This window comes from Puia sp. (genome assembly GCF_036500295.1).
GTDB lineage: Bacteria > Bacteroidota > Bacteroidia > Chitinophagales > Chitinophagaceae > Puia.
Genome location: NZ_DASYCH010000003.1, coordinates 115,343 through 346,028 on the forward strand (window position 1 = coordinate 115,343; position 230,686 = coordinate 346,028).

171 protein-coding genes, 1 tRNA gene and 1 other RNA gene (2 of these 173 cut by a window edge) are annotated in these 230,686 nt (G+C 55.1%); 90 read left to right on the forward strand and 83 right to left on the reverse strand.

Features of this window, described 5'->3' with window-relative positions:
* Window positions 1-503 carry the 5' end (the start) of a glycosyl hydrolase family 8 gene (locus tag VGM48_RS01245; RefSeq protein ID WP_331575782.1) on the reverse strand. 916 nt of this gene lie to the left of the window's left edge, so only the first 503 of its 1,419 coding nucleotides appear in the window; the start codon lies at window positions 501-503; its stop codon lies beyond the left edge, outside the window.
* 274 nt (window positions 504-777) lie between these two features.
* Between VGM48_RS01245 and VGM48_RS01250 the strand changes: the two genes are divergently transcribed.
* Complete coding sequence (locus VGM48_RS01250) at window positions 778-1,824, forward strand: hypothetical protein (protein WP_331575784.1); 1,047 nt, start codon at window positions 778-780, stop codon at window positions 1,822-1,824.
* Between the two features lies 1 nt (window position 1,825).
* On the opposite strand, the gene VGM48_RS01255 is transcribed toward VGM48_RS01250, so the two are convergent.
* The 3 genes from VGM48_RS01255 to VGM48_RS01265 form a co-directional block, all read right to left on the reverse strand.
* The gene (locus VGM48_RS01255) at window positions 1,826-4,108 is read right to left on the reverse strand and encodes a transglycosylase domain-containing protein (RefSeq protein ID WP_331575786.1); all 2,283 of its coding nucleotides are present in this window, start codon (window positions 4,106-4,108) and stop codon (window positions 1,826-1,828) included.
* A 99-nt stretch (window positions 4,109-4,207) separates the two neighbouring features.
* A complete protein-coding gene (locus tag VGM48_RS01260; RefSeq protein WP_331575787.1) occupies window positions 4,208-4,921 on the reverse strand; it encodes a LytTR family DNA-binding domain-containing protein in 714 nt (237 codons plus the stop codon).
* On the reverse strand, window positions 4,918-5,937 hold the full coding sequence (locus tag VGM48_RS01265) for a sensor histidine kinase (RefSeq protein ID WP_331575789.1): 1,020 nt from the start codon (window positions 5,935-5,937) through the stop codon (window positions 4,918-4,920). The genes VGM48_RS01260 and VGM48_RS01265 overlap by 4 nt, the downstream gene beginning before the upstream one ends.
* Before the next feature lie 178 nt (window positions 5,938-6,115).
* On the opposite strand from VGM48_RS01265, the gene VGM48_RS01270 reads away from it, so the two are divergent.
* The 3 genes from VGM48_RS01270 to VGM48_RS01280 all read left to right on the forward strand — a co-directional run bounded on the left by VGM48_RS01270 (window position 6,116) and on the right by VGM48_RS01280 (window position 9,297).
* Window positions 6,116-6,907 carry a hypothetical protein gene (locus VGM48_RS01270; protein WP_331575791.1) on the forward strand — a complete coding sequence of 264 codons (792 nt, stop codon included), beginning with the start codon at window positions 6,116-6,118 and terminating at the stop codon, window positions 6,905-6,907.
* Window positions 6,908-7,143: 236 nt separating this feature from the next.
* Window positions 7,144-8,529, forward strand: a complete 1,386-nt coding sequence (locus VGM48_RS01275; protein ID WP_331575793.1) for an ammonium transporter — start codon at window positions 7,144-7,146, stop codon at window positions 8,527-8,529.
* Between the two features lie 120 nt (window positions 8,530-8,649).
* A complete protein-coding gene (locus tag VGM48_RS01280; RefSeq protein WP_331575795.1) occupies window positions 8,650-9,297 on the forward strand; it encodes a YdcF family protein in 648 nt (215 codons plus the stop codon).
* A gap of 17 nt (window positions 9,298-9,314) precedes the next feature.
* On the opposite strand, the gene VGM48_RS01285 is transcribed toward VGM48_RS01280, so the two are convergent.
* Window positions 9,315-10,475 (reverse strand): DUF1624 domain-containing protein, encoded by a 1,161-nt coding sequence (locus VGM48_RS01285; protein WP_331575797.1) that lies wholly within the window; start codon window positions 10,473-10,475, stop codon window positions 9,315-9,317.
* A gap of 61 nt (window positions 10,476-10,536) precedes the next feature.
* Here VGM48_RS01285 and VGM48_RS01290 point away from each other — a divergent pair, with 61 nt between their 5' ends.
* Window positions 10,537-11,769, forward strand: coding sequence for a glycoside hydrolase family 5 protein (locus VGM48_RS01290; RefSeq protein WP_331575799.1), 1,233 nt, complete (start codon window positions 10,537-10,539; stop codon window positions 11,767-11,769).
* On the opposite strand, the gene VGM48_RS01295 is transcribed toward VGM48_RS01290, so the two are convergent.
* From VGM48_RS01295 to VGM48_RS01315, 5 genes are all read right to left on the reverse strand, one after another.
* A complete protein-coding gene (locus VGM48_RS01295; RefSeq protein WP_331575801.1) occupies window positions 11,761-12,516 on the reverse strand; it encodes a hypothetical protein in 756 nt (251 codons plus the stop codon). The genes VGM48_RS01290 and VGM48_RS01295 overlap by 9 nt on opposite strands.
* A gap of 26 nt (window positions 12,517-12,542) precedes the next feature.
* Window positions 12,543-13,298, reverse strand: a complete 756-nt coding sequence (locus VGM48_RS01300; RefSeq protein ID WP_331575803.1) for a hypothetical protein — start codon at window positions 13,296-13,298, stop codon at window positions 12,543-12,545.
* Between the two features lie 23 nt (window positions 13,299-13,321).
* Window positions 13,322-15,406, reverse strand: coding sequence for a polyphosphate kinase 1 (gene ppk1 / locus VGM48_RS01305; protein ID WP_331575805.1), 2,085 nt, complete (start codon window positions 15,404-15,406; stop codon window positions 13,322-13,324).
* Between the two features lie 200 nt (window positions 15,407-15,606).
* Window positions 15,607-16,167: a DsbA family protein gene (locus VGM48_RS01310; protein ID WP_331575807.1), complete on the reverse strand. Its 561-nt coding sequence runs from the start codon at window positions 16,165-16,167 to the stop codon at window positions 15,607-15,609.
* Window positions 16,168-16,184: 17 nt separating this feature from the next.
* Complete coding sequence (locus VGM48_RS01315; protein ID WP_331575809.1) at window positions 16,185-17,063, reverse strand: helix-turn-helix transcriptional regulator; 879 nt, start codon at window positions 17,061-17,063, stop codon at window positions 16,185-16,187.
* 146 nt (window positions 17,064-17,209) lie between these two features.
* Here VGM48_RS01315 and VGM48_RS01320 point away from each other — a divergent pair, with 146 nt between their 5' ends.
* Entirely contained in the window at window positions 17,210-17,809 is a 600-nt protein-coding gene (locus VGM48_RS01320) for a phosphatase PAP2 family protein (protein ID WP_331575811.1), read from the forward strand.
* 46 nt (window positions 17,810-17,855) lie between these two features.
* Complete coding sequence (locus VGM48_RS01325; protein WP_331575813.1) at window positions 17,856-18,581, forward strand: metallophosphoesterase; 726 nt, start codon at window positions 17,856-17,858, stop codon at window positions 18,579-18,581.
* A 15-nt stretch (window positions 18,582-18,596) separates the two neighbouring features.
* On the opposite strand, the gene VGM48_RS01330 is transcribed toward VGM48_RS01325, so the two are convergent.
* Both VGM48_RS01330 and VGM48_RS01335 read right to left on the reverse strand, forming a co-directional pair.
* On the reverse strand, window positions 18,597-20,954 hold the full coding sequence (locus VGM48_RS01330) for a TIM-barrel domain-containing protein (protein ID WP_331575815.1): 2,358 nt from the start codon (window positions 20,952-20,954) through the stop codon (window positions 18,597-18,599).
* Window positions 20,955-21,046: 92 nt separating this feature from the next.
* Window positions 21,047-22,033, reverse strand: coding sequence for an aldo/keto reductase (locus VGM48_RS01335; protein ID WP_331575817.1), 987 nt, complete (start codon window positions 22,031-22,033; stop codon window positions 21,047-21,049).
* A 19-nt stretch (window positions 22,034-22,052) separates the two neighbouring features.
* On the opposite strand from VGM48_RS01335, the gene VGM48_RS01340 reads away from it, so the two are divergent.
* Entirely contained in the window at window positions 22,053-22,277 is a 225-nt protein-coding gene (locus tag VGM48_RS01340) for a hypothetical protein (RefSeq protein WP_331575819.1), read from the forward strand.
* A 225-nt stretch (window positions 22,278-22,502) separates the two neighbouring features.
* Here VGM48_RS01340 and VGM48_RS01345 read toward each other — a convergent pair whose 3' ends face one another.
* Both VGM48_RS01345 and VGM48_RS01350 read right to left on the reverse strand, forming a co-directional pair.
* A complete protein-coding gene (locus tag VGM48_RS01345; protein ID WP_331575821.1) occupies window positions 22,503-24,779 on the reverse strand; it encodes a response regulator in 2,277 nt (758 codons plus the stop codon).
* Window positions 24,752-25,363, reverse strand: a complete 612-nt coding sequence (locus VGM48_RS01350) for a peroxiredoxin family protein (RefSeq protein ID WP_331575823.1) — start codon at window positions 25,361-25,363, stop codon at window positions 24,752-24,754. The genes VGM48_RS01345 and VGM48_RS01350 overlap by 28 nt, the downstream gene beginning before the upstream one ends.
* Window positions 25,364-25,520: 157 nt before the next feature.
* On the opposite strand from VGM48_RS01350, the gene VGM48_RS01355 reads away from it, so the two are divergent.
* On the forward strand, window positions 25,521-26,075 hold the full coding sequence (locus tag VGM48_RS01355; protein ID WP_331575825.1) for a helix-turn-helix domain-containing protein: 555 nt from the start codon (window positions 25,521-25,523) through the stop codon (window positions 26,073-26,075).
* A gap of 60 nt (window positions 26,076-26,135) precedes the next feature.
* Window positions 26,136-27,923 (forward strand): SMP-30/gluconolactonase/LRE family protein, encoded by a 1,788-nt coding sequence (locus tag VGM48_RS01360; protein WP_331575827.1) that lies wholly within the window; start codon window positions 26,136-26,138, stop codon window positions 27,921-27,923.
* Between the two features lie 57 nt (window positions 27,924-27,980).
* Here the strand turns inward: VGM48_RS01360 and VGM48_RS01365 are convergent, their stop codons facing one another.
* From VGM48_RS01365 to VGM48_RS01375, 3 genes are read right to left on the reverse strand one after another with little or no spacing between them, the layout of a single operon-like run.
* A complete protein-coding gene (locus tag VGM48_RS01365) occupies window positions 27,981-31,532 on the reverse strand; it encodes a VCBS repeat-containing protein (RefSeq protein WP_331575829.1) in 3,552 nt (1,183 codons plus the stop codon).
* Window positions 31,533-31,590: 58 nt separating this feature from the next.
* A complete protein-coding gene (locus VGM48_RS01370; protein ID WP_331575831.1) occupies window positions 31,591-33,345 on the reverse strand; it encodes a RagB/SusD family nutrient uptake outer membrane protein in 1,755 nt (584 codons plus the stop codon).
* A gap of 23 nt (window positions 33,346-33,368) precedes the next feature.
* Complete coding sequence (locus VGM48_RS01375; RefSeq protein ID WP_331575833.1) at window positions 33,369-36,593, reverse strand: TonB-dependent receptor; 3,225 nt, start codon at window positions 36,591-36,593, stop codon at window positions 33,369-33,371.
* 140 nt (window positions 36,594-36,733) lie between these two features.
* Between VGM48_RS01375 and VGM48_RS01380 the strand changes: the two genes are divergently transcribed.
* From VGM48_RS01380 to VGM48_RS01395, 4 genes are read left to right on the forward strand one after another with little or no spacing between them, the layout of a single operon-like run.
* Window positions 36,734-37,876, forward strand: a complete 1,143-nt coding sequence (locus VGM48_RS01380; RefSeq protein ID WP_331575835.1) for a mannonate dehydratase — start codon at window positions 36,734-36,736, stop codon at window positions 37,874-37,876.
* Window positions 37,873-38,802, forward strand: coding sequence for an RraA family protein (locus tag VGM48_RS01385; RefSeq protein WP_331575837.1), 930 nt, complete (start codon window positions 37,873-37,875; stop codon window positions 38,800-38,802). Before VGM48_RS01380 ends, VGM48_RS01385 begins: the two co-directional genes overlap by 4 nt.
* Window positions 38,803-38,806: 4 nt before the next feature.
* Window positions 38,807-40,192 carry a mandelate racemase/muconate lactonizing enzyme family protein gene (locus VGM48_RS01390; protein ID WP_331575839.1) on the forward strand — a complete coding sequence of 462 codons (1,386 nt, stop codon included), beginning with the start codon at window positions 38,807-38,809 and terminating at the stop codon, window positions 40,190-40,192.
* A gap of 43 nt (window positions 40,193-40,235) precedes the next feature.
* The gene (locus VGM48_RS01395; protein ID WP_331575841.1) at window positions 40,236-43,379 is read left to right on the forward strand and encodes a bile acid:sodium symporter; all 3,144 of its coding nucleotides are present in this window, start codon (window positions 40,236-40,238) and stop codon (window positions 43,377-43,379) included.
* A gap of 65 nt (window positions 43,380-43,444) precedes the next feature.
* On the opposite strand, the gene VGM48_RS01400 is transcribed toward VGM48_RS01395, so the two are convergent.
* Window positions 43,445-44,776, reverse strand: a complete 1,332-nt coding sequence (locus tag VGM48_RS01400; RefSeq protein ID WP_331575843.1) for a vanadium-dependent haloperoxidase — start codon at window positions 44,774-44,776, stop codon at window positions 43,445-43,447.
* Between the two features lie 57 nt (window positions 44,777-44,833).
* Window positions 44,834-45,397 (reverse strand): hypothetical protein, encoded by a 564-nt coding sequence (locus tag VGM48_RS01405; RefSeq protein ID WP_331575845.1) that lies wholly within the window; start codon window positions 45,395-45,397, stop codon window positions 44,834-44,836.
* Window positions 45,398-45,427: 30 nt separating this feature from the next.
* Between VGM48_RS01405 and VGM48_RS01410 the strand changes: the two genes are divergently transcribed.
* Both VGM48_RS01410 and VGM48_RS01415 read left to right on the forward strand, forming a co-directional pair.
* Entirely contained in the window at window positions 45,428-46,609 is a 1,182-nt protein-coding gene (locus VGM48_RS01410; protein ID WP_331575847.1) for an acetate/propionate family kinase, read from the forward strand.
* Window positions 46,606-48,993: a phosphoketolase family protein gene (locus tag VGM48_RS01415; protein WP_331575849.1), complete on the forward strand. Its 2,388-nt coding sequence runs from the start codon at window positions 46,606-46,608 to the stop codon at window positions 48,991-48,993. The genes VGM48_RS01410 and VGM48_RS01415 overlap by 4 nt, the downstream gene beginning before the upstream one ends.
* 27 nt (window positions 48,994-49,020) lie before the next feature.
* Here the strand turns inward: VGM48_RS01415 and VGM48_RS01420 are convergent, their stop codons facing one another.
* Window positions 49,021-52,038 carry an FG-GAP-like repeat-containing protein gene (locus VGM48_RS01420; RefSeq protein WP_331575851.1) on the reverse strand — a complete coding sequence of 1,006 codons (3,018 nt, stop codon included), beginning with the start codon at window positions 52,036-52,038 and terminating at the stop codon, window positions 49,021-49,023.
* Window positions 52,039-52,188: 150 nt separating this feature from the next.
* On the opposite strand from VGM48_RS01420, the gene VGM48_RS01425 reads away from it, so the two are divergent.
* The 8 genes from VGM48_RS01425 to VGM48_RS01460 all read left to right on the forward strand — a co-directional run bounded on the left by VGM48_RS01425 (window position 52,189) and on the right by VGM48_RS01460 (window position 62,942).
* On the forward strand, window positions 52,189-52,914 hold the full coding sequence (locus VGM48_RS01425; protein WP_331575853.1) for an ABC transporter ATP-binding protein: 726 nt from the start codon (window positions 52,189-52,191) through the stop codon (window positions 52,912-52,914).
* Window positions 52,911-53,675 (forward strand): ABC transporter permease, encoded by a 765-nt coding sequence (locus tag VGM48_RS01430; protein WP_331575854.1) that lies wholly within the window; start codon window positions 52,911-52,913, stop codon window positions 53,673-53,675. The genes VGM48_RS01425 and VGM48_RS01430 overlap by 4 nt, the downstream gene beginning before the upstream one ends.
* Window positions 53,676-53,677: 2 nt before the next feature.
* Complete coding sequence (locus VGM48_RS01435; RefSeq protein WP_331575856.1) at window positions 53,678-54,688, forward strand: histidine kinase; 1,011 nt, start codon at window positions 53,678-53,680, stop codon at window positions 54,686-54,688.
* Window positions 54,678-55,364, forward strand: a complete 687-nt coding sequence (locus VGM48_RS01440) for a LytTR family DNA-binding domain-containing protein (protein WP_331575858.1) — start codon at window positions 54,678-54,680, stop codon at window positions 55,362-55,364. The genes VGM48_RS01435 and VGM48_RS01440 overlap by 11 nt, the downstream gene beginning before the upstream one ends.
* Window positions 55,365-55,474: 110 nt before the next feature.
* A complete protein-coding gene (locus VGM48_RS01445) occupies window positions 55,475-57,859 on the forward strand; it encodes an ABC transporter permease (protein ID WP_331575860.1) in 2,385 nt (794 codons plus the stop codon).
* 22 nt (window positions 57,860-57,881) lie between these two features.
* A complete protein-coding gene (locus tag VGM48_RS01450; protein ID WP_331575862.1) occupies window positions 57,882-60,293 on the forward strand; it encodes an ABC transporter permease in 2,412 nt (803 codons plus the stop codon).
* 88 nt (window positions 60,294-60,381) lie between these two features.
* The gene (locus VGM48_RS01455) at window positions 60,382-62,097 is read left to right on the forward strand and encodes a vWA domain-containing protein (RefSeq protein WP_331575864.1); all 1,716 of its coding nucleotides are present in this window, start codon (window positions 60,382-60,384) and stop codon (window positions 62,095-62,097) included.
* A gap of 2 nt (window positions 62,098-62,099) precedes the next feature.
* Window positions 62,100-62,942, forward strand: a complete 843-nt coding sequence (locus VGM48_RS01460) for an isocitrate lyase/phosphoenolpyruvate mutase family protein (protein ID WP_331575866.1) — start codon at window positions 62,100-62,102, stop codon at window positions 62,940-62,942.
* Here the strand turns inward: VGM48_RS01460 and VGM48_RS01465 are convergent.
* The gene (locus tag VGM48_RS01465; protein ID WP_331575868.1) at window positions 62,919-65,321 is read right to left on the reverse strand and encodes an ABC transporter permease; all 2,403 of its coding nucleotides are present in this window, start codon (window positions 65,319-65,321) and stop codon (window positions 62,919-62,921) included. The two genes, VGM48_RS01460 and VGM48_RS01465, sit on opposite strands and share 24 nt — an antisense overlap.
* 60 nt (window positions 65,322-65,381) lie before the next feature.
* Here VGM48_RS01465 and VGM48_RS01470 point away from each other — a divergent pair, with 60 nt between their 5' ends.
* Window positions 65,382-66,653: a Xaa-Pro peptidase family protein gene (locus tag VGM48_RS01470; protein WP_331575869.1), complete on the forward strand. Its 1,272-nt coding sequence runs from the start codon at window positions 65,382-65,384 to the stop codon at window positions 66,651-66,653.
* On the opposite strand, the gene VGM48_RS01475 is transcribed toward VGM48_RS01470, so the two are convergent.
* Entirely contained in the window at window positions 66,648-67,283 is a 636-nt protein-coding gene (locus tag VGM48_RS01475) for an HAD family hydrolase (RefSeq protein WP_331575870.1), read from the reverse strand. The two genes, VGM48_RS01470 and VGM48_RS01475, sit on opposite strands and share 6 nt — an antisense overlap.
* A 76-nt stretch (window positions 67,284-67,359) precedes the next feature.
* Here VGM48_RS01475 and VGM48_RS01480 point away from each other — a divergent pair, with 76 nt between their 5' ends.
* Together VGM48_RS01480 and VGM48_RS01485 are read left to right on the forward strand one after the other, a co-directional pair.
* Window positions 67,360-68,664, forward strand: a complete 1,305-nt coding sequence (locus VGM48_RS01480; protein WP_331575872.1) for a hypothetical protein — start codon at window positions 67,360-67,362, stop codon at window positions 68,662-68,664.
* Between the two features lie 30 nt (window positions 68,665-68,694).
* Complete coding sequence (locus tag VGM48_RS01485; RefSeq protein WP_331575874.1) at window positions 68,695-69,135, forward strand: RDD family protein; 441 nt, start codon at window positions 68,695-68,697, stop codon at window positions 69,133-69,135.
* Window positions 69,136-69,150: 15 nt separating this feature from the next.
* Here the strand turns inward: VGM48_RS01485 and VGM48_RS01490 are convergent, their stop codons facing one another.
* Window positions 69,151-69,867 carry a DUF1080 domain-containing protein gene (locus VGM48_RS01490; RefSeq protein ID WP_331575875.1) on the reverse strand — a complete coding sequence of 239 codons (717 nt, stop codon included), beginning with the start codon at window positions 69,865-69,867 and terminating at the stop codon, window positions 69,151-69,153.
* 139 nt (window positions 69,868-70,006) lie between these two features.
* Between VGM48_RS01490 and VGM48_RS01495 the strand changes: the two genes are divergently transcribed.
* Complete coding sequence (locus tag VGM48_RS01495; RefSeq protein ID WP_331575877.1) at window positions 70,007-70,618, forward strand: peptidylprolyl isomerase; 612 nt, start codon at window positions 70,007-70,009, stop codon at window positions 70,616-70,618.
* A gap of 43 nt (window positions 70,619-70,661) precedes the next feature.
* Here VGM48_RS01495 and VGM48_RS01500 read toward each other — a convergent pair whose 3' ends face one another.
* Window positions 70,662-71,819, reverse strand: coding sequence for a hypothetical protein (locus VGM48_RS01500; protein WP_331575879.1), 1,158 nt, complete (start codon window positions 71,817-71,819; stop codon window positions 70,662-70,664).
* Window positions 71,816-72,796 (reverse strand): DUF2157 domain-containing protein, encoded by a 981-nt coding sequence (locus VGM48_RS01505; protein ID WP_331575881.1) that lies wholly within the window; start codon window positions 72,794-72,796, stop codon window positions 71,816-71,818. The genes VGM48_RS01500 and VGM48_RS01505 overlap by 4 nt, the downstream gene beginning before the upstream one ends.
* A gap of 234 nt (window positions 72,797-73,030) precedes the next feature.
* Between VGM48_RS01505 and VGM48_RS01510 the strand changes: the two genes are divergently transcribed.
* Together VGM48_RS01510 and VGM48_RS01515 are read left to right on the forward strand one after the other, a co-directional pair.
* Entirely contained in the window at window positions 73,031-73,390 is a 360-nt protein-coding gene (locus VGM48_RS01510) for an MGMT family protein (RefSeq protein ID WP_331575883.1), read from the forward strand.
* A complete protein-coding gene (locus VGM48_RS01515) occupies window positions 73,390-75,540 on the forward strand; it encodes a hypothetical protein (protein ID WP_331575885.1) in 2,151 nt (716 codons plus the stop codon). The genes VGM48_RS01510 and VGM48_RS01515 overlap by 1 nt, the downstream gene beginning before the upstream one ends.
* A gap of 14 nt (window positions 75,541-75,554) precedes the next feature.
* Here the strand turns inward: VGM48_RS01515 and VGM48_RS01520 are convergent, their stop codons facing one another.
* Genes VGM48_RS01520 through VGM48_RS01570 form a run of 11 tightly spaced genes read right to left on the reverse strand, consistent with a single transcriptional unit; the run spans window position 75,555 to window position 102,652 of the window.
* Window positions 75,555-76,994 (reverse strand): sulfatase, encoded by a 1,440-nt coding sequence (locus tag VGM48_RS01520; protein ID WP_331575887.1) that lies wholly within the window; start codon window positions 76,992-76,994, stop codon window positions 75,555-75,557.
* 7 nt (window positions 76,995-77,001) lie between these two features.
* Complete coding sequence (locus tag VGM48_RS01525) at window positions 77,002-79,311, reverse strand: DUF2264 domain-containing protein (protein WP_331575889.1); 2,310 nt, start codon at window positions 79,309-79,311, stop codon at window positions 77,002-77,004.
* Window positions 79,312-79,327: 16 nt separating this feature from the next.
* Entirely contained in the window at window positions 79,328-82,792 is a 3,465-nt protein-coding gene (locus VGM48_RS01530) for a sulfatase-like hydrolase/transferase (RefSeq protein WP_331575891.1), read from the reverse strand.
* Window positions 82,789-87,225 (reverse strand): discoidin domain-containing protein, encoded by a 4,437-nt coding sequence (locus VGM48_RS01535; RefSeq protein WP_331575893.1) that lies wholly within the window; start codon window positions 87,223-87,225, stop codon window positions 82,789-82,791. Before VGM48_RS01535 ends, VGM48_RS01530 begins: the two co-directional genes overlap by 4 nt.
* Before the next feature lie 6 nt (window positions 87,226-87,231).
* Window positions 87,232-90,090, reverse strand: a complete 2,859-nt coding sequence (locus VGM48_RS01540) for a hypothetical protein (protein ID WP_331575895.1) — start codon at window positions 90,088-90,090, stop codon at window positions 87,232-87,234.
* Window positions 90,087-92,777 (reverse strand): GH39 family glycosyl hydrolase, encoded by a 2,691-nt coding sequence (locus VGM48_RS01545; protein WP_331575897.1) that lies wholly within the window; start codon window positions 92,775-92,777, stop codon window positions 90,087-90,089. The genes VGM48_RS01540 and VGM48_RS01545 overlap by 4 nt, the downstream gene beginning before the upstream one ends.
* 16 nt (window positions 92,778-92,793) lie before the next feature.
* Entirely contained in the window at window positions 92,794-94,581 is a 1,788-nt protein-coding gene (locus VGM48_RS01550; protein WP_331575899.1) for an arylsulfatase, read from the reverse strand.
* 11 nt (window positions 94,582-94,592) lie between these two features.
* Complete coding sequence (locus VGM48_RS01555; RefSeq protein ID WP_331575901.1) at window positions 94,593-97,205, reverse strand: glycoside hydrolase family 2 TIM barrel-domain containing protein; 2,613 nt, start codon at window positions 97,203-97,205, stop codon at window positions 94,593-94,595.
* Window positions 97,206-97,223: 18 nt separating this feature from the next.
* Window positions 97,224-98,855, reverse strand: a complete 1,632-nt coding sequence (locus tag VGM48_RS01560; protein WP_331575902.1) for a RagB/SusD family nutrient uptake outer membrane protein — start codon at window positions 98,853-98,855, stop codon at window positions 97,224-97,226.
* 31 nt (window positions 98,856-98,886) lie between these two features.
* Window positions 98,887-101,829 carry a TonB-dependent receptor gene (locus VGM48_RS01565; protein ID WP_331575903.1) on the reverse strand — a complete coding sequence of 981 codons (2,943 nt, stop codon included), beginning with the start codon at window positions 101,827-101,829 and terminating at the stop codon, window positions 98,887-98,889.
* A 25-nt stretch (window positions 101,830-101,854) separates the two neighbouring features.
* A complete protein-coding gene (locus tag VGM48_RS01570; protein ID WP_331575905.1) occupies window positions 101,855-102,652 on the reverse strand; it encodes an SDR family oxidoreductase in 798 nt (265 codons plus the stop codon).
* 390 nt (window positions 102,653-103,042) lie between these two features.
* Between VGM48_RS01570 and VGM48_RS01575 the strand changes: the two genes are divergently transcribed.
* Window positions 103,043-104,092 carry a LacI family DNA-binding transcriptional regulator gene (locus VGM48_RS01575; protein WP_331575907.1) on the forward strand — a complete coding sequence of 350 codons (1,050 nt, stop codon included), beginning with the start codon at window positions 103,043-103,045 and terminating at the stop codon, window positions 104,090-104,092.
* Here VGM48_RS01575 and VGM48_RS01580 read toward each other — a convergent pair.
* Window positions 104,074-105,111: a LacI family DNA-binding transcriptional regulator gene (locus tag VGM48_RS01580; RefSeq protein WP_331575909.1), complete on the reverse strand. Its 1,038-nt coding sequence runs from the start codon at window positions 105,109-105,111 to the stop codon at window positions 104,074-104,076. The genes VGM48_RS01575 and VGM48_RS01580 overlap by 19 nt on opposite strands.
* A 175-nt stretch (window positions 105,112-105,286) precedes the next feature.
* On the opposite strand from VGM48_RS01580, the gene abc-f reads away from it, so the two are divergent.
* Window positions 105,287-106,918 (forward strand): ribosomal protection-like ABC-F family protein, encoded by a 1,632-nt coding sequence (gene abc-f, locus VGM48_RS01585; RefSeq protein WP_331575911.1) that lies wholly within the window; start codon window positions 105,287-105,289, stop codon window positions 106,916-106,918.
* Here abc-f and VGM48_RS01590 read toward each other — a convergent pair.
* A complete protein-coding gene (locus VGM48_RS01590) occupies window positions 106,915-107,505 on the reverse strand; it encodes a DsbA family oxidoreductase (protein ID WP_331575913.1) in 591 nt (196 codons plus the stop codon). The genes abc-f and VGM48_RS01590 overlap by 4 nt on opposite strands.
* A gap of 173 nt (window positions 107,506-107,678) precedes the next feature.
* On the opposite strand from VGM48_RS01590, the gene VGM48_RS01595 reads away from it, so the two are divergent.
* Window positions 107,679-107,855, forward strand: a complete 177-nt coding sequence (locus tag VGM48_RS01595) for a hypothetical protein (protein ID WP_331575915.1) — start codon at window positions 107,679-107,681, stop codon at window positions 107,853-107,855.
* Window positions 107,856-107,926: 71 nt separating this feature from the next.
* On the opposite strand, the gene msrA is transcribed toward VGM48_RS01595, so the two are convergent.
* The 5 genes from msrA to VGM48_RS01620 form a co-directional block, all read right to left on the reverse strand.
* Window positions 107,927-108,433, reverse strand: a complete 507-nt coding sequence (gene msrA, locus VGM48_RS01600) for a peptide-methionine (S)-S-oxide reductase MsrA (RefSeq protein WP_331575917.1) — start codon at window positions 108,431-108,433, stop codon at window positions 107,927-107,929.
* A 119-nt stretch (window positions 108,434-108,552) separates the two neighbouring features.
* The gene (locus VGM48_RS01605) at window positions 108,553-110,700 is read right to left on the reverse strand and encodes an FN3 associated domain-containing protein (protein WP_331575919.1); all 2,148 of its coding nucleotides are present in this window, start codon (window positions 110,698-110,700) and stop codon (window positions 108,553-108,555) included.
* A gap of 31 nt (window positions 110,701-110,731) precedes the next feature.
* Complete coding sequence (locus VGM48_RS01610) at window positions 110,732-111,757, reverse strand: 6-bladed beta-propeller (protein WP_331575921.1); 1,026 nt, start codon at window positions 111,755-111,757, stop codon at window positions 110,732-110,734.
* 18 nt (window positions 111,758-111,775) lie between these two features.
* Window positions 111,776-113,221 (reverse strand): DUF1501 domain-containing protein, encoded by a 1,446-nt coding sequence (locus VGM48_RS01615; protein ID WP_331575923.1) that lies wholly within the window; start codon window positions 113,219-113,221, stop codon window positions 111,776-111,778.
* A gap of 9 nt (window positions 113,222-113,230) precedes the next feature.
* Window positions 113,231-115,522, reverse strand: a complete 2,292-nt coding sequence (locus VGM48_RS01620; protein WP_331575925.1) for a PSD1 and planctomycete cytochrome C domain-containing protein — start codon at window positions 115,520-115,522, stop codon at window positions 113,231-113,233.
* A 128-nt stretch (window positions 115,523-115,650) separates the two neighbouring features.
* Between VGM48_RS01620 and VGM48_RS01625 the strand changes: the two genes are divergently transcribed.
* Complete coding sequence (locus VGM48_RS01625; RefSeq protein ID WP_331575927.1) at window positions 115,651-116,106, forward strand: hypothetical protein; 456 nt, start codon at window positions 115,651-115,653, stop codon at window positions 116,104-116,106.
* Between the two features lie 14 nt (window positions 116,107-116,120).
* Here the strand turns inward: VGM48_RS01625 and VGM48_RS01630 are convergent, their stop codons facing one another.
* Window positions 116,121-116,939: a hypothetical protein gene (locus tag VGM48_RS01630; protein ID WP_331575929.1), complete on the reverse strand. Its 819-nt coding sequence runs from the start codon at window positions 116,937-116,939 to the stop codon at window positions 116,121-116,123.
* Between the two features lie 353 nt (window positions 116,940-117,292).
* Here VGM48_RS01630 and VGM48_RS01635 point away from each other — a divergent pair, with 353 nt between their 5' ends.
* Window positions 117,293-120,400 (forward strand): SusC/RagA family TonB-linked outer membrane protein, encoded by a 3,108-nt coding sequence (locus tag VGM48_RS01635; protein WP_331575931.1) that lies wholly within the window; start codon window positions 117,293-117,295, stop codon window positions 120,398-120,400.
* A gap of 20 nt (window positions 120,401-120,420) precedes the next feature.
* Window positions 120,421-122,373, forward strand: coding sequence for a RagB/SusD family nutrient uptake outer membrane protein (locus VGM48_RS01640; RefSeq protein WP_331575933.1), 1,953 nt, complete (start codon window positions 120,421-120,423; stop codon window positions 122,371-122,373).
* Window positions 122,374-122,594: 221 nt separating this feature from the next.
* On the opposite strand, the gene VGM48_RS01645 is transcribed toward VGM48_RS01640, so the two are convergent.
* Window positions 122,595-123,263 (reverse strand): helix-turn-helix transcriptional regulator, encoded by a 669-nt coding sequence (locus VGM48_RS01645; RefSeq protein ID WP_331575935.1) that lies wholly within the window; start codon window positions 123,261-123,263, stop codon window positions 122,595-122,597.
* A gap of 235 nt (window positions 123,264-123,498) precedes the next feature.
* Between VGM48_RS01645 and VGM48_RS01650 the strand changes: the two genes are divergently transcribed.
* From VGM48_RS01650 to VGM48_RS01685, 8 genes are all read left to right on the forward strand, one after another.
* Window positions 123,499-123,711, forward strand: coding sequence for a hypothetical protein (locus VGM48_RS01650; RefSeq protein WP_331575937.1), 213 nt, complete (start codon window positions 123,499-123,501; stop codon window positions 123,709-123,711).
* A gap of 87 nt (window positions 123,712-123,798) precedes the next feature.
* The gene (locus tag VGM48_RS01655; RefSeq protein WP_331575939.1) at window positions 123,799-125,040 is read left to right on the forward strand and encodes a DUF4221 family protein; all 1,242 of its coding nucleotides are present in this window, start codon (window positions 123,799-123,801) and stop codon (window positions 125,038-125,040) included.
* 1 nt (window position 125,041) lies between these two features.
* Entirely contained in the window at window positions 125,042-125,503 is a 462-nt protein-coding gene (locus tag VGM48_RS01660; protein WP_331575941.1) for a hypothetical protein, read from the forward strand.
* 17 nt (window positions 125,504-125,520) lie between these two features.
* Complete coding sequence (locus VGM48_RS01665; protein WP_331575943.1) at window positions 125,521-126,663, forward strand: cupin domain-containing protein; 1,143 nt, start codon at window positions 125,521-125,523, stop codon at window positions 126,661-126,663.
* Window positions 126,660-127,448, forward strand: coding sequence for a hypothetical protein (locus VGM48_RS01670; protein WP_331575945.1), 789 nt, complete (start codon window positions 126,660-126,662; stop codon window positions 127,446-127,448). Before VGM48_RS01665 ends, VGM48_RS01670 begins: the two co-directional genes overlap by 4 nt.
* Before the next feature lie 2 nt (window positions 127,449-127,450).
* Window positions 127,451-128,530 (forward strand): signal peptidase I, encoded by a 1,080-nt coding sequence (gene lepB, locus VGM48_RS01675; protein ID WP_331575947.1) that lies wholly within the window; start codon window positions 127,451-127,453, stop codon window positions 128,528-128,530.
* Between the two features lie 44 nt (window positions 128,531-128,574).
* Window positions 128,575-130,947: an ABC transporter permease gene (locus tag VGM48_RS01680; protein ID WP_331575949.1), complete on the forward strand. Its 2,373-nt coding sequence runs from the start codon at window positions 128,575-128,577 to the stop codon at window positions 130,945-130,947.
* A 505-nt stretch (window positions 130,948-131,452) separates the two neighbouring features.
* Entirely contained in the window at window positions 131,453-131,917 is a 465-nt protein-coding gene (locus VGM48_RS01685; protein ID WP_331575951.1) for a hypothetical protein, read from the forward strand.
* On the opposite strand, the gene VGM48_RS01690 is transcribed toward VGM48_RS01685, so the two are convergent.
* Window positions 131,914-132,300 (reverse strand): hypothetical protein, encoded by a 387-nt coding sequence (locus VGM48_RS01690; RefSeq protein ID WP_331575953.1) that lies wholly within the window; start codon window positions 132,298-132,300, stop codon window positions 131,914-131,916. The genes VGM48_RS01685 and VGM48_RS01690 overlap by 4 nt on opposite strands.
* Window positions 132,301-132,345: 45 nt before the next feature.
* Window positions 132,346-132,540 carry a hypothetical protein gene (locus VGM48_RS01695; RefSeq protein WP_331575955.1) on the reverse strand — a complete coding sequence of 65 codons (195 nt, stop codon included), beginning with the start codon at window positions 132,538-132,540 and terminating at the stop codon, window positions 132,346-132,348.
* Between the two features lie 131 nt (window positions 132,541-132,671).
* On the opposite strand from VGM48_RS01695, the gene VGM48_RS01700 reads away from it, so the two are divergent.
* Window positions 132,672-132,821, forward strand: a complete 150-nt coding sequence (locus tag VGM48_RS01700; RefSeq protein ID WP_331575957.1) for a hypothetical protein — start codon at window positions 132,672-132,674, stop codon at window positions 132,819-132,821.
* 55 nt (window positions 132,822-132,876) lie between these two features.
* Here the strand turns inward: VGM48_RS01700 and VGM48_RS01705 are convergent.
* The 3 genes from VGM48_RS01705 to VGM48_RS01715 form a co-directional block, all read right to left on the reverse strand.
* Window positions 132,877-132,950 (reverse strand) — tRNA-Arg (locus VGM48_RS01705).
* Window positions 132,951-133,055: 105 nt separating this feature from the next.
* Window positions 133,056-133,829: an SDR family oxidoreductase gene (locus VGM48_RS01710; protein WP_331575959.1), complete on the reverse strand. Its 774-nt coding sequence runs from the start codon at window positions 133,827-133,829 to the stop codon at window positions 133,056-133,058.
* Between the two features lie 65 nt (window positions 133,830-133,894).
* Window positions 133,895-134,710, reverse strand: a complete 816-nt coding sequence (locus VGM48_RS01715) for a phytanoyl-CoA dioxygenase family protein (RefSeq protein ID WP_331575961.1) — start codon at window positions 134,708-134,710, stop codon at window positions 133,895-133,897.
* Window positions 134,711-135,181: 471 nt separating this feature from the next.
* On the opposite strand from VGM48_RS01715, the gene VGM48_RS01720 reads away from it, so the two are divergent.
* Window positions 135,182-136,051, forward strand: a complete 870-nt coding sequence (locus VGM48_RS01720) for a BamA/TamA family outer membrane protein (RefSeq protein ID WP_331575963.1) — start codon at window positions 135,182-135,184, stop codon at window positions 136,049-136,051.
* 36 nt (window positions 136,052-136,087) lie between these two features.
* On the opposite strand, the gene VGM48_RS01725 is transcribed toward VGM48_RS01720, so the two are convergent.
* From VGM48_RS01725 to VGM48_RS01735, 3 genes are all read right to left on the reverse strand, one after another.
* Window positions 136,088-136,753, reverse strand: coding sequence for a phosphatase PAP2-related protein (locus VGM48_RS01725; RefSeq protein ID WP_331575965.1), 666 nt, complete (start codon window positions 136,751-136,753; stop codon window positions 136,088-136,090).
* A gap of 231 nt (window positions 136,754-136,984) precedes the next feature.
* On the reverse strand, window positions 136,985-138,892 hold the full coding sequence (gene nagB / locus VGM48_RS01730) for a glucosamine-6-phosphate deaminase (protein WP_331575967.1): 1,908 nt from the start codon (window positions 138,890-138,892) through the stop codon (window positions 136,985-136,987).
* Between the two features lie 55 nt (window positions 138,893-138,947).
* On the reverse strand, window positions 138,948-139,520 hold the full coding sequence (locus VGM48_RS01735; protein ID WP_331575969.1) for a sigma-70 family RNA polymerase sigma factor: 573 nt from the start codon (window positions 139,518-139,520) through the stop codon (window positions 138,948-138,950).
* 159 nt (window positions 139,521-139,679) lie between these two features.
* Here VGM48_RS01735 and VGM48_RS01740 point away from each other — a divergent pair, with 159 nt between their 5' ends.
* The 4 genes from VGM48_RS01740 to VGM48_RS01755 all read left to right on the forward strand — a co-directional run bounded on the left by VGM48_RS01740 (window position 139,680) and on the right by VGM48_RS01755 (window position 149,071).
* The gene (locus VGM48_RS01740; protein WP_331575971.1) at window positions 139,680-140,696 is read left to right on the forward strand and encodes a FecR family protein; all 1,017 of its coding nucleotides are present in this window, start codon (window positions 139,680-139,682) and stop codon (window positions 140,694-140,696) included.
* Window positions 140,697-140,720: 24 nt separating this feature from the next.
* Window positions 140,721-144,236, forward strand: a complete 3,516-nt coding sequence (locus VGM48_RS01745) for a SusC/RagA family TonB-linked outer membrane protein (protein WP_331575973.1) — start codon at window positions 140,721-140,723, stop codon at window positions 144,234-144,236.
* Between the two features lie 84 nt (window positions 144,237-144,320).
* Window positions 144,321-147,476: a SusC/RagA family TonB-linked outer membrane protein gene (locus VGM48_RS01750; protein WP_331575975.1), complete on the forward strand. Its 3,156-nt coding sequence runs from the start codon at window positions 144,321-144,323 to the stop codon at window positions 147,474-147,476.
* Window positions 147,477-147,493: 17 nt separating this feature from the next.
* Window positions 147,494-149,071: a SusD/RagB family nutrient-binding outer membrane lipoprotein gene (locus VGM48_RS01755; protein ID WP_331575977.1), complete on the forward strand. Its 1,578-nt coding sequence runs from the start codon at window positions 147,494-147,496 to the stop codon at window positions 149,069-149,071.
* A gap of 43 nt (window positions 149,072-149,114) precedes the next feature.
* Here the strand turns inward: VGM48_RS01755 and VGM48_RS01760 are convergent, their stop codons facing one another.
* From VGM48_RS01760 to VGM48_RS01770, 3 genes are all read right to left on the reverse strand, one after another.
* Window positions 149,115-152,093, reverse strand: a complete 2,979-nt coding sequence (locus VGM48_RS01760; protein WP_331575979.1) for a family 20 glycosylhydrolase — start codon at window positions 152,091-152,093, stop codon at window positions 149,115-149,117.
* Window positions 152,094-152,154: 61 nt separating this feature from the next.
* Window positions 152,155-154,008, reverse strand: coding sequence for a CocE/NonD family hydrolase (locus tag VGM48_RS01765; RefSeq protein WP_331575981.1), 1,854 nt, complete (start codon window positions 154,006-154,008; stop codon window positions 152,155-152,157).
* Window positions 154,009-154,012: 4 nt separating this feature from the next.
* Window positions 154,013-155,905 carry a CocE/NonD family hydrolase gene (locus VGM48_RS01770; RefSeq protein ID WP_331575983.1) on the reverse strand — a complete coding sequence of 631 codons (1,893 nt, stop codon included), beginning with the start codon at window positions 155,903-155,905 and terminating at the stop codon, window positions 154,013-154,015.
* A gap of 100 nt (window positions 155,906-156,005) precedes the next feature.
* On the opposite strand from VGM48_RS01770, the gene VGM48_RS01775 reads away from it, so the two are divergent.
* The 3 genes from VGM48_RS01775 to VGM48_RS01785 all read left to right on the forward strand — a co-directional run bounded on the left by VGM48_RS01775 (window position 156,006) and on the right by VGM48_RS01785 (window position 158,267).
* A complete protein-coding gene (locus VGM48_RS01775; RefSeq protein ID WP_331575985.1) occupies window positions 156,006-156,479 on the forward strand; it encodes a nuclear transport factor 2 family protein in 474 nt (157 codons plus the stop codon).
* 83 nt (window positions 156,480-156,562) lie between these two features.
* Window positions 156,563-157,534 carry a N(4)-(beta-N-acetylglucosaminyl)-L-asparaginase gene (locus VGM48_RS01780; RefSeq protein ID WP_331575987.1) on the forward strand — a complete coding sequence of 324 codons (972 nt, stop codon included), beginning with the start codon at window positions 156,563-156,565 and terminating at the stop codon, window positions 157,532-157,534.
* A 4-nt stretch (window positions 157,535-157,538) separates the two neighbouring features.
* Entirely contained in the window at window positions 157,539-158,267 is a 729-nt protein-coding gene (locus VGM48_RS01785; RefSeq protein WP_331575989.1) for a copper homeostasis protein CutC, read from the forward strand.
* Here VGM48_RS01785 and pyk read toward each other — a convergent pair.
* Window positions 158,251-159,744 carry a pyruvate kinase gene (pyk, locus tag VGM48_RS01790; RefSeq protein WP_331575991.1) on the reverse strand — a complete coding sequence of 498 codons (1,494 nt, stop codon included), beginning with the start codon at window positions 159,742-159,744 and terminating at the stop codon, window positions 158,251-158,253. The two genes, VGM48_RS01785 and pyk, sit on opposite strands and share 17 nt — an antisense overlap.
* A 41-nt stretch (window positions 159,745-159,785) precedes the next feature.
* Complete coding sequence (gene pfkA, locus VGM48_RS01795; RefSeq protein ID WP_331575993.1) at window positions 159,786-160,763, reverse strand: 6-phosphofructokinase; 978 nt, start codon at window positions 160,761-160,763, stop codon at window positions 159,786-159,788.
* Window positions 160,764-161,035: 272 nt separating this feature from the next.
* Between pfkA and VGM48_RS01800 the strand changes: the two genes are divergently transcribed.
* Complete coding sequence (locus VGM48_RS01800) at window positions 161,036-161,845, forward strand: DUF72 domain-containing protein (protein WP_331575994.1); 810 nt, start codon at window positions 161,036-161,038, stop codon at window positions 161,843-161,845.
* Here VGM48_RS01800 and ctlX read toward each other — a convergent pair.
* Both ctlX and VGM48_RS01810 read right to left on the reverse strand, forming a co-directional pair.
* Window positions 161,842-162,753, reverse strand: a complete 912-nt coding sequence (gene ctlX / locus VGM48_RS01805) for a citrulline utilization hydrolase CtlX (protein WP_331575995.1) — start codon at window positions 162,751-162,753, stop codon at window positions 161,842-161,844. The two genes, VGM48_RS01800 and ctlX, sit on opposite strands and share 4 nt — an antisense overlap.
* Before the next feature lie 29 nt (window positions 162,754-162,782).
* The gene (locus VGM48_RS01810; protein WP_331575996.1) at window positions 162,783-164,249 is read right to left on the reverse strand and encodes an arginine deiminase family protein; all 1,467 of its coding nucleotides are present in this window, start codon (window positions 164,247-164,249) and stop codon (window positions 162,783-162,785) included.
* Between the two features lie 204 nt (window positions 164,250-164,453).
* On the opposite strand from VGM48_RS01810, the gene VGM48_RS01815 reads away from it, so the two are divergent.
* The 3 genes from VGM48_RS01815 (at window position 164,454) to VGM48_RS01825 (ending at window position 167,044) form a co-directional block, all read left to right on the forward strand.
* The gene (locus tag VGM48_RS01815) at window positions 164,454-164,957 is read left to right on the forward strand and encodes a hypothetical protein (protein ID WP_331575997.1); all 504 of its coding nucleotides are present in this window, start codon (window positions 164,454-164,456) and stop codon (window positions 164,955-164,957) included.
* 89 nt (window positions 164,958-165,046) lie between these two features.
* Window positions 165,047-165,823: a MerR family transcriptional regulator gene (locus tag VGM48_RS01820; protein WP_331575998.1), complete on the forward strand. Its 777-nt coding sequence runs from the start codon at window positions 165,047-165,049 to the stop codon at window positions 165,821-165,823.
* 66 nt (window positions 165,824-165,889) lie between these two features.
* The gene (locus VGM48_RS01825; protein WP_331575999.1) at window positions 165,890-167,044 is read left to right on the forward strand and encodes an acyl-CoA dehydrogenase family protein; all 1,155 of its coding nucleotides are present in this window, start codon (window positions 165,890-165,892) and stop codon (window positions 167,042-167,044) included.
* Window positions 167,045-167,047: 3 nt separating this feature from the next.
* On the opposite strand, the gene VGM48_RS01830 is transcribed toward VGM48_RS01825, so the two are convergent.
* The gene (locus VGM48_RS01830) at window positions 167,048-169,480 is read right to left on the reverse strand and encodes an outer membrane beta-barrel family protein (protein WP_331576000.1); all 2,433 of its coding nucleotides are present in this window, start codon (window positions 169,478-169,480) and stop codon (window positions 167,048-167,050) included.
* A gap of 46 nt (window positions 169,481-169,526) precedes the next feature.
* On the opposite strand from VGM48_RS01830, the gene VGM48_RS01835 reads away from it, so the two are divergent.
* Window positions 169,527-170,180: a YggS family pyridoxal phosphate-dependent enzyme gene (locus VGM48_RS01835; RefSeq protein WP_331576001.1), complete on the forward strand. Its 654-nt coding sequence runs from the start codon at window positions 169,527-169,529 to the stop codon at window positions 170,178-170,180.
* A 70-nt stretch (window positions 170,181-170,250) separates the two neighbouring features.
* Complete coding sequence (locus VGM48_RS01840; RefSeq protein WP_331576002.1) at window positions 170,251-171,933, forward strand: glutamine--tRNA ligase/YqeY domain fusion protein; 1,683 nt, start codon at window positions 170,251-170,253, stop codon at window positions 171,931-171,933.
* Window positions 171,934-171,952: 19 nt separating this feature from the next.
* On the opposite strand, the gene VGM48_RS01845 is transcribed toward VGM48_RS01840, so the two are convergent.
* Window positions 171,953-172,330 carry a hypothetical protein gene (locus VGM48_RS01845; protein ID WP_331576003.1) on the reverse strand — a complete coding sequence of 126 codons (378 nt, stop codon included), beginning with the start codon at window positions 172,328-172,330 and terminating at the stop codon, window positions 171,953-171,955.
* 266 nt (window positions 172,331-172,596) lie between these two features.
* Between VGM48_RS01845 and VGM48_RS01850 the strand changes: the two genes are divergently transcribed.
* The gene (locus tag VGM48_RS01850; RefSeq protein WP_331576004.1) at window positions 172,597-173,469 is read left to right on the forward strand and encodes a hypothetical protein; all 873 of its coding nucleotides are present in this window, start codon (window positions 172,597-172,599) and stop codon (window positions 173,467-173,469) included.
* Between the two features lie 100 nt (window positions 173,470-173,569).
* Here VGM48_RS01850 and VGM48_RS01855 read toward each other — a convergent pair whose 3' ends face one another.
* From VGM48_RS01855 to VGM48_RS01890, 8 genes are all read right to left on the reverse strand, one after another.
* The gene (locus VGM48_RS01855; RefSeq protein ID WP_331576005.1) at window positions 173,570-175,141 is read right to left on the reverse strand and encodes an acyl-CoA mutase large subunit family protein; all 1,572 of its coding nucleotides are present in this window, start codon (window positions 175,139-175,141) and stop codon (window positions 173,570-173,572) included.
* A gap of 9 nt (window positions 175,142-175,150) precedes the next feature.
* Entirely contained in the window at window positions 175,151-175,669 is a 519-nt protein-coding gene (locus tag VGM48_RS01860) for a hypothetical protein (RefSeq protein WP_331576006.1), read from the reverse strand.
* Between the two features lie 43 nt (window positions 175,670-175,712).
* Window positions 175,713-178,871 carry a CusA/CzcA family heavy metal efflux RND transporter gene (locus VGM48_RS01865; protein WP_331576007.1) on the reverse strand — a complete coding sequence of 1,053 codons (3,159 nt, stop codon included), beginning with the start codon at window positions 178,869-178,871 and terminating at the stop codon, window positions 175,713-175,715.
* A gap of 81 nt (window positions 178,872-178,952) precedes the next feature.
* Window positions 178,953-179,870, reverse strand: a complete 918-nt coding sequence (locus tag VGM48_RS01870; RefSeq protein WP_331576008.1) for a DUF2279 domain-containing protein — start codon at window positions 179,868-179,870, stop codon at window positions 178,953-178,955.
* A gap of 78 nt (window positions 179,871-179,948) precedes the next feature.
* Complete coding sequence (locus VGM48_RS01875) at window positions 179,949-181,058, reverse strand: efflux RND transporter periplasmic adaptor subunit (RefSeq protein WP_331576009.1); 1,110 nt, start codon at window positions 181,056-181,058, stop codon at window positions 179,949-179,951.
* A 40-nt stretch (window positions 181,059-181,098) separates the two neighbouring features.
* Complete coding sequence (locus tag VGM48_RS01880; protein ID WP_331576010.1) at window positions 181,099-182,373, reverse strand: TolC family protein; 1,275 nt, start codon at window positions 182,371-182,373, stop codon at window positions 181,099-181,101.
* A 70-nt stretch (window positions 182,374-182,443) separates the two neighbouring features.
* The gene (locus tag VGM48_RS01885; RefSeq protein ID WP_331576011.1) at window positions 182,444-183,145 is read right to left on the reverse strand and encodes a response regulator transcription factor; all 702 of its coding nucleotides are present in this window, start codon (window positions 183,143-183,145) and stop codon (window positions 182,444-182,446) included.
* An 8-nt stretch (window positions 183,146-183,153) separates the two neighbouring features.
* The gene (locus VGM48_RS01890) at window positions 183,154-184,437 is read right to left on the reverse strand and encodes a HAMP domain-containing sensor histidine kinase (protein ID WP_331576012.1); all 1,284 of its coding nucleotides are present in this window, start codon (window positions 184,435-184,437) and stop codon (window positions 183,154-183,156) included.
* A 160-nt stretch (window positions 184,438-184,597) separates the two neighbouring features.
* Between VGM48_RS01890 and VGM48_RS01895 the strand changes: the two genes are divergently transcribed.
* Complete coding sequence (locus VGM48_RS01895) at window positions 184,598-184,900, forward strand: hypothetical protein (RefSeq protein WP_331576013.1); 303 nt, start codon at window positions 184,598-184,600, stop codon at window positions 184,898-184,900.
* Window positions 184,901-184,941: 41 nt separating this feature from the next.
* Here VGM48_RS01895 and secDF read toward each other — a convergent pair whose 3' ends face one another.
* Window positions 184,942-188,034 (reverse strand): protein translocase subunit SecDF, encoded by a 3,093-nt coding sequence (gene secDF, locus VGM48_RS01900; protein ID WP_331576014.1) that lies wholly within the window; start codon window positions 188,032-188,034, stop codon window positions 184,942-184,944.
* Window positions 188,035-188,218: 184 nt separating this feature from the next.
* Here secDF and VGM48_RS01905 point away from each other — a divergent pair, with 184 nt between their 5' ends.
* On the forward strand, window positions 188,219-189,358 hold the full coding sequence (locus VGM48_RS01905; protein ID WP_331576015.1) for a pyridoxal phosphate-dependent aminotransferase: 1,140 nt from the start codon (window positions 188,219-188,221) through the stop codon (window positions 189,356-189,358).
* Window positions 189,359-189,361: 3 nt separating this feature from the next.
* Here the strand turns inward: VGM48_RS01905 and coaE are convergent, their stop codons facing one another.
* The 4 genes from coaE to nusB form a co-directional block, all read right to left on the reverse strand.
* Entirely contained in the window at window positions 189,362-189,970 is a 609-nt protein-coding gene (gene coaE, locus VGM48_RS01910; RefSeq protein WP_331576016.1) for a dephospho-CoA kinase, read from the reverse strand.
* Between the two features lie 79 nt (window positions 189,971-190,049).
* The gene (gene yajC / locus VGM48_RS01915; protein WP_331576017.1) at window positions 190,050-190,400 is read right to left on the reverse strand and encodes a preprotein translocase subunit YajC; all 351 of its coding nucleotides are present in this window, start codon (window positions 190,398-190,400) and stop codon (window positions 190,050-190,052) included.
* Between the two features lie 24 nt (window positions 190,401-190,424).
* The gene (locus tag VGM48_RS01920; RefSeq protein WP_331576018.1) at window positions 190,425-190,871 is read right to left on the reverse strand and encodes a DUF1573 domain-containing protein; all 447 of its coding nucleotides are present in this window, start codon (window positions 190,869-190,871) and stop codon (window positions 190,425-190,427) included.
* A gap of 23 nt (window positions 190,872-190,894) precedes the next feature.
* Window positions 190,895-191,854, reverse strand: a complete 960-nt coding sequence (gene nusB / locus VGM48_RS01925; protein ID WP_331576019.1) for a transcription antitermination factor NusB — start codon at window positions 191,852-191,854, stop codon at window positions 190,895-190,897.
* A 604-nt stretch (window positions 191,855-192,458) separates the two neighbouring features.
* Between nusB and VGM48_RS01930 the strand changes: the two genes are divergently transcribed.
* The 4 genes from VGM48_RS01930 (at window position 192,459) to VGM48_RS01945 (ending at window position 194,985) form a co-directional block, all read left to right on the forward strand.
* Window positions 192,459-192,740: a co-chaperone GroES gene (locus VGM48_RS01930; RefSeq protein ID WP_331576020.1), complete on the forward strand. Its 282-nt coding sequence runs from the start codon at window positions 192,459-192,461 to the stop codon at window positions 192,738-192,740.
* A gap of 24 nt (window positions 192,741-192,764) precedes the next feature.
* Window positions 192,765-194,405 (forward strand): chaperonin GroEL, encoded by a 1,641-nt coding sequence (gene groL, locus VGM48_RS01935; protein ID WP_414711243.1) that lies wholly within the window; start codon window positions 192,765-192,767, stop codon window positions 194,403-194,405.
* 149 nt (window positions 194,406-194,554) lie between these two features.
* On the forward strand, window positions 194,555-194,740 hold the full coding sequence (locus VGM48_RS01940; protein ID WP_331576022.1) for a hypothetical protein: 186 nt from the start codon (window positions 194,555-194,557) through the stop codon (window positions 194,738-194,740).
* Window positions 194,737-194,985 carry a hypothetical protein gene (locus VGM48_RS01945; RefSeq protein WP_331576023.1) on the forward strand — a complete coding sequence of 83 codons (249 nt, stop codon included), beginning with the start codon at window positions 194,737-194,739 and terminating at the stop codon, window positions 194,983-194,985. Before VGM48_RS01940 ends, VGM48_RS01945 begins: the two co-directional genes overlap by 4 nt.
* Here the strand turns inward: VGM48_RS01945 and VGM48_RS01950 are convergent.
* Window positions 194,963-196,519 carry a hypothetical protein gene (locus tag VGM48_RS01950; protein WP_331576024.1) on the reverse strand — a complete coding sequence of 519 codons (1,557 nt, stop codon included), beginning with the start codon at window positions 196,517-196,519 and terminating at the stop codon, window positions 194,963-194,965. The genes VGM48_RS01945 and VGM48_RS01950 overlap by 23 nt on opposite strands.
* Before the next feature lie 87 nt (window positions 196,520-196,606).
* A complete protein-coding gene (locus VGM48_RS01955; protein WP_331576025.1) occupies window positions 196,607-197,395 on the reverse strand; it encodes a hypothetical protein in 789 nt (262 codons plus the stop codon).
* Between the two features lie 129 nt (window positions 197,396-197,524).
* On the opposite strand from VGM48_RS01955, the gene proS reads away from it, so the two are divergent.
* Together proS and VGM48_RS01965 are read left to right on the forward strand one after the other, a co-directional pair.
* The gene (gene proS, locus VGM48_RS01960) at window positions 197,525-199,000 is read left to right on the forward strand and encodes a proline--tRNA ligase (RefSeq protein WP_331576026.1); all 1,476 of its coding nucleotides are present in this window, start codon (window positions 197,525-197,527) and stop codon (window positions 198,998-199,000) included.
* A gap of 170 nt (window positions 199,001-199,170) precedes the next feature.
* Complete coding sequence (locus tag VGM48_RS01965; RefSeq protein ID WP_331576027.1) at window positions 199,171-199,632, forward strand: hypothetical protein; 462 nt, start codon at window positions 199,171-199,173, stop codon at window positions 199,630-199,632.
* Here the strand turns inward: VGM48_RS01965 and VGM48_RS01970 are convergent.
* The gene (locus VGM48_RS01970; protein ID WP_331576028.1) at window positions 199,622-200,383 is read right to left on the reverse strand and encodes an RDD family protein; all 762 of its coding nucleotides are present in this window, start codon (window positions 200,381-200,383) and stop codon (window positions 199,622-199,624) included. The two genes, VGM48_RS01965 and VGM48_RS01970, sit on opposite strands and share 11 nt — an antisense overlap.
* Window positions 200,384-200,493: 110 nt before the next feature.
* Here VGM48_RS01970 and VGM48_RS01975 point away from each other — a divergent pair, with 110 nt between their 5' ends.
* Genes VGM48_RS01975 through truB form a run of 6 tightly spaced genes read left to right on the forward strand, consistent with a single transcriptional unit; the run spans window position 200,494 to window position 206,541 of the window.
* Window positions 200,494-201,444: a stage II sporulation protein M gene (locus VGM48_RS01975; protein ID WP_331576029.1), complete on the forward strand. Its 951-nt coding sequence runs from the start codon at window positions 200,494-200,496 to the stop codon at window positions 201,442-201,444.
* Window positions 201,441-202,277, forward strand: coding sequence for a DUF4129 domain-containing protein (locus VGM48_RS01980; RefSeq protein ID WP_331576030.1), 837 nt, complete (start codon window positions 201,441-201,443; stop codon window positions 202,275-202,277). The genes VGM48_RS01975 and VGM48_RS01980 overlap by 4 nt, the downstream gene beginning before the upstream one ends.
* Entirely contained in the window at window positions 202,274-203,473 is a 1,200-nt protein-coding gene (locus VGM48_RS01985) for a hypothetical protein (protein ID WP_331576031.1), read from the forward strand. The genes VGM48_RS01980 and VGM48_RS01985 overlap by 4 nt, the downstream gene beginning before the upstream one ends.
* A gap of 1 nt (window position 203,474) precedes the next feature.
* A complete protein-coding gene (locus tag VGM48_RS01990; protein ID WP_331576032.1) occupies window positions 203,475-204,452 on the forward strand; it encodes a MoxR family ATPase in 978 nt (325 codons plus the stop codon).
* The gene (locus tag VGM48_RS01995; protein WP_331576033.1) at window positions 204,452-205,792 is read left to right on the forward strand and encodes a DUF58 domain-containing protein; all 1,341 of its coding nucleotides are present in this window, start codon (window positions 204,452-204,454) and stop codon (window positions 205,790-205,792) included. Before VGM48_RS01990 ends, VGM48_RS01995 begins: the two co-directional genes overlap by 1 nt.
* 17 nt (window positions 205,793-205,809) lie before the next feature.
* Window positions 205,810-206,541 carry a tRNA pseudouridine(55) synthase TruB gene (gene truB, locus VGM48_RS02000; RefSeq protein WP_331576034.1) on the forward strand — a complete coding sequence of 244 codons (732 nt, stop codon included), beginning with the start codon at window positions 205,810-205,812 and terminating at the stop codon, window positions 206,539-206,541.
* Window positions 206,542-206,591: 50 nt separating this feature from the next.
* On the opposite strand, the gene VGM48_RS02005 is transcribed toward truB, so the two are convergent.
* Entirely contained in the window at window positions 206,592-208,916 is a 2,325-nt protein-coding gene (locus VGM48_RS02005) for a BamA/TamA family outer membrane protein (RefSeq protein ID WP_331576035.1), read from the reverse strand.
* Window positions 208,917-208,990: 74 nt separating this feature from the next.
* On the opposite strand from VGM48_RS02005, the gene VGM48_RS02010 reads away from it, so the two are divergent.
* Window positions 208,991-209,722, forward strand: a complete 732-nt coding sequence (locus VGM48_RS02010; protein ID WP_331576036.1) for an RNA methyltransferase — start codon at window positions 208,991-208,993, stop codon at window positions 209,720-209,722.
* A gap of 3 nt (window positions 209,723-209,725) precedes the next feature.
* Here the strand turns inward: VGM48_RS02010 and VGM48_RS02015 are convergent, their stop codons facing one another.
* Window positions 209,726-210,955 (reverse strand): ABC transporter permease, encoded by a 1,230-nt coding sequence (locus VGM48_RS02015; protein WP_331576037.1) that lies wholly within the window; start codon window positions 210,953-210,955, stop codon window positions 209,726-209,728.
* A 125-nt stretch (window positions 210,956-211,080) separates the two neighbouring features.
* On the opposite strand from VGM48_RS02015, the gene VGM48_RS02020 reads away from it, so the two are divergent.
* From VGM48_RS02020 to fsa, 3 genes are all read left to right on the forward strand, one after another.
* Window positions 211,081-212,355, forward strand: a complete 1,275-nt coding sequence (locus VGM48_RS02020) for a DUF5103 domain-containing protein (RefSeq protein ID WP_331576038.1) — start codon at window positions 211,081-211,083, stop codon at window positions 212,353-212,355.
* A 52-nt stretch (window positions 212,356-212,407) separates the two neighbouring features.
* Window positions 212,408-212,506, forward strand: an RNA gene (gene ffs / locus VGM48_RS02025) — signal recognition particle sRNA small type.
* 95 nt (window positions 212,507-212,601) lie between these two features.
* Window positions 212,602-213,255, forward strand: coding sequence for a fructose-6-phosphate aldolase (gene fsa / locus VGM48_RS02030; RefSeq protein ID WP_331576039.1), 654 nt, complete (start codon window positions 212,602-212,604; stop codon window positions 213,253-213,255).
* A gap of 12 nt (window positions 213,256-213,267) precedes the next feature.
* On the opposite strand, the gene cobA is transcribed toward fsa, so the two are convergent.
* Window positions 213,268-214,062, reverse strand: a complete 795-nt coding sequence (gene cobA / locus VGM48_RS02035) for a uroporphyrinogen-III C-methyltransferase (RefSeq protein WP_331576040.1) — start codon at window positions 214,060-214,062, stop codon at window positions 213,268-213,270.
* 134 nt (window positions 214,063-214,196) lie between these two features.
* Between cobA and nirB the strand changes: the two genes are divergently transcribed.
* From nirB to VGM48_RS02095, 12 genes are all read left to right on the forward strand, one after another.
* Window positions 214,197-216,695 carry a nitrite reductase large subunit NirB gene (gene nirB / locus VGM48_RS02040; RefSeq protein ID WP_331576041.1) on the forward strand — a complete coding sequence of 833 codons (2,499 nt, stop codon included), beginning with the start codon at window positions 214,197-214,199 and terminating at the stop codon, window positions 216,693-216,695.
* Between the two features lie 10 nt (window positions 216,696-216,705).
* Complete coding sequence (gene nirD, locus VGM48_RS02045; RefSeq protein ID WP_331576042.1) at window positions 216,706-217,062, forward strand: nitrite reductase small subunit NirD; 357 nt, start codon at window positions 216,706-216,708, stop codon at window positions 217,060-217,062.
* 8 nt (window positions 217,063-217,070) lie between these two features.
* Window positions 217,071-218,021 carry a bifunctional molybdenum cofactor biosynthesis protein MoaC/MoaB gene (gene moaCB, locus VGM48_RS02050; RefSeq protein ID WP_331576043.1) on the forward strand — a complete coding sequence of 317 codons (951 nt, stop codon included), beginning with the start codon at window positions 217,071-217,073 and terminating at the stop codon, window positions 218,019-218,021.
* 1 nt (window position 218,022) lies between these two features.
* Entirely contained in the window at window positions 218,023-219,264 is a 1,242-nt protein-coding gene (locus VGM48_RS02055; protein WP_331576044.1) for a molybdopterin molybdotransferase MoeA, read from the forward strand.
* A gap of 211 nt (window positions 219,265-219,475) precedes the next feature.
* The gene (locus VGM48_RS02060) at window positions 219,476-220,999 is read left to right on the forward strand and encodes an alginate export family protein (RefSeq protein ID WP_331576045.1); all 1,524 of its coding nucleotides are present in this window, start codon (window positions 219,476-219,478) and stop codon (window positions 220,997-220,999) included.
* Window positions 221,000-221,010: 11 nt separating this feature from the next.
* Window positions 221,011-222,336, forward strand: coding sequence for an MFS transporter (locus tag VGM48_RS02065; protein ID WP_331576046.1), 1,326 nt, complete (start codon window positions 221,011-221,013; stop codon window positions 222,334-222,336).
* Window positions 222,337-222,345: 9 nt separating this feature from the next.
* Window positions 222,346-225,861, forward strand: coding sequence for a molybdopterin-dependent oxidoreductase (locus VGM48_RS02070; RefSeq protein ID WP_331576047.1), 3,516 nt, complete (start codon window positions 222,346-222,348; stop codon window positions 225,859-225,861).
* 6 nt (window positions 225,862-225,867) lie between these two features.
* Window positions 225,868-227,328, forward strand: a complete 1,461-nt coding sequence (locus tag VGM48_RS02075) for a rubredoxin (protein WP_331576048.1) — start codon at window positions 225,868-225,870, stop codon at window positions 227,326-227,328.
* Between the two features lie 42 nt (window positions 227,329-227,370).
* A complete protein-coding gene (locus VGM48_RS02080; protein ID WP_331576049.1) occupies window positions 227,371-228,327 on the forward strand; it encodes a GTP 3',8-cyclase MoaA in 957 nt (318 codons plus the stop codon).
* Between the two features lie 3 nt (window positions 228,328-228,330).
* Window positions 228,331-228,564, forward strand: coding sequence for a MoaD/ThiS family protein (locus VGM48_RS02085; protein WP_331576050.1), 234 nt, complete (start codon window positions 228,331-228,333; stop codon window positions 228,562-228,564).
* Complete coding sequence (locus VGM48_RS02090) at window positions 228,524-229,015, forward strand: molybdenum cofactor biosynthesis protein MoaE (RefSeq protein ID WP_331576051.1); 492 nt, start codon at window positions 228,524-228,526, stop codon at window positions 229,013-229,015. The genes VGM48_RS02085 and VGM48_RS02090 overlap by 41 nt, the downstream gene beginning before the upstream one ends.
* Window positions 228,993-229,556 (forward strand): molybdenum cofactor guanylyltransferase, encoded by a 564-nt coding sequence (locus VGM48_RS02095; protein WP_331576052.1) that lies wholly within the window; start codon window positions 228,993-228,995, stop codon window positions 229,554-229,556. The genes VGM48_RS02090 and VGM48_RS02095 overlap by 23 nt, the downstream gene beginning before the upstream one ends.
* A 34-nt stretch (window positions 229,557-229,590) precedes the next feature.
* Here VGM48_RS02095 and VGM48_RS02100 read toward each other — a convergent pair whose 3' ends face one another.
* Both VGM48_RS02100 and VGM48_RS02105 read right to left on the reverse strand, forming a co-directional pair.
* The gene (locus VGM48_RS02100) at window positions 229,591-230,100 is read right to left on the reverse strand and encodes a hypothetical protein (RefSeq protein WP_331576053.1); all 510 of its coding nucleotides are present in this window, start codon (window positions 230,098-230,100) and stop codon (window positions 229,591-229,593) included.
* Window positions 230,101-230,129: 29 nt separating this feature from the next.
* Window positions 230,130-230,686 carry the 3' portion of a SusD/RagB family nutrient-binding outer membrane lipoprotein gene (locus VGM48_RS02105; RefSeq protein WP_331576054.1) on the reverse strand. 889 nt of this gene lie beyond the right edge of the window, so the window shows 557 of its 1,446 coding nt (coding positions 890-1,446); its start codon lies off the right edge, out of view — the gene reads right to left on this strand; it ends in the stop codon at window positions 230,130-230,132.

Below are 230,686 nucleotides of genomic sequence, written 5' to 3' on the forward strand. Positions count from 1 at the left end.
TCCATATCGCCGTCGGTGGCGGTACCGCCGTCGATGCTGCGGCATTCTCTCGATTGTATCCAGGCCATCAGGTGCGGGCTGCTTGTGCTGGGATGGGACTTGTAATAGCGGAAGAGCTGGTCATAGGTCTGCTGGGCGGTGGAATCGAATCCGGCCATCAATGCCGTGATCATCATCCCGTACCCCTGACCTTCCGAGACGCAGATGTTATCGCCTTTTGTCCCTTCGAACCAGACGTAGGCTTCGCCTTCGGTACAGCCCGGCAGGACATAGTGTTTTTTCCATTGACGATAAAAGGAGCGGACGCTGTCGTCCAGCACGTCGCGGCTGACATGATTGGGGAGAATTGACCCACCCAGGTAGTGGGTATGCTGTGGAAAGGGCCGGGAGGGAATAGCGGTCGTCCGGGCCGTTGCCGTTGCCTGAGAGGGAGTTTGTGCGGAAAGAGACAAGGTCAGAAAGGATAGCCAAATCACATTCGCCAGCAGCACTGTTCGTTTCATATTGTCCATATTAATCTGTGAGTTCCGCACCCTTTACAGGGGCAGCCGATGACAGAGAGCAATTTCCGCGCCATTTCTCTTCGATACTTTGTACGGATCAGCAGTGTGGGCGGAAAGGTCCGGCCGACAGCGCTCGTTTGTTAACGGGTATTTACTTTTTATATAGGAAACATTAACAACGGCGAAGCAACAGGATGGACGGTCGGACGCTCTTATCACCGGAGCTTCCGGAAGAGCCCTTTTTCTTTGACCATAAACTATAACGTCAATACATATGCGCTCATTTAACCTGAAAACCTCCGTTTTTGTGTTTACCCTTTCTATGCCGGTCTATTGCTTCCTGTTCTCCTGTCATCCCACCAACATCCCCGATACGCAGCTTGGCAACTGGATAGCGAGTGCACCGGTGGGGGATCCGCCCCGCGGCAATGCTTCCTGTTTTGTCATCGGCACCGATGCCTATGTTGGCCTGGGTTATAATCAGTCGGTAGGCAGCACGGGCAGGTTAAAGGATTTCTGGCGGTTCAGCCACGACAGCGGCTGGCAGCAGATGGCCGATTTCCCCGGTGCAGCGAGAAGCGAGGCTTCGGCTTTCAGCGTCGGAAGCTTTGGATATGTGGGCACGGGTTACGATCTGGTCACGGTCTACAGTGACTTTTACCAATTCGATCCGGTGGGGAATGTCTGGTCAAGAAAGGCCGATTTTCCGGGCGTGCCGCGCTATGATGCGGTCGGGTTCAGCGTGCATGGAAAGGGGTATATCGGTACCGGCTTTAATGTAAACTGGATGAATGATCTTTACGAGTATGATCCGGTGCAGGACAAATGGTCGCTGACGCCGGGCACCAGTGGTAATTTCTCCAAGCGGCAAGGCGCGGTCGCCTTTGTTTATAAAGATCAGGCCTATATTGTCACGGGAACCAACAGTGGTGGCATGGTCAGAGACTTCTGGCGGTTTGATCCGGCGCAAAATCCGGCCTGGACGCAGTTGGCCAATATCACCAACACCGACGCTGAAACGTTTGATGACGGTTACACCGATATTCAAAGGGAATACGGGACGGCCTTTGTCAACGGCGACCAGGCATTTCTGACGACCGGTTCCAACGGGAGCATGATTACTTCTACCTGGGCGTATGATTTTGCTTCCGATCGCTGGAGCCGGCGGTCACCCTGGCCGCGTGCGCCGAGAAGCGGAGCGGTATCCTTTACGGTCAGCGGGCACAGCTATGTAGGGAGCGGCAACAACGGCAACAACGGCACCTTTGATGACTTTGATGAATTTGCGCCGACGGAGGCTTATAATTCCAACGACTACTGATCTAATAAGGATTGGAGGGCTTTTTTGATCTTGTCGTATCGGTTCCGCCATATGCGCCGGCGCTGCCGTTGCCCTGGTCTTCACCCTGTGCGCCCGGCGCAGCCATTTTGTCGAGCTTCTCGTAGTCGAGGCCTGCGTTGACGCTCAGGCTGTCGGGTTTGGTGAAATGCAGGTCCCTTCGCAGGCCCAGGGATTTGTCGGCAAGTGCTTTTGCGAAGAAGGTCTCCCAGATGGGCCGGGTCACATGGCCGCCGTCAGCGGACCGGCTTTCCAGCCGGATGAAGCGATCGTCGCAGCCGACCCAACCCCCTGCGAGCAACTGTGGGGTATAGCCGATGAACCAGCAATCTGAATTGTCGTTGGTGGTGCCGGTCTTACCGCCCATCTCGGCGAGGCCCAGTCTTTCGCGAAGTCCCTTGGCGGTGCCGAAATCGACGGTACCCTGCATCATCCGGGCCATGGTATAGGCGGTAGCCTGGTTGAGGACCTCTTTTGGCGTCGAGGTGAAATTGGCCAGTTCGTTGCCATGTTTGTCCTCGATGCGGGCTATGTAGAAAGGCTGGGTGTTGAAGCCACCGGTGGGGAACATTGTGTATCCGTCGAGCATCTCATACAGGGACAGTTCGCAGGCACCCAGTGCCAGGGACGGGTAGGGTTGTACGGCGGTGGGGATGCCGATCTGTTTCAGGAATTCGGCAAAGCGCTGGGGGCCTTTTGGACCAAACTCTTTCATGATATAGGCAGCCACCTCATTGATCGACCAGCCCAGCCCAAACGCCATCGGGTAGGGGCCTGGACTCCAATGTGAGCCGCCTCTTGCGGGAACGTAGGCGTTGTATTCGGGAAAGTATTGCTGTACGGCAGGGCACTCGGTCATCGGGGTAAAATTGAAATCCTCGATGGCGAGGCCGTACAGGAAGGGTTTGATGCTACTGCCTACCTGTCTTTTGGTGTTTATATTGACGTGATCGAATTTATACGTGCGAAAATCGATGCCGCCGACCCAGGCCTTTACGGCGCCGGTGAAGGGATCCATTACCATGAAGCCGGCCTGCAGCATCTGGCGATGATATTTTATCGAGTCCAGGGGCGACATCACGGTATCTTTTTCCCGTACGGCGTTCCAGGCGAAGACCTTCATTTTTACGGGAACGTTGAAGCTGTTACGGATGGCCGCTTCCGACAGGCCATCGTCCTCTTCGCTCTGCCATCTTTCGGTGCTGCGCATGGCGGCTTCCAGGATGTTCTTATGATCGGACCAGACGCCGCCGTCACGGATGTTCTTCTGGCCATCCAGTTCTTTTTGCAGGATGGGCATCTGGCGGGCTACGGCGCTGTCCGCGTACTGCTGCATCTTCGGGTCGATCGTTGTATAGATCTTTAGTCCGTCGGTGTAGAGATTATAGGCCTTGCCGGTGGCGGGGTTGGTATGTTCCTTACACCATTTACGCAGATCGCTGCGCAACTGATCGCGGAAATAGGGGGCAACGCCGTTGTTCTCATCCAGCTTCCGGTAGTGGGCGATATCGATGGGTTTGGCCTTCAGGGCCGCGGCATCGGGCTCCGAAAGCCAGTGATTCGACACCATGCGGTTGAGCACGATGTTTCGCCGGTCGGTTGCGGCTTTTGGATTGGTGCGGGGGTTGAACAGGCTCGGGTTGTTGACCATCCCGACGAGCACGGCCGCTTCGTCGACGCTGAGACTATCGGGGTCTTTCCGGAAGAAGGTGCGGGCGGCACCGCGGATACCGTATACATTATCGCTGAAGGAGACGTCATTGAGATAAAGCGTGATGATCTCTTCCTTTGTGAAATTCCGTTCGAGCTCGATGGCGATGATCCATTCCTTAAGTTTTTGGATGATGCGACCCATTTTGTTATGGGATCTTTCGCCGTTGAACATATTGAGCGCTAGCTGCTGGGTGATGGTGCTGCCGCCGCCATCCCGGCCGAAGCGCAGGACAGCCCGGAGGATGGCCTTGCCGTCGACTCCGGAGTGGTCGTAAAAGCGTTCGTCCTCGGTGGAGACCAATGCATGTATAACGTTTGGCGAAATGTCTCTGTATTGAACGTCGAGCCGGTTGCCCTTCGAGGTGTAGTATTTCCCCATGGAACTTCCGTCATCGGCATAGACTTCCGAAGCCAGGATCAGTGTGGGATTTTCCAGCTCATGGAGGGAGGGCAGTTGGCCAAAGCTTCCCGAGGCGATGAGTGCAATGAAGCCGACAAAGGCGAGCAGGCCGGCAAAGAATACGATCCAGAAAATACGAACGGCTTTCGACATAGGTGAAAATTAAAGGTGCCGTTCAAATAACGCGCAAATTCCGCAATTAGCGTAAAAAAAGGGCTAAATTTTAGCTAAAATATGCCTGAAATGCGCTTGTTAAAACACTCTTTCCCTGATCCTGTTCATAAAGGCTTCGCGAAACTTTTCGCTGATGGGTATCTGTTTGGCGCCGATGAACACGTGGTTGTCCCGGATGGAGTCGAGTCTGGCGATGTTGACGATGTAGGAGTTGTGGACCCGGGCAAAGGATGAGGAGAGCTGTTCTCCGATGTCCTTGAGGCGCCGGTAGATCAGGAGCCGTTGGGTGGGCGTTACCAGCCGCGCGTATTCTTTTTCGCCTTCAAAATACAGGATATCCTTTAACAGAACCTTATGAAGCATGCGGCCGGACTTGATGAAAAAGTATTCTTCTTCGGTCGGGGGATTCGGTTCGATGGTTGGGATTTCCGGCTTTGCGAAATGCGCTTCGATCTTTTGCATCGCGGCGTAGAACCGTTTGAGGGTAATGGGTTTCAGCAGATAGTCGATCGTGGGGAAACTATAGCTGTCGGCGGCGTATTCGGAGTAGGCGGTGGTGAATACGATGCTTGTCGAAGGCGGCAGCAGCGCGGCCATTTCCATCCCCGTCAGGTGGGGCATATTGATATCGAGGAAGATGAGATCGACGGAATGCGTCTTCAGGAAATTTAGCGCTTCGGGTGCGTCGTAGCATTTCCCCGCCAGGTCCCAGGATGTATTTTGCCGGATGAACATTTCCAGCAGGCTTACCGCATTGGGTTCGTCGTCGACGATGAGGCAGTGTAGGCTCATGCGAGTGGAATTTTTAAGAAGGCTTTAAAATGGGTTGCCGTCCGTGTCCTGGAGAGGACAAACCGGTCTCCATAGAGCATGGTAAGGCGTTTTTCAAGGTTTTGGAGGCCAAAACCCGGCTTGGTCGGGGCCGGGGCGTTCCCGGGCAGGGCGTTCTCGGTTGTGAAGAGCAGGTGACCGTCTTCCTGGATCAGCGAAAGACAAATGGTATTGCCCGCGGCGCTGCGATCGATGCCGTGTTTGAAGAGGTTTTCGACGAAGGTCATCAGCAGCATCGGCGGCAGGAGCGGGTCCCCGTCGTATTGTTTGCTGAAATTGACGGTTACGCCGTGACGGATGCGGATCTCTTCGAGGGCGATATAGTTCTCGAGGAATTTTATCTCGGTTGCCAGGGATACTTTTTCTCTGGGGCTCTCATCGACAAAATAGCGCATGATATCGGAGAGCCGGCCGATCAGCAGGGCTGTGCGCGGCGATTCCCGGTAGGCTTCGTAGTAGATATTGTTCAGCGTGTTGAACAGAAAATGCGGCTGGACCTGTGATTTGAGGAGGTTGAGCTCGGCCTGGCTTTTTTGTTCCAGCATCTGTTCGGCCTGTCGTTTGAGCCGGAAATACGCCAGTGCGATACGAAAGACAAAACTGAGTACGAAGATGGCGATGCCCGCGATGGATGTGTACAGATAGCGCCAGATGTCGAGTACTTCCGGTTTTTCGGCAAAGTAGCGATTATAAATAGTGGCTGAGAGAAAAGTGCGGGTGACCCCGACCGCCAGCAGCAGGCCTATCGAGGCGAGGATGTAAAGAACGATATGACCCTTTTCGTAGAGTCGGGGGAAGAGCAGTCGAATGTTCCCGTAGATGATCGCCGCGGAAAAAGTAATGCTCATGAAACTCCAGATCAGTGCCTGCGCCGGGCCGTCCATGGGCAGATAGCTGAGGACGGTGACCAGGAACACGAAGCCCCAGACCATGATCTCCAGTTGCCGGGGGCTTGCCTTTTTGAAGGAAACGCGCATGGCCAAAATTACTATGCTTTTTGACTGGTGGCGGATTCTTTTCAACGATGGGGGGATTTCCTTCAATCGATGGGCTATTGAAATAGCGGCGGAGCCTGCTGAAAACCCGCCGGGGGCGGTTGAATCGGTTTGTCGCCCAGCGTTTGGAGAACCAATTTCGGGGGATAAAACTTCGCTTATGATGTATTGGCTCTACATGATCCTGATCGTTGTCGTAATGCTGCTTAGCGCGGGTGTCCGGGCCCAGGGGGACACTGTGCGGCCGGGCAAGGGCGGTCTGCTTACCCGGAATCTGAAGCCGGGCACCCGGCAATACCTGGTGACCTATCTGGACCCGGCCAAGAACAGGCAGTTGGGATTCTGGTATTGGGTGCGGGAGATCGGCACCGGTAACCGGAATGGGAGTCCTGTTTTTTTCATCGATCAGCGTTGGTACGGCAGCGATACGCCGGCTTACCGGACGGTATACTCGATAAATGAGGCGGCCAGTTTTGCGCCGGTGTATCACCAGGAGCAGGTGCGGGGAAAGCTGAATGCCTATAATTGGCGATGGGATGGGATCAGCGGCGCCGACACGGTGGCGGATAATGCGCGGAAGGGCTTCTCGCTGGCCTTTTCCGAGCCCAATTTCAACTGGAACCTGGATATCGAGACCTTTGAGATGCTGCCGCTGGCCGTGGGGCGGTCGTTTCTGATCAATTTTTATGATGCGGGTCTTTCGCCCCCGCAGTATGTCCGATATACGGTCAAGGGTAGCGAGAAACTGGCTATGGGGGGTGGGGATGTCGACTGTTGGGTGCTGACCACGGAGGGAAAGGACCCCGGTGGGACGGCCTATACGGAGTCCTATTGGATCAGTAAGAAGGAGCATGAGTTTCTCAAAGAGGTGGATCATTTCAATGGGATGATCCGGTATAAGATCCTGATGCCGGCGCTGACGCCGGATGTGCGGATGGGTTTTACCCGGTAGGGGTGGGAATAGAAAAAATCAAAAAATGCGGCTATTTTTGATGCAATTGGCTAAAATTTATGAACACCTATTTCTGCTATGATGAAGTATCTTATTGATTTATAGTCCGATGAGTGATTTCTTATAAACATTAAATTAAATTGATATACGTGACTGTATATCCGTTTTGCATTTTTTGTGTACCTTTAGTCTGTTATTTGTAGTATTAGTATTTTATTAATATGAAATTAAAGATTATGAGCAAAATCACTGCGAAAAGGTACTTACCCTTCATCTTCCTGGCCGCGGTGGCGGTTGCGGCGATCTTTATTCCCACTTTCAAGCCCATTGTCGATGATAGCAAGTATAACTCCGCGGACGTGGCCTGGATACTGGTTGCGACGGCGCTGGTATTCCTGATGACCCCGGCCCTGGCCTTTTTTTATGGGGGGATGGTGAACCGGAAGAACGTGTTGTCGACGATGATGAAGAGTGTCGTAGCGGCGGGTGTGGTCGGGGTTTTGTGGATCGTGGTCGGTTACAGTCTTTGCTTTGGGGATTCGATCCATGGGATCATCGGTAATCCTTTAACGCATTTGTTCTATAAAGGCGTGACGACGGGCCCGGTATGGGGACCGGCGCCGACGATCCCGAAATCGTTGTTCTCGATGTTCCAGTTGATGTTCGCGATCATCACCCCGGGTTTGGTGGTTGGCGCTATCGCGGAGCGGATGCGATTTTCGGCATACGTTCTTTTTACCGTTCTTTTCAGTCTGCTGGTATACGCGCCGTTGGCGCACTGGAGCTGGCATCCCGATGGCTTTCTGGCCAAGATGGGTGCGCTTGACTTCGCCGGCGGTACGGTGGTTCATATCTCCGCGGGTTGTGCGGCGCTTGCCGGTGCGCTTGTGTTGAAGCGCCGGAAAGTTCATATCGAACGGCTTGAGACGCATCCTGCCAATATCCCTTATGTGCTGATCGGTACCGGGTTGTTGTGGTTTGGCTGGTTTGGATTCAACGCCGGTTCGGCCCTTGCCGCCAACTCGCTTGCGGTATCCGCCTTCTCCACTACGAATACGGCGGCTGCGGCAGGCGGCTTGTCCTGGATGTTCTTCGACGTGATCCGCGGTAAGAAGCCTTCTGTTGTCGGGTTCTGTGTGGGTGCGGTGGTCGGGCTGGTGGCGATCACCCCGGCCGCGGGTTATGTGGCTGTTCCTCAGAGTATTTTTATCGGCGTATTTGCAGCCGTAGTTTCCAATATGGCCGTTCACTTCAAAGCTACCAAGACGGTGCTTGACGATACGCTGGATGTGTTCCCCTGTCATGGACTTGGCGGGATGGTCGGGATGTTGCTGACCGGGGTATTTGCCACGAAGATGGTCAATGGCGCCGGCGCCGATGGTTTACTCAGCGGCAATCCCGGGTTCTTCTTCATCCAGTTGAAGGCCATGGGTATCGCGGTCGGCTATAGCTTTGCGGTCTCCTATGGGATCTTCAAGCTTGTCAACTTTATCGTTCCGCTGCGGGTCAGCGAAGAGGAAGAAGAAGAGGGGTTGGATGCCAGCCAGCACGACGAGAAGTACACGCAGGGTACGCTGCTGGTAGCGACGCCGGAGGGGCTGAAGGAGCAGGAGATCGTTTAAGATTTAGATTTTTGATAAGGGGGCCGGCGTTTGCCGGCCCTTTTTGTTTTGGTGCATTTTGTTTTGGTGCAGCCGGCTTTTTCTGAATCGAGCCAAAAATGATATCTTCGCCCGACCAATATGATAAACCAAGAAGTACTTGCAGAGGCCAGAACACTGTGGGACTATCATCATCTGAATCATATTCCGGCTGAATCGGACTGTATCCTGGTGTTAGGCAGTCATGATCTCCGCGTGGCCGACCGCGGTGCGGAACTCTATCTGCAGGGGTTGGCACCCATCCTCATCTTTTCCGGCGGCCTCGGCAATGTCACGAAGGGTATCTGGAAGGATCCGGAGGCGGACCGGTTTGCCCGCATCGCGCTGGATATGGGCGTGCCGGCCGAGGCCATCTTCATCGAGAATCAGTCCACCAATACCGGTGAGAATATCCTCTTTACGCAACGGCTGCTGGCGGATAAGGGGTTACATCCACAATCATTTATTGTCGTTCAGAAGCCGTATATGGAGCGTCGCAGCTATGCGACGTTTAAGAAGCACTGGCCTGACAAAGACTTACTGGTCACTTCACCCCAGATCGCGTTCGAGGACTATCCCACTGACGAGATCCCGGTGAAGCGGGTGATCAATATCATGGTCGGCGATCTGCAGCGGATCAGGATCTACCCGGCGAAGGGGTTTCAGATCCCGATGGAAATCCCCGATGCCGTGTGGGCGGCCTATGAGAAACTGGTGGGGTGGGGGTTTACGGAGCATTTGGCGGGGTAGTTCTTCGGCCGCTGAGCTTACAAATACCGCAACCATTTCTTCTCGCGGTGTTCTGCCTTGTATCTTCCATACCACCGGCAGACCGGATAGAGGAGGAGCACGAGGCTGATCCACACGAGGTAAACGCCCCATAAGGGGATGCCGGAGGCTTTGTCGGGCCGGCCGTTCAGAAAGGGACCGAAGCGCAGATCGGCGACGTGGTAACCTTGGAGAAAGACCATTACGAGCATCAGGAGGTGGGCCAGATAAAAATGGACCAGGAAATAGAACAACGGAACCCGGCCATATACCAGCAGAAACCGGGTGAGGGGATTGTCTTTTCCCTCTGCCGCGGAGAGGACGATCAGGATAATGCCCAACATCAGCAGGCTGAACAGCAGCGAAGGCGGATATTTATTGAGGTTGAAAAATGAGAGAACGGTAAACAAGGGGGTCTTCTGCGAGGTCCAGGCAACGGGATCACCATAAAGGTTGAAAAAACGCAGCACCGCGAAGAGTCCCAGTGCGCCCAGTCCGAGCCGCAGGAAGATGCGGCTTCGTCTTTCGGGTGCAAGTGTAAAGAGGCGGCCCGCGGAAAATCCCGCCAGCATGATCCCCAGCCAGGGCAGGATGGGATAGGCGATCAGGAAGGTGAAGCGATCCCCGGGAAAGATGCCCAGCGTAAAAAAGAGCGTGGAGATGAACCGGGGCACGGGGGTGGTGGGTAGCGGAATAAGGCCGAGGAGATCGTGTCCAAAGAACAGCAGCGCCGCGATGCCGGCGACGACACCCCAGGACAACCTTGAGAGGAAAGAGAGGAAGATGAACCCGGCGCCGATGGTGGCGATCACTTCGAAGATCAGGTAACGGAATCGAATATCGAAGTTCATTCCGAAGTTGACCAGGGTAAACTCGATGGCGATCAGCGCGAGACCGCGAGTAAGCAGGAACCGGCGGCCGGCGCTTTTGTCCGGTCCGGCCTGCAGGGAAAGCCAGGCCGAGGTCCCCGCCAGGAATACGAACGCCGGTGCACAGAGATGCGTGATCCAACGGGTGAAAAAGAGGATAGGCGTCGTCGTGGCCAGATTGGTCGGACTCTGGGTCAGCGAGTCGGTGTGCAGCAGATCGCGAGTGTGGTCAAGGACCATGATGACCATGACCAGACCGCGGACGACATCGATGGAGGAGATGCGTTTCATTGGCAATAAGGTAGTTTCGGCAGTGTATGGGAAAATAGAAAAAAAGGGCTATTTTCCATACATGAATATAATTCAACGATTTGCTATCGGCCTGATTTGCCTGCTTTTTTTGACGAACGGTAAGGCACAAGGCTTCTTGAGGGCGAAAGGGAAGCTGATCGTCAACGAAAAAGGCGAGAAGGTGATCCTCCGGGGGATGGGGCTGGGCGGGTGGATGCTACAGGAAGGCTATATGCTTAAACTGGGGCCCGTAGGACCTCAGTACCTGATCAGGCGCAGGATCGAAGAGCTGATCGGCAAGGAGAAGACGGCAGTCTTCTATAACGGCTGGCTTGCCAGTCAAACACGGAAGATCGATATCGATTCGATGGCTTCCTGGGGTTTCAATTCGGTTCGGCTACCCATGCACTATCGCCTTTATACCCTTTCTGTCGAAGAGGAACCCGTGGCCGGCAGGAACACCTGGCTGGAAAAAGGTTTTGCGCTGACCGATAGCCTGCTGGCCTGGTGCAAGGCCAACCACCTTTATCTCATCCTCGACCTGCACGCCGCGCCGGGCGGACAGGGACACGACTATAATATCTCGGACCGGGATTCCACCAAGCCCTCACTTTGGGAGAGCCGGGCCAACCAGGAGAAGATGGTCGCCCTCTGGCGCCGGCTGGCCGAAAGATATGCCAACGAACCCAATATCGGGGGGTATGATATCATCAACGAACCCAATTGGGGCTTTGAAGATCCGGCAGACAGGAACGGGTTGAAAGAAACGAAGAATGCGCCGCTTCGCAAGCTGATGATGGACATCACAGCCGCTATCCGGGCGGTGGACAAAAAACATCTCATCATCATCGAGGGTAATGGCTGGGGAAATAACTACCGGGGCGTGCTTCCTCCCTGGGATAATAATATGGTGTTGAGCTTTCACAAATACTGGAACCCCAACACCGAAGACGCGATCCGCGGCTCGCTGGAACTGCGTGAGAAATACAATATTCCTCTTTGGCTTGGGGAGTCGGGTGAGAATGACAACACCTGGTACCGGGACTGCATCCACCTCATGGAGAGCCATGACATCGGCTGGAGCTGGTGGCCGCTGAAGAAGATCGGCACCAACAATCCCCTGGAGGTCCGGATGACGCCGGAATATCAGAAGGTGGTGGACTATTTCACGGGAAAGGGACCTAAACCGACGGAGCTTGAAGCGGAGGCAGCCTTCGACGGGCTACTGCGGAATGTGCGTCTTGAGAATAACATCTACCACAAGGAAGTGACCGACGCCCTCTTCCTACCGTAAAAATTGCTGCAGCTGCTGAAAACCGCTGATCAGCTTCTCAAAATCATCTTTTGTATGCGGCCAGTTGATCTTGTTCCTGCGGAAGGTGTGTTTGATGAGCGTGTCCGCTTTGTGACAGTCCTCTTCATCGAAAAAATAGGATTTCCACACCGGGGGAAGGTTGTCATAGTGCTTGAGACCAAAGCCGTTGCTATACACTTTTAGCGGGGAAGGGAAATAGGCGACATCCACAACGCTTTCGTTCCTGTCGTTAACCCATTTGAAAAAGGATTCCCAAAACTGGCAGTGATTGAAGAGTCTTTTTCTGATGTCCGCATCGCTTTCCTTATGGGTGGCGGGTATCCGCCATTGATTGTTATAAGCGGAGAAAGGATCTTTCTCCGGACTGCCGGAGGGCATGAGGTGGGGGCGAAAATGACCGGTGATGCCGCTGTCCATCCGCAGGTCGAGCTCGGCCTTTGTCAGCGACAATACATGATAGATATAGGTCCGGCGCCGCTGATTGGTCAGGTACAGGCGATCGGCTTTCAAAGCCCAGCTGCCATAGTCAAAGTGACCGAAATCCTGCGAGTAGGAGCCGTCCTGCCGCAGCTCTAAAAAGCTGACGAAACTGAGGGTCGTGTCGGCGTGTTCCGTGCCATCGGCCACGGGCGTGTAGAAATAGAGGCCGGTGCCGGGTTTGTCGGGGCTGCAGGCGAAGAAACTCATAAAGAGGAGCGCGACGGCTATATAGAGCAGGGGTTTCATGCAATGATCTTTTTTATCACGGGATATCAACGAAGAAATTCTTCCATCTGCTGGAAGGCGCCGAGGAACATCTTGTACTTACTATCGGTATTGGCCCATGCAATAGTTTTATGACGGAAAATGTCCTGGATCATATCGTTGGCCTTGCGGCAGTCCTCTTCGTCAAAGAAGAAAGCCTTCCAGCGGTCGGGCAACTCTTCATAGGGCTTTAGTCCGAACCCATTGCCATATATCTTGATCGCGGTGGGGGTGCTTCTGACATCGACCATGTTCAATTTTTTGTCCAACGCCCATTTGAAATAATATTCCCAGAATTTGCAGTGGTTGTAGAGTCTTTGTTTTATTTCCGCATCGGTTTCTTTATGGGTGGCAGGCAGGCGCCAACGGTTGTTCTCCGCGGAGAACGGGTCTTCCGTGCGATTGTCTGAGGGGAAAGGCCTGCTTTCGAAGTGTCCTGTCCTGCCTTTGGCGACGACAAGCTCCATTTCTTTGGGGGTAGGCAGCTTCATGGCATACACATAGGTTTTATGTTGCTGACTGGTAAGGAAAAGCTGATCCTCCTTCCGGTTCCAGCTGCCATATTCGTATCTGCCGAAATCAAGGGTGTAGCTGCCGTCCGGGCGCAATTCGATAAAGCTGGCGGGGGTCAGTTCCCCGGTCGTGTCCCTTCCGGGGCCGCTGCCATAACTATAGAACCATAGATGATCCCGCGGACCACCGCATCCGGAAAGCGCATTAAGCACGATAGCCAGGGATAGCCATCGGTAAAACTGTTTTTTCATCTGCTACAATATACAAAATAGGATCAATTCCCGGAAGTAGGGCTGTTTCTGAGCTCCGCGAGGTATCGATAGATGGCCGGCTGGCTGCGGCTAGCCTCGTCGGTTGGCGGTTGGCCGGCCGGAAGAGGGTCGGCGGTGACATTTTCCCCTTCCGCGGTGATGGCGATGGCGGCTGCGGTGTCCGCGAGCTGCAATTGGATCAGGTTGCTGATCTCGGCCTTCCCCTGCGGGTCGTATAAGGGAAAGCAGACCTCGATCCGCCGGTAGATATTCCGGTTCATCCAATCGGAGGATCCAAGGAAGAACTCTTCCTCTCCACCGTTGTGGAAGATAAAGACGCGGCCGTGTTCGAGATAGCGGTCGATGATCCGGCGGATGGTGATGTTACTGCTTTGCCCGCTGACGCCGGGCACGCAGCAGCAGATTCCGCGGATGAGCAGTTGTATCCTTACCCCCGCATTCGAGGCCTCATAGAGCTTTTCGATGAGTATTTTTTCTTCGAGATTGTTCATCTTGATGATGATGGATGCCTGCCGGCCTTTCCGGGCATGGGTGATCTCGCGGTCGATGAGTGCGAGGAATCGTTCCTGCAGGTTGAACTGGGCGACCAGCAGATGATGGAAGGCGATCTTTTCGGCTTTTCGCGGGTCTTTGCGTTTGCAGAGGAAGATGAACAGCAGTTCGAGCTCGCGCATCAGCTCGTGGTTGCCGGTGAGCAGGATATGATCGGTGTAGAAACGGGCGGTATTCTCGTTGAGGTTTCCCGTGGCCAGCAGTCCGCAATAGTGGATGCGGCCATCGACCCTTTTCTTTGCCAGGCCGATCTTTGCGTGGACCTTGAGCCCGGGGATGCTGTAGATGATCTTTACGCCGGCCTCTTTCATCTTTTTTGCCCAGCGGAGGTTGTTGGCCTCGTCGAAGCGGGCCTTCAATTCCACGAAGACCGTAACTTTTTTGCCATTGCGGCAGGCGCTGATGAGGGCATGTACGATGCGGGAGTCTTTTGCGACGCGGTAGAGGGTGACATAGATCTCTTCCACCTGCGGATGGATGGCGGCTTCGTTGAAGAAGCGGAGGACGGGATCGTAGGCCTCATAGGGGACGTGAAGCAAAACGTCTTTTTCCATGATGGCCTGGAGGAGGCTGGGCCGGTGGTCAACGTTTCTTGCGATGGCCGGCAGGGGCTTGTAGGACAGTGCGGGGTCTTTGACGGGAAAGCCTGCGAGATCGCGCAGGTTATGGTAGCATCCGCCTTCCACGCGGGTGGCCCCCTGCAGGTTGAGCTGCCGGATCAGGGTCTCGAGGATGGGGAGGGGGATGCCGGGTTCATATAACAGCCGGGTCGCCAGACCTGCGTCCCGTTTGGCCAGTTTCTTTTCGATCTTTTCCGCGATGTCGCCCTGGTATTCGTCATCGAGATCGAGCTCGGCATCACGGGAGATCTTCAGGCTGAAGACGCCGCTGACGATGGCATAGGGAAAGACAAAAGAAAGGTTCTCCCGGATGATATCGTCGATGAACAGGATGTGCCGGGACGCTCCCTCGCCGGTCGGGAAAAAGCGGGGCAGACTGTCCGATGGGATATTGAGGATGACCAGATCTTCGCCGGGACCATCCTGATCGAGGATAACAAGGAAATAAAGATGATCATTCTCCGGAAAGAAATCACTGCCGGTTTGCAGGAGATGCAGCGGTTGCAGGAAGGCGAGCACCTGGGTGAGAAAATAGTTGGTGGCAGCCTGCCTTGCTTCGGATGGGATCGGCTCATGATAGTTGAAATGGATCCCATGGGCTTTCAGTGCCGGTAATAGCCCGCCGGTGAGCAGCCGGCCGAAGTGTTCCAATTGGGTATGGAGGCGGGATGAAATTATTGTTAAGAGTTGGACACCCGACGCAGAAGTATAGGAATCCTTTGTCTCTTTTATCTTTTGCAGGGCGGCAACGGCGGGGATGCGCACCCGGTAAAACTCGTCGAGATTGGAACAGTAAACGGAGAAAAAGAAGACCCTTTCCAATAGCGGGGTCTTTTCTCTCGCGGCTTCTTCCAGCACGCGATAGTTAAAGGTCAGCCAGCTGAGGTCACGGTCAAACCGGGAGGTGTGGGACATAACGCAAAATAGGAATTTTATCCAACAAAGAAACGACCCGGCATAATGCCGGGCCGCTCATAAAAAAACCCCTGCCTGTTGTAATCGCCTGCCATTCTTGTTTCCGAGTGCCTGCCGGAAGTGTAAGTCCTTTATGCTGTTGTCAGTGTTTATTGATCAAACAAATTTACAACCGATAATCACCCAAGTCAATGTACCGATCATAGCATCTTGTGTACATATCGTGACTTCTTTCGGCAAGCTGCTTCCACGTGTTCGCAGAGGTTCCTGACCGTTATGCGTCCTTCCAGTTTTACGCCGTTTATAAAAAAGGAAGGCGCTTCTTTTACACCCAGTTTTATGCCTGCCACCAGATCGTCCTGAACGTATTGGCCGTATCTGCCGGTGACCAGACTGTCCAGGAAGTTGATGCCGCCGATGCCGAGGTCACGCGCGTAAAACGCCAGACTTGCGGTGCCCAGGTTCCGGCGGTTGTGCAAAAGGAGATCGTGCATCTGGGGAAATTTTCCCGCCTGTGCCGCGGCGATGGCTGCCTCGGCCGCTTTGTGCGCACGCTGGTGGATCCTCAGTTGAGGAAAATGGCGGTAGTTGAAATTGACCATGCCCGGGAAACGCTGCAACACTTCGCGAACGATAAGATCATCGTGCAGCGCGGTCTCGCATTCATAGTCACCGTATTCCATCAGCGTGACGGGAGCTTTGGGATGCCCGATGAATATATCTTTCGGGAGGATGACGGGAACGTCTTTTTTGTAGTTCATTTTATTACCGGTTTAATTTAACTGAAATTCGAAATGCTCTCTTTTTTGAAATCGGTGAAATTCTTTCCGTATACGGTCTTGAAGAATTTGCTGAAATGTGCGATGTCATCGAATCCCAGATGATAGGCTATCTCCTTCATGCTCACGTCGGAATAAGCGGCTTTGCGCCGGGCTTCAAGGACCACGCGCTGACGGATATGGTAACCGGCGGAATACCCCGAGATGCGTTTTACGATCTCGTTCAGATAGTTGGGGGTTACCGCCAGTTCACTGGCATATTCCTTCACCAGTTTGCAGCACATGTACTTCTTCTCAACCAGGGAGATGAAATTCTTTACCAGCCGGACGTTCTTTGTCTGTACGGACACCTGAAGGGCGCCGTCGAACTGCCGTGCGAGATAGATGAGGAAGATGCTGGTATACCTTCTTATTATTTCCTTTCGGAGCAGGTAGCCGCCGTAGAGCTCCTTGTGGAGCCGACGGATGATACCGTCGACCTCGCAGGCCACTTCCGGTTCCATATTCATTCCGGGGCTGCGCATCAGCAGGTGGAAAAGACCGGACCGGTATAGTAATTCGAAATCGTCGTTCCCGCCGTTCATCAGGTGTTCGGGCAGGGAGATGAGATAGCCTTCGGCGGTTTCGTCGAGTTCGACCTGGTGCAACTGGCCGGGGACGATGCAATACAGCATATTGCTGCCCATCCGGTATTTTTTCAGATCGATATCCAGGCAACCGTTGCCGTTTTTGATCCAGATGATCTCGATGTGCTCGTGACGATGGGGCATCAGATGGTCTTCGTTTTTGTTCTCGCGAAGCCATTGCAAGGATTGGATGTCGAGCGTGATCTCTTTTTGGTTGCTTTCCGTTTCGGATGCAGTTGGTTTGATAGACATATGATAGGAATTATTGCGTCGGATTATGTCTTTTCCAATTGCATGCCAAGCTATAAATTAATGAATCACAAAACGTTGTAACTTCGGGTTGATAGCGGGTTTACGAAATATCGCTATTTCGCAGAAATTAATCGAAATATCGTCGCATGGTCGTTCTTCAACGGATAACGCCCGGGTGGGCTTTGATCCTGATCCTTTTACTGCCTGCGAAAGGGTGGGCCCAGTCCGGGTTCCAGCGGGTGGATGAGCATATCCTCGAGAGTCTTGCGGCCGGGAGGACCGATGGGCAAACCCGGCTTTGGCGGTTCGTTTCCAATGCAAATAATTATGTCAATGCAGGGATACCCGTAGGTGTGCTGGTGGACGGGATCATCAGGAATGATGTGCCAACAAAACGCAATGGCCTTTATATGGCTGTCAGCACGGTCAGCACCTATCTGCTGAACCTGGCGATCAAGCAGCTTGTCAAACGGCCAAGGCCTTTTCTGACCGATACGCGGCTGGTCCCGGTCTATCGGCCGGGGGAATATTCTTTTCCATCGGGACATACCTCTTCGGCTTTCAGCGTCGTCACTTCGCTGAGCCGGTCCTATCCCAAATGGTATGTCATCGCCCCTTCTTTTCTTTGGGCCGCTGGGGTTGGGTATTCCCGGATGTATCTCGGTGTTCACTATCCGACCGATGTGGCTGGTGGGGCGGTGCTTGGGGCGGGGACGGCGTTTGCGTGGGGTTTTTTGCGGCGGTGAATCGAAAATTGTGAATATGGTCTTTTGTCGCTAGTTTGCGTCACGGATGAAAACTTATGTCATCGGCGATATTCATGGGGCACACCGGGCCTTGCAACAGGTGATCCAGCAGGTTGGGCCCGGGTCCGGAGACCGGCTGATCTTCCTTGGCGACTATGTGGATGGGTGGTCGCAGTCCCGGCAGGTGATGGAATATCTGATGGAACTCAATGCCAGGCATAACTGTATTTTTATCAGGGGCAATCATGACGCCTGGTGTGAAGAGTGGCTGGCCGGAATGGACGCCGATCCCAGTTGGCTGATGCATGGCGGCAGGGCGACCGTCGAGAGCTATTCGGGCATCGGTCCGATGGAGCGGATCCGGCATCTTGCATTTTTCGGCCGGATGCAACCTTATTTCGAAGAGGATGGACGGCTGTTTATCCATGCGGGGTTCTCTTCGATGCATGGGCCGGCGATGGAGCATTATGAAAGCAATTTTTTTTGGGACCGGACGCTATGGGAAACGGCGCTTGCCACCGATGCCCGTATTCCTAAGGATAGTATTCACTATCCGCGGCGGCTTCTGCTCTACCAGGAGATCTACATCGGTCATACCCCAACCACTAATTACGGATTGGACACGCCCATGCATTGTTGCAACGTCTGGAATATCGATACGGGGGCGGCATTTACCGGCAGGGTGTCCATGATGGATATCGCTACGAAGAAGGTCGCTCAGAGCGATATCGTCCAGCGGTTGTATCCTGGGGAGCCGGGAAGGAATCGATAAAGACGCCGTTGCTGTCTAGTCGAGTTTCGTTCGCAAAATTTTCCCATTATAAACGATATTTTTCACCGGTTTGCCGGTGGCCGTCATCACTTGAAGCGCGAAGGTGCGATGAACGGGGCGGCTGGTCATGCCGGCGGGTGCGCCGGGTTGCAGCGTGAGGGTTTTTGTCGCGTCGTTCCAACTCATGCGGATCCAGGTGGCTGTGCCGCGGAGATAGTCCTCGCTGATGCCGTCGTCGTCGTAGAGTGTGAAGTCGCCGTCGGCGCCGGGATAGATGCGAAGGGTTGTCGGGGCTGTCACGGGCTGTTCGGTGTATTGCCGGATGGGATCGAAGGGGATGATGGCGCCTGCGCGGACATAGATCGGCATGATCGACAGATCGACGGGACGGTCGATGGTGGCGCCGCCTGTGGCGGGATCGTTTGTCCACCAATCATACCATTTTCCGGCGGGCAGGTATACGCTGCGGTGTGTCGCGCCTTTTTCGAATACGGGGGCGATGAGCAGATCGGGTCCCCAGAGATATTCGCTTCCCAGGCCGCGGGCGACCGGATCGGCGGGATAGTGCAGCCAGAGGGCGCGCATGAGGGGCATGCCCGTGGCGCGGGCTTCCCATGCTAACGTATAGGTATAGGGAAGAAGTTGATAGCGCAGTTCATCATATTTTTTGACAACGGGTTCGACTTTGGGATTGTTCATTTCGGAAAGCAGGACATTCCGTTTGACGACTTCGCTGTCTGGGCCGGGTTTGGTAGAAGTTTCCAGGTCGCCGCGGTCACCCTGACCCCAGCCCCAGGGCAGGATGGTCATGGTCGTCCGGCCATGGGTGCGGAAGGCGGGACAGAAAGCGCCAAACTGGAACCAACGGGTAAATAGTTCGCCCGTTTTTTCATTATTGGAGTAGAAGCCACCGATATCGGAGCCCCAGTAGGGGCCGATGCTTAGCGAGTGATTGATGCCGACCGCTATCTGGCCTTCGAGGGTCTTCCATGACGATTCGGTATCTCCCGACCAGACCCAGCCGCCCCAGCGGGCGATGCCGAGATATCCATTGCGGTGCAGGCTCCAGGGGCGAATATTCGGGAAGGTGGACAGCGGACCCTGGTAATACATCTGGTGCCTTTTTATACGTTCGTAGAGGTTGAACCAGTCGCCTTCATCGGGCCAGAAGGCATCGGCGCCGGTCTTCATCAGCGGGACATGCTGCGCCCAGTAGTTTTGGATATGACCTGCATCCAGTTTCTCGCCGGGGGCGGCGGGGATCGTACCGTGCAGGGTGGGGAGCTTGTCGCGGTCCCAGGGGACCATATGCAGGATCACCTTTACATGCATTGCGTGAAAATCGGCCAGCACGGCGGCGGGGTCGCGGTGGAAGACCGCGGGGTTGAACTGGAACGAAGGCTGTTTGGTATTCCAGCCCTGCGGCGTAAAGCCGGTGCCAAGATAGATGACTGCGTCAAGGGGAATGCGTTTTGAACGGAAGCTGTCGACGATGCCGAGGATATAGTTCTCGTCCTTTATCGTTCGATGCGACTGCATATAGCCCAGCGACCATCGGGGCGGAATGACCGCCGGACCCGTCAATGTGGACACGTCTTTCATAAAGGCCGCGGGCTGCCGGGCGTCGAAGACGATACAATCATATACTCCGGGGATCACGCTGGCGGCGGGGGGAAGGCCTTTCGCGAGGGCGAGGCCCTGGTTGTGTTCGTTTTGTTGGGTTGTATCTCTGGCTGTGGGCTTCCAGGGATGGAAGACGCCATGGTCGGCTGCCTGCATATCGATCTGTCCCCAGGGCGTCGCGATAAAGAGCGCCCACCCTTTTGTACCGATGAGCAGGGGTACGGGGTTGCGGGAACCGTAGGCGTCGCTTTGCCAGCGGGGCTGCATGTCCTGCCATCTCCCCCGCCGGTCGAATTCGATGGGGGCGGTTCGCCAACTGACGCCCGGCTGAGGCTTGTGTCCCCCTTCTCCAAGCCCGAGTACGGGTGCATCATCCAGTGCGAAGGTGAGTGTGCTGTCGCCAAAGACAAGGCGTTGAACGGGCGACCCGTCCTTTGTCATAACGGTGACGGTCAGCGGGGCCGGGGTCACCTTTACCACGAGATCCCCCACCGGCCGGGTGACGGGTGCAGAAATATCGGTCAGCGCCAGCACAGGGCTCGGGTAGGGGTAGTCCACCAGTGCGGGGCTGAAGGGAAGGGCGGCGGTATCGCTCAGGGGCTCCAGCGTTATGCGGACGCTGTGTGCACCGGCTTCCCGGATAGACAGCCGCGCAGGGGCGCCTGCCGAAAGGATAGGTTGAGCAAGTGCGGTAGCCGTTTGGAGCAACAGCGACAGACCGGCGAGCGGAAGAAGGCGACGTGGATTCACGGTATGCTTGATGTTTCCGAAAAGTTCCGCGATCCGGTGAAGACCGGGCGGATGCATTTTAGCCGATCTCAGTCGCATTTTAACCGATCGGGTTAATTTTTATCGACGAACTTTTTATTGGCGTCATTATACCGGTCGCCGATGTTGGGGTATTGCCGGATCAGCTTATCGATCGCTGCAAAATCATCTTTGCCGAGGGTGACGTTTACGGCGCCGGCGTTATCGAGGAGATATTTCCGGCGTTTGGTCCCCGGTATCGGAATGATATTGTCCCCTTTAGCGAGTACCCAGGCGATGGCCAGCTGAGCCGGTGTACAGCCTTTTGCTTCAGCCAGCGCAGCAAAACCGGCAGCGAGCAGGCGGTTATTATCTGCGTGCTCGCCATGATAGCGTGGCAGGGCCTTGCGGAAATCGGAATCGCCGAGCTGGCTGAGATCCAGCGCATTGGTCATCAGGCCGCGGGCCAGCGGGCTAAAAGGAACGAGGGTGATGTGCAGTTCCGCGCAGACCGGGAGGATCTCCTTTTCCACATCGCGGGTGAGAATGGAATATTCGCTTTGGAGTGCGCTTATCGGATGAACCGCGTGAGCCCGGCGGATGGATTGCGGGGAAGCCTCTGAGAGCCCGAGATAACGGACCTTTCCTTCTTTCACCAGGTCGGCCATGGCGCCTACGGTCTCTTCCACGGGAATTTTGGGGTCGATGCGGTGCGCATAATAAAGATCGATGACATCGGTCTTCAACCTGCGGAGGCTTGCTTCCACTGCTTTTTTCGCGTGGGCCGGCGAGGCGTCGAACCCACCCATTTTGGCATCCGCATAGGCAAGAAAACCGAATTTTGTGGCGATGAAGATCTTTTGCCGGTTGGGCTGAAGCACTTTTGAGACGAGTTCTTCATTGGCGCCGTTGGCATAGATGTCGGCGGTATCCCAGAAATTGATGCCGATCTCGACGGCCTTTTCCAGGGTTGCGATCGATTCGGCGTCGTCCGGCTGGCCGTAAGCATGGTTCATGCTCATACAGCCGAGACCGATGGCGGAGAGCCGGATGTTGGTATTGCCGAGTGTTCTATATTGCATTGTCATAATTTTAGATCGTATGGATGAATATGTTATAAATGTCGGAAAAGTTGAAGAATGGCAGATGATCAAAGATATCGCTACGCTCGATGAGGTATTCCAGCGGGCCAAACGGGTGTTGGTCGGCGGCGGAATGGTTGCGTTGGTACGGGAACAGCGGGATGGATCATCTTATCGTTTTGAACAGTTTACCAACCTCGAGGACTTCGAGGAGTATCGGAAGAATGTATATAAATATTTGTAAATAAAAGAGGCCGTCCTCGCGGGACAGCCTCTCCCGGCACATTTGCCGGCAGATTATTTTTGGAGCAACCCGGTTAAGCGAAATTAACCGAAGGTTTCCATGATTGATCTGTAGATTGCATGAATACCTCCTTTTTTTTGGTGAACGATAGGTATGAAGTTACGACAAAAAGGATTCCGATCGACGGGTAAGCCGGTAAATTTTCTTCACAATAACCATATAGGGTTATGACAGTTGCCGGTGAAGGGCCCACTTTCTAAGTTTCCCCACCAGTTCATCGAGCTTTACAGGTTTGCCGATATAATCATTCATCCCCATCCGTAGGCATTCTTCTTCATCGCCTTCCATGGTGTTGGCCGTTAGTGCAATGATGATGGGCTGATCGACGAGTCCTGATTGCCGGATAAGCCGGGTTGCTTCCAGTCCGTCCATTTCGGGCATTTGGAGATCCATGAAAATAATGTCATAGCCGGTGGTGAGTGCGGCGTCGACGGCTTGTTTGCCGTTTTCCACGATGAGGGGCATATATCCGAGTTTCTGGAGGATATAAAGGATCACCTGCTGATTGATCAGATTGTCTTCGGCGATCAGAATATTCAGCGGGAATGTGGAAGAGAGTTTATCGGGTAGTCTTGGCTGCATCGACCGGCCTTCGACGGGCAACTGTCCGTGGTTCTGGAGCGCAGCCAGGATATGCCGGTGCATGACCTGCTGTTTGATGGGCTTGGTCATCACGGCATTGAACAGCTGGTAATGATTCTTTTTGTATTCATCCCCCACCGAGCTGAGAAGGATGATGGGAATATGCGGGTAACGCGCGCGGATCGTTTCGGAGAGCCGGATGCCATCCATATAGGGCATCTGCATATCGGTAAGCACCAGGTCGTATCGATCGTCGGAGGTAAGGATGTTCAAGGCTTCCACACCCGATGCGGCCGGCACGGGCTGGAGGTTCCAGTATTCCAGTTGTGTCTTGAGGATCGTCCGGTTGGTGCTGTTATCGTCAACGATAAGTATCTTCTTTCCGGCGTGTTCGGGAAGGCCGGGATCGGCGGGGTGCTGGTCGATGCCTGCGCGGGTGTGGATCGTAAAGAAAAAGGTCGACCCTTTATGTGTCTCGCTTTCCACGCTGATGCTGCCGCCCATCAATCGGACCAGTTGTTCGGAGATGGCGAGGCCCAGACCGGTGCCGCCGTATTTGCGGGTGGTGGAGGAGTCCACCTGGGAGAAGGCTTTGAAAAGACGGCCGAGCTTGTCCGGGGGGATGCCGATCCCGGTATCCCTTACCTCGAAGCCCAGCGTCAGGGCATCACCGTCGCCTTTCTCCAGCACGCGGACCCCGATATAGATCTCGCCGCGCTCGGTGAACTTCATGGCATTGCCCACCAGGTTGGTCAGTACCTGGCGGAGCCGCAGATCGTCGCCCCGGATGAAGGTGGGCACGTCATGCTCTATCTGGTTGAGGAGTTCGACATCCGCTTTGGCGGCACGCGCGCCGAAGAGATCGAGGATATGTTCGATACTGCTTTGCAGGTTGAAATCCTCTTCCTCCAGTTCCATGCTACCCGATTCAATCTTTGAAAAGTCGAGGATGTCGTTGATCACGTTGAGCAGGGTGTCGCCGCAGACCGCGATGGTCTCGGTATACGTTCGCTGCTGTTCGGTGAGGGGTGTCTCGGCGAGGAGGGAGGCCATACCGATGACCCCGTTCATCGGCGTACGGATCTCATGACTCATCGTGGCCAGGAAAATGCTTTTCGCTTTATTAGCCCGTTCGGCCTCTTCCCTGGCTTTCTCCGCGTTGTGCCAGGCTACCTCGAGGGCATCGGCATTTCGTTTTCGTTCCGTCAGCACAAAGGCCTCCCGTTGCAGGGCGATCATCTGCACGGTCTGCGCGATCTGAATCTTACCGGACCTTCGCAACTGGTATGCCCAGAGGCCGCAGATGAAGACGATGATGGTGGTAAGGATAATATGAATGACATAGGTCTGAAGATCGAGGTGATCCAGGCGGGTGAAATAGATCGTTGTATTGCCGGAGTATTGCAGGTAGTTGAAGAGGCTGTGATGCGCCACGACGAAGAGCAGCAGCGGGATCTGCAATTTCCAGTTTTGATAGGTGATCAGGATGGCGCAACCGATGAAAGCAAAAAAATGCATTTCGAAGAGACCGTGCATCTGGTAGATATATTGCGCCATGAAGAGCGCCAGAACCATGCTCAGGACGTATTGATAAAGATCGGATTGGGGCAGGATCCATTTTATGGAATAATACGCGGCTACCGACAACCCGCCCACGCCGAGGGCGATGCCCCAGGTATCGAAGTAACGGGCGAGGACAAGCCCGATCACGAAGAACGAGAGCAGGAAATAATTCATGAGGGTATCGCTCCGCTTCTTGACCTCGCCGCGGAAATATTCCGTCTGGGCTTCCAGGTCTTCCCTGGTCTTTTCGGTAATTAGCGTTGACGGGTTCATCTGTTGCAGGTGGGTAATTGACATCCGTAGGCTTTCAAGGCCAGCGGATCGAAGTTTTGGGAATAGTTGTTTTTCAACAAACCCACCAGCGCCAGCCGGGCGAACCCGGTCTTTTCATCGCTGCAATAGCGGCTGCGGTTATAGTTGCCCCGATAGAAAAGCTTCTGATCCTTGTCGATGATCACGGCCTGAGGCGTGGAGTAAACTCCGCAAGACGCGGCTATGGCACTGTCGTTGAGCACCGGGATCGGGTAGGGGAGATTGAACTTTGTCTGTAATTCTTCGGCCGTGAATGCGTCGGGGCTCATCACGACGATGGCAAACCGGGCCTGCTTGCCATATTGCTGGACGAGGGCTCTGAACTGGGGCATATTGAACCGGCTGCAGGGACAGTCGGGGTTGAAAAAATGGAGGAATAGCGGCTTGTTGTCCGTGGGAAACAGGGACGCGGCCGTGGATGGCAACCGGACGGGACTCCCCAGCCCGACGGCGTGATAGTTATCCGGTACGGGAGTGGGCAAACTGTATTTCCACTCATACCGCCAGAAGATGACGCCGACGCCAATGGCCAGCACCAGCAGCCAGGAAATGGCTAGCTTTTTTCTCAACCTGTTGGATATCATCATAGGAATGGATGGTACATATAGGGTATACCCCTCCAACCCAATAACGCAAGATTTACTTCCTTTATTAGGTGGAATCACTTATTTTTCTGCTAAACTAGACAGACGTGTCTATTTTGCACAAAACCGGTACCTTTATGTTATGCGGGACTCGGCCGTAAAAGACAGGATCCTGGACACCGCTTCGCGGCTTTTCTACGACCAGGGTTATCACGCGACGGGGATCAACCAGATCATCGAAGAGGCGGATATTGCCCGCGCGTCCCTCTACAATCATTTTACTTCCAAGACCGAACTCCTGCTGGCCTATCTTGACCGGACGCATGAGGATTGGTTTCTGGAGCTGGACCGGTATCTCGCAGCGCTACCCACTCCGAAGGAAAAATTGTTCGCCCTTTTTGATCACCGCATTCAGCGTCAGAGAAAGTTGAAGTATAAGGGTTGTCATTTTAATAAGATCACGGCAGAGACCTGCGAAGATGAAGAGGTCTTCCGCCGGGTGAAAATGCATAAGGAGCGGTTCCGTCAGACCATCCGCGACCTGGTGGGGCAAACGGATCACCGGCGGATGATGGATGACGAGACCCTTGCCGATACGCTCTTCCTCTTGCTGGAGGGCGGGATTTCCGTGGGGGCTATGTACCGCAGTTCGGAGTATGCGGAAAAGGCGCGGACGATAGCCGCGATGCTGTTATAGTCGTTCCTGACGGAGCGGGCGTGGACGCCGCGGTGGCAATCAAAGTTGTATCTTCCCCATATGAGAAAAAACCTAACGATCGCCTTGTCCCTGGCTGCGGTTCTGTTGGCCGCGGCGGTAACGGCGCAGCAGCCCGCGCCCGCGCAGGCCCAGGTTCCGGCAGAAAAATATCCGGTGGATTCCGCGTCGGTGGAGCATGCGGGGGTGCCGAAGGGGGAACTGATCCATTGCCGGTTTGACCGGTCGGCTATTTTCCCGGGCACGGAGCGTGACTATTGGATCTATGTGCCGGCGCAGTATCGCGGCGACCGGCCGGCTTGTGTTTATGTCAACCAGGATGGGGTCCAGTGGAAGGCGCCGACCGTATTCGACAACCTGATCGCCGCGGGTGAGATGCCGGTTACGATCGGAGTTTTTATTCAGCCCGGGCGGGTGATCGCGGGGGATCCCGCGGCGGCGCTGGACCGGTTTGACCGGAGCTTCGAGTATGATGGTCTCGGCGATGCCTATGCGCGGTTTCTGCTTGAAGAGATCCTGCCGGACGTAGAGAAGCATCAGACGGCAGACGGAAGGGTCATCCGGCTTTCACGAAACGGCAACGACCGGGCCATCGGCGGCAGCAGTAGCGGCGCGATCTGCGCTTTTACCGCCGCCTGGGAACGGCCCAATGAATTTTCGCGGGTATTCAGCGCCATCGGCACCTATGTTGCCCTGCGGGGCGGCGACCGCTATCCAAGCCTGATCCGTAAGTACGAACCCAGGGCCCTCCGCATTTTTCTGCAGGATGGGAGTCACGATAACAATATCTACGGCGGCGACTGGTGGATGGCCAACCAGATGATGGAGCGGGCACTCGTGTTCGGCGGCTATGCCGTCAACCATGTCTGGGGGGAAGGGACGCATAGTGGCGCGCAGGGCACTTCGCTTTTCCCCGAGGCGATGCGTTGGCTTTGGAAGGGCTGGCCGCAACCGGTGGCAAAGGGCGGCTCCGCCAATCAGACGCTTCGCGACATCCTCCTTCCCGGTGAGGAATGGGAGCTGGTGGGTGAGAAATACGGATTCACCGAAGGCACGGCGGCAGACGCCCGGGGGAATGTTTTCTACCAGGATATTCCGGCCTCCACCACTTACCGGGTGGACGCCGATGGCCGGGCCAAGGTGTTCTACAAAGATGCCAAACGCGCCAGCGGCACCTGCTTTGCCGCCGACGGCAGCCGCTATGAGGTGGCCGGCGCCACAAAACAGATATTGCGCTACGATGCGGCGGGGAAACCGACCGTTATCGCCGACAATATCAACGGCAACGATCTGCTCGTGATGCGTAACGGCAATGTCTACGTCACGGTACCCGATGGTTCGGAGCGGCCCAGCAAGCTGATCCTGATCCGGCCGGGTGGCGAAAAGCTGGTCGTCGACAGCGGGTTGAAATTTATCAACGGGCTTACGCTGACCCCCGATGAGACCCAGCTTTATGTCGCGGAATCTGCTTCGCACTGGGTCTGGATCTATACCATCCGGCCCGACGGGAGCCTGGTAAACAAACAACGGTTTGGCTGGCTGCATTGTCCCGATAATTCCGAAACCGCATGGCCGGACGGGATGAAATGCGACAGTGCGGGCAGACTCTATGTGGCGACCCGCCTGGGGATCCAGGTGCTCGACCCGCTGGGACGTGTCAACGCGATACTTCCCGTCCCTTCGGGTCAGGCCTCCAACTGTTGTTTTGGCGGACCGGGGTTCGATATCCTTTATGTCAGCAGCGGAGACAAGGTTTACCGCCGGAAGCTGCGGGTGCGCGGATGCAATCCCTTCGAGGCGCCCAACAAACCTGGGCCGCCGCATTTATAGTGGGCTGCGGCATTTAGAGGGGCAGTTGCGTTTGCAGGGGCTGCTGCGTTTGCAGGATCAATGATGCTGGAACGTCACTTTAGCCTGGGCAGTATCCACGGCCATAAAGCGGGCGGACTGCGATAGGAAAGAAGAGCCGTAGTAGAATTCTTCTTTCTGGACCTTGCCGTTCTTATAGTGGATGATCGCGCTGCGGTCGTTGGGGCCAAGGGAAAGGGTCGGCTGCTTTTTTTTCAAGGCGAATAATTTCAGGTCATCCCTGTACTGGCTGGCCGCGACCAGGTAGCGTCCGTCGGCGGCGCGCAGCTTCACCAGGGCCTTCCCGTCACCCGGAATATAGATTCCGCTCTCCAGGATGCTCAACGGAGTAAACCCGCCGGCGCCATCCCCTTTTAACAGCAAACCATTCAGCGCATCGTAGCGGCCGATACCCACCTCGGTGCCATAATCGTTCCCGCTGATCAGCACGTCGAGGTTGCCGTCCCCATCAAAGTCATCCACCAGCATCCCATTCAGTACGGACACTTGCGCCATTGCCGGCAGGGGGATCATGGTGAACTTTCCGCCGCCCTCGTTGCGCAGATAGCAGGACTGGAGCATATTGGCTTTTAACCGGAGGGCGCCTTCCCGCTGCTCCGGCGTCAGCATCTCGTCCATCGTGGCAAGGGCAAAGGGTTTAAAATTGGGATACCGTTTCTTGATGGTGCTCCAGTGCTTTGCGATATCGTCCCGGCCAAAGGCGGGGAATTCCTTCTTTTCTCCATTGATATCCTTCAGGTACAGCGAGGGGATCGCAACGTAATTCCCGCTTTTGTCAAAGTCCTTGGCCGTTATGTACACCGGAAAGCTGTCGCTGGCCTGGTACAGGGTATTGCGGCCGACATTGCCGACGATATAGTCCATCCGGCCCAGATGGCGGAAGTCGCCGGCCACGATGGAGTTCCACCAGCCCTGTTTACCGCCGACACCCGAGGTGGAGGTGACATTTACGAATTTCCCGTTTACATTCCTTAAAAAGGTAACGGCCATCCACTCGCCGACTACGATCAGATCGGTCTTGCCATCGCCGTCGAAATCGGTGAACAAGGCATCGCAGACCATCCCGATGTTCTGCAGAGTGGGAGCGACTTCGGCGGTTACATCGGTAAATTTCGCATGGCCATTGACCGCGTCATTCCGGAAGATAAAACTGCTGACCGGTTTTGGATAATGACCCGGGTCGACGCGGCCGGATACGAACAGATCCAGTTTCCCGTCGTTGTTGATGTCGGCGGCCCTGACACATAATTTGCTGCTATGATTTTCGGGTAATGCGGTGGAGTCCTCGGTGAAATTGCCCTTTCCATCGTTGATGTACAACCGGTGCTGATAGTCTTTACTGCCCGTGGGGCTTTTATAGCCACCGCCGGCGATATACAGATCTGGTTTGCCATCGCCATTGGCATCGAACAAAAGCATTCCTTCGTCCTTTGTGTAGGCCAGGGGCATCGGCGCCCGCGGCTGCAGGTCTTTCTGCACGAACCGGCCATTGGGTTGCTGGAGGAACAAATGGGCATGGGTATAGGCGTTGCCGCCGATGACCAGATCGTCCAGGCCGTTGCCGTCGATATCTCCTGCGGCGAGGGCCGGGCAATATTCGGAGAGTTTATGCGGCAGCAGGTTCTGAATATTGAAGTCTATGAACTCGACATCTTTATGTGTATAGTGAAGCCCGGCGGAATCCGTTATTTCCCGGAACAACGCGTTTGCCGCAAGCACCGGACGCTCCGGCGAGTAGGAGTCGGCCGCGTCTGCTATCTTCACTGTCAGCACCTGGTTGGACCGGACGTTTTTCAGCGTTTGTTTTTTTCCGTTTGGCCAGGTGATGACGACGGAGTCGAGCCATTGGGTCGCACCCAGGCCAAAATGCGCCCCCAGCTGCATTGTCGACAAATAGCCCCTGTAGGGATTGTTGTCAAACACCTGTTGTTTTCCGTGATCGTAACGAATGGCGGCCACGGCCCCCAGTCCATTGGCGTTCGCCCCTGCGCCCGCGAACCTGATCTCCAGAAAATGGGTGTTTGCCGTGTCTTTGTCGCGGGTGGTGTTCCGGTAGACGAAGACGGGGTCGTCGATATTGTTGACGACCATATCCATCGCACCGTCGTTGTCGAGATCGGCATAAGCCGCGCCATTCGAAAAGCTGGGAGTTTCGAGTCCCCAGCCGGCCGTCTCATCGCTGAAACTGCAATTGCCGGCGTTCCGGAAGGCATAGTTGTGCAGCTTTATCTGCGGGATCTGTTTGATCATTTCGGGTTTGCTTACGATGCCGACCGATTTTTCCCGATAGGCCATGAAGTCATGGTCCGACACGTCGCGGGGGAACCCGTTTGTGATGATCAGATCGCGATAGCCGTCATTGTCGAAATCGGTGATCAGCGGTGTCCAGCTCCAGTCGGTTTGGGATATCCCGCTCTGGAAGCCGATCTCACTGAAGGCCGGGATGCCGATGGAATCGTTTTGCCCGAGGCGGGGTCCCTGGTTGAGTTGTAGGGTGTTCCGCACATATTGATACTGATAGCCATACAGATCGAAGTTCTGATAGGTATTGGTGTTGTTTGCCGCGGACATCATTTTCTTGCGATAGTTGTCTTCGGGGTTCATATCGAGCTCCACGACGTCCGGCAGGCCGTCGTTGTTGATATCTATCACATCCTGGCCCATCGAGTTGAAGGATGTATGTTTGAAATATTCCTTTGCCCGGTTGGTAAAGGTGCCGTCGTGGTTGTTGATGTAGAGTAGATTGTTGGATAAGAAGTCATCCGAAACATAGATGTCCTTCCAGCCGTCGTTGTTGATGTCGCAGATGGTGGCCGCGTGTCCATAGCCTTCGAAGTTGATGCCTGCCGCATCGGAAACATCGTGGAAAACGGGGTGTTTCGTGATGGGGTCCATGTCGTTGCGGAAGAGTCTGCCTCTGTTGGGTGCGGTGACGCTATTTTCGTGCCGGCGGGTAAAGACCGAGGAGTTGTAGCCATTGGAAGCCTCGTTGACGGTGAGGTACATATCCAGGTCGCCATCGTTGTCATAGTCGAAGAAGCTGGCCATCGTGGATTGTACATGGATATCGAGGCCATATTCCCGGGCCAGGTCTTTGAAGTGCGGAATGCCGTCTTTATCCGTTCCCTGGTTGACATAAAGGATATTTCGTCTGCGGAGGGAGTCTTTATAGATGGTATTGCAGATATAGATATCCATCAGGCCGTCGTTGTTGATGTCGATGATGGATACGCCCCGGGCCCATCTGCCCAGGCCTTCGACGCCCGCTGCTTCCGTGATATCCCGGAACCGGAAGTGTCCTTTGTTCAGATAGAGTTTGCAGGGCACCATATTCCCCGTGAGGAAAATATCGGGTAATCCGTCGTTGTTGAAATCGCCGATCCCGACGCCACCGCCATTGTAGATGTTGACGACATCCATCGGGTTGATCGAGTCATTCTCCGTGATCTTGTTGTTGAAGGTGATCCCTGTGCGGGAGGCCGGCATTTGTTCGAACATCCCTCCGCTGTGGTGACAGGAGGAAAGCCAAATGAGACAAAGACCGAGATAGGTTAGTGGCGCTGGCTTCATGCGGAAAAATAAAAAGGCTCCTTTTTTGAAGGTAGCCTTTTTTATAAGATGAATGATATTAATACCCCGGATTCTGGGTCAGGTTCGGATTGAGGGCTCTGGCCGATTGGGGTATCGGCAACAGTGCACCGTTTTGGGTCAGGCTGGTGTTGTATAAGCCATGCTGCTGGTTATCATGGGTCGGGCCCGGTGCGGGGTTGGGGACGGGGTTATAACTGCCATCCACCGTGCCGTTGGCTGCCTTGATGAAGGCGATGGCCACATCGGAGCCGGCCCTGCAAAGATCGTAGAACACCGAGTATTCGCCGGACAGTTCATGCCGGTATTCGCTCAACACCATCTGCAGGGGATCGGTTATCGGCTGGCCGGGGGTGCCGTCGAAATTTGCGCTGTCTTTCATTATGGCGGGGGCTGGTCCACCCCATGCGCGGTTGCGGACGAGGGCCAGGTCGGCCATTGCGCCGGGGTTATCGCCTGTGCGGATCTTACATTCTGCCCGGCTCAGGAGCACTTCGGCATACCGCATGAGGATTTGGTTCTGATCGCCAAACAGATTGCTCGCGCCCTTGGAATTGGTATTGCCGCCGGTGAGATTCGGGTCCCGCCATTTCTTGGCGCAATAGTATCCGGTGCGGGCTTTATCATCGCCATACCAGGGTCGGGTGAGCGTGCCTACCGTGTTCAGGATCTTACCGTCGTCCCCTTTATAGATCGGGTTGTTGGCGGTAAAGCCCTGTTGCACCTGGTAATAGCCTTTTAATCCGCCAAGTGCTTTGACGATCCCGGGGCTGGCGAGGGTATCGCCGGGGCCACAAATGGTCAGCAGTTTGCGTTTGTCGCCGGGCTGATAGGAGTTCCATAAGGCTGGGTTGCCGTAATCGTAACCCTGGCCCGTGAGTTCCTGCGGCCAGCTGAAATCATCTATCCAGGCGATCTCTCCGCCGGGTGGGTTCCAGCTGCCGTTCCAGTCCTGGGGATCGCCGTCCTTTTTCTCGAACTGGATCTCGAACAGCGACTCGTCATTGTTTTGATGATCGTATTCATTTACGTCGGCAAAACTGGGCAGGAGGTGGTAATTGTTGGTCAGTTCGGGATTGTTGAACGCGGTCAATGCGCCGGCATAGTCTTTCAGCCACATGCGGGCGGCGCCTTCGTAAGCGTATGCGGCGCCTTTTGTCGCGCGGCCCAGATCGGTGCCGGCGAGCGCTGTTTTCGACACCAGCAGGCCTTCGGCGAGCGCCATATCGGTGACCACCTGATGGAACACGGAATCCCGGGTGGACCTTGGCCGGAGACCCAGGTTCACTTTGGTGCTTGTATCGAGTTCGAGCGGGACGCCGCCGAAGGAAGCGGCCAGATAGTAATACGTCAGGCCGCGCAGGAAGAAGGCTTCGCCTCTCAACCTGTTAGCCAGGGCGCCATCGATGACGGCCCGTTGTTCGGCGGAGGTGATGATGGCGAAGGCGGAGTTGGCTCTTGCTATACCGATAAAGGACTGGTTCCAGAAAGTGGTGATCCCGCCGAATGTGGCCGGGATCTGGTAGTTATTCCAGAATACATCGCCTCCCCAGTTGAAGAAATCGTGGGTTCCGAAATTAGCCCGGTACCAGATACACTTTTTCAGCAGATCGCTGTTTTGGTAGGTATCGTAGATGCCGTTGACGAGGGAAACCACATCCGCGGCCTTGTTGAAGGTGCCGCCGGCGGTCCCTTGAAAAGTACTGTTCTGAACAAGGAAATTTCGCTTACAGGCCAACGCAACCAGCATCGCGCTAAAGGCCATTACGATGACAACTATTTTCCATTTTTTCATATCGCTGATTTTTCGATCTTTTGTTAAAATGAAACACTCAGGCCAAAGGTGTACGACCTGGATGGAGGATAGGTTCCGTTATCGACCCCGTTCTGTGTCGCATTGCCGAACTGTATCCCGACTTCCGGGTCGAGTCCGCTGTATTTGGTGATGACGAACAGGTTTTGGGTTGAAAAATAAAGCCTCAGCCTCGACAGCGAGACCCTTTTTGCCAGGGCTTCCGGAAGGGTATACCCGATGGTCAGGTTCTTCAACTTCAAAAAACTCCCATTCTCGACGAAGGCGCTGTTCGGCACGCTGTTCAGGGTATTGTCATCATTGGCCAGTGCCCTGGTGTATTGATTGGAAGGATGAGCCGGTGTCCAGTGGTTGTTGTAATACTTCTGGCTGACGTTCTCCACTCCTTCGGAACCCCTTTTCTGAAAGGTCTGGAGGTCGCTTTCGATATAGTTGAGGATCTTGTTCCCAAACACTCCATAGAAATACAGGTTGATGTCCCATGCCTTCCAGGAGGCGTCGAGGTTCAGGCCGCCGAAGAACTTGGGTTGCGGGTTGCCGAGCTTTACCCTGTCGCTGTCGGCATTCACCACGCCGTCGCCGTTGATGTCTGCGAACCGGCGGTCGCCTGCGCTTGTTGCAGCCCGGTAGTAGATACCACCCGGCGCTTTTGTGTTGAGGGCTTTGACCTCCGCCTGGGATTGGAAGATGCCCTGAGACTTATACCCATAGAACTCGCCTATCGGTCCGCCTACGTAGGACCTTGAAAATTCATCCCAGCCCTGTCCCGTCAGTCCGAGACCGCCGAAGTTCGAGACGAAATTCGTTCCAGATACGATGCTGGTCAGCTTATTTCTGATCGCCGACACCGTAGCGGTGATGCCATATTGAAAATCCTTTCCTTTGTTGCCCCGGTAACTGACTGCAAACTCCACCCCTTTGTTATTCATGCTGCCCACATTCCGGGTGATGAAATTGTACCCCGTCTGTGCCGGCGCTGCGAGGGTGAGCAGGAAATCCTTTGAGTTCCGGTTGAACCAGTCGGCGGTGAAAGTGAGGGCGTTGTCAAGAAAGGCCGCATCCAGACCGATATCCGTCTGAATATCCGTTTCCCATTTCAGATTGGGATTCGAGGGTTGTGTCTGGGCGATACCATTCTGGTACACCTTGTCAAAAGGATAACCAAGATTGTCGTTGCCGTTGCCGTTCAGATTGGCCGGGAAATACCCGGAGTACAGCGCTGCATATTGGAACAGGCCGATAGCGCTCTGGTTACCCACGTGACCATAGCTGCCCCGCAGCTTCAGGTCGGAAAGCCAGGTGACGGGCTTCATAAACGATTCGTTCATTATTTTCCAGGCGATGGCGCCGGAGGGGAATACGCCGTATTGGTGGCCGGTGTCGAACTTGGAGGAACCGTCCCGCCGGATGGTGCCGGTGAGGATAAACCGGTCGTCAAACTGATAGGTCAACCGGGCAAATTCGGAGGCCAGGGTGGCGATCGACTGGCCGTTGCCATATTTGTCGAAGGTGAGATTGGTCAACTGGCCGAGATCGCGGATGCCGCTGTTCGGCGGGATGCCCCCTGCGCCCATCAGCGTGTTTGTGGTCTTTTGCGCGGAAAGGCCGCCGACAAAATTGAGGGTATGTCTTCCGAAGGTTTTATCGTACGCCACCGTGTTCTCCCATAGCCATTCGAAGGTATTATTCACACTCTGGTGGTAGTTGGCGCTGGCTACGATCGATCCCGGGAATTGAATACTGGCCCGGGCGTCTTCGGGGGAGAAGAATGAACTGGAATTATCGCTGATATTCAGCCCGGCGTTGGTCTTGAGCCGGAGTCCGTCAAAAGGCGTCACTTCCAGCGAGGTGCTGGCCAGTACGAAGTTGGTGATGTTCTTGTACTGGTTCGACTCGACGGTATAGACCGGGTTGTTGAACTTGAATACATTGGGATTGACAGGATTGTAAAAGCCATAATTGCCTTTGCCATCCTTGATCTGATTGGTCAGGCGGTTGCCGCTGTCCAGCGTGGGTGGGTTTACCGCCAGTTGGAAAAGCGATCCCTGGCCGCCGGATGGGACTGTATAGGGATTGACGGCATCCTGATAGGTGTATTTGACGCTGGTGGAGGACCGGAGCCATTTGACAGGCTGGTAATCCAGGTTTAGACCGGCGGTCAGTCTTTTGAAGTAAGAACGCAGCGCGATGCCTTTCTGATCGTAATAGCCGACCGAAAAGGCGGACTGGGTTTTATCGTTGCCGCCCCGCATGGCGATGCTGTAATTCTGCGTCAGACCCGTTTGATAAAGGGCGTTTTGCCAGTCGACGCTGTGCAGGGCATCGGGTGTGTGCCAGATAGGTAATCCGTGATAGGAGTGGGTCGAATCGGCTGCTTCCACTTCGTTGGACAGGGTAGCCCATTGTTGCGCGTTGAGCAGTTTGTATTCTCTTGGCCGGGATTGAACGGTTTCATACATGTCATAGTATACCTGAGTCTTCCCTTTCAATCCTTTTTTGGTGGTGATGATCACCACGCCGTTGGCGGCGCGGATGCCGTAGACGGCTGTCGCGGAGGCATCCTTCAGCACGTCTATCGAAGCGATATCATTGGGATTGATGTTATTGATCCCGATGGTGGTGGGGTAGCCGTCCACTACGTAGAGCGGGTTATTGCCACCGCTTGCGAGGCTGCCGATGCCCCGGATCAGGACGCTGGTGTTGCCGCCGGGGGAGGCGTCGTTATTGAGGACCTGTACGCCGGCCGCGCGGCCCTGCAGGGCCTGTTCCGCGGAGGTGATCGGCACTTTCGCGATCTGTTCGGAGCTGACGCTGCTGACGGAGCCCGTCAGATCCCGGCGTTTCGCGACGCCATACCCAATGACCACGACCCCTTGCAGGGAGCGCGGGTCGGCGATCATATTGATATTGATGGAAGTCCTGTTGTCGACAGGAATATCCAGTGAGGTGTAACCAACCATCGAAACCGTGAGAATATCGTGGGGACCGGCATTGACCGTGAACGTACCATCCGTTGCGGTGACTACGACGGTGTTCGACCCTTTGACCTTTATGGTCGCTCCCTGTAGTTCATTCCCGTTCTCGGTTGCGATGACCTTGCCGGTGACCGGCGTGGCCTGGGAGAATCCCGGAATGTCGAAAAGAAGGGTCAGCAGGGAAGTGAAGATAATAGGACGCAGCAGTCGAAGCAAAATGTTCCCCGCACCTGGGTGGCAGGAGTGTTTTGGCATAAGCAAGCTAATTTAAATGTTAGAATGACAAGTTAAATTTCGTCATATATTCTTTATTTATGTAATACTATTTTATCCTTTTCTGGGTAATTACTGTTTTGCAAATTTTTTGCAATTATCTTTAGAAAAATACTCATCACATGAAAGCGAACCGGAGGGAGTTTATCCGTAAGACTGCGGTGGTGGCGTCGGCGCTTGCAGGCGGTGGAACTGCAGTCCATGCCATGCGTGTTACGTTGCCCGGGTCCGGGAACGTTCCCGGAAAGCAGGGACCCATCATCCGCGACGCGGGGATGCAGATGTCGGAAGCCTATTTCGACGGGTTCAACCAGCATAAGATCGCCTTGTGCCGGCAGATGGATGTGCTGGGGGCTGTGGGCGGAATCAACACCAGGATGGTGGGATTGAACGAGGTGAAGCCCTGGGAGCTGGAGGCGGTAAAGGCCGTGAAGAACGCCTGGGACAACCAGGGCTTGAAAATGACCGTCGTCGAGGGGCCGCCGGCGCTTGGTGAGAAGACGAAATTGGGATTGGCGGGCAGGGATGAGGAGATCGCCAACTTTATAACGTTTATGCACAACCTATCCAAAGTCGGGATCGATACGATCTGTTATAACTGGATGCCCGTGATCGGCTGGTACCGGACGGATAATGCAAAAAAAGGCCGGGGCGGTGCTCTTGTCACGGCGTTTGACAACGTGGCGGCGAAAGACCTGTCGCCGACGGAATATGGAACCGTGTCCAAAGATCAGTTATGGAAGACCCTCGAATATTTTCTGAGGGCCGTGGTGCCGGAAGCGGAGAAGGCGGGAATCAAACTGGCGATGCATCCCGATGATCCTCAGGTGGACCAGATCAGGGGCATTTCGAGGATCATGACCACGGTGGATAACTTCAAACGGATGCTGGACCTGTATCCGAGTCCGAGCAATGGGATCACGATGTGCCAGGGGAATTTCTCGCTAATGGGGGCCGATATACCTGCCATCGTCCGGGATTTTGGGAAGCGGAAGGCGATTCATTTTGTACATTTTCGTAATGTTCGGGGAGGAAAATATAAATTTGAAGAGACCTTTCATGATGAGGGGCAGATTGACATGTATGAGGCGATGAAGGCTTATTATGAGATCGGTTTCCGGGGGCCGATCCGGCCGGACCATGTACCCACGATGGCGGAGGACAGCAATTCTTTCCCCGGGTACAGCACCATCGGTACCCTTTATGCCAACGGATATATCCGCGGGCTGATGGAAGCAGTCAGTAAACAATCGCACAGCATATGAACAAAAAGCTTTTTTCCGCGCTTATTATTTTTAGCTGTTTTAGCAGTAAGGCTCAGACGGTGGCCGCGGGGCCCGAGTACATCAAGGCACTTACTTCGCAATGGAAGGGCGAGCGGTTTGCCGATGGCCGGCCAAAAGTGTCTGATGAGCTGCTTGAGCGGTTAAAGGGGCTTGGATTGGAAGATATCTGGGGGGTATTGCGCAACAGGGGGTATCAGAACCAGTATGAAGGCAACTGGCAGGTGATCAACTCAGACAGCGTGATGACAGGCCGGGTGGTGACGGCGCAGTATATGCCGTTGCGGCCGGACTTTGCCGATCTGATCAAGGCGGAGGGGAAGGCGGAGGGCCGCGGTCAGCATGGCGGCACCAATTCCTGGCCCATCGATATTCTCGTGGACGGGGATGTATATGTAGCGGACAGCTATGAGAAGATGGCGGATGGGACGTTGATCGGCGACAATCTGGGCAACTCCATTTATGCGCATTCGCATCGCGGCGTCATCTTCTACGGGAGTGTGCGGGACATGGCGGGGCTGAGCGAGATAAAGGGGTTTAACGGCTGGGTCAAGGGCTCGGACCCATCGTATATCCAGCAGATGATGCTCACCTCTATCAATCAGCCGGTCCGGATCGGCAGAGCGACGGTATTGCCGGGGGATGTCGTGCTGGCCAACAAATGGGGGGTTATTTTCATTCCCGCCTTTCTCTGTCAGGAGGTGGTGATCACGTCTGAGGTGACCCAGCTAAGGGATGAATTCGGTCATCAGCGGCTGCGGGAAAAGAAATACCTCACCGGGCAGATCGACAGCGAGTGGACCGAGGAGATCAAGAAGGATTTTCTGAACTGGCTGAGTCATTATCCCGGAAAGCTGCCGATGTCGAAGAAGGAACTGGATGATTATCTCAAGGAGCGTAATTATTAAAATTATGGATAAAAGAAGCTTCCTGAAGAACGCCGCCCTGGGCGGGCTTGCGTTCAGCGGGCTGGACCGGTTGTCCTTTGGGGATCGGGTGGCGCAAACCACAAGAAACGTCCGGCGGGATTCGGCGCCTTCCGATCTCAAGATCACCGATATGCGGTATGCCGTTGTGCAGAACGTCGGGCGGACGGCAATTATCCGGATCGATACCAACCAGGGAATTTATGGGCTTGGAGAAGTGCGGGACGGTGCGGATGAGCGCTATGCGCTGATGCTGAAGAGCCGCATCCTCGGCCAGAATCCCTGCAATGTGGAGATGATCTTTAAGATGATCCGGCAGTTCGGCGGCCCGAGCCGGCAAGCCGGCGGCGTCTGCGGCGTCGAGATCGCGCTTTGGGATCTTTGCGGCAAGGCCTACAACGTTCCGACCTGGCAGTTGCTGGGCGGCCGCTATCGGGATAAGATCCGCCTGTATGCGGACACGCCCGAGGCCAAATCTCCGGAGGAGCAGCGGAAGCTGATCCGTTACCGGCTGGAGGAGCAGGGCTATACCTGGCTGAAGATGGATCTGGGCATCGGCGAGATCAAGGATATCCCGGGCACGCTGGTGAACGCGGATTACTGGGGGCCGGCCCTCAACCAATGGCAGGGCGACCCTATGTCGTATGCAAACACTGAACATCCTTTTACGCAGATCCAGATCACCGACAAGGGCTTTGAAGAGATGGCGAAGATCGTCGAGAATGTGCGTGGGATGGTCGGTTATTCCATTCCGTTGTCGACAGACCATTATGGGCATTTCGACCTGAACAACGGCATCCGGCTGGGAAGGGCGCTGGAGAAGTACCGGCTTGCCTGGCTCGAGGATATCGTATCCTGGGAGCGGACCGATCAATGGAAGACGATCACCGATGCGCTCGAAACGCCGACGCTTACCGGGGAGGATATCTATCTGTTAAAGAACTTCAAACCGCTGATCGATGTCCATGCCGTCGATATTATTCACCCTGATCTGGTGAGCAGCGGCGGCTTACTCGAGACGAAGCATATCGGCGACTATGCCGAGGAGCATGGCATCGCGATGGCCATGCATCAGGCGGGTACGCCCGTCAGTTTTATGGCCAATGTGCATTGTGCTGCCGCCACTCAGAATTTCCTTGCGCTGGAGCATCATTCCATCGATGTTCCGTGGTGGGAGAGCCTGGTGAAGACGACCGATGGCCGCGCGCTGATCACCAAAGGTTTTGCCAATGTCCCGCTGACCGCGCCGGGTCTCGGCATTGAGCTGAACGACGAGGAAGTGAAGAAACATCTCACCACAAAGGATAAAAGTTATTTTGCGCCGACGCCGGAATGGAACGATCTGCGCAGTCATGACAGGATCTTTAGCTAGACGGGCCGGAGGTCCGTCGGCCGGAGGCCAGACAAAACTGCATATGAAAAGAAAAGATTTTACCTACACCCTGGTGATCATCGCCGCCGTGATCATTTCGCTTTGCTTTCCAAAATATTTTACGGCCATTGGCGGATACAAGCTGGCCGGGCTGATCACCCCGTTGTTGCAGGTCATTATGTTCGGCATGGGGACCTCCATGAGCGTTCATGATTTCGCGGGGGTCATCAAACAGCCGAAGGGTGTCGTCATCGGGGTATTCAGCCACTACCTGATCATGCCTCTGTTGGGTTTTAGCCTGGCCAGCATCAGCGGGCTTCCGCCGGAGATCGCGGCCGGGATCATCCTTGTGGGCTGTTCGCCGAATGGGCTTGCCTCGAATGTCATCTCTTATCTTGCGCAGGCGAACCTCGCGCTTTCGGTGACCCTTACGGCGATCTCCACCTTGCTGTCGCCCTTGCTGACGCCGCTGTTGATGAAGTGGCTGGCGGGGCAGATGATCGCCATCGATGTCACCGCGATGACGCTGGACATTATGAAGATGGTGATCATCCCCATCGGGGCGGGGCTCCTCTTCAATCATTTCTTTCATGGAAAGGTCAAGTGGCTGGATAAGGCTATGCCATTGGTGTCGATGGGCGCCATCGCCGTTATCATTACGATCATTACGGCGGCGGGAAGGAACAGCCTGCTGACCATCGGGCCGTTGCTGATCGTATTGGTGCTGACCCATAACCTGCTGGGTTATTGTCTGGGGTATTGGTCGGGGCGGCTGTTCCGGATGAACGAGCGGGACTGCCGGACGATGGCTATCGAGGTCGGGATGCAGAATGCGGGTCTTGCTTCGGGACTCGCCAAGGGACTCGGCAAGATCGCTACGGTGGGTCTTGCGCCTGCTATCTTCGGACCGCTGATGAATACCACCGGTTCGTTGCTTGCGTCCTACTGGCATCGGAAGCCGCCGGAGGGACGGGGCGGTGGCAAGGCCGGCGCCACGAAAACGAGCGGCCTTCCTGTCGCCGGCGCCGCGCTGCTCGTTATGGCGATCGCGGGAGTCACGTTACTTGCCGGTTGCCGGAGTGAACCGCATCATCGGGATGATGGTGCGGCAGACACCGACTGGCCCGCCTATGGTGGAAACAAGGCTGGTAACCGGTATTCGCCGCTCGCGCAGATCAATACCGGCAATGTTGCCGGGTTGGCGGTCGCCTGGACCTACGATACCGGCGAGAATACGGACAGCAGCGCACAGCGGCATGAGATCCAGTGTCAGCCGATCGTGGTGAATGGCGTTCTTTATGGGACGACGCCGGAGTTGCGGTTGTTCGCAGCCGATGCGGCGACGGGGAAGGCGTTGTGGAAATTTTCGGCGCCCTATGAACGGATGCGGTTCAACACCAATCGTGGGGTGCTGTATTGGGAGGATGGGGCGGATAAGCGCATCCTCTTCAGCACGGGCTCCGGTCTTTATGCCCTGGATGCGGTCACGGGCAAGCCCGTACGCCGCTTCGGTACGAATGGGATGGTGGATCTGCATGAAGGTCTTGATCACCAGCTTGGTCATTCCGTCGATCGGCTGATGGTGACGGCCACCACGCCGGGGATATTATATAAGAATACGCTGATCATCGGAAGCAGTGTTTCCGAAGGCGGCGACGCCGCGCCCGGTCATGTACGGGGCTTCGATGTCGTCACGGGAAAACTGAAATGGACCTTCCACACGGTCCCGCAGCCGGGAGAAGAAGGCTATGACACCTGGCCGCCCGGCGCCTATCAAAAGATTGGCGGTGCCAATTGCTGGGGCGGGCTTGTCGTTGACGAAAAGCGCGCCCTTGTCTTTTTTGGGACGGGCAGTCCGTCTGTTGACTTTTATGGCGGGGCCAGGGCGGGGGAGAATCTATTTGCGAATTGCATCGTCGCGCTTCACGCGGAGACGGGTAAGCTGGCGTGGTATTATCAAACGGTGCATCACGACCTCTGGGACCGGGATATCCCCTGTCCGCCGAACCTGGTAACGGTAAGACATGCGGGGCGTGTGGTCGATGCCGTGGTACAGACCACCAAGGACGGGATGATCTATGTTCTTGACCGGGATAGCGGGAAGAGTCTGTTCCCGGTGGAGGAGCGGGAGGTCCCGGTGGCCGGGCTTCCCGGCGAGCATCCCTGGCCCAGGCAGCGATATCCGGTAAAGCCCGCGCCCTTATCGAGGCAGACGCTTGCAGATTCCGATCTGACGAACCTTTCGCCGGAGGCGCATGCTTTTGTGGAGAAGCGTTTCCGGGAGATAAAACGGCCCTACAACAAATTCCTGCCGCCCGATACCACGGGCACGCTGCTGCTGGGCTATAGCGGGGGCGCGGAGTGGGGCGGCAATGCTGCCGATCCCGACGGTATCCTTTATCAGAATGCCAACGAAGATTTCTGGGATCTGCAACTGTTTTCGCTCGCCGATTGGGAGAAAGCGCTGGCCAGGGTATCGCGGGGCAATGCGCTTTACCTGACCAATTGTTCCGCCTGTCATGGTCGTGACCGGAAGGGTAGTCCGAATCAATATCCCGACCTGACGCGCAGCCGGCGCGGATCGGAGGATATCCAGAAACTGATCGCCAGCGGCAGCGGCAAAATGCCGGCCTTTCCGACGCTTACGGCCGAAGACCGGAAAGCGATAGCCGATTATCTTTTAAGACCCTGGGCGATGCCGGCCAAAAATGAGCATAGCGAGGAGGTCAGGACTACTGCCGCAGCTTCCGGGTTTCCCTATCAGCCGGAATATGTCATCAAGGTCTGGAAGAACTTTACCGATGGAGAGGGCTATCCCGCTACGAAGCCACCGTGGGGAACGCTGAATGCCATCGACCTGAACACGGGCGATTATCTCTGGCGGGTGCCGCTGGGTGAGTATCCGGAGCTGGCGAAGAAAGGAATTCCGGCGACGGGTACGGAGTCGTATGGCGGTCCGCTGGTAACTGCGGGCGGGCTTCTTTTTATTGCGGGTACCCGTGACAGTAAGTTCCGGGCCTTTGACCGGAAGACGGGTAAGGTGGTGTGGGAATATCAGTTGCCGGTCTGCGCCTATGCGACGCCGATCACTTACTCGGTGGGCGGGAAACAGTATGTCGCGATCGCCGATGGCGGCGGCCGTGGAGGGCCGTTCGGCGGGAAGTATATTGCTTTTGCGTTGAAATAAGGATCCCCACCGTTTGGTGGGGATCGGGATATTCGTTTGGCGGAGCGGTCTATTGGTGGGCCGGGCTATTTTTTTAGCTTGATCCGGTCGGCGATCAGGAGACCGATATCGGTTCCCATCACGCGACTGATATCGGTGGAATATTTATAATGGATACCGCCGTAGAAACGGGAATTGGCGGTTTCCGTTGCCGCCTGGCGGAAGGAGGTAAAGCTCCGGCTTTTGATGCCGAACTCCAGTTCGGTCGTGTCTGTATAGGCGAAATTATCCCCGAATTCGGTGGTCAGGGCTTCGGCTGCGGCGGCAGAGATAGTACAATGGCCGCAGGTATATTCGGGAAAGGGCGGTGTTTGAAGATGGGGCCGCCAGTTGGCATCGAAATATTTGTTGATGGCGGTCTCCGGCCGCAGCGTGTTGTAAATATATTTCACATTCCAGCATTGGATAAAGGCGTCGAAAAGCGCTGCGGCGGTCCTGGCATAGGCGGCTGTGGTCAATTGGAAGTCCGCGCCGGCTTTTTGCGCGGCGATGCCGGTGATCCCCATCCAGTGGCCGGCAGGCGAGAATTTCTTGGTGCCGAACATCAGGTGGCCGGAGACATTTAATTTGAAAGGGTTGTCGTCCCAGAAATCGGCGATCCATGCTTCTTCGGGGGTGAGGCTATCGCCCTTGTTCTGGATCAGTTTCACTTCTTTGTAATAGGGGGCTTTTTTATCGGTTACGGTGAAAGTGTAAGGCGGGTGCGGCATAAATTGCTGGACGCTGTCCATGGCCACGTAGCGGATCTCGCTCCAGTGCGGTTCCATGGCGGGGGTATAGGCGGGTGGCGTGGGCACCCATCTGCCGGGGGAGTCGTTCACCATGTATTCGGGAGCGCCGCGGGTCTCGGCGTAGTGGTCCTTTTTCGACCAGGCCTTGATTGCTGCGGCAACGGTATCGGAATACGCGATGGTAGCGGCGAGCATATCCGAAGACATGCCATGGTCGGTGGCCATTGTTTTGAGGCTGTCCACATAGGTGCGCATGCTTCCTTCCGGGAAGGTCACCGCCTCGCCGAGTTTGCAGTAGGCCAGCAGGGCGGCCAGCTCGAAATCGATCTTTTGCGTGGTGGTGTCCGGCCTGGGGACGGACTGCAGGCCATGCAGCTGACCGGCGAGAGATTGGAAGCGAGCAGGATAACCGCCGGCGATACACTCATAACCGGCTACGGCGGCGTAGAGATAATTCCGCGAAGCGACGATGGGGCCAAAATTGTTCCCCATGACGACCGTATTCAGTTGGTGAACGGTGGCGCAGTAGAGGTTGGGATCTTTGAAGATCTTATCGTAGTCGCTTTTGGATTGACATGCGGAAAAGAGGATTGCCACGAAGGCAAAAAGACAAAGACGTTTCTTCATTTATCAACGGGTTAAATAGAATAGACAATAGATAGATGGACAGGGATAAGGTTTATCCTATGCCGTCCTGGGGGGCTGCCAGCCCATGCGGGTATACCCGGGGCTTAGCGAAGGGGTCTTGTCCAACCCTCTTTTTTCTTTCCGGGCAGGAAAATTGCAGATAGCGAATGCGGGACTTTGCTGATGGAAAATGGTGAGCAGCGGCGGGGATATTTTCCCGGCGGGGGAAGATTTGCCGTGGCCGTTTCCATCCGGGGGATCGATGGCAAGATGGATGATCTCGCTTTTTGCGCGCCGGATCTGACCGGTCTCGTTATCCCGGACACAAAGAAATTCGATGGAATCGTTGTACAACCTTTTCAGCACATATCTGTAGTGGATGTTGCCGACCTCCAGTTCGCCGTCGGCCCGTTCGAACGAGACCGAAGAAGCCGGATAGGGGATTGCTGCCGCGGATATTTTGAACAGGATCAACTCACCGCGGTCGAACTGCTGGTGATCCAGCCGTGTTTCCCAACGGGCCTCCTCCCGGCCTTCGTACCAGGAAATGAAAAGCCAGTATCCTACCCAATTGAACAGCAGAAAAGTTGCTAATAATATGGTCGCAATCCGTTTAAACAACGTTACAAGGTAGCTAAACTTACCTAAATAATGAATACCCGAAATAAAAATATTCTGGCTGTCAACGGCGGGTCGTCCAGTATCAAATTCTCGCTGTACAGCGGCGATGATCCGCCGGTTAAATGGCTCTCCGGGAAGATCACCCGCATCGGCCTGGTGAATACAGAGCTAACGTTTACCAATAAGCGAACAGAAAAGAATGGCAGGCTGCCGGTAAAAGCCTCCGGCATAGCCGAAGCGGCGGGAACGCTGGCCGACTGGCTGCAGGAGGTGGAGGGGGTGATGCCGCTGGCGGCGATCGGGCATCGGGTGGTACACGGTCTTCAGCACCGGCAGGCTGCCCTGGTGGATGACGCGCTGCTCGACGATCTGCGGCGGATCAGTGCTTACGATCCCGATCACCTGCCCGGAGAGATCGAGCTGATCCGGTGCTTTGGCGACCGGTATCCTCATCTTCCACAGATCGCCTGTTTTGACACGGCCTTTCACAGCAGCCTGCCCCCGGTGGCCCGGGTGCTGCCCATTCCCCGGCGGTATGCCGCGGCCGGTCTGCAACGCTATGGCTTTCATGGATTGTCGTATTCCTATATTTTGGAGGAGCTTATGCGGATCGCCGGGGCTCGCGTTGCCAATGGCGCGGTCGTGCTTGCCCACCTGGGTAATGGCGCCAGCCTTGCCGCTATAAAAGACGGCGTCAGTGTCGACACCACCATGGGGTTTACTCCCGTGGGCGGGATCGTGATGGGTACCCGCCCGGGTGATCTCGACCCGGGTGTCCTTTGGTGGTTGCTGGATAAAGAGAAGCTGGGTGCGGACGGGTTCAGTCAGCTGATCAACCGGGAGTGCGGGCTGCTGGGAGTATCGGAGACCAGTCCGGATATGCAGGACCTGCTGGAAAAGGAAAGCAGCGATCCGCGGGCCGCGGAGGCGATAGCGCTTTTTTGTTACCAGGTGAAGAAGACCATCGGGGCGTATTCGGCGGTGCTCGGCGGGCTGGATACCGTGGTATTCACCGGCGGCATCGGGGAGCGGTCGCCGGCCATCCGCAGCCGGATCTGCTCCGGGTTGGGTTATCTGGGGATCGGGCTGAACCAACGCGCCAACAGCCATAACGATCTTTTTCTTTCCGCGGATGATACCCGTGTGGGGGTCTATGCGATTCCCACCGATGAGGAATGGATGATCGCAAAAACGGTTAAACACTTTTTATGACAACGCAAACCTTGACACAACCGAAAGATGCGCTTTCTTATGAGGCGCTGCAACGGATGGACGCCTGGTGGCGCGCCGCAAATTATTTGTCCGTGGGCCAGATCTATCTGCGCGATAATCCGCTGCTTCGGAAGCCGCTGGAGCCGGGGCATATCAAGCACCTGTTGCTTGGCCATTGGGGTACCACTCCCGGACAGAATTTTATCTATGTTCATCTGAACCGGCTGATCCGGCAATACGATCTGGACATGATCTATGTCTCGGGTCCCGGACATGGCGGCCCTGCGCTGGTGGCCAGTACGTATCTGGACGGCACGTACAGCGAGGTTTATCCGCATATCAGCCGGGATGAGACCGGGTTACAGCGGCTGTTCAAGCAATTCTCTTTTCCCGGCGGTATTCCCAGTCATGTATCGCCGGAGTGTCCGGGCTCCATTCATGAAGGGGGTGAGTTGGGTTATTCTCTCAGTCATTCCTTTGGCGCCGTCTTTGACAACCCGGGGCTGCTGGTGGCCTGTGTGATCGGCGATGGGGAAGCGGAGACGGGGGCATTGGCAACGGCCTGGCATTCCAATAAATTTTTGAACCCGGTGACCGACGGCACGGTGCTGCCCATCCTTCATCTCAATGGCTATAAGATCGCCAATCCTACGGTGCTGGCGCGGATGACCCGGGGCGAACTGGAGCAGCTGATGACGGGCTACGGCTGGCAACCTTATTTCGTTGAGGGGGATGAACCTGAAACGATGCACCGGGCCATGGCGGCGACCCTGGATACCATCATCGAAAATATCCGCATCATCCGGGATGCCGCGGTGTCCGGCAACGGCATGGGTGAACGGCCCCGTTGGCCGATGCTGGTCCTGCGAAGTCCAAAGGGATGGACGGGACCGAAGATGCTTGACGGGCTTCCCGTAGAAGGTTCCTTCCGCAGTCACCAGGTGCCGATACCCGATCCTGCCACCAACCCCGATCATCTGCGACAGCTGGAGGAATGGATGAAGAGCTACCGTCCCGAGGAGCTGTTTGATCAGGGGGGGACCTTGCGGGCGGAACTGGCTGAGCTGGCGCCGGTGGGGCTCCGGCGGATGGGGTCGAACCCGCATGCCAACGGCGGGCTGTTGCTCAGGGACCTGCAAATGCCTGATTTTCGCCGGTATGCCGTCAACATAGAAGGCCATGGCGTCGTCAAGGCGTCCGACACCACCGTGCTGGGGGCATTCCTGGCGGACATCATCCGATGCAATGCCGGAGAACGCAACTTCCGCATCTTTGGACCCGACGAGACCCTCTCGAACAAGCTGGATGCTGTATTCAGCGCCACCAACCGGCAATGGGAAGAAACGATCATTCCTCAGGATCAATACCTCGCCGCCGATGGGCGGGTGATGGAGGTCCTCAGTGAGCATCAGTGTGAGGGCTGGCTGGAAGGATATCTGCTGACTGGGCGTCATGGACTGTTCAACAGCTATGAAGCCTTTATCCATATCATCGACAGCATGTTCAACCAGCATGCCAAATGGCTGAAGGTGACGCGCGATATCGCCTGGCGGCGGAGGATCGCTTCGCTCAACTACCTGCTGGCCTCCCATGTCTGGCGGCAGGATCACAATGGATTTACGCACCAGGACCCCGGTTTTATCGATCATGTAGTCAATAAGAAAGCGGAGGTGGTGCGGGTGTATCTGCCGCCTGACGCCAACTGTCTGCTGTCAACGATGGATCATTGTCTGCGCAGCCGGCATTATGTCAATGTCATCGTCGCGGGGAAACATCCCGCGCCGCAATGGCTCACGATGGACGAGGCTGTGTTGCATTGTACGAAGGGCGCGGGTATCTGGGGCTGGGCCAGCAACGACCAGGACTCGGAGCCCGATGTCGTGATGGCGGCGGCGGGTGATGTGCCGACGCTGGAGATCCTGGGCGCCATCTCCATTCTCCGGCAGCGCCTGCCGGATCTGCGGGTACGGATGGTCAATATCGTCGATCTGATGAAGCTGCAGCCGAAGACCGAGCATCCGCACGGGCTCAGCGATGCCGATTTCGATCTGCTGTTCACGCAGAACAAACCGGTGATCTTTGCCTATCATGGCTATCCCTGGCTGATCCACCGGCTCACCTACCGGCGAACGAATCATCACAATATTCATGTGCGGGGATATAAGGAGGAAGGAACCATCACTACTCCGTTTGATATGACCGTGCTCAACGATATGGACCGGTTTCACCTGGTGATGGATGTGGTCGACCGGCTGCCGCAATTGGGACAACGGGCGGCCTATCTCAAGCAGGACATGCAGGACATCCTTATCCGGCACCGGAATTATATCCGGGAGGAGGGGATCGATCTACCCGAAGTTCTCAACTGGAAATGGACTCAATAAAGAAAGCCGCCCGAGGCGGCATTCTTTTTATAGGATCAATATTGTCCAGGAGGCGGATTGTTTTCCGTTGGTCCAGGTCAGCCGGTAGGCGCCCGGCGGCATGCCCGGAACGTTGACGGTGGTCTGCGGGATCCCCGCTGCGATGTTCATGGTCTGCATGATCACCCCCGACATGCTGACCAGCTTCAGCTGCGAAGGGCTGTTGGCATCGGGCGGGTCAAAGTAAAAGAAACCGTATTTCACCGGGTTGGGATGTACATGCTGGATGACGGGTTGCAACCTGATCTTCGTGCTATAGGTATAAGATGCGGTGGTATCCTGCATTTTCAGGCGATACCAGCTGGCCCCGGTGGTGGCATCGGGGTCCGTATACGCATAGGTATGGCTTGCGCCGTTGGACCGGACAGACTTGACGGTGCTGACGATGTTGAACACGATACTGTCATTGCTTTTCTCGATGGCATAATAAGAAATGCTTGCATCGTTCTTTACCTGCCATTGCAGTTGCGTGTTATTACTTCCCGATAGCAGGCCGGTGAATTTGATCAACTGGAAGGCGCTGGAATTCGACAATTTCGTCGAATCGTAGGTATATGTAAACAGCTGGACCGAGTCGGCCGATGTGCTATTGGCCACTCTTACGAACCCGGTGGATCCCGCGCCGACGACGGCGAACATTTCATTATCGGAAAGCGCCTGGAACAATGCGGCGGGTGTGCCGCCGAAGCTGACGCTGTTGGCGGTGGTCAGATGCGATCCATAGATATAGACGGTATCGCCCGTGGTGCCGCTCATCGGCGAGAAGGAAGTGAGGTCGATCAGGTTGGACGGAGGGGTAGTATTGTTTACATAGGTAAAGCCGGCTTGGGAGTCGGTGTTGCCGGAGCCTGTAATGCTGATATCCCCCGAGGCGCCGGAGCCGACGATGGCGATGATGGATGTATCGCCATACGCGGTGAAACTGGCGGCGGCCGTCCCGCCGAAGCTGACGCTTTGTGCCGTGAGGAACCCATGGCCTTTGATCACCACCTGGGTCCCTTGCGAGCCGGATTGCGGGCTGAAGGACGATATGGTGACGGGAGGCGGAACATAGGTAAAGCCGCTTAGTGATCCGCTTCCGGGACCCGTTTTTACGGTGACGGCTCCTGTTGTGCCGTTACCGACGACCGCCGTGATCTGGTTATCCGAGACGAACGTGAAGGAAGCCGCGAAGGTGGGTCCGAAGGTGACGGTGGTAGCGCCGGTGAAATTGGCGCCGTTGATCGTGATCACCGTTCCGGGTGAACCCGAGATGGGGGAGAAGCCGGTGATCGTCGGGGACGGCACGCCATAGGTGAATGTACCCAGGCTGGCGGGACCCGATGGAGTTACGGCAGTGACCAGGCCTGTTCCGCCGTTGCCTACCGTGGCGGTTATACTTGTGGGCGAGTTGACCGTAAAGGCCGTGGCGGCTACCCCGCCAAAGCTGACGGCTGTCGCTCCGCCCAGGTTGTTACCGGTGATGGTGACGACGGTACCGGCTGGGCCCGATGAAGGAGTAAACGAAGTGATGGTCGGTTCGTTTGAATTTTTGTTTCGCAGCAGGGTGATATTGGCCGACGTATTGTCGACGATGGCCAGATCGGGCAGGCCATCGCCATCGAAATCGGCGGTCGCCAGCGCCCAGGGAACGTCTCCACAGGGGTAGTCGACATTGGGGGCTATCGAAGGAGAGCCGGGTGTACTGGTATTCTTGTGGATGGAAACCGTATTGTCCAGCTGGTTGAGGCTGGCGATATCCGGTAGCCCGTCGCCGTCGAAATCGGCCATCACCAGCGCCCAGGGGCTGCCGGGATTTAGGGTACCGGTAGGTACGTCGGTTCCCCGTTGGAGATCGATGTTGCCGGGAGTGCTTGCATTTTGTAAGATCGTGATGGAGGCATCGGCGTTGTTGACGATCGCGAGATCGGGTTTACCGTCCCCGTCGAGGTCGCCGACCGCCAGATCCATTGGACCGGCGCCGACGGAAAAGTCGACATTGACGTCGAAGGAAAGCGGGCCGCCGATGGCCCCCGTGTTGCGAAAGACGGACACCGAGTTGGCCATGGCGTTCACCGAAGCCAGATCGGGTTTGCCGTCGCCGTCCAGGTCGGATACGATGACATCGTAGGGCTGGGTATTGGCGGGAAGGTGCAGGTCTTGTTTGGGTGAAAAAGCCAACGTGCGGGTGGTGCTATTGTTAATAAAGAAGGAAACCATATCGTTCACGTCGCTGGCCGCGACGATCTCCGGTTTCCCATCCCCGTTACAATCCGCTACGGTGAGCCCGGTGGTGTAATTCCCGAGGGCATAGTATACCGGCGAACCGATGGAGATATTTCCCGAGGTGCTCGTATTGCGGAAGATAGCCAGTTTCGGCACCTGGTAGTTGGAAACAACGAGGTCCGGTTTTCCGTCCCCGTCCAGGTCGCCGGCTGTGACGGCAATGGGATAGTAACCGGAAGGCAGTGCATAGTCGACCGCGAGGGTGAACGAGACGGTACCGAGCGTGCTGGTGTTGCGAAAGATGTCTACGGTGTTGGCATCGCCATTTGCGACGACGAGATCGGGTTTACCATCTCCGTCGATGTCGATGGTGAAAATGCTTTGTGGTCCGGCGCCGGTGGGTTTGGTGAAAATGGTGGAAAAGGCATCCGGTGTGAACTGTCCGGGATCGATGAACGTCGTGATAAACGGGTGTGCCGAAGAAGCCGTCAATCCACCCGCGGTCACCGTCAGTGGCTGGTAGCTGCTTCCCGCGGGAACCGTGACGGTAAGCGACGTGGAAGAAGCTGCGGTTACGGTCGCGGGCGCCGATCCGAAGAAGACGATATTGGCTGCGGGTAAAGCGCCGAAGTTACTGCCGGTAATGGTCACCGTTGAACCAACGGCCCCCGACTGGGGACTAAAGCCGGTGATAACGGGTTGGGCAAAAACCAGGAAGGGGAGAAACAGGATAGTGAACAGGAGGACACACGGTCGTCCACTACCAAATAATGGTTTAATGCCAGGGTAGAGGTTCGGCATGAGGTATTGAATTTGACGGTAAGATAATAGAAAGAATGTGTAAAGAGAAACATATATAAAAAACATTTATTCATGACGGTTTTGCAGACATAAAGTGCTGATTGGCAGGATGGGGCCGCCGGATGCCAGCGGGGCGGCTATTTTTGGTCCATGACAACTCTTTCTCTTGAAACTACCGGGCTGAGCCACCGGTTTTCGGGCGATGCGCCCGTGTTGAGCGGACTTGACCTTCGTGTACCGGAACGCAGTATCTATGGCTTTCTCGGTCCCAACGGCGCGGGAAAAACGACAACGCTTCGACTGGTCCTTGGATTGCTGAAAAAACAGCAGGGCGAGATCCGGGTCTTTGGAAAACCATTTGCGGAGAACCGCATGGCTATTCTCCCGAAGCTGGGATCGCTGATCGAAAGTCCTTCCGTCTATTCACAGCTAACCGCCGTGGAGAATCTCCGGGTGTTGCAGAAGATCTATCGTTGTCCGCCGGACCGCATCGGGCATGTCCTTCGGTTGACGGGACTTGCGGATACGGGTAAAAAGAAGGCCGGCCGCTTTTCTCTCGGAATGAAGCAACGGTTGGGTATCGCGATCGCATTGTTGAACGATCCCGCCTTGTTGATCCTCGATGAGCCGACCAATGGTCTCGATCCCGAGGGGATCATCGAAATGCGGGAACTGTTCCGGGAGCTGAACCGCCAGGGGGTTACCCTTCTTGTCTCGAGTCATCTGCTCGCCGAGATGGAAAAGCTGGTCACCCATCTCGGCATCATCCATAAAGGGCAGCTCTTATTCCAGGGGACGCTGGAAACATTGCGGGAAGGCCGGAACGGCGACGATCTCGAAACCATCTTTATTCACCTGACAAAGAAACGCGCATGACCGGATTTATCCACAGCTTTGGAAGTGAATGGCTGAAGAAGAAACGTACGGCGGCATCGCTGCTCACCGTGATCGGCAGCATCCTTATCCCGGTGATCATCATCATCGCCCGGATCGATGATCCGAGCGCCCTCGCCGTTGCCAACGGGCAACCGCGTATCTGGGAAAGCTTGTATAACCGCAACTGGCAGTTGATGGGCACCCTGTTTTTGCCGATGGGGGTAGTCCTCGCCACGAGTCTGATCACCCAGCTTGAATTCCGCAACAACACCTGGAAGCAACTGTGCACGACGCCGCAATCGCTGACGACGATCTTTTTGGCAAAGCTGGCGGTGATCGGGGTGATGCTGCTGGAGTTCTTCCTGCTTTTTACGGTGGGCATCTGGCTGACGGGTGCGGTTCCCGGGCTTTTCTTCCGGAATGTTGCTTATCCGGCGGAGGCCTTTCCCTGGAAGGCGGTTCTCGACGGCAGCGCCCGCTTTTTTCTCGATATCCTGCCGGTGGTGGCCTTGCAATACCTGCTCGGCCTCCGGTTCAAAAATTTCCTTATCCCGCTGGGCGTGGGGCTGGGGTTGTATGTCGCTTCGATGATCGCCGTTCACTGGCGGTATGGTTACTGGATCCCCTATACCTACAGCGCTTATAATTTCGTGGGCAGGGCGGCGGAGAAATTTCATACGCATTACTGGGCGGCGGGTTATGCCCTGCTGTTCACCGGATTGGCATATATTCTTTATATTACGCGAAAGGAGAAAGGATAGTCATGAGAAGGGTCGCCGTCATAGGATTGCATTGCTGTTATTGGGGGATGTATGGGTTGTTGATCCTGCTGTTTGCGATACTGAGCACCCGTTCGCTTCATTTTCCGGTGAGAGTCCTGTTGATGCCCGGCGGTGCGTTCACTATTCCGGCCCTGCTGGCCTTTTACAGCTTTTATTTTTTGCTTTTTCCCCGGCTGCTGCAACGCCGGCGCCTGATATTGCTGGGTGCGGCGGCGATCGCTGCCGCGCTTTTTTGCGGTGCTATTACGCTGGGGCTGATGCGGGTGTTTCCCTGGTTCCCTTTTCAAATTTCGAAGGAGCTGCTGCTTGTGCTGGCCTTTATCGCCTTTGTCAACGGGATCCTGGGCCTCGTCATCCGGGGATTTATCACCTGGTATGCGGAGATCCGCATAAAAGAAGAGCTTCGCCGTAAGAACACCGAGATGGAGCTGATGCTTTTACGCAGCCAGCTGAATCCGCATTTCCTGTTCAATACCCTCAACAATATCGATGTGCTGATCGAGAAGGATGCGGTGCGCGCCTCGGGTTATCTGCAACAGTTGTCGGGACTATTGCGGTTCATGCTTTATGAAGTGCGGACGGAGAAGATCCCGATCGCCGATGAGTTGAGCACCATCGAAAAGTATATCCAGCTGCAAAAGATCAGGACGGCGCATCCTGAGTCGATCCAATATACGGTGGAGGGGGAGTCGGGGCAATGGATGATCGAGCCGATGCTCTTTCTGCCGTTTGTCGAAAATGCCTTCAAGCACGGGGAAAAGAAAGCCGACATCCGGATCCATTTCCGGTTGGCCGCGGATAGCATCCGATTCGATTGCCAGAACCAATACCAGCGTAAAGCCGCGGGAGCGACAGGGCCAGCCGGCGGACTCGGGGACAGCCTGATCCGCAAGCGGCTGATGCTTTTGTATCCAAACCGGCATGTGCTGGAAGTGGAGGCCGGTGCGGACACCTATAAAACCACATTAATTCTCTCCGCTCATGCAAATTGACTGTATCATCATCGAGGACGAACCCCTGGCGCAGGAACGTATCCGGGGTTATCTGGAAAGGCTGCCGTTCCTGCGGTTGGTGGGGGCGTTTGACAACGGTATCGATGCCCTTGGTTATCTGCAAGCCGGCGAGCCCGACCTGATCTTTCTCGACATCAATATGGGCGATTTCTCCGGCATTCAGCTGCTGGAATCGATGAAGGTGCGCAGCCAGGTGATCATCAGCACTGCCTATCATGAGTATGCGCTGAAGGGCTTTGACCTGCAGGTGGCGGACTATCTGCTGAAGCCTTACACGTTCGAGCGATTTGTGCAGGCTATCGACCGGGTCCGGGCGTTGCGTGCGAAGCCTGCGGCCCCGTCCCTGAAGCGGTTTCTTTTTGTAAAGACCGAATACCGGTTGGAACGACTGGCGCTGGACGATCTGCTGTATATCGAAGGCATGCGCGACTATCGCCGCATCTTCGCGCGGGACAAGCAGATCATGACCCTGCAGACCTTTGGCGAACTGGAGCAAAATATTCCCCCCTCTATTGCTTGCCGGGTGCATAAATCCTATATGGTGGCGCTCGATAAGATCGATGCGGTGGAGCGGGACCTCATCCGGATCGGAACGGTGGAGATCCCCCTGTCGGAAACCTATAAGAAGGCTTTTCTGCAATTGCTCACGGGCTAGGGCGGACAGTTCCTGTATCGATTCCGAACAACGATGGGTTGTGTTTGATGCACAAAATATTGGTTTTCAGATTGCTGAAAATCGGGCATTATCCTAGCGGTATTATCGTCATGCTTAAAAACTACTTCAAGATCGCCTGGCGAAACCTGATCAAGGATCGCCAGTTCACGTTTCTTAATGTTTTGGGTCTCTCCGTTGGATTAGCGTGTACGCTGCTTATCGGTCTGTGGGTTGTCGACGAGCTCAACATGGAGAAATATAACCCGGATGACGCCCGGCTGTACCAGGTGATGGTCCGGCATAAGGGGGAAAATGTAATCGACGTCGGGTGGGGCACTCCGGGCATCCTCGCGACGGCGTTGAAAAAGGAGTTGCCGGCCGTGGAGAATGCCACGGAACTGGTACCGCCATCCTGGTTCCATCCCGGCGGTGTTGCGGGAGTCGCGGATAAGAAACTGAAGGCGCGTCCCCAATACATCGATAGTAATTATTTTGCCTTGTTTGCCTGCCCCTTTCTTCAGGGGGACCGGCGGCAACTGTTTGCGGACAAGCAGGGTGTTGCCCTCTCCGAACCCTATGCGATGGCGCTGTTCGGGACCACCCGGGATATCATCGGCAAGACGATCCACTACGACCAGTTCGATCTTTCGGGCGACTTTGTCGTCAGGGGGGTGTTTCGGCCCAACCCCGCCAATGCTACCGAACAGTTTGACCTCCTGTTCAACTATGCGTTGTTCCTCGAGAAAAAGAACTGGCTTCAGACCTGGACAAGCACCGATCCCCAGACTTTTGTTTTGACCAAAGCCGGGGCGGACATCGCGGCGCTGGACAAGCAGCTTGCCGGCTTTGGCCAGCAGAAGGCCAATAAGGAAAAAGTGGATGCCTGGTTTCTTGCGAAGTTCAGGGACCGGTATCTGTATAATAATTATGAGAACGGCGTACAGAGCGGGGGGCGGATCACCTATGTGCGGCTTTTTATCCTTATTGCTGCATTCATCCTGTTGATCGCCTGCATCAATTTCATGAACCTGTCTACGGCCAGGGCCGCACATCGGGCCAAGGAAGTGGGCATCAAGAAAGTGGTGGGGGCGGGCAGGGGCTCTCTGATCATTCAATACCTCGGGGAATCCTTGTTGCTCAGTTTCCTGTCGCTGGGCGTGGCCCTTGCCCTTGTGAGTTTGCTGTTGCCCGCCTTCAATGAGATTACCGCAAAGCAATTACATCTTTCTTTTACGGCGCCGCTGATATTGGCGGTTTTGGGGATGACGATCCTCACCGGGCTTGTCGCCGGCAGTTATCCCGCCTTTTATCTATCGGCCTTCCGGCCCGTGGCCGTACTCAAGGGGACGCTTCGCACCTCGCTGGGCGAGTTGTGGGCACGTAAGGGGCTGGTCGTTTTTCAGTTCACGCTTTCGGTCATCTTTATTGCCGGGGTAATGATCATCTACCGGCAGATCAATTACATCGAGTCCCGGGATACGGGTTACAGCCGCGACCGGGTCATCCAATTCAGCATCCCGATAAAGATGGATTCCGCAACGATCGTTGCTGCGTCCTCGTTCATAAAGGAATTGAATAACGTTCCCGGCGTCGTCAATGCTGCCGGAGAATTGCACAATCTGTTGGGAGACCATGGCTCCGTGTATGGACTCAACTGGCCCGGACGGAACCCCGATCAAAGCAAGCTGAATTTCGCCAATCTCGAAGTAGGCTACAACTTCCTCGAGACGATGGGGATAAAACTTAAGGAAGGCCGGTACTTCTCCCAGAATCCAAACGCCGAGCATGAGATCATCTTCAACGAGGCGGCGATCCGGGCGATGGGATTGAAGGAGCCGATCGGCAGGACTGTGCAGGTGTTCGACGAGAAGCGGACGATCGTCGGGGTGGCAAAAGACTTCAATTTCGAATCCGTCTATCAGTCGGTGAAGCCCGCCCTGTTCCGGAGCTACCCCCTGGGCGACGAAGTGCTCGTGAAGCTGAGAAAGGGAAGCGAGGCTTCGACGATCGCAGCGGTAAAGACGGCCTATACGCGATTCAATCCCGGGATGGCCTTTGAATATAAATACCTGGACGAGTATTACAACCAGTTATATTCCGCTGAGATCAGGGTAGGGGTCCTGGCGCGGTATTTTGCCGGTCTGGCGGTTCTCATCTCCTGCCTGGGGTTGTTTGGGCTGGCGGCTTTTACCGCCCAGAAGCGCCGGAAGGAGATCGGCATCCGCAAGGTGATAGGTGCATCGGTCGTACAGGTGGCGTACCTGCTGAGCCGGGAATTCGTCGTGCTGGTCGGGATTGCTATTGCCATTGCGTTTCCGGTGGCATGGTTGGCCATGCGGCATTGGCTGGAAGGGTTCGCTTACCGGGTGGACATTGGCTATGATGTCTTTGTCCTGACGGCGGTTGCCGCTGTCGGTATTACGATCGTCACCATCGGTTATCAGTCTTTCAGGGCTGCAACGGCCAATCCCGTAGACAGCTTAAGATCAGAATAGCGGTCAGACCAAAATACTATTTATGATAAAGAACTACTTCCTCATCGCGTGGCGGAATATCGTCCGTAACCGCGTCTATGCAACGGTCAACATATTGGGCCTCGCGCTGGGGCTCACCTGCTGCATCCTGATCTTTCTTTGGGTAAGGGATGAGAAGAGCGTCGATAATTTCGGGTTGGCGGGCAAGGACCTGTACATCGTGTATGAGACCTATACGGCCGACGGGCATACCGGTGGTATGTATCAGACGCCGATGCATTCGGACAGCGTCATGACCTCCTCCTATATCGAGGAGGTGAGGAGTTCTGTTCCGGAAATAAGTAAATTGGCATGCTATACGACGGGATATGAATTGCCCTGGGGATATCCCGAGACCCTTCAGGTCGGGGACAAGACGGTGAAATTGGATGGAGCCAGGGCGGGCGAGGACTTTTTCAAGATATTCCCTTTTCCGCTGGTGGAGGGTAATGCCGCAACGATCCTTCATGACCTGAAAGGGATCGCGCTTTCCCAGCGAACGGCCGTTGCGCTTTTCGGAAGTCCCCGGGCGGCCATGGGTCAAAGGATCCATTTTCAGAACCAGGTCGATTTCACCGTGTCGGGGGTTTTCGAAGATATCCCGGCAACCAGTTCGATGCATTTTGATTTCATGAACAATTGGGAAGCGCAGAAAAGGGGAATGGTGAACTGGGCCGGTAATAATTTCATAACCTATGTAAAACTTGCGCCGGGTTCCGATCCGGAGAAGGCGGCGGCGCTGATGACCAAATACCTGCTGACGGCAATGGGCCCTATCAAGGGGGTAACGGTCCGGCTTGGGCTGCAAAAGGTGAGCGATCAATATCTCTACAATGTCTTTTCCAACGGTCTGCCCGTGACCGGCCGGATCGAATACGTTCGTATCTTCAGCGGAGTGGCCGTCTTCATCCTGCTGATCGCCTGCATCAATTTTATGAACCTGGCTACGGCCCGGTCGGTAAAACGCGCGAAAGAGGTCGGTTTGCGGAAAGTGGTGGGTTCTTCCCGGATGCAGTTGATCGGGCAGTTTTTCGGCGAGTCCCTGCTCTTTGCGTTTCTGGCGATGTTCCTTTCGGCAGGCTTTGTCATTTTGTTGTTGCCGGCCTTTAATTCCTTTACGGGGAAGGCTATCCGCCTTCCTGTGGGGGATATGGACTCCTGGCTCACCCTGCTGGCCATTGCGGCGGCGACAGGCTTTGTGGCGGGAAGTTATCCGGCGCTGTATCTATCCTCGTTGCGGCCGGTACAGGTACTGAAGGGTGTCCTTAGCTTCACCCGCGGATCCATTTTTGTCCGGAAGGGTTTGACGGTCTTTCAATTCGTTTTGTCCATCGTGCTCCTGATAGCCACCATTGTGATCACCCGGCAGACCGATTACGTACAACATACCAATCCCGGATATGACCGGGAGAATCTTGTCTATGTCCGGGTGGAGGGCGCGTTGTCTACCGGCGCCGGCTACCGGTTGTTCCGGCAACAGGCGTCCACGATGCCGGGTATCGCGATGATCGACCGCAGCTCGGAGACCCCGCATTCCATGAACTTCGCCGTCACCGACCCGATACAATGGGAAGGAAAATCCAGGGATGCCCAGGTGGCTTTCGTGCCGGCTTCGGTGGGATACGATTTTATCCGGCTGATGCACCTGTCCGTCGTCAAGGGACGGGATTTTTCGCGCCTGAACGCGACTGATTCCATGGATGCCTTTATCGTGAACGAAGAGGCGGTGAGGCAGATGGGTATAAAGAATCCCATCGGCAAATGGATCTCCGCGTGGAAGAAGAAGGGGCATATCATCGGGATCGTGAAGGACTATCATACCCGCAGTCTGCGGGAGCCGATCAAGCCGGTGGTGCTGGATGTAAAGGAGGACCTGGATTTCGGGGTCATCATGGCCCGGACGCGTCCCGGCCAGACCCGGCAGGCGCTGGCCAGCCTGGCTACGGTGTACAAACGGATAAATCCCAACCTGGCCTTTGCCTACCAGTTTATGGATGAAGAATATCAGAAGATGTACAACAGCGAACTGATCACGTCCAAGCTCTCTGTCCTTTTTGCGACGCTGGCGATCGTTATCTCCTGTCTCGGGTTGCTGGGTCTTGTGTTGTTCGCCGCCGAGCAGCGTACACGGGAGATCGGTATCCGCAAGGTATTGGGGGCTTCTCTGGCGCAGATCGTTACGCTGTTTTCGATCAATTTTCTCCGGCTGGTGGTGATCGCCTTTTTGATCGCCGGTCCGCTGGGCTGGTTCTTTATGAATTCCTGGCTCCATGACTTTGCTTACCGGATCGCGCTTTCCTGGTGGATCTTCGCCCTGGCGGGTATGGCCGTGGGGGTGATGGCATTGCTGACGGTGAGCTACCAGGCCGTCAAGACGGCGTTGACAAACCCGGTGACCTCGTTGCGGAGCGAGTGAGTGGACTGCGGGATGTGGGGCCGTCGGACGCCAGAATGCCGCTTATTCGGGGAATTTTCGTAGATTCACGCGGCAAACTGTGTTTGTCGTGAAACTGACTGGTCTAATACTGCTGCTGTCAATTACTGCGTACTCTCCCTTATCTGCCCAATATTATTTTACCGGGGAGGTTAAAGACCTTCATGGCGACAAGCTGCAACGGGTGGCGATCATCGTCCGATCCACCGGCGAAGTATTTATGACCGGGAGGTATGGAGATTTCGAGATCGTTTCAAAGAGTGCGGATGATTCCCTCACCTTTGCCTATAACGGCTATGAGCGATATACCACAGCCATCAAATCCACCGATTATCTGCAGGTGACGCTGAAAATGCTGACTCCGCCATCGGCGCCTCATAAGACGCGGATCACTTCTCTCCCTGCCTGGCGGGGATGTGATCCCTATCCCGAACATGCCGGTGAGAACAGTTTCGGGTTGGTGGAAAATCCCTTTCTTGAGGGACCGGCCACGGTGACTTTTATCGGTAATCCCAACGGCATCTCTTTCAACAATATCCGCCGTTTCCTGGATATGGGAACAAGAGTCCCGCATGAAGCGGTGAAGATCGAAGAGATGCTGGGCTATTTCAACTTCTTTTATGAGGAGCCTGACCCTGCGGAGTTATTCCATTGCAGTTCGGACCTGGTGAGCTGTCCCTGGAACAGGAACCACCGCCTGTTGTATCTCCATGTCAGCGCGAAGAGGGGGCAAACGCCCGAAACGCCGCCCAATCACCTGATCTTTACCATCGACGCGTCCGGTTCAATGGATATGCCCAACAAACTGCCGCTTGTAAAGGCGGGAATGCGGTTGCTGGTGCGCAACCTGCGGGACATCGATACCGTGTCTTTTGTGCAATATGGCGCGAATGTGAGTGTACTGGCGGGTATCCCGGGGTCGAAGAAAGGAGATATCATCAAGGCCATCGAACAACTGCATGCCGATGGCGAATCTCCGGGCGATGCGGCGTTGAAGCTGGCTTACCGGATCGCGCAAAAGCAGTATATCCGCAATGGGGTCAACCGGGTCATCCTGATCACCGACGGGGATGTCTGCAATGACAAGAATGCGGCCGACGAGCTGGAAGAACTCGTTGCGCAGGAAAGTGAGAATGGGATCAGCCTCTCCTGTCTTGGGGTAGGTATGAAGGACAGCGAAAATGTCGAATTGCCTGCCCTGGCGGCCAGGGGGAAGGGTAATTTTGCCTGTATCGAGGACGAGCAGGAGGGTGAGCGGATCTTTTTGAAAGAGCTTAACGAGAACCTGCTCAATGTAGCCGACAGCGTTTCGATCACTGCCGGGTTTGATTCGACGCTGGTGGACAGCTACCGGCTTATCGGCTATGATAACAAACGAAACCTGCTGGAGGATACGGCCCTGCGGATCGAAGGAAGCAAGATCAGCAGTGCCCATTCCATGACTGCGTTGTTCGAATTGGTCCCGCGAAAAGACTCCATCGAGATCGAAAAGATCGGAAAGGTGAAGATCAGCTATTGTCTTCCCGGGAAGAAGGCAAAGCGATGGTACGAATTCAACTGTCCGAACAGCCCCATCTCTTTCGACCGGGCCGATCTCCATCTGAAGAAAGCTGCGTGCATTGCCTTGTTTGGGATGATGCTGAAGGAGTCCGCGTATGCCGGGCAGAGTAACTGGCAGGATATGGAGCGGCTGACCAAAAAGGTCTTTGCGGGCAACAACTATATCGACAAGGAATATATCAACCTCGTCGTCAGGGCGAGGGATATCTACGAACATAAAAAATAGCCATGACAAACACACAGGCCGAGAAGGCGGAACGGTTGAAAGCGCTGCATCAGCGCGAGGGCATTTTTGCGATTCCCAACCCGTGGGATGCGGGATCGGCGAAGATCCTCACCCATCTGGGTTTCGAAGCGCTGACCACGACCAGTGCCGGGCTTGCTTTTTCGCTTGGCAAACCGGATGGGACGGGTGCTGTTACGCGGGAGGAAACGTTGATCAATGCCCGGCTCATCGCGGAGGCTACCCCGTTACCTGTCGCCGGTGACCTGGAAAATGGCTATGGTGACGAACCCGAGGCCTGTGCGGAGATGATCCGGCTGGCTGCCGGGGCAGGTTTGGTGGGCGGCTCGATCGAGGATGCCAGCACCGATCCGCAGAACCCCATCTACCCCTTCGACCTGGCCGTGCGCCGGGTAGAGGCTGCGGTTAAAGCCGCCCGCGGGCTTTCTTTTCCTTTTACCCTAACGGCGAGGGCGGAAAATCTTATCAATGGACGGCCCGATCTGGCCGATACTATCCGCCGGCTTGTGGCTTTTGCGGAACTTGGCGCGGATGTTCTGTTTGCGCCGGGGTTGACGACCGCCGAAGAGATCAGCGCCGTCGTCCGCGCCGTCGCGCCGAAGCCTGTGAATGTCGTGATGGGGCTGGGCAAGGGCGATTTCACTCTTGACCAGTTGGCCGCGCTGGGTGTCAAAAGGGTGAGTCTGGGATCGACCCTCTCGCGGGCCGCCTATGGACCGTTCTGGCAGGCCGCCGAAGAGATCGGCCGAAAGGGCAGTTTCGGATTTGCCAAATCGATCACGTCGTATGCGGAGTTTCAGAAGTTATTCACTTCGCAGACTTTTTGAGGGATTGGCCATTGCCGCCCGCAGGGTATGATACAGCACCGTGAGGAAGGTGATCAACAGCACCGCCACTGCCGCGAGCAAATAAGGCACCACCGAGAATCCCATATTGTACGAGAATAGATTCAGCCAGTTATCCATGAACAGGTAGGCCACGGGGAAGGCGATGAGGCAGGAGATCCCTACCAGCGCCACAAAATTCCGCGTGACCAGCGTGACTATCTGGGAAAGTCTTGCGCCCATGATCTTGCGCATCGAGATCTCCTTCTGGCGCTGCTGCGTGGTGAACGCGATAAGTCCCAACAGTCCCAGGCAGGTGATCATCACCGTCAGTACGGAGAACGTGGTGAACAGCTTGCCGCGTTTCTGTTCGGCTTCGTATTGGGAGTTCAGCGATTTGTCGAGGAAGTTATAATCGAAGGGCAGATCGGTAAAGCTCGCACGCCAGGTCTTTTGCACGCTGGCGAGCGTAGACTGGACGTCCCTTGCGTCCAGCTTGAGCTGGATATTGTTTTGGTTCGCCCGGTAAAGCAGGATCAGGGGTGCGATCTTATTGTAGAGGCTCGTCTGGTTGAAATCCTTGACGACACCCACCACTTCGAAGAACCGGCCGGAGGTATCGCCGGGGAACTTCACCCTTTTGCCGATGGGGTCAGACCATTTGAAATAGTTTACCATATTCTGGTTGACGACCATACTGTGCAGGGTATCGCCCAGGCCGGTAAATCCGCGGCCTTTTACGATCTTCATGCCCAGTGTTTTGAAATAATGTTCGTCGATGCCATAGACGTTGACGCCCTGGTCGACATAGCCCTTGTCTGTTTGCACGGAGAACAGGTTGAAGCTGATCCCCTGGCCCGGAACGGCTTGAGCCGTGCTTACGGAAAGGATACGCGGGTCTTTCCGGGCGGCATTGGTAAAGGCAATGATCTCGCTGCGGGCGTCGCGGTTGGTGTTCACCGGTATCGTGACCACTTCGCTCTGGTCGAAACCCAGGTCCCGGTGGCGGATGTAGTTTAACTGGGCATAGACGATCAGCGTGCAGATCAGCATGATCATCGCGATCGAGAACTGGACTACCACGAGGACCCGCCGGAGGTTGACGTTGCTGGATCCTTTGGAAAGGTTGCCTTTCAGGATATGAATGGGGTCAAACTTCGCAAGATACAGCGCGGGATAGCTGCCGCCGACGAATCCTACGAACAGTACGATCAGCAGCAGGATCAGGAGCGTGCCCGGCTGCATGAAGGCGCTGAAGGAGATATTCTTGCCGGCGAGCGTATTGAACATCGGCAGTAAAAGCGCGACAAGGCCGATGCTCAGCAACAGGGCCAGAAGGGCGGTGAGCATCGATTCCAGCAGGAACTGAGCCATCAACTGCGGCTGGGTGCTCCCGGTCACTTTACGCACCCCGATCTCTTTGGCGCGCCTCGCGGACCGTGCCGTTGTCAGGTTCATATAGTTGATACAGGCGATGATCAGCATGAAGAAGGCTACAGCCGAGAAGATATAGATATAGCTCATGCTGCCGAGTTCCTCGGGTTCTCCGCCCATCTTCGAGTGTAGGTGGATGGTAGTGATCGGCTGCACCACGTAGCGCATCGTGACATTGAATTTCGCGAAGATGGACGCCATGTATTTGTCGTACATGGGAACCAGCTTTTGCTGAAAGACCGCCGGGTCGGTGTTGGGTTTCACCAATACGTAAGTAAAGTGATTGAAGGATCCCCAGCCCTGGCCGTCGTTGTCGTCGAAGTTGCGGATCTTGGGCAGGGTGGTCCGGGAGATCAGGATATTGAACCGGAAATGGGAATTATAGGGAATATCCTTGATGACGCCGGTGACCTTGAAGACATCCCCTTTGGCGTTCTGCAGGGTCTTACCTACGATGCCGTTGCTTTTGCCAAAGAATTTCTCCGCGACGGATTCGGTGAGAACAAGGGAATTAGGTTCTACCAGGGCGGTCCGGGGATCGCCTTGCAGGAAGGGGTAGGTAAATATCTTGAAGACGTTGCTGTCGGTGTAGAAGATCTTGTCCTCGTAGATGCGTACATCGCCGTTGCGGTACATGGTCCGGTCCTCCCCCACGAACCGCACTGCCTGCTCCACTTCGGGATAGTCCTTCTTCAGGGTTGGGGCCAGCTGGAACTGGGTGGACACCCAGCGCATGGTATCCTTCTCCGACTCCTTGATGTTGGAGCTGATGCGGAAGATACGGTCGGCCCGTTCATTGTACTTGTCATAACTGAGCTCGTCCTTGATATAGAAGATCAGGAAGAGGCTGAAGGTTATGCCAATAGTCAGGCCGAGTATATTTAGCAGGCTGTACCAGCCGTCCCGTTTGAAATTGCGCAGTGCAACCGTGAGGAGATTTTTGATCATGGATTAAATATGCAAAAAAAAATGGACAAATTCTTACCTTCCATCCTAAACCCTGTATACATGTCACTAAAGCGTCGCGAATTTATCCGTCTGTCCGCCGGGACCTCCCTGGGCGGAGTTTTTCTTTCCGGTATGTCCGCCCGGCCGGGCGCCGGGTCCGCCGCCCTTGATGAGCTGCAATCCATGACCGGGGACGTCGTCCCGATCTCCGTCGAAGAGCGGAAGAGCCGTATCCAGAAAGCCCAGCGGCTGATGGGGGAGAACAAGATCCAGGCGATCGTACTGGATTCCGGTACTTCCATGGTCTATTTTACCGGTATGAGCTGGGGTTCGAGCGAGCGGCCGATGGTTGCCATCATCCCGGCGCAGGGCGAGGTAAAATACGTCTGCCCGGCGTTTGAGGCGGAACGGCTGCGCGAACTGATCAAGATCGGTACGGAGGTCAGGGTATGGGAGGAACATGAAAGTCCCTATACCGTGGCGGCCGGGATCCTGAAGGATTATGGGATCCGCACCGGCACTGTCGGGGTCGAGGAACGGGTTCGCTTTTTTATTTACGATGGGATCCGAAAGGAGGCGCCGCAGCTCAACTTTGTCAGCGCGGACCCGGTGACGGCGGCTTGCCGGATGATCAAGTCTCCTGCCGAGATTGCCCTGATGCAAAAGGCCAATGATATCACGGTCGCAGCTTATAAAGCCTGTATCGCCCTGCTGCATGAGGGGATGACGCCGGCAGATTTCTCGTCGACTGCCGAGAACGCTTTTTCCCGGCTTGGTGTCCGGGGCGGGTTGAGTGCGAATTTTGGCCTTGCATCGGCCTTTCCGCATGGAAGTATCCAGACCCAGCACCTGAAGGCGGGTGATGTCGTCCTGATGGATGATGGCTGTAAGGTTCAGGGTTACTGTTCCGATATCAGCCGTTGTATCGTCTTTGGCGCCGAACCGACAAAGCGCCAGCGGGAGATCTGGGAACTGGAGAAAAGGGCACAGGCGGCGGGCTTTGCCGCTGCGAAGATCGGCGCTCCCTGTGAGAATGTCGATGCGGCGGCGCGTAAGGTGATCACGGATGCCGGGTTTGGCCCGGGGTATAAGATACCCGGTCTGCCTCACCGGACGGGCCATGGTATCGGCATGGATATCCATGAATGGGGCAATATGGTCATGGGCAACAAGACGCCGTTGCAACCCGGCATGTGCTTTAGCGTGGAGCCGATGGTTGCGATCTATGGCGAATTCGGGATGCGGCTGGAAGACTGTGCGTATATGACCGAAAACGGGCCCCGTTGGTTCTCCGAACCGAGTCCCGCGATCGACAGGCCGTTTGCGTCATAGGCTCAGGCCCATCGCCGCCAGGGCTTCGCGGGTCTTCCCAACATTTTTATGATCGTGGACGATACCGCGAAGACCGAGGCCCTGCGCTATCTGTACGAACATGGCGCGGTCATCGATATAGACGACTTCTTCTTTTGGCACCTGGGCGATATCCAGCGCCACCCTCCAGATATCCGCATCCGGTTTGCGGAAGTGGACAAAACAGGAGGAGATGAAGAAGTCTACGAATTCCCCGAGGCGGAAGGTTTTGATCCGGTGTTCATTCAGTTCGCGGCCTTCGTTGTTCACCACGGCTATCTTTAGCCCGTGGCGGGCTTTTAATGTTTTGACCAGCTGGATCATTTCCGGGTAGGCCATCGACTGACCATACATGAAGGTTCGAAACTGCTCCATGGTAAATGGACGTTCCCGGCAAAAGACGGTTCGGCTGAGATATTCGTCCAGGCTTAGTTTACCGGCTTCATAGGTGTCGAAGGTCATGCGGTGGCGATCGTTCAGTTCGTCGAGGTCCAGGCTGAATTGTTTTGCCGCGGCTTCGCGGGAGCGCCGGTCCCAGCCATTGGTCAGCATTACGCCGCCGATGTCGAGGAACAACGCCGTCACCCGGGCCGGTGTTGGATTTGTTGCCATTGCGATAATTTGTATATATATACAAAGTAACGGGGAAAACGTTTGCAATCCCGTTCCCCGGGTATAATTTTAGGTTATGAAACGGAACCTGCTGCTGCCGATATTGCTGGGCTTGTATATTTCATCGTTTGCCCAGCCCGCAACCCAGGACTATGCCTTGTATATCCCCCATAAGGGCAATGCGAAGGCCTTGCCTGTGGTATTCTTCTTCGACCCTCATGGGGACGGCTCGTTGCCGCTGAAGCTGTATAAAACGCTGGCCGAGACCTATGGGTTCATTTTTGTCGGCAGCAATGCTTCAAAGAACGGGAATGACTGGCCGACCACGGAGAGTATCTGGAACCGGCTGTTTGCCGATGTCCGGCAGCGGTTGCGGATCGACGGCCATCGCCTTTATGTCTGCGGATTTTCCGGCGGCGCGAAGGTGGCGGGGTTTGTGGCCATCCAGTTTCCGGGCATCCGGGGTGTCATCGCCGGCGGTGCGGGTTTGCCGGAGGGGGTTTCGCCGGGGGATTTTGCTTTTAGCTATACGGCGCTTGCCGGCGAGGGGGACATGAACCTTACCGAGTTGGCGGCGATCAGTGGGGAGTTGGACCGGACGCGGACCCGTCATCGCATCATCTTCTTCGATGGCAAGCATGAGTGGGCGCCGCTGGCTGTCATGGACCGGGCCTTTGCGGGCTTGCAGCTGGAAGCCATGAAGGACGGGGCTCTGCCGCGCGACGCCGCCTTTATCGGGCGGGTGCTTTCGGGGGATAAGAAAAGGATCGAGACCGAGATCGGGGTGGGCCGGCTCGTGCGGGCGGTGCAGGACTGCAAGGTTGCATCGAGTCTGCTCGACGGGTTGACGCCGGAAGCGGAATGGTTCAGGCAGAAAGCGGGCATCCTTGACGGTGATCCGGCGTATAAGAAACAGGCGCAGGCACGGGATGCGCTGTTCCGGCAGGAAGAGGTGACAAAGGCCGGATATATGCAGCAGTTTCAGCAGGGTGATAGCCGGTACTGGCAGCAGACGATCAAAGACCTGGAGGCCAGGGCTGCGACGCCGACACGCGAGCGGGGGATGTATCAGCGGCTGCTGGCTTATCTCTCGCTGGCCTTTTATTCGATCAGCAACCAGATGATCAATGCGGGGCGAAATGACGGGGCGCGGCATTTCGTGGAGCTGTACAAGATGGCCGATCCCGCCAACAGTGAGGCCTGGTATTTCTCTGCGGTGGTGGATGTCCGTGAGGGACATGTTCCTGTTGCGGCAACCGATCTGCAAAAGGCGATCGGCCTTGGGTTCCGAGACCGGGAGCGGCTTCGGCGGCAGCCCGAATTTCAAAAGGCTTTTAGCGTAAGCGATCTTTCAAGGATCGAGAGTGGGATGCCAAAATAAATGTCTATATTGGAAAAAACGATTTATTCTATGGAAGATCTGTTATCCGATGTCTATGCAGAGCCTAAACTGGCCACCCTTGGTTCGCGGGTTGGAGCCGCCATTATCGACCTTATCGTGTTCTTTATTATTTTTACCGTTTTCGCCATGCTCTGGGGCGACAACTATACCATCGGCACTACCGTTAAATTCCGCCTGACGGGCCTCCCTGCATTTGTTTTTTTCCTGGTGACTTTTGCGGTGATGGTCATCCCGGAGGGGACGACCGGCAAGACGCTTGGCCAACGTCTCCTGCGAATAAAGGTCGTGGCGAGGGATCAGTCCGGTCCCTCGCTGGGAAAGTCCATCGTCCGGCATCTTTTCGACTTCCTCGAATTTATATTCCTGGTGGGAATTATCGTAGCCGCCACCAATCCGCAACGGCAACGTATCGGCGATCTCGTCGCCGGAACGATCGTTGTGGAAGGGTAAACCGGGCTTTGATGACTAGAGCTGCCGGATCCTGATATTCCGCCAGCCGCTGGAACCCGGGTGCTGTTGCAGGGCGATATGCCCCCTGGCTACTTTGGCAAAATCGGCGAAGGCCTTATTGCTGAATTTGCTATGGGCAACCATATTGTTCCATTCGTCGCTGCCGATCTGGCCTTCGTAGGTCTTTATCCCGTTGAGGTAAAAGGTCAGATGTCCTTTGTTCTGGATCAGCCGCACCTGGTTCCATTCGCCCGGGGTCTTTGGCCTGGAGACCGTCGAATCTCCGGACATATCATAGAGACAGCCGGCGAGATGATTTTGTTTTTTGTTGTCTTCGGCGTCTTTGTTATCCAGCACCTGCATCTCGGGTCCGGTGAGATAGGTGGCGTTGTATTTGGGGTTTTCCTGTACGTCGAAGATGATCCCGCTGTTGCCGCCTTTGGAGATGCGCCATTGGAGTTCCAGCTCGAAGTTCTCATAAACGTCATTGGTGACGATATCGCCGCCGCCGCTTTGCGGTTGGGTGGGATCGAACACGAGCGCGCCGTCCTTTACCTGCCATTTGGAGCCGACCGTATCCCGGAGATAGGTGTGCCATCCTTTGGTGGAGGTGCCGTCGAAGAGCAGTTTCCAGCCTTGTTTCTTTTCTTTTGAGGTAAGCGTATTGGGCGTTTGTGCGAAAACGAGATTGCCCGCGAGCACAAGGCCTGCCAGGACCATGATTCTTTTCATTGAGCGTGATTTTGAGAGGCCAATTTAACAAATTATTATCTAGCTGAATGCTAATATTTTACAAAGCCAGGCAACAGTCTGGCCGAAATGCGCGTATATTTTAAAAAATACTACCTTCATAGCCGGGTAAAATTAAAATATGAAAAATAGTTTCGTGGGCTTATTCCTGCTCCTTTCCTCTTCAATTTTTGCACAAAATGCCGTACATGACCAGTTTGCAAAGATCACGACGGTGCAGCAGGCACAGCAGTGGATCGAAGGCAATCAGGCGCTCAAACCGGCGCTTCTCCAGCTGAATTCCCTGAAGGATTCCTCGCTTATCGAAAAGCGGCTGCTGAGACAGAACCAGGGCGATGTTTTCTCCGTAGGATATGTCACTTATAAGGTGCTGGAGTCGACCGAAAAGGTTCAGTATCGCGCCAGTTATATCTTTTTGGATGGCGGGTCGCTGTCGCAGTCGCAGATCGACAGCCTGAAAAAGATCATTGTCGACAAGGCCTCGAAAGGGGCCGAATGGAACCAACTTTCCGATCAGTATACGATGGATGGCAATACCACTCATGGGGACACGGGCTGGTTCTTCGGCGAGGAGATGATGCCGAAAGAATTCCAGGATGCCGTCAAGGCGCATAAGCTTGCCGATATTTTCTTTGTCGATGTTGCGGATCGTAACTGGCATTACATCGTCAAAAAGACTTACGACGACGATGATAAGAAGGTAGCCACCGTATTGCGGGCTAACGGGCGCTAATATTGCCCACCGGCGGATACTGAAGTTGCCCGCCGCGCGAATGCTAATATTGCCCGCCGGCGCCGCCGCCGCCGGTCGTACCGCCGCCAAAATGGACTCCTGTATCGGCGGGTTGAACGGCAATGGAGTTGAAGCTTTCGGCGATGATCAATCCTTCCACCGGTAGGTTCTCCAGCAGATGCGGATAGTCGGGCGCTGCCGCCGTGAATCCCATTCTGGGCGTGCGCAGATAGCGCGTCAACCCATAAACCCCCGCGATCAATACGATGCCGGCGATGATCATGGCCAGTTCGCCGGGCAGTACATGGTAGTAGTATCTGAAGGTAGAGATCGACCCCGCCACGAGCGCCATGCCGGTCCATAAAAAGAGGACCTCCTTCTTCTGCAGGCCTTTAGCAATGTAAAAAACGGGAATAGCGGCTGTGAACAGCCACCAGAGCCACCCCAGGGTGACTGGAGCGGGATTGCCGGCAACGGCCGTATTTAATTCGTGGAGGACAAAATAGTTGCCGGACAGGTACAGGCTTACCAGCGTGGCGCCGCGCAGGAGCATAAAATTGGACCGATAACGGCGAAGGCTTGTTTTGGCATGGAGCGTGGTGAACCAAAAATAACAGCCGATGGATATAGCCATGATCATGAAGGGCAGGATTGCCCTCGCCGCCGGACCCCATGCAGAGACAAGGTAATAGACACAGAGCAGCAGTTCGCCATAGGCGACCAATGTCATCACGCGATCGGCGTAGCGTAGCATACCGATGAGGGCAAGTATGCAGATGAGTGCGCTTTCCAAAGTTGGAGAGAGCGAATTTGAGCCGGAGAAATTGATGCCTTCGAAAATGAGCGTGGAGGCGATCCACAAGAGTGCGTCATCGACGCCGGAGCCGTACATCTTCTGTTTGCAGACGAATAGTTCGAGTGCGTAATAGGCCATTATGCCATAGATGATAAGGGTTGCGGTAATGCCTGATGAGCTATCGAGACCCATCAGCAGGAAGATGCCCAGACCGCAGGCTGCGGCGATGACGGTCAGCGCGAAAAGCCCGATACGGATAAAGAAATTGGGGAGATAGAAGTGGTAGGGGTATGCTGCGTGGATGCGGTCGACCTCCTCCGCGGTGAGGATCTTTTTTTCAAATGCCTCCCTTGCTTCTTTTTGGAGATGGAGGTTGTCCAGCGATTGACGGTTATAGGCGATCATGGGTTCTTCAATTGACGGTTGATCCGCATCAGCAGGAAAATGATCCCGATGGCTGAGCCGATGAAATAAAGAAAGGCGAGATAGAGCGCTGATGCGTCCCGCCAGTAGGTGGCGGTCAACAGCCGGATCACGGCGTCGCAAAGCGCGATATAGGCATAGAGGATGATGACGACTACAAAATAGAACGATCGCCTGGCCATCGCCCGGGTATAGCAGAAGAATCCGGCTGCTATCAGCCCCGCAAACCAAAGGAACCATCCTTTGTCAAAGGTGAACAGCCCTGCCAATGCGGCGATGAAGAAGAGGTGCAGTCCGAAATTGGTATAGGTGATCTCGAAATGAGGCTTTAACCGGCGCTGCACCGTCAAGTGGCCCATGGCCAGCAGGATGGCGCCCAGCAGAAGGCCGGTATAGATCAACCGCGGGCTATCGAAATTGCCTTCTCTCAGGATCGTCATCGGGGTGATGGCGATGCCGGCCCAGGCGGCAAGATTGGTTATCGCGAGACTTAACACTCCGAGGTGATCGAAAAAATAGGCCGCGGTAAAAAGGATGATCATGGGGATAAAGGTGGCCAGTCCGTAATTGTCACCAAAAACCCCGTAGGCGTATTGGAGATAGCCGAGAAAGATCAGGAGGCTGAGGCAGCCCAGCAAGAGAATATAATCGAAGAAGGGGGTAGGCGCATTCACGAGTTCCCAGCCGAAAAGCGCTTTCTTCCGCAGGCAATAATAAAAGCTGCCGGTGGTGACAAGGGCGATAAACGCGAGAACGGCCTGGTGACCGATGGTGTCGATATTTTTGTATACGAGGATGCCGAGTCCCGCCGTCAGCAGGAGGACACCCAGGTAGAGCAATAGCCGCATCTCCCAGAAAAGGGAGAAGAGCCGATTGGTTTCGAAGGCTTCCGCGTGTTGCAGCGTTGCATCGGAGATCAGCCCTTCGGCGTGTAGTTTTTTATACGTAGAATTATGCATATGCTTGATGAACAAGATATGAAATATTTTAACATTCCGTTATTGTAGTATTAACAGTGTCGCAACATGCGATATCGATGGATGGGCGTACCTTTGGGTTGTAATAATTAGCATTATTATTTAGTTTTTAAGCAGTCAATTTTCTCATAAGCAGTTAGTTTTGGTTACGACCCCTGTTTCTACAGGGGTTTTTTTTTGCCCTTCATTTACCGTGAAAATGAATTACTTTTCGGTATGGCAAAGAAGAAAGAGCGGCTTATCGCAGTAAGCCCATCGGGAAAAAAAGAGGGGTCTCTCGCCGATCTTATCCATGACGTGGTGCGGCAGATACCGTGCGGCCGGGTCACCTCCTACGGCGCTATTGCCGCGGTTCTCGACCTCCCGAATCCAAGGATGGTCGGCAGGGCCATGCGTACCGCGGACGACAAGGTTAACCCGATACCTTTCCAGCGGGTGATCAACAGCAGCGGGCGGCTCACCGGCGAATACCGCGACTGGCGCAAGAAATTGCTGGAGAAGGAAGGTGTAACCATAAAAGGCGATAAGATCGTCGATTTCAAGACCTTGTTTTGGGACCCCGCGAAAGAGTTGTAATGCCCCGCCTACCGAACTATATTCCCCTATTCCTGCTGACGGCTCTCTGTCTTTCCTGCGGCGAAGGCCATCCTTCGGGCGGTATAGTGACAGCGGACTGCCCCAAGCCGAAAAAGATCATCGTCTATAAAGAAAATGTTTACGATCTCAGCGGATATGCGGACGAGGGTGGGGGCGACCCTTTCCGGCTGTTTGATGAGAACCAGTTGGTAGACCCGCTGAACAAGCCGGATGGCGCCTATAAGCCGCATACCAACCCACAGCCGACGCAACAGCAAGCCATCTACTTCCCCAAGGGCAAAGGCAACCGCATCGTTATCGATCTGCGGACGACCTATCATCTTACCGATGTCTTTCTTTACGACCGTGGCAACTCTGCGGACAGCGTCTGGATCTATACCGGGGATATGCGGCATTGGAAGCAGAAGGCGGCATTCAGGACGATCGAGGTCTTTCAGTCCTCCCAGTGGCGGAGATTTCCAATGAATGACGGCGGGGGGCATGCGGACAGCGGCGGGGGGCATGCCGATAGCGGGGGGCGTGGCGACAGCGGGGAGCATGCCGATAACGGGGGGCGATCTGTGGACGACAGTGTGCGGTATATCATGATCCGTTTCAGCAGTCCAAAGGCGGCTATCGACGAGATGGTCCTCTATGGCTGCACGGATAACCCCATCCCGCCGCGGCGGGTGGAGCCGGCAAACAACCAGCCGTTCGCGCAGAAAACGATGAAAGAATTCCTGGGGGTTAACGACTACAGCGGGATCGTCGATGCGAAATGGCTGAAGCCGTTCTATTATACCCGGCTGTACTCCTTTGCTGTCGATTTCGACCGGGATACCGTTGACGTCTATCCGCAGGTGAAGTACAATATGACCCATTTCGGCTATTGGGACGCCGGCCGCCGCGACTATCACTACTGGCCGGAGGACAACGTAAAAGAGAATCATCATCAGGTGTGGTATACGATGCAGGGTCTTCCCTTATGGATGGCGAAGGACGAACGCGATAAAAAAGGGCGGCCCGTGACGAAATGGGGTATGGACCCCGAAGACGCGCTCAGCTATGGGCGGCATGGCGCCATGATGTGGAATCTCGCCGCCTGGTTTGGGAATGTAAAATGGGATACCGGTCTTTTGTCCCTCGATCATCAGCCGAAGTTTTCGGGCCGCGGCACCATGCGGCTGTACGAGAACGGCAACGAGGAAGATGCTTTCTGGACCGGCGAAAGATATTGCAACCCCATGGCCTATTTTGCTCAAAGCAACGCCGATTATGACGGTGCGGAGCGGGCCCTTGGGGACAGATGTGGAATCGCCAATGCAGACAGCGGCAGCGCGCTGATCACATCCGGGCTCATCGGCCTCGACACCAACCGGGTCAGGGTATACAAATTTCTTTGCAGGACCTTGCGCAAGGACGGGGCCTTTATCTGGAAGGGTGGGGTGCAGTATCATTATTATTCAACGGCAGGTGGCCACGGTATCAGCCCGGAAGAGGACTCGCTGCGGTGGCGGCTTGCGAAGGTGGCCGCATTTACCCACGACCTGGAGCCCGGCGTTCCCTGTATCCTTGGGGAAAACGGTTATGACAAGTCGCAGCATACGCGGCAATCCACGCCGCTGTTGCCGGGACATTCAGCGGAGGAATCCCAGGCCGTTTTTATCCTTCGGTCGGTGAATGCGACGGCCTTCTCGGGGTTCGATTCCTATATTCTGTACTGGCTCCGGGATACCAAGCCGGTGGATGCTCCCGATGTATATCTCACGAGCGGCGTTTTGCGCGAGATGCCGGACGAAAGCATCCGGCCTTATCCCTCGTGGTTTTACCTCAGCACCTTTGTCGGGCGGCTGGCCGACTACCGGCCGGACCGGATCGTCAGTGAGAAGGGGCCGGTGTGGATCTATAAATATCGCCATGCGCAGTCGCCGGATTCCGTGGCCTATTTTGTATATGCGCCTACGCATAACGGCGCGAGTGTCCCCGGCTTCGCGCTAAAGGTGGGGGATGTAGCGGGCGATGCCGTCGAGGTCGATTTTGCGGCTGCGTCGGCGCAAGGGGTCGCAGCCGGCAGGAAGGTGAAGGGGGGTATCGTGACGATCGGGGTCGGCGAGACCCCGACGCTGGTCTTCGTAAAAGAGAAAAAGTAATGATCTCCGTCGGGTCAATCGGCCTTGATCTCGGCAGCAGGCCGCCGGTTTTTACCCGGTTTCCCCGTTAGTCCGTCACCGAGGTCGTCCCGCGCCTCATCGGCCAGCTTCAGCAGCTTTTCCTTTATTTCGGGATACAGTTGCTGCACATCGTAGGCTTCACCGGGGTCATGCGCCAGATCGTATAACGCCATGGGTACGGGCACGTGGGGGATCTTGCCGCCGACGCCGTCTTTGCCATGCAGGGCCTTATAACTCGAAGAGGTATGCGGCAGAACCAGCTTCCAGTGTTTATAACGAACGGCCTGGAGATCGTTGGTCCCAAAATAATAATAGAACACATCCCTTGGGTTTTTGGCGCCCGCCGTCAGGGCGGGGAGAAAATCGAGTCCGTCGATGCGTTTTTTTGGAAGCGGGGCGCCGGTGGCCGCGGCGATGGTGGGGAGCCAGTCCATATTCGTCATCAGGTGGCTGTTGATGCTGCCGGCCTTGATCTTTGCCGGCCAGCGAACCAGCAATGGAACGCGGGTACCGCCTTCGAAGGTGGTGGATTTTCCTTCGCGGAATCCGCCGGAGCTGCCGGCGTGATTGCCGTAGTTGAGCCAGGGGCCGTTGTCGCTGGTGACGATGAGCAGGGTGTTGCGGGCGAGTCCGGTCTCATCCAGGGCTTTCATGATCTGACCGATGCTCCAGTCCACTTCCATGACGACATCGCCGAAGAGGCCGAGTTCGCTTTTGCCTTTGAATTTATCGGAAACGGCAAGGGGCACATGGGTCATCGAGTGGGCCAGGTAGAGAAAAAAGGGCCGGTTGCGGTTGGCCTTGATGAAGGAAACGGCATGTTCGGTATAGAGGGTGGTCAACTGTTCCTGCTGGGCGCGGGTGCGGATGGTATCGATGCCCCTGTCGCCCTGGTAGAGCACCAGTTCGGGCCATTTGGAGCGGGCGTTGGCCGTGTCGGTGATCTTTGTTCCGTCGATCTCCCGGGGCCACATATCGTTGGAATAGGGAAGACCATAGAACGAATCGAAGCCATAATGGATCGGGAAGAAAGGCGGTTTGCGGCCGAGGTGCCATTTGCCGATCATCCCGGTGTGATAGCCGGCCCGTTTCAGCAGCGACGCCACGGTCTCTTCGCTGGGATTCAGTGCTTCGTTGGACAGCGGCAGGAGCGCGCCGTGTATCCCGATGCGGTTGGGGTAGCATCCGGTGAGCAGTGCGGCCCGGGATGCGGTGCAGATCGGCTGGCCCACGTTGTAATGCGTGAATCGCATGCCCTCGGTCGCCAATTTATTGAAATTTGGGGTAGGGATGCCCGTCATGCCGTAGGGTTCGATATCGCCATAGCCCATATCGTCCATCAGGATGATGATGACATTCGGGCGGGCGGAGGGCTGGGCGAAGAGTCTGCCGGCGATAAGAACCAGGAATAACCAGAGAAAAGCTTTTTTCATATTGCTGTTATAAAGCGTGATCGGTGCCGATATTCTCTCCCCGCCAGATCTTCAGGGCCGTCCAGGGCATATCCGGTCCCTGCCAGAATTGGTTGCTTGCGGGAAGGCCCAGCGGTAGAAAGGCTTCGGAACAAAGGTACAGGCTGCCGGTGGATATATAGCTTTCGCCGATGCCCGGCTGGTGACCATACAGGCCGATCTGCAGCCAGCCCTTGGGGTCGAAGGTGCCCGGGGCTTCCAACTGTCTGTGGATGACGGCATAGAGTGCGGCCCGAACCTGTTGCGGGGCCAGTTCTTTCGGCAGGGCCTCCATCAGCGCTACGCGAGCCAGCAGGTGAAAACAGCCGAAGCGATAAGCCAGGCTGCGGCCGATGGGCGGATAGGTGGCTTCGGGCGAGATCATCCGTTCCTGTACGACGGCATAGCGCTGGCTGCGGTGGAAGATATCGTCCCAGAATTTGTTATCGGGATTCTTCGGGTCGGCTTTTTGCAGCACCTGTGAAGCGTCGAGCAGCATCGGTTGCATGACGAAGCTGTTGTAGTAGTCCCAATGGAATTCGGGGCCGTCACCATAGGCGCCGTCGCCCTTGTACCAGCCCATCAGCTGGCGAAAGGCATAGTCAAGCCGCATCTTGTCGCATTCGCCGCCATACTTCAGCAATGCCGCTTCTATCGTTGCGCTGAACATCAGCCAGTTGGTATAGGAGGGGGTGATGGCGCGGGAGGAGCGAAGGGCATCGAGGGTTTGTTTTTTTGTTACCGTGTCCAGCCGGGCCCAGAGCTGTGTAGGCGCGCGGAGCAGTGCCTGTGCAAAAAAGGCGGCATCCACCAGCGGCTGGCGGCCGTTGCAAAAATTCATGAAGTCGGGAGAGGTGGGGTCCACCGCCTTTTTGATCGAGGCGCGGGCCAGATCGCCATATTTTTTCCGCAGCTGTCCTTCGGGTGAATCGTCGGGACCGAGTTCCAGCCAGGGCGCCATGCCTGCCAGCAGGCGGCCAAAGGCTTCGAGATGGGTGCTGTAGGCACGGAAGTCGGGTTTGGCGGCTTCGACCGGCATGGTCTTATGCAGTTGGCCGCGGCTCAGCGCTTCGAGTACGGGGTCGGCGATACGGACGAGGGCGTTGACAAGGTATTCGCGTTCGCGGATGCCGTCGCCTTCGGCGGTGGGAAGGACTTTGATGCTTGAAGCGGCCTGCTTTCCGGTCCCTGCAACCGCATGGGATGCTTTCGGGCCGACTACCGCGGAGATCAAAGGGCCGGCGGGATGTGCCGCGGTCCCGTCGAAGCCGGTTCCCAGCAGGGCTGCCATGGTCCGCGCATATTGCTTCTGCCACACCTGCACTCCCTTCACCTGACCCAACGCGGGAGTATAAGGTCCCATGAATGCGCACCATATCTGGTCACTACCCGGCGTTTTGTTGTTGTGATGCGTCCAGTCCGGCCCCTCGCCGCGGCCGTGGTCGGTAGCGATCACAAGCGTCGTCTGTCCCTTATAATAGGGATCGCTTTGGAGATAGTTCCAAAGGTCCTTCAGCATAGCATCGTTGTTCCGTGCCGATTGAAGATAGCCGTCGTATTTATCCTGGTGACCGAAAGCGTCCGTTTCGATGAAGCTGATCTGCAGCATTCGCGGATGCTGCTGTTTCAGATATTCGCGCGCCAGCAGATAGGTCACCGCGTCGGGCCGCTCATGGATGCCGAACGGTTTGGGCAGCAGGAACTGCTCCTGGCTCAGCACCTCCTGAACGCTATTGCGACCGGGGCCCGTGAACTCCGTGTAGCCGGCATTGACGGGAATGCCGCTGCGGTCTTTGTTAAGGATGCGTTCGAAGGCTACCCAGGAGGTGAAAGCCGCCACCTTTCCCTTGAAGCCTGGCTTTCCGTTGAGATACTCGGGCAACGTCACATTGGGATTGGCCGGGTAGTCATTCGAATTGATGGCCGTGTCGGCGTATCCGGTGAAGATCTCATTGTATCCGGGATAGGAGAACCAATACGGATTGGTGACATTGTCCTTGCTGTCGATGTCGCGGTTTCCATACACCTGACCCTGCGTGGCGATCGTTTTCCAGAAGAACGGCATGAGCTTCCCGCGGCGTTCGGTATAATCGCGGCCCCAGAACTCATCCACGAGCCGGGCGCTGTCTTTACTGCCGGTGAGTTTTGCGAAGAACAGGGCACTGTCGGCGCCCCGGAAGACGTCCTTCCAGCGATAACCGTCAAAGGTGACTACCACCAGCTTTCGTTCGCCGTGCGACTGCGCCTGCACTCCGCCGAAGGAACAGGCAAACAAACCAAGCAACCAAATTTTTTTCATTGGGTTTATCATAATTTTATTTCTTTTTATCCATCACCCGGGCATTGATCGCCCGTAACTTGTCGATATCGATCTTCCAGACTTTGCGGTCGTAGGTCAGCAGGCCGTTGACCTCGCTTTCCACGTCGGTGGACTGGGTATAGACGGCGGCGCTCAGGCCGTTGCGTTTCAGGATGACGAGGCTGTCGACCAACCTGCCGTACACGGCGAGTAGGTCTTCCGGCGTCTGCGAAGTGCGGATATGACCCGGCGCAAGCGCGAGGTTGTTCACCCAGCAATGCCCCGGGACGAGCAGCGCCTGACCGCCATACTCGCCAAGCACCGTAGCCCGGTTCGGTTCGGGCGCGGTCATGTCCGGACCTGGGTAGCTATGCGTATCATGCATATCGCCGGCGTCCCGGTCCGACCAGCCGCTGGTTGCGTTGACCCACCGGGTGGGATCGAGATGGCGGGTGAACGCTACGATATCGGCCGTGGCGAACTGTCCCCATCCTTCGTTGAAGTCTACCCAGGCAACGATGGATGGATGGCTGGAATGCTGGGTAACCATCGCCGTCAGCTCCTTGCGATACTGTTCGGCGGACTGCGCGGTGCGGACGATGTCGCTGTCCGTTTTGCCGATATGCCGGTCGCCGCTGGGCATATCCTGCCAGACGAGCATCCCCAAGCTGTCGCACCAATAGTACCAGCGATCGGGTTCCACCTTGACGTGTTTGCGGATCAGATTGAAGCCGGCTTCTTTCTGAGCTTTGATGTCATACCCCAGGGCCTCGTCGGTAGGCGCCGTATAAAGCCCGTCGGGCCAGAAACCCTGGTCAAGCATACCGAACTCGAATAGCGGTTCATGGTTCAGGAATAGTTTTTTGACGCCGTCGCGGTCATTTTGGAGATCGACCTGGCGGATGCCGAAATAAGATTTGACGACATCGGTCATTTCGCCTCCGTGATACAGCACCAGCTGCAGATCATAGAGGAAGGGATGATCCGGCGTCCATAGCTTGGGCTTCCTTACGGGAAGCACCAGCGTGTCCGTCGTTCCCGCCGTTCCGGTGATCAGGGCGCCTTTGTCGTGAACTGTCGCCCGGAGCGTGCAGCCGGCTGGCAGCGGGGAATGCAGCGCAATTCGGACCGTGCTCCGGTCGATATCGGTCTGGATCGTGAATGCGGGTATCGATAGGGGGGATACGGGTTCCAGCCAGACCGTTTGCCAGATCCCCGTCGTCGGCGTGTACCAGATGCTCCGCGGGTTGTTATACTGCTTGCCGTTCGGCTGGTAGCCCTGGTTGCCCGGGTCCCAGACGGCAAGGGTCAGTTCCTGTTCGCCGCCGGGTTGCAGCGCATCGGTGATATCATAGCTGAAGGCATCATAGCCGCCTTCGTGTGCAGGCAGTTCCCTGCCGTTGATCCATATGCGTGTCTTCCAATCCACCGCTCCGAAATGCAGGAGGATCCGTTTCGTTTGCCAGGCCGTATCGACGGAAAAGCGCCGGTGAACCCATAACAGGCTGTCCGGGCCCACGCTTCGCCTCACCCCTGACAACAGGGATTCCACGGGGTAGGGGACCAGGATCTTGCCTTCCCAGACGGGTGGCTGCGCCTGCGTCACACCCGTGATGGCATAGTCCCAGGGACCGTTGAGATTGGCCCAGGCCGCGCGGACGAATTGCGGGCGGGGATATTCCGGGTGAGGGAGCTGCTGGGACACCTGCGCCGTCCAGGGGGTGGTGAGCGGCGTATCCGGCTGGATATGCGCCGGCGCCGCCTTTGCGGGCTCCCGTTTTGCCGCTGTTGCCGGGCGGGCCCGCGGTGCGGGTCTCGGGAGCACTTTATTGTCCCTGGCCCATTGCTGCCAAAGATTGTCCAGCAGTCGCACCGTGTCCGGGAATTGATGTACGAGATTGTGCTCCTCGGTGCCGTCGCGGCTCAGATCGTACAGCTCCCAGGCAGTGTCGGCATTGGCCGAGACCAGCTTCCACCGCCCTTTGCGAACCGACCGGCCGTTATGATGCTCGTTGAAAACGACGCGCTGCGTACCCGCGTCATGGCCTTCGAGTACCGGGATAAGGCTGGTGCCCTGCATGGGAGTGATCGCATGTCCGTGGTAGAAATCCGGATACCGGCCCTTCGCCAGATCGAGGAAGGTTGGCATAAGGTCGATGAGATAACCGTTTTGCGCGGTGATGCCTCCCTTGTGGGTGCGGAGGCCTTTGGGCCAGAAGGCGATGAACGGCGTACGCGTGCCGCCTTCGTAAGATTCGATCTTCCAGTAACGGTATGGGGTATTCGCTACGTTCGCCCACGCCGGACCGATCGATGCGTAGACCGTCTCGGGCCCGGGCAGGGTTTTCTTATCCGCGGGGTAGATGATGCGCTGCCCGTCGCGGGTGGCGCTGGGCCGGTCGAATCCGGGCGGCATCGTTTGGGCCACCTCGGGACTGGCGCCATTATCGCTGAGGAAAACGATGAGCGTGTTGTCCAGCCGCCCGGTGGAGCGCAAGGCCTCGATCACCCGGCCGATGCCCTGGTCCATGCGATCGATCATTGCGGCGTGTACCGCCATGACGCGGGCGTCCCAGGCTGAATCCCGGTTGGTCGACCAGCTGGAATCGGGGTTGCGAAGGGATAGCGGCTGGGTCGCGGGATCGACGATGCCCATCTTCACCATCCGGGCGTAGCGGGCCTTGCGGATCGCTTCCCAGCCGGCCCTGTACGTGTTCTTGTATTTTTCGATCTCCTCCGCCGGCGCCTGTACGGGCCAGTGCGGCGAGTTATAGGCCAGGTAGAGAAAGAACGGTTGCGGGTTGCGGCTCATATCGCGGACAAAAGCCGCTGCCGAGTCGCTGACCGCATCGGTGTGATAATAATTCTTGGGAACGCTGCGAACGGGTGTTTCGCCGTCGACAAGACTGAAAGGATCGAAATGATCGACCACGCCCCAAAGCGTTCCATAGAATCGCTGGAAGCCCCTGCGGGTGGGATATTGTTCGATCGGCGAGAATAGCGGCGCCTCGATCTGGTGATCCAGCCATTTCAGCTGGGCGGCCGGTGTCGCCTGCTCGATGGTATTGGACACATGCCATTTCCCCGCCATGGCCGTTTGATAACCTGCCGTCTCCAGCGCCTCGGCCAGGGTCACCGTGTTGGGAGTAAGAAACCCGCGGTAGCCCGGCTCCTGTTGATCGGTGGTCATGCTGCCGATGCCTGCCTGGTGATTATATAATCCCGTCAGCAGCTGCGCACGGGAGGGACAGCAGCGGGAGGTGTTATGAAAAGAGGAGAACCGCAGACCATTGGCCGCCAGCCAGTCGAGATTCGGCGTATGGATCTCACCCCCATAACAGCCGATATCGGAATAACCCATGTCATCGGCCAGGATGACGACGATATTCGGCCGCTCGTCCATCGCCGCCTTCTGGGCGTTTGCCGGGGCGGTGGACGTCAAACCTGCAATCAGGAATAGTATCGTTCGAGGCGTGCTCATTTCCAGTATAGCAGTTCGGGTTTTTTGTCGATGACCACCGTTCGGCCTTTGTCGGCGTCGTCGCCGGTATGCCGCGTCTCGCGTACGAGGGCGAAAGTGATCGAAGTACCGGCATGCCGTTTAACGAGATCGGTCACGTCGAGCCAGTGGTCTTTCGGCGTATGATCCATCGCCAGCTCGCCGGCGACAAAAGCGTCGCGGCCGACGTTTTTGATCAGGGCCTCTTTCGCGTCCAATTGAGGGGCCGATTGCCAGGTCAGTTTCTGCCAGGCACCTGTGGGCAGGCCATAGACGTGAAAGCGATAGACGGCCGTATCCGTCACGTTGGACCCATGCACTTTTAAAAGGATGCGTGAAGCACTGCCTGCGCGTGCTTTTGACTCATCGAATCGGATATAGCTGACCTTGTTCATTTCCGGCTTCGACGCATCCAATGCGATTTCTAAACGGGTTTGGGTTGCTTTTGGCGACACCGACGACTCGGCCACAGCGGGCATCACCGTGCGGGTAAGATGGCCCACAGGGATCGAAAGCAGCATCACGGTCTGACCGCCGAGGGGAATCGTCAGCTTGCGGCCGGCGCCCACAGGGTATACTCCCGCGACTTCGCCGTAAGTCGTTGGCCCCACGGTTTCCGCCGTCACCGGCGTGCCGGGTTGCACGGGCAATGCCGACAGATCGAGCGTAAGATGATCCGTATATTTTCCCCGCTGCACCAGCCAGCAGTAGTAGTTGCGCGTCGCGGCATCATAGGACATCAGCACATGCAGATTGTCGTCACTCCCGTCCACATGCGTCGCCAGCAGTGGTCGTTCATCCTTGAAGCCCTTGGCGAACAGCCGGACGACCTCTCCGGTCCGTTGTATCCCCGAGACATCATAGTCGGGGGTATTGCCGGGGCCATCGCCCTTTGCAAAGACTTTGATCTCCCGCACGCGGATCGGGCCGGGATCGGTGGAATGGAAACGGATGCGTCTCGTGGTGACCGGCGTCTTGAACACGATGAACACCTGGGCGTATTTGTTATTCTTCAATGTAAAGCCCGGGATATCCTGCCAGCCGCCACCGGTGAAATATTGCAGGCTGAAATTCCTTACCCGCGTCGGGCTGGTATAGTCGCCATGGGCGCCGCCGGTATAGACCACACCACTGCCAAGGGACTGCTCCTTACCGAGGTCGATCTCGAGCCATTTTTCTCCCTGGCTGCTATCCGACTGCCAGGCACTGTAATCGGTCTTGACCCCATCGGTGACATTCGAGGCCGGCCATTGGCCCGATGTCGTACTGGCTTTTACCGGTCGGCCCAGGGCCAGATCGGTATAAGCATCCTCGACGATCCTTCTTCCGGGCCAGGAAAAATGATGCCCTGACTTGATGCCGAACGGATAAGTACTGGAGGTGGTGTTCGCGAACTTGAAGGCCCACATGCCATACGCGCCGTTGAGCGTATTGTTGGCATAGATGCCGGCCCATTCGGTGAACAGCGAAGGATCGTCCATGGTCTCTTCCTTGTCGATCAGGTAGGCATTCATCCAGCGGCCGATCTCCGTATAGACGATCGGCAATGCCTTGCCGCCGGGCTGGTTCTCCTGCAACAACTGCCGGATATCATCTACGCGATGTACGTAACCGGCGGCGGGGGAATTATAACTATGGGTCGAGAAAATGCCCAGAAGATCGTGATCCAGCGGCTTGCCATGATAGTCCGTTCGTTGAGCCTTCGCCACCGCCCGCCACCATTCGGTATTATTACCCGCGGTGACCGGTCCGACCATCCGGGCCTTGAGATGCTTTCCATAGAGCCGGTCGACATCCTCGATGGCGCAGGTTATGGCATCCGAAACGATCTGCATCCCACCGATCCACTGGTCCAGTTTCATCGGTCCCGCATTCTTGTGGTTGGGCTCGTTGGTCATCGCAAACATCGTCACGTCGCCGGCCCTGGCGCAGTAGAACGCGAGGACATAGTAACGCTGCCACTGTTTCCATTTATTGCTCCAGCTGCTGTCGAAATCGGTGCTGCCCGCCTGGATGACCGGGTCGATATGCAGCCTTTTCAGTTCCGAAAGACAGTAGCTTAGGATCATCGGGTTGGTATTGGGGCCTTGTTCAGGATGTTCGTACAAGGGCAACAAGCGCTCCCAATGCAAAAATTCATTCTTTTCAGGACTGGCGCGCAACTGTTGCTTGCGCCGGTCGAACTCCGCGACGGTGGTCAAGGTCGGGTCCACCTGTACATCGCTTTCGGGAACATACGAGTTGAGGGTAGTCCATACACGCAGGCTGTTGACGCCGGAATATTCCAGCCAGCCCGACGTATTTCCGCCGGGAACATAGTATCCCTGATTATAGGCTACATAGCGCATGGTCTTGCCGATGACGCTGTCGCCGAGCCGGATGGTAAGGTTCTGGTCGGCGGTGCGGTCGGCCTTTTGCAGAAGATCGGCGGCGCCGCTTCCTGCGACGGGGATATTGCTCGTTTGTTTGCCGAAGACCTCTATCTCCATCACGTTGATCGGTTCTCCGTCGTCACAGACAAAACGGAGTTTGAAAGTATTCACCGGCGATGCGAACGTATAGGGAACATCTGTCAACCTGTTCTCGTGTACTTCGGTATTGGGTATATCCGTCCAGTTGGCGTCATCCCAGTATTGCAGTTTGAAGTTCTTGGCCGACCAGAATCCCGCTGCCTGCGAGGATTCGGCCGCCGTTCGCTCCGACTCGGGGATGCCGGTATGTACCACCACCCGGTCGATATTGCAGTACCGCTGCAGGTTGATCTCGAGGATATGCGGCGGCGTTATATTGCCGGATTGCCATTTAGATTCGCGGGTGATCTTTCCGTCGACGACGTTAGAGGCGGGGTAATGTGGGTTGGCCGAGTTGGCGGATACGGGTTTTCCGAGGGCGAGATTTTGTTCGCCGCCGCCCGCGCCGCCGGACGAACCTGCGCTGCCGCTGCCAAGCCTGGCCTTGAACGGGAATGCGGGCAACCCTTCCGAATCGAACAGGTTGGCTTGCGCCGGCAGTCCCCAGCCATAGCGGACTGCGGCTGGGTGGTCGACGCCTTCTTTCCAAACCACTACTTTGTCGCCCTGCACCTGAGCTCTTGCGGGGGAATAGAGAAGACTATCGCCCGACGGGACACCCAACTCGAAACCGCCGACCGTATCACCGGCAAGCTTTGAGGCCGAAGGCCGGAAACTGATCGTCACCTCGCCGGCTTTGAGGACGGCGGAGGCGAACTCCGGTCCGCGATAGTCGAGGGTTGAAAATCCATAGTCATTGTGGAGCGCGATCCGGGCGAGGCGTTCGCCTACCGGTTGCTTGTGGGTGTAATGGATATTCTTCATGTCGCCGAGATCCAGGGTCACGGCGGTGCCCGTATGCGGGATGCGCTGCGAGATCTCATATTCGGCCTCCCGCACTTTTGCGGCGTTGTCGGGCGATGCATAACCAAAGGCGGAGATCTGCACCACATAGAATGGAAGATCGGGCTGTTGCCAGGCGTGGCGCCAGCCGGCGATCATCGAGCTCAACAGGCGGTAATATTCATCGGCGTAATTGACATTGGATTCCCCCTGGTACCAGAGCACGCCTTTCAGCGTAAAGGGGATCACCGGCTCGATCATCCCGTTATACAACACCCCGGGTTCGCGCCAGGGGCGTTTGAAATAATAGAAGGTCTGCGGCTCCGCCGCCTTTTTTCCCGCGGCGATCTCGGCGTGGTACTTCGTACTGTCGGCGCCGACGTTCTGCTGGATAGCCTTCCAGCGCTGGTCATAACGGGCCAGCACGGGATCACCGGCGAGTATGGTTTCGGGCGTCCAGGCTTCGGCGGGTGTGCCACCCCAGGCGGAATAAACGATACCAACGGGGACGTGCAGGGTCTGCTGGAGCTTGCGGGCAAAGAAATAGGCCACCGCCGAAAAGCCGGGCGCGGTCTTCGGCGAACATAACACCCAATGGGCGCCGGGGGCATCCTCGAAGTCGTGACGGGCGTATTGCCGGGTTACGCTGAAATAACGGATGGTGGGATAGTCGGCTTTTGCGATCTCGGCCTCGTGATCGGCCGTCTCTTTCATCGAGAACACCATATTGGACTGGCCGGAACAAAGCCAGACCTCGCCGCTGTAGACGTCTTTCAGGACGATGTCGTTGATGTGTACTTTGTAGGGACCTCCCGCAATGGGTGTGGGAACGGCGGCCTTCCATCTTCCCGAAGCGTCGGCGTGCACACTCACAGGCGCGGCGGCCCAGCTGACGCGGATGGTCACCGCTTCGCCGGGATCGGCCCAGCCCCAGAAGGCGGTTTGGGTCTTTTGCTGCAGGACCATCCCATCGCTGAATATCGCCGGCAGCCTTACCCGCGCCGTGGCGGGAATCGACGTAACCAGCAGGAGCGCCAACCAATAAAAAGGGTATCGAAACATGATCGCTTATTGAAAATCCGTTTGTAATAGTACAAGTCTTCTGTCGCCGCGGAACCGGATGGTGATCTGTGTGGAGCTCACCGGAACCGCTACGGTGGCCCTTACTCCGGCCGGGATCATCCGGCTTTCTTCCTTGCCGTTGACCGTGATATGGATCTCAAGCGGCACTTCCGCGGGGTTCCATACGAGGGTGTTGGCAACGGTCCGGCCCTTCGGCACCGCGCAGTAGAAAGTTCCTTCGCCAATGCTGTCCCGGGCGTTCACCGGTTCCGGCACATCGCCAAAACCGCGGAAGGTATAGGGTCCCCAGGGGCGCCGGCCATACGGTACGTATTGGATACCGGGGCGGGTGTTGAACCCGCTTCTGTCGCCGCCGGCGAATTCATGGCCTTCTTTTGTGACGGTGATCGTCGTCTTGCCCGTGCCCATGATCCGGGGCCGGGAGTTCAGCAGTAAACCGCTGTTGATCCCCGTGAGCAGCCCTTTTTCGGAGCCATAGTCACCCCAGGTGATGGGCGCCGTCACCAGCACATCGGGGCTATGCATTTCTCCGCTGCCCATATAGCCGATGAGGTTGTCCAGGAGCCGGCCGGCTACCGGGTCGAGCCCACTGCGGCGGACCAGGTCCATCCCGCAAAGCAGCACACTGCCCTTGCCGTCGAAGATCTCCGCAATGGCTATGCCCTCGAGTCCGGGGCCATAGTCGCCCAGTACGCTGATGCGTGGCATGTCTTTTTTATCTGCGGGAACAAACCCATCCGTCACGGGGTAGATCGCGGGAAAGCCGGTTTTTGCCGATTCCTTCCAGCCGGTGTAGTCGGACCAGACCTTCAACTCTTCGCGGTCGATCCCGTCGAAGACCGGATGTCCCGGCCGTTCGGGGTTGACATAATATCCGTTGCGGGAAGGCCGCGGCGGTGGCGGGTACTGGGAATAGTCGAGATCCATCGTGATGTTGCGGATCGAAGTGCTTAGCACGGCATTGAGATGCGGCAGCAGCGTGGAATCCTGGCGGAGGCACAGCAGCCGGCCGCCGGCGGCGACAAATTGTTTGATGGCGGCCGCCTGTTGGACAAACGTTTCGTCGGCGCTGTTCTCCCCGATGACAAGAACGCTTGCGGGCGGGATATTTTTAAAGGATGTTATTTTACGGAAGGGGATGGACAGCTGAACAAACCCACTGCTGGCGCCATCCCCTTTTTCATAGAGTAAAATTTGCCGCTGCGGCTTCGGGGCCGAGGCTGCATAGTCTTTGCCGGCAATGAAAAGCCGGTCGCTGTTCTCCGAGACGATCCTGCCGTTGCTGATGATCTGTCCGGTCAGCTGATAATGTCCGATGGCCAGGTCGGCCGGCAATGCGATGCTCAGCGGTTTGTCGAGTTCGGCATAGTAGGCGATGTCGGGCAGCGGGAAATTTCCGGTGGCTACGACGTTCTGCGCTTCGTCGATCACCCGGTAAACGAAATCGGCGCCATGCAGATCGCTAAAATCGTCCGCGTCGTTGACGATATGCAGGATGGGGTGGAAGGTAGCTCCGGCGTAGAGCTGTGTTGTCCAGTTCTCCCAGCTGACGAGCACGGGGGAATAACTGAGCCTTGCCTGGCTGGTCACCGGCTTGGGACCCATATCGATGAAATTGCGGATCGTATTCCAGTTGTAGAAGAGGATCGTAAAAGGGAACACCCCGCTCAGCTCCGGGTTGACGCTGCGAAGTCGGCGGTTCAGTTCGGTAGCCTGTTTGAAGGTGAAGGACTGGTGTTCGTTGGCGAGGCGGGCCTGGAGATCGTCGGGCGCATGGCCGGTCCAGTTGAGTTGTGAGCCGGGGTTCTTATGGTCGGGTGTCAGGTTGTATCTGCCGTCGGGGCCCGAGTAGTTGCCTACGCACTCCGTAAAGGTGATCGGCTGGCCGGCTTTCTTGGGGAAGGGGATGATCTCATCGTCGTTTCGGGCATGCAGAAAGGTAAAGGGTGAGGAGTAGTACCAGCCCCAGTACCGGTGCAGATCGCAGATATCCCCGGCCTTGCCGTAGCCATAGCCCGCGTTGGCGATATAGACCCGGGTGCTGTCCCAGTTTCTTAGCTTCTCCGCCGCATAGGCCAGGAATTTCTCCCATTCGGCCACGGTCTTGCCCTGGAATGGAGTCTCGTTGGTCATCGCATAGACCATCAGGCTGGGATGGCCGGCGATCGTCGCGAAGGCTTTGTTCTTGTACCAGTCGATGGCCTTGTCATAGTCCTTTGGCGGTTTTTGTCCGTCGACGGTACCGCTGTAATTGCCGCCGAAGACCATCATCCCTTTTTCGTCGCAGACATCATACCAGGTGTCGTTGTTGGGGATACGGATGATGTTGACATGAATGCTTTTCATGAAATCGACGTATTGCTCGGCGAAACGCCGGCTTTTCTCGATACTGTCGGGGATGCCCCGGTCGGGCGGGTTGATGGCGATGCCCCGGAGGAAGATGGGTTTCCCGTTGAGAAAAAGGTGGCCGTTCTTCGATTCGAAGAGGCGGAACCCGATGCGTTTCTCTTCCCGGCGGGCGGCTTTGCCGGGCTCGTCGATCGTGAGGGCGACGCGATAGAGGTGCGGGTTCATGGGCGTCCACGGATCGACCTCGAGCCCATCGGCCCGAAAGCGCAGGGTATTTCCGGCGGTGGTAGGGGTGACCACTTTATTTACGACGAGCCTGCCGGTCCGGTTGTCCATGACCAGCAGCGTATACTTTGTACCTGTAGCCGGGAGGCTGTCGAACACCAGTTCCAACCTGACGGAATGCAAGGTGGTAAAGACGGTGACCCGATGGGGCTCCCCGGCTTTTGCCGACAAGAATACCGGGAGCAGCGCCAGGAAAAAAAATCGTTTCATATTCTTTCCAGTTGGATAAAGTAAATATCGTTCTCTTTTGTTTCGAAGCGGCGGGTGAAGCGGCCGTCGCTTATCGTCACGGACTCCCGGCTTTCGGGATCGCCGTTTGCCAGGGCGTCCAGTTTTGCTTGCTGTTGTTTGGACAGATCGGCTGGTGAGCCCATTTCGAGCCAGCCGCTAAAGACATCGTTGTGATGATAACCGACGCGATAGACGGAGAGCCGGTAGTGGCCGTTGGGGATATGGTCGAGTTTTACGGTGACTATGCCTGCGGGGGCGGGCGGAGCGTTCAGCCGGAAAATGCTGTCATTGAAGTAAGGAGCATCGGTGAAGGGCAGGTGGAGATTCCAGAACAGTGCCTGTACGCCTTTATTGCTTTTACAGACCCAGCTGCAGGAGTCGGTGTTCTTTAATTCGGTGCCGCCCAGCTCATGCAGAAAATGATAGGCGAAGAAGGTCGGCTTTCGCAGGCCCTGCAGATTGATCAGCCCGAATCCGCCGTGGAAGGGCGTCGGGCCGGGGCCGGCTTCCTCGAATACGTCTGTAAAGGTCCAGTAGGACATCGAGTTGGCGACCCGTTCGGTATGCTTGAGGGTGTTCAGCAGGAAGGTTGCGTTTGGATAACCGTCGTGCAGCGGATCGCGCGAGGAGGGGGAGGAGTTGATCTCGGTATAGTGCAGCTGCAGATTGCGATGTCCGCTGCTATCCATGATGCGGCGGGTGTTGACCACATTGCTCCAGAGGTAATCCGAAGGCAGCATGGTCCGTTTGCGGACTCCGTATTCGTCGAAAACAGTCTTTGTGTTATAGCTGTGTGTCGAGATGAAATCCAGGGGTAGGTGGCTGGAGTCGCAATAATGGAGCATCTCCCGGATCCACTTGCTGCCTGAGGTGGCCGGTCCGCCGACGCGGTAGGTGGAAGATACGGAACGGATGGCTTCGACGGTAGTCTTGTATAGTTTGAAATACTCCGCCTGGTCGCCGGCCCAGAATCCATGCAGATCGGGTTCGTTCCAAACCTCGAAATACCATTTCTCCACTTCGGCGCGGCCATAGCGGGTTTCAAAGTGTTTCACGAGGGTACGGATGAGATCGGCCCATTTTTGATAGTCTTTCGGCGGGGTGACATTGCCTTTCCACCAGAACACCGTTTTTGTTCCGCTGGCCAGGTCGGGGGGCATGAAGCCCAGTTCCACGAAGGGGCGGATGCCGATGCTCAGCAGGTAGTCGTAGAGCTTGTCAACATATTGGAAATTGTATACGATGTGGCCCTGCTTGTCGAGGCTGTAGACATGCATTTCATCGCAGAGCAGGCCATGGAAGCGGATATACTGAAAGCCTATTGCTTTTTCGGCTACTGCCAGCTGTTGCTGCCAGTCGGCCCGCAGGCCTTCGGCGGCCCGGCCGGCGCCTACGCAGACCGCGAAGCTTTTGTCCAATGGCCCGGCGGTCTGTTGGAAGTCGGCGGAGATCACTCGCGGCGCCGAGGCGCCGCGAGTGATCTCTTTCATCCGGAGGAGGGCTTCTACATAATAATAATCGGCGTAGGGGAGGGGGGAGTTGACTTCGGTGTTCTTGTTCATATTGGCCACGCTGTGTTCGAGCAGGAAGCCGCCGTTCTTTCCATAGGGAGCGGTATAGGCCGGTGAGGCCAGGGAATGGAGGATGGTATCCGCCGTCCCGAGATAGCGTTTGGCAAGCGGGCCTTTGCTGTAACGGGAGAGTTCGATGAGACCGGAAGCCAGCACCGCACCCGCGGATGCATCGCGTTCTGCATTGGGGATGCCCGGGGCATTGTAATCCCAGTAGGGGATCTTGTCGGCCGGCAGGTTCGGATTGTTTAACAGAAACGCGGCGATATGCTGTGCCTGGTCGAGATAGCGGCGGTCATGGGTATAGCGGTACATCATTGTGTAGCCATACAGTCCCCAGCTTTGACCGCGGGCCCAGGCCGATTCGTCGCCTGCGCCCTGGGCCGTCTGCTTTTTCATTACGGCTCCCGTTTGCGGGTTGTACACGACCACATGATAGGAACTGTAGTCCGGCCGGAAATGATTGCGCATCGTGGTGTTCGCGTGGGTTACCGCGATGTGAGAAAAGGAGGTGTCGCCCGTGGTTTTGCTGGCCCACATCAGCAGTTCGAGGTTGATCATGTTGTCGATGATCACCCGGAACGAACTGGTGTCATTGGACTTCCCCCAGCTGCGCAGGCAGCCTACTTTTGGATTGAAGCGCGTGGACAGGGAATGCGCCGCATTGAGCAACAGCTGTTTGGTTTTTTCATCCGGCTTCAGGCGGTATAGCATGCCGTAGCTGCAGTTGAGCATGAAGCCAAGATCATGGGTGTTGGTGTTGTATTGCTGGCTGTCCATCAGCGGGAGCTTGCGCAGCGCTTCGTCATAGAGCGATTGGTCCTTTGTCGCTTCATATAGTTCGAGCAGGGTGCCGGGATAAAAGCCGGCCACCCAGTTTTCCGAGGTGCAGGTGCGCAGGCTGTCATGGGCAAAACTGCGGGGCATGACGCCTTCGGGAACCTGCTTCATCAGATAGTGATATTGTTCGTCGGCTGCCTGTAACGATTTGTCGATCCATGCGGTTGCCGGGGTCGAATGTTTTTGAGCGTGGGTTGCGATCATCAGGCAACAGGCGGCGCCGGTCATCAGTCCGGCGAGGAATGGTCTTCTCATGGTTCGTTTTTACAAATTATGGTGCGGTGTTGTCTTCGGGTTTCCACGGCGCGGGGAACACCTTTACTTTCTGCGCCCAGGCCTGCCAGGATGCGGCCAGCTGTGTGACGAGAGCCGGATATTTCGCGGCAAGGTCATGCCCTTCGCTCCGGTCCTTTTCCATATCATACAATTCCCAGGGTCGAGTGGTATAGGTGTGCCAGTGATTGGTTTTGTCTTTGTGCATATCCGACCGGCATACCAGCTTCCATTTTCCTGTTCGGACGGCTTTGTTCATCTCATGTTCCCAGAACAGCGGCCGGGCGGCGAGGTCCTTGTTGGAAAAGGTAGCGACCAGGCTAACACCGGCCTCGGGCGTTATCGGGTTTCCTTTGAAGGATTGGGGATAGGCCGCTCCGCCCAGGGCGGCGAGGGTGGGGAGGATATCGATCTCGTGACCGACCTGGTTGCGGATGCCGCCTTTCTCGCGGATGCCGTCGGGCCAGTGGATGATCAGGGGCGTGGAGATGCCGCCTTCATACACCCAGTGTTTGTACATCCGAAAGGGTGTGTTGGAGACATTGGCCCATTGGCGCATATACGAAACATAGGTATCGGCGGGTCCGGCCATGACCTCTTTCCCGCCCCGGACCATTTTGCCGTCGCGGGTTATCGGCGGATTCGCGAGGTATTGAATGCTTTCGGGGGTAAGTGATCTCACGGCTGCGGGATCTTTTGCCAGCAGGGCGGTGGCGCCTGCGCCGACCATTTCATGACAGGCGCCGTTGTCCTGTAGATAGATGAATATGGTGTTGTTATAGAGACTGTCTTTTTTTAGTTGGCTGACGATACGGCCGATACCCTGGTCCATGACGTCGACCATGGCCGCATAGGTCTCCATGCGCCGCGCCATGGCGGGCTTGTTGGGTTCGTCGGCCCATACGGGCTTTACCTCTTCGTCGGGCGGGGTCAGCGCCATGCCGTTCTCCACGAGTCCCAGCTTTTTCATCCGGGCATAGCGTTCCCTGCGGATGACGTCATAGCCCGAATCATACCGGCCTTTGTATTTGGCGATCTCCTTCTCCGGCGCCTGCATGGGCCAGTGTGCTGCGGTGTAGGCGACATAGAGGAAGAACGGTTTGGCGGTATCGCGTTGGCGGATGAACTGCACGCTATTGTCGGAGACCGCGTCCGTAAAATAGTATTGCCCTGTTGGTACAGGATACCCGGCGTCTTTGTAGGGACTGATCAGCCGGTTGTCGCGGCAGAGCGTACCGGGATCGAAGTAGTTGGCGGCGCCGAGCAGGATACCGTAGAATTTGTCGAAGCCGCGTTGGAGGGGCCAGTCGTATTTCTGTTCTTGTTCGACATGGGGCGAGTCGGCATCGCCCCGGCGGCAAAGATGCCATTTGCCTGTCATGAAGGTGGCGTAGCCCGCGGATTTGAGGACTTCCGCGATCGTGACACATTGGTTGTTCAGCTCGCCGGCATAGCCGGGTTCTTTGTAGGATACCGTCGTCATCCAACCCACTCCAGCCTGGTGAGGATAGAGACCTGTCATCAGGCTGGCGCGGGAGGGGCAGCAGCGCGAGGTATTGTAAAAATGCGTGTAGCGCAATCCTTCGGCGGCCAGTTTGTCGAGATTGGGTGTATGGATCTCGCTGCCATAGCAACCGATGTCCGAATAGCCCATATCGTCGGAAAGGACGAGCACGATGTTCGGGCGGCGGCCGGTTGCGGGTAGCTGCCCGTTAGTGGACGGCTGCTGGCCAAAGCTGTTTATTGCCGCGCCAATCGTTAGTATGAATATCCCGGCGTGCCGCATGTTTCCGTTTGTTATTGTTCGAGCTTTATCCCGCTGAGCAGGGTGTTCCCTTTTTTTGCCGTAAAGGCGATCTGCACTCCCTGGCCGCCTTTTGCCTCGACGATATAGGTCTTTTTTATCGCCATGGCGTAGCCATCGGTCTTTGCGAGATCGAGGCCCTGTTCGACGGGTTGTCCGTTGATGGCGATATCGAAGACCCGGTCGCCCGGTGCTAGGTCCTTGCTTTCGGCGAAATAGAGGGTCACCGCATACCGCCCGTCTTTTACATCGAACCGGTAGCCCTGCAGGCTGTCGAGGAACGAATAGTACAGCGGTTGATCGGCGGTGCTTTTGATGATCTCGCCACGGGCGAAGAGCGAGGCGTTGCCGCCGAGATGGCCGAAGCTGCCGGGTGTATAGGCCCGGTCTTCGATCCACACCGTTGCCGCGGCGTCGAGGTATTGGGCGTTGGAGCCGACATTGACTGATATCGGCCGGAAGGTTGCCGCCGTGCCCGGGGTGGCGTCATAGACCCGGTAGTTGATGATCAGTTCGTCGGTGATCGGGTTTTTCCCGGATTTCCCTGTGGCGCGGATAATGTTCTCTCCTGCGGCAAGTTGCACCGACCAGCGCGCTTTATGGATGTCATCGGGCGTTTGGGTACCCTGGCTGACGCCGTTGACGGTGAGGCTCACCTGCGGGAGATTGCTATAGATGTCGATCGTGCTGGGGGCATGGGCTTCGCCGCCCCTTGTCGTCCAGTCGTGGCTGGCGATATAGACCATCGGCTCTGGGTTCCAGTTAGCCTTGTACAGGTAATAGACATCCTTGGGTTGACGGTCCCAGGTGACCATCCCTTTTTGATTGCGATGGCCTTGCGGGCCGCCGATGTTGGGCTGGGAGAAGTCGAATTCGTTCCATATCGAAGTGCCGGCGAGAAAGGGCCGGGCGTTGATCTGGCGGAGATAGGCCTCATGATAAACGCGTTGGTAGGTCTCCGTATAGTCCAGTCTTTGCGGTTTTTCGGTGTTGAGCCGGACCTCGCCTTCGGCCCCGTATTCGCTGATGAAGATATTTTGCCAGGGTTCGTTCCGGTGGATGGCGTCGATATCCTTACCGAAATCGTCGAGCGTCCCGGAATACCAGCCGTCATAGATATTGTGGCCGGCGACCTGCGAGATGTGATCGAGGCCGAATTTCGCATAGTCGTCGCTCAGGTGCATGGCCATCGTGCTGTAGCGGGTCGGATCTTCCGCCCGGATGGTGCTGTCGAGCCGCACCGCATAGTGTTTCAGCGCGGCGATATAGGCCGTGTCGGTGTGTTTTTGGATGCGGACGCCTTCTTTGCTGTAAAGGAGGATCTCGTTCATCGAACCCCACATCACCACCGAGGGATGGTTATAGCCCTGGCGGATCATCTCCTGCGTCATCGTCTGCGCGGTGCGGAAGAACTCGTCGTCGAGGGTCATATAGTTCACCACGGGAACTTCTTCCCAGATGATCAGCCCCAATTCATCGGCGAGTTGCAGCACGCGCGGCGCCTGCGGATAATGTGCCAGGCGGATAAAGTTCGCGCCCATGTTTTTGATCATCCGGAGGTCGCGTTCATGATCTTCCGGGCTGAGTGCGTCGCCCTTGCCCAGCATATCCTGGTGGCGGGTCGTGCCGTGGAGGACCAGGTTTTGCCCGTTGAGGCTAAAGCCCTTGTTGGGATCGAATGCAAACCAGCGGAATCCGAGCTTGTTGTTCACTTCGTCGACGACCCGGCCGTTTAGTTCGATGCGGCTTTTTATTTGGTAGAGGTACGGATCGGCCGGGCTCCACAGCCGCGGCTTGTCGCTCGCGTCCACTGTGGCGGTGACGGGAGCCTGTTGATGGGCGCCGATGGTGGAACGGGTGGTTTCTGTCCGGATCAGCTTGTCTGCGGCGTCATATACCTCGTTGATAAAGCTGACGGCGGCCGGCTGGCCGGTCTCGTTGGCAACGGTGCTGCGGATGGCGATCGTGCCCTTGCCCGAAGCGATATCGGGCGTGTGAAAGTAGACGCCGCCGGAGTTGTTGTTGACATCGGTGAAATGAACGGCGCCGGTCGTGATGACCCAGGCGTCGCGATAGATGCCGCCGTAGGAGGCATAGCCGATGGACAGGGGCGGGACGAAAGGATCGTGGGCGTTGTTCACCTGTACGGCGACAAGACCATCGCTGCTACCGTCGGTATTGTGTTTGAGGGCATCGGTGATATCGAAGCCGAAACCCGTGTAGCCACCTTTGTGACGGCCGAGAAAGAAGCCGTTGACATAGACGTCGGCTACCTGGCTGGCCCCTTCGAACCAGAGAAAGATGCGGCGGTTGGCGGTTTCTTTGCCGAAATGCAGTTCTTTCCGGTACCAGCCGATGCTGCGTTTGTAGGTGCGGTCATCGTCAAATACATCGGTTGCATTCCAGGTATGGGGCAGGGATATTTCCTGCCCCGCGATATCGTTCCTTTTCGGATCCTGCGCATAGGCCATCCCGTCGGGGATGTACTTCCAGCCGTCGTCGATGGAATAACTATTCCTTGCCGGCGGTTGAGCCGGTGGCTGTGCGAGCAGCGATTGGCCGATCAGCAGGGTCGTAAGAAGGCCGGTTGCCAGTTGTTTCGTCATATACGGGTTCAAAAGAGATCAATAACCTGGGTTCTGGGACATGGGTTTGGTGCGGTTGGCGTCGATGACCGGTTGTGGGATGGGGAGGATCGTATCCCGGGCCTGGACATTCGGCGCGGCGATCTTGTTATCGGCCTTTACGCGGTCCAGCCAACGACCCGTGCGTACCAGCACATAGCGGCGGTCTTCTTCGGAGAAGAGCTCTTTGGCGCGTTCGTCAAGGATGAAGTCGATCGTGATATCTCCAGCGGTCACGGCTGCGGCATGCGCCCGTGCGCGGAGTGCGTTGATCGCGTCGGCGGCGCCCTGTTTGTCACCGAGATCGTAGTCGGCTTCGGCCAGCAGCAGATAGGTCTCGCCGGTGCGGATGATGAACTGATCATTGTATTGCGGATCGATCAGCACATTCGTGGGACTGGACCAGTCCCATTTGGCTGTGGAAGGCCAGTTCGGGTTGGACAACTTCTCGGCGCCCGTGCTGTCGAGGCGGACGGTATCACCGATCTTGAATCCTTTTGGCGGGTTGGTGTTCATCGTGTAATAATAATGCCAGGAAAAATTGCTACCGCGGTCGTCCTGGATCCCTTTGAAGAGATTGAGCATCCAGCGGGTGGGGCTCAACCGGCCGATACCGCGGCCACCGGCAGCGGCAACAACCTGTATGGGGCTGGTGGTCTTGCCATCCGTTCCTTTTACGGTAAGGGAATAATAGCGGTTGGCCCAGTAGCGGCGCATGATATTGTAACCTTCTCCGCCGTTGAGATTGAGGGCGTTCTGGACAGTCCAGAGCGCTTCGGTGTTACCCTGGCTTCGCAGGGAGTTGCCGTCGAGGAACATATCGGTAAACGGTGTTCCCGGTGCAGCGGCATTGACGCCGTAGCGGTTGGTTACCAGATGGTATGCCGGATTGGTCGTCACCTTCGTCGCTTCGATCTTCGCGCTGTCGGCTTTGCCCATCGCCAGGTACAGCTCGGCAAGATAATGAGAGGCGGCGCCCTGGATCAACTGGGCGTCATCGGTGGAGGTGACGGGCAGATTGGCTTCGGCGAACACCAGGTCATCGCGCATCGCCGCCCAGACCTGTGCGCGGGGAGTCCGTTCCCAGTCGGTTTTGATATTGGCGCCGGTGGATTCCTGCAGGGTCAGTGGTACGTCGCCCCAGAGGTTGGTCAGATGGCGGTAACACCAGGCGCGGATCAGTCTTGCCTGGGCAACGATATTATTCTTTTGTGCATCGGTCCAGTTGAGCTTTGCTTCGTCCGCGCGGTTGATGATGGTATTGGCCTCGTTGATCGTCTCGTAGAGATAGCTCCAGACATGGTTATAGTGGCCGAACGACGCGGCATTGATGATCCCCCAGAGGTTGAAGACATCTACCGTCGGGTCCCGCCAGTTGCCGTATGCGTCGTCGACGCCGATGACGGCCTGCATATTCATGATATCGTTGATCTGGCCATAGATGTCGCCCGAACGATAGCGCCGGACCTCATCATAGAGTCCGTTGAGGGCGTTCTGGAAGCCCGCCGGGCTCGTGAACAGCAGATTGGCGGTGAGCACCCCGCGGGAGTCTTCGTTGAGTTCTTTTTTGGAACACCCCGCAACCAGCGAGAGACTTAGGAGGGGGATGAATATTTTTTTATAGCAAGTCATAACCATCGTTTATTTGGATGAAGTATTGGGGTTAGAAGGAGACGTTTAGTCCTACGAGATATTCTTTCTGCAGCGGCATCTGTTGCTGGGTGCTCGAGAACTCGGGATCCAGCCCCTTCCACTTGGTAAAGGTAAAGAGGTTACGTGCCTCGACGTAAAGCCGGAGCCGGCTCATACCGGCTTTTGACACCAGGCTGGAGAAATCGTAGGACAGCATCATATCCTTGACCCGGACAAAGGCGTTGCTTTGGACGATATGAACATCCAGCGGATTGGACTGAGGGTTGTTGATCCAATAGCTGTTGGTCGGGTTGGTCGGCGTCCACCAGTCTTTGATCACGGTATTGTGACGGACTCCCGCCTGGACACCGCCTTCGCTTAGCAGGTTGTTGATTTGGCTGGTGCCTTCCACCCCCTGTACGAAGACGTACAGGCTGATGGCCTTGTACTTGAAGGTATTGGCCAGGCCCCAGGTGAAGGAGGGCTGATAGCTGCCGAGAATCGTCCGGTCGTAGGAATTGATCACCCCGTCGTGGTTGAGATCTTTGATCTTAGCCTGGCCGGGATGCACCTGACCCATATTGCTGTGAAGGGTGTCATCAGTGAGTTGCCATACACCGCCGAATTTATAACCGAGGTCGGAGTGGATCGGGTGACCGATGTACCAGTTGTTGAGCGTGTCGTTCTTGCCGTCACCGTACAGTTCGACGATCTTGTTCCGGTTCATCGAGATGTTACCGCTAAGCGACCAGGTGAAGTCTTTCTGGTCGATGGCTACGGCGCCGATGGACAATTCGATACCGCGGTTCTCGGTCTTGCCGATGTTCTGGGTGATCGTGCTGATACCCTGTACCGGCGAGAGCTGGCGGTCGAGCAACAGATCGTGCGTCTTCGCGTCGTATACATCGAGGGTACCCTGGATACGATTCTTGAGGAGGCCGAAATCGATACCCACATTTGCCGTGTTGGTGGTCTCCCAGTGCAGATCGGGGTTATCCAGGGTGGAGGGGATATATCCCGGGGCCGTCAGCGATCCGTCGATATAGTTGCGGGTGGTCAGTGCGGCCAGGGTCTGGTAGGGGCTGATGGCCTGGTTCCCGTTGCTGCCATAGGAGAGACGGAGCTTCAGATTGCTGAACAGCGTATTGTGCTCCATGAAATTCTCGTTGGTGATATTCCAGCCGAGGGCGACGGAGGGAAAGAATGCGTACTTGTTGTTGGCGCCGAACACCGAGGAGCCGTCCCGGCGGCCGGTCACCGTTAGCAGGTAGCGGCCGTCGAAGCTATAGTTCAGGCGGTACATCTGCGAGATGAGGGTACGCTTGGCATAGGCCGAACCGGGCTGGAGAGCCAGCGCTACATTGGGCTGGTAAGCCGTCAGCGCATCGCTGGGGAATTGCTGGGCATCCAGCGAGTCGACATTGGTTAGGTCTTTTTCATAGCTGTACAGACCGGTGAAATTGATCGCGTGTTTGCCGAAGGTGCGATCATACGTGACGATATTCTCGATCGTGGTATTGTTGATATTGCTGTTCTTCTGGGAGAGATCGCCGTTATTGGCGAGTCCGTCGGCGGTGTTGCGGCCGTAGTAGGTGCTCGTACGGCGCTGGTTGTATTCAAACCCGGTGTTCAGGCGATAGGACAGGCCGGGGATGAAGGGAAATTTTACCAGCAAATAGTTTGCGGTGAACACTTGGTAGGCGTTGTCGGAATTGATGGCGAGGGTCGGGGCGAGCGGGTTGGCAAAGTGGGTATCCTGCGGCCAGGGATAGATGGTCGGGTTACCGGCCGAATCGTAGGCTGTGGTCAGCGGGTTGAAGAAATAGGCGCCGTTGTCACCGCTGAAGGTGGCGGGCAGGCCGCTGCGGTTATCATAGCCCAGGGAGGTGTTGGTTCCATAGGTGAGCCATTTGGTGAGGTTGGCTTCCAGGTTGATCCGGGTGCTCAGCCGTTTGAAATGGTCGTTGACTGCCACCCCTTTCGTATCGAGATAGTTCACCGACGCAAAATATTTTGTCGTGGTATTGCCGCCGCGGATGCTCAGGCCATGCTGTTCCTTGGACCCGTTCTGCGTGGCCAGGTTGAGCCAGTTGGGGAACTTCTTGCTGTCGTATACTGCCTGCTCGGAGGTGGTGACGGAGGCCTGGCCTTCGCGGGTGACCTTGAACTGGTAGAACTGCTGTGGGGTAAGGACCGAGGGCAGGTTGGCGATCTTCTCTTCTGCTGCGAACCCGTCATAGCTGATCACGGGCTTTCCGTTGCTGCCGCGTTTTGTGGTTATGAGGATAACCCCGTTGCTGCCGCGGGAACCGTAGATGGCCGCAGCCGAAGCGTCCTTTAATATTTCCGTGGAGGCGATATCGGTGGGGTTGATGTCGGAGAAGCTGCCGTTATAAGGAATCCCGTCGAGGATCACCAGCGGACCGGTGGTTGCCTTTATCGATTTCTGACCGCGGATGAGAATGTTCACGTTCTCGCCTTCCGCGCCGCCGCCGGCGGTGGTGACACTTACGCCGGGCAGGGCGCCTTCGAGGGCCTGGGCGAAGTTGGTGTTCGGCATATTCTCCAACCGGGAGTGATCCAGCGAGACCACCGAACCGGTGATATCCCGCCGTTTTTGGGTACCATAACCGACCACGACCACTTCATTGAGGCTGGCCGTGCTGGCGGCGAGCGCAACGTCCAGCGCTCCCGCGCGGTTTGCCGTCTGCTCCTGCGCGGTATAGCCTACATAATTAAAGGTAAGAACAGCCTTGCGGTCGGGCACGGTAATACTATAATGACCGAGGCTGTCGGTGGTGGTGCCGCCCGTGGCGCCTTTCACCTGTACGGTTACACCGGCCAACGGCTCATTTTTGGCCTGGTCCCTGACGGTACCTTTGACGACGATGCTTTGCGCCAGCAGCAGGCCGGGGAAAAGCAGTGAAAGAAAGAAGAGAGAGGAGAGCCTTAGCAAGCAATTAGACATAGACATGACTTGTATTTAAATATGGCGATAATTAAAATCCGATGGAGTTTCCTCCATCGACGGGTAGTATTACCCCGGTTACATAGCGTGCAGCATCAGAGGCAAGGTAAACGGCCGCGAGGCCGACGTCTTCGGGCTGACCGAGATAGCCCATGGGAGTACGGGAGAGCACCCTGTTCTTGCGTTCGGGATCATTGTTCAGTGCTTTTGCGGACATCGCCGTTTCGATAAAGCCGGGTGCGATACAATTGACGCGGATCCCGCGTGGCGAGAGATCGACGGCCATGCTGCGGGTCATCCCTTCAACGGCCGATTTGGCGGCGGTGTAGGCGATCACTTTGGGGATACCGTACTTCGCGGCCATGGAGCTGATCAGAATGATGCTTCCTTTTCCGCGTTTTTCCATCTTCCGGGCTATTTCGCGTGTCAGGGTGAACACCGCGGTCTGGTTGATCTTGATCACCGTTTCGAATTCTTCATCGGTGACGTCGAGGATGTCTTTCTTCAGGTTGATGCCGGCATTGTTGATAAGGACGTGGATGGGACCGGATGCTTCTATTTCATCGACAAAGGCGGGTATCCGGTCGAGTTGCGAGAGATCGAAGGCCCGGTAGGATACCTTTTCGCCCAGCTGGCGGCAGGTGTTTTCCAGTACATCCGCGCGGCGGCCGGTGATGATGACGCGCGCGCCGGCCTTCACCATGGACCTGGTGATCGCCAGGCCGAGACCGGTTCCACCGCCGGTAACCAGGACCGTTTTGCCGGTGAGATCAAATAGCGAACTTGTTTTGTCTGGCAGGGAACTTTTTTCGATCGTTTCTTCGGGCATGTGCATTCGTTATGAAATAGTCTTTTTTGTGAAAAGGATTACCAGTTAAAAGTAACGAGGTTTCACAAGTGGGCCAACGCGGTGGCGGATGCCGAAACCCGGCGAAATTTTTCATACGTTGTCGGTAACGTTTGCGGTATATATCCTCAAGAGGGTTGGTTAATAAATTGCAAAAGAATTAATTTACATCGATTGCAATTGGATGATCGACATCTATCCGAGTTTTTGATCATGACGACTGCAAAACTTATCCCACGCTCCGCCCGCAGGGGATTCCCGGTAACGTTTGCGGAATATTATTTATATTGTGCGCTCCAACCATTCAACCAACCTTAGATCTTCTTTTTCAACCCGCCTTATCCTTCTTCGAGAATTAAAAACGCATTTGGAATGAGTGAGCAGCATAATGTGACCATCAAGGATATTGCGCAAAAATTAAAGCTTTCCGTCTCTACCGTATCCCGGGCGCTTCGTGACAGTACCGAGATAAAGCCGGCTACCCGGCAACTGGTGCGGGAACTGGCTGCCGAACTCCGGTACAGTCCCAACCCGATTGCCCTAAGCCTGAAAGAAAAGAAGAGTAAGATCATCGGGGTGATCGTGCCGGAGATTGCCAATAATTTCTGTGCCGCCACGATTGCCGGCATCGAGGATATCGCGTATAGCAGGGGGTATCACGTGATCATCTTTCAGAGTCATGAGAAATTCGAGCGGGAGGTGATCAACACACAGCTGTTGACGTCCCGGCGCATAGAGGGGTTGATCATCTCTTTATCCAATGAGACGACCTCGCTGACCCATATCCATGAGATGATCGGCAAGGGTATTCCGGTCGTCATGTTCGACCGGGTCTCCGACGAGATCACGACGCACAAGGTAGTGGTGAACGACTATTACGGGGCCTACAAGGCCACCGAGCATTTGATCCAGGAAGGGTTTCACGATATCGTTCATCTGACCATCTCCCCTTTTCTTTCCATCACTCAAAAGCGGCTTAACGGGTATTGCGATGCCCTCAGGAAGTATAATATACCCCAGAAAAAAGAGTGGATCGTGCATTGCAATTTTGATGCCGCGGAGATCGAACGGTCCATCCGGAGACTCTTCTCCGGCCCGGATAAGCCCAATGCGATCCTGGCGTCGGTGGAACGGCTGGCGACCATTTGCATGAATGTGCTCCGGGATATGAACCTACGTATTCCGGATGACGTCGCCCTTGTAGGCTTTTCCGATAACCCGATCAGTCATCTCTTGTCGCCGGCGCTTACTTCGGTGCGGCAGCCCACCTTCGATATCGGTCAGCAGGCGGCCGAGCTGATGCTCAACCTCATCGAGAACAAGCACGCGGTTCCCAAATTCCGAACGGTTCAGTTGGAGACGGCCCTGGACATCCAGGCTTCCTCGCGACGGGTGGGGGTGCTTCAGGAGGGGAGTCGCTGAGAGGAGGCCCTGACCAGCAGTTTTGAGCTGAGGATCACCTTGCTGGCGGAGCTAAGCTTTCTGCCTGCTTTCAGCTGGCCGATCAGGTGGCGGGCCGCGACTTCGCCGATCTCTTTTCCGGGGTAGCTGACGGTCGTCAGCCTGGGTTCCACGATTGTAGAGATGATATCATTATTAAATCCCACCACGGCGATATCCTGGGGGATGCGCATCCCACCTTCCTTTAGCACCTGCATACAGACGCTGGCGCAAAAATCATTGGTGACGAAGAGGCCATCGGGCCGCGGCTGCATTTCGAGGATCTGTTTTCCGGCGGCTACGGCGGCTTCCGTGCTCAGGTCGTTGATGATCACGTGGTCTTCGCGGTATGGCTGGCCATTGGCGAGCAGCGCCTGGCGGTAGCCGGCGAGGCGGTCGGCATAAACATTCCGCCGGAGGTTGCCGGTGAGATGTACGATATCCCTGCATCCCTGGTTGATCAGGTGTTCGGTGGCCATGGCTCCGGCTTTTACATTATCGATGACGATCTTCACGCCGAGCGCCTCTTCCTCCACCCGGTCGAAGTAGACGACGGGAATCCCTTTGCGGATGAAGGGATCGAAATGGCTGAGGTCTTCGGTATCATAGGCAAGGGATACGATGAGTCCGTCCACCCGTTTGTAAAATAGATTGTGGGCGTTGGCTTTTTCTTTGGCGGCCGTTTCCGAGGAGTGGGCGATGATGATGTCATAGCCGGCTTCGGCCGTCACTTTTTCGATGCCGGTGAGGACGGAGATGATAAAATTGCTGTTCAGCTCGTGGATGATGATGCCGATGGTGTTTGTCTTTTGTGACCGGAGGCTGCTGGCGTGGTTGTTGGGCCGGTAACCCATTTTCTTGGCTGCCTGCAGGACTTTTTTGCGTGTCGCCTTGCTGACGGCGGGGTTGTTCTTCAGCGCCCTGCTGACGGTGGCCGTGGACACATTGAGGATTCGCGCAATGTCGTAGATGTTGACGTCTTTATGGTTGGGCGAAGTCATCGGACCGTAAATATAGGAACATCCGGCGAAGTTGCGGGTTCGTGGAAAATCGACTATCTTTGTGGAGATATTTTAACTGACACAATAATAATGTAATAGCTGATCTCTTTCGACTGATATGCGGAGCCCTGGTCAACGGGGGCCCAATCTGTTCACTTCTCTCAAGAAAGAAATCATGCTTTTTCTTCAAGGTGTCACCTACTACCACCCCAATAAGGATCTGTTGTTCCAGGATATCCATTTCGCTGTTGAAAGGCGGAGTAAGATTGCATTGATCGGCAATAACGGCGCCGGAAAATCCACGCTGCTAAGACTCATGGCTGGTGAGCTGCAGCCTTCTGGCGGAAGGATCAGAGCGGAGGGGAAGTCTTTTTACGTAGCTCAATTGTACGATCGATTCAATGGGCTTACGGTTGCCGGGGTATTGGGCATTGCGGAAAAGCTCAAGGCGCTGAACGAGATCCTGGCCGGCAATGTCACCGGGGCCAATCTGGAATTGCTGGATGATGATTGGGAAATGGAGGATCGATGCCGGCAGGCTTTCCGGGCCTGGAATCTTGATGGACTCCGGCTGGACCAGCCGATGGACACCCTCAGCGGCGGGGAGAAGACGAAGGTCTTTCTTGCCGGGATCGCTATTTGCCGACCTGACATCGTCCTGCTGGACGAACCCAGCAACCACCTGGACGCGGCTTCGCGGACCCTGCTGTATGAGTATATCCGGTCGACAACTGATGCCCTGGTGGTTGTCAGCCATGACAGAACCTTATTGAACCTGTTACCTGTCGTTTGCGAATTGAGTAAACGCGGGATCGCTGTCTATGGTGGAAACTACGATCTTTATGCGGAGCAGAAGCGGATCGAGAGCGATGCGCGGGAGCAGGAGTTGAAAGGCCGCGAAAAGGAGTTACGCAAAGCGAAGGTGACGGCCCGGGAGTCGTTGGAGCGGCAGCAAAAGCTGGATGCGCGTGGCAAGGCCAAGCAGGAAAAGGCGGGACTGCCCACCATTGCCATGAAGACCTTCAGGAACAATGCCGAGAAAAGTACGGCGCGGATGCAGGATGTTCATACGGAAAAGATGGCGGCGCTTGCCCGAGATCTGGATCAGTTGCGTAAGGAACTGCCGGATCCCGGGAAAATGAAGATAAATTTCGATGACTCTTCCCTGCACACCGGGAAGGTGTTGATCACCGCTGCGGATATCAACTTTGCTTATGGCGGGAAGGCGATCTGGCGGGAGGCGCTGACCTTCCAGATCAGGAGTGGCGAACGTGTCGCCATCAAGGGGGATAACGGAGTCGGGAAGACGACGTTGATCAATGGGATACTGGGGAACCTGCAACCAGCGAACGGTCACATCGACAGGGCGGGGATGAGTGCCGTCTATGTCGATCAGCAGTATTCCCTCATCGATAACCAGCTGACGGTATTGGAGCAGGTGCAACAGGATAACTCCGGAGCGTTGCAGGATCATGAGATAAAGATCCGGCTGACGAGATTCCTGTTCTCAAAGGAAGACTGGGATAAGCCTTGCGCGGTGCTCAGCGGCGGCGAAAAGATGCGGCTGATCCTTTGTGCGTTGACGGTCCGTCATCAGGCTCCCGACCTGATCGTGCTGGATGAGCCTACCAATAACCTGGATATTCAAAATCTGGGGATCCTGACTGCCGCGGTCAATGATTACCAGGGAACGATACTGGTGGTGTCGCATGATGCGATTTTCCTGGAGGAGATCGGTATCGGCCGGGAGATGGTGCTTGACATGGGGTCGGACTCTGCGGCGGACCCGGACATGGGGTCGGATTAAACGTGTGCGGTTAACTGCTGGAACCGGGAGCGGGGCTGCAGACCCGAGATCAGCCGGTTGTGTAGTATCCAGGCGGGTGAGCCCTGGATGCCTGCCTGTTGAGCGATGTGTTGTGAGGTGGCGAGGTCTTTCCGGGACTGTTCGTCCCCGGCCCATCGTTTTATATCCTGTTGGTCGATGCCGAATTCGCTGAGGCAATTGTTGACTACCTCCGCCGAGCCGAGATCTTCATGCAAGGTGAAGTGTGCCGCGTAGAGTCTGTCTTTGACGGCGGGGAATATCCCGGGAATATGTCTGCGAACCTGCTCGGCCATGCTTAACGCATACCGGCTGTTGGGGAGGCGGGATGGCCAGTTCAGGGGCAGGCCGGCTTCTTCGGCTTCTTTTGTCAATACGTCATAGAGGGGACCGTTTCTCTTACCCATGTATATGCCTTCGGCGGGAACGTCGGGGTGTGCCTGAAAGGGCAGGGCCAGCAGGTGGAATCCACTTTCCCTGAGAATGTCGTTCCGGCTTTTGCTTACGTAACAGAAGGGGCAGGTGAGATCGTACCAATGCCAGGCTATAGAGTCAGTTACATTTTCCATTGTCTGATAAACAATTTCAGGAGGAGAAAGTTCGATGTGAGTGCTTTCGACAAAATGTCAGGTTATGGGTTTAGCAACTGTCTGGATAACATTTAAAATTTAAATTTTGCGTCAACCTGTCCTTTTTCGAATTGGGAGGGCTTTTTGCCGTATATTGGAAAAAAGGAGTGAATATGGCAGAGACCTGGAACAAGAGAGAGCGGGAAAGGAAGAAGCGGGAAAAGAAAAATGAAAAGCAGGGGAAGAAGGAAGAACGCAAACACAACAAAGGCCATCAGGATTGGACCAAGATGTTGGCCTATATTGATGAGAACGGGAACCTGTCTTCGAAGCCGGCTGACCGCCCGTAGTAAGGATTTGCAGCCCAGCATAAAAACGCCCGCCTGACCGGCGGGCATTCTTATTTGTTGGGCCGTGCTGTTTATTTCGCGGTTTCAGCGGGTAATTTCCAGTCTGGCCGGATATAGTGACAGGTATATCCGTAAGGATGTTTCTGGAGGTAGTCCTGGTGTTCTTCCTCGGCATCCCAGAATTCGGTTGCCGCCGTCACTTCAGTCGCGATGGGCCGGGAATAGACATGGGCGGCAGTCAGTTCGGCGATCAGTTGGGTCGCTACTTGCTTTTGTTCTTCGTTGAGAAAGAAAATAGCGGATCGATAGGAGCTGCCGATATCATTGCCCTGGCGATTGCGGGTAGTCGGGTCATGCAGCTGGAAAAAGTACTCCAGCAGCTGACGATAACTGAGTTTTGAAGGTTCGAATTCGATTCGGATGGCCTCGGCATGGGTGCCGTGATTCCGATAGGTGGCATTGGGAACGTCTCCGCCCGTGTAACCCACGTTGGTGGCGACGACGCCCGGATAATTGCGGACCAGCTCTTCTACACCCCAGAAGCAGCCGCCGGCGAGGATGGCTTTTTCAGTATTCATAATGCTTTGTATTGTCCCCTTCTATGGCGAGAAACGTGCCAATCCGCGCGGCCTTGTTATTCAATGGATTTGACAGAGGGGTCTGACGGTTTTCCACGACATTTCGTCATTTGGCGGGCTTAATTCACGAGCAATTCGTCAAAAAATATCCAGCCGGGCTGCCCTTTGCCCGGATGCCATGCGGGGAGTTTTTTTACCGGGTCGGCGATCACTTTGAGGCAGCGGACCGTCACCGCCGGAAAACTAATGCGAAAATCGGTCATATAGGCGGCAACGGCCTTATCGGGCTGAACGGGAGTCATAGTGCCCAGTTGGCGGAGATGGTGTTCATCGGGGCCGCCCCACACTTCGAGGCGGGTAGGGGGAAAGATATAGGCGCCGATGTCGACGACACCGGAAAAGCTGAGGTCATTTATAACAACGGGCTTCCGATAGTACAGGGTGGCCGCCAGGCCATTCTTGTGAAATCCCAGCCATTTGCCGGAGCCGAAGCCAAAATCTCCTTTATCTCCATCGATCAGGACAGTTGGATGGAATTTCATGTAGTTGGAGTCGACGGGCAGAAGGAGATGAATGGAATCCGGGGGATATTTCTGGGTGTAGAAAGTGGCTGTCGTGGCGTCGCTGGCCAGCCATCCCGGCTTATAGGCTTTTGCGCGAAACTGGCTGCGGTCCTGGAGGCGGAAGGGGCCTGAATACAAACGCCCGGCGCTGTCCGGGTCGGATCCGTCGAGGGTGTAGCGCATGGTGGCTCCCGGTACGAAATGCCGCAATTTCACCAGCAGGGCTGTATCGCGGATGATCCGGGCGTCGGTTTCGAGTTTGGGAGCATTTAGTTTGATGCGAACGGTATCGCCGTTGAAGCCGGTGATCAGTTGCAGATCTTTTCTTTGGCGGCGCATTTTGGCGACGGAGCCTTCAGCGATGCCGGTCTTCCAGAGATAGAGTTTGCGAAGGGAGGAGATGCCTGCCAGCCGGTCGAGGTCGCCGGCCGTCAATTGGGTTCCGGACAAACTCAGACTTTGCAGACGGGTAAATTTTGTCAGCGTAGGAATACCGGCCGCGGTGATGCGGGTGAAATCCAGGTTCAGCTTCCTGAGATTGCGGAATGCGGCCAGATAGGAAAGGTCGTTGTCGGTGACCGGCATTTTGTCGAGGTTCAGCGAAACGATCTGTTCTTTGATGGATGACAGGTCCTTTAGCTGCGCCGGTTGAAAGAAAGCCGCTCCATAGAAATCGACGGCCAGGCCCGGGGAGCCGATGGCGATCGGCGCGATCGTCCGGTAATTGGTTTTGAGTGATGCGATGGTTTTTTCGTCGGCCGGGGAAAAATCGAAGTTTTCGTTGTCGGTCGATTTGAGTAGCCTGGCGGCAATGATCCGTAAGGTGTCTGTCGGCGCCAGATCGGTAACCTTTTTATCGAAGGGTGCGCCTGCCCTGATCCATGCATAGAGCGTTTTTTCTTCCTGTTCCGTGAGCTGCGTTTTGTTGACCGGGGGCATATGTTTGCGGTCGTCGGGCGGAAGATGAATACGGGTGGCCAGCAGACCGAGACCTTCCGCGGTGGTGTCCCAGGGTTTGCCCGTGCGGCCGCCTTTTGCGAACTGGGTCGGGTCTTCCATATTCAATCCGCCCTTTGTGGTGCCTGAATTATGGCATTGCATGCACCTTGCGGCTACGATCGGCTCTACCAGGTCCTGATACACCAACGCTTCATCAAAGGAAGGCGCCGGCGCCGCTGCCGGCTTCAGCGGAGCCAGGACAAAGCCGGCTCCATGCGTGAGATCGCCGCCGAGATGACCGGCGATCGCCACGGCGGTCAGGGGCAGTATCGCCATCCATTTTTGCCGGTGTTTCCCGATGACGGCGCTGTCTTTTCCGAGATAGAGCGCCAGCAGGGCCAGCGAGGTCAGGGTTCCGAGCCATTTATGCCATTGGATGGCCGCGCCCTCGTATACGGCTTCCCGTGAAAGAAAGATGCCGGCCAGTGCGGTTACAACGGCGGCAAATGCAGCCCAAAGGAGAAGGTGATCGGCGAAGGCAGCCATTCGGTTCACCGCCGATGTTTCGTTTTTTCCTGCAAACCAGAGGCAGATGGTATATCCCACGATGAGTACGATGGGGAAATGGAGGATCAGGGGATGCAGCCGTCCGCCCACCTGCAGCCAGAGCGGGACAGCAAGCCGGTCATCCAGCAGGACGAAGAAGAGCAACATCGCATTCAGGGCGATGAGTACTTGTACGGGGGCGGGCTTCCATTTCGTCATAGCTTCGGGGGATGGGGGAATGATCAGGCTATCACACCCGCTTTAGTTTGTATGGGTAGACCTTTCCCGACGCCCATTGTGCGACGTAGAGATTTTCGTCTCTGTCCACGCAGACATCATGCGGATGGATGAATATCTTATCGGTTTGTCGCATGGGTTGCAGGTGACCGTCCGCATATTGCGGCTCACTGCCGCCGATATTGCTGATGACCTTGTTCTCTTTGTCGAGGATCGTGACGAACCCGGTGCCTACCGCATTGAGATCGGGTGACCGCAGGACGGCGGCGTAAAGATGATCGCCATGGATCACGGGCCGGCAAACGCAGGCGCCGGGGAGAGAAAGGACTTCCAGCAATTTCCCTTCTTTGCTGAAGCGTTTGAAGCAGTTGCGCGTGCGGTCCGTGATAAGCAGCGTATGGTCGCTGCGTCTCGTGTCCCAGCAGATGCCATGGGCGTTGTCGAAATGGGTGTCGCCATCGCCGCGGCCGCCAAAATAGTTGAGCAGTTTGCCCGATCTGTCGTAGTGAAGAATATACTGGGCGCCATAGCCGTCGGCGATAAAAATATCGCCATTGGCGTCTATGGTCGTCTCGGTCGGCACAAATTCCTTTGCTTCTTTATAGATGCCGGCGTCAAGCGGAGCGTCGATGGTCAGCAGGATCTTGCCTTCCATGGTGGTCTTGTATACCTGGTGGCGCGTGATATCGGTGATATAAAGGAATTCGGTGCCGTTCTCCTCGTGGAGGGTGAGGCCGTGAGCGCCGGGAAACTCATGACCCCAGCTGGCCATCAGCCGGCCGTCGGTATTATAGACAAGGACATTGTTATGGGTCTCGTTTGTCAGCAGAAGTATCCTTCCCTTTTTATCCTGGACCATCTCATGGCAGTCGTTGACCGGATACTGCTGGGAATCACATTTGCTCCAGGCGGTGTCCAGCGTATAGAGCATGCCGTTGTAGCCATAGGCTTTCTGAGCAGGCTTTTTAAAAAGATCTTTTGTCAGGACGATGCCCGTCAGGGCGAGGGATGAGTTTCGAATGAAATTTCTGCGCTGCATAAGCTAGTTTTTATGAGTTCAGGCGATGAGTCCGTCGACGACCTTGCCGGCCACATCGGTCAGCCGGTAGCGGCGTCCCTGGTGTTTGAATGTCAGTTTTTCGTGATCGAGGCCCATGAGGTGGAGTACGGTGGCGTGGAAATCGTGTACATGCACCGGGTCTTTGGTAATGTTATAGCCGAAGTCATCCGTTTCGCCATAGACGCCCGGTTGGACTCCGCCGCCCGCCATCCAGATGGTGAAGCAGCGGGGGTGGTGGTCGCGCCCGTAGTTTTCCGGGCTCAGTTTGCCCTGACAGTAATTGGTCCGGCCAAATTCACCGCCCCAGATGACGAGGGTTTCGTCCAGCAGTCCGCGCTGCTTGAGGTCCTGAACGAGTGCTGCGGATGCCTGGTCGACATCCCTGCATTGTCCTTTTATTTCGTTTGGGAGGTTGTTATGGCCATCCCAGCCCTGATGGTAGAGCTGTACAAAACGGACCCCGTTCTCGGAGAGTTTCCGGGCGAGGAGGCAGTTGGCTGCAAAGGTCCCGGGGATCAGGCAATCGGGGCCGTACATCTTCAGCGTGTCTTCGGGTTCCTTGCTGAGGTCGGTTATTTCGGGGACCGCTGTCTGCATCCGATAGGCCATTTCATACTGCTGGATCTTGGTATTGATCTCGGGGTCGCCGAATTCTTTGTAGGACTCCGCATTTAGTGCCGCGAGTTCATCCAGCATCTTTCGCCGGGAGACCCTATCCATTCCATCGGGGTCCGAAAGATATAGGACGGGGTTCTCTCCGCTGCTGAATTGCACACCCTGGTGAATGGAGTCGAGGAAGCCGTTGGACCAGAGTTTGGAGTAAACACCCTGGCCATTGCCCTTGCCTTTGGACAGGAGGACGCAGAATGCGGGAAGGTTTTTGTTCTCGCTTCCCAGTCCATAGCTGAGCCAGGCGCCCATACTCGGCCGGTTGCCTTGCTGGGCGCCGGTTTGCATGAAGGTGAGGGCCGGGTCGTGGTTGATGGCTTCGGTGAACATGCTTTTCACGAAGCAGAGGTCATCGGCTGCCTTCGCCGTATAGGGCATCAGTTCACTGATCCAGGTTCTGGCCTGTCCATACTGGCCGAACTGGAAAACGGTTCCGGCGAGTGGAAATTTGGTCTGGTTGGCGGTCATGCCCGTGAGTCGCTGGCCGTTTCGGATCGAGGCGGGGAGGTCTTCGCCCTGCATTTTATTGAGGAGCGGTTTATAGTCGAACAGGTCTAACTGCGATGGGGCGCCGTTTTGAAACAGGTAGATGATCCGTTTGGCCCTGGGTGCGAAATGGGGGAGGCCGACGGCCATCGCTTCTTCTTCGCGTTTGGAGAAGAGATCGGGGATGAGGAGCGAACCGAGTGCGACGCCGCCGATGCCGAATCCAAGCCCTTTGAGAAAGCGGCGGCGGTTAAAGTGCAGATGGCGTTCGAGTAGTTCTTTTTCCATGATTTATTATCAGGTCTTGGTGATCGTCTCTTCTAAGTTGTACAGGGCGCTGATCACGCGCATCAACGCCGCGCAGGTGACGGGATCGCTATTTTTTGATGGCGGGTACTCACCGACGGCCAGCGTTTTTCTGGCGGCCGTGGGATTGGCCTTGAATCCGGTTTGCTGGTCGTTGTAGTATTGTGTCAGGCGTTGCTGCTCGGTGCCGGTTGGTTTCCGACAAAGGATCAGGCGGAAGGCCTTTACGATCTTCTCATCGGCGGTGGAGGATTCGGTGTCGAGGCGTTGGGCAAGGACGCGGGCGGCCTCCAGGACGGCGGGGTCGTTGAGCATGGCCAGGGCTTGGAGGGGGGTGTTTGTCCGCAGGCGCCGGACCTCGCACTGGTCGCGGTTGCTGGCATCGAACATCCCCATCACCGGCGGCGGCACGGTCAGTTTTATAAAAGTATACAGTCCCCTTCGATACAATGAGTCATGATGATCCTGGCGATAGGTGGCGAGCACTCCTCTGCCCGAAGAAGCGGTCTCCCAGAGGCCCGCGGGCTGATAGGGTTTTACGCTTGGTCCGCCGATGGTTTTGACGAGCAGGCCGCTGCTGGCGAGAACGAGGTCGCGGACGAATTCTGCGGGTATCCGTGCGCGTGGGCCGCGCGACAGATAGGCATTTTCCGGGTCTTTCTCCTGTTTTTCGGGGGTGAGTTTTGCGGATTGCCGATAGGCGGCGGACAGGACGAGTTGTTTGACGAGGCGCTTGATATCCCAGCCATGCTGCATAAAATCGGCGGCAAGCCAGTCGAGCAGTTGCGGGTTGGTGGGCAGGTCGCCCTGCATACCGAAGTCACCCGCGCTTTTGACGATGCCCCGGCCGAAGAACTCCTGCCATAGCTGGTTGACGAATACCCGGGCCGTCAGCGGGTTTTGGGGGCTTACGGTCCATTTGGCCAGACCCAGCCGGTTCCGCGGGAACTTTGTCGTGTCATAAGGCATGACCGCTTTTAGTGCGGCGGGCCTCACTAAGTCGGTGGGCGCATCATAGCGGCCCCGCGACAGGACATAGCTCGTGCGAAACGTATCGCGTTCGCCCATCACTGAAACCATCAGGGCGCCGGTATCTTTCTTGTTGATAAAAGAGAGCGTGTTCCGGATGTCCGAATCGCTCAGGGTCTCTATCGGCATCTTGGCCGGTTTTGAAACGCTTACGTCCCCCTCGTAACCCACCTCTTTTGTGTTGTTGAAGAAGGCGAGAAGGGAATAATATTCTTTCTGGGGGATCGGGTCATACTTATGGTCGTGGCATTGCGCGCATTCAACGGTAAGGCCGAGGATGCCTTTCCCATAGGTGCGGGTCTTGTCCACGAGGTATTCGACGCGGTATTCTTCGGGAACGACCCCGCCTTCCTCGGTGTACTTATGATTGCGAAAGAAGGCCGTGGCGAGGATCTGCTCTTTGGTGGCGCCGGGAAGCATGTCGCCGGCGATCTGCCAGGCGATAAACCGATTGTAGGGCATGTTCACATTGAACGCGTGGATGACCCAGTCGCGCCAGGGCCACTGCGTGCGGATATTGTCGTCCTGGTAGCCGTAACTATCTGCGTATCGGGCTACGTCCATCCAGTGAACCGCCATCTTTTCGCCGAACTGCGGGGCCGCGAGCAGCGTGTCCACCTGTTTTTCGTAGGCGTTCGGACTGTTATCGGCGAGAAATGCGTCCATTTGCTGCAGGGTAGGGGGGAGGCCGGTGATATCGAGGCTTACTCTTTTCAGGAGGCGTTCTTTATCCGCCTCCTCATTGGGCTGGAGTCCGAGTTGTTCCAGTTTGGCGAGGATGAAATTGTCGATCTCGTTGTGCACCCATTTCGCATCCTGCGGCTGAGGAAGCGGTGCTTTGACGGGTGGAGTGAAGGCCCAGTGCCGCTCATAGCGGGCGCCCTGGCGGATCCATTTTTCGAAGAGGCTTACTTCCTGCGGGGTGAAGGCGCCAAGATGCGAGTCGATGGGCGGCATCTGATAGCCGGGGTCGGGTGAGCTGATCCTTTTGAGCAGTTCGGATCGTTCCGGCTCGCCGGGAACGATCGCAAAGGCTCCTTTCATATCTTTTAATGGCGCGTAGGCGCTGTCGGCGATATCGAGTCGTAAATGCGCCTCGCGATGGTTGGCATCGGGGCCATGGCATTTAAAGCATTTATCGGAGAGGATGGGCCGGATGTCAAAGTTATAGCTGATTTTAGCAGCGCCGGCGTCGTCAGTTTTCGTGTGGAAACAGGAGGCAAAAATAGAGACGCCCCCCACGATCAGGGTCAATATGGCAGCAATCCGGCGGATGGCGATAGATTTGAACTAAAGATAAACTAATTCTCATAAACCTGTTTCACCGTTTTTTAAAATCCTTCGCCTTCCGCGATGTATTGGAGATAAATGGGCGCCTGGAAATGAATCGTACCTTTACAGCCATCATTATGGGATTGTTTCGCAGGATCGAGGATTGGTTCAGCCGCAAGCAGGCTGACGCTGCACCCTACTCCGAGGGGGAGAAAGCGATCGAGCGAAAAAGGCGACAGGATGATGCCGGAAAATTTACTTACCAGGAAGAGGGGTTCACCTATGCATTTGCCGATGGCCCGGAATTTGTCCGGTGGGCGGAGATCCGGCGGATCGTTGCTTATAAGGTGGACAGGTTGACCTATGACGACATTTGTCTTGATATCTTTTGGAGGGACTGGAAGTTTACGATTACGGAAGATACGGCCGGCTGGGATCGGTTGATTGCTCAGCTGAGGATCGCGTTCCCGAATATTCCGGACGACTGGTATGGGAAAGTTGGGCTTCCGGCGTTTGCGACGAATAGTATGGTTTTGTTTGAGCGGGGGGATAAAGGTTCGGATTAAATCGGGCTTTGAGTTTAATCATAGTAAGAGAACGTTTCCTGGGATTGAAAATGGGTGCCGTTATCCGGTCCGTTGGTGAACAATACATCCCCGTTTTTTATCACGGGCCTGCCAGCCGCGTCATAGGTATAGCTGTACGTCACTTCGTAATTGGTTCCGTCGCCGGTATGCACCTGGCGGCGCGGATTGTTCAGCTGTAACCTGTAGTCCGGCAACAGGATCAGGTGTTCCAACTGAAAAGGGTGCAGTAGAGAAAAGCCATCCGCATTCACCTTGTCATCATAGTCCCCATACGTATCGGTATACATGGCTTCTGTTTGGGAGCCAACGGCGAAGAAATGAAAGAAGACCGCCTGCAGATTGCCATCGGGATAGTAACTGAACTGCTGTAGCCTTTCAACGGCATAACCGATGTCGCCATCCTTTACCTGCCATTCGAGTTCCAGTAATTGGTTCACGGCATTGCAGGTAATCAGACATCGCCGGTAGACGACCCCCTGCACATTTTTCACCCGGATGACGGTCAGATTGCTGCCGGTGTACTCGTATTGGAGGGTATCCCGGTTGATCGTGCTTTCCAACGCGCTGATATTTTTGCCGGAGTAACGCACATTATAGATAGCCAGACCCGAATAGATACTGGCTTGCGCAATAGTCCCGTCATCGTTGTAGGCAAAATGATACGAGGGTGAGGGGAGATTTCTCTCGGTCATATCTTTCAACCTCAGGGTGGAAGGAGTCGGAGGAGTGGGAAGAGGCGGGGTGATGGGCACGTCTCTGCGACAGGCTGCGATCCCCAGAACAAGAACGATTGACAGTAGGTGTAATTTCATAAATCATGTTAGGTGAGGGCAAAAGTAGAGCTGGCCGGAACATAGAATTTGCCTTTCTAGCGAAAGGCTGACATCGTCCTATTATCGGCGGGTTAGGGAAGATTAACGGTGTCTCTGCATTGCAGCAAACCCCGTGCAGGATAGCACAGGATGGCAAATCGATGAAAACTTGATAACTTCTTGTAAGAACTCTTCGCGACAACTATCTAAGGCTCTGCAATGCAATCGATTGCGTTATTTTAATCTTACCTGAGTCTGGATCATCTTTCACTTTCCTTTCTGATTCGAGTCCGTTCCCACCAGAAGTACCCGTGTGAAACTGCTATTTTTTAACCTAAACGAACAATGCCATCATGACCAAAAAACTGCTTAGGGGGAATGTCATTCTCCTGCTTCTCCTTGTTTCCTTTTTATCTGTCAATGCACAGAGTTTTTCTGTATCCGGTAAGGTTACCGACGAAAGCGGCGCCCCAATGGAGGGGGCAACCGTTCTCGAAAAAGGCACAAAGAATTCCACACTTACCAAACAGGGTGGTTTGTTTCAATTGAATATCTCATCAGGCAAAGCAAAATTGATAGTAAGCTTCGTCGGGCATGAGGTGCAGGAAGTTTCTGTGGACAACCATGCAAATTTGTCCGTATCGTTAAGAAACTCGAACGAAGCCTTATCCGATATTGTAGTGATCGGTTATGGAGCAGTCAAAAGGGCAGATGTAACGGGTGCTGTTGCCGGGATCAACCAGCAAGACATCAAATCGAGGCCGGTCACCACCGCACTGGAAGCCATGCAGGGAAAAATTGCCGGTGTGGACATCACTTCCAATACCCGGCCGGGTGTGCTGGGTGATATTACCATTCGGGGCGTACGTTCTTTAACCGCATCCAACACACCGCTTTTCGTGGTAGACAATATTCCGCTGTCAACGGGGACGATCGATAATATCGACCCGAACGATATCGAATCCATCGATGTCTTAAAAGATGCATCGGCCACCGCTATCTATGGTTCAAGAGGCGCCAATGGCGTTGTGATCGTGACTACCAAGACCGGCAAGAACGGTAAAATGGTCTTAAGCCTGAACAGTTCCGCCACCTTTGAAAAATTGCACGATGGTGATGTAATGATGAACTCATCCCAATACATCGATTTTCGCCGATGGGCTTATTATTATTCGAATCCCACCTCGTTTCCGAGAGGCGATCAACCGACTGTCGCCAATGATAAATTTATTTTTTTAGCCTCTGCCGATCCCGCGGCCTGGTCCAATATTGCAAAAGGCTGGGCCAGCGGTAAGTGGGATGGCTCCAAGGTTGCGACGACGAACTGGAGAGGCATGGTGACACAAACCGGGGTCACCAACACGCAATTCCTCAGCGTCAGCGGCGGGAACGACAAGGTAAAAGCATACGGTTCTTTCGGCTACCTCAATAACAAAGGGACCTCTCTGGGCCAATCGTTCACCCGTTATTCCGGAAGGTCGAGCGTTGACATTGCCGCTACAAAATGGTTTTCGATGGGGAGCAATATCAACGTGAGTTACAATATCCAGGAATATGGCCAATCGGCTACGAGTTCCAGCGCGGTTTCGGCGACCCAGAGCATCTATGAATCCGCCCGGGCGCTTTTCCCTTATGCAGTTCCATTTGATTCTTCGGGCAATCGCGTGCTCTATCCCGGTGGTGATGCCGCATTCAAAACCATTGTCAACGAATTGAACTATACCAAGGACGAGCGAACGAATTTGAGGGCCTTTGGAAGTTTTTACGGCCAGGTGGACCTGGGCGCGGCAATACCCGCTTTAAAAGGATTGAAATACAGAATGAATTTCGGACCGGATTTCTCCCTGTACAAGAATGGGGTCTTTGTGGACGGGCAATCCGTCATTGGCGCCGGGATCAACCGGGCCTCACTGGCCAAAGGCCAGGCGTTCTCTTATACGCTGGATAACCTGGTGTACTATAACAAAACGGTAAAGGAACATAGTTTTGGGATCACCCTGCTGGAGAGCTATACAAAATTCAGCACCGATACCAGTTCCATCGCGGCCCTGGGGATACCGTTTTCCAGTCAGCTCTGGAATTCCCTGACCCAGACAAATATCTCTCCTTCCAACCTTACAAGCTATAGCTCCAATTTAATCCAATATCAATTACTGTCGTATATGGCCAGGTTGAACTACGGTTATGCGGATAAATATCTGTTAACCGTCTCCGTTCGCCAGGATGGTTCATCCGTGCTTGGGACCGGCCATAAAAATGCTACATTCCCAAGTGCCGCTGTTGCCTGGCGAATGAATCGTGAACGCTTCCTGGAAAATGCATCGTGGGTGAGCGATCTGAAACTGAGACTGGGTGTTGGGGTTACCGGCAACTCCGCTATTGCGCCTTATTCCACGCAAGGGGCCGTTACACCTCTATTCTATCCCTTCCTCAATTCCACCACGTCGGGCTCGCTTCCATCCGGAACCCTGGCTAATCAGTCGCTGGCCTGGGAAAGGACCACCCAATATAATGTGGGTATCGATTTCAGTATCCTGAACAGGAGGATCACCGGTGTCTTTGATGTATATACTTCCAAAACACCAAATCTGCTGTTGCAACGCTCTATTCCCACGGTAACCGGTTTTAACAATATCTACGCCAACATCGGCGCCACAGCCAATAAAGGGTTCGATTTCAGCCTCTATACCATCAACGTGAAAACCAGGGATCTTATGTGGTCCACCACCACCAACATTTCCTTTCAAAAAGAGCATATCGTATCGTTGTCAAACGGCAAGCAGAACGACATCAATAATCTTTGGTTTATCGGCCAGCCGATTGGGGTGATCTACGGTTACAAGTCTGCCGGGATCTGGCATTATTCCGATTCCGCCACATACAAACAATTTAATGCCAACGGCAACGTATTCAGTCCCGGTAATGTACGACCGGTCGATCTGAATGGCGATCATAAAGTCGATCCTAACAACGATCGAAAGATCATCGGCAACACGAGGCCGAATTATATCGTTGGGATGACCAATACCTTTTCGTACAAAGGCATTGAATTGTCCGTCTTCTTATACGGGCGTTTGAAGTATTGGTATAGCACCGGTGGAGAAAGCGAAGGGGCCAGAGGCACGCAACGGCTGATCAACTACTATACCGAGAACAACCAAAATTCGGCCTTTCAAAAGCCGATCTATACCGCGGGGTCCGGCGATCCTTATTCGGTCATCCTTGGCTACCAGAGAGCTTCCTTTATTAAGGTGCGCAACATCTCGTTGTCTTACAATATGAACCCTGCCACTTTGAAGAAGACGGGAGTATCCAGTCTAAGGCTTTATGCCCAGGCGACAAACCCCGGTATGCTGTTCTCGAAGATAAACTATATCGATATGGATGTCGTCAATTCCACAACCAATCCAACCGGTATCGCAAATCGTGGCGTCACATTCGGCATTAATGCCGCATTTTAATTACCCCAAAAAAAGGAAAGATGAAACTATATAATCTTTTACTATCTACCTCGATCGCAGGAATGATCGCGCTTGCTGCCTCATCCTGCAAAAAATCCGTGCTGAATGAGAACCTTACCACGGCAAGGGCAATGAGTTATTATGCCACCGATGACGGGATCACATCGTTGGCAACCGGTACCTATTATGCGGTCTTTTCGCTTCCGTTCAATGGCGAATGGATGTACGCGAACACCAACTATGGAACGGATGAATTTCATGTCGGCGGGGACAATTCCAACGCGCAGCACAATGCCTACTCCAACGGCCTTGAATCGATTCTTACCCCCATCAACACGAATACTATTACCGCCAATGTACTATGGGATAATATGTATCTGGGCATTGGATATGCCAATTTGCTTATACAAAATGCCAACGCGAGCACCTCTTCTTCTGCGGCTGTCAAAAAAACGGCCCTGGGCGAAGGGCATTTTTTAAGGGCCTACAACTATTTGAGATTGGTAAGCCAGTACGGCGCCGTCCCTTTAAAAACAAAGGTCAGCACAACCATCGAGCTGGATTTCACCCGCGCTGCGCCAAAAGATGTTTTTGCACAGATCATTTCAGACTTTGACAGTGCTTATATCCTGTTGTCAAACGGGACGTCACCTGCACACATTAGCAAAGATGCAGCCGCACATTATCTGGCAAAAGCCTACTTATGCCGGGCAAGCGAGATCAACGATTCGTGGAATTCAACAACCAAGGCTGCCGATCTGGCTGCTATAGGGCCGCTATGCGATGGGGTAATTGCCAACCACCCCCTGGCGAGCAATTTCGCCAGCTTATGGAGTTATACCGCCCCCGATGGCGCCAATGAGAAATTGGCGGAGATCATCCTGTCGGCGCAGTTTACCGCGGATGCATCGACCAACGGAACTAACACTCAACATTTGTATTACGACTCCCGTTATGATGATCTGCCGTTTATGCAACGAGATCTTACGGGGGACCGGCCGTTCAGCCGTTTGGGCACCACCTATTATATGTACAGGGTATACGACCTGATAAATGATTCGAGGTTCTGGAAGAGCTTTAAAACCAAGGATCTTTTAAATAAACCGTCGGGTTCGTATGCTGTCGGTGACGTGGGTATCATGTATGTCATCAACCAACCCGGCGATACGCGGTTTCCCACTTACAAAATACTTAATACGATACCTTACAGCAAAACGGGAAGGCCCATCGCAAATGTATATGTGGCCTATCCAGGCGGCACTACCAATGACGGGGCCTTGTTTGCCGATGTGCGGTTCCCTTCTTTAAGCAAATTCCTCGATGGCTCCCGGGTTGGCGGAATGAATGATGTGCGTGGCCTGAGGGATATCACGCTTGCCCGTTCGGCTGAAACGTATTTGATCGCCGCCGAGGCAAAGATCCGCCTTGCTGCCATGGGTACGGGCGCTTACACGGATGCGCTGCCCTATATCAACGCTGTAAGAAAAAGGGGCCAATACCAGTCCGGCGAAGTTCGTTCCGTCTATACGGATGGCGGCGCAGCCCCCTCCAGCAATGGGCAGGCTGCCGCACTTAATTCTTTTATGCCGGAAAATTCCTATTACGAATCAAATAATATTCCGGTCAGTACGGCGGCAACCGACCTGACTGTTGCCGGTATTGCGCCCTTACCCGCCAATGACGAGTATATTATCAGCAGACTGGGTTACACTTCCACCTACGACAGGATGCTGTGCTTTTTGCTGGATGAGCGTGCCCGGGAATTGAGCGGTGAGTTCTTGCGGTGGGAAGATCTGTCGCGTACCAAGACATTGGTTGCACGTGCGAAGGCTTTTAATCCGGATGCAGCCCCAAACATTAAGGACTTTCATCTCCTCAGACCGATACCGCAAACGTTCCTGGATGGGATTCAGACGGCTGGGGTAGCGCTGACAGGAGCGCAAAAGCAGACCATGCAGAATCCGGGATATTAAACTGTTCTCATCTAACCATTTGGCAAAGGGCGGGCAGCGAAAGCTGCGCCGCCCTTTCATTTTCAGAGCAATCCTGCAAGCCACTTGCCGGTTTTAAAATTGTAAAAATAAGCTGGTTAATTCCTGCGTATAACCGGTTAATCCACTCTTAATAATTGTTAAATTGACATTAATGTAGAATTGGACAATAACACCCCCTGATATAGGACAGGGGAATGCCCTCAGGGGAGGGCTGGCCGTTGAGCATACCGACAGGAAACCAGACAGCTTCGCGCGAAGATATACAGGTCATTGACACTTCCCAGATTCAGCTTCTTCACAAGATGATCCTTATGGTTTTTGATCGTATGGACGCTTAAAAACAATTGAATGGCCAATTCCTTGTTTTTGACGGTACCCTGGGCGATCAGCCCGATGATCCGCGCCTCCTGTTTCGTCAGCCGGAAAACTGCCTGATCCATTTGCGCATCCTTTCTCACGATCCTCATGGGGAGATAGCGGGCTCCCTCATAAACCGCTTTCAAACAGGCGACCATCTCCGTGATATCCGAATCAAAAAGCAGCACACCGGAGACATTGACGGTTTCTATATTCAGGGAGAGAATGATCTCCAGCGGCGCCTGAAGAATGACATGGGTCACCGGACAGTATTTGCGGATATCATTGACGAGGAAAATAGTATCGGGCCTTATCGAATCTACGCAGAGAAGGATAACTGGCGGTCGTTCCCGGATCACTTCGGTCAGAATAGCGATTGCATCGCCATTGTGAAAATATACCTGAAATTCTTCTTGTATGCAGGCTTCTCTAAGTGTAGCCCTGGATCCGCTGCTGGAGTTGTAAATGATCAGCTGCTTTACGGCGCCTTTCCAATCCATTGGATAGCGCATTGCGATAGGTTGGATAGTCACTTATAGTTAAGGTTTAATTATGTAAAGTTGGAATCGCTTCCAGGTTTCAGGTAAACATTTGCAGCTGGTTGTCCCAATTTAATACCAATTGATCAAATTAAAAAATGATTCAATCGTAAGGTGATGGGAAAAAAGTAAATTTTCCTATTTTTCCGCCTGCCGTCCGAAGGTATATTTATGGGTAATCATTTTTCTTTATCTAAAATTGTTCATCATGCAAAAGATTCAACTGAAGGAAAAAATGCGCAACGGGAAAACAACGCTGGCCATCGGGTTGCTGGTCACCACCGCCGGATTTCTCGTTCCCCACAGCTCCAAAAGCAACCCTCCCGCGGGATGTACTAAAGGCTCCAACGGAGATTGCGTCTCCCTCACAGACGGCAACGCCGGCTGTTCCTGGGGTGCTTTCTGGAACGACTGCAATTGAGTATTTCTTTAATTGCAACTAAACTTCCCGACTTTTCGAAATTCAGGTAAAGCCTCCTTTTCCATTATCTACCAGCAATTTATTCAGATGCCACGGTTCTCCCGACGTCTTGTCCTTCTATTGCTCGTCCCGATCGCAATTATCGGGCTGGCCATCGCTACTACCTCGTATATCTTTCCGAAACCAGGCGTTTCGCCGACGCCGGTCGTGGTAGCCGCCGATTCCATGGGAATAGCGGAAAAGGATGGCTTTACTCTCTCACTCGATAGCCTCACCTCCTCCGGGCATATCGAATACTTTCAGTACCTGCCTTCGGTCACAGGCCATCGCAAACTAAGTTTTCTGAATCCCGACATCGATGCTATTTACATTTACGACCTGGATTCTTTCCATCTCGAAAAACTGATCCGGCTCACGGACTATAATTTTAGCCACCGCCGCAAGATCCAGGGTTACTATTTCATCAACAGCGACAGTCTCCTTGTTTATAGCTACGCCGATAGCCGGCTTACGATGCTCAGCCTTAAAAAAGGTATTCTTCTCACCCGAACGATCGCCGATCCGCTGGCGGATCCTTTCACATTGGTCTATCCCTATGTATCGGGCCGCACGCCTATTATAATGGACAGCGCCCGCAATACCGTCTATTTCACCGGCTTCAGCAGCGATGAGGGGGGCACCCGGGAGGAAGACAAACATCGCAATGTCGTCGCGAGTTGCAATCTCTCGACCGGAGCCGTAGAGTATCTCTGCCCCTATCCCGAATTCTACTGGGGAAAGAACTGGGGCGGTGCGGGAGGTTTCCGCCAAAGCTATATGACGTTTGATCCGAAGCGCAACCGGCTCGTAGTCAGCTTCATGGCAGATCATCGCCTCTATAGTTCGGATGTCGTCCATACCCGATTCATCCCCTTCTACGGCGGCAGCCGCTATTTTACCGATATCCATTCCATGAAGTACAGCCCCAACGTTTTCGATTTTCTCCCCAATCCCTCGATCTATCGCTATTATCTTGAAAATCCTTCTTATACTCTGGTGAAATTCGATCCCTATCACGATCTGTATTTCCGGATTGCCGAACTCCCCTTCACCAAGGGGGATCCGAAAGGCATGTATGATAAAACCGGCGAGATCCTAAGAAAGAGAAAGTCGATGATCCTGCTGGACACCCAGCTGCGGAAAACAGGCGAAACGCCCCTCTCCCGCGGGCTCGATCTGGAGGCCCTGTTCCTCACCGAAGAAGGGGTCTATATCCGGGACAGATCCGTGAAAAGCGACGATCAATTGGTATTCAAACTCATTACGTTTCAAAAGAAAAAATCCTTGTAATATGCGTCCCCTCCTGATCATGCTTCTATTTACCACAGCTTGCCGGCCGGACACCCACAATACAGGCAATCCCATTCTATCCGCGGTGGATTCGTTTACAAAAAAAGATCTCCGGGCTTACGGCGCCATCCTTTTCGTCCCGTCCCAGGGTTGCAGTGGCTGTATCAGCGGCATAGAAGATTTTTTGCTCAATGATTATGTTCTCAACGGAAAGAAAGGATTGCTTTTTATCGTCACGGGCCATACCTCTAAAAAGACGGCGCGCAACCGGCTTGGCGAACTGGCTCTCAACAATCCGGATGTTTTCTTTGACTATACGCACCAGTTTGACAAGCCCCCGTTTATGCAGGAATACCCCAAGGTCATTTTCCTGCGGAACGGCGAGGTGGAATCCATCGCCGACATCAATCCCGGTACCAGCGGGGATTTGTATAAGAAGCTTGTAACAAAAGAAAAACTATAACAAAAACCTAAAACGATATGGAATTCCTTTCCCAACTGCTGGCGCCCATTTCCGCCGCCGATTTCTTCGGGGACTTCTGGCGTAAAAAACCACTCCTCGTTGTAGAAGACAAAGATTTTTCCGATGTCCTGACCCTCGACGACATCAATGACTATCTCGGGAGAACAAGCTTCGCCTACCCCTTCCTGCGGGTGGTGGGCAACGGCAGTGAGATCGATCTGGCCAGGTATTCAATGGGCGCGCCGTTTAATCTCCTTAACAAAGACGCCGTTTTCAGGCTGTTTAATGAAGGCAACAGCCTCGTCATCCAGGCTTCGCAACATCAGATACCGAAACTTTATCGGGCCATCTCCATCCTGGAACGCGAGCTGGCGATGGAGGTGAATGCCAACATCTATATCACCCCTTCCAACTCCCAGGGCTTCCATCCCCATTTCGATACCCATGAAGTGCTGGTCCTGCAGATCACGGGCACCAAGCATTGGAATATCTATGACATTCCCATCGAAGCGCCTTTGCAGGAACATAAACTGACGGAAGCGCAAAAAGCGGCCTACCGGAATGGCGAACCCGCGCACCGGATCACCCTGGAGGAAGGCGATTTGCTGTATGTCCCGCGCGGTGTAGTCCACGATGCTTTTTGCACCGGAGAGTTGTCCATTCATATCACGTTTGGTCTGACGACCATGGTTAAAATGGAAATTTTACACCGGTTGGTCGGGAAGCTGACAGAATCTGCCTGGTTCAGAGAGCCTTATCTTCCGCAAAACGACTTTACAAAAAGAGGTGCGGTCGACAGGGAAATGATCCATCGGGTATCTTCAGAGCTGGAAGACCTCCTGCATTCGATCACCCCTTACTCTGCCTATAACGAGAAGTTCAAGCCCACGGAAAATCTTTTCTCCATCCTTGCTTTCATCGACAATGCCCATACCGCCGAAGACCTCTCCGTCCTTTGCTTCACCGCAAAGGAGCCGGCCGGAGCCGAGTTGGAGCAAGCCGACCTCGATGTACTCTCGGCCGTCCGGTCCGGGGAATTTCTAAGGGGGGGGTGCGCGGATCTTTCCACCGGCGTCTGCAAGAAAAGCCTGAAGCAACTGGTCCGCCGGGGTCTGCTCGAGGTCTCGGTCATTGATAACCGCGTAATGGAAGAGAAATGAATTACTTTCTGACCCAGCCTTTGCCAAGGATGTTTGAAACGGACGATGCCGGTTTCCTCCTTCCGCCCGCCTCCTCGCCCGAGGGTATCGACCCCGGAAATATCATGACCCTCAAAGACATCATTCAACATTGTGAAATGATCTTCGACGAGGATTTCGTCTCCTTGTATTTTCGCGGCTCCCAATTGTTCGATCGTCAGAACAGCGATTTTGATACGGTGGTTGTAGTGAGGAATCCTCCGACCATTTCTCCCGCCCGGCTATCCACTAGGCTGACCAATGCCTTGTCGGGCAAATATCCCTCGATAAAATACTACGACACGGACATCATGACGCTGGACGAGTTGGCCGGCGACCGGTACCGGCAATTTATCATTAAGGTTCTCTCCGTGCGGGTGTTCGGGCCGGCCGTCGAGATGGATTACCCCGGATTCCAACCCAACCGAGAGATCGCTTTCCTGCATAAAAAATTGCCGGGAAAAATAGCCGCCGTCAGAGCGGCCTATCCCACGCAAAAAGGAATCGGTCTGGTACTATGCCGCAATCACTGCATCAAATATCTATTGCGCACAGGCTACGAGCTGGTCATCGAAAAAGAGGGCGGATACACCCGGGACCTGACTTTCTGCTATAAAGCCTTTTGCCGCCATTTTCCGCAATACGGGCATCTTTCCGGTCAGTTGCTGAGCTGGTACGATGTACGGGAGGTACCCGCGGAAGAATTCTGGTCCGTCGTCGATCAGCTGGTTCCCCTATTGGAGCGCGAGATCAAAAAAATATTTTAACCATGGCTAAAAATACGGCAGGGAAAAACTTCTTTTTCAAAGGGATCGCCAAAATAGTCTTTCTCAGCTTTTTGGCGCTTTTCCTTATCAGGACCTTCCTGATCGAAAGCTATTCCATCACGAGTGCGTCGATGGAAGGGAACCTTCTGGTGGGTGATAAGATATTTATCAGCAAGCTTCACTACGGCCCGCGGTTGCCGGCCGCTTTGAAGTTGCCGATGATGAGCGGCAACAAGAATGTCCTGATGCGTATGCTGGGTATGAAACCTTATCCCGATATCCCGCCGCTGCCCTATTTCCGGCTGCCCGGTTTTACCCGCGTGCAGCGAAACGATGTCATCGCGTTCAATCTGCCGCCGGAACAGTTTCCTTCCTACGATCTCAAAACAGTATATGTAAAACGCTGCGTCGCCTTGCCGGGCGACACTGTCGAAATGCGGCAGGGAATGCTTTATATCGATGGCCGGCGCGAACAGCCAAAGCAAAATTATATGTACGCGTACAGTCTGCATTGCAGCAGTCTTCTCAATATCGGCAATACCGCTTCCTGGGGTTTGCGCGACTATTCCAACCAGTTGTATGCGCTGGAAACGATGCTGGACGGCAAAGACTACCGGTATACTCTATTTGCCGACAGTGCGACGCTGGCCCGCGTGACCGCGGATCCAAGGGTCCGGCACTGGGAGCCGATGCTGGGTTCGGATAGCTATAACGACCTCGATATCTATCCCCATCTGGCCGCTTTACACTGGAACAAAGACAGGATGGGGCCCCTTATTATCCCGGCAAAAGGCATGACCGTTCTCATGGACAGCGCCCATGCCCCCTTGTATTTCCCGATCCTCAAGGGCTATGAAGGCATACGCGACTGCCGGCTCAGCGGCCATCAAATTTTTATCGACGGCAGACCTATTTCGGCCTACTCCTTCAAAAACGACTATTACTTCGCGATGGGTGACAACCGGGGAGCATCATTCGACAGCCGTTACTGGGGCCCGGTGCCGGAAAACCATATCATCGGCAAAGCCGTAGCCATCTGGTATGCCACGGACGGCGGCCCTACCCTTCAAACCAATTTCTGAAAAGGGCGAATATTTGTTAACTTACCTATCCTCATCCTCCAATAATGGCAAAGAACTATTTATTGACGGCGTGGAGAAACCTTTTCCGGCATCCGCTTGTCTCGTTTATTAATTTGTCCTCTCTCTGCCTGAGCATGGCCGTGTGTCTGCTTGTCCTCAATATCGTCCGAACCCAATATGCGTACGACCGGTGGCACCCGGAGGGTACGCGGATCTACCGCATCCTTACCCGGGTTACCGCTCGCAACGGCCGGGATTTCGACTACGCCACCACGCCTCCTGCGGTCGCCGCCCGACTATTACGCGAAAATGCCCATATCGAAGCCGCAGCGACGCTGCGACCCGCGCCCGGGCTCACCGTCAGAGCCAACGGGAAACAAATCGATCTCAGTGGGGTCTTCACCGACACCGGTTTTTTTCGCATCTTTAATTTCTATCCTTCTTCAGGTACCGTTGCAGGGTTTGCCCAACCCAACACGGCCATTCTCACCCAACAAGCCGCGGAAAAATTCTTCCCGAACGGAGAAGCCACCGGCAAAATCATTTCCCTCAATGATTCCTTCGTCGTCCGGATCATCGCGGTACTCGCCCCGACTCCGGGCAGAACCCATCTCAACTACGATGTTTTTCTATCCGCTGCGTCGATCCCCTTCGCCGAATCCAGCCGCCTGCTGGACTCGGCATCCGGGCGTTGGGATAAATACACGGCTGCTTATACGTACGTAAGAACAAGACCCGATGCAGGTTCGCTTAACGAGTATCTTTCCCGGCTGTCCGAGGCCCAGTCCCCCATCACAAAATTCGGCAACGGGGAAAAAGCCATCCTGTTTTCGGCACAGCCGTTGGGAAAGATCAGTCCCGGCCATGGCTACTACCTCGAAAACAGCAACAGTCTTCCCTCGAGAGCCATCTACATTTTGCTGGGCGCCATCACGCTGTTGCTGTTGCTCACCTGCTTCAATTATTCCAACCTGATCGTTGCGAGGTCTGTCACCCGGGCAAAAGAGATCGGCGTCCGTAAAGTAATGGGCGCATCCCGCTTCCAGGTTTTCCTGCAATTCATTCTGGAATCCACGCTGCTCTCGCTGACAGCCATGTTGCTCGCGCTTCCGCTGGTGCCTTTTATCCCTCTGAACCCGTCGCTGCAAAATCTTTTTTCAGGAGCGTCGGTCGATGCGGCCGCCTTTCTCTACCTGCTGCTCTTCAGCCTGTCGACGGGCTTTTTATCCGGATTCCTGCCGGCCCTGTTGTTAAGCGGGTTCCGGGCAACGGAGATCCTCAAAAGCCTCTCCGGATTGCGCATCTTCCGGGGCAGCTTCTTCAGCAATATTTTGTTCGTAGCCCAGTTTGCCCTTTCCTTTTTGCTGGTGATCGACCTTATTGTCATGGTTCGCCAAAGCGAATACATGTCCCGCGGCGAATATGGGCTCGATCTGCAGGACAAGATTGCTGTGAGAATACCGGAAGGGGTAAACGGTATCGTCTTATTAAATGAATTGCATCGGGTGCCGTTCTTCACCCGGACCGCGAGCCTCTCCGATCTCTTCGGTTATCAACCCACCGGCTATTCGAAGGTCCGTTCCGCAAACGACGCGGAGCAGAGGGAGCTGGCTCAATATTATACCGACGACCAGGTCGTTCCGATGTACGGGCTTACCCTTTTGGCCGGCACCGGCTTTTCACCGGCGACGGGCAGAAATTCGATCATCCTGAATGAAACGGCGGTAACGACTCTTCATCTGGGCGCTCCGCCGGAGGCGATAGGCAGGATGCTGGTGATCGACGACACCACCCATGTTACGGTCTCTGGTATCGTAAAAGACTTTCATTTTCAGAACTTCAAAAATCCGGTGAGGCCGCTGGGCCTGCGCAACGGGCCTGACAAAATACACTATATCAGTCTCAAGGTGTCAAAGCAGCAGCAGGCGGAAGCAGTGGCGCGGATAAAAGCGGTGTGGCATGCCCTGGGCATACCCGGAAACCCCGAGTGCCAGTGGGAAGCCCAGCACCTTGCGGAAACTCAGGGTCACGGCGACGATGTGAAAATGATCGGGTTTCTCTTCATCATGTTTCTGATCATTGCCTGTATGGGTCTGTTGGGTATTGCTTCACACGCCGCGGGCATGAAGACGAAAGAGGTCAGTATCCGCAAAGTCCTGGGGGCAGGAAATATCGCTATTTTCTTCCTCCTCTCCCGCCGGTACTTCTATTTGTTGGGGATCGCCGCCGCCATCGGCGTTCCATTAGGGTATGTTACCAGTCATGTCTTTCTACAGGCCTTTGTTTATAAAGTATCGATCGGCGCCACCACCCTTCTGGCAGGACTGTTCGCCGTACTCGCCATCGGCCTGCTGACCTTCGGTTCGCAAACGATCCGGGCGGCGCTGACTCCTCCGGCCAGAAGGTTGGATTTTTAAAATCCCCCATTTTTTTGAAATGCACCTTTCAGTCATAACTACAAGCTAAAGATAGATTGCTCCCCTAAAAAAGGACAGGTAATTAAGACTATTTTGACAACTTCGGTAATGCTAATCACGAGACGAAATATTTTGGCTGGTTTAGCAATGATATACCTGAATATGAGGTATTAGAGAGTAAGGATTTTGAACACCCTCTTGTCCGGGATTATTATCAGGGAATTACAAAGGCAGAAGCGGAAAAACGCGTTCAAGCGATGCTCGATGCTATCTATGAAAGAGATAACAAAGTTGAATTGGCAAAGCCGTGGTGGAAGTTGTGGTAAGGCATTGATGAACTGGGTAAGTGTAATTTCGACACATTTAATAGCCGGCAATGGTTGAAATTTACCCATTGAGTGGGTGAAATTTACCCACGGACGTATAGATATGTAAGGCAAATAATTAACCTCCGTTCTGCATGCTTTTTTAATAAAAATGCATTCAATTTGAACACGACTTTCCAATGGAACAGCTTGACGTACTGAAAATGAAACTGAGACCGGGTGCGGTTTATCGCCGTGCGGACTTGCAACAATGGTCAAAGTCGGTTGACCGCCATTTACAGAAGCTGGTCAAGGAAGGAACATTGGAAAAACTGTCTGGTGGATTATACTATTTACCAGTACAAAGCACGTTCGGAAAGGTGCCTGCAGAAGAGCATGTGCTAATAAGAACGTTTCTGAAGGGTAGTCATTTTTTGGTGATCTCACCAAACGATTATAATACTGTCGGGGTCGGTACCACCCAGCTTTACAATACCCGATTTGTATATAACTATAAGCGGCATGGCGAATTCGAATTGGGGAACAGATCTTTTCAGTTCATTAGAAAACTTTATGTTCCGAAGAAGATGGAATTTGGAGCGGTCAAGGGGCCTTTTCAGGGAAAGCCTGGAGGCAGCTTAGCGGATCAGATAAATGAACATTAATCCATCGCGATCGTTTGATTCCAATTCTCCTCAAAGTATTCCTGGGTAATTGGAGTTACGGGAAAATGATTCTTGGAGTCATCCAACAGTAGATTATTGTCGGTCCAATATCCATAGTTTTCCTTATAAGGCATTTTCAGAATTACTACTCGACCTGGATTTAGTCCGATTTCTCGCTCTGGAATACCACTTGCTTGATCGCATTCAATAAGCCAGTATTTAACTTTGTCGATCTCTTCCTCGAAGTCAGGATTGGCTTTTGGAATTACCTTGGTGAGAAGACTAATGAAACTTCTCCAAACGAATTCCTTAAGGCGATTCTCAGGCCTATTTTCGGCCGCGTTTTGGTCTATCTCGATTTGTATGTAAGTCTTGTTTGTCATTCTGGCGAGTTTAAAAATATATTTTTTTAGTAGAATTTCGGTCAGCTATTTGGTGCACATCTCACCTCGCTTTTCCCATATCTCTTGAATCTTCTTGCCCGCTTCCTCGGGGGTAATCCGGATATATTTATAAAAATCCTTCAGGCTTTTGTGCCCGCTGATCTTCATGATTAGCTCGGGCGGCGTGCCGGCCAGGAACTCATTGGTGCAAAAGGATCGGCGGTAGGTGTGCGTAGTCATCCAGGCATATTTTGGTTTCGTGGTTACAATATCCTGGTTGCCCTTCTTATAAGATACCTTGATTGGGGTGTTGATCCCGGCAAGGTGGCCGACTTTCTTAATATGCCGGTTTAATTCCCCGTTGGAAGTTTTTGGCACTTTTTATTGAATCGGTTGACGAGGATCTCATGAGCTTCCGGCCGCAGGGGAATGATAACCCAGTGATCGGATTTGCCCTGCTTTTTGTAAAGCATTCCGTTCCGGATGTCCTCCGGGCGGATACTGTTCGCATCTGCGAGTAAGCTCGCGCTGCTCCGAAATACAAAAGCCGGCCAGACTGTCGTCTGGTCGGCTTTGTGACTCTGTTAGGATTCAAACCTAAAACCTCTTGATCCGTAGTCAAGTGCTCTATTCAGTTGAGCTACAGAGCCATCTTAAGAGCAATGGATTGTAGGCCATGCATTTAAGGGTTGCAAATATAGCACAAAATCCCGGAACGCAAAAAATAATTAACCTGGAAACGCGGGGCGCCGCGCTTATTCATAGATCTTCATTGCCGTCCTTTCCACTATCGTCTTGGGCAGCAGCCATGCCATGGCCGCGCCGAGTTTGTTGAGGAAGCCGGTGATCACTTCGGGCTTACCGGCCAGCATGCCTTTTACGGCAAGGGAGGCAACCACTTCGGGAGACATGTTGAATTTTTCGGCCGCTTTCATGCCTTTTTCGCCCAGTTGGGCGCGGTTGGGGAAGTCGGTATCGGTGGCGCCGGGACTGACGCAGGTGACGGAAACGGTTGTCTTGTGCAGTTCCTGGTGCAGACCGCGGCTAAAAGCCAGTACGAAGGCCTTGGTGGCCGCGTAGAGGGTCAGCTTGGGGACGGCCTGGTAAGCGGCGGAACTGGCTACATTGAGGATATATGCCTTTTTCTGTTTGTGCAGTTCGGGCAGGAAGAGCCGGGTCATGCTCACGAGGGTAGACATATTGAGCTGCATCATGTTGAGATGGTCGGCAAGGCCGTATTTCTCGAACGACCCACTGAGTCCATAGCCGGCGTTGTTGACGAGAACATTGACGGCATAGCCCCTGGCCCGGCACCAGTCGCAGACACTTTGCGGGGCTTCGCCGGTAGCAAGATCGAGGGCGAGATAATCGGCCTGTACTTTGTATCGGGAGGCGATCTCGGTGGCCAGCTGCTGCAGAAGGTCTTCCGAACGGGCGACGAGCAGGACATTGAACCCACGGGCTGCCAGCTCGCGGGCGATGGCCCTGCCGATCCCCTTACTGGCGCCGGTTATTAATGCATATTCCATAATGCGGTAAAGATAAAAAAATAGCCCGGACGCTTGGCGGCCGGGCTGATCGGTATAAAGTAATTTTAGTTTTGCACTTTAGAGGCCAGCCGGTGATAGAACGGAGTCTTGCTATGCTCGTCCTTCGGCATATATTTTCCAGTAATGATCGGGACGTACATTACGCGGCGGCGGCTGGCTTCTCCATACAGCGGAGACTGCTGGGCGCGATGCCAGATGCGGCCATCATGCACGGTAAGGTCGCCGGCGCTGATATCGAAACCGATCTCCCGGCGATCGGGATTGTTGTCAATGAAATACTTCTTTCCGAATAAAAGGCGCAGCACTCCCTGCTTATGTGTTCCGGGCAATACCCGCAACCCCCCGTTTTCGAAAGGGGTGTCGTCCAGGTGGAGCCCGACATTCAGCATGGGCATGATCTTCTGGCCCATGAACAGGTCCCGGGGGCTGTCGGTATGCCAGCCCATCTGAGTGAAATTGCTCTCCGGCATGCGAACATAGTGGTTGAGGATCAATCCATCCTTCTCATTCTCGCTGATCCGGCCTTCGTAGGGATACAATAATCCCACCAATGACTGGATGCGCGGATCCTGCAGCATTTCATGCAGGGGTTTGCTGTACAGAGAAAGAAAACACATACGCTGGATCATCTTGTTGCCGTCCTCGTCCTTACCGAATTTCAGGGGGATACCATTGACCTTCTCCCGGCCTTCCTCCAGCCATTGTTTTTCGATCTTGTTAAGCTCTTGTATGAATAATTGAACGGTCTCCGAATTCAGAAAATTCCTAAATATGATAACTCCATACTTGTCGAAAAAGTTAAATTGTTCTTCCGTTAGCTTATCTCCCAAGACAAAATCGGGGCATTCGAATTTTTTCATAAATGCTAGCTTTATTTAAGAAAAGGAAGGGTCGTCCCTTTCCGCTTCAGAGCTTTTAAATATTGGGTTAATTGAATTTTAACAAATTGTGAATTCTTCATTAATCATCAAATGTAAGAAAATTAGATTTTTCGGCGTTAATTTGCCTCCTTTTTATCGATCAATATAAATAAATATACTACAGCTTTGCCCTTCCCTTCGTTCAGAAAAGCAAAATATACCTATTTTCTTGGGTTTTTCGTCCTTTTCCTTTTGCCCTACAAAGGAAAAGCCCAAAGAGACAGCCTTAAAACAGTCCCTGTTGAAAAGTTGCCGTTGGCGATAAAAAGTCCGGCAAATATACGCCCTATTCTCGTACTCCCAATCATTGCCAGATCGATAGAAACAGGCTGGTCCTTCGGCCTTGCCAGCGCCGCAACCTTCCATCTCAAAAGCCGGGACACCGCTATACGTACGTCTAACGCCCAGGCTTTGGCGCTTTATACGACCCGCAGCCAGTTTGTAATGGCGATAAATGGTTCCATCTATTTCCCAGGCGAACGGTTCATTCTTAACGAGCAGCTGTCCTACAGCAGCTTTCCGGACGATTTCTGGGGTCTTGGAAAACGGGCTCCCGACACCAGCAAGGAATCTTATAAGTTTAAACAGTATTACGTATACCTTCACCCCCAATTCCTGATCGCGAAAAGCTTGTTCCTGGGCGTTCCCTACCAGTTTCAGCGTGTATTGGATGTCGACTACCGGCACGGCGGCCTTTTCGATACCCAGAACGTCCTTGGCCGTAACGGCTACCACATCTCCGGGCTTGGGCTTAGCCTGACCTACGATACCCGAAACAATGCCTTTTCACCTGACAAAGGGATGATGGCCCAGTTCTATTTCGATCACTTTGCATCTGTTTTCGGCTCTGACTATCAGTACACTAGCTATGTTATCGATCTGCGGCGCTTCCTGCGGATCTACAAGCAACAGGTCCTCGCTATCCAGATATTCGGCAGCTTTAACACCGGTGAAACGCCGTTGCGCAGTTTGTCCTATCTCGGTGGCGCCAACACGATGCGCGGTTATTATGCGGGCCGTTTCCGGGATAAGAATGCTGCCGTTGTCCAGGCGGAATATCGCTTTCCCCTGTTCTGGCGCATCGGCGGCGTCGGATTTGCGGATGCAGGCAATGTCGGGCCGGAACTCACTGACATCAACTTCCGTCACTTTAAATACTCTTATGGCGGCGGGCTTCGCGTGGCGCTGAATCAAAAGGAAAAGCTGAACCTGCGACTCGACTATGGTGTCGCCAAGGGATCCTCACAGGGATTCTATCTTCAATTGGGCGAGGCGTTTTAAGACAGCCGCGGTGGGGCGGCTGCCTACAAATAATTGTCATTCGGGTAATGTTCCTGCCGGAGGCAGCCGCAATACAGTGCGGGTAGCGATCTGCCAGGAAATCCAGCAGAAAAGGATCCCCCCCAGGATATCGAGGGTATAATGTACGTGCTGCACCAGCAGGAGCAGGGCGACGCTCGCCGTTGCCACCAATGCCAGCTTCTTATCAGTTTTGCCGGGAACGGTAAGGTACAAAAGAAACACCGCAGACGTATGGCCGGAAAAGAAAAGGTCCTTGGTAACGAATTTATCGCTGCCATAGAAGAAATTGCTGACCGGGTCGACCAGACCGATCAACCCCACCGGCGGATCGAGCGGGATCAGTGCAATTGTCAGGACGCGGAAGGCGGTCAGAAAAATGAACGACCATAGATAGGTCAGGAACATCTTTGGCGTCTGGGCGGCCCGAAAGGTGCAGTAGGCGGTGAAACCCCAGAGGATCACAAACAACAAGGTCGATACGTTGTGCGGCTGAAGCGCCCGCAAAACAGGGTCGTTCAGCAAAACACCATGCCGCCTTTCTATCATCTGGAAAAAACGGGGTAGGAGAGACAGGATCATAATTAGCACAACCATCCCCGTCATCAGCCGACGACGAAACGACGGGGTGAGCCAGGCTTCCTGCCATTCGTGCCGAACATCTATCAAAATGGTTTGTGGCATAGAGATGCCACAAAAATACAATAAACGTTAGTTAACGCAAATTTAATAGACGGATATGCGTAGGGTTTTTGGGCGGCGGGTTGCAGCCTTATCGGCGGCGGGTTGCAGCCTTTGGGGCGGCGGGTCGCGGCCTTTGGGGCAGCGGGTCGCGGCCTTTCCTGGCCCCGCGGGCGGGGCCTGAGTTGAGGCGTTGATGTCTGCTCGCTTCGCTCGCCTAACGCCCTCCGGGCGTTAGTAGTGCCACCTTACAAACGCTTCCATCGCGGCGTACTTCGTGAGGCCTAACTGCGCATACAGCCCGGCTGTATTCGCATTGCGGTCTTCTGCGCGCTGCCAGAATTCACGGCTATCGCTACCCTGGAAAGGAACCATGTCTTTTTGCGATTGGTGGATGAAGATGCCGAAGCGTTTCTTGAGCACCTGGTCGGGGCTCATGGGGATCGCCATTTCGATCTCGCTGATGTCCCATTCCTGCCATGCTCCCTTGTAGAGCCAGAGCCAGCAGTCCTTGAGCCATTCATCACCCGCGGCCTTCAGCCGTCGCATGGATTCGAAGATGACGTCGAGACAAACCTTATGGGTGCCATGCGGATCGGCGAGGTCGCCTGCGCAATAGAGCTGATGCGGCTTGAGTTTGCGCAGGAGGTCAACCGTCAGCTGCACATCGGCTTCGCCCATGGGCTTTTTCTCGATGGTTCCCGTCTCATAGAAAGGCAGGTTCATAAAGTGGATATTCTCGTCATTGAGCCCCACGTAGCGGCAGGTGGCCCTGGCTTCGCAGCGGCGGATCAGCCCCTTGATGGCGCGGATCTCCGGAGTGTCGATATCGCTTGCCTTCTTTGTCTTCAGATAACGGGTGGCCTGTTCGAGTATCTGTGAGGACTTCTTGTTGTCGATACCCGAGAGCTCTTCAAAGCCCACCGCGAAATCGAGGAAGCGGGTGACAAATTCATCGGTGACGGCGATGTTCCCCGAGGTCTGATAGGCGACGTGTACGTCGTGGCCCTGGTCGTGAAGCCGCATAAAGGTTCCACCCATGCTGATGATATCATCATCGGGATGGGGAGAGAAGATGAGGCAACGCTTGGGAAAGGGTTCCGAGCGTTCGGGATGTGTCGGCAGATTGACATTGGGCTTTCCGCCGGGCCAGCCGGTGATGCTGTCGCGCAGCAGGTAGAAGACCTGCAGGTTGATCTCATAGGCATCGCCTTTTTCCACGAGCAGATCGGCAAGCCCGTTATCGTTATAATCGCTGTTCTTTAGACTCAGGATCGGTTTGCCCAGTTTCAGCGCCATGTTGACGACGGCTTTGCGGACCATCGCGGGCGTCCAGAGGGTGTCGCCGGCCAGCCAGGGCGACTTGAAACGGGTAAGTTCGGACGCGGCTACCTCGTCGAGGAAAAAGGTGACGTCGTTGTGCTGTTGGAGCAGCGAAGCCGGTATCTGTTCGGTGACATTACCTTCCACCGCCTTCTGAATGACGGGTGCCTTCATCTGCCCCCAGGCCATCAGGATGATGCGTTTGGCTTTGAGGATGGTGCTGATGCCCATCGTAATGGCCAGACGCGGGACGTGCGAAATATTCTGGAAGTCATGGGAGTTGGCGATCCGCGTTGAATTGTCCAGCGGCACGAGCCGGGTGCTGGAATAGATGCTGCTTCCGGGTTCGTTGAAGCCGATGTGCCCGTTGTTGCCGATTCCCAGGATCTGCAGATCGACGCCGCCGGCATCTTCGATCATCTTCTCATATTGCAGACAATGCTGCTTGATATCTTCTTTCTTCCACTGGCCATTGGGGATATGACAGTTGGCCGGATCGATATCCACCTTGTCGAACAGCTGTTCCTTCATAAACCGGTTGTAGCTCTGAAGGGCGTCGTTATCGATGGGATAGTATTCGTCGAGGTTAAAAGTGATCACATTCTTAAAGCTGAGTTTTTCTTCCCGATGCAGCCGCACCAATTCGTCATACAGGGACTTCGGGGAAGAGCCCGTGGCCAGGCCAAGGACGGCCTTCTGTCCTTTGGCTTCCTTTTCACGGATCAACTTCGCGATCTCCTTTCCAATGAATCGGGAACCTTCCTCCAAACTTTTGAAAATGTTTACCGGGATTTTCTCGAACGAATCTACCATGCTCATAGCTTAAGTTTTTGATAAAGATGGGCGCAAATTAATCTCTTATTCCGAGATGCCATCACGCAAATGCACAAAACAGTGCTAAAAGCAGTGCGAGTGTAATGTACTTTTTCAGGGTTTTCATTGCCTGGTAGAGCAGATTGCGGGCCACCTGATAGTTGATATTCATCACTTCCCCCAGTTCTTCATAGCTGAGGTTCTGGTAGTACTTGAGATAGACGATCTCTTTCTGGCGGGGCGACAACTGTTCCAGTGCCTTCAGCACCTTTTCCCGTTTCTCGGCGCTTTCCTGTTCGGCGATGAGAAAGGTCTCATGACTCCATTCGAAGGCCCAATCGCCATCGTCGGGCAAAAGGGTATCGCGTCTTTTACTGTTGGTTCTTAATAGTTTGTATTTCAGTGACTTAAGAAGATAGGATCGAACAGAAACGACGGTACTGCGGGAATTGGATTTCCAGAGTTCGATAAACAGTTCCTGGATGCAGTCTTCCAGTTGCTGGGAATCGGTGGTGAACTTGGCGCCATAGCGGTAGAGTGTTTCGTAATGCTGGCGAAAGAGGGCGGCAAAAGCCTCCCTGTTGCCCTTGCGAAAGGCTTCCCACAGCAGTATATCCTCTTTGGCAGTGTTCAATGGAGCGTTGGTGCTAAAATCTTGTGGAAAATAACGAAATAATGCCCGTAGGCGGAAAAGAATTTTAGCAAAATCGTTAAAGCAGCAAAAAAATCCCGTAAGTCTGCATTACAAAATTATCTTTATGGACACGAGAACCTTATACAGATACGGTCACTTATGTTAAAAGAATACCGCGAACCCGAAGAACTGCTGTCTGACGAATCGTTTTTGTCCTGGTACTTCCAACAGGAACAGCCTTCCGGCGGTGATTGGGACCGCTGGATGGACGAAGGGCCCGGCCGAAAGGAGCTGGTCCTGGAGGCCGTCGCCATGCTGGAGTCGACGGTTGTCCGGGAAAAAGGGTTGCCGGCAGGGCAACTGGAACGCGCCGAAGCCGCGTTGTTACAAAGGATCGGTACGGGCGCCAGGGTGGCCGAGATGGCGCCGGCGCGGAGTAGTCTTTCCGGACATCGTAACTGGCGATGGATCGCTGCCGCCTGTATCCTGGTTGTTCTGGCCGGAGCCATGGTCGTCATGCGGATAAGATCCTCGGGCGAGCAGGTGCTTGTCACTCAATATGGCCAGCTGTCTACGAGGGAGTTACCGGACGGCTCGCAGGTTACGATCAATGCCAACAGCCGGATCCGCTATGCCAACAACTGGAAGGATGGCGGGGAGCGGGAAGTGTGGATGGAGGGCGAAGCTTTTTTCCATGTCAGAAAGACTCTCAACCATAGTCCGTTCGTCGTTCATACCGACCGTTTCGATATCATGGTTACAGGAACCCAGTTCAACGTCGTCAGCCGGCCGGGAAACGCCAATGTCATGCTGCGCGAAGGCAGCGTGATCCTGCATGGAAAGGATGGGCGGGAACTGGATATGGTGCCGGGGGACTTTGTGGAGTGGGATGGCAGGGGGTTGAACAGGAAAACGGTACAGCGTGACAGTGTGCTTGCGTGGAAGGACCGGAAATTGTTCTTCGACAAAACGCCGTTGAAAGATGTTGCCACCATCATCGAAGACCAGTATGGCGTAAAGGTGCGGCTGTCGGATCAATCCATCGGCGACAGCACGATCACGGGTATCATGCCCAACAACGATCTGAATGTATTGCTGCAGGCGTTGGAGGCAACCACCGATTTCGATGTGATTAAAAGCGAAGGTAGTATTCTGATAAGGGCTCCGGTGCGTTGATGTAGTAACCAAAACTCTGTTTGAATGAAAAAATCGAGTGCCACCACTTATTGGCTTGGATTTTTTCTTGCGTTGCAATTGACGGGATTTCCCATCCGGCAATTAAATGCCCAACAGTCGCCGCCCACCGTCCCACCTTCTACTCCCGAGAAGAAAGCCCTGCTCGAAGTACTCATCGAACTCAATCGCACAAGAGGGGCGTATTTTCTTTTTTCGCAGCCGCAAATGGGCAAGACTCTTGTCACGCCGCCCAATCCTTCCGCCAATGCAAGCATAGAAAAAATCCTGAATCAGCTGCTACGCAACACGGGTCTCGGCTTTAAGAAAGTGGACGAACAAACCTTTGTTATCCTGCGCCGGAAGAAATTCGATCTCACGGCGGATAGCGCTGTCAATAACCCGCTGCCGTATGAGGAGGAGGATGCCGGGTCACTGCCGTCGCAGGAGGCGCCGTCGGGGACGGTCGGCGGCAGGATCATCGACCGGGAGGGTAAGGTGCTTCAGGGCGTCAGCGTCTCCGTCCGGAATACGCATCGCGGAACCGTCACCGACCTCGCCGGTGAGTTTATGATCAAAGCGGGGAACGATGATATGCTGATCCTGTCCTTTGTAGGATATTCCAATAGGGAGATCCCCGCCGGGTTGGCGGGGAAGGCGCCGATCGTGCTGACCGCATCCGATCAGCCCCTGGCCGAAGTGCTTGTTACGGCACTCGGTATCAATAAACAGGAAAAGAGCCTGGGTTATTCTACCTCGGAAGTGGATGGGACGGCATTTACCCAATCGCGCGAAGTCAACCTCGGCAATGCTTTAACGGGGCAGGTGGCCGGGGTTACCGTCATGCAGAACGCCACCGGTCCCTACGGAAGCAGCCGGGTACTCATCCGTGGCAATGCATCGCTGAGCGGGAATAATCAGCCGTTGTATGTCGTCGATGGCGTTCCTTTCGACAACGCCAACCAGGGATCTTCCGGTCAATGGGGCGGCGCCGATCTCGGTGACGGCCTGTCCAACATCAACCCGGACGATATCGAATCGGTCGTCGTCCTGAAGGGCGTTGCAGCCTCTGCCCTCTATGGCTACAGGGGTGGGAATGGGGCGATCCTCGTCACCACTAAATCGGGATCGAAGACCCAGGGCCTCGGTGTGCAGGTGAACAATAATTTCACCGCCAACCGGGTCATCGACGAACGCGATTATCAATATGTCTACGGACAAGGCGTTTCCGGCGTGAAGCCCGGCAATACCGGGGTTGCCCAGTCGGCTTCGTACTTCAGCTGGGGTGCGCCGCTGGATGGCAGCAAGGCAGTGAACTATCTGGGCGACACCTATGCTTACCGACCGGCCCGGAACAATTTCAAAAATTATTTCCAGACAGGCATCACGAACCAGAGCAGCATCGCCCTTACCGGCGCCAATAACAAGGGGCATTTCCGGCTCGGCATCTCCGACCTCTATCTCAATACCATCGTTCCTAATTCTTCGATGACGCAACAGGGGCTGAACTTCAATTCCACTTTTTTTATTACGAACAAGCTCCAGATGGATCTGAAGGCGGACTATGTCTTTGAACAGGTGAACAACAGGGCCTCGTTATCGGATGCTCCGGGTAATGTGATGGCTGCGCCGCTGTATCTAGCCAACTCCTTTGATATCCGCTGGATGAAGGATCGCCGGGTACTGCCGGACGGAACGGAGTGGCTGCCGGGGACAACGGATCCCTACTTCGAGAATCCCTATTATATAGCCTACGAATATCAGAATACGACGAACCGCAACCGGCTGACGGGCGGCCTTACGTTGAGATACAATCTGCTGGACTGGCTCTATGTGCAGGGACAACTGTCAAGGGATGGTTATTTGTTCAATGTGACGCAGATAGTGCCTTCGGGCGTCGAGTATACCCGCACCGACGGCATGCATGGAGGCAACCTCACCCAGTATGAAGTGAATTTTCATGAGATGAACAGTGGCTTTATGATCGGGGCAAACAAGAAGTTCGGGGGAAACTGGACGTTCGCGGTGAATGCGGGGGGAAATCAGCAGGACAATGTCAATAATGTCGATGGCATCGGAGACGTGCCGGGTTCGGGGGACCGGCCGGCCGGGCCCTTTATCGTAGCGGGGGACTACAGTCAGGGGAATGTCCGGAACAAATCCTATAGCGCGATAGACAAGCACTATCGCGTCAATTCGCTGTTTGCCTCCGCGGACCTCGCCTACCGGAACTTCCTGTTCTTCACCGCTACCGCCCGAAACGATTGGTTCTCTACGCTCAATATTCAAACCGATGCCTACCTGTATCCTTCTCTATCGACCAGCTTTGTCTTCTCGGATGTTCTGCGGCTTCCCGCCTGGTTCACCCTGGGAAAGCTTAGGGCCTCCTATGCCGGTTCGTCCAACGGGACAACCCCGTACCAGAATATGCTTACCTACGGCTTGCAGGGATATACCGTCGACAGCGCGCAGGTGGGCTACGTAGCTACGAATGGCGTCATTCCGGATGCCTTCCTGCGACCCGTGAGTATTTCGGAAGTAGAGTTCGGCGCCTCCCTTCATTTTTTGCAGGACCGGTTGGGATTGGATGTCTCCTTCTACGATAAGACGACCACAAACGATATCGTCAATGTGACCGTAAGTCCTACTTCGGGATATACCCAGAAGGTGGAGAACATCGGCAAGGTGCGGAATAAGGGGATAGAACTGGGGTTGACGGCGACCCCGGTACGATCGGCCAATTTCAAATGGAACCTGGCGTTCAATCTGGCGATCAATTCCAACAAAGTACTCTATCTGGGTGGCCTGCCGTCGATCGTGATCAATGGCGCCTACCCCCGTTGGGGCAGCGAGGTAAGTATCAGTAACGTGGTCGGCATGCCTTATGGACAGATCATGGGTTTTGGGTATAAGCGGGATAAGGACGGGCATATCCTCTTCAGCGACGGGGTTTCCAATCCGGCGCCCGCCGGCGAACCCGAACAGACCGGGCTGATCCCGCTGGGATCGACTACCTATAAGCAAACGGGCGGCCTTACCAACGAATTCCATTACCGCAACTTCGCGCTTTCCTTCCTGATCGACTTCCGGTTTGGCGCAAAGCTTTACTCCGGCACGAATCTCCTGCTATATTATTATGGACTGTCAAAGGCGACGTTACCCGGCAGGCAAACGGGCTTTGTGGGAAAGGGGATCTTGGAGAACGGTCACGCGAATAATCTTCCCGTCCCCTCCCAACAGTATTTCCAGGATATCTCGGCCAGCGGAACGGATCATATTGCCGAGGAATTTGTGTATGATGCCAGCTTTATCAAGCTACGCGCCTTGTCCCTGGCGTACAGCGTCCCGGCGAAATGGCTGAAAAAGAAGTTCATAAAGGAGATGAGCTTTTCGGTGGTGGGCCGGAACCTGGCGATCCTGCTCAAGCACGTCCCCAATGTCGATCCTGAGTCCAGTATCAACAACACCAATGGCCAGGGACTGGAAGGATCGGGATATCCTGCCGTTCGTAACCTCGGGTGCAATCTTAGTTTGCGTTTTTAGGGGATTAGTAGAAAAAACTTTGACCGGATACATTACAGGAGTGGTAAAGGTGACACTCTCAATGATACACTAAAACGCTGTAAGATGAGAAAATTCACCCTCTGGCAGGGCGTGCTTGGATGCTTGCTCCTCATCCAACTGCTCTGCTGCCTGCCGGCTCGAGCGGCGGGAAATTTCGGGCCCGTCACCGGGACTATCACAGACAATAATGGAAAGCCGCTTTCCGGCGTCACGATCATCGTGAAAGGACAACGAAAAGGTGTCTCTTCCGATGCTACGGGGACGTTTACGATCGATGCCAAGAATGGTGACGTACTTGTTTTCTCGATGATCGGTTATAAAACGCAGGAAGTGAGGCTGGGTACACAGACCACGGTCACCGTCGAACTGGAACCCTCCAGCCTGGAGATGACGGAGGTGGTGGTAACCGCACTGGGTATCAAGAAACAGGCCCGTGCACTGGGATATTCCACCACCCAGGTGGATGGTTCGCTGCTGACAGGATCCCGCGAGATCAATGTGGGCAACGCACTTACCGGGCAGGTAGCCGGGGTCAACGTAGCCGGCGATGCTACGGGTCCTTACGGCAGCAGCCGCGTGATCATCCGGGGTAACGCCTCGCTCAGCGGGAATAACCAACCGCTCTATGTCATCGACGGGGTACCTTTCGACAATACCAACCAGGGGCAGTCCGGTCAGTGGGGCGGCGCCGATCTGGGTGACGGCCTCTCCAACATCAACCCGGACGATATAGAAAGTATCCAGGTACTGAAAGGAGTGGCGGCTTCCGCGCTCTATGGTTATCGCGGGGGTAACGGGGCGATCCTGATCACCACTAAATCCGGCGCCCGGACCAAGGGTATCGGGGTCGAGGTGAACAACAACGCCACGCTGAATCAGGTGATCGATGACCGGGACTATCAATACACCTACGGTCAGGGTGTCCTCGGCGTCAAGCCAACGACACAAAGCGCCGCATTGGGGGCTCCCCAGTCCAGCTGGGGCGCGAAACTGGATGGCAGCGATGCGGTCAACTTCCTCGGCAACACGGTCAAATACAGCCCGCAGAAAGACAACTTCAAGAACTTCTTTAAGACCGGTCTTACCAACCAGACTTCGGTGGCCCTGACAGGCAGTAACGACAAGGGCCATTTCAGACTGGGTCTCTCGGACCTCTACCTCGGCACCGTCGTTCCCAACTCCAATATGAAACAGCAGGTCGTGAACTTCAACTCGCAGTACAATATCACGAAGAAGCTGCAAATGACGCTTACCGCCAACTATATATTTGAAAATGTAAAGAACCGGGCTTCCTTCTCCGATGCGCCGGGGAACGTGATCGCGGCTCCGATCTATCTGGCCAATTCTTTCGATATCCGTTGGATGAAGGACAATCAGCTTAATCCGGACGGTACGGAACTGCTGCCCGGATTGGATTCTTACTTCGAGAATCCCTATTACATCGCTTATCAATATCAGAACAAGACGGCCCGAAACCGCCTCACGGGTGCGTTGACGCTGAAATACAATATCCTGGACTGGTTGTACGTACAGGGGCAGGTGCAGCGGGACGGCTATATCTTCGATGTGACGCAAATCACGCCTTCCGGTGTCCCGTACACCCGGAGCGATGGTATCCATGGCGGGAATATGACGCAGTACGAAGAGAATTATCATGAGCTGAACTGGAGCGGCCTGTTGGGCATGAACAAGAAGCTTGGCGAACACTTCTCGCTGAGTGCGAACGCCGGCGCCAATCAACAGGATAATGTCAATCAATACTACGGCGTAGGCGCCGTGCCGGGTTCAGGCAATGGCGGTGCGGGTCCCTTCCAGATAGCAGGGTTCTACAGCCCCAATAACATTTCCACCAAGCCTTTTGGGATCAGCTATTCGCACTATCGGGTGAACTCCGTCTATGGAAGCGCCGATCTTGGGTTCAACAACTATCTGTTCCTGAGTGCGACGGCCCGGAACGACTGGTTCTCCACCCTCAATTACAATACGGACCGGTATCTCTATCCTTCGGTAGCCCTGAGCTGGGTCTTCACGGATGCGCTGAAACTGCCCTGGTGGATCAACTTCGGGAAGCTCCGCACTTCCTATGCGGGCGGATCCAACGGTACCTCGCCTTACCTGAATACCCTGACCTATGGATTGCAGGGTTATTCCATCAGCGGCCAGCCGGTAGGCTATGTTGCCGGCGCCGGTGTCATCCCGAATCCAAACCTGAAGCCCGTCAAGATACGGGAGAAGGAGATTGGGGTGAACCTCGAATTCCTCAACAACCGCGTGTCCATCGATGCCGCCTACTATGACAAGCAAACGACCGATGATATCGTACAGGTGACAGCCAGCCCTACTTCCGGGTACACCAAGGCCGTACAAAATATCGGCAAGATCAGCAATAAAGGTATCGAACTGCTGGTGAGCGGTACGCCGGTCAAGACCCGGGATTTTGCCTGGGATATCTCCTTCAACATCGCGCAGAACAACAACAAGGTGCTCTATCTGGGGGGTCAGAAGAGCATCACCATCGACGGGGCCTTCCCCCGCTGGGGTGATGAGGTGAGCATCAGCAATGTGGTGGGGATGGCTTACGGACAGATCATGGGCTATGGCTACACTACCGACCAGAAGGGACAGCGGGTCTTTAACGATAACGGCGAACCGGTGCAGAGTACAAAGGTAGTGCCTCTTGGCAGCAGCGTCTACAAGCAGACCGGCGGCTTCCGGAACACCTTTACCTATAAGGGTGTATCCCTGGCCGTGCTATTCGACTTCAAGTATGGCGCCAAGATCTATTCGGGCACCAACCTGCTGCTGTATGCCAACGGCTTGCAAAAGACTACCTTACAGGGTAGGGAAGGCGGCTTTGTCGGAAAGGGCAATAACGAGTCCGGAGCCCCGAACACCGTGAGTGTTGCCGCACAGACCTATTTTACGGATATCTCGGCAGGTGGTTCGGATCATATCGCGGAAGAGTTTGTTTACGACGCCAGTTTTATCAAGCTGAGGTCGCTGACCCTGACCTATACGCTGCCTTCGAAGATCTTACAGAATACGTTTATAAAAGGGATCAATATCGGTCTGGTGGGACGTAATCTTTGGACCGTGATGAAACATGTTCCCAATATCGATCCGGAGTCCAGCCTCAATAACAGCAATGGCCAGGGCCTTGAACTGTCCGGCTTTCCTGCAACCAGAAGCATGGGTCTGAACGTAAACTTCAAATTCTAACCTACAAGAAAAAGAATATGAGAAATAAAATTCTTTTACCAGTGGTCGCGGCCTTCGTACTATCAGGGTTGGGCAGTTGTAAGAAAGACTTTGTGTCTATCAATACGGACCCTAATCACATCACCGCTGCCAATATCAATTATGCCTATCTGTTCACCAATGCGCAGTTGATCGCCTCCGGCAACAGCGATGCCAACGGCTATGAAGACTGGCGGAACAACCTGATCTATTCCTCCTGTATGATCCAGCATCTGTCTTCCACCGCGGGATATTGGGATGGAGACAAATACCTGTACAATGCGGGATACAACTCCGCGTACTGGGATGACAACTACAACAACAGTGTCACCAACATCGTGGAAGTGGTAACGCATACCGCCACGGATGACAACCAGGCTAATTTTTACAACATCGCCCGCATCTTCAAGGCGTTTATGTTCCAGCGCATGACAGATATGTATGGTGACTGTCCCTATACGGAAGCGGGTTTGGGATTTATCAAGGGGATCACGCAGCCCAAGTATGACAAGCAGCAGGATATCTATACCAATATGCTCAGTGAGCTGGCAGATGCGGCATCCAAACTGGACGCCGGCAAGCCCAACACGGTTGGCAAGGCCGATCTGCTCTATGGAGGCGACCCCGCTCTGTGGAAGAAGTTTGCCTACTCCGAGATGGTGCGTATCGCGATGCGGATGTCTAAGGTGGATGCCGCCAATGCCCAGAAATGGGCGCAGGCAGCCGTGGCGGGAGGGGTGATGGCCTCGAATTCGGACAATGCGATCGTCGCCCACCAGGCGAATGCCACCGGAACGCCCGTGCCCAACGGCACCGGACTGATCCTCATCGGCAACGATCCGAATGCCTACCGGCTCAGCAATACGTTTGTAAGCTATCTGAAAAGCACCGGCGATCCCCGGCTTTCCTATCTCGGAACCGTTTGTGCCGATCCCACCGTCGGGACAGACAAGGGCGATACGAGCTATGCCAAGCAACTGGGGCAGCCCAACGGCTATGATGCTCCCAACAGCAACAGCACCTTTGACCTGGTGAAGGCTCCCAACTGGCCCGGTGATCAGAACAAATACTCGGTAGTCAACCGCTATACTTTTTCCCGGCTGGACGCACCCAGTTTCCTGCTCACTTACGGTGAGACGCAGCTGTTGCTGGCGGAAGCCGCGCAAAGAGGCTGGGTCACGGGGACACCCGCGGCGACATTTTATGCTAACGGCGTAACAGGCGCTATGGCCCAACTGGGGGCACAGGCCGGGGCTGGTCCTTCCGATGCCGCCATCACGGCCTACCTGGCCGCGAATCCTTATAATGCCGGCGGCTTTATGAATCAGATCAACTCCCAGTATTGGGTAGCCAGCTTTATGGATGAGAACGAGTCTTTCGCCAACTGGCGTCGCACGGGGTATCCGACACTTACCCCCGTTGTCTATCCGGGAAATGTGACCAGCGGGACGATCCCGCGCCGGTTCACCTATCCGCAGGGTGAGGCTTCCACAAACAGTACCAATTACACGTCCGCTGTCAGCGGCCTAAATAATGGAGATAAAATGACTTCCCGCGTTTGGTGGGATGTGCAGTAGTTCACGGTTTTCTGACCATTCAAGACAAGAGAAGAGGGGGGATCTAATGATCCCCCTTCGTTATTTTCAGCGTTATCGCATAGTCTCCGCGGATATTCGGCGGCGCGGTAATGATCAGGTTCTTTCCATCCTGCCGCCATTTCAGCTTCTCTTTGCGGCCCAGGATGGTGATCTTACTCCGGGGCTCTGCCTTGTATTTTTCGATCACGATCTCGGCGGGTAGCGTCACCTCTTTCTGTTTGTCTTCGCCGAGGACAAAGGCATAGACATTGGCGCTGTCCTTTGACTGCGTCAGGTATACATTCCCGGAAGACCAGGGAGCGATCGTCCGGCTGTTATAGATCCCTTCGCCGTTGACCTTGAGCCAGGCGCCCATTTCCTTTAGCCGGGCATAGGCTGTGTCGTCGAAGTCGCCTTCGGGCGACGGGCCGACATTCAGCAGGAAGTTGCCGCCGCGGGAAACGATCTTGACCAGCAGCTGCACCAGCTGCGCCGTCGGCTTATAATGATCGTGGGGAACATAGCTCCAGGAATTGCCCATCGTCATACAGGTTTCCCAGGGGTCATCCATGGGATGGACGGGAACCTGTTGTTCGGGGGTGGTATAGTTCTCGTATTCACCCTGTACGCTCCGGTCGACGACGATAAGGCCCGGTTGATGACTGCGGGCCATCGAAGCGATATGGGCCATGTCGACATCCTGGTCGAAGTGGATGCCTCTTTGCCATTCCACGGCGGGGTCGACGGTGTAGAGGGGGCGAACCCAGCCGCCGTCAAGCCAGAGAACGTCCATCTTGCCGTAGCCGGTCATCAGTTCTTCAATCTGTTTATAGGTGTAGTCGCTGAAAGCTTTCCAGCGTTCGGGATATTTTGCAGGATCATAGTTGACATTCCGATCCTTTGGCGGGAAATAGGGCCACCAGTAGTTTTCGCTATGCCAGTCAGGCTTTGAGAAATAGGCGCCGATCATAAACCCGTCCTGCCGGAAGGCGTCGAAGACTTCCTTTGCGACATTGCTCTTCGGGTTGGTGTGGAACGGGGTCTTGTCGGACGTGATCCGGTAATCCGTCTGTTTGGTATCGAACATGCAGAAGCCGTCGTGGTGCTTGGTGGTAAAGACGACATATTTCATCCCTGCGTCCTTTGCCGCCGCGGCCCATTTGGCCGGATCGAATCGGGTGGGGTTGAAGGTAGTCTGCAAATTTTCATAGGCCTTTACATAGCCGTTGTAGGTGGCTGCATAAGGACCCCGCCGCTGTGTCCAACCTTCGTCTTCAGGGCAGATGCTCCAGCTTTCGACGACGCCCCACTGGCTATAGGTGCCCCAGTGCATCATCAGGCCGAACTTGTTGTCCTGCCATGCAGAGATCTTTTCCCGGACAAGGGTGTCGGCGGGCCGGAAATAAACCTGGTAGCTGTTGGCCTTCCAGAGCGCGTAACGCTTATACTGGTCGGCGAGCCGGTGTTCAAATTCCGTATAGCTGCGCTTTACCTTCGGACTCCAAAGGACTTCCGACAGGGCGCTGAGCCGTGGGAAGAGCATGTATTCCACCTTGCGGGGGTTCGCCATATATTCCGACCACATATTGGCCTGCGCGCCTTCGATATATTTGGCTTCCTCGTCGGTGAGGCCGGCGGGGATGGGCTCGTAGCTGTATACTTTTTCCAGCGGCAGATAACCGCCGATAGTGAGCGAATCGTCGTTATGCGTCTGCGCATGATCGAAATAGACGTAGGTGCCGGGTGTCATGATCACGTTGTGGTGCTGCTTAGCCGCTTCGATCCCGCCCTTCTCGCCGCGCCAGCTCATCACCGTGGCGTTGGGTGCGACGCCGCCTTCGAGGATCTCGTCCCAGCCGATGATCTGCTTGCCTTTCGAGTTGATGTATTTCTCCATGCGGCCGATAAAATAGCTTTGCAGCTCTTCCTCGTTTTTGAGCCCGAGCGCCTTCATGCGGGCCTGGCATTTGGGGCAGGTCTTCCAGCTGTCTTTGGGGCATTCGTCGCCGCCGATGTGGATATACTTTGCGGGGAAGAGCGGCAGCACTTCGTCGATCACATCCTGCAGGAAGCTGAACACGCTGTCGTTGCCGGCGCAGAAGACGTCCTTGTGGACGCCGAAGTTGTGTGGTACGGTATACGGCCCGCCGGTGCAACCCAGGTAGGGATAGGCGGCCAGCGCCGCGGTAGCATGGCCGGGCATTTCGATCTCGGGGATGATGGTGATATAGCGTTCGGCAGCATATTGCACCACTTCTTTTATCTGGTCCTGGGTATAATAGCCGCCGTGCCGGGTGCTGTCATCGCCCGTGCCGGGGTGATGCCCGATGATGGTGCCGCTGCGCCAGGCGCCGACCTCGGTCAGGCGGGGGTATTTTTTGATCTCGATGCGCCAGCCCTGGTCTTCGGTGAGATGCCAGTGGAAGTAGTTCATCTTATGTAAGGCGATGTAGTCGATGTATTTTTTTACAAATTCAACGGAGAAGAAATGCCGGCCGACGTCGAGATGCAACCCACGGTAGGCAAACCGGGGATAATCTTCGATGGAAACGGCCGGAATGGAGAAATTGCCTGCCGCGGAGAGCCGGATGGCGGGGCCGTTGGCTGTGCTTTCAAATGGGCTCAGGGGCAGCAGCTGGATCAGCGTCTGCATTCCATAGAAGGTGCCGGGGTCTGTGTCGCCGGCGATCGTGATGGCGGTCGTCGTGGCTTTTAGCGTATAGCGACCTTCCCGCGGGGCACTGCCGCCGGTAGTTTGGAATTGGATATAGTTGCCGGCGGGCGCGGACGCGACCACGTGCAGATGCAATCCATAGTATCGTTGGAGGTAGTCGTTAAAGAAGGCGACGGTGGGTTTTTGCGCCGCGTCCGCAACGATGACGGTGTGCGCATCGAGGAGAAAATGACCTTCTTGCCATTGAGTGCTGACGGGTTGGGGGATGATGCCGACGGGTTGGGCATACAGGAAGGTACCCGGAATGACTATTCCGAGTACCAGTAGCAGTCGTAGGATTTTGATCATACGACGAATATAAATCATTATTACCAAACGGGCCGAAGGCTCGTCGACAGGAGGCCAGACATTAGCGCAGCACTGGCAGGATTATCCCGCTGGGGTGGGCTCCATCATGATAGATGCGGATCGTCGCCTTTTGGAAATCGTTTTGTGTTGCCGTCGGGATATTGACGAAGGTCTGCGGGTTCCGGTCGGCGAGCGGGAACCAGCTGCTCTGCACCTGGACCATGATCCGGTGGCCTTTTTTGAAGAGATGCGCGATCTCGTTCATGTCGAAGGATATTTCGGTGGGTTGTCCCGGGACCAGGGGTTCGGGTTTCTCGAAGCTGTTGCGAAACTTGCAACGAAATATATCGGCCCGGACGAGGCGTTGGTAGCCGGTGGGATCGATGGTCGTTTGGATGCCGTCTTCGCGGCCGGGCAGTACGTCGATCAGCTTCACGATCAGATCGGCATCGGTACCCGTGGAGGAAAGAAAGATATCCGCCCGGAGTCTGCCGGTGACGGTGATGGAGTCGGTGAGCGGTGCGGTTTGATAGACCAGTACATCGGGGCGGTGCGCGGCGAAGCGCTGGTCGGTGACGATATATTGGTTGTCACGGCCGCCGTGGGTCCCGTCGATATACGGAACGGGGTGGGCGGGATCGCTGACGTACTCGTCATAGCCCGTGATCTCTCCGGGAGCCGGCTCCAGGCCTCCGCCGGGATGGAGAAGATATTTCACCGGTGTCGCCTCTTTTGGCGGCCAGGTCGAATACTGCTTCCACTGGTTGGAGCCTGTTTCGAAGACGGTGGCCTCCGCGAGGGGCGCCATTGCCGAATCCTTCAGATAGTGGTTGAAGAATTCGCTTTCGATCTCGTGATAGTGTTCGTTTACATTCTGTTTGAAATCGAGAGCGCCGAATTTTGTCCAGTTACCGCCGGCCCAGGCGCCATGGGTCCAGGGGCCCATGACGAGGTGGTTGTCGTTTGGCGTGGATTGTTTTTCGATGGCCTCGTAGGTGCGAAGCGCGCCGAACATATCTTCCGCATCGAACCAGCCGCCGACGACCAGGACGGCGGGACGGATATCTTTCAGGTGCGTGCGGATATTTCTTGCGCGCCAGTACTCGTCATAGGTGGAGTGGCCGAGGTATTCGTCCCAGATCTTTCCCTGGTGGTTGAAATACTCCGCGTTGTTGCTGTTCTTTATCGGGCCGAGGCGCAGGAAGAAATCGTAGGCGTCGTGGATGTCGGCGCGGAACAGGTTGCGGCTGTAGTTCTTCACGGGCTCGGGCCGGGGGATATCGAAGAAGTTGTCAAAGTCAAAATTGTCGAGCAGGAAGAAAGCTCCGTTGTGGTTGGCGTCGTCGCCGATGAATTCATCGGTCACGGGCGCCTGCGGAGAGACGGCCTTTATCGACGGATGGGCGTCAGGCAGTGACGCGGAGGCATAGAAGCCGGGATAAGAAATGCCCCAGAGGCCCGCCCGTCCATTGTTGTTGGCAACATGCTTTAACAACCAGTCCATGGTGTCCCAGGTGTCGGTGCTTTCATCCGTTTCTTTGGAACCTTTTTTGTGATCCCTGGCCGGTGTCATCTCCTGGAAGTCGCCTTCGCTCATATACCGGCCGCGGACGTCCTGGTAGACGAAGATATATCCGCCGCGCATGAGGCGGCCCGAGGGCCCCAGACTCCGCCGATAGAGGGTATCGCCATATGGTCCCGAAGAGTAGGGGCTTCGCTCCATCAGAAACGGCCAGGGATGGCTATGATCCTTTGGCGCGTAGATGGCGGTGAACAGTTTCCTGCCATCGCGCATCGGGATATACACTTCGGTCTTGTCGTAGTGATGCTTTACATAATCCGGGTCGGGGGCCGGGGTCTGGCAGGTGCTCAGCAGGGGCAGCAGGAGCAGACACAATAAGACAGGTTTTGGCATATATTTATTTTAGGACCGGCAGGATGATCTTCGAGGAATGGTCGGCGTCATGGAATACCCGAATCGTCTCCTTCTGAAAATCGCTGTCGCTGGCCGTATAAATATCCACAAATTTTTGCGGATTCCGGTCAACCAACGGGAACCAACTGCTTTGGATCTGGATCATCAGCCGATGTCCTTTTCTAAACACATGGGCTACGTCCGGGACGGCGAACTTTACTGTCTCCACCTTGCCGGGAGCGAAGGGTTTTGGCGTTTCAAAGCTTTCCCTGAAGCGGCCCCGCATGACTTCGCCATGGACCAGCATCTGATAGCCGCCCATGGGATAGGTCGCTGCATTGTCATGGCTGCGAACCGGTACCGGGCCTTTCGGTGTATAGCTGAAGTCGTCCGGGAATACGTCGATCACCTTTACCACGAAATCCGCATCGGTGCTGCTGAGGCTTACCTTCAGGTCGGCGACTACGGGGCCTGCCAGGGTCAGGTCTTCCTGGAGGACGGGTGTCTGGAAGGTGAGCACATCGGTGCGGCGGGAAGCGAAGCGCTGGTCGTCCGTCATATATTCCCGGGTGCGGAAGAAATGGACATCTTCCGTATAGGGGACGGGATGGGCGGGATCGCTGATGTATTCGCTAAAGCTGCTCCTGGTCTTTGGTGCTTCCCAGCCAAGCGTGCCGTCGGCCTGCAGATAGATGGGCTGTTCCTGCGAAGCGCGCGGCGGCCATTGGTCAAACTGGTGCCATTCGTTGGCGCCGCTGAAGAAGACGGTGGCGGCGGGCAGTTTGGGTTCAGCCCCCTTTCCTTTTAGGTAGTAGTTGAAGAACGGGATCTCGATATTGTTCTGATACCAGGCGGAGGTATTGGAACCCCACTGTACATTGCCCAGATGTGTGCCGTCATTCGATGCCCACTCGCCGTGATACCAGGGCCCCATTACGAGATGACTATTGGTTGCCGGAGACTGTGCCTTGATCGCCTTGTAGAGATTCCAGGCGCCAAAGCAGTCTTCCGCGTCATAAAGACCGCCCACTACCAGCATGACAGGTTTTATATTATACATCGCCACCCGTGCGTTGCGGGCCTGCCACCAGGCGTCGCGGTTGGGATGGGCGTAGAGGTCTTTCCAGAAGGCGATGCTGTCGCCGGTAAGCTTCATGATATTTTTCAGGGCGCCCGTTTCGAGATACCATTTGTAGTTGTCCTTTGTATAATAGTCGAAGCCGGTAGGTCCTACGGTCGTCGGATGCGGACGGGGTTTGCCGAAGGAGGAATAGAAGGCCCAGCCGTCCATCTGGAAGAAGGCTCCGTTGTGATGAAAGTCATCACCCATGAACCAGTCTGTTACCGGAGCCTGCGGGCTGACGGCTTTCAGGGCAGGGTGGGCGCTGGCCGCGGCCATCGTGGAATAGAAGCCGGGATAGGAGATGCCGAAGACTCCCACCTTCCCGTTGTTATGCGGAACGTTTTTCACCATCCAATCGATGGCGTCATACGTATCACTGGCTTCGTCAACGTCGGTGGCCGATTTTTTGTCTTTTATAAAAGGCCGTACATCTACGAACTGTCCTTCGCTCATCCAGCGGCCGCGTACATCCTGTGATGCGATGATATATCCTTCCCGCATATAATAGCGGAGATAGCCGGTATGGAAATTGCGCCATTTGTCTTCGCCATAAGGTGCACAGGAATAGGGTGTCCGGGTCAGCAGGATCGGATGCTGTTCGGTAGTGTCTTTTGGAACATAGAAGGTGGTGAACAGCTTTATACCATCCCGCATTGGAATATAACGCTCTATCTTATAGTAATTTTCCCGGATCCAGGCGCTGTCTTGCGGGGTGCCTTGCGGATAGGCGGCTGTAGCAGCCGAAAAAAGCAGTAAAAAAAGAAGTTTTCTCATTTTATCCATTAATTTTAGCAGTACTTGTATAGGCTTGTTTGTCCGTAACAATTACTGGCCAATATAGGGAAAGTTGGCTATTTAAGGCTCGGTTTTTTTTATGAACGCAGAACAACAACTGATAACCGCATTCTATTCCAATTTCCAGAAAGGTGATTGGAAGGCTATGCTGGACTGTTATCATGAGGAGGTTTTTTTTTATGATCCCGTATTCGAAAGTCTGGAGGGGGTGAAGGTCCGGGCCATGTGGGAGATGCTGGTGAGCAATGCCGGCGACCTCAAACTGAGTTTTGAAAAGGTGGAGGGCGCGGACGGGTATGGCTCCTGCGAATGGACGGCGGTATATACCTTTACGCTCACCGGAAGAAAAGTGATCAATAAGGTCAGGGCGCATTTCTATATCAGCGAGGGAAAGATCGCCGAACACCAGGATGACTTCAGTCTTTGGAAGTGGAGTGCCCAGGCCTTTGGCCTCCGCGGCCTCTTACTCGGCTGGTCGTCTGCGTTACAACAGCGGGTCCGCGGCAAGGCGCGAAACAACCTGGAAAGATTTATGGCAGCAAAAAAATATTGACGATTATGTCCAACCGACGTTCCTTTTTACATTCCTCCCTTTTGGGATCACTTGGTCTTTTCCTGGCAAAAAAAGCGTGTGCTGTGGCCCCGGGGTCCGGCGCCGGTGCGGTCAGCGAACCTGTGACGGGTCAGCCCGTCGTCATCTCCACCTGGGATACCGGGCTGGCGGCAAATAAAGGCGCCTGGGAGGTGTTGAGCCGCAGCGGATCGGCCCTCGATGCCGTGGAAGCGGGAGTCAAGGTGACGGAATCCTCTATCAACTGCTGTGTGGGACTTGGCGCCAATCCCGACCGGGACGGCTTTGTCACCCTCGATGCCAGTATCATGGACCATCAGTTCAATTGCGGCAGCGTAGCCGCTCTCGAACGGATCAAGCATCCCATATCCGTTGCGCGCCGGGTTATGGAAAAAACCCCGCACGTCCTGTTGGTGGGAGCAGGCGCCCAGCAATTCGCGGTGGCCGAAGGCTTCCCGCTGGAAGACGGAAAATTGTCCGGGGATGCGAAGAAGGCTTATGAGCAATGGTTGAAGAAATCTGAATATAAGCCGGTGATCAATATCGAGAATACGAAAAGCAGTGCATACATGGCGGCGCCTGCCCGCCTGCCTAATGGCGAGTGGAACCACGATACGATCGGCATGGTAGCGATGGATGCCAGCGGCAATCTCAGCGGCAGCGTCACCACGAGCGGGATGGGATTCAAGATGCGGGGACGGGTCGGGGATTCTCCGATCATCGGGGCCGGCATGTTCGTAGATAATGAGGTGGGCGCCGTAGCGGCGACGGGTCAGGGAGAAGATGTGATCCGCATGTGCGGCAGCCATGCCGTTGTGGAATACATGCGGCAGGGAATGACGCCGGAACAGGCCTGCAAGGCTGCCGTGGAAAGGATCATCCGGATCAAAAAGGAAAAAGCAAAGGATATCCAGGTCGCCTTTATCGCGCTGAATAAGAAAGGAGAGACGGGAGCCTATGCGATCCAAAAAGGTTTTTCTTACGCGATCAAGAACAATACCGAGGAGCGAATGGTTGAAGTAAAAAGCATTCTTTAAGAGTATGGGTTTTCAATTAGAGATCTGCGCATTCAATCTTACCTCAGCGATGGTGGCCCAGGCTTCGGGGGCCGACCGGATCGAGCTTTGTGCGTCGCCCGGGGAAGGCGGAGTCACTCCTTCCCCCGGCGTTATCCGGACGGCGAGGGAGAATCTGCGGATCCCCCTGTATCCGATCATCCGGCCGAGGGGTGGAGATTTCCTTTATTCCGATGAGGAGTTTAAAGTAATGCTTCGGGATATCGACTATTGCAAGCAGGCAGGTTGTAACGGCGTCGTCATCGGGATGCTGAACCCCGATGGATCGGTCGATCAGGGGCGCTGCGCCCGGCTGGTGGAAGCGGCCTATCCCCTTGGTGTTACGTTTCACCGGGCTTTTGACTGGGCAGCCAACCCCTTCGAGGCGTTGGAGGCGATCATAAAAATAGGCTGCGAGCGGATCCTGACCTCGGGTCAGCGACCCACGGCGGAGGAAGGGAGCGAGTTGATCGATCAGCTTATCCGGGAGGCGGACGACCGCATTGTGATCATGCCCGGCTCGGGTGTCCGATCGGGTAATATCCTGCAACTGGCGGAGAAGACCGGCGCTTCCGAATTCCACACGTCGGCGCGTTTGCTGCAGGCGAGTGCGATGGACTATGTGAATACCCAGATGAAAGACTCGCAGGACTTTTTCCTGGCGGGTGATGAGGAGATCAAAAAGATAAAAGACCTGCTTATTTCAATTTCGTGATCTTCAGCATATTTGTCGGCAGATGGTCTTCTATCGGCAGACTGCCGGTATTGACGACCACATCCCCACCTTTTACAAAACCGCGTTCTTTCAGGATCGTATGCTGATCGTGGATGATATCGTCCATGCTGACCTCTTCGTCATAGTGGAACGCGCGTACACCCCAGCTAAGGCTCAGCTGATTGATCAGGCTTTTTTCCTTGGAGAAGATATACAACGGCGATCTTGGGCGATAGCTCGAAAGAATAAAGGCTGTGTAGCCGCTCTGGGTCATCCCTACCAGGGCGTCGGCATTGGCATCCCTGGCCAGCTTACACGCGTTGTAGCAGATGGCATCGGAGAGGAACGAAGGCGAATGCGGCTGGGGGACCAGATCGTCTTCGCGGTTATAGGGATACTCGGTCTTTTCCACTTCGAGGATGATCTTACGCATGGTCTCGACGACGAGGGCGGGATGCTGACCGGTGGCGGTTTCCGCGCTTAGCATGACTGCGTCGGCGCCTTCCAGTACGGCGTTGGCGACGTCGGTGATCTCGCTGCGGTTGGGTTTTACGCGGTCGATCATGCTTTCCATCATCTGTGTCGCGACGATTACGGGCTTGGCGCGGTGGATACACTTGCGGATGATCTCGCGTTGGGCCATGGGCACCTTCTCGACAGGCAGTTCGACGCCAAGGTCACCGCGGGCCACCATGACCCCGTCGGATTCCAGGACGATATTGCGCAGGTCTTCCATCGCCGAAGGCATCTCGATCTTCGCGATGACCTTGCTTACGCATTTCCGCTCGACGAGCCGGCGTTTCAGATCGATGATGTCTGCCACCTGACGAACGAAGGACAGGGCGATCCAGTCGACTTTCTGATCGATGATGAATTCCAGGTCGACCAGGTCTTTTTCCGTGAGTGCGGGGAGGGAGATCTTGGTATCGGGCAGGTTGACCCCTTTCTTTGGCAGGAGGGCTCCGCCGTAGGTGACGGCAACCTTTACGTCGCCATCGGGGGAGACGTTTACGACTACCACTTCCAGCTTCCCGTCATCGATGAGTATCTTATTGCCGACCTGAACATCGTGGTGCAGGTTGGGGTAGGAGACATAGATCTTTTCTTTGGTGCCGATCACTTTTTCCCGGGAGGTAAAAGTCAGGATATCGCCGGGGGCGATGGTAAGGCTTCCGTCCTTGATATCACCTACGCGCAGTTTGGGGCCCTGAAGGTCGGCCAGGATCGAGATGTTATAGGGTTCGGAAACATTGATATTGCGGATATGTTGGATGATCTTTTCCTTGTCCTCGTGCGTACCGTGAGAGAAATTGAGCCGGAAGACATTAACGCCGGCCTTTACGAGTTCGAGCAGTTTGTCATAGGTGTCACAGGCAGGACCTACAGTGGCGACGATCTTGGTCTTGTGAAAAGTGTGCTGGAGGCCAGCCTCTTTGTCCATCTCCCGGTACAGGTACTTCGATAAATGTTTTGACATTGAACGTGGATTTTTTTAAGTGACGAGGGCCTTCCAGGTCCTCAGGATGCTAATATTTTTACGATTTTGAGCCAGTCTTCGCTTATCTTTTGTTTGGCCTTTACGGCTTTTTCGAGGGGCGTGTAGTGCATCTTATTGTTGACGATGCCGATCATTACGTTATGTTTCCCTTCCATAAGGCATTCTACGGCAGAATAGCCCATCCGGCTTGCGATGAGGCGATCCATGCAGGTGGGTGCGCCGCCCCGCTGGATATGCCCCAGGACACAGACCCGGGTGTCGGCGGAGGGGATGCGTTCCTTGATGATCTGGGCAACGTCTTCTGCGCCCCGGTCGCCTTCGGCTACGACGATGATATTTACCAGTTTACGCCGTCTTTCTTTTTCGAGAAGCGAATTCACCAGTTCTTCAATATCTGTCTTGCGCTCGGGGATCAGGATATTCTCCGCGCCGGTGGCGATCCCGCTATGAAGGGCGATATAGCCGGCATCTCTTCCCATGACCTCGATAATAAAAAGGCGGTCATGAGCGTCGGCCGTATCCCTGATCTTGTCGATCGCCTCCACGGCGGTATTGACGGCGGTGTCGAAGCCGATGGTGAAATCGGTGCCGGCGATGTCCTTGTCGATGGTGCCGGGCAGACCGATACAGGGGATATCGAATTCTTCGCTTAATTTATGAGCGCCGCGGAAGGAACCGTCTCCGCCGATGATAACCAAGCCGTTGATGCCCAATTTCTTGAGATTCGCATAGGCTTTTTTACGGCCTTCGTGTTCAAAGAATTCCTTGCAGCGCGCGGTTTTGAGAATGGTGCCGCCGCGCTGGATGATATTGGCGACACTCCGGGAGTGCATGGGAACGATATCGTTTTCGATCATGCCGGCGTAACCGCGCATGATGCCAAATACCTCCAATCCATTATAAATACCAGTACGAACAACGGCACGGATGGCAGCATTCATCCCCGGGGCATCGCCGCCTGAAGTGAGTACGCCAATTTTTGTGACTTTGCCTTCCATCTTGGAAATCAGTTCTTAGTTTTGAAAGTTTAAAAAAGCTTTAACCAATGGCAGGATTTGTTGGAAATTTTCTACCTTAAGGCCTTTAGCCGGTCGAAGTCCCAAAAGTAAGGATTTGATCTTGAACCACAAGCGACCAAGCAAAAGCTTATATGGAATTTGGTAAAGTACAATATATAGATAATATAGATTTTACACTCCCACCTGATGATCCGGTGACTGAAAGGGTTTGGGCGCAACTCAAGCCGACACTTGGGCAACCGGCAAAGCGAATGCTGAGGGCACATGTCGGTGGAACCGAGTGGGGGCGTGCCTCCTGGGTCGGCAGGGTATATCCCCGGGGGACAAAATCGAAGGACTTTTTGTCGTTTTATGCAAAGCAGTATAGCACCGTGGAAGGCAATACACTGTACTACGGCCTTCAACCGCCGGCGGTCATTGAACGCTGGGCGTCCCTGGTGGGCGATAATTTTCGCTTTTGTCCAAAGGTGCTGGAGTCGATCAGTCACAAGCAGCAACTCGTGAATGCCGGTGGGGACACCGCCTTGTTCATGGAGGGAGTGCGGCATTTCGGTTCGAAACTGGGGCCTTCGTTTCTGCAATTGTCGGAAGCATTCGGTCCTGACCGGGCCGCGGTGTTGCAGAGCTATCTGCGTGCGCTGCCCCGCGATTTTCAGGTTGGGGTGGAATTGCGGCATCCCGGGTGGTTTGGTCCCGGAGTAGCTGCCGATACCTTTGAGCTTTTCCGGGAACTTGGCGTTGGAACGGTGATAACGGATGTGGCGGGCCGAAGGGATGTTCTTCATATGCGGCTGACCACGCCCGTGGCTTTTATCCGGTTTGTCACCAACGGGCTGCATCCTGCGGACTACCGGCGTGCCGATGCCTGGGCGGAAAGGCTTGCCGACTGGACTTCGAAGGGATTGCAGGAGCTATACTTTTTTGTTCATAGTCCCGGGGAGCAGACGTCGCCGGAGATGATGACCTACGTGATCCAACGGTTCAACGCGCGGCTGGGCGTGGGGTTGACCGTACCGAATCTCGCGAACGGGGGGCAGGCGGAAACGCTGTCGCTGTTTTAAAGCGGAGCGAGGTGGATCTCGGCGAGCATGCAGCGGGCGCTGCCCCCGCCGTTGGTTTCGATGGTTGTCAGGGATGAATGCAGGATCCGGTTGAAGCCTTGCAGTTGGGTTATCTGCGCCGGAGTCAGCGATTCATAGGCCTGCGAGGACATGACCAACAGTTTCTCTCCTTTTTGATCTTCCACCTGCAGCATATTGCCGGCAAAATGATTCATCTGATCAAGTGTGATCGGGATGAGCGTTTTGCCGGAGGCCCGGATGGTGGCTTCGAGGTGTTGCCGTTCGGCGGGGATGGGCAGGGAGTCGAGACAGACGACGACAAACCGGTCGCCGACGCACATCATTACATTGGTATGATAGATATCGCGGCCCGCGCCATCTCTGCCGCTGAAGATCTCGGGCTGATAGCCCATCTTCTGACAGAAATCGAGCAGCACGGCTTTGTCGGTTCGTGGCGACAGACAGGCATAGGCGATGTGCCGGTCGCGGTCGAGGACCATGCTGCCGGTGCCTTCGAGGAAGATACCCTGTTGTTCATAGGAACTGAAGTCGAGGATGGCGTCGATGCGGAATTTCCTGGCGATAGTGTCGAGTACCTCCGGTTTCCGTTCGAGGCGGCGGTTGGCCGCGTACATGGGATAGAGGCAGACCGTGGCATCGTGGTGAAAAGAGACCCAGTTGTTGGGGAAGATGGAATCGGGTGTATAAGGTTGAGGCGTGTCGTCGACGACGGTAACATCTACGCCGTTGTCGCGAAGCAGCTGGGCGAACTGGTCGAACTCCGTCAGCGCCTTGCGTTGCGCGTCGGTCTCGACGCCTGCGACCTGGAAAGCGTTGTTCACCGCCGTTTCCGCGTTGAAGGTAAAGTTCACGGGTCGTATCATCAGGATATGCGAAGTCGTTTGCATGAAGTTTAGCGATTTTTGGCCGGATAGGTTCAGATGGTCAGATCGTCCCGGTGCAGGGGCATGCTCATACAATGAAAGCCGCCGCGGGCCCGGGATAACTCCGCGGAAGGCATCAGGATCAGGGTATTCTCCACCTCGTCGGGTTGGAGGGAGCCGTTCTCCATCTTTTCGATCAGCTCTTTTGCGTGGATGACACTAAAACCGTTGGCCTTGAAGGCTTCCACGGTCTTGTCGTTACGGTCATAGCCGAGAACCACCCCTTCCTTCAAGGCCAGCAGATTGCAGGAGTCGGTCCATTGTTCGCGGGCGTCGAAGGGGAATTCGTTGTTGCCGGAATAGATGAATCTTGTTTTTTCGGTGCACTCCAGATCGTTTTTGCTGATGTCGGTGAGCAGGTCTTCCAGGTTTTCGAAATACTCCGGGGTGTCCGGATCTTTCTTGCGGAACTGGATGATCTTTAGCTTATCCTCTTTTTTGTTGTTGTCGAGGATGCGCTGCACTTCGTCTTCGTCTTCGTGCATCATTGCTTTGCGGGAGAAGGTGCCCAGCAGGATCCATACATTGCGTTTCACCTGGGTGAAGATGGTGTCGATATGCATATAATCCCGTTTTTTCGGAATGCGGATGATCGTGATCTTCTTGACGACATTCTTTTCGAAGAGGATGCGGATGGCCTGGTGTGCGGCTTCGGAAGAGGTGCGTTCACTGATGCCGATGAGCAGGTGGTCCTTGCTGACCACCATGACGTCGCCGCCTTCGAGGGTAACCTTGCGGTCATCGCCTTCGCGAGGCAGCAGGAAATGGTGGTGGGTGTCGGCCAGTTCGATGATCTTGTCCTGGTATTCGGCAAAGAGCGGATGGTTGAAAAAGATATACTTCGCGAGCAGGGCTTCGCGGGTGCGGGCCTTTTTAGCGGGTTTGTTTAGCAGGACATAATGATTAATGACGATTCCGATGTCCCGGGTAAAAATAAAATTGGGGATCGGCGCGAAGAGCAGGCGGTGGTCGTTGGTGGCGCCGCTGATGAAGGTCTTTGCCAGATGAACCGGGTCGAGGGACTGCAGGTCCTGCTGGACTTCGTAAGAGCAGGCTTCGATCGCGCATACCGATGCCACCAGCTTTTGCTTGATGGAAGGGTCGGCGAGGATATCGGCGAGCAACCACTGCAGTTCTACGACTTTGTCGCTGCGGAAGAAGCCGTCGTTGCCGGGCTTATAAAAGGCGCGGCGGTTCCGTTCGTCGTCGATCTCTGCCAGGCGGCCGCGGATGCAGGCCGGGTCGAGGAAGTATAATAATATTTTTGTATAAAAGTCATACTCCTTGCGGCGGATGGTGTCCAGGTGGACGATATCTTCGAAGAGCCAGTCCTGCGCTTTGGAGGGGACGACCTTGCCCAGCCCGCTATCGGGGCTGTGCACCAGTACCCGGCGCAGCCGACCTACCTCCGAGGATACGGCGACGGGTATTTTTGCTTTCTGGGCATAGTTTTTAGACATTCGGCAAATTAGGTTTTTTTTAGCGGACCGGCGGTGGGGTGGGGGAAGGGCCTATTTTTTCGGCAGGCCCATATTCGGACCAGAGAACCGGGCACAGCCCGGTTGCCGGAAGGCCATCATTAGCGGTCGGTCCGAATGGGCCTATTTTTTCGGCAGGCCCATATTCGGACCGACAATTTCCGTAGGTTTGAGAAAAATTGGGGGATGCAACAAATCACCGATCTGACGATCGACCTTATCAATGACCGGATCCAGCGCATGGACGAAAGCCAGATCGGCAGGGTCTGGGATTCGTTTGCGCGGGAGCAGCCGGCTCTCGTGGGTTATGTGCTGGGTGAAAGCCGCGAACTGGCTGAACCCGATGCCCGGGAGGACGTAGCTTATGTTCTTACCGTTATCCTGCTTAGTTTCCGTGAACTGCAGCCCGGCGGCATCCCCTCCATCTCCGAAAAGGAATTCGAGAATACCTTCAACGAAGAGTTCGACGAGATGGAAAGTGTTTTTCAGGAGGGCTTCGATGAAAGTGATGCGATGGCCGTTATCCAATCCTTCTGCCAGCCCGATCTTTTGCAGTTTGCCGCTGCCACTATATATAGCGAGGAGGATGAGGACGCCAGCAATTTCACCGAGGAGGAAGCCGGGCTCTTTATTGTCATTTTCAAAACCGCCATCAGGCTACTCCACAAAAAGTCCGGAAGCATCATCTGAGCCATCCGGGCTGCTTCAAAAATTTATTTTACGAAACACTTGACTCTTACCTAAGGTCATACCCTAGCTTTGTACAAAACGATGCAAGGATGGGTAATGTCCGATATTCCGTCAGGCAATTGGCCCGGCTGGCCGGGGTGAGTGTGCGCACACTCCATGTGTACGACAAGATGGGCTTGTTGCAGCCTTCGGTTCGTACCGACGCCGGCTACCGGCAATATGGCGAGGCGGAATTGCTTCGGCTGCAACAGATCCTCTTCTATAAGGAGCTGGATATTCCCTTGAAAAAGATCGCAGAGTTGATGGATGATCCCGGTTTCGATCTGATCGAGGCGCTTACCGGCCATAAGCATGCCTTGTCGGCGAGAAGGGACCGGCTCGATACCCTGTTGAAGACGATCGACAACACCATTGATCATTTAAAAAACAACACCATGTCAAATTTTGAGAACTTATATGAGGGAATGCCCCGTGAGCAGGCGGCGGTGCTACGCCGGGAGGCGATCGACAACTGGGGCGAGGAAGCGATCCGGCGATCGGAGAATGCGTTGCTGGAGATGGGTAAGGACAGGTTCGAACAGCTAAAGGCGGATCAGCAGGATATCGCGCAACGGTTAAGGGTCCTGCGAGGAGAGGACCCACAAAGCGGACCGGTGCAGGAACAGATTGCCCGGCATTGTGAGATGATCCGGGGATTCTGGGGGCTTGGGCCCGGGGAGGCGATCAAGGCCAGGGCCTATAAGGGGCTGGGTGAGCTTTATCTGTCCGATGAGCGGTATACGGCAGCCGATGGGCGGCCGGATCCCGAATTTGCGGCTTTTATGCGGGCGGCGATGGACTATTATGCGGATATGCAACTGGCCTGATGGGAAAAAATACTAACTACTGTTAGTTTTTATTATTTTTGCGGGCAACAAAAACATCTTGCCCATATGCATTTTCAATTGTCTGAAGAACACCTGATGATCCAGAAGGCCGCCCGGGATTTTGCCAGAACCGAATGTTTACCGGGGGTGATAGAAAGGGACGAACACCAGAAATTTCCAAAGGAACAGGTCCTCAAGCTGGCTGAACTCGGTTTTATGGGGATGATGGTCGATACGGCCTATGGGGGTTCAGGGATGGACACGCTGAGTTATGTGCTGGCCATGGAAGAGATCAGTAAGATCGATGCCAGCGTAAGCGTTTGCATGAGTGTCAACAACAGTTTGGTTTGCTGGGGACTGGATGTTTTCGGCAATCATGACCAGAAACAGAAATACCTCACCCCGCTGGCTCAGGGTAAAAAGGATGATCAGCTTTATATCGGCGCTTTTCTGCTGAGCGAGCCGGAAGCGGGCAGTGATGCCACTTCGCAGCGAACCACGGCTGAAGAAAAGGAGGATCATTACCTGCTTAACGGAACGAAGAACTGGATCACCAACGGCAGTTCTGCTTCCGTTTACGTGGTCATTGCCCAGACGCATGTCGAGAAGGGCAGCCGCGGGATCAATGCCTTTATTGTCGAGAAGAGCTGGCCCGGGGTCGTCGTCGGGGCCAAGGAGAACAAGCTCGGCATCCGCGGGAGCGACACCCACAGCATCCTGTTCAATGACGTCAAAGTTCCAAAGGAGAATCGTATAGGAGAGGACGGTTTCGGGTTCACTTTTGCGATGAAAGTACTCGCCGGCGGCCGGATCGGGATCGCTTCCCAGGCGTTGGGCATTGCCAGCGGCGCCTATGAACTGGCGCTGGGTTATTCCAAGCAGCGCAAGGCGTTTGGAAAGGAGATCGCCCAACATCAGGCGATCCAGTTCAAGCTGGCGGATATGGTTACGCGGATCGAAGCGGCCCGGCTGCTATGTTTGCGTGCTGCCTGGGATAAGGATCAGAATGAGGACTATAGCCTCAGTTCATCCATGGCCAAGGTCTTTGCCTCTGAGACGGCGATGTGGACCACGACGGAGGCCGTTCAGATCCATGGTGGCTATGGTTATGTCAAGGAATACCATGTGGAGCGGCTGATGCGCGACGCCAAGATCACCCAGATCTACGAGGGCACCAGTGAAGTGCAGCGTATCGTCATCAGCCGGTCGATCCTGAAATAGCGATCAGCTGTTGGATTCCAGGGTAGCCTTGTGGCGTGTGCCGTTGAGTTCTTTCCCGAAAGAATACATAAAGCTGACCTTCAGCACCCGGGTCTCCGGTTTGGTGATCGAGTTTTGGAAGAATACCCCCTGCGAATAGGTGTCTACGTCATTGCGCTGTGTGTTGAACACATCCGAGAGGCTGAGCACCAGCGTGGCGGCGTTATGCGGCAGGAAGTCCCGCTTGATGGCGGCATCGAGTCCGCCGGATGGGAGGACCTTACCCTGTGCGATCACGCGGGAGGCGTTGTAGTTACCCGTCAACTGCACGGTATAGGTGTCGAACAGCTTCATATCGGAGTTGAGCTTGGCGAACCAGCTGACGCCGGAATTCGAAAGTCCCTGAGAAAGATTGTCTGCATTGATATCGGTCTCGTAGAGATTGAAGTTTGTTGTGGCGTTCCACCATTTGGCGATCGGGAACCGGGCGATAATTTCCGCGCCGTAGGTATTGCTGTAGTTGCCGTTCTCGAAAGTGCTGAGCAGCGTGTCGTTGGAGAGCGGTTTGTTGAACGCCATCATCGGGTCGAGCGTATTCTTTACATACAGCGTCGTATTGAATCCGACGGCGGACAGCTGGGTGTTGTAGGCCAGTTCGAAGAGATTGGTGTTCTCCGGGCGGATTCGGGGATTGCCCTGCTGCGGGTTCAGCGGATTGCCGTAATTCGTCTGCGGGGTGATCTGCCACCACTGCGGGCGATTGACGCGGCGTGAAAAGTTCAGGTGAATATCGTTGTCCTCGTCGAATTTCTCAGTGAGGTAGATGCTGGGATAGAGCCCGGTCTGATGATAGCCGAAGCTGCTGTTCTCATCCAGCAGATGGCCCGAATAGTTATAGCGTTCGAAGCGCAGTCCGGCCATATAGCTGAACTTGCCCAGCTCCTGGTTGAAGCTCGTATAGGCCGCATAGGTGTTATCGTTATAACTATAGTTGTAGCTGGCGCTTGTGTCCTTTGTGAATCCCTGGGGGAGCCCATCCTCGAAATCCTGGTAGCTCCGGCTGCCGTGGAGAATTGTTTTCAGTCCGGCCTCCAACTTGGCCTTGCCGTCCATCAGCGGATCGCTGTAATCGGTTTGCATCGTCAGGTTGTGGGCGTTACCGAGACCAGCGTAGCGTTGCTGATAGGGATCGTTCAGTGCGCTGCCGTCTTTTGCGAGATACGCCATCGAATAGTTGCCGTGGCCGATACCGTGATAGGTCTCCAGTGCGGCGCTGGCGGTCAGCTTCTCACTGGGCTTGGTGAACGTGTGTGCCCAGTCGAAGTTGGAATGAGTGAATACGAAGTGGTTGGCGTCATAGGTATGTCTGGAACCTGTCGAATCCATCAGGCCGCTCTTGCCGAGATAATCGGTGGTCTGACTGGCGCCGGAGGGATGGTAGCCGAGCCCGACATTGCCGGAAAGACTAAAGGTGTTGTGTGCGTTCATGTTATAGTCCGCGCCCAGGCGATAGCTCTGGAAGGGGCCGATGGTCACCGAATGACCGTGTTGGACGGAGGTGGTATTCGAAGTGAGGTTAGTCAGCGTGGTGGTGGTATTGGCGATGCTCCGGTGGCCGTGCGCCATTGCATTGAAGGTGAAATTCCATTTGTGTTTATAGACGTTGAGATTGGCGAAGCCATAGGTCTCGCCGAGGGTGCTGCCGACGCCCGTGACTGAGCCGTTCATCCCCGGTTTTCGGTTACGCTTCAGCACGATATTGATGATCCCGTGGTTACCCTGGGCATCATATTTGGCGGAGGGATTGGGCATGACCTCGATGCTTTGGATCTGGTCGGCCGGTATCTGGTCGAGCGTCAGCTGCGTCTGCTTTCCATCGAGCAGGATGGTCGGCGATCCGTTGCGCAGCGTGACATTGCCTGTGGCGTCGACGTTCAGCGTCGGCACCTGGCGAAGCGCATCCTGCGCCGTGCCGCCTTTGCTGGCAAGGCTCTGGTCCACATTGAAAACTTTCTTATCGATCTCGGTGCGGAACACGGGTCTGCGGGCTACTACGGCGACGGCTTGCATCTGCGCGGCCGCGGGTGTCAGCCGGATGGTCCCTGTGTTAATGGGAACGCCGGGAGTGCGATGACCCGCGGGGATCACCCGGGTGACGGTCGTATAGCCGACGACGCTGATCTGTAAAATGCAGGAAGTCTCGGGAAGGCTCCTCAGCGTAAAATTCCCATCGGGCTGGCTGATGACCTCAGCGGCAACGGAGGAATCTTTGCGAAGCAGCGCGACGGTCGCGGCATGGATGGGCTGTTTTGTCTGGCCGTCGATCACCTTGCCGGTCAACTGACCATTTGCGGTGTGGGGACGGCTCTGGGCGACGCTGAAAAAAGGTAGAAGTGACAATACTGAATAGGCGTACAGTTTCCAGGCGGGAGAGTGGTAGTGTTTCGTTGTGACCATGACAGCGCGAATTTACGGTATCTTCGTGTTAAAGCCGAGTAAAAAAATGTCGATCAACCAGGAAGCCTATCGGGAAATTCGCAATGTATTGGGAGAGAAGATAACATTGGTCGCGGTTTCAAAAACTAAAACGGCGGAAGATATTTTAGCACTTTACAATGAAGGGCAGCGCGACTTCGGGGAGAACTATGTGCAGGAACTGATCGACAAACATGCGCAGCTGCCCAAGGATATCCGGTGGCATTTTATCGGTCATCTGCAATCGAACAAGGTAAAACATATTATTCCTTTTGTCTACCTGATTCATGGAGTAGACAGTTTGCGGCTGTTGAAAGAGATCGATAAGCAGGCCGCGAAGACCGGACGCGTTGCGGACGTGCTCCTGCAGGTTCATATCGCGCGGGAGGAAACGAAATTCGGCCTGGATGCGGAAGAGCTGGAGCAGGTGGTGACGACGGTTAGCGGGGCTTCGGGCGACTGGGCGAATGTCCGGCTTCGTGGATTGATGGGGATGGCTTCCAATACGGAGGATGTATCGGCGGTGAGCGGCGAGTTCCATCAGCTAAAAGTTTTGCTGGACCGGTGGTTCCCATCCGGCGCCATTCTTTCAATGGGGATGAGCGGAGATTATCAATTGGCTGTAAAAGAAGGCAGTACGATGGTGCGGATCGGCAGTCTGCTGTTTGGTAAACGGGGTTAACGGCTTTGGCAGGCTCGGCGGGAAGGTGTAGATTTGTCGGCCGGGGGATACAGTCGCCCGGAGCATTTTTATGGCAGAAGAATTAAAGAAAGAAGAAGAAAAATCGCTGAATTTCCTGGAAGAGATCGTTGAAGAGGATCTGGCGAGCGGGAAATATAAGAGCATCCGCACCCGGTTCCCGCCGGAGCCGAATGGCTATCTGCATATCGGCCATTCCAAGTCGATCATCCTCAATTTCAGTTTGGCGCAAAAATATGGCGGCTCGACCAATCTTCGGTTTGACGATACCAATCCCGTGACGGAGGATACCGAATATGTGGAAAGTATCAAGGCGGATATCCGTTGGCTGGGTTTTGAGTGGGCAAATGAACTTTATGCTTCCGATTATTTCGAGCAACTCTATCTTTTTGCGGAAGACCTTATCCGCAAGGGGCTGGCTTATGTCGATGACAGTACGCCCGAGGAGATCGCCAGGCTGAAGGGCACACCGACGGAGCCGGGCAAGGACAGCCCTTATCGCAGCCGGCCGGTGGAGGAGAACCTCCAGCTGTTCCGGGAGATGCGCGCCGGAAAATACAAAGACGGCGAAAAGGTCTTACGGGCTAAGGTGGATATGAGCGCACCCAACATGCAGCTCCGCGATCCGCTGATGTACCGGATCAGACATGTCCATCACCATCGTACCGGGGATGCCTGGTGTATCTACCCGATGTATGATTTCGCGCATGGACAAAGCGACTCTATCGAAAATATCACGCATTCCATCTGTACGCTGGAGTTCGTTTCGCACCGGCCGCTTTATGACTGGTTCATTGAGAAACTGGACATCTTCCCGTCGCATCAATATGAATTTGCCCGGCTGAACCTCAACTATACGGTGATGAGCAAGCGCAAGCTGCTGCAGCTGGTGAACGAGGGGCATGTTACGGGTTGGGACGATCCCCGGATGCCGACACTCTCGGGTCTGCGCCGCCGTGGCTATACTCCGGAGAGTATCCGCATGTTCGCCGAAAAGATCGGGGTGCAGAAGCGGGATAACCTGATCGATGTGTCGCTGTTGGAGTTTTGTGTCCGGGAGCATCTCAATAAGATTGCCAACCGGCGCATGGTCGTTTTTGATCCGTTGAAGATCGTGCTCACCAACTATGAGCAGGATGAGGAATGGCTGGCCAGCGAGAACAACCCGGAGGATGCGGATTCGGGGACCCGCAACCTTCCCTTTAGCCGCGAGCTGTATATCGAACAAGAGGATTTTATGGAGAATCCGCCGAAGAAATTCTTCCGGCTCTCGCCGGGCCAGAAGGTGCGGTTGAAGAGCGCCTATATTATCCAGTGCGACGAAGTGGTGAAGGATGCTTCGGGGAAGATAACGGAGCTGCGGTGTTCTTATGTGCCGGAGAGCAAGAGCGGCGGATCGCAGTCCAATATGAAGGTTCAGGCCACCATCCATTGGGTGAGCATCCCGCATGCGATCACGGCGGAGGTGCGGCTCTATGACCGGCTGTTCGGGGTGGAGGACCCGGCCAATGAAGAGCGGGATTTCAAGGAATATATCAACCCCGATTCGTTGCAGGTGTTACCGGGCGCATTTGCGGAACCGGCCTTGCGCGAGGCGAAATTCGATGAGCATTATCAGTTCCTGCGGAAAGGATATTTCTATCTTGATCGGGATAATTCGGAAGACCGGCTAATCTTCAACCGGACGACGACCCTGCGGGATACCTGGGTAAAAGAACAAAAAAAAGGGAGCTAAGCTCCCTTTTTTTTAAGTTTTATCGTCCGCCGCCACGTTGTGGCCGGTTCGCTTGCATCCAGTCCTGATACTTCTTGAACAGATCGGCGCCAAGTGCGGCCTGCAACCGGGCGTTCATTGCCTCGGTGAGGGGCTGCATCTTCGCCATGCGATCTTCCCGGCTGAGACCCTGATTGGCCGGGTCCATGAAGATATCACGACGCTTTGCGCTGAATTCAGTGGTGATGGCCTTTACCGAATCCGACTGGGTCTGGTTGAGGTTCAGATCGGTCTTCATCTTGGCCAGCATGGCTTCCTGCCGCTGACGCATGGCAGCCGTATCCATCCGTCCACCGCCCTGGGCGAACGTTGATGTGACGGTGAAAAGCGCTATAACCAGGGTAGCGCAAGCGATCATTTTTTTGCTCCAATTCATGATAAAATAGTTTTAATAATAGATGGATGTAGTACCAAATTTGTGCTAAAATCCCCTGTCCTTCATGGCTTTTAGATGGGCGGCAATCGGAGGTTTTCCCTGTCGGTCAATAAATGCTTTTTTGGCGTGAATATTGCTCTTTCTCACTTCCCACCCGCCCAAACCGCAGATTCCGATCCATCCTTTTCTTTTTAACGCAATCGCCTGTTTATCAATATTGGGAGAAACTCTACTTAAACCTCTCGATCATGTTTCGACTACTTATCAGCCTGTATGAGTTCGGGCAATTCCTGCGTATCCTTCTCTGGATATCTGTCCCCCTGGTAATCCTGTCTATGCTGGTGACCACCTGGCTGCATTACCGCCGCAAACGCCGTTTGCCGGAGGAATTGTTGTTTTCGTTCCCTGGCGGGGAGGGGTTGCAACACGGGATATTGCCGGCGATCCTTCGCTCCGCCGCCGAGATCGGCGGGAACGGACAACAACCGCCGGAGGTGGGGGGTGGGGACGAGAGTTCCACGCTGGACCCGGAGCAAAAGGAAAATATCTATAAGGGCATACTCTGGATGAAGGAGAAGTACGAGCAGTACCGGGATATGGCCGACAGCCGGTATGAACAGTTAAAGGAACAGCTGACAAGAACCGAGAAGAAATACCAGGAATTACTGGAAGCGGCCAGCCGTCAGGCGGGCCATCCGGTCAACCCGGCGCCGGATCGGCTCACCGGCTCCGGCGATCTCTCGGACGTCGAAAAAGCTTTCTATCCCGATCTTCTGGAAGAAAAGAACCAACAGATCGCCTTTCTGCAACAGCAGTTGGACCAGCGGATAAAAACCTACTACCAATCCGAACTCGAAGGCAAAGAAAATAAACACCGGATGCTGGAACTGGAGGAGGGGATGCTTCGCAGCCAGTATCTGCTGGAAGAAAAACAAGCCTTTATCGATCAGTTGGAGGGGCAACTGGTGGCCGAACGCCGGAAGATCGAAGAGCTTGTGACCAAATTGCAGGCCAGCAGCCAGCAACTGCTCACCATCTACCAGGAACTGGACCGATCGTTTAAACCGGCGGATGCCCCCAGTGCCGGCGAGCCGCTGAATTCGCCTAACGAGCAAGGGTAGTTCGCATCGGTATCAATGCCGGTAGCGTAGCAGGAGACCGCCGCCAACGCAGACCCAGCGTCGCCGTTAAAGGGACGGGCAGCAGCAAGGCCTTTATCTTTTAAGTCCCTTTATATTCTCCAAAGACTTCGCGAAGTGTATCCGCGATCTCGCCGAGTGTACAGCGGTTTTCGACTGCTTCCAGGACGGCGGGCATGAGGTTCTCGCCGGAGGCGGCCTTGTCGTTGAGGTGTTGCAGCACGGAATCCACTCTGGCCGGGTCGCGTCTTCTCTTCAGATCCATGATCTTGGCGATCTGTACATCGCGAATCGAATCGTCGATGCGAAATACGGGGATGCTGTCCTTCTCTTCCGCCGGGAAGCTGTTGACCCCGACGATGATCTTCTCTTTTTTCTCTACGTGTTGCTGGTATTCGTAAGCGCTGCGAGCGATCTCGTCCTGTATAAAACCCTGTTCAATAGCCGAAACGCTGCCGCCCATTTGATCGATCTGTTCGATCAGTTTCCAGGCGGCATCCTCCACATCCCGGGTGAGGGCTTCGACAAAGTAACTCCCGGCAAGGGGGTCGGCGGTATCGGTGGCCCCGCTTTCATAGGCGACGATCTGCTGGGTCCGAAGGGCGATACGTGCCGCTTCTTCGGTGGGGAGGCTCAGCGCTTCATCATAGCCGTTGGTGTGCAGCGACTGGGTGCCGCCGAGCACGGCCGCGAGGGTCTGCACGGTTACCCGGCTGATATTGTTCATAGGTTGCTGCGCAGTCAGCGTTGAGCCGCCCGTCTGGGTATGAAAACGAAGCATCATGGCTTTGGGATCGGTGGCTCCCAGTTGTTTCATGATCCGGGCCCACATCCGGCGGGCCGCGCGGAATTTCGCCACTTCTTCGAAGAGATTATTATGGGCATTGAAGAAGAAGGACAGCCGTTTCCCGAACACATCGATGTCCAGCCCTTTCTCGAGGGCGGCCTTTACATAGGCCTTCCCGTTACTGAGGGTAAAAGCGATCTCCTGCACGGCCGTGCTCCCGGCTTCGCGGATATGATAGCCGGAGATGGAGATGGTGTTCCAGCGGGGCAGTTCCTGGCCGCACCATTCGAAGATATCCGTGATGATCCGCATCGAGGGCTTGGGAGGGTAGATATAGGTGCCGCGGGCGGCGTATTCCTTGAGGATATCGTTCTGGATCGTTCCGGTGATCTTTTTCAGATCGGCGCCCTGCTGTTTTGCCAGTGCGGCATAGAAGGCGAGGAGGATATAGCCGGTGGCATTGATGGTCATGGAGGTGGAGACGTCTTCGAGGCGGATGCCTTTGAAGAGGGTCTGGATGTCTTCGAGGGAGTCGATGGCTACGCCGGTTTTACCGACCTCGCCTTCCGCCAGGGGATGGTCGCTGTCATAACCGATCTGGGTGGGGAGATCGAAGGCGACGCTTAGCCCCATGACTCCCTGGCTCAGGAGATAGTGATAGCGGGCATTGCTTTCTTCGGCTGTGCTGAAACCTGCGTATTGACGCATCGTCCACAGCTTACCGCGGTACATGTCGCGCTGGACGCCACGGGTGTAGGGAAAATCCCCGGGTTGTTCGCCGGAGCCGGTGATGCCGGCGGGCAGGTCGGCAGCGGTGTAGACCTCTTTTATTTCGATACCGCTGTCGGTCGTTCGTTTATATGGCATGCCGCGAATCTACATCAACTTTTTCGCTTCAAAGCTGAGGACTTCCGACACGACATTTTGCAGGGATGCCTTTGGGTTTTGTACGAGGAGATCGAGCAGGTGCTTGTTCAGGTCGACACCGGTGGCTTCCGGGGGCAGGAAGGAGGCCACCTGGTTTATGATCAGCAGGTTTTGTTCCTTATAGTTGCGAACCGCTTCCCAGGACTCGGCGCTGACATAGATCTGCTGGGTGATATTATGTTCGAATTCCTGGCGGATGGCCTGGGTCAGCAGGCCTTGCATATCCCGGGCTTCGAGTCCCTGCTGGTTAAGGCGCTGGATCAGGTTTGGCAGGGCGATACGGTCGGTCAGCAGGATAAGGCGTTCGTAGGCCTGGAGCTGCAATTGGCGGGTACCCGCGTCACCCGTGGCCGGCGTCGCGGCCTGGGCGGCTTTCAGCTCCCGGCGCTGTTTAAGAAATAGGAAGACGAGAACGCCCGCGACCAGTGCGGCAAAGGCAATTGCGATGATGAGTAAAGTAGAATCCATGATATAAAAGTAGATAAACGCGGCATCCGCCGCGTTTATTATTTTAGCCTTCTTTTGTATGTACTCTATCCATCTTCCGGTAGGCCAGGAAGAACACCAGCGGGAAGATCAGCAGGGAGAACACCGTCGCGCAGATGAGCCCGCCGATGACAACCCGGGCCAGCGGCCGGCTGGATTCCGAGCCGATGCCCGTGGAGATCGCTGCCGGGAGCAGACCAATGGTCGCCATCAGGGCGGTCATCATGACCGGCCTGATCAGCTCGTTGACCCCCAGCTTGATGGACGTATATAACGGACTTTCGCTATGTTTGATCAGTTCGAGATTCTGTTTGAAGGCGGTGATCAACAGTACTCCGGTAAGGATACAAATGCCGAACAGCGCGATAAACCCGATACCGGCCGAGATACTGAAGTTGGTGCCCGTGATCAGCAGGGCCAGGATCCCACCGACGACGGCCGTGGGTACGTTGAGGAAGACCAGGCCGGCATCCTTCAGGTTGCCGAACATGACGAACAGCAGCAAAAAGATGAGTAGGAGACTGATGGGGACCACCTGTGCCAGCCGTTTGGAGGCCCGTTGCTGGTTCTCGAAGTCTCCCTGCCAGACCATCGAATAGCCCCGCTTCAGGTTGACTACCTGGTCCACTTTCTGCTGGGCTTCGGCGATGGCGCTGCCCATATCCCGGCCGCGGACCGAGAATTTGATGGCCGAATAGCGGCGGTTATCGTCGCGGAAGATCAAACAGGGGCCGGTCTTTTGTGTCATGGTGGCGATCTCATGCACCGGCACCTTGCTGCCGCTGAGCGTTGGCACCAGGAGGTTGCCGATATCGTCCTGGGTCATGCGGAACTGCTCGGGAAACCGGATACGGATATCGAATTTGCGGATGCCCTCGTACAGTTGGGTCACCGCCTTACCACCGATAGCCATCTCGATAACGGCATTGGCATCGGCGGTAGACACGCCGTAAAGCGCCATCTTGCTTTGGTTGAGGTCGATGTCCAGCTCCGGCTGACCGATATTGCGGATCACCCCGAGGTCGTCGATCCCCTCGATCTTCTTCAGCACATTATAGACCTTCGTCGACTGTTCCTCCATGTATTCGAGGGAGTCGCCATAAATTTTTACGCAGATGGAGCCCTTAACACCGGACACGGCTTCCTCCACATTGTCCATGATGGGCTGAGAGAAATTGAGGTCGGCGCCGGGGATGACGGAGAGCGCTTTGCTCATCGTATCGATCAGTTGCTCTTTTGTTATTTTGGGGTTCCAATCTTCCTGGGGATAGAGCGATACGCCAAATTCGTTGTTGTAAAAACCCGCGACATCGGTGCCGTCATCGGGCCGGCCTGTCTGGGACATGATCCGCCGCACCTGTGGAAATTTGATCATGATGGCCCGCATCTGTTCGGCTTTGGCCATCGAGGTGTCCAGCGAGATGCTATAGGGCAGGGTAGCGCGAACCCAGATGGAACCCTCGTTCAATTCGGGCAGGAACTCGGTCCCCAGAAATTTAAATGCATAAAGTCCAACGCCGATGATGACCGTCGTGACGATCAGGGTCAGCCGCTTGTGCTTGAAATTGAACCTGAAGATACTCATGCAAAAACCCGTCAGGAAATGCACGATGGGATTGTGCTTTTCCTTTACGTTCTTCCGCAGCAGGACGTTGACCAGCACGGGCACCAGGGTCAGCGTGAAGATCAGCGCGCCCAGCAGCGCAAAGCCAAGGGTATACGCCAGGGGAGCGAAGAGCTTTCCCTCCACTTTCTGGAAGGAGAAGATGGGCAGGAGGGCCGTGATGATGATGATCTTGGTAAAGAAGATCGCTTTCGCCAGCTCGGAGCCGCGCCGGCGGATCATCCCGAGTTTGGACAGATGGTTAAAGCGTTGCATTCCCACCTCATGGGCGCGTTTGTCCAGCAGGACAAACAACCCCTCCACCATGATCACGGCCCCGTCAATGATGATCCCGAAGTCGATAGCCCCCAGTGAAAGGAGGTTGGCCGACATGCCCATATAATTGAGACAGATGAAAGCGAACAGCAGCGACAGCGGAATGATGATCGAAACGATGAGCGTCGTCCGCCAGTTGAACATGAACAGCGAGACGATCAGCGTCACCAGTACGATCCCTTCCACCAGGTTGTGCAGCACGGTATGCGTGGCATATTTGATCAGGTCTTCCCGGTTATAGAAGGAATTCATCTTGGTGTCGGCAGGCAGGATGCGTTCGTTGAGCCGGCTCACGGCCGTTTTGATCCCCTGGATGACATGATCGGGGTTCTCGCCCTTTCGCATCAGGACGATGCCTTCCACGGCATCGGGATTGTTTCTGTACCGGCGCGAGGCCGCTGAGTCGATCGCATCGGTGCGGCCCACTTCGCCAAGGCGGGGAACATTGGAGATCTTCACATCCGCGACATCCTTTACCAGAACCGGGATGCCGTTGTTGTTCTCGACGATGATATTCCTGATCTCGTTTATATCGTTGAGCAGCCCGATCCCCCTGACCACGTAGGCCTGGGAGTTTTTCTTGATGACGTCGCCGCCGATATTGATATTGCTCTTGCTGACGGCATTGTAGACATCGAGGGGGGTGATCCCCAGGTTATTCAGCACAAGCGGGTTCACCTGGATCTCGTAGGTCTTGACCTCGCCGCCGAAGCTCACGATATCGGCAACACCGGGCACGGAACGCAGTTCGCGGTCCACTACCCAGTCCTGCAGCGTCTTCAATTCCCGTGAATCCCGGAAGGTGCTTTCCAGCGTGTAGCGGTATACTTCACCGGTAGGTCCGGTTGGCGGTTGAACGTCGGGGGCCACATTATCGGGAAGGCCGGCATTGTGCAGGAGGTTGTTCACCTGCTGACGCGCATAGGTATCCTGCACATCGTCGTCGAAGATCAGCTTTACCACCGAGAGCCCGAAGATGGTGGTGCTCCGGAGGCTGGTCTTCCGCTGCACGGGGTTCATCGCAAGTTCGATAGGGATCGTTACGAATTTCTCCACTTCCTCTGCGCTGCGGCCCGGCCATTGCGTGATGATCGTGATCTCGGTGTTGGTCACGTCCGGGAATGCCTCGATCGGCATGTTCTTGAACGTGATGACGCCGTAGATGACCAACAGGATCGTGGCGAAAAAAATGAAGTATTTGTTCTTAAGAGAAAATGCCAGAATGCCTTTAAACACTTTGTTCATCCGGTAAATTTAACTGCGGCAAGTTAAACAAAAGTAACCGACGGCTAAGCGGAGACGACGGAATTTCAAGCCGTTAACAAATCAATAGTAAAAAGGATGGAATTGAAGGCCTTTCACTTCGTTCCATTCCAGCGTGGGAGCCGGGAGCTTAAAGGTGCGATTGACCTTAAGGACTGTGGTGGCAAGCGGCGAGAGCCCATCGACGCGATAGAGATCGGTGTCGAATGAAAGATAGAACTGCCGGTAGCGCCGGAAGTCGGGAATGGGTTTGCCGTTGATCTCGGAGGGGTTTTTGAAGGCGCCGATCATGCCTTCCGCGCCATAGCCTGCGGACAGATTCAGCCATTGCGGGAAATGAGTGGAGGCCGGCAGGAAGGAGGCGATATTGAAAGAGAGCCAATAGGTCTGACCGTTGTAGTCTTTCAGCATTCGTTGTGGGAGATTGCTGCCCAGTTCGGCCGGGTAATATTTTGGGAAGAGGCTGCCGTGATAGGAGTATTTCAGGCTGACACGCTGACCGCCCCACATCAGTTGCTGACCTTCATAGAGCAGGCAGCCGGCGAGATTGGCGAGCATATCTCCCTTGGAGAATCCCCAATTATCGCTATGTCCATCCATGATCTCGATCATAGTCATGAAGCCCAGGGCGGTTGCCGTACCGATAAGGGCCGAGGTGGTGCTGCGGACCCCGCCCCAGTGGAGAAGATCGCTTTGGATGGCGGCGATGTTATAGGCCGTGGTGGCATGGCCCACTTTGTCGACGTTGAGCCATTCGCCGTTGTCGTTGAAATAATGGAATTTGGTATGGGAGAATTTTTTATACCAGAGATAATTGAGCCCGATAGTCACTGCTATGCCAAGGGCGGATTCGGCGATGATGGTGCCGTTGACGCGGCCGGGGTTGTATTGGGGCGAGGGTTTGAAGAATTCCTGCCCCCGGGCGGGGGACAGAAGAAGCGGAAAAAGGACGAGCGACAGGCAATATTTTTTCAATTGCATCCACTAAAATAGATAAAAAAAGGCGCTATTCGCGCCCATTTTTTATTCGATGGTTGCATTGTGTTTCGTGTACGCGTTCTAGCTGTTGAGGGCGTTGTAGATCAGTATCGCCTGTGAGCCGATGACCTTGTCGCCATCATTGACGCCCGAAGCGATAAAAGTCCGGTCACCGACCGTGTTCAGGACTTGTACAGGAGTAATTTTTATGTCAGTTTGGGAGTTGTAGACTAATACATAATACTGGCTGTGATCAAAGATCAATGCCTGTGAGGGAACGCTGAGGCATTTTGCGTTTTCCTTGTCGCTGACGGTAATGCTGGCGTACATTTCGGGTTTCAGCACATAGCCGGGATTGGGCAGCACGACACGCACCTTCATCACCTTGCTGGCCGGATCGAGTACGTTCATCACCTTATCGATCTTACCCTTGAAAATGCGGCCGGGGTAGGCGAGGGTCGTAACATCGACGTTCTCGCCCTGTTTGATGAGGCTGATATTGGATTCGTATACGTTGGCCTGGATCCAGACGGTCTTCAGATCGGAGATGGTGAACAGGCTGGTGCTGTTATCGGCGCGCATGGCCATATTGTTAATGGCCGATTTCTGAACGACAAACCCGCTGATCGGGGCCTTTACCACGAATTCACCCTGGGCGCCGACGCCGTTGATCTTCAGAACGGCATGGACCCTGTTGAGTTCGGATTGCGCCTGTTGTACGGAGATCTCCGCGTTCAGGGAATCGGTCATCGAGGCGAGGCCGGATTTATAGAGGTCCTTAGTCTTCTGGAGATTAGTCTGGGACAGGCGGAGATTGGTCTCTGCATTGACGAGATCGTTACTGTATCCGGCGATCTCGGTACTTTTTACGAGGGCCAGGGCCTGTCCTTCCTTTACATAATCCCCCAGCATCACCTTCACGTCCTGGATGATCCCGCTGACCATCGAGTTGACGGGAACGACATGATCCTCATCCGAGCCCACTTTCCCGGTAAGGGTAATGGAATTCACCAACTGCGAAATGCTAACGGTGTCGATCTTCAGGCTGCGCGCGATGGTGTCCGGCAACACATATTTTTCTTTTTCGGCCGCGGGCTTTTGCTCCTGGGAACCACAGGATGCGAAAAGCAGGACACCGGCTGCGAGAAGGGAAGAGAGAAAAAGAAAACCGTTGTTAAAGCTCTTTTGCATATTGATACGATTGATCGTTGTTGGATTGAATCTTCGGGGATTAATTAAAGAAGTTTGTTCCTGTATAGTAGTTGATGTCCTCAAAGGCGCTGACCCGGTTATAGCCGATGGTATTCAGCTGCAGGGTGTTTTGTTTGTACGAATCGTAGAAATCCAGGAATTCGAGGATGCTGATATTGCGTTTCTGATAATTGATCAGCATCTCATGCATCAGCCGCTGGAAGTCGGCGTAAAACTTCGGGTCGACGGTCTGGAAGAGTTTTTGCTGGGCAAAGGCCTTTTGGAGACTGCTTGTTACATTCTCCTCAACCGTAGCCCGGGTGCTGCGCACTATCGCTTCCGAGCTGGCGATCTGCGACTTTGCGCTTTTTATATTGCCCTGGTTACGGTTGAAAAAGGGCAGATCGATGGAGGCGCCGATGCCATAGTAGCTGGTCAGGTAGCTGCCTGCCTCGTCATAGCCGAGATTCAAGGTAAGATCGGGTACGGCGAGTGCCTTTTGGTAATAATAGTTCAGCTGGTTGATGCGGGTATTGGCCTTTGCGATCTGCAGGTCGGTGCGGTTATGATAGGCCGAGTCGATCAGCTGGGTCAGGGAATACTGGGAGGGATCGAGCCTGGTCAGGGCCATCGAGTCCACCACGGGCTCTATAAAGAAATTGGGTTTTACCTGAAGCACGAGCCGCAGTTCGCTTTCGGTTTTGTTGACCTGATTGATGAGGTCGCTGTACTCGCTTTGAAAGCTATAGAGTTGTGCTTTGATCCGGACGACTTCCTTCTCGGAGATATAACCCTTGCCCTGTTGTTGGGAAAAAGCATTGACCACCTGGCTCAGGGCTTTTATCTCTTCATCATAGACCCGGGAGGATTGCTGCAGATAATAGATCTGAAAAAAATCGGTCCGGAGCGTGTATTTCAGCGTGCGCAGCAGATCGAAGAACTGGTATTCCGACAGATGAGCGCTTTCCTGGGCCAACTGTACCTGTTTGTTGCGCTTGCCGGCCAGCAGGATCAGCTGTGACAGGCCGAGGGTAGTCTCGTCGTTGGCGCCGGTGGGGAAGAATTTCTGGAGGGCGCCGGAATATAAGCCATGGCTCACCTGAAAATTCGGATTGGGCCAGAGCCGGGCCTGGAGGATCAGTGCCTGGCTTGCGTCGATGTTATACCGTTGGGCCAGGAGCTGGAGGTTACTGTCGATGAACATCTTCTCGGCGCCCGCCAGCGGCAGACGCAGGGTATCCTGTCTGGGTTGGGCGGCCAGGGCGCCGCTGATGAAGCATAGGCCGAAAAAAAGGTAGATCCACTTTTTACACATAGGTCCAGCGAGTGATTTTTTAGTGGCCAAAAGTATTTTATTTATATGTTAATCAGGGGTTAAGCGATGATTAAGCTTGCGGCGTATTGAACCGGAAGCCCACACCGTGAATGGTTTCGAGGTTCACCTGAGGATCGGCTTTAAAGTATTTTCGCAGCTTGGTGATGAACACATCCATGCTCCTGCCGAGGAAATAATCGTCCTTGCCCCAGACGTTGAGCAGAACCTCTTCTCTTTTCAGGATCCGGTTGGAATGTTCGCAGAGGAATTTCAGGAGATCGGCTTCTTTCTGGGTGAGATTGAATACTTCTTTGCCGATCGTGAGCTTTAGATCGGTATAGGAGAAGTTGAGCTGGCCGATCATGAAGTTGACCGATTGCTCGGAATGCATCTTCCGGGTCCTTCTCAGGAAAACTTCCATGCGCATCAGCAGTTCCTGGATGCTGAAGGGTTTTGTGATATAGTCATCCGCGCCGCTTTGGAATCCCTTTATCTTATCTTCCTCCATGGACCGGGCGGTCAGGAAGAGAATGGGTACCATATCGCTTTGCTGGCGGATCTTTTTAGCCACGGCGAAGCCGTCCTTATTCGGCATCATGACATCGAGCAGACAGATCCCGAATTCGTTCTTGTCGAACTTTTCGATGGCCGCCTGGCCGTCGGGACACAATACCACCTCATAGCCGGCGTCGATCAAATTATCCTTGATGACATATCCGAGGGAAAGATCGTCTTCTGCCAGTAACACTTTTACTTTTGACGCTTGTTGCATAGAAAATCTTAGTTAAGGGGAATGAATAATCTGAATTCTGTGCCGATGCCCGGGAGGCTATGGACCTTGATCCGTCCTTTGTGCGCATCGATGATCCGTTTGACGAAATTGAGTCCGAGTCCAAATCCTTTTACATCGTGGATATCTCCAGTGGGCACGCGGTAGAATTTCTTAAAGATGTTCTTCAAATATTGTTTTTCGATACCGACCCCGTTGTCCTTTACGGAGATGAAGAAATCATCTTCATTCCGGCCTGTTTCGACTACGATATGGGGCTCGTTGGAATATTTCAGGGCGTTTTCCAGCAGGTTGACCACGGCCAGCTCCAGGTGGGCGCGGTCGGCCTGTACGCGGCTGTCGCCCGGTACCTCGTCGATCTTCACCTCGATCTTGGCCCTTTTCTGATCGATCAACGGTTGAACTTTGCCGAGAGCCTGTTCGATCAACAGTTGCGGGTCGACATTTTCCTTGCGGATCGGGAGGTCTTTTGATTCGATGGAAGCGGCCCGGAGCAGCCTTTCCACCTGGCCCTGGAGATGTTCCGTCTGGTTCCGGATGATGGTGGAATAGCGTTCGAGCCGGTCGGGCTGCTGGACGATCGACTCCTGTGAGAGTACGTCGGCGGCGATCTTCATGACGGCCAGCGGGGTCTTGAACTCGTGGGTGAAATTGTTGACGAAGTCCTTTTGGATCTCCGCGAGGAATTTCTGGCGATAGAAATAGAAGAGGCTGGCGGCCAGGCCGATCAATGCAAGGAAGAGGACGACGGTACTGACGATCCAGAAATCCATCTGTTCGAGGATATACTCCTGGCGGTGGGGGAAGTACAGCAGGATATGATCATAGTTTCTGGCGTTGTCATACACCGGCAGTTCCTGGGTGACGGGCTTGACGCCGGCATAGCGGGAGGCGGGCGCGGCGATGAACTCTTCGTAGACGAACTTTTTATCCGCGGCGCTATAGGCGCCCAGTTTGCAGTCGGTGAGTACCCCAAAGTCGGCGAACTCGTCCTGGATATAAAAGGCCAGGGAGTCTTTTGGCGGGATCGTGTCGGCTTTGAATGAAAAGTAGTTGTTATCCGGGGCGTCGATGAGTTGCTGGAGGCTGATACCCGGGGCGTCGTTCATCTGGAGATCTTCGAAGAGCCCGCGGATACTTTTGACCACGTTGATGTTGAACTGTCGCTGTTCGAAGGAGTAGACCTTTTTCAACCAGTAAAGCTGGACGGTCACCACGATTGCTGCGAGCAGGGTGGCGGAAAGCACGATCCATTTTAAGGTTGATGAACGCATGGATGCAAAATTGCTATGCTTTAGGCTTAGTCTACCAGGAATATGGTTAAGTAGTGGTTAAGGTCCAGGTCAAATATCGGCTATCTTTCTAATATTCAACTCCCTGTTTAGACAACAATAAAGGCTGTTTTTTTTCGTTAAACGGGTTTAATTAAACATTATGAAAAAAATTGTCCTGATTGTCAATTTGTTGCTTGCCTGTGCAGGGATGACTTTTGCCCAGACGCAAACACCCGCCAAGACCAAGGCAAAGCCTGCTGCGACGACCGCTAAGGCCGTTACCGCTTCCCCGGCCAAGCCTGCAACCAATGCTGGCCCCTTGAAAAAGGATGGAACGGCCGATATGCGTTACAAGGCGAATAAGGATGCGGCCAAAGCAAAGCCTGCCGGCCCGCTGAAGAAAGATGGAACGGCCGATATGCGTTATAAGGCAAACAAGGATTCAACGAAGAAGAAGAACTAAACTTTGTATAACGAAAAAGGCCGCCCGAGGGCGGCCTTTTTTTATGCTGTTATTTTTTTCGTTTTGACTACGGGTTTGACCGTGTCCTTTTTCTCGCCGAGCGGACGACCCTTCGCGAAGTCTACGAGGAAGGGAGCCGCTACGAAGATCGAGGAGTAGGTACCTGTGATGACCCCGATCAGCATCGCAAAGGCGAAACCGCGGGTCACCTCACCGCCAACCAGGAAGAGGATGAGGAGTGTCAGGAACACCGTCAGGCTGGTCATGATCGTTCGGCTCAGGGTATCGTTCACCGACTTGTTGATGATCTCGCCATTGGTGGCGCCCTTCATCAAATGGCTGTTCTCCCGGATCCGGTCAAATACGATTACGGTATCGTTCATCGAGAAACCGATGACCGTTAGTACCGCCGCGATGAAGTGTTGGTCTATCTCCAATGTAAAGGGCACTACACTCCCCAGGAAGGAGAACACTGCCAGCGTGACGAATACGTCATGCAGCAGCGAAATGATCGTACCCAGCGAATAGCGCCAGTCGCGGAACCGGATGAAGATATAAAGGAAGATCACGATGAGCGCGAAGATGGTGGCCTTTATCGCGCCCGATTTCAACTCTTCCGAGATGCTCGGTTCGACCTTTACATTTCCCTGGAGGTATTTGGTGGTCGTGAATTCAGCATAGGAAACGCCATCCGGCAGGAATTGCTTCAGCCCACTATAGGTCGTGGCCAGTACGGTGGAGTCCGCAACGGGGCCGGTTTCCTTGACCATATAGTCGGTTGTTATTTCCAGTTGTTCGTTCCCGCCATAGGTTTTGATCTCCGGAGTGGTACGGGTAAGAACCTTGCGCAGGGCCGCGGTTACGTCTTCCTGCTTTACCGGTTTGTGGAAATTGACGATATAGCTTCGGCCGCCCTGGAATTCCACCCCTTCCTTGAACCCGTGGATCAATGCGCCGACGCCCAGGATCAGCACGACGACGGATATGATATAGGCCACTTTCCGGTATTCGATGAACTTGAAGGCTGCATGTTTGAAGATGCGGCGGGAAAGCGGGGTGAAATACTGGAAGTGCCGGTTCTTGTTGGTGTAGAAGTCGGTGATCAACCGGGATACCAGGATACCGCAGAACAGGGAGAGGAGGATACCGAGGATCTGCGTGGTGGCAAAACCAAGGACGGGACCCAGGCCGAAGTAGAACAGGATCAGGGCCGTCAGCAGGGTAGTGACGTGGGCGTCGAGTACGGGCGCCAGCGAACGCCGGTAGCCGTCCTTTACCGCCATCGGGTAACTCTTCCCCCGGGTAAGTTCCTCTTTTATACGTTCGAAGATGATAACGTTGGTGTCCACCGCCATACCTACCGTGAGTACCAGGCCGGCGATACCGGGGGCCGTCAGGGTGGCATGCAGGGCGCTGAGTACGCCGATGGTAAAGAGCAGGTTGAGGATCAGGGCGCAGTTGGCTACCCAGCCGGCGGTATTATAGTACACCAGCATCAACATGAAGATGACCAGGAAGGAGATGCCGAAGGCCATCATCCCGCCGTGTACGGCCGCGCGACCTAAGGTCGGGCCAACCACCTGCTCCTGCACGATCCTGGCGGGGGCATCCAGCTTACCCGACTTCAGGATGTTGGAAAGGTCCTGTGCTTCGGTGATGCTTTGGTTCGAGTTGCGGCCCCGGCCCATCGTGATGCGGGAGCTGCCGCCGGTGATGGGTTCGTTGACATAGGGAGCCGAATAAACGATATTATCGAGAACGATGGCGATGGGTTTGCCGACGTTCTTGGTGGTCATATCGGCCCAGGCCTTTGCGGCCTGTTTGTTCATGCTCATCTCGACGACGACCTCGCTGGTAATGGGATCGAAGTCCTGTGAGGCGTTTTCGATGATCGACCCTTCGATCTTCGCTTTGTCGGTGCCGGGCAGGGTCTTTATCGCGTAGAGGTCCAGTACGTTGCTGAGCTTTCCGTCCTCATCCGCATTTTGTTTGCCCCAGACGAAGCGCAGGTCTTGCGGAAACTGGTTGCGGACGATGGGATTGCTGAGATAGCCGTTGATCAGTGAGGTGTCCTGGATGCGGGCTACAGCCAGCTGAGCATAGTAGTGAGGCTGACCCGTCTTCTGATCCTGGGTGGGCTGCAGGAACTGCATGCTGTGGAACAGCGGGTTGGCATTTGCCGCGGTGGAGCTGGTATCTTTTTTTGCGGAGTCGGTTTTGGCGATACTGGCGGAGTCTCCGGCCTTTGTCGTCGAATCGGTCTTCGAGGCATTGGCGACCCCGTTGAGGTAGTTCTGCAGCGCTTTGTCGGCGTTCTGAACGGACTGTGCCAGTTCCCCCAGGTTATATACTTCCCAGAATTGCAGGTTGGCGGTGGATTGGAGGTATTTGCGAACGCGATCCGGATCGGAGGCGCCGGCGAGTTCGACGGAGATGATGCCGTGTGCTTCGTCCAGGTTGATGCTGGGCTGTGCGACGCCGAACTGGTTGATACGATGATCGAGGATCTGGTAGGTCTGCTTCATCGCGGCGCTGGCCTGGTCATGCAGGTAGGCGATGACGGTAGCGTCGGATGCGTCATAGCCAATCTTGTTCCGGTTGCTGTTCGAGAAGAGGGGGGCCAGTTTGTCGTTCGGGTTCTGTTTTTTAAAGTCTTCGGCAAACAGATCGATGATGTTGCCGCTGCGCGTCTGGCGGTCCGTCATGGCGGAGCTCAGGGCCTGGAGCATCTTCGGATCGTGGGTATTGTTGGCCAAACCTTTGATAAGGCCGTCCAGCGCGACGTCCATCGTAACGCTGATACCGCCCTGCAGGTCGAGACCGAGCAGCAGTTCACTTTCCTTTGCTTTTTGATAGGTAGTTCCCCAGGGGGTGATCTTCGTGTCTTTGGAGCTATCCAACAATTTCTTCTTCCGGGCGTTGTACGTGATGTCGAGGGTATCCTGGTAAAGCGCCCGCGCCTCCTTGTTGTCGGGATATTTTTGAGCAGCCGACTGTGGATACAATCTCGACACCTGAGCCTTCGCCTTTGCGTCCATCGCCGATTCGTGACTGTTGACGAACCAGGTGAAGGAAAGCTGGTAGACGGAAATGATGATCAATAAAGCAGCAAAAATACTTACCAGTGCTCTCATTGGAAGTTTCGTTTGTTTTTTTTGGAACGGCAAAGATAGGTTTTTTCAATCCTTCTGCCGCTTTTTTCATAGCTTTGCCGCCCAAATCGCATTATTTGTAACCGCCCACCAAATTGATCAATTTTTGTATACCATGCGTTTATCTTCCCTCCTTTCCCGCTTTGCGGAGCCGGAAACCTTGAAAATGGCCAAGCTTGGCCGAGAATTGAGAGCAAAAGGTGTCGATGTCATCGACCTGAGTCTTGGAGAACCCGATTTCGATACCCCGGACCATATCAAGGTCGCTGCCAAGAAGGCCATCGATGACAACTGGAGCCACTATACCCCCGTAGCCGGCTATGCCGACCTCCGTGAGGCTGTTTGCGTCAAATTCAAGCGGGATAATAACCTGGACTACAAGCCGGAGAATATTGTTGTGAGCACGGGCGCCAAACAGAGCCTGGCCAATATCATTCTGGCACTGGTCGACGAGGGCGATGAGGTCATCATCCCCACCCCGTATTGGGTCACTTATTCCGAACTGGTGAAGATCGCCCGTGGGAAAGTAGTGGAAGTGCATACGACCACCGAGGCGGGGTTCAAGCTTACGCCCGCGCAACTGGAGAAGGCGATCACGCCGAAGACGAAGGCCTTTCTTTTCTCTTCTCCCTGTAACCCTTCGGGGGCGGTTTATACCCGGGCGGAGCTGGAAGCGCTGGCGGCGGTGTTCCGCAAGTATCCCGACATCGCCATTCTTTCGGATGAGATCTATGAATATATCAATTTCACGGGCAAGCACGAGAGCATTGCGCAGTTTGCCGATCTGAAAGACCGGGTGATCATCATCAATGGGCTGAGCAAGGGTTTCGCCATGACAGGATGGCGCCTGGGCTATATCGCCGCCAACGCCGAGATCGCGAAGGCTTGTGAGAAGCTGCAGGGACAGTTCACCAGCGGAACCAACAGTATCGCCCAGAAATCGGCGGTCATTGCCCTGACGGGGGATCTGGCAGCCTCCTTTGACATGGTCAAGGAATTCACTGCCCGCCGCGAGCGCACGCTGCAATTGGTAAAATCCATCCCCGGGCTCAAATGTTTCGAGCCGCAGGGTGCTTTCTATATCTTCCCGGATGTATCGTATTATTTTGGCAAGTCCGATGGAACGAACACCATCAAGAACTCCGCTGACTTCAGCATGTACCTGCTGAATACCGCGAATGTCTCTTCGGTGATGGGGGATGCCTTTGGCGAACCGGCCTGTGTGCGGTTCTCGTTTGCCAACAGCATGCCGAATATCGAAAAGGCCTGGGCGAGGATCAAAGACGCGCTCGCAAAACTTAAATAAGCATTATTTCACGGCTGCTTCGGCTTGCCGGAGCAGCCGTTGATGTACTTCCAGCACCTGCGGGATCAATGCCTCCTGTTCGTCATTGCGGATCACGGCGTCGCAAAGCCGCATTTTTATCTCCTCATCAATCTGATTGCGCATTCGCTGTTGTACGGCCTCGCGGCTGGTATTATCGCGTTGCATGGTGCGATGGATCCGAAGGGCTGCCGGTGCAAATACCCCGATGACAAAATTCAGTTGACCGGCGCCCCGTGCTTCGAAGATCAGCGCGGCTTCCCGGATTGCATAGGGATGACCGAGAAGGGCCTGTTCCTGCATCCAGATGGCGCCTTGGCGGATAGTGACGGGATGAACGAGCGTATTCAGCGCTTCGAGCTTTGCGGGATCGTTGAAGACCTGCGAGGCCAGGTATTTTCGATTCAGCGTTCCGCCGGCATAGGCTTCGGCTCCAAATTCGCGGCCGATGGCCGCCCGGAGGCCGGCGTCCTCGTTCATCAGGCGTTTGGCTTCATCGTCGGCAAAGGAGACCGGGATTCCCAGTGTTGCAAATATGGCGGCCACCGTCGATTTCCCCGAGCCGATGCCGCCTGTAAGTCCGACTTTCAACATATAAAATAATTTAAAAGCCACCGACGGTGGCTTTTATTCGCTAATGCGGCTGTTGCCGGCGGCCCGGCCGGGGTTGAGTTTATTTTTTATCTGCAGCGGCGGCGGTCGCCTTATTCAGATTCTGCGTCCATTCCATGGAGATCGCGCTTTTTTCGATCTTCAGATAGCTGCCGGGGCTTGTTTCGATCATGAGAGTGCCGTCATCGTTTATCTTGTTCACGCTACCGTGGATACCGGCAATGGTCACGATCTTGTCGCCCTTTTGCATGTCTTCCTGGAATTTCTTGGCGATCTTGGCTTTCTTTGCCTGGGGGCGGATCATAAAGAGCCAGAACACGAGGATCATACCTCCCAGCAGGATCAGCTGTAACGAACCGGCGCCGGAGGGTGCCGCAGCCTGCAATAAGACGAATAAAAAAGAATGCGTCATTGTTTTTATTGTTTGAATTGTGTTTTACGAAGCTTTTTTTATTACCTCGACCACGAATTGCAGCGCAATGCTTTGGCTGCCCCTGGTGTTGGAGGTGACCATCAGGGTCTTGTGGTTAATGCCAGTCCGGCCCTCGCTGTTGAAGGAAGCTTTTATCACTCCTTCCGCGCCGGGGGCGATGGGTTCTCTGGGCGGGTCGGCGATGGTACACCCGCAGCTCGGCTGGACCCGGCCGATCACCAGCGGAGTGGTTCCGGTGTTGCGAAACCGGAAGGCTACGTCAAGCTTCTGGCCCTCCGGGATCTTCCCATAATCCCGGGTGGAGTCGATCCATTGGATCGTGGTAAAGCGGGCCGTATCGCGCATCGCCAGGAACTGCGCCGAACCGGGACTGATCCCTGCGTTTGGCTGATCCCCGTTGCACCCGGCGAACAGGGCCGTGAGAAGACAAGCGCTGATGAATCTATACATGCCGTCGATTTTTTGCAAACCTACTAATTCGCCTTGAAATTGATCTTATGCATCTTATCCTCCCGGACGAGATCCTTATGGATATTGTCCAGGATACCATTGACAAACTGCCCGCTCTGGGGGGTGCTGTAGTCTTTGGCGAGATCGATGTATTCGTTGATCGTCACCTTTGGCGGGATCGTTTCGAAATAGAGGAATTCCACCACGCCCATTTCCATCAGGATCATATCGAGGGTGGCGATCCGCTCCGGGTCCCAGTTCTTCAGCCGCGGCCGGATCATGTCCATGACGACCTCTTTCTTTTCGATGACGGTCTGCAGCAGCTGTTTTGCGAATTCCTTCTTTTCCTTGCTCACGATCTCCTGGAAATCGAGCGACCCCGGTTTCGCGAGATAGCTCATCACCAGCTGGCTGACCATCTCGCCGTCATCGTCCCAGTTGGTGAACAGTTCTTCAACATTTGACACAAAGGCTTCGCTGGCCAGCATTATTTCGGAGAAGATGAATTCGAGGATATCCCTTTCGGACTTTTTGTCCCGGCCCTGGACCGTGATGTATTGCTGGTATTCGGGGGTTGCCGTCAGATCGTGGTAGAGTTTGCGGATCAGCTCCCCGTTGTCCTGAAGCTGGGGTTTGTCCGTATCCATGGCCTTTTTCAGGGAAGTGTCTTCGAGCATCTTCCAGAGGAGCTCGTTGCCGGCCAGTTTTATATTCACGTTGAGATCCTCTGCGGTGGGCAGGTGCTTGGAGGCCCGCAAGCGGGACGCCGTCTCCGCGTAGCGTGAGACTTCGGTGATAAAGTAAATAAGATAAGATAACAATTGCCTGGACTGATCGAAATGTTTCTGCAGGATCTTAAAGGGATCGACCGGTTTTCCCACCGGTTTCTGCGTTTCCTCTGCCGCACTCCTGGCTGGTTCCTGCGCTTCCAGGCTATAAAGCGTTTGCATCACCTTTACCCGGATATTTCTTCTACTGATCATTATTATAAGAGCTTGTTAATATTGCGCTTTCGCGGCTGTTAGGTTACGCTTTCGCGGCTGCAAATATAGGCATTTGGCGCGGGAGGGGAAAATGTGACTTATTTTGATCTTTTTGAATATTTGTAAATCCATTGTTATCCACGCATCGTAAGCGGGAACCTCAGCGGTTTTCAGAAGCTGAGCGCCAATCTTTCGATATTCGTGGCGGCGGCAGCCGGGGCAAAGGATTATTCCTATACCGGGTTGAGCATGACGAATGCGCATAACCCCACAGCGAATCCAAGGATGACCGGAAAGGTCGGCAGTCAGGATTTTGACGTCTTTGTCACGGATGTGGCGGCCTCGGCAACAAAGAAATGGGGTTCCGGCGAACCTGATCACATCGCTTGGAAAACTGCTTTATTCGGTTGAAAGCCAAGTTGTTCAGCGGTAGGAAGAAATGCTGCCGATAGCCAATAAGGGGGCCTGAAGGGGTCCCCTTTTGCATTTACGGCAACTGAAAAAATGACATTAACGCCCGGTTTGGTATGAAATTCGTTTACCTTTGCGGGCCTGCCAAGTCTGGCAGGAAAATCACTTTCAAAACAATAAATCAAATACAACTATGGGCAAAAAGTTAAGCGTTACCCCCTTATCTGACCGGGTAATTGTGAAGCCAGCACCCGCTGAAGAAAAAACTGCCGGCGGTATCATCATTCCGGATACAGCAAAAGAAAAGCCGCAACGTGGTACTGTAGTAGCCGCCGGTCCTGGCAAGAAGGACGAGCCGGTGACAGTGAAAGTTGGAGATATGGTATTGTATGGCAAATATGCCGGTACCGAGATCCAGATCGAAGGTGATGATTTCCTGATCATGCGGGAATCTGACATTTTAGCAATTGTTTAATTTGATAATAGCTTAACTGAAATAATTATGGCAAAACAACTTTTCTTCGATATCGAAGCCCGCAACAAGATGAAAAAGGGCGTTGATACGCTGGCCAACGCTGTAAAGGTGACACTTGGACCTAAAGGACGTAACGTAGTACTGGAAAAGAAATTCGGCGCTCCCGCCATCACCAAGGACGGTGTCACCGTTGCCAAGGAGATCGAGCTGGAAGACCCCATCGAGAACATGGGCGCCCAGATGGTAAAGGAAGTGGCTTCCAAGACCGCCGACATCGCCGGTGACGGAACTACGACGGCTACCGTTCTCGCTCAGGCCATCATTGCTGAAGGGCTGAAGAACGTCGCTGCCGGCGCCAACCCGATGGATCTGAAACGCGGTATCGACAAGGCTGTTGAGAAAGTGGTGGCAAATCTCGTTAGCCAGTCCCAGACTATCGGCAACGACAAGAACAAGATCGAGCAGGTGGCTTCTATCTCCGCCAACAACGATAACAATATCGGTAAGCTGATCGCCCAGGCTTTTGGCAAAGTAGGCAAGGAAGGCGTTATCACCGTTGAAGAAGCAAAAGGCACCGATACCACTGTTGAAGTGGTAGAAGGCATGCAGTTTGACCGCGGTTATCTCTCTGCTTATTTTGTAACCAACAGCGAAAAGATGGAAGCTGAGTTGCAGAATCCTTATATCCTGATCTACGATAAGAAGATCAGCGCGATGAAGGACATCCTGCATATCCTCGAAAAGGTGGCTCAAAGCGGTCGTCCGCTGATGATCATCGCCGAGGACCTCGAAGGTGAAGCACTGGCTACCCTCGTCGTCAACAAGCTGCGGGGAACGATCAAGGTCGCTGCTGTAAAGGCTCCCGGCTTTGGTGATCGCCGCAAGGAAATGCTGCAGGACATCGCTATCCTCACCAAGGGGATCGTGATCAGCGAAGAACAGGGTTACAAACTGGAAGGCGCCGACCTCAGCTATCTCGGTACCGCCGCTTCCGTAGCGATCGACAAGGACAACACCACCATCGTTGGCGGCAAGGGCAAGAAGGAAGATATCCTCGCCCGCGTAAACCAGATCAAGGCTCAGATCGAAACGACCACTTCCGATTACGATAAGGAGAAACTGCAGGAACGCCTCGCCAAACTGGCCGGCGGTGTAGCCGTTCTCTATGTAGGTGCCGCTACCGAAGTTGAAATGAAGGAGAAGAAGGATCGGGTCGACGACGCGCTGCATGCAACCCGTGCTGCCGTTGAAGAAGGCATCGTTCCCGGCGGTGGTATCGCGTATATCCGCGCCATCGAGTCCCTCGAAAAGCTGAAGGGTGCCAACGAAGACGAGACCACCGGTATCGCCATCGTAAAGCGTGCTATCGAAGAGCCGCTTCGTCAGATTGTGATCAACAGCGGGATCGAAGGCAGCATCGTGGTACAGAAAGTGAAAGAAGGCAAGGCCGATTATGGTTTCAACGCCCGTACAGAGGTGTTTGAGAACCTGCTGAAGGCTGGCGTCATCGATCCTACCAAGGTTACCCGTATCGCGCTTGAAAATGCCGCTTCTATCGCGGGGATGTTGCTGACCACCGAGTGTGTCATCGCCGACAAGCCTAAGAAAGAAGAAGGTCATGCTCATCCCGGCGGCGCTCCGGGCATGGGTGGAATGGATTACTAAGAAAGTCGATCCAAAATATCAAAACCCCGCAATCCGCGGGGTTTTTTTTTGCTTTTGGGGCTCTGTGGAAAGTAGCCCCAAGCAAAAAAATCTAATGATTGGCCTTCGGCCGGGGAATCTGTGATTCCCTTTGTTTACGTACGTATTGTATGAGGCTCCTGATCCTTATCGCTGCAATCGCGGCCCTGTGTGCCCTACGCCCCAAAAAAGCCGCTCCGGCCTATCTCGCGCTCGGTGATTCCTATACGATCGGCGAGTCGGTGGATTCGGATTCCCGCTATCCCGTTCAGGCGCTGCACATCCTTTTTCCCGGCAGCCATCCCGATATTCAGTGACTCCTTTTGCCCGCGCCACCAACACGGCCAAGATCGCCGCGCAGATCGATTCCTTCAATGCCGTCAACAACCGGATCGCGACGGCCCTTAACGTAAGCTATCTCGATGTCACGACGGAGAGCCGTAAGGCTGCGGCAGACCCCGGGCTTATCGCCATGGACGGTTTACATTTTTCAGGAAAAGAATATGGCATCTGGGCCAGGATGATGCAACCCTGGCTGCTTACAGCTTTAGCCCAACGGTGAGCATAACCGTGCCGCCCATTTGTTTCAGGGTCGCGGGGATATTGTCCTTATCGGCAAGATAATAGGGGATCTGGATGTCGCGGCTGAAGCGCATGACATAGGCAAGATCGACAAACACAGACTGTTTGCGATAGCCCAGCCCCGTGCTCAGATAAAGTTTGTCTGCTTTGATCCCGCTCCCGGAATAAGGATTGGAATAGTATGCGCCGCCCGCTCTCACCATCCATTTGTCGAATTTCATCTCACCGCCGAGGCGCGCACTGATCGTCCCCTTGTAGGTTTCTTTTATCGCCTCGTTCACCGGGTCGAAGACATTTCCGGGATCACCGTTTGGATCGTCGTTGGCGGCCGCGCTGAAATGCGGGCTGTGGGTGGTAATGTATTCGAGGTCGGCGCTTACAAAGCCCTTTTGTTTTTTGGCATCGGCCTGGCCGCCGCCGAAGATATAGCTGCCGCTGACCAGAAAGTGCCAGGGAGTGTAAAGCCGGTAGTCGAAGGTGTTGGGTTCGGGGGAGAGATTGCTGAGCTGATCCAGGTCCTGCGAGTTGATGGAAACCGATCGCAGCGTTGTATAATTCTCTGTTCTGGCGGTCATGCCGGCGCTGATCCTGTCGGTCAGTCCAAACACCGAGGGAGTATGAACGGCGAGTCCAACACGCCAGGCTGGGGAAGGGCTGAAGATGGTCCCCAGTTTTGCGTTGATACCGACGCCTTTTGTCGTATACGTCTCGTTGTAGGTGAAGGATTCGAAATCGTTATTGGGATTGCCGCCGGCGTCGGATTCGGTATAGGTCTGGTAGCGGGTGTAACTGAGGATCGGGATGCCCAGGCTGCCGCCGACATACCATTTTCCATGATAGCCGGAGGCCAGGGAAAGCGCGATCTCGGTGATGCCGCCACTCGACCGGAGATCGTTTTGTTGCAGCACTTTGCCGGCTTTCTGAGGCTGCCCGATGACCTGCAGGTTTCCGTTGATGGTGGCCGTGTCGATCAGCGAGGTATAGAGCGCCATGCGGGTCCCATAGGTGAGACCGGGGCTGAAGATGCCGCCGTTGATATCCAGGCCCGATGCCGCAAACTCCTCGACATACTGCTCGGAGAGTGAGCTGTAGTCGTTGATCCCCTGGTAGGAGACATGGCTGTTGAAGTCGGCGGTGCGGTTGACGGAGAGGACAAAGGCGTTGTTGACGCCGGGCATGGCGCCCGGATATCCCAGAACGATGCCGCTGGCGCCGAGGGAGAACTGGTTGGTCATGGGCGCCTTGTGGGTCTGGCCGAGGTAGCCGTCCTTGTCTGTCAAAAAGCGCCAGCCGGGGCTGATGACGATCTCGCGCGTTTGATAGAGACCCAGCCCGGCGGGGTTGACATAGGCGGCCGTGATATCGCCGCCGAGGGAACCCATGACCCCGCCGATCGCTTGTTGGCGGGCAGTGCCGCCGGGCGTCTGCCAGGAGGCGCGCATGGCGTCTTCCGGTAGCTGGGCCTTGGCTTGTACGCATAGGAATATCCCTATGATAAACAGGAGCTTATACATATGTATCGTGTTAGGCTAGCCTCGCACAATGCCTGCTGAGGCTAAAAGCTTCAAGTAAAGAAGGGTTAGGGTGTGTAAGTGTAAAAGTTAGTGACGTCCCGGTCTGCTGAAACCACCGCCACCGCCACCACCGCCGGAGGGCGAGTAGCCCCGGGTCGGCTGACTGAAGGAAGGCCGGAATCCACCGTTGTTGTTGGTAGGATTCGTCGGGCGGTAGAATGTGTTGTTCACGGGCCGGCTGCTGCCGCGGTTGGTAAGACCGGAATTATAATTGGAAGTGGAAGACATTCCGGGGCGATAATACCGGGCGCCGCCGTTGTTTGTCATCCGGGTGTTGTGGCTAAGACCGTTGCGGTAGGCAACCGAGTTGAAGGGCCGGAGGTTGGAGTAGATGGAGGTAGGAACCGAATGTCCTACGACGAATACTCCGCCGCCATAGTAAGGATTGTAGAAATAGGGATTGTACCAGCTATTCCACATAAAGTAGTTATTCCAGGCCATGTAGGGATCACCAAAACCGTAGCCGTATCCAAAGCCGAGACCGAGGCCCATGCCATAGTAGGGATTGCCGAAACCGTAGCCTGGGTAGCCATAGCCAAAGCCGATCGAAGAGGTGGGTGCATAATAGGAATCGTAAGCACTGTAGTCATCGAAGTAGGACCAGCGGGTAGGATCTTCCGCTTTCATGCGAACATAATTGTCGCTGGGAGCCGTGCTGTAGTAATCTCCTTTGTCAGTTCCGGCAACAGCCGTTCTTGCGGAGCCGGATGAGTAATATATGTCGTCAGTTGTCTGCGCGTTGCGGGAGGAAGAGCAACTGCTCATTCCAACCACCGCGGCTGCGGCAACGGCTAACAGGGTAAAATGATGTTTCATGGCGAGTGTTTTTTAACGTCGAAGTGTTATTTTTGCAACCCTTCACCGTTAAGGTAAAGTTACAATAAATAACGAGGCCTTTCCTTGGAAAGTTAACATTTTCTTGTTAAAAGGCGATTAATTTATAATATGAACAAAGAGATAACAAGCCGGGCACAGGACTATTCGCAGTGGTACAATGATCTGGTGATCAAAGGCGGTCTTGCCGACCATTCCGGGGTCAAGGGATGCATGGTCATCAAACCTTATGGTTTTGGGCTTTGGGAGAACATGCGCGACCAGCTGGACCGCATGTTCAAGGACACCGGTCACGTCAACGCCTATTTCCCGCTTTTCATTCCCAAGAGCTTTCTCAGCAGGGAAGCCGCCCATGTGGAAGGCTTTGCCAAGGAATGCGCCGTGGTTACGCACTACCGGCTGATGAACGACCCCAATGGGGGAGGGGTGGTGGTAGACCCTGCGGCGAAACTGGAGGAAGAGCTCATCATCCGGCCCACCAGCGAGACCATCATCTGGAATACTTACAGGGACTGGATCAAGAGTTATCGCGATCTGCCCTTGCTCATTAACCAATGGGCCAATGTCGTGCGCTGGGAAATGCGCACCAGGCTCTTCCTGCGGACGGCGGAATTCCTGTGGCAGGAAGGTCACACCGCGCATGCTACGGCCGCGGAAGCCATCGCAGAGACCCGGCAGATGCTGGATATCTATGCCAGCTTTGCGGAGGAATATATGGCCCTGCCCGTCATCAAGGGGGTAAAAACCGAGAACGAACGCTTTGCCGGCGCCGTCGACACCTATTGTATCGAAGCGTTGATGCAGGATGGAAAGGCCCTGCAGGCCGGAACCTCTCACTTCCTGGGTCAGAACTTCGCCAAGGCCTTCGAAGTAAAATTCTCGGATAAGAACAACCAACTGGATTATGTCTGGGCTACCAGCTGGGGCGTCAGCACAAGGCTCATCGGTGGTCTGGTGATGGCGCACAGCGATGACGACGGGCTGGTCCTGCCGCCCCGGATCGCGCCCCTGCAGGTGGTCATCGTGCCGATCTACAAGGGCGATGAGCGAAAGGATGCCCTGGATGCGAAGGGCCGTGAACTGGCCGCCGCGCTGAAGGCCGCCGGTGTCCGGGTAAAATTCGACGACAACGACAATAACCGCCCCGGGTTCAAATTTGCGGAATATGAACTGAAGGGCGTCCCCGTGCGGATCGCGATGGGGCTTCGCGACCTGGACAACAACACTGTCGAAGTGGCCCGCCGGGATACGAAAGAAAAGAGTTCGGTCCCGATGGAAGGATTGACCAGCCATATCAGCGGTCTGCTGGCAACCATTCAGCAAAGTATGTATGACAAGGCGAAGGCCTATCGCGATTCGCATATCACGCGTGCCGATACGATGGAAGAATTTGAGCGGCTGCTGGATGAGAAGGGCGGGTTTATACTGGCGCACTGGGACGGGACAGCCGCTACCGAAGAGGCGATAAAGGACCGGACAAAGGCCACGATCCGTTGTATCCCGCTGGACAATCCCGCCGAAGAGGGGAAGTGTATTTTAACGGGAAAGCCCAGCAAGCAGCGGGTGCTTTTCGCAAGGGCGTATTAGGCCCGGCGACAAAAAGTGGGGCACGCGCACCAGCCGCGCCACACACTCCGGGCGTTCGCCGGAGAAAGACTTGGCGAGCGTTGCTATTTTCTTTATTTTCAGGTGCATGGAAGACCTTATGCCGAGGATATCACATTTTTCAAATTAATTCCTTTCCAAAAGCGAAAACCATGGAACCAACGGCGCAATCAAATCTTTTCGAGCTGCAAATCGATCCAACCTCCATGACCTATCTGCGGGATGCCGCCAAATGGGCGCGGTTTTTGGCGATTGCGGGCTTTGTCTTTTGTGGGCTCTTCGTCGTATTCGCCATTATCGTTGCGACCCTGCTGGCCAACTTCCTCAACTCGATGGGAACCTCGCCTGCTTCCGGTGGAATGGGCGCGGGGCCTGTCGCCGCCGCCTATATCGGCATCGCGCTGGTCAGTTTCTTCCCCAATCTTTATCTCTATAATTTCGGCGGCCGGATGCGGATCGCGTTGCAGAACAACGACCAGGAACAGCTGAACATCGCCTTCAAGAACGTCCGGGCCCTGTTCCGGTTTGTGGGTGTCCTGATGATCATCGGGCTGGGAATGTTCGTCCTCTTTCTGCTGCTGTTGCTGATCACCGCCGGAAGGCTCAATTCGTAGAATAGTAGTTGTAATCCTTCAGCAGAGTCTGTAAAAAGTCGAGCGAATCCTGATCGCTGGAGATGTCGAGCCGGCTTCGGATCCGGTCCGCGATGCGCATGGACAGGTCATAGTCCCCGCTTTTGCTCACCGAATTGATGATCGATTTTAGGGTATTGATATCCTTATCGCTCAATTGCATCACCTGCGGATAACGGGGTTTATAGTCTTCGGACAGTTCGGTGAAAACGGTATCCTGCCAGGAAGTGCGGTTGCGGGTATCTATCAGGATGGTCCCGGCAATCAGATCGCCGATGCGTTGGGAATAGGGAGTGGCGAGGATACAGGCGAGTCCCGCGAACAGGAAGATGGTGCACCACCAGGGCAGCGCGCCCGTGAACACGGCGACAAACACCCAAAGCGGGAAGTCTGCGAGCCGGAACATCCACCGGATCAGATACTGGCTGATGGACGGTTCGCCGCCATCGGCGGAGATCACCTTGATCCGTGTCGCTTTTTTCCCGACGCTCTGCCCATTCAGGAAGACCTCGCAAAGCAAATGATAGAGGAAGGGGGGGAGTCCGAACAGGACCCAGATCCAGATATGACTTCCGTCATTTCTCAATGCGCTTCCCAGCACATTGCTTCCGACCAGATAATATGCCCAGATGATCGCGGCGTCCACGGCCCAGGCAAGGAATCGCTTGAAGAAACCAGGGATCATGAAATCCACTTCGATGTTGAAGCCCGTGTCCAATTTTACCTGCAGCATAGAAGAAGGACCATTTTTAGCCGGATTATTTTATTCCGATAATTTTTTGCAGCAAAATGCTATATTGGGGTAAATATAGCCACGGATAAATATACTACTAAATTTTTCCTGTGAGAGAAGGCCTCTTTATTAAAAAAAATATTGATAAGTGGAAGCAATATCAATATGAACCTGCGACCGATCCCGATGAAATGGCGGGACAATTTACCGACCTGGTGAATGATCTGGGCTATTCCAAAACCTTCTATCCGCATAGCAAGGTCACCAACTATCTGAACGGCCTTGCCTCGCGTATCTATCTCGGCGTCTATCGCAACAAGAAGGAAGAGACCTCCCGGATCGTTCGTTTCTGGAAGACGGAGCTGCCGATCGTGGTGCGGCGCTATCACCGCGAGATCCTATACGCTTTTATCATATTCGGTCTTTTTGCCGTTATCGCCGCCTTTTCCGCGGCCCATGACGAGACCTTTGTCCGCGGCGTGCTTGGGGACGGATACGTGGATATGACCGAAGACAATATCGCCCGGGGCGATCCTTTTGGCATCTACAAAAGCGATGACCAGCTGAATATGTTCCTGCGCATCGCCACCAACAACATCGAGGTGTCCTTCATGATCTTTATCGCCGGCTTTATTCTTTCCATCGGCACGATCTGGCAACTGTTTCAAAACGGCGTCATGGTCGGCGCCTTCCAATACTATTTTTTTTCAAAGGGATTGGGTCTGCAGTCGGTGCTGGTTATCTGGATCCACGGGACGCTGGAGATCTCTTCGATCATCATCGCCGGCGCTGCGGGTCTTGTGCTGGGTAACAGCATTCTTTTCCCGGGGACGCACCGGCGTATCGATTCGCTGAAGCGCGGCGGCAAGGACGGGATAAAGCTGATGATCGGCCTTGTGCCGGTCTTTATCGTAGCCGCATTCCTCGAGGGTTTTGTGACCCGGTATTCCCGGATGCCGATATGGCTCAGCGTGTCCATCCTGGCGGGCTCCCTGTTCTTTGTTATCTGGTATTTTGTCGTCTATCCCATAAAGCTGGAGAAAAAAAGCAGACCCGTATGATGATCCGCCGCCACCCGGGAATTCTCCTCCTTTTCCTGCTGACCTGCCACCTCTCCGCCATCGCTCAGCGGGACAAGCCCGGAGAGCGGTTGGATACCACCATCGCCGATACCGTTGTTGTCGGCGAGGATTATCCGTCCGGCGGGAAGAATGCCGGAGGGAAGACCCATCTCGACACGACCACCGTGGCCGTACCTGAATCGGGTAATGCGGGTTCCACGGCGGAACAATCCCCTGTACTGCGGCATCTTCCCGATACGACGGTCAATCGCTGGCAACACGATCCGAAATTTGCATATGCCAACGACCCGGACTACTGGAAGGTCCGGCAGGAGAAGACGAGTGGCTTCTGGCTCTGGCTCGGCCGGGTGCTGGCAAGCAAGGGCTTCCGGTACACCGTGCTCATCCTGCTTGGCGGCTTGCTGCTTTACGCGATCATCCGCATCGTGATGGACAACAACCTGACCCTCTTTTACCGCCGCACAAAGCGGACGGCGGGCGGCCCGGAGGAAACGGAAGGGCTGCCCGAGGAAGAAAATATCGAGCAGCGCCTCCGGCATTTTCTCGAGATCGGGGACAAACGCCAGGCTACCCGTTATCTCTATCTGAAATCACTACATCTGCTAAGCGCCCGGAGTCTGATCCGGTGGCATGTGGATACGACCAACCAGGAATACCTTCGCCAGTTGAAGGATCATTCCCTGGAAGGCAGTTTCCGGCTTCTTACCGGAGCCTACGAACGGGTATGGTACGGAGACTTCGTGCTTAGCGACGCTTCCTTCCAACGGCTGCATGAATATTTTATGGACTTCTTTAAAACCCTGGAGGCATGAGCGGGAATCGCCGATATCGAGGGCTGTCTTTTGGCCTGATGACCGGACTGCTGCTGCTATTGCTCTCCTCCTGTAACTTCAACCGGAAGGAACTGAACCGGCGCGTCACGCTGCGGCGGAATGACGATAATCCTTATGGCGCGCGGATAGCCTATGATGGGTTGACCTGGCTTTTTCCCGACGCGGATATTTCCGTCGCCAACATGAGTCCGCGGAACATGACCAGCGGTGAGGAGAAGAAAGCCGTCATCTGCATTGCGTCTTCGGTCGAGGCCACGCCGGCCGAGGTGAAGGCCCTGATGAATTTTGTCGGTGATGGCAACCAGGTATTCATCTCGGCGTTCAGGATCAGCGATACTTTGCTGCACACGCTGGGTTTGCGCACCGCCTTCCATTTTTTTTATGGCAGCGAACAGATGGACAGCCTGACGGTGGGTGTCTATAGTCCGGTGGACGCGGGTTATAAAACCTATACCTATCCGGGCGACAGCTATGATACTTATATCTCTTCGCTCGATTCCCAGTATACCTCGGTGCTTGGGCGGGATGCCCGGGGACGCCCCAACTTTGTCCGTATTGGCTATAAGGGCGGCGGGGCCATCTATCTTCATTTCGCGCCGCTTGCCTTCTCCAATTTCTTTCTCCTGCACAAGAAGAATATGGCCTATTACGAGAATGCGCTTTCCTATCTCCCCCAGACGACAAAACAATTCATCTGGAATGATTATTTCCGGTATGGTCAACCGCGGCGTTCTTTTTCCGCCTTACAATATATCTTTGGCAATGATGCCCTGCGCTGGGCTTTCTGGCTCCTGCTCCTGCTTTTTGCGCTTATCTATATTTTCGATTCGAAGCGGCGGCAACGGATGATCGCCACGATCGCCCCCCTGCGAAATACATCGCTCGAGTTTGTGCGGACCATCGGCCGGCTATATTTTCAACGCCGGGATAACCGCAACCTGGCGGGGAAGATGGCCATGCATTTCCAGGACCAGGTCCGCACCCATTATCACTTGCCGGCAACGGTGCTGGATGAGGATTTCGTCCAGCGGCTTGCTTACCGGACGGGATATCCGAAGGAGCAGTTGCAGGGGCTTGTTGATTATATCCGGCAGCTGCCGCAGAGAGGCCATCTGCCGGATGAGGAACTGCTGGATTTCCATCGTCAACTGGAGGAATTTTATAAACATACCTAATATGGAAGAGAATTTATTCGAACAACGGACGGATCTCGATGATCTGAGACAGGCGGTGGAGCAACTGAAGGGAGAGATCGGAAAGGTCATTGTCGGCCAGGAGGGGATGATCGAGCTGCTGCTGGCGGGCATCCTTGCGGACGGGCATATCCTTATCGAAGGGGTGCCGGGTGTCGCCAAGACGCTGACGGCAAAGCTGCTGAGCCGGGTGATCTCCGTAGGCTTTTCGCGGATCCAGTTTACCCCCGATCTGATGCCGAGCGATGTTATCGGCACCAGTGTGTTCAACCCCCGGGATAACAACTTCCAGTTCAAGCACGGACCCATCTTCAGCAATATCGTGCTCATCGACGAGATCAACCGTGCCCCGGCCAAGACGCAGTCCGCGTTGTTCGAGGTCATGGAAGAGCGGCAGATCACGGTGGATGGGCATACTTATCACCTGGAGGCGCCGTTCATGGTCGTCGCCACGCAGAACCCTATCGAGCAGGAAGGGACCTATCATTTGCCTGAGGCGCAGCTGGACCGCTTTCTCTTTAAGATCAGGGTTCAATATCCGACGCAGGAGGAAGAATTCCATATCGTTTCCAATCACCATCTGATGAAGGGCGATCAGCGGATCGAGACGGTGGATCCCGTTATTCCCGGCGTCCGGATCCAGCAATTGCGGGACAAGGTGCGGGGGCTGCATATCGAAGAAAAGCTGATCCATTTTATAACGGCCATCGTAGTGGCAACGCGCGATCATAAAGCGATCTTTTTAGGGGCGTCGCCGCGGGCGTCCATCGGCATCCTGAATGGCGCGAAGGCCCTGGCGGCGATGCGGGGCCGCGACTTCGTGACACCCGAGGATATCGTTTATATCACTCCCTCCGTCCTGCGGCACCGGCTCGTGCTTACCCCTGAGAAGGAAATGGAAGGAACGACGACAGACGAGGTCATCGCTGAAATAGTAAAATCGATAGAGGTACCCCGCTGATGCTAAAAAGATTCTATATATCGCTCTATTTCTCCCGGCGCTTTTACTGGCTTTTTGTCGGGATCATCGCCGTCTTCGTGGTGGCGTATGCGGTGCCCTTTCTTTTCACGGTGGCCCAGCTGCTGCTGCTCTTCTTCACCATCGTGACGATCCTCGATTATGTCGTGCTGTTTCTTCGAAAGGACCCGGTGCCGGCGAAACGCGAACTCACCGACCGGATGAGCAACGGCGACAACAATCCGGTGCAAATATTCCTGAGGAACGATTATCCCTTCCCCGTCCGGCTGAAGATCATCGACGAACTGCCCGATCAATTCCAGCAGCGTGACTTTTCCCTTACTGCCGACCTGAAGCCGGGGGCAAGCGGAGTGCTGGACTATAGCCTGCGGCCGAAGGAGCGGGGGGAGTATATCTTTCATAACATCAACCTCTTTATCAAAAGTCCTTTTGGGCTGCTGATCCGCCGGAGCATCGTGCAGGCCGAGACGACGGTTCGGGTGCTGCCCTCTTATCTGGCCCTGCGGCAGTACAGTTTGCTGGCCGCTTCCAATAATCTCGCCGAGAGCGGAAGCAAGCGCATCCGCAAACTGGGACATAGCCTGGAGTTCGAGCAGATAAAGGAATATGTCACGGGAGACGATATCCGCAGCCTGAACTGGAAGGCTACGGCGCGCAAGGGCGGGCAGCTGATGGTCAATACCTTTACCGATGAGAAAAGCCAGCAGGTGTATTGTCTTATCGATAAGGGCCGGGTGATGAAGATGCCCTTTGACGGCATGAGCCTCCTCGACTATGCCATCAATGCCGCGCTCGTATTGTCGCATGTCGCGCTGATCCGGCAGGACAAGGCGGGGCTCCTTACTTTTGGCGACCAGATCGGCACTTTCCTGCCGGCGGGCCGCCGGTCGATGCAGATGACCAGCATCCTCGAGGTCCTCTACAATCAGCAGACCCGCTGGCAGGAGACGGACTATGAGAAACTATATGCGATGGTCAGGACGCGGATCACCCAGCGAAGCCTGATCGTGTTGTTCACCAATTTCGAATCCTTGTCCGGGCTCGAGCGGCAGATGCCCTATATCCGGGCTATCGCCCGCCGGCACCTGCTGCTGGTGGTGTTCTTCGAGAATACCGGGTTGCGGCAGCTGCGGGAGCAATCGGCGGAAGACATCGAAGGGGTATATGTAAAGACCATCGCGGACAAATTCGCTTATGAGAAGCGGCTTATCGTCAAGGAGCTTAACCAGCATGGTATCGCCACGATCCTTACGGCGCCGGAGAACCTCACCGTGCAGACCGTCAATAAATACCTGGAGATAAAGGCCCGGCTCGCTATCTGAGTCTTATCTTTGGTGCGATGGAACCGACTCCCCATTTGTTCGAGCAGGGCCAGGTGCTCCTTATCGACAAACCGCTTGACTGGACCTCTTTCGATGTCGTTCGCAAACTGCGCCGGCTGGTGAGGACAAAAAAGGTCGGCCATGCGGGCACCCTGGATCCCCTGGCAACGGGTTTGCTCATCCTCTGTACGGGGAAGTTCACCAAACGAATCAACGATTTTATGGCGCAGGAAAAGGAATATACCGGGACGATCGTCCTGGGTGCCAGCACCCCTACCTACGACCTGGAAAGCGAACCGCAGCCGGGAAAGGACCCTGCCGGGCTGACGCCGGAAGTGGTGCTGGAGACCATCGCCCGCGAGTTCACGGGCGAGATCTGGCAGACGCCGCCGATCCATTCGGCGATAAAGGTGGGCGGGAAGCGGGTTTATGAATTGGCCCGCAAGGGTAAAGACGTAAAGCTCGAGGCGCGGCGGGTTGTGGTCAGCGAATTTGCGATCACGGATTTCCGGATGCCCGTGCTGGAGTTTCGGGTGGTTTGTTCAACAGGAACGTATATCCGCAGTCTGGCCAATGACCTTGGCGCCGTTCTTGGTTGCGGCGGTTATCTCAGCGGGCTGCGCCGGACGCGTATCGGGGAATTCCGGGCCGACCAGGCGATGAGCATCGCCGCGGCGGAGGAGTATATTCAGGGAAAATTCGATGCCTTGGAGCGGGGTGAGCCTGCGGGGCAGCCGTCGGGCGAATAGAAGGGGCAGCCGCTAGAAGGGATAGCCGCCGTTAGAAGGGGCAGCCGCCGTTAGAAGGGGTAGCCGATGCCCAGCTGGAACTGTCCTTTGAAGAGCTGCATATCATAGAACCAGCTTTCGCTGTGATCCTGTCGCTGTGGATCTTTTAGCTTATATGCCCAGTCAAACCGGATGATGAACCAGTCGAAGTCGAAGCGCAACCCGGTGCCGGCATCGACGGCAAATTCCCGGTAGAAGCGGTTGAACTGAAAATCACTTCCCTTATCGGCCTCTTTTGTGATGGCGGGACTGTCGATCAGCACATGGCGGTCCCAGATATTGCCCGCATCCACATATATGGCGCTAAGAACCTTGACGCTGTTGAAGAGTGTGCCTATCGGAAAGCGATACTCGATATTGCCTTCCAATTGCACGTCGCCGAAACGGTCGAGCGGATAGGTGCCCGAGGCCTTGCCCGCGGTGTCATAAAATTTGGAGGAGCCCAGTCCCAACTGCCGGACCTGCCAGCCGCGCATGCTGTTGGGGCCGCCTGCGAAAAAGGCTTTGTAGAAGGGGAGGGTCTGCTCCCATCCCGAGCCTTCCCGGCCATAGGCCCAGCCGGCACCCGCATAGGCATGAAAGGCCAGCTGGCTGCGGCGATAGTCGATATGGTGCCGGTAATCCACTTCTCCCTTGACAAAGCGCCAGAGCGCGCCTTCATCGAGTTTCCGGGAGATGAGCCCGGCCAGCCCGCCGCTGCTTTCCCCGCTGAAGGACACGAAGTCGGAATGTCTGCCGTATTTGTTGAATATCTTATAGACGACCTGTGAACTGAGTACGAGTCCACTTTTGAAGGCCAGGTTCAAAGAAGGGACCTTTTGCAGATAGGAGTTGAAGCTGTCGGTCTTGCTGAGCTGGGTATATTCGATATTGATCGGCCGGAGAAGGAGTGAGCGGTTGCCCCAGGTCCGTTCCCAGCCGAAGGACCCGTTTATCGACCGCATGGTGAAGAACTGGTGGCGATCGATATACGATGCGTTGACGTTCACCACGGAGCGGAGACTGTCCAGGCGGCCCTGTCTTCCAAAGAGAAGCCTTAGCTGGCGGGGTAACAGGCGGGGGAAGGAAATGGTGTGCGAGATGCTGGCTTGCGTGGTCTGGATGAAATCGGACCCCAGTTCGACACCGCCCCGGAGCGTGGTGGAGGTTAGCACCGACTGTTTGTAGGCGTTGCGGTTCCGCAGCCCGAGGTTGGCATTGATCCCGAAAAGATTGGTGGCCGTGACGATATCGTTGGTATTGCGGGCCACTTCGTAGTCGGCGTTGAAGAACTGTTTTACCGCGGGATAGAGCTTTAGCGTTCCGTCGAGGACGGAGTCGCTGCTGTCTGAGGGCGTGAAGCTCATCGTGGACTGTTGCCAGGCGCCCATCTGGTTGAACCGGTTGAGCGTACGGATCACGTTCTGCTGGCGGTAGAGACTGCCGGGCCGTACGAATACATTATCGGTAATGACCCAGGGCTTGAACTTATTGGCGCGGGATATCAGCGTGATACCGCGGGCGGCACTGGTGTCGATATTGCTTACCGTCACCGTATCCTCGATAATGATCGGCAAGTCGGGATAGACGTTGATGTGACCGACATAGTATTTGGTGATGTGAGTGGAATCATGGACGGGGCGTTCGCTTACCTCGACATTGATCGTGGGATGTTCCCGTTTCTTTTTCAATTCTTCCAGCAGCGCTGCCTGTTGAAAGGGGTCCAGGTTCGGATCGATCAGCGCCGATACGACGCTATCCCGGAAGAAGACGAGGTCGTCCTTGGTAAAATAGTAGTAGCCGTTGTTATGAAAGAGGTTGACCAGGCGATCGCGCTCATTGGACATCAGCTGTTTGGAATAGGGCAGGCCTTTCTTCAGGAAGGACTCTTTGCGGTGTTCGAGTGCCAGGGCCTGCAGGGCCGGCGTCGACAGGTTGAACCCGATGGAGTCCAGCCGCATCTGCGTGCCGGGGTAGATGGTAAAGTCGATGGTCACCCGGTATTCATTGCGTTCGGGGTGCTTTTTGAACCGCACGGTGTCCCGGCGAACGGTATCCTTGATGGCGGGCGTGTTATAGCCCAAGGCATTGAGCAGGGAATTCATAAATCCGATGCTCCGGCGGATGTTGGCTGTATCGAACACCGGGGGATTCATGACCTTGCGGTAAAGCCCGATGATGGAAACGATCTGGGGGCGAAGGCTGTCGTCCAGCTGGTTGGATAACCTGGTTTCCAGGTCGCGTTTTTCTCCGCTGGGGAAGTTGCCTTCCACTTTTACGTTGACGGCAAAGACAAAGGGCTGGTGGTATTGATAGTGGCGGGGAACCGTACAGGAAAAGAGCAGGGTTAAAACCAAGGTTGGGAGCAGCAATGCAGGATTGAGAAAAGATACAGTAACTTGCCGTTTGTCCATATTGTAAATGAAGTGCAATGCTGATCACAAAATCGCAGGTCAAATATATTCAAAGTTTAGCCCATAAAAAATTCCGTGATGCAGAAGGCGTTTTTGTGGTGGAAGGGCCCAAGATCGTGGGGGAGTTGCTACGGGCGCCCAACCTGCGCTCCCGGGTCGTTTATGCGCTTTCCCGTTGGGCCGGCGAATTACCGGAACCCCTGCGCGCGGTGGTGACTGTTGTCGAAGAGTCCCAACTGGAGCGGTTGTCCGCGTTGACGACCCCCAACCAGGTGGTGGCGGTATTCGAAAAGCCGGTGTTCCAGGCACCCGACTTTGACAAAGGCGTTCATCTCGCGCTGGACGGCATTCAGGATCCCGGCAACCTGGGGACCATTGTCCGGCTGGCGGACTGGTTTGGCATTGCCAACGTCGTTTGCAGTGAGGACAGTGCCGATGTCTATAATCCGAAAGCCATCCAGTCGACTATGGGAAGCATTGTCCGGGTGTCGGTGCGATATGAGGAGCCGGGTGCGTTGATCCGCCGGTCGGGGTTACCGGTGTATGCGGCCCTGCTGGAAGGGGAGGGGGTGTATGGTATCGGCCGGATCGACAAGGGATGGGTCCTTATTGGAAACGAATCGAAGGGTATCCGGCCTGAGTTGCAGCCGCTGGCCACGCGGCGGGTCACCATTCCCCGTATCGGTCAGGCGGAATCGCTGAATGCGGCCGTAGCTACCGGGATCCTGTTATCCCACCTGGTGGGATAGTGGTTATCGGAACTGGATGGCCCGGGCGGGTTGCATCCGGCGGACGATGATCGTCGGGATCATGAGGATCAGGAAGCAGACGACGAATGTGCCGCCGTCTACCAGCAGTAGATGCCACCATTCCAGCCGGACCACCGCTTTGGAAATAAAATAGGCATCCTCCGGCAAGGTGATGAACCCATAGTGATCCTGCAGGAAGCAGATCAGCAGCCCGAAGACATTGCCGAGGACGATGCCGAAAAGGGTGATGATGGTGCCCTGGTAGAGGAAGATGGTCTGGATGGAAAGATTGGGCGTACCCAGCGCCTTCAGGATACCGATCATGCGGGTTCGTTCCAGCACCAGGATGATCAGGCAGGTGACGAGGTTGAGCGTGGCGACGATGATCATGATGATCAGCACGATGGCGATGGTCGTATTCTGCAGATTGAGCCAGTCGAAGATATTGGGGAAGACGTCCTGGGTCGTATGGCTGCCCCAGTCCTTTGGTAGCTGGTCGAAGATTCGAGAGTTCACGGCATCCGCCTGCCGGTAGTCATAGCCAAAGATCTCATATCCGCCGATCTGGTCCGGGTTCCAGTTGTTGAGCCGTTGGATCAACCGGAGATCGCCGATGGCGATCAGCTTATCATAGTCTTCGATGCCGGTCTTGAAGAGCCCGGAGACGATCATCGGGCGGACGCGCGGCGGGCCGTCATTCCGTACAAAATAGATCACCACTTTATCGCCGACCTTTATATGGAGCTGGCCGGCGGTATATTCGGACAGGACGATCTCGCTGCTATAGCCGCTGTCGGGGAACCGGGGCCAGCGGCCGGCCTTTAGAAAATCGCGGAGATTGCCGAAATCATAGTCTCTTTCCACGCCCTTTAGCTGGACATAGTCGATACTCTCGCTGCTGCGGATGACGGCATACTTGGTCGCAAAGGCCTGGATGGTCTTTATCCCGGGGTCGTGTTTGAGGATGCGCAGGACGGTATCGTTCTTTTCCATCGGCGCTTCTTCGGAGATAAGCCCGCGGTTGGGGGAGTAGTGCTGGACGCGGAGATGACCCCAGAGATTGAACACCTTCTGGCTGATAGCATATTGAAAACCGTTGGTGAAGGCCAGGGTCAGGAGCATGGCTGCGACGCTGATCACCGTTGCCGCTATGGCCAACCGGATGATAAAACGCGAGAAGGATCGTTCCCGGTTGAAGGCGACGCGGCGGGCTATAAAGGCTGGTACATTCATATTATATGCCCGGGCCGCTTGAGCGGACCGGATGTTATTCGGTGGTCAAAAGTAACAGGTGGGGGGCGATCAATGAAATTTTTGTGCTAATTTGTCGGGCGCCATCGCAAATCAATTCTTTTCCCATGAATCGCAACGCCTGCATTGCTCTGTTGATCTTTTTGCTGGGGGCCGGCGGGCTGACCGCTCAGATACCCGACTTTGTCTATTCGCCGACGATCGGCACGCCCCAGCTTTTTACGGCCGGCAATCAACTGGGTTATCCTATAATCCGGTTGAACACCGGCGATCAGCTGGAGTTGCATTTCGACGACCTCGATGAGAGTGTGAAGAGTTATTACTATACGATCGTCTTGTGTAACGAGGACTGGACGCCTGCCGAGGTGAGCGAATTCGACTATATCAAAGGGTTTTCCCAGATCCGCATCGAGAACTATCGCATCTCTTCCGTCGCGCTCACGCATTATGTCCATTACACGGCGACGGTGCCCGACCCCAATTGTATTCCCATCCATTCGGGGAATTACCTGCTAAAGGTCTTTCTCGACGGGGATACGTCGAAGCTGGCCTTTACCAAACGTTTCCTGGTGACCGATTCGCGGGTCAAAATACAGAGCCAGCTGCTGACGCCGCAGAACTTCGAACTTGCGCACACCTATCAGAATATCCAGTTCCGGCTGAATGTCTCGGCGATAAACCCGCCCAATGTCCTGGACCAGGTGCGCGTGGTCGTCCTGCAGAATTACCGGTGGGACAATGCCATCCATGGCGTGAAACCGAGGATCTACCTCAACAACGATCTGCAGTACAACGGCACGGATGATTTCAATTTTGAAGGTGGTTCGGAATGGCGCTGGGCCGATCTGCAAAGCTTCCGGTTCCAGAGTGACCGGGTCCAGACGGCCGACTATGGCAAGACCTCCACCGATGTTTTTTTGAAACCGGATGCCGACCGCAGCCAGCGGGAATTTTACTTCTACAAGGACTATAACGGCGGTTTTATCATCCAGACCACCGAGCCCTACAGTCCGCTTTATCAGACGGACTATGCCACGGTGCATTTTGTCTATGTGCCTGGGGGGAATATCCCGCTTGACAACAAGGATGTTTATGTGTTGGGGCGGTTCACCGGCGGCGGGATCAATGATAGTTGCAAGATGACATGGAATGCGGAGAAGGGTGGATACGAACGCAATTTCCGGATGAAGCAGGGATACTACAGTTATTCTTATGTTGCGGTCGACCGGGGTGATGCTTCGATGAAGGGGACCTTTGTACAGACCGAAGGCAATCATGTGGAGACGGAGAATGACTATATGATCCTGGTGTATTACCGGGCGCTTGGCGCCCGTGCCGATGAGCTGATCGGGATCACCCGCTTCAACAGCCTCAATAAATAATTTTTTGGATCAATTCGGAGATCGTTTCGTGCAATTTCATTACCTTCGCACCGGCAAAGTCTTATACGACCAGCTCCCGCTGAACCCCGCCAGGGCCGGAAGGCAGCAACGGTAGGTGGTCGTAGCGGTGCGATATAAGTAACTTTGCCATTTTTTATTGGTATAAAGCCAACAATTCTCCCGCCACCGCCCCCTCCTCTGAATGGATATTACGTATCTTTATACTCCAAAATAAAGCGATATATTATGAAATTCTTCATCGACACGGCCGATCTGGCGCAAATCAAGGAAGCAAACGACTTAGGCATTTTAGATGGTGTTACGACCAATCCCTCGCTGATGGCGAAGGTGGGCATCAAGGGTGAGGCTGCGGTGACCAATCATTACAAGACGATCGCAGAACTGGTGGACGGTGATGTAAGCGCTGAAGTGGTATCGACTGAATTCAAGGCTATCATCGAAGAAGGTAAGAAGCTGCATGCCATCCATCCGAATATCGTGGTGAAGGTACCGATGATCAAGGAGGGTATCAAGGCGTTGAAATGGTTTTCCGACAACGGCATTAAGACCAACTGTACGCTCTGTTTCTCTGCGGGTCAGGCTATCCTGGCGGCAAAGGCGGGCGCCAACTATATCTCTCCTTTTATCGGGCGTATTGACGACAGCAACTGGGATGGTTTGGAACTTATCGAGCAGATTGCCGAGATCTATTCGATACAGGGATATGAGACCGAGATCCTGGCGGCTTCTATCCGCAGTCCTTTGCATATCGTCAAGTGTGCGGAAGCCGGCGCCAACGTGATCACTTCGCCGCTGGAATCGATCCTTGGATTGCTCAAGCACCCGCTGACGGATATCGGCCTGGCTAAGTTCCTGGCGGATGCCAAGGCCTGGGCATAGCGTTCAAAAGATTTAAATAATTGCCGCAGGCGATTCCGCGAAGAGTGGGATGGTCCTGTGGCTTTTTTGTTCTCCGGCGGCTGCGAGTCCGACTACTTCGCCGATGAGGATGATCGCCGGATGTGTGAGTTCGTGGGTGGCGGCCAACTCTGCGAGTGACCCGGCGGTTCCCACGGCTACCTGCTGGCTGTTCCAGGATCCATGCCGGATAATGGCCGCCGGCATCGCGCCGGCGCCTTCCTGCCGGTACAACCCGGCTATTTCCGCCAGTTTCTTCATCCCCATATAGATTACCACCGTCGCCTTGCTTTGCAAGGCCAGCCGAAGGTCGGCGGACAGGGAGCCGTCTTTCTTTGTACCGGTGACGACCCAGATACTTTCGCTGACCGCCCGATGGGTGAGGGGGATATCCGCCAGTCCCGCTGTTTGCATGCTGGTGATCCCCGGAATATAGGAAACCCGCAGACCCAGCTCCCGGGCAAAGAGCAGTTCTTCGAAGCCGCGGCCGAAGATAAAGGGGTCTCCGCCCTTCAACCGGATGATCGTTCCGCCGGTTGCTGCTTTCTCCCGGATCAAGGCGTGGATCTCGTCCTGGGTAATTGTGGACCGGTAAGGCCGTTTGCCGACACAGATGCATTCGCAGCCGGGCGGTGCCAGTTCCAGCAGGGTGGTGTTAGCCAGATGGTCATAGAGAATGACGTCGGCCCGCTGGAGCGCCCGCCAGGCTTTGACGGTGAGCAGTTCCGGGTCACCGGGTCCGGCGCCGATGAGAAGCAGCTCGGAAGTGGCGGGAGGTACCGAATTCATATAATTATTAATTTATATGATGTAAATTATGTTTTTTAATCTAAAAAAGAACTATACTTGTATCGGATCATTGCATATAATTAATCGTAATATTTAACGACTGCTTCCCATTTAACCTCCCAAATTCATTGAGTATGAGCAATGGGCATCTTCCTGTGGTGGTCGTTATAGGGAACGGAATGGTCGGTCACCGGTTTTGCGAAAAGTTAAGGTCCGCCGGTCAGTACCGGATCGTTGTGTTTGGCGAGGAGCCGCGGCCTGCCTATGACCGTGTACATCTCAGCGAGTATTTTAATGGTAAATCTGCTTCCGACCTGGCTCTGCCGATGACCGGCTGGTTCGGGGATGAGGAGATTGTTCTTCACCTTGGACATCAGATCCGGGAGATTGACCGGCAGCAGCGGCTGGTCCACTCGGATAAAGGGGTGGTTCAGCCCTATGACTACCTTGTGCTGGCGACGGGTTCTTCCGCGTTTGTCCCCGATATCCCGGGCGTGGAGAAGGAAGGAGTTTTTGTGTACCGGACGATCGAGGACCTGGATAAGATCAGGGGCTATGCCGCCGGGGCGCGGAGCGGCGCGGTGTTGGGCGGCGGGCTGCTCGGGCTGGAAGCGGCGAAGGCTCTGCTGGACCTGGGCATTCCCCAGCCGCATGTGGTGGAGTTTGCACCCCGGCTGATGCCCAGGCAGATCGACAGCGCCGGGAGTCATGCGCTGGAGTCCAGTCTGAAGAAACTGGGCCTTCAGCTTCATCTGAATAAAGTGACCCAGTCCATCGAGGGGCATGGCCGCATCGAGGCGTTGCAGTTTGCCGATGAAAGCCGGATCGCCATCGACCTGCTGGTTATTTCTGCGGGTATCCGGCCGCGTGACGAGCTGGCGCGGCTGGCCGGGGTTTCCGTCGGGACCCGCGGCGGGATCGTCGTGAATGAACGACTGCAGACTTCCGACAAACATATCTATGCCATCGGGGAATGTGCGTTGGCACAGGGAATGATCTATGGCCTGGTGGCTCCCGGTTATGAGATGGCCGATGTGGTTGCCGCCAATCTGCTGGGCGGCAACAAGGTGTTCACCGGCTTTGATATGAGCACCAAGCTAAAACTAATCGGTGTGGATGTGGCGAGCTTTGGCGATCCGTTTGCCGCCGAGCCGGATTGCGGAACGATCGTTTTTGAAGACCGTCATAAAGGAGTTTACAAACGGATCAACGTCACCGCGGATGGCAAATACCTGTTGGGGGGCATCCTGATCGGCGATGCGGCGGCCTATAACCTGCTGTTGCAGACGGTGAACAACCGGCTGGTGTTGCCCGCCGATCCGTCGGCGCTGATCCTTGGCAATCGGGATGCGGCCTCGGATGGACTGGGCGCGATGAGCCTGCCTGATGAAGCCCTTATCTGCAGCTGCGAAGCCGTGACCAAGGCGGCCATCTGTACGGCCGTGGTGGAGAAGGATGCCACCACGATGGACGTGATGAAGAAATGTACCCGCGCGGGCACCGGCTGCGGAGGTTGTATCCCGCTGGTAAAGGACCTGATCACCGCCACGATGAAGGCCGGCGGGATGTATGTCCGCAACGTCATCTGCGAACATTTTGAACATTCACGGCAGGAGCTGTTCGATCTGATCCGGCTGCACGATATCCGCACCTATGCGGAGGCCCTGGCGCACTGGGGCAAGGGGGACGGCTGTGAGGTGTGTAAGCCGGCCGTGGCGAGCATTCTCGCGAGTCTGTGGAATGAGCCGATCGTCAAACAGGCGACGATCCAGGATAGTAATGACCGTTATCTTGCCAATATCCAGAAAGGGGGCAGCTATTCGGTAGTGCCCAGGATACCCGGCGGCGAGATCACCCCGGACAAACTCATCGTGCTGGGCAAGGTCGCCAAGCGATACAATCTCTATACAAAGATCACGGGCGGACAGCGGATCGATCTCTTTGGCGCGCATGTAGGCGACCTGCCGGCCATCTGGGAAGAACTGATCGAAGCCGGTTTTGAAAGCGGTCATGCCTATGGCAAGGCCCTGCGTACCGTGAAAAGCTGTGTAGGCAGCACCTGGTGCCGGTTTGGGCTGCACGACAGCGTTTCCTTTGCCATAGAGATCGAGCAGCGGTATCGGGGTATCCGTGCGCCGCATAAGATCAAGGGCGGCGTCAGCGGCTGTGTCCGCGAATGCGCCGAGGCGCAAAGCAAGGACTTTGGGATCATCGCCACGGAGAAAGGCTGGAACCTGTTCGTATGCGGTAATGGAGGTTCACGGCCGCAGCATGCACAGCTGCTGGCCACGGATATTGACAAAGACAGTTGTGTCCGGTATCTCGACCGGTTTTTGATGTTCTATATCCGCACGGCCGATCCGCTGACCCGGACCGCGACCTGGCTCAACAAGATGGATGGCGGCATGAGCTATCTGAAGAATGTCGTCGTCAACGACAGTCTGAACATGGGAGAGCAGTGGGAGCGGGAGATGCAGGCGCTTGTCGACAGCTATAAATGCGAGTGGAAGGAGGTTGTCGACGATCCCGAGCTGCGCAAACGTTTCAATCATTTTGTCAACGCGCCCCGGAAGAAAGATCCGGAGCTGCAATTCGATAACCTGCGCGGCCAGACGAAGGCGCAGGAATGGTAAACTATTCACAATGGAATCAACGGCTATTAATGTAAAATGGATGGCTGCCTGCCGGGTGGAAGATGTCCCCGGTGACGGCGGCGCCTGTGTTCTTCTGGGCGGCGAGCAGATCGCCATCTTCTTCTTCGCCCGGCGCGATGAATGGTATGCTACGGAGAACCGCTGTCCCCATAAGCAGCAGATGGCTCTTGCCCGCGGGATGACGGGCAGCACCGGGCCGGACTGCGAGCCCAAGGTGGCCTGTCCTTTTCACAAGAAGACCTTTTCCGTGCGAACGGGCGAGTGTCTGAGCGGGGAGGACTACAGTATCCGCACCTACCCGGTCAAGGTCAAGAATGGCCGGGTATATGTCGGCATTCCGTGGTAAATTGCGTTATGCGTGATATCACACACAAGCCCGTCACTTTACGCACGGCGAGGGCGCGGGGGGTACTCTTCTGCAGCGCCGAGAACCTTCCGCTTATCCGGAACGGAACCTTACCCAAGGGAAATCTCTTCGATGTGGCCCGGGCGGCCGGCTTTCTCGGCGCCAAGGCGGTTCCGCAGTTGTTACCCCATTGTCATCCCGTGACCATCGACGGTATGGAGATGACCTTCGAGCTGCTGGATCCCGAGCGGGATCGCGACTGGCTGGGCACGGCCGATGCCGGCCGGAGCGGTATCGTCATCGTCGGCGAAGCCCGGAGTATCGGCCGTACGGGTATCGAGATGGAGGTCCTTGCCGGAGTGTCGATTGCTGCGCTGGAACTGTACGATATGCTGAAACCGGTGGACAAACAGTTGGAGATCGGTCATATCCGGCTCCTGGAAAAAAAAGGCGGAAAAAGCGATCGGGAGCGGTTTTTCGCCACACCGCCCACCTGCGCGGTATTGGTCTGTTCGGACAGCACTGCCGCGGGCAAGCGCGAGGATAAGAGCGGCGGGATCATCCGGGAAATGCTTGAAGGTGTAAACGCCCGGGTTGTGGACTATGCCGTCGTTCCCGACGAGAAGAGCGTCATCCAGCAACAGGTCAGGGAATGGGTGAGCAAAGACATTCAATTTATTTTTACCACGGGTGGAACGGGGCTTGGGCCACGTGATAACACCGTCAGCGCCATAAAGGAAATGCTCGAACGCGACGCCGATGGGATTGCCGAGGCGATGCGGGTCTATGGGCAGCAGCGTACGCCGATGGCCATGATGAGCAGGGGGGTGGCTGGTTCCATCGGGCATACCCTTGTCGTCACCCTGCCGGGAAGCAGTGACGGCGTGCGAGAGTCGCTGGAGGCTATTCTGCCCGCGGTCTTTCATGCGCGTAAAATGATGAAAGGAGGAGGGCACTGAGATGATCGATTTTCGGAAAGCGCAGGAACTGGTGCTGCAACAGGCACGCAGCTTTGGTACGGAGGCCGTTCCGCTGGAACAGGCCCTGGGCAGGGTGTTGGCTGAGACCATCCGGGCGGACCGCGACTATCCACCCTTCGACCGGGCCTCGATGGATGGATATGCAGTTCGCTACAATGATCTGGAAAAAGGTGTCCGTCAATTTACGATTGTCGAGACCCTGCTGGCGGGCTATGCGCCGCAACGGGCGATCGAAAGCGGGGAATGTTATAAGATAATGACCGGTGCAGCCGTGCCGGCCGGTGCGGATCTTATTATCCGCCGGGAAAATGCGGAGGAGCAAGGCGGTCATATGCTGTTGGCCGAACGGCCCGCCGAAGCGCTTCCCGCGGCGACCTTGCCCGCGCCTGCCGATCCGCGGTTCCCGTGGCGGCCTTTTCAGAATATTGCCCGCAGAGGCGAAGATCTGCTGTCCGGGGATATCGTCATCGACCGGCCCTGTCTTTGCGAACCGCCCGTCATCGGCCTGCTGGCGACCCTTGGTCATATAACGGTAAAGGTTGCGCGTCCCCCGGTCGTCGGCCTGCTGACTACCGGTGACGAGGTGGTGCCCGCCGGCGGCGCCGTCAGTCCGGTGCAGATCCGCAACAGCAACCGCTGGCTGCTGGAAGCCGCGTTGAAGAAGGCGGGGGCAGGCCCTGGAGTCTGGGGGCATGCGCCTGACGACCCCGGGCTTTTACGGCGACGTATCGGAGAAATGCAGGGTTGTGATGTCCTGATCCTTTGCGGCGGTGTCTCTGCCGGTGATGCGGACTATGTTCCCGGTGTGCTGGAAGCGCTTGGGGTTCAGAAACTTTTCCATAAGGTGGCCATGCGGCCGGGTAAGCCAGTGTGGTGCGGGGTGACAAAAGAGGGGAAGATGGTCTTTGCGCTGCCGGGAAATCCTTTTTCCTGTCTGGTCAATATGATCCTGCTGATACGCCCTTATCTGCAGGCCTGTTATGGGCTTCCCGTTGCGGAGCCGCTTGGCCTGGCGATGGGAACGGCGAGAAAGAAACGGTCCCCGCTGGATGAGTTCTTCCCCGTCCACTGCCAGGGCTCGCCCGCGAGGGTCACGCCGGTCACTTTGAATGGCTCGGGGGATATCCGGCTGGGCAGGCAGGCAAATGCCCTGGCGCTGCATCCGGCAGGAGCCGATGATCTTGCGGAAGGCGAGATCGTCGCCTGCTATCCCTTTTTATAAGGCTTCTCCCATGCCTACCATATTTTATATTGTGAAAATAAATATGTTGCATTATAGATAATGCATGTGACAAAATATCGTGCTTTTTTGCTATTTTTATTACATAAGTAATATTTAATATAGCTTTCTTACTCAAGTCTTCGATTGCCCTCCCTCTATTCGATTCTCCGGTTGCTGCCATTTGGATGCTATTGTAACCAAAACTACCCGCATGCACAAAATCATCACCGGAATGAGCATTTGGCTATTCTCCTGTATTTCCCTGCCTGCCTGGTCGCAGCTCTCGCTGACCGGCCAGCTCAGGGTCCGCACCGAACTGCGTAACGGATATGGCACCCTCGAGACCATCGGCAATCAGCCGGCCTTTCTGACCTCGCAGCGTGCCCGGCTCAATTTTAATTACCGGTCGTCCCGGCTCCTCTTTCAGGCTTCGGTGCAGGATGTCCGGGTCTGGGGCGCCGACGCTTCGACAATCAACAATGCCGATGGTGGGCGGTTGAGTGTGCACGAAGCCTGGGGCGAACTGGTGCTGGCCAATGCCCATGACAGCAGCTTTGGCCGGAGTTCCGTCGAATACTTCGGCATCCGGGTGGGCCGGCAGGAGCTGGTCTATGACGATCAGCGGCTGTTGGGAAATCTCGACTGGCTGCAACAGGCCCGCAGGCATGACGCCATCGTCTTCAAATTGCTGAACAAGGGCTGGCAGGCCGATCTGGGCGCTGCCTTCAACCAGAACACAGACGCCTTCAACTATAATGGTACAAGCTATACACCGGCCAATGTTCCTGCTTATGTCAAAGACAGCAAGGGTAACCTTACGTCCGTGCCGGCAGGCTATCTTCCATTGGTGAATGCTGCGGGGCTCAGCGCCCGCGCCGGCAGCCCATCCCTGGTTGCGACGCCGGGCACGAACGGGGCCAACCAGGATTACAAGGCCATGCAGTTTCTCTATGCGGCAAAGCAGTGGGGACCAACCCGGCTGGCGGCCCTGCTCTTTGTCGACGAGTTTGGCAGATATAAACTGGATTCGGTGAAGAACATTGCCGGCGCCGATACCGGCTGGCTCTACGGCCGGCATTTCAATCAGGCGGGTGTGAATACCCGCGCTACCGGCGGGCTGTTGCTGACGACGGCGCTGGATCATCATCAGTACTGGCGGCTTCAGGCGGGCGCCTATTACCAGTTCGGTCATGATCGGGACGGGCTGAGCCTGGCTGCCTATACAACGACCCTGGCCCTTACCTACGCACCCCATCTCTTGTCGGGTACGATCGGTTGGGATTACCTATCGGGCAACAACGCCTTCTCTTCGTCCGCCACCAATCATCGCTTCGATCCGCTCTACGGTACGCCGCATAAGTTCTGGGGTTATATGGACTACTTCTACGCCGGCACAGGCTCGGCCACAGGCGGTCTGAACAACCCCTTTTTAAAAGGGAAATATGTTTCGCGCAACAGCCGGCTGTCGGTGGAATTGTGTTATCACTATTTTGGGCTTGCAGCCGAGCAGAAAGATGTAAAAGGAGCGGTGGTATCCAAATACCTTGGCAGCGAGGTGGATGCTGTGGCAACTTATGGCCTGAACAAGATCACCACGCTGGAACTGGGCGCCTGTGCGCTTTGGGCCACGCATTCCATGGAATATGCAAAGGGAATTACACCCCAGGCTGCCCGGCTAAACGCCTCCTGGGTCTATCTCCAATTGAACCTCAAACCCGATTTTCTCCAAAAATAAAACCTGCCGAAATGCAACAGCCACTTCAACCGCTGGATAAGATCCGGCTCTTTTCCCTGGACACGATCCAGATGCGAACTTTTCACATCACCTGGCTCATGTTCTTTGTCTGTTTCTTTGGCTGGTTCGGGTTGGCGCCGTTGATGCCGGCCATTAGGACGGATCTGGGTCTGACAAAGGTGCAGGTCGGCAATACCATCATCGCCTCCGTCTCTTCGACTATTCTTGCGCGGCTGCTCATCGGAAAATTATGCGATGTGCTCGGACCCCGTAAAACGGCTGTCCGTCTGCTGCTGATCGGATCTGTCCCGGTGTTGTTGGTGGGGCTGGCCCGGGATTATACCGGCTTTTTGCTATTTCGACTGGCCATCGGCGTTATCGGAGCGAGTTTTGTCGTCACCCAGTTTCACAGCAGTATGATGTTTGCCCCGAAGATTCGCGGGACGGCCAACGCCCTTACCGGCGGGTGGGGCAATCTCGGCGGCGGGGTGACCAATATGCTGATGCCGGTGATCTTTGCGGCCATCGTCGGTTTTGGGTATACCCCGCACCAGGCCTGGCGTTATGCGATGATCGTACCGGCCATCATGATGTGGGTTGTCGCTTTTCTCTATTACCGGTATACGGAGGATACACCGGCTGGTAATTATTCGGAGATCCGCCGCGTGTCCGGCGATCCGCGGCGGCGCACCGATTGGTCCGTGCTGGCCGACTGGCGTGTCGTCGCCCTTGCCCTGGCCTATGCCATGTCTTTTGGCATGGAGATCACTTTTGACAATGTCGCCGCCCTGCATTTTGTCGACAACTTCCATCTCTCCCAGCACGGCGCGGGTTTTTGGGCCGGGCTTTTTGGTTTTATGAATCTTTTTGCCCGGGCTCTTGGGGGCATCTCTTCCGATAAGATCGGCAGTCGTTGGGGGATGCGCGGCAAGGGGTTCCTGCTGGCCACGGTCCTGTTACTGGAGGGACTTGGGCTGATCGCCTTTGCCCATGCGGGCAGTTTTGTCGTTGCCATTCTTTTTATGCTGTCCTTCGCCCTCTTCCTGAAAATGGCCAACGGGGCGGTGTACGGTATCGTTCCCTTTATCAGCGAATCGAGCATGGGGTTGATCAGCGGGGTAGTCGGCGCCGGCGGAAATCTCGGCGGGATGCTCTTTGGTTTCCTGTTCCGGTCGGAGTCGATCACCTATGCGGCGGCCTTCACCTATATCGGGCTAATGGTGGTGACCATCGCGTTTATCGTGCTGGTTACCCGTTGGCGGCGTGAGAACGCGGGGGCGCTGCGACCGGATTCTCCACATCCCGCGGCAACGTCCGCGACACCTGCTACGGCTTAAGCGTCATTCATGGCTACCGCACCACACCGTCACACCGAGCGATCCTTTTCCACCTGCTGTTATTGTGGAGTAGGGTGCGGCGTCACCGTGTACAAGGACCGGAAAGGGCGTATAGCGGTGGAGGGGAGTGCCGATTATCCGGTGAACAAGGGCCTGCTTTGCAGCAAGGGTCTGAACCTGCACTATACGGTAAACGACCGGCAGGACCGCCTGCTTTATCCCCAAATGCGGCTCCATCGCGGGATGCCGTTGCAGCAGGTGGGTTGGGATGCGGCGCTCGGGCGGGCCGCCGCGGTATTCCGCAGCCTGATCGCCAGATATGGCCCCGACAGTGTCGGGTTTTATGTGTCAGGTCAATGTCTGACCGAAGAATATTATGTCGTCAACAAACTGGTCAAGGGCTTTATCGGCACGAACAATATCGACAGCAACTCCCGGCTTTGCATGAGCACGGCTGTCGCGGCGCATAAGCTTGCCCTTGGAGAAGACAGTGTTCCGGTGAGTTATGCCGACATCGAAGCGGCCGACTGCTTCTTTGTCACGGGCGCCAACCCGGCCTGGTGCCATCCCATCCTCTGGCGGCGGGTAGAGGCGCGGAAGGCGGCGCATCCGGGTGTGAAGATCATCATTGCCGATCCCCGCCGGACCGACTCCGCCGCGGCGGCCGATCTGCACTTACCGCTTAATCCTGGCACGGACAGCACGCTGCACTATGCTATCGGCAGGCTGCTGATCGAACAGGGTCGGCTTCAGGCCGATTTTATCCGCGACCATACGGAGGGTTTTGAGAACTACCGGCAACGGGTATTTGCCCGGACGCTAGCCGAGGCCGCCGCCCTTTGCGGTCTGCCGGAGCAAGATATCCGTCAGGCGGCGGAGTGGATCGGTGATGCAACCGGGTACCTGAGTCTTTGGACTATGGGATTAAATCAAAGTGCAACGGGGGTGAACAAGGTGCTGTCCCTGATCGATCTTCATTTGCTGACGGGGAAGATCGGCCGGCCGGGTTCCGGTCCTTTTTCCCTGACGGGCCAGCCCAATGCCATGGGGGGCCGGGAGACGGGTGGACTGGCCAACCTGCTGCCGGCCCATCGGGATCTTTCCAATCCGGAGCACCGGCGACAGGTGCAGGAATATTGGGGTTGCGGTCCGCTGTCGGCAACTCCCGGGCTCACTGCCACTGAGCAGTTCGAAGCCCTGGCCGACGGCCGGATGAAGGCCATCTGGATCATGGGCACCAATCCGCTGGTAAGCCTGCCGGATGTCCGGCTTGCCGAGGCGGCATTGAAAAACGCGCGGTTCGTCGTCGTTCAGGAAGTGAGCAACCGGCCGGAGACCCTGGCCTATGCCGATCTGATCCTGCCGGCCGCCGCGTGGACGGAGAAGCAGGGGACGATGACCAACTCCGAGCGGCGGATCAGCCTGCTGGACAGGATCGTCGACCCGCCGGGCGAAGCGCTGCCCGACTCGGTCATCTTCAGCCGCCTGGCGCAAAAAATGGGTTTCAAGGGATTCGATTATTCCGGTCCCGCGGAGATCTTCCGCGAACACGCGTTGCTGACGGCCGGGACCTCCATCGATATCAGCGGCCTCGATTATTCCATCCTCCAGGCAAAACGATCTGTCCAGTGGCCCTATCCCGCGGGATGTACCGATGGAGGCACGGAACGGCTCTTTACCGACCACCGGTTCCATACTCCATCCGGCAGGGCCGTCTTTCACTCCGGCGCCGATGAAGTTCGCAGTGAACTGCCCGACGACCGATATCCGCTGATCCTGACCACAGGCCGCATCCGCGATCAATGGCATACCATGACAAAAACGGGGAAGGTGGGTAAGCTCAGGCAACATATCCCGCAGGCCTTTCTCGAGATAAACCCGGCTAACGCCCTGGCACTGGAACTCCGGGAAGGGGATATCGCCCTGGTCGAATCGCGACGCGGCGAGGTGCGGGTACCGGTGCGGGTAACCGATAACGTGAAAAAGGGCGCCGTTTTTTTGCCCATGCACTGGGGCAAGATACTCGGCAGTGATCTGAACCGGACCAACAACCTTACGCACAGCCTGCTCGATCCCGTGTCAAAGGAACCCGACTTCAAATTCTGCGCGGTTCGGGTAGGGAAGTATCAAAAGAAGAAAGAACGCATCGTCATCGTCGGGGCCGGCGCCGGTGCACATGGTTTTGTCCGCAGTTACCGGGCGCTTAATTCGACGGATGAACTCATCGTCTTCAATAAGGAGAACCAACCATTTTATAATCGGGTACAATTACCCGATTACATCAGTGGTACGCAAAGCTGGGAGCAATTGGTGCGGATGACGGAGGAGGAGGAAGGAGAGGTGGACATCCGGCTGCACCGCGGCGTCAGCATCGAACGGATCGACCGGGTGGCAAGGACTGTGACCGACTCGACGGGGGCGGTCACAGCTTATGACAAGTTGATCCTCGCCACCGGGAGCCGGGCGGCCCTGCCGAAACAGGTGCCGAAACTGGAGGGCATTTTCACCCTGCGCAGCCGCGTCGATGCCGACCGTTTCCGGCGGCAGATGTCGCCGGGCAGCCGTGTCGTGGTGGTAGGGGGCGGGCTGCTGGGACTGGAGCTGGCCGCGTCGCTTCGGGAAATGGACATCCCTGTTTCCATCATCCACCGGAGCAGCCGGTTCCTCGACCGGCAGCTGGACAGCCTGGCCAGTCAGCTGCTGCAGGATGAGATTGCCGACCAGGGCTGTGCGATCTATTACTCGGACGAGGTGCAACTGTTTTACGGTCAGTCAAAGCTAACGGGAATCCGGCTGCGCAGCGGCCGCTTGCTGGACTGTGACGCGCTTGTATTTGCTATCGGCACGGTGCCCAATATCGAGATCGCAAAAGCCGCGGGGCTCGACCATCGCCGCGGGGTCGTTGTAGACGGCTATCTGCGTACGAGTGATCCGCATATCCATGCCGTCGGGGAGATCGCCGAGTTCGAAGGTAACCTGTATGGGTTCACGGCCGCGGCCGAACAGCAGGCAGGCGTATTAGCCCGGTTTCTGAACGGGGATATCGCCAGCCATTATAACGGAACGGTGCCCATGAATATCATCAAGATCCATGGCTTTGACCTTTGCAGCATCGGGCTGCCGGACTGTCCCAACAGCAAGGAATACGAGGAGATCGTCTTTATCGACAAGGCGCGGCGGTATTATAAAAAATGCATCATCCATCAGGACCGGCTGGTGGGGGCGATACTGGTTGGCGACAAGGAGGAATTCAAAGAATTCCGGGACTGGATCACGGGCCGGATAGAGCTCAGCGACCGGCGGCTTCAGCTGCTGCGCAGCGGCAACAAGGCTACTCCGGTGATCGGAAAGCTGGTCTGCAGCTGCAATAATGTCGGCGCCGGAAATCTGGCGGAGAAGATCGCGGCGGGTTGCGAGGACCTGGGCGCCCTGTGCGCCGCCACGGGCGCGGGCACGGGCTGCGGCAGCTGCCTGCCGGAGGTGAAAAGGATCCTGGAAGCGGCGGCGGCCGTCAACGGAAAATGAGAACACATGTTTCGAAAGAACTATATCGTCAAGATCAATCTTCCCGGCGGGATCGTCGCTGCGGGGGATCTGTATCCCATTGTGGAGGCGGCAGAAAGGGCAAGAGTGGAGGAGATGCAACTGGGTTCCCGGCAGCAATTGTTTTGCAAGGTGGCGGACCGGTATGGACCCGATTTCCTGAATGCGTTGGATCAGGCGGGTCTTTTTTATGAACAGGAAAAGGAAGTCTATCCGAACATCGTCAGCTCCTATGTCACGGAGGGGGTCTTTGGAAGAAGCGGCTGGGTGAGCGAAGGGTTGTACAAGGATATCCTGGGGGGATTCGATTTCCGGCCGAAGGTGAAGATCAACCTCGTGGAGGGCGGTCAAAGTTTTGTGCCGCTGTTTACCGGTCACCTCAATTTCATCAGTAGTCCTGTCAACAATCACTGGCATCTGGTCGTTCGGCGGCCGGGGACCAACCGGCTTTATCCCTGGAAGGCAGGCATCTATTCCCCCGATATCCCCCGGGTGTGCCAGCTGCTGGAACCGCTGCTGGGCGTGGTGGAAGAGGAGGGACCGTGGGAGCAGCGGTTATACGAGGCCGTACATCTCCGCGGCGGCTTCCCCGAACAGCCCGTGTTGCCGGAGTTGCAAATGCCGGAATTCCGGCTGCCCTACTATGAGGGTTTCAATCGCAGCGGGAACAAGAACTGGCTGGGTATCTATCGCCGCGAGGAGCTTTTTCCGCTTGCTTTTCTGAAGGAGGTCTGTCTCATCGCTTTGCAGACAAAGGTCGGTCAGCTGTATACGACGCCCTGGAAGTCGCTGTTGATAAAGAATATCGAAGAGGCCGATATCGCGCTGTGGGAATATGTGCTGGGCAAATACCGGATGAATGTCCGCCATGCCTCCAACGAGCTCAACTGGCAGATCGAAGATTGCTGTCCGGATGGGTTGCGATTGAAGCGATACCTGGTGCGGCTGCTGGACCAGGACGATATCCGCACGGAGGGGTTAAGCTTCGCCATCAAGACGAAGCAGGGTTCGGGGTTGCCGGGTTCGGTGATCATCCGCAAACAGGAGGGTATCCGGCCCGATCAATCTAAACTGCTGGACCGGTATTCCATCGCCCATACCGTCGATTTCAATCCGCATTCGCGGGAGATCGTGGCATACCGCAAGGACCTGGAAAAGGAAAACCTCTTTCCCTACCTGGTATCGCTTTGCAAGGAATTCTACCGGCAGCAGAGCGAGCGGCAATCACCCCTGCCTTCCCACCCGGTCCCGGTGCAGGCCGGCCAATCCGGGGGTGGTGCGGGTGGCTGGCAATGTCCTCATTGTCTGACCGTCTATCACGAGCAATATGGCGATGAGCAGCAGGGGATAGCGCCCGGCACACCGTTTGCCCGGCTGGAACCGGACTATGTCTGCAGCGTCTGCGGCGGGGCCAAAACCGAGTTCCGGGTCCTCGAAAAAATCAACTGATTCACTATGGACTATCGTACCTTTACAGATAGATATTTTCCGATGTCAGCACTGCAAGACCAATATGGCAGAACGTTCAGGACCCTCCGGGTAAGTTTGTTGCAACATTGTAACCTTGGATGTGTCTATTGCGTCGCAGGGGAGGACGATCTGAAGCAGGCCAATGCCGGTAAGGAAAGCCTTCCGGTGGACGGGTTGCTGGCGATGATCGGGCGGCTGCGGGATCGCCTGCCGTTAGATACGGTGAGGCTGACGGGAGGGGAACCGCTGTTATACCCCGGGCTTACCGCCCTGATCCGGGGGATCCGTGCCGCGGGCATCGGGGCCGTCCGGATGACAACCAATGGTTTTTTGCTTGAGCGGATGGCGGTTGGATTGAAGGAGGCCGGGTTGGAGGCGTTGAACATCTCGCTGGACGCCGTCGATGAGGATGTGTTTTTTCGGATGAGCCGGCGGCATTCGGTTACCCGGATCATCAAGGGGGTGGACGCCGCCATTGCGGCGGGATTACGGGTAAAGATCAATGCGGTGATGATGAAAGGCATCAACGATTGTCAGCTGCTGCCGTTGCTGGAGTTTGCATTTTCCCGTGGGATCACGGTCCGGTTTCTGGAAGTGATGGCGATGGGCCATCTCCACGATACCGCGGGCCGTTACCTGGTTAGCCAGGAGGAGATATTGCGGACTATCGGCGGACATTATCGGATCGTCCCGGAGGAGCGGGCGGCTTCCGCCACGGCGCGATACTGGACGACGGATGCGGGGCATCGTTTCGGGATCATCGCCAACGAGAGCGAGCCTTTCTGCCGGGACTGCGACCGGCTCCGGCTCGACAGCAGCGGTCATATCTACGGATGTTTGAGTAGTAATCAGCCGATCACGCTGCAACCTCATGAAACGGCGGCGGAATGGGATATTAAGTTGAGGGAGGCGTTGGGGCAGAAGCAGGCGTTGAAATTTGTGGGCAGTGACCTCAGTATGTTAAGAATCGGAGGATAGACAATGAAAATTCATGTATACGCCGGGCTAAAAGATTACTTTCAGCCGGAATTCGAAGTCAGCGAGCCCGTCACGAATACCGACGAGTTGAAAGCGCACTTGCTGACTCTTAACGATAAGGCCGGGGATATCCTGTCTTCCTGCAGGTTTGCCGTGGAAGAAGGCTTTATCGACAATGCGTTTAAATTGAAAGAACATGACACCATCGTCATCATTCCCCCCGCCAGTGGTGGATAGTCCCCTCGATATTGTGGGCTTGCTGAGTCGTGCGCATCATCCCGGTGCGGGTGCCGTAGTGCTTTTTAGCGGTGAGGTGCGCGAGAGTAATCAGGGCAAGGCGGTAGCTTTTCTCGAATACGAGGCTCATGTTCCGCTGGCCAGCACGATGATCGAGGAGATCCTGACAACGGCAAAACAGCGCTGGTCTTTACATTCCGCCGTCGCGCAGCATCGGACGGGGAAGGTGTCCATCGGAGATACGGCGGTGGTGGTGATCACGGCTTCGGCGCATCGCAGTGAGGCCTATGCTGCCAACCGGTATATCATCGACCGGATCAAACACGAAGCGCCCATCTGGAAATGCGAACATTATACCGACGGCACAAAGGAATGGGGCAATAACTGCAACTGCCAGGCCGTGACGGGTGACGTGAACAAGCATATTTATGAGCACGGGAACCCGGGATAACATCCGCTCATCCGGCAGGGATTTGCTGGGTATCGTTCTTTGTGGCGGGGAGAGCAGGCGTATGGGCCGGGACAAAGGTCTGCTGCAAACTGACGGGCGGCCGTGGGTTCTTCGAATGGGAGAGAAGTTGGCGCAGTGTGGGCTCTCCGTTGTTTATTCCATCAACAAAAGACAGGTTCCGGCTTATTCGGCATTGCTGCCGGCGGATCGCCTTGTCATCGATGACGAGGTGCAGGAAGGGCCGTTGAAGGGGCTCCTGAGTGTGCACCGGCTTTACCCGGCACCCGATCTGTTGGTCGTGGCCTGCGACATGCAGGACCTTGATGCGGAAACGATCGATGTCCTGATCGCGGCGTGGCAGGCAGGGGACGCCGATGGATATGCGTATGAGGTGGAGGGATTCCTTCAGCCTTTTTGCGCTATCTATACCCGCTTTCCGCCGGTTGGCGGCATCCTCTCGCTGAGCGCCTTGCTGCGGAGCGGCAGCATTCGCAGCTTGCCGGGCGACGCGAAAGCCTTCCACAACTACAATACGTTATAAGAAAGGGGGCGGTCATGGCCGCCCCTTTTTCAATTTATTGCAAAACCAACACTCTTACGGGTGTCGGATATACGATGCTCCCGTCGTCCAGGGTGACCCGGAAATAGAAGCGATTGGCCAGTTCGGCGTTTGCGGTTGCCTTCGGATTGGCCGAACTCACCGGGTATTTCTTAAAATACTCCGCGATCGTCGTCTTAAAGGTTGCCTGGTTGTTGGCAGCAGCGATCGGCGCGGTGTTGTAGAACTTGGAAGCGGAGTTTTGGATGGCTGCATAGCTGGACGAGCCGATGACTTCCGTTATCTCCTTGATGTTCTTGCCGCTGGTGCCGGTCAGGCTCAGTGTGATCGTGATGCTGCTGTCCCCGCCCAGTGAAGTCGTTACGGTTGGGTCGGGCCGGTAATCCACGGCATTCGTAACCGCAATGGGCGTCTGCCCGGGATTATAGTCGGAATAGTTGGGGCCGATGCCTTTTTGTTTGGTACAGCCGCTCAGCGAAGCGACGAAGAGAATAAAAAGGAAAACTGTTTTATTATTGATGCTCATATGATCGCAGTTTTTAGGATTGTTAAAACTTATTTTGCCCACCAGAGTTTTACATTCACCAACGGTCTTGGGTTGGGCGCATTGGGATTGGTTGAGAGCTCGCTATTGGTATAAGGCAGGCGGGTGGGGATGACTGTGGGATCATCGCCACCGGGGTTTAGCGGAAGGGCAAGCACGGGATAACCGGTGCGCCGGTAGTCATCGAATATCTCGATCCCGTTCCCACACCAGGCGATATACTTCTGCGTGATGATCTGTTGCAGCTTCTGGTCCATGGTCCCGCTGAGGTTGACAACGGTGGGATTGGCGGCGAAATAGGCGGTGATATCCGATTGGGCCATGCCGACCTTCAGCATGCTAGCCGTGATACCGGCCTGGTAATAATTGTTCGCATCGCCGGACGTACCCAGGACCAGGGCGGCTTCTGCAAGGATAAAGTTCACCTGGAAATTGGTCAGCAGGTGAATGGGACCGGCTCCGGTGTTTCCTATCAGATAAGTTCCATATTGTGAGCGGGTCGCCTGTGCCGGTGCGGGAACGGTGGAACCGTTATTGAACCCGATGAAGACGCCGTTGGGCTTGGTGA

Excerpts from the sequence above, each read along its gene's own strand:
- VGM48_RS02060 (WP_331576045.1), top strand. The coding sequence starts at position 219,476 with ATGCACAAAATCATCACCGGAATGAGCATTTGGCTATTCTCCTGTATT.
- VGM48_RS01885 (WP_331576011.1), bottom strand. The coding sequence starts at position 183,145 with ATGCAACAAGCGTCAAAAGTAAAAGTGTTACTGGCAGAAGACGATCTT.
- VGM48_RS01755 (WP_331575977.1), top strand. The coding sequence starts at position 147,494 with ATGAGAAATAAAATTCTTTTACCAGTGGTCGCGGCCTTCGTACTATCA.
- VGM48_RS01860 (WP_331576006.1), bottom strand. The coding sequence starts at position 175,669 with ATGGATTCTACTTTACTCATCATCGCAATTGCCTTTGCCGCACTGGTC.
- VGM48_RS01430 (WP_331575854.1), top strand. The coding sequence starts at position 52,911 with ATGACCGGATTTATCCACAGCTTTGGAAGTGAATGGCTGAAGAAGAAA.
- VGM48_RS01400 (WP_331575843.1), bottom strand. The coding sequence starts at position 44,776 with ATGAAGAAACGTCTTTGTCTTTTTGCCTTCGTGGCAATCCTCTTTTCC.
- VGM48_RS01375 (WP_331575833.1), bottom strand. The coding sequence starts at position 36,593 with ATGCCAAAACACTCCTGCCACCCAGGTGCGGGGAACATTTTGCTTCGA.
- VGM48_RS01560 (WP_331575902.1), bottom strand. The coding sequence starts at position 98,855 with ATGACTTGCTATAAAAAAATATTCATCCCCCTCCTAAGTCTCTCGCTG.
- VGM48_RS01425 (WP_331575853.1), top strand. The coding sequence starts at position 52,189 with ATGACAACTCTTTCTCTTGAAACTACCGGGCTGAGCCACCGGTTTTCG.
- VGM48_RS01275 (WP_331575793.1), top strand. The coding sequence starts at position 7,144 with ATGAGCAAAATCACTGCGAAAAGGTACTTACCCTTCATCTTCCTGGCC.
- VGM48_RS01505 (WP_331575881.1), bottom strand. The coding sequence starts at position 72,796 with ATGCATAATTCTACGTATAAAAAACTACACGCCGAAGGGCTGATCTCC.
- VGM48_RS01520 (WP_331575887.1), bottom strand. The coding sequence starts at position 76,994 with ATGAAAAAAGCTTTTCTCTGGTTATTCCTGGTTCTTATCGCCGGCAGA.
- VGM48_RS01365 (WP_331575829.1), bottom strand. The coding sequence starts at position 31,532 with ATGAAGCCAGCGCCACTAACCTATCTCGGTCTTTGTCTCATTTGGCTT.
- VGM48_RS01545 (WP_331575897.1), bottom strand. The coding sequence starts at position 92,777 with ATGAGAAGACCATTCCTCGCCGGACTGATGACCGGCGCCGCCTGTTGC.
- VGM48_RS02085 (WP_331576050.1), top strand. The coding sequence starts at position 228,331 with ATGAAAATTCATGTATACGCCGGGCTAAAAGATTACTTTCAGCCGGAA.
- VGM48_RS01385 (WP_331575837.1), top strand. The coding sequence starts at position 37,873 with ATGAACAAAAAGCTTTTTTCCGCGCTTATTATTTTTAGCTGTTTTAGC.
- VGM48_RS01530 (WP_331575891.1), bottom strand. The coding sequence starts at position 82,792 with ATGAGCACGCCTCGAACGATACTATTCCTGATTGCAGGTTTGACGTCC.
- VGM48_RS01750 (WP_331575975.1), top strand. The coding sequence starts at position 144,321 with ATGAGAAAATTCACCCTCTGGCAGGGCGTGCTTGGATGCTTGCTCCTC.
- VGM48_RS01300 (WP_331575803.1), bottom strand. The coding sequence starts at position 13,298 with ATGAAAAAACAGTTTTACCGATGGCTATCCCTGGCTATCGTGCTTAAT.
- VGM48_RS01485 (WP_331575874.1), top strand. The coding sequence starts at position 68,695 with ATGGAAGATCTGTTATCCGATGTCTATGCAGAGCCTAAACTGGCCACC.
- VGM48_RS01540 (WP_331575895.1), bottom strand. The coding sequence starts at position 90,090 with ATGAAACGATTTTTTTTCCTGGCGCTGCTCCCGGTATTCTTGTCGGCA.
- VGM48_RS01610 (WP_331575921.1), bottom strand. The coding sequence starts at position 111,757 with ATGCAGCGCAGAAATTTCATTCGAAACTCATCCCTCGCCCTGACGGGC.
- VGM48_RS01270 (WP_331575791.1), top strand. The coding sequence starts at position 6,116 with ATGATGTATTGGCTCTACATGATCCTGATCGTTGTCGTAATGCTGCTT.
- VGM48_RS01510 (WP_331575883.1), top strand. The coding sequence starts at position 73,031 with ATGGCAAAGAAGAAAGAGCGGCTTATCGCAGTAAGCCCATCGGGAAAA.
- VGM48_RS01760 (WP_331575979.1), bottom strand. The coding sequence starts at position 152,093 with ATGATCAAAATCCTACGACTGCTACTGGTACTCGGAATAGTCATTCCG.
- VGM48_RS01295 (WP_331575801.1), bottom strand. The coding sequence starts at position 12,516 with ATGAAACCCCTGCTCTATATAGCCGTCGCGCTCCTCTTTATGAGTTTC.
- VGM48_RS01725 (WP_331575965.1), bottom strand. The coding sequence starts at position 136,753 with ATGCCACAAACCATTTTGATAGATGTTCGGCACGAATGGCAGGAAGCC.
- truB (WP_331576034.1), top strand. The coding sequence starts at position 205,810 with ATGGAACCGACTCCCCATTTGTTCGAGCAGGGCCAGGTGCTCCTTATC.
- VGM48_RS01500 (WP_331575879.1), bottom strand. The coding sequence starts at position 71,819 with ATGATCGCCTATAACCGTCAATCGCTGGACAACCTCCATCTCCAAAAA.
- VGM48_RS01345 (WP_331575821.1), bottom strand. The coding sequence starts at position 24,779 with ATGTCAATTACCCACCTGCAACAGATGAACCCGTCAACGCTAATTACC.
- VGM48_RS01395 (WP_331575841.1), top strand. The coding sequence starts at position 40,236 with ATGAAAAGAAAAGATTTTACCTACACCCTGGTGATCATCGCCGCCGTG.
- VGM48_RS01630 (WP_331575929.1), bottom strand. The coding sequence starts at position 116,939 with ATGAAATTACACCTACTGTCAATCGTTCTTGTTCTGGGGATCGCAGCC.
- VGM48_RS01845 (WP_331576003.1), bottom strand. The coding sequence starts at position 172,330 with ATGATCGCTTGCGCTACCCTGGTTATAGCGCTTTTCACCGTCACATCA.
- VGM48_RS01625 (WP_331575927.1), top strand. The coding sequence starts at position 115,651 with ATGAATCGTACCTTTACAGCCATCATTATGGGATTGTTTCGCAGGATC.
- VGM48_RS01940 (WP_331576022.1), top strand. The coding sequence starts at position 194,555 with ATGAGGCTCCTGATCCTTATCGCTGCAATCGCGGCCCTGTGTGCCCTA.
- VGM48_RS02055 (WP_331576044.1), top strand. The coding sequence starts at position 218,023 with ATGATCGATTTTCGGAAAGCGCAGGAACTGGTGCTGCAACAGGCACGC.
- abc-f (WP_331575911.1), top strand. The coding sequence starts at position 105,287 with ATGCTTTTTCTTCAAGGTGTCACCTACTACCACCCCAATAAGGATCTG.
- VGM48_RS01905 (WP_331576015.1), top strand. The coding sequence starts at position 188,219 with ATGGCCAAGCTTGGCCGAGAATTGAGAGCAAAAGGTGTCGATGTCATC.
- VGM48_RS01680 (WP_331575949.1), top strand. The coding sequence starts at position 128,575 with ATGGCAAAGAACTATTTATTGACGGCGTGGAGAAACCTTTTCCGGCAT.
- VGM48_RS01550 (WP_331575899.1), bottom strand. The coding sequence starts at position 94,581 with ATGCGGCACGCCGGGATATTCATACTAACGATTGGCGCGGCAATAAAC.
- VGM48_RS01990 (WP_331576032.1), top strand. The coding sequence starts at position 203,475 with ATGGAAGAGAATTTATTCGAACAACGGACGGATCTCGATGATCTGAGA.
- VGM48_RS01650 (WP_331575937.1), top strand. The coding sequence starts at position 123,499 with ATGCAAAAGATTCAACTGAAGGAAAAAATGCGCAACGGGAAAACAACG.
- pfkA (WP_331575993.1), bottom strand. The coding sequence starts at position 160,763 with ATGGAAGGCAAAGTCACAAAAATTGGCGTACTCACTTCAGGCGGCGAT.
- VGM48_RS01880 (WP_331576010.1), bottom strand. The coding sequence starts at position 182,373 with ATGTGTAAAAAGTGGATCTACCTTTTTTTCGGCCTATGCTTCATCAGC.
- nagB (WP_331575967.1), bottom strand. The coding sequence starts at position 138,892 with ATGAGCATGGTAGATTCGTTCGAGAAAATCCCGGTAAACATTTTCAAA.
- lepB (WP_331575947.1), top strand. The coding sequence starts at position 127,451 with ATGGCTAAAAATACGGCAGGGAAAAACTTCTTTTTCAAAGGGATCGCC.
- VGM48_RS01355 (WP_331575825.1), top strand. The coding sequence starts at position 25,521 with ATGCGGGACTCGGCCGTAAAAGACAGGATCCTGGACACCGCTTCGCGG.
- VGM48_RS01775 (WP_331575985.1), top strand. The coding sequence starts at position 156,006 with ATGAACGCAGAACAACAACTGATAACCGCATTCTATTCCAATTTCCAG.
- VGM48_RS01605 (WP_331575919.1), bottom strand. The coding sequence starts at position 110,700 with ATGACGAAATGGAAGCCCGCCCCCGTACAAGTACTCATCGCCCTGAAT.
- VGM48_RS01490 (WP_331575875.1), bottom strand. The coding sequence starts at position 69,867 with ATGAAAAGAATCATGGTCCTGGCAGGCCTTGTGCTCGCGGGCAATCTC.
- VGM48_RS01815 (WP_331575997.1), top strand. The coding sequence starts at position 164,454 with ATGCAACAAATCACCGATCTGACGATCGACCTTATCAATGACCGGATC.
- VGM48_RS01440 (WP_331575858.1), top strand. The coding sequence starts at position 54,678 with ATGCAAATTGACTGTATCATCATCGAGGACGAACCCCTGGCGCAGGAA.
- VGM48_RS01685 (WP_331575951.1), top strand. The coding sequence starts at position 131,453 with ATGGAACAGCTTGACGTACTGAAAATGAAACTGAGACCGGGTGCGGTT.
- VGM48_RS01460 (WP_331575866.1), top strand. The coding sequence starts at position 62,100 with ATGACAAACACACAGGCCGAGAAGGCGGAACGGTTGAAAGCGCTGCAT.
- yajC (WP_331576017.1), bottom strand. The coding sequence starts at position 190,400 with ATGACGCATTCTTTTTTATTCGTCTTATTGCAGGCTGCGGCACCCTCC.
- VGM48_RS01565 (WP_331575903.1), bottom strand. The coding sequence starts at position 101,829 with ATGTCTATGTCTAATTGCTTGCTAAGGCTCTCCTCTCTCTTCTTTCTT.
- VGM48_RS01920 (WP_331576018.1), bottom strand. The coding sequence starts at position 190,871 with ATGTATAGATTCATCAGCGCTTGTCTTCTCACGGCCCTGTTCGCCGGG.
- VGM48_RS02010 (WP_331576036.1), top strand. The coding sequence starts at position 208,991 with ATGCTGATCACAAAATCGCAGGTCAAATATATTCAAAGTTTAGCCCAT.
- VGM48_RS01955 (WP_331576025.1), bottom strand. The coding sequence starts at position 197,395 with ATGAAACATCATTTTACCCTGTTAGCCGTTGCCGCAGCCGCGGTGGTT.
- VGM48_RS01415 (WP_331575849.1), top strand. The coding sequence starts at position 46,606 with ATGACAACGCAAACCTTGACACAACCGAAAGATGCGCTTTCTTATGAG.
- moaCB (WP_331576043.1), top strand. The coding sequence starts at position 217,071 with ATGCGTGATATCACACACAAGCCCGTCACTTTACGCACGGCGAGGGCG.
- VGM48_RS01265 (WP_331575789.1), bottom strand. The coding sequence starts at position 5,937 with ATGCGCGTTTCCTTCAAAAAGGCAAGCCCCCGGCAACTGGAGATCATG.
- coaE (WP_331576016.1), bottom strand. The coding sequence starts at position 189,970 with ATGTTGAAAGTCGGACTTACAGGCGGCATCGGCTCGGGGAAATCGACG.
- VGM48_RS01320 (WP_331575811.1), top strand. The coding sequence starts at position 17,210 with ATGGTCGTTCTTCAACGGATAACGCCCGGGTGGGCTTTGATCCTGATC.
- VGM48_RS01850 (WP_331576004.1), top strand. The coding sequence starts at position 172,597 with ATGTTTCGACTACTTATCAGCCTGTATGAGTTCGGGCAATTCCTGCGT.
- VGM48_RS02065 (WP_331576046.1), top strand. The coding sequence starts at position 221,011 with ATGCAACAGCCACTTCAACCGCTGGATAAGATCCGGCTCTTTTCCCTG.
- VGM48_RS01640 (WP_331575933.1), top strand. The coding sequence starts at position 120,421 with ATGAAACTATATAATCTTTTACTATCTACCTCGATCGCAGGAATGATC.
- VGM48_RS01830 (WP_331576000.1), bottom strand. The coding sequence starts at position 169,480 with ATGGTCACAACGAAACACTACCACTCTCCCGCCTGGAAACTGTACGCC.
- fsa (WP_331576039.1), top strand. The coding sequence starts at position 212,602 with ATGAAATTCTTCATCGACACGGCCGATCTGGCGCAAATCAAGGAAGCA.
- VGM48_RS01985 (WP_331576031.1), top strand. The coding sequence starts at position 202,274 with ATGAGCGGGAATCGCCGATATCGAGGGCTGTCTTTTGGCCTGATGACC.
- VGM48_RS01665 (WP_331575943.1), top strand. The coding sequence starts at position 125,521 with ATGGAATTCCTTTCCCAACTGCTGGCGCCCATTTCCGCCGCCGATTTC.
- VGM48_RS01870 (WP_331576008.1), bottom strand. The coding sequence starts at position 179,870 with ATGCAATTGAAAAAATATTGCCTGTCGCTCGTCCTTTTTCCGCTTCTT.
- VGM48_RS01980 (WP_331576030.1), top strand. The coding sequence starts at position 201,441 with ATGATGATCCGCCGCCACCCGGGAATTCTCCTCCTTTTCCTGCTGACC.
- VGM48_RS01615 (WP_331575923.1), bottom strand. The coding sequence starts at position 113,221 with ATGGAAAAAGAACTACTCGAACGCCATCTGCACTTTAACCGCCGCCGC.
- VGM48_RS01710 (WP_331575959.1), bottom strand. The coding sequence starts at position 133,829 with ATGGAATATGCATTAATAACCGGCGCCAGTAAGGGGATCGGCAGGGCC.
- VGM48_RS01635 (WP_331575931.1), top strand. The coding sequence starts at position 117,293 with ATGACCAAAAAACTGCTTAGGGGGAATGTCATTCTCCTGCTTCTCCTT.
- secDF (WP_331576014.1), bottom strand. The coding sequence starts at position 188,034 with ATGAGAGCACTGGTAAGTATTTTTGCTGCTTTATTGATCATCATTTCC.
- VGM48_RS01515 (WP_331575885.1), top strand. The coding sequence starts at position 73,390 with ATGCCCCGCCTACCGAACTATATTCCCCTATTCCTGCTGACGGCTCTC.
- VGM48_RS01895 (WP_331576013.1), top strand. The coding sequence starts at position 184,598 with ATGAAAAAAATTGTCCTGATTGTCAATTTGTTGCTTGCCTGTGCAGGG.
- VGM48_RS01970 (WP_331576028.1), bottom strand. The coding sequence starts at position 200,383 with ATGCTGCAGGTAAAATTGGACACGGGCTTCAACATCGAAGTGGATTTC.
- ppk1 (WP_331575805.1), bottom strand. The coding sequence starts at position 15,406 with ATGTCCCACACCTCCCGGTTTGACCGTGACCTCAGCTGGCTGACCTTT.
- VGM48_RS01575 (WP_331575907.1), top strand. The coding sequence starts at position 103,043 with ATGAGTGAGCAGCATAATGTGACCATCAAGGATATTGCGCAAAAATTA.
- VGM48_RS01840 (WP_331576002.1), top strand. The coding sequence starts at position 170,251 with ATGGCAGAAGAATTAAAGAAAGAAGAAGAAAAATCGCTGAATTTCCTG.
- VGM48_RS01250 (WP_331575784.1), top strand. The coding sequence starts at position 778 with ATGCGCTCATTTAACCTGAAAACCTCCGTTTTTGTGTTTACCCTTTCT.
- VGM48_RS02080 (WP_331576049.1), top strand. The coding sequence starts at position 227,371 with ATGTCAGCACTGCAAGACCAATATGGCAGAACGTTCAGGACCCTCCGG.
- VGM48_RS01875 (WP_331576009.1), bottom strand. The coding sequence starts at position 181,058 with ATGCAAAAGAGCTTTAACAACGGTTTTCTTTTTCTCTCTTCCCTTCTC.
- VGM48_RS01800 (WP_331575994.1), top strand. The coding sequence starts at position 161,036 with ATGCTGAGGGCACATGTCGGTGGAACCGAGTGGGGGCGTGCCTCCTGG.
- VGM48_RS02090 (WP_331576051.1), top strand. The coding sequence starts at position 228,524 with ATGACACCATCGTCATCATTCCCCCCGCCAGTGGTGGATAGTCCCCTC.
- VGM48_RS01450 (WP_331575862.1), top strand. The coding sequence starts at position 57,882 with ATGATAAAGAACTACTTCCTCATCGCGTGGCGGAATATCGTCCGTAAC.
- VGM48_RS01835 (WP_331576001.1), top strand. The coding sequence starts at position 169,527 with ATGTCGATCAACCAGGAAGCCTATCGGGAAATTCGCAATGTATTGGGA.
- VGM48_RS01965 (WP_331576027.1), top strand. The coding sequence starts at position 199,171 with ATGGAACCAACGGCGCAATCAAATCTTTTCGAGCTGCAAATCGATCCA.
- VGM48_RS01325 (WP_331575813.1), top strand. The coding sequence starts at position 17,856 with ATGAAAACTTATGTCATCGGCGATATTCATGGGGCACACCGGGCCTTG.
- VGM48_RS01465 (WP_331575868.1), bottom strand. The coding sequence starts at position 65,321 with ATGATCAAAAATCTCCTCACGGTTGCACTGCGCAATTTCAAACGGGAC.
- proS (WP_331576026.1), top strand. The coding sequence starts at position 197,525 with ATGAACAAAGAGATAACAAGCCGGGCACAGGACTATTCGCAGTGGTAC.
- VGM48_RS02020 (WP_331576038.1), top strand. The coding sequence starts at position 211,081 with ATGAATCGCAACGCCTGCATTGCTCTGTTGATCTTTTTGCTGGGGGCC.
- VGM48_RS01535 (WP_331575893.1), bottom strand. The coding sequence starts at position 87,225 with ATGTTTCGATACCCTTTTTATTGGTTGGCGCTCCTGCTGGTTACGTCG.
- VGM48_RS01820 (WP_331575998.1), top strand. The coding sequence starts at position 165,047 with ATGGGTAATGTCCGATATTCCGTCAGGCAATTGGCCCGGCTGGCCGGG.
- nirD (WP_331576042.1), top strand. The coding sequence starts at position 216,706 with ATGGAATCAACGGCTATTAATGTAAAATGGATGGCTGCCTGCCGGGTG.
- VGM48_RS01280 (WP_331575795.1), top strand. The coding sequence starts at position 8,650 with ATGATAAACCAAGAAGTACTTGCAGAGGCCAGAACACTGTGGGACTAT.
- VGM48_RS01380 (WP_331575835.1), top strand. The coding sequence starts at position 36,734 with ATGAAAGCGAACCGGAGGGAGTTTATCCGTAAGACTGCGGTGGTGGCG.
- VGM48_RS01695 (WP_331575955.1), bottom strand. The coding sequence starts at position 132,540 with ATGACTACGCACACCTACCGCCGATCCTTTTGCACCAATGAGTTCCTG.
- VGM48_RS01645 (WP_331575935.1), bottom strand. The coding sequence starts at position 123,263 with ATGCGCTATCCAATGGATTGGAAAGGCGCCGTAAAGCAGCTGATCATT.
- VGM48_RS01995 (WP_331576033.1), top strand. The coding sequence starts at position 204,452 with ATGCTAAAAAGATTCTATATATCGCTCTATTTCTCCCGGCGCTTTTAC.
- VGM48_RS01810 (WP_331575996.1), bottom strand. The coding sequence starts at position 164,249 with ATGTCTAAAAACTATGCCCAGAAAGCAAAAATACCCGTCGCCGTATCC.
- VGM48_RS01785 (WP_331575989.1), top strand. The coding sequence starts at position 157,539 with ATGGGTTTTCAATTAGAGATCTGCGCATTCAATCTTACCTCAGCGATG.
- cobA (WP_331576040.1), bottom strand. The coding sequence starts at position 214,062 with ATGAATTCGGTACCTCCCGCCACTTCCGAGCTGCTTCTCATCGGCGCC.
- VGM48_RS01655 (WP_331575939.1), top strand. The coding sequence starts at position 123,799 with ATGCCACGGTTCTCCCGACGTCTTGTCCTTCTATTGCTCGTCCCGATC.
- VGM48_RS01580 (WP_331575909.1), bottom strand. The coding sequence starts at position 105,111 with ATGACTTCGCCCAACCATAAAGACGTCAACATCTACGACATTGCGCGA.
- VGM48_RS01595 (WP_331575915.1), top strand. The coding sequence starts at position 107,679 with ATGGCAGAGACCTGGAACAAGAGAGAGCGGGAAAGGAAGAAGCGGGAA.
- VGM48_RS01525 (WP_331575889.1), bottom strand. The coding sequence starts at position 79,311 with ATGAAAAAAATTTGGTTGCTTGGTTTGTTTGCCTGTTCCTTCGGCGGA.
- pyk (WP_331575991.1), bottom strand. The coding sequence starts at position 159,744 with ATGTCAAAACATTTATCGAAGTACCTGTACCGGGAGATGGACAAAGAG.
- VGM48_RS02070 (WP_331576047.1), top strand. The coding sequence starts at position 222,346 with ATGGCTACCGCACCACACCGTCACACCGAGCGATCCTTTTCCACCTGC.
- nusB (WP_331576019.1), bottom strand. The coding sequence starts at position 191,854 with ATGATCAGTAGAAGAAATATCCGGGTAAAGGTGATGCAAACGCTTTAT.
- ctlX (WP_331575995.1), bottom strand. The coding sequence starts at position 162,753 with ATGCAAACGACTTCGCATATCCTGATGATACGACCCGTGAACTTTACC.
- VGM48_RS01765 (WP_331575981.1), bottom strand. The coding sequence starts at position 154,008 with ATGCCAAAACCTGTCTTATTGTGTCTGCTCCTGCTGCCCCTGCTGAGC.
- VGM48_RS01570 (WP_331575905.1), bottom strand. The coding sequence starts at position 102,652 with ATGCCCGAAGAAACGATCGAAAAAAGTTCCCTGCCAGACAAAACAAGT.
- VGM48_RS01255 (WP_331575786.1), bottom strand. The coding sequence starts at position 4,108 with ATGTCGAAAGCCGTTCGTATTTTCTGGATCGTATTCTTTGCCGGCCTG.
- VGM48_RS01660 (WP_331575941.1), top strand. The coding sequence starts at position 125,042 with ATGCGTCCCCTCCTGATCATGCTTCTATTTACCACAGCTTGCCGGCCG.
- VGM48_RS01445 (WP_331575860.1), top strand. The coding sequence starts at position 55,475 with ATGCTTAAAAACTACTTCAAGATCGCCTGGCGAAACCTGATCAAGGAT.
- VGM48_RS02095 (WP_331576052.1), top strand. The coding sequence starts at position 228,993 with ATGAGCACGGGAACCCGGGATAACATCCGCTCATCCGGCAGGGATTTG.
- VGM48_RS01435 (WP_331575856.1), top strand. The coding sequence starts at position 53,678 with ATGAGAAGGGTCGCCGTCATAGGATTGCATTGCTGTTATTGGGGGATG.
- nirB (WP_331576041.1), top strand. The coding sequence starts at position 214,197 with ATGAGCAATGGGCATCTTCCTGTGGTGGTCGTTATAGGGAACGGAATG.
- VGM48_RS01555 (WP_331575901.1), bottom strand. The coding sequence starts at position 97,205 with ATGACGAAACAACTGGCAACCGGCCTTCTTACGACCCTGCTGATCGGC.
- VGM48_RS01480 (WP_331575872.1), top strand. The coding sequence starts at position 67,360 with ATGAAACGGAACCTGCTGCTGCCGATATTGCTGGGCTTGTATATTTCA.
- VGM48_RS01590 (WP_331575913.1), bottom strand. The coding sequence starts at position 107,505 with ATGGAAAATGTAACTGACTCTATAGCCTGGCATTGGTACGATCTCACC.
- VGM48_RS01260 (WP_331575787.1), bottom strand. The coding sequence starts at position 4,921 with ATGAGCCTACACTGCCTCATCGTCGACGACGAACCCAATGCGGTAAGC.
- VGM48_RS01390 (WP_331575839.1), top strand. The coding sequence starts at position 38,807 with ATGGATAAAAGAAGCTTCCTGAAGAACGCCGCCCTGGGCGGGCTTGCG.
- VGM48_RS01495 (WP_331575877.1), top strand. The coding sequence starts at position 70,007 with ATGAAAAATAGTTTCGTGGGCTTATTCCTGCTCCTTTCCTCTTCAATT.
- VGM48_RS01470 (WP_331575869.1), top strand. The coding sequence starts at position 65,382 with ATGTCACTAAAGCGTCGCGAATTTATCCGTCTGTCCGCCGGGACCTCC.
- VGM48_RS01370 (WP_331575831.1), bottom strand. The coding sequence starts at position 33,345 with ATGAAAAAATGGAAAATAGTTGTCATCGTAATGGCCTTTAGCGCGATG.
- VGM48_RS01410 (WP_331575847.1), top strand. The coding sequence starts at position 45,428 with ATGAATACCCGAAATAAAAATATTCTGGCTGTCAACGGCGGGTCGTCC.
- VGM48_RS01715 (WP_331575961.1), bottom strand. The coding sequence starts at position 134,710 with ATGAAAAAATTCGAATGCCCCGATTTTGTCTTGGGAGATAAGCTAACG.
- VGM48_RS01315 (WP_331575809.1), bottom strand. The coding sequence starts at position 17,063 with ATGTCTATCAAACCAACTGCATCCGAAACGGAAAGCAACCAAAAAGAG.
- VGM48_RS01340 (WP_331575819.1), top strand. The coding sequence starts at position 22,053 with ATGGATGAATATGTTATAAATGTCGGAAAAGTTGAAGAATGGCAGATG.
- VGM48_RS01890 (WP_331576012.1), bottom strand. The coding sequence starts at position 184,437 with ATGCGTTCATCAACCTTAAAATGGATCGTGCTTTCCGCCACCCTGCTC.
- VGM48_RS01335 (WP_331575817.1), bottom strand. The coding sequence starts at position 22,033 with ATGCAATATAGAACACTCGGCAATACCAACATCCGGCTCTCCGCCATC.
- VGM48_RS01285 (WP_331575797.1), bottom strand. The coding sequence starts at position 10,475 with ATGAAACGCATCTCCTCCATCGATGTCGTCCGCGGTCTGGTCATGGTC.
- VGM48_RS01420 (WP_331575851.1), bottom strand. The coding sequence starts at position 52,038 with ATGCCGAACCTCTACCCTGGCATTAAACCATTATTTGGTAGTGGACGA.
- VGM48_RS02075 (WP_331576048.1), top strand. The coding sequence starts at position 225,868 with ATGTTTCGAAAGAACTATATCGTCAAGATCAATCTTCCCGGCGGGATC.
- VGM48_RS01950 (WP_331576024.1), bottom strand. The coding sequence starts at position 196,519 with ATGTATAAGCTCCTGTTTATCATAGGGATATTCCTATGCGTACAAGCC.
- VGM48_RS02100 (WP_331576053.1), bottom strand. The coding sequence starts at position 230,100 with ATGAGCATCAATAATAAAACAGTTTTCCTTTTTATTCTCTTCGTCGCT.
- VGM48_RS01290 (WP_331575799.1), top strand. The coding sequence starts at position 10,537 with ATGAATATAATTCAACGATTTGCTATCGGCCTGATTTGCCTGCTTTTT.
- VGM48_RS01360 (WP_331575827.1), top strand. The coding sequence starts at position 26,136 with ATGAGAAAAAACCTAACGATCGCCTTGTCCCTGGCTGCGGTTCTGTTG.
- VGM48_RS01670 (WP_331575945.1), top strand. The coding sequence starts at position 126,660 with ATGAATTACTTTCTGACCCAGCCTTTGCCAAGGATGTTTGAAACGGAC.
- msrA (WP_331575917.1), bottom strand. The coding sequence starts at position 108,433 with ATGAATACTGAAAAAGCCATCCTCGCCGGCGGCTGCTTCTGGGGTGTA.
- VGM48_RS01825 (WP_331575999.1), top strand. The coding sequence starts at position 165,890 with ATGCATTTTCAATTGTCTGAAGAACACCTGATGATCCAGAAGGCCGCC.
- VGM48_RS01475 (WP_331575870.1), bottom strand. The coding sequence starts at position 67,283 with ATGGCAACAAATCCAACACCGGCCCGGGTGACGGCGTTGTTCCTCGAC.
- VGM48_RS01770 (WP_331575983.1), bottom strand. The coding sequence starts at position 155,905 with ATGAGAAAACTTCTTTTTTTACTGCTTTTTTCGGCTGCTACAGCCGCC.
- VGM48_RS02015 (WP_331576037.1), bottom strand. The coding sequence starts at position 210,955 with ATGAATGTACCAGCCTTTATAGCCCGCCGCGTCGCCTTCAACCGGGAA.
- VGM48_RS01310 (WP_331575807.1), bottom strand. The coding sequence starts at position 16,167 with ATGAACTACAAAAAAGACGTTCCCGTCATCCTCCCGAAAGATATATTC.
- VGM48_RS01855 (WP_331576005.1), bottom strand. The coding sequence starts at position 175,141 with ATGCCATATAAACGAACGACCGACAGCGGTATCGAAATAAAAGAGGTC.
- VGM48_RS01740 (WP_331575971.1), top strand. The coding sequence starts at position 139,680 with ATGTTAAAAGAATACCGCGAACCCGAAGAACTGCTGTCTGACGAATCG.
- VGM48_RS01745 (WP_331575973.1), top strand. The coding sequence starts at position 140,721 with ATGAAAAAATCGAGTGCCACCACTTATTGGCTTGGATTTTTTCTTGCG.
- VGM48_RS01865 (WP_331576007.1), bottom strand. The coding sequence starts at position 178,871 with ATGAACAAAGTGTTTAAAGGCATTCTGGCATTTTCTCTTAAGAACAAA.
- VGM48_RS01930 (WP_331576020.1), top strand. The coding sequence starts at position 192,459 with ATGGGCAAAAAGTTAAGCGTTACCCCCTTATCTGACCGGGTAATTGTG.
- VGM48_RS01690 (WP_331575953.1), bottom strand. The coding sequence starts at position 132,300 with ATGACAAACAAGACTTACATACAAATCGAGATAGACCAAAACGCGGCC.